This is a genomic window from Limimaricola cinnabarinus (genome assembly GCF_047631075.1).
GTDB classification, from domain to species: Bacteria; Pseudomonadota; Alphaproteobacteria; order Rhodobacterales; family Rhodobacteraceae; genus Limimaricola; species Limimaricola cinnabarinus.
The window spans coordinates 1-188,578 of record NZ_JBLHYX010000005.1; the positions used below are offsets into that span (position 1 = coordinate 1).

Annotated in this window: 184 protein-coding genes and 4 tRNA genes; 99 read left to right on the forward strand and 89 right to left on the reverse strand. The window is 67.5% G+C overall.

Translation table 11 applies throughout. From position 1 onward, the window contains the following. Positions 1-235: 235 nt before the first annotated feature. Positions 236-442: a cold-shock protein gene (locus tag ACJASC_RS05430; RefSeq protein WP_415144209.1), complete on the forward strand. Its 207-nt coding sequence runs from the start codon at positions 236-238 to the stop codon at positions 440-442. Then, complete coding sequence (locus tag ACJASC_RS05435; protein ID WP_415144211.1) at positions 443-706, forward strand: hypothetical protein; 264 nt, start codon at positions 443-445, stop codon at positions 704-706. On the opposite strand, the gene ACJASC_RS05440 is transcribed toward ACJASC_RS05435, so the two are convergent. From ACJASC_RS05440 to ACJASC_RS05450, 3 genes are all read right to left on the reverse strand, one after another. After that, a complete protein-coding gene (locus ACJASC_RS05440) occupies positions 696-1,085 on the reverse strand; it encodes a hypothetical protein (RefSeq protein ID WP_415144212.1) in 390 nt (129 codons plus the stop codon). The two genes, ACJASC_RS05435 and ACJASC_RS05440, sit on opposite strands and share 11 nt — an antisense overlap. Positions 1,086-1,217: 132 nt before the next feature. Then, entirely contained in the window at positions 1,218-1,742 is a 525-nt protein-coding gene (locus tag ACJASC_RS05445) for a MarR family winged helix-turn-helix transcriptional regulator (protein ID WP_021692260.1), read from the reverse strand. 192 nt (positions 1,743-1,934) lie between these two features. Then, a complete protein-coding gene (locus ACJASC_RS05450) occupies positions 1,935-2,543 on the reverse strand; it encodes a response regulator transcription factor (RefSeq protein ID WP_415144216.1) in 609 nt (202 codons plus the stop codon). A gap of 256 nt (positions 2,544-2,799) precedes the next feature. Here ACJASC_RS05450 and ACJASC_RS05455 point away from each other — a divergent pair, with 256 nt between their 5' ends. Together ACJASC_RS05455 and ACJASC_RS05460 are read left to right on the forward strand one after the other, a co-directional pair. Further along, positions 2,800-3,375 (forward strand): putative pterin-binding protein, encoded by a 576-nt coding sequence (locus tag ACJASC_RS05455; RefSeq protein WP_415144218.1) that lies wholly within the window; start codon positions 2,800-2,802, stop codon positions 3,373-3,375. A 52-nt stretch (positions 3,376-3,427) separates the two neighbouring features. After that, positions 3,428-5,995: a PAS domain-containing hybrid sensor histidine kinase/response regulator gene (locus ACJASC_RS05460; protein WP_415144220.1), complete on the forward strand. Its 2,568-nt coding sequence runs from the start codon at positions 3,428-3,430 to the stop codon at positions 5,993-5,995. 28 nt (positions 5,996-6,023) lie between these two features. Here the strand turns inward: ACJASC_RS05460 and ACJASC_RS05465 are convergent, their stop codons facing one another. After that, entirely contained in the window at positions 6,024-6,818 is a 795-nt protein-coding gene (locus ACJASC_RS05465; protein ID WP_415144222.1) for a lytic murein transglycosylase, read from the reverse strand. Positions 6,819-6,921: 103 nt separating this feature from the next. Between ACJASC_RS05465 and ACJASC_RS05470 the strand changes: the two genes are divergently transcribed. Further along, entirely contained in the window at positions 6,922-8,016 is a 1,095-nt protein-coding gene (locus tag ACJASC_RS05470) for a S1C family serine protease (RefSeq protein WP_415144224.1), read from the forward strand. Between the two features lie 16 nt (positions 8,017-8,032). Here the strand turns inward: ACJASC_RS05470 and ACJASC_RS05475 are convergent, their stop codons facing one another. Both ACJASC_RS05475 and metG read right to left on the reverse strand, forming a co-directional pair. Further along, positions 8,033-8,530 (reverse strand): hypothetical protein, encoded by a 498-nt coding sequence (locus tag ACJASC_RS05475; RefSeq protein WP_415144226.1) that lies wholly within the window; start codon positions 8,528-8,530, stop codon positions 8,033-8,035. Positions 8,531-8,618: 88 nt separating this feature from the next. After that, positions 8,619-10,334, reverse strand: a complete 1,716-nt coding sequence (metG, locus tag ACJASC_RS05480) for a methionine--tRNA ligase (protein ID WP_415144228.1) — start codon at positions 10,332-10,334, stop codon at positions 8,619-8,621. A 185-nt stretch (positions 10,335-10,519) separates the two neighbouring features. On the opposite strand from metG, the gene ACJASC_RS05485 reads away from it, so the two are divergent. The 3 genes from ACJASC_RS05485 (at position 10,520) to ACJASC_RS05495 (ending at position 13,746) form a co-directional block, all read left to right on the forward strand. Continuing rightward, the gene (locus ACJASC_RS05485; protein ID WP_415144230.1) at positions 10,520-11,560 is read left to right on the forward strand and encodes an aldo/keto reductase; all 1,041 of its coding nucleotides are present in this window, start codon (positions 10,520-10,522) and stop codon (positions 11,558-11,560) included. A 128-nt stretch (positions 11,561-11,688) separates the two neighbouring features. After that, entirely contained in the window at positions 11,689-12,231 is a 543-nt protein-coding gene (locus ACJASC_RS05490; RefSeq protein WP_415144232.1) for a lipocalin family protein, read from the forward strand. Positions 12,232-12,234: 3 nt separating this feature from the next. Further along, complete coding sequence (locus ACJASC_RS05495) at positions 12,235-13,746, forward strand: carnitine 3-dehydrogenase (protein ID WP_415144234.1); 1,512 nt, start codon at positions 12,235-12,237, stop codon at positions 13,744-13,746. A gap of 8 nt (positions 13,747-13,754) precedes the next feature. Here the strand turns inward: ACJASC_RS05495 and ACJASC_RS05500 are convergent, their stop codons facing one another. From ACJASC_RS05500 to ACJASC_RS05520, 5 genes are all read right to left on the reverse strand, one after another. Then, a complete protein-coding gene (locus ACJASC_RS05500; protein WP_415144236.1) occupies positions 13,755-14,402 on the reverse strand; it encodes an NUDIX hydrolase in 648 nt (215 codons plus the stop codon). Beyond that, entirely contained in the window at positions 14,402-14,803 is a 402-nt protein-coding gene (locus tag ACJASC_RS05505) for a DUF983 domain-containing protein (RefSeq protein WP_021692247.1), read from the reverse strand. Before ACJASC_RS05505 ends, ACJASC_RS05500 begins: the two co-directional genes overlap by 1 nt. 197 nt (positions 14,804-15,000) lie before the next feature. Then, positions 15,001-15,573 (reverse strand): fasciclin domain-containing protein, encoded by a 573-nt coding sequence (locus ACJASC_RS05510; protein WP_021692246.1) that lies wholly within the window; start codon positions 15,571-15,573, stop codon positions 15,001-15,003. A gap of 93 nt (positions 15,574-15,666) precedes the next feature. After that, a complete protein-coding gene (locus tag ACJASC_RS05515) occupies positions 15,667-16,374 on the reverse strand; it encodes an HAD family hydrolase (protein ID WP_415144238.1) in 708 nt (235 codons plus the stop codon). Then, positions 16,371-16,649 (reverse strand): DUF3572 domain-containing protein, encoded by a 279-nt coding sequence (locus tag ACJASC_RS05520; RefSeq protein WP_045319538.1) that lies wholly within the window; start codon positions 16,647-16,649, stop codon positions 16,371-16,373. The genes ACJASC_RS05515 and ACJASC_RS05520 overlap by 4 nt, the downstream gene beginning before the upstream one ends. 176 nt (positions 16,650-16,825) lie before the next feature. Between ACJASC_RS05520 and ACJASC_RS05525 the strand changes: the two genes are divergently transcribed. After that, the gene (locus tag ACJASC_RS05525; protein WP_415144241.1) at positions 16,826-18,214 is read left to right on the forward strand and encodes a diguanylate cyclase; all 1,389 of its coding nucleotides are present in this window, start codon (positions 16,826-16,828) and stop codon (positions 18,212-18,214) included. On the opposite strand, the gene ACJASC_RS05530 is transcribed toward ACJASC_RS05525, so the two are convergent. Beyond that, entirely contained in the window at positions 18,211-19,104 is an 894-nt protein-coding gene (locus tag ACJASC_RS05530) for a zinc ABC transporter substrate-binding protein (RefSeq protein WP_415144243.1), read from the reverse strand. The genes ACJASC_RS05525 and ACJASC_RS05530 overlap by 4 nt on opposite strands. Positions 19,105-19,253: 149 nt before the next feature. Between ACJASC_RS05530 and ACJASC_RS05535 the strand changes: the two genes are divergently transcribed. From ACJASC_RS05535 to ACJASC_RS05550, 4 genes are all read left to right on the forward strand, one after another. Further along, entirely contained in the window at positions 19,254-19,724 is a 471-nt protein-coding gene (locus ACJASC_RS05535) for a transcriptional repressor (RefSeq protein WP_415144245.1), read from the forward strand. Next, positions 19,721-20,479: an ATP-binding cassette domain-containing protein gene (locus tag ACJASC_RS05540; protein ID WP_415144247.1), complete on the forward strand. Its 759-nt coding sequence runs from the start codon at positions 19,721-19,723 to the stop codon at positions 20,477-20,479. Before ACJASC_RS05535 ends, ACJASC_RS05540 begins: the two co-directional genes overlap by 4 nt. A 1-nt stretch (position 20,480) precedes the next feature. Continuing rightward, entirely contained in the window at positions 20,481-21,275 is a 795-nt protein-coding gene (locus tag ACJASC_RS05545) for a metal ABC transporter permease (RefSeq protein ID WP_415144488.1), read from the forward strand. A gap of 91 nt (positions 21,276-21,366) precedes the next feature. Next, positions 21,367-21,876, forward strand: coding sequence for a CAP domain-containing protein (locus ACJASC_RS05550; protein WP_235047541.1), 510 nt, complete (start codon positions 21,367-21,369; stop codon positions 21,874-21,876). A 4-nt stretch (positions 21,877-21,880) separates the two neighbouring features. Here ACJASC_RS05550 and dtd read toward each other — a convergent pair whose 3' ends face one another. The 9 genes from dtd to ACJASC_RS05595 form a co-directional block, all read right to left on the reverse strand. Beyond that, complete coding sequence (gene dtd / locus ACJASC_RS05555) at positions 21,881-22,324, reverse strand: D-aminoacyl-tRNA deacylase (RefSeq protein ID WP_415144249.1); 444 nt, start codon at positions 22,322-22,324, stop codon at positions 21,881-21,883. Next, positions 22,321-23,235, reverse strand: a complete 915-nt coding sequence (locus tag ACJASC_RS05560; protein WP_415144251.1) for a carbohydrate kinase family protein — start codon at positions 23,233-23,235, stop codon at positions 22,321-22,323. Before ACJASC_RS05560 ends, dtd begins: the two co-directional genes overlap by 4 nt. A 75-nt stretch (positions 23,236-23,310) precedes the next feature. Then, on the reverse strand, positions 23,311-24,435 hold the full coding sequence (locus tag ACJASC_RS05565) for a TFIIB-type zinc ribbon-containing protein (RefSeq protein WP_415144253.1): 1,125 nt from the start codon (positions 24,433-24,435) through the stop codon (positions 23,311-23,313). 55 nt (positions 24,436-24,490) lie between these two features. Beyond that, a complete protein-coding gene (locus ACJASC_RS05570) occupies positions 24,491-25,624 on the reverse strand; it encodes an SPFH domain-containing protein (RefSeq protein WP_415144255.1) in 1,134 nt (377 codons plus the stop codon). A gap of 21 nt (positions 25,625-25,645) precedes the next feature. Then, positions 25,646-26,602: a DUF2927 domain-containing protein gene (locus ACJASC_RS05575; RefSeq protein WP_415144490.1), complete on the reverse strand. Its 957-nt coding sequence runs from the start codon at positions 26,600-26,602 to the stop codon at positions 25,646-25,648. A 54-nt stretch (positions 26,603-26,656) separates the two neighbouring features. After that, positions 26,657-27,847, reverse strand: coding sequence for a toxic anion resistance protein (locus tag ACJASC_RS05580; RefSeq protein ID WP_415144257.1), 1,191 nt, complete (start codon positions 27,845-27,847; stop codon positions 26,657-26,659). Next, positions 27,847-28,743, reverse strand: coding sequence for a 5-bromo-4-chloroindolyl phosphate hydrolysis family protein (locus tag ACJASC_RS05585; protein WP_415144259.1), 897 nt, complete (start codon positions 28,741-28,743; stop codon positions 27,847-27,849). Before ACJASC_RS05585 ends, ACJASC_RS05580 begins: the two co-directional genes overlap by 1 nt. Beyond that, on the reverse strand, positions 28,743-28,955 hold the full coding sequence (locus tag ACJASC_RS05590; protein ID WP_021692230.1) for a hypothetical protein: 213 nt from the start codon (positions 28,953-28,955) through the stop codon (positions 28,743-28,745). The genes ACJASC_RS05585 and ACJASC_RS05590 overlap by 1 nt, the downstream gene beginning before the upstream one ends. Positions 28,956-29,022: 67 nt before the next feature. After that, positions 29,023-30,147, reverse strand: coding sequence for a pseudouridine synthase (locus ACJASC_RS05595; RefSeq protein WP_415144261.1), 1,125 nt, complete (start codon positions 30,145-30,147; stop codon positions 29,023-29,025). 64 nt (positions 30,148-30,211) lie between these two features. On the opposite strand from ACJASC_RS05595, the gene ACJASC_RS05600 reads away from it, so the two are divergent. The 9 genes from ACJASC_RS05600 to ribD all read left to right on the forward strand — a co-directional run bounded on the left by ACJASC_RS05600 (position 30,212) and on the right by ribD (position 39,394). Then, positions 30,212-30,667: a nucleoside deaminase gene (locus ACJASC_RS05600; protein ID WP_415144263.1), complete on the forward strand. Its 456-nt coding sequence runs from the start codon at positions 30,212-30,214 to the stop codon at positions 30,665-30,667. A 77-nt stretch (positions 30,668-30,744) separates the two neighbouring features. Next, complete coding sequence (gene dnaG, locus ACJASC_RS05605) at positions 30,745-32,712, forward strand: DNA primase (protein ID WP_415144265.1); 1,968 nt, start codon at positions 30,745-30,747, stop codon at positions 32,710-32,712. 156 nt (positions 32,713-32,868) lie between these two features. Then, entirely contained in the window at positions 32,869-34,860 is a 1,992-nt protein-coding gene (rpoD, locus tag ACJASC_RS05610) for an RNA polymerase sigma factor RpoD (protein WP_415144267.1), read from the forward strand. Beyond that, complete coding sequence (locus ACJASC_RS05615) at positions 34,860-35,249, forward strand: hypothetical protein (RefSeq protein ID WP_021692225.1); 390 nt, start codon at positions 34,860-34,862, stop codon at positions 35,247-35,249. The genes rpoD and ACJASC_RS05615 overlap by 1 nt, the downstream gene beginning before the upstream one ends. Before the next feature lie 133 nt (positions 35,250-35,382). Then, a complete protein-coding gene (locus ACJASC_RS05620; RefSeq protein ID WP_021692224.1) occupies positions 35,383-36,930 on the forward strand; it encodes a DNA recombination protein RmuC in 1,548 nt (515 codons plus the stop codon). A gap of 129 nt (positions 36,931-37,059) precedes the next feature. Then, the gene (locus tag ACJASC_RS05625) at positions 37,060-37,305 is read left to right on the forward strand and encodes a hypothetical protein (RefSeq protein ID WP_021692223.1); all 246 of its coding nucleotides are present in this window, start codon (positions 37,060-37,062) and stop codon (positions 37,303-37,305) included. A 3-nt stretch (positions 37,306-37,308) separates the two neighbouring features. Beyond that, on the forward strand, positions 37,309-37,725 hold the full coding sequence (locus ACJASC_RS05630; RefSeq protein WP_415144492.1) for a secondary thiamine-phosphate synthase enzyme YjbQ: 417 nt from the start codon (positions 37,309-37,311) through the stop codon (positions 37,723-37,725). A 116-nt stretch (positions 37,726-37,841) separates the two neighbouring features. Then, positions 37,842-38,306 (forward strand): transcriptional regulator NrdR, encoded by a 465-nt coding sequence (gene nrdR / locus ACJASC_RS05635; RefSeq protein WP_021692221.1) that lies wholly within the window; start codon positions 37,842-37,844, stop codon positions 38,304-38,306. 2 nt (positions 38,307-38,308) lie between these two features. Continuing rightward, positions 38,309-39,394 (forward strand): bifunctional diaminohydroxyphosphoribosylaminopyrimidine deaminase/5-amino-6-(5-phosphoribosylamino)uracil reductase RibD, encoded by a 1,086-nt coding sequence (gene ribD, locus ACJASC_RS05640; RefSeq protein WP_415144270.1) that lies wholly within the window; start codon positions 38,309-38,311, stop codon positions 39,392-39,394. Positions 39,395-39,401: 7 nt separating this feature from the next. On the opposite strand, the gene ACJASC_RS05645 is transcribed toward ribD, so the two are convergent. The 3 genes from ACJASC_RS05645 to ACJASC_RS05655 form a co-directional block, all read right to left on the reverse strand. Beyond that, positions 39,402-41,339: a capsular polysaccharide biosynthesis protein gene (locus ACJASC_RS05645; RefSeq protein ID WP_415144272.1), complete on the reverse strand. Its 1,938-nt coding sequence runs from the start codon at positions 41,337-41,339 to the stop codon at positions 39,402-39,404. Between the two features lie 62 nt (positions 41,340-41,401). After that, the gene (locus ACJASC_RS05650; RefSeq protein ID WP_462806364.1) at positions 41,402-42,535 is read right to left on the reverse strand and encodes a polysaccharide biosynthesis/export family protein; all 1,134 of its coding nucleotides are present in this window, start codon (positions 42,533-42,535) and stop codon (positions 41,402-41,404) included. Positions 42,536-42,746: 211 nt separating this feature from the next. After that, entirely contained in the window at positions 42,747-44,033 is a 1,287-nt protein-coding gene (locus ACJASC_RS05655; RefSeq protein WP_415144274.1) for a capsule biosynthesis protein, read from the reverse strand. 147 nt (positions 44,034-44,180) lie between these two features. On the opposite strand from ACJASC_RS05655, the gene ACJASC_RS05660 reads away from it, so the two are divergent. After that, the gene (locus tag ACJASC_RS05660) at positions 44,181-44,786 is read left to right on the forward strand and encodes a riboflavin synthase (protein ID WP_021692215.1); all 606 of its coding nucleotides are present in this window, start codon (positions 44,181-44,183) and stop codon (positions 44,784-44,786) included. A 78-nt stretch (positions 44,787-44,864) separates the two neighbouring features. Here ACJASC_RS05660 and ACJASC_RS05665 read toward each other — a convergent pair whose 3' ends face one another. Beyond that, entirely contained in the window at positions 44,865-45,566 is a 702-nt protein-coding gene (locus ACJASC_RS05665) for a glutathione S-transferase family protein (protein WP_415144275.1), read from the reverse strand. A 178-nt stretch (positions 45,567-45,744) separates the two neighbouring features. Here ACJASC_RS05665 and rpiA point away from each other — a divergent pair, with 178 nt between their 5' ends. The 6 genes from rpiA (at position 45,745) to ACJASC_RS05695 (ending at position 52,303) form a co-directional block, all read left to right on the forward strand. After that, entirely contained in the window at positions 45,745-46,530 is a 786-nt protein-coding gene (rpiA, locus tag ACJASC_RS05670) for a ribose-5-phosphate isomerase RpiA (protein ID WP_415144277.1), read from the forward strand. A 13-nt stretch (positions 46,531-46,543) separates the two neighbouring features. Then, positions 46,544-47,986, forward strand: a complete 1,443-nt coding sequence (locus tag ACJASC_RS05675) for an FAD-dependent oxidoreductase (protein ID WP_415144279.1) — start codon at positions 46,544-46,546, stop codon at positions 47,984-47,986. Between the two features lie 80 nt (positions 47,987-48,066). After that, positions 48,067-49,263 carry an FtsH protease activity modulator HflK gene (gene hflK / locus ACJASC_RS05680; protein ID WP_021692211.1) on the forward strand — a complete coding sequence of 399 codons (1,197 nt, stop codon included), beginning with the start codon at positions 48,067-48,069 and terminating at the stop codon, positions 49,261-49,263. A gap of 1 nt (position 49,264) precedes the next feature. After that, complete coding sequence (gene hflC / locus ACJASC_RS05685) at positions 49,265-50,419, forward strand: protease modulator HflC (protein ID WP_021692210.1); 1,155 nt, start codon at positions 49,265-49,267, stop codon at positions 50,417-50,419. Continuing rightward, positions 50,416-50,610 carry a DUF2065 family protein gene (locus tag ACJASC_RS05690; protein ID WP_021692209.1) on the forward strand — a complete coding sequence of 65 codons (195 nt, stop codon included), beginning with the start codon at positions 50,416-50,418 and terminating at the stop codon, positions 50,608-50,610. Before hflC ends, ACJASC_RS05690 begins: the two co-directional genes overlap by 4 nt. A gap of 187 nt (positions 50,611-50,797) precedes the next feature. Continuing rightward, positions 50,798-52,303 (forward strand): Do family serine endopeptidase, encoded by a 1,506-nt coding sequence (locus tag ACJASC_RS05695; RefSeq protein WP_415144496.1) that lies wholly within the window; start codon positions 50,798-50,800, stop codon positions 52,301-52,303. Between the two features lie 63 nt (positions 52,304-52,366). Here ACJASC_RS05695 and ACJASC_RS05700 read toward each other — a convergent pair whose 3' ends face one another. Then, positions 52,367-52,852 (reverse strand): peptidoglycan-binding domain-containing protein, encoded by a 486-nt coding sequence (locus ACJASC_RS05700; RefSeq protein ID WP_415144282.1) that lies wholly within the window; start codon positions 52,850-52,852, stop codon positions 52,367-52,369. Positions 52,853-53,039: 187 nt separating this feature from the next. On the opposite strand from ACJASC_RS05700, the gene ACJASC_RS05705 reads away from it, so the two are divergent. Beyond that, positions 53,040-53,363, forward strand: a complete 324-nt coding sequence (locus ACJASC_RS05705) for a 2Fe-2S iron-sulfur cluster-binding protein (RefSeq protein WP_415144284.1) — start codon at positions 53,040-53,042, stop codon at positions 53,361-53,363. Further along, positions 53,363-54,052 (forward strand): FG-GAP repeat domain-containing protein, encoded by a 690-nt coding sequence (locus tag ACJASC_RS05710; protein ID WP_415144286.1) that lies wholly within the window; start codon positions 53,363-53,365, stop codon positions 54,050-54,052. The genes ACJASC_RS05705 and ACJASC_RS05710 overlap by 1 nt, the downstream gene beginning before the upstream one ends. Here the strand turns inward: ACJASC_RS05710 and cobS are convergent. Continuing rightward, a complete protein-coding gene (cobS, locus tag ACJASC_RS05715) occupies positions 54,049-54,759 on the reverse strand; it encodes an adenosylcobinamide-GDP ribazoletransferase (protein ID WP_415144288.1) in 711 nt (236 codons plus the stop codon). The genes ACJASC_RS05710 and cobS overlap by 4 nt on opposite strands. A gap of 69 nt (positions 54,760-54,828) precedes the next feature. On the opposite strand from cobS, the gene cobT reads away from it, so the two are divergent. After that, on the forward strand, positions 54,829-55,842 hold the full coding sequence (cobT, locus tag ACJASC_RS05720; protein ID WP_415144290.1) for a nicotinate-nucleotide--dimethylbenzimidazole phosphoribosyltransferase: 1,014 nt from the start codon (positions 54,829-54,831) through the stop codon (positions 55,840-55,842). Between the two features lie 4 nt (positions 55,843-55,846). On the opposite strand, the gene ACJASC_RS05725 is transcribed toward cobT, so the two are convergent. Together ACJASC_RS05725 and ACJASC_RS05730 are read right to left on the reverse strand one after the other, a co-directional pair. Then, entirely contained in the window at positions 55,847-57,778 is a 1,932-nt protein-coding gene (locus ACJASC_RS05725; RefSeq protein ID WP_415144292.1) for a monovalent cation:proton antiporter-2 (CPA2) family protein, read from the reverse strand. 75 nt (positions 57,779-57,853) lie between these two features. Then, the gene (locus ACJASC_RS05730; protein ID WP_415144294.1) at positions 57,854-60,748 is read right to left on the reverse strand and encodes a hypothetical protein; all 2,895 of its coding nucleotides are present in this window, start codon (positions 60,746-60,748) and stop codon (positions 57,854-57,856) included. 170 nt (positions 60,749-60,918) lie between these two features. On the opposite strand from ACJASC_RS05730, the gene ACJASC_RS05735 reads away from it, so the two are divergent. Next, positions 60,919-61,623: an SIMPL domain-containing protein gene (locus ACJASC_RS05735; RefSeq protein WP_415144296.1), complete on the forward strand. Its 705-nt coding sequence runs from the start codon at positions 60,919-60,921 to the stop codon at positions 61,621-61,623. Positions 61,624-61,628: 5 nt separating this feature from the next. Here ACJASC_RS05735 and ACJASC_RS05740 read toward each other — a convergent pair whose 3' ends face one another. From ACJASC_RS05740 to ACJASC_RS05750, 3 genes are all read right to left on the reverse strand, one after another. After that, positions 61,629-62,159, reverse strand: a complete 531-nt coding sequence (locus ACJASC_RS05740; RefSeq protein WP_045319515.1) for a DUF421 domain-containing protein — start codon at positions 62,157-62,159, stop codon at positions 61,629-61,631. 25 nt (positions 62,160-62,184) lie between these two features. Beyond that, positions 62,185-63,162 (reverse strand): hypothetical protein, encoded by a 978-nt coding sequence (locus ACJASC_RS05745; RefSeq protein WP_021692196.1) that lies wholly within the window; start codon positions 63,160-63,162, stop codon positions 62,185-62,187. An 85-nt stretch (positions 63,163-63,247) separates the two neighbouring features. Next, positions 63,248-63,331, reverse strand: a tRNA-Tyr gene (locus ACJASC_RS05750). Between the two features lie 165 nt (positions 63,332-63,496). On the opposite strand from ACJASC_RS05750, the gene rlmB reads away from it, so the two are divergent. Further along, positions 63,497-64,297, forward strand: a complete 801-nt coding sequence (gene rlmB, locus ACJASC_RS05755; RefSeq protein WP_415144298.1) for a 23S rRNA (guanosine(2251)-2'-O)-methyltransferase RlmB — start codon at positions 63,497-63,499, stop codon at positions 64,295-64,297. 163 nt (positions 64,298-64,460) lie between these two features. On the opposite strand, the gene ACJASC_RS05760 is transcribed toward rlmB, so the two are convergent. After that, the gene (locus tag ACJASC_RS05760; protein ID WP_415144300.1) at positions 64,461-65,060 is read right to left on the reverse strand and encodes a TetR/AcrR family transcriptional regulator; all 600 of its coding nucleotides are present in this window, start codon (positions 65,058-65,060) and stop codon (positions 64,461-64,463) included. A gap of 194 nt (positions 65,061-65,254) precedes the next feature. Here ACJASC_RS05760 and ACJASC_RS05765 point away from each other — a divergent pair, with 194 nt between their 5' ends. Next, the gene (locus tag ACJASC_RS05765) at positions 65,255-65,818 is read left to right on the forward strand and encodes a carboxymuconolactone decarboxylase family protein (RefSeq protein ID WP_021692193.1); all 564 of its coding nucleotides are present in this window, start codon (positions 65,255-65,257) and stop codon (positions 65,816-65,818) included. 55 nt (positions 65,819-65,873) lie between these two features. Here ACJASC_RS05765 and ACJASC_RS05770 read toward each other — a convergent pair whose 3' ends face one another. Together ACJASC_RS05770 and hisF are read right to left on the reverse strand one after the other, a co-directional pair. Next, complete coding sequence (locus tag ACJASC_RS05770; RefSeq protein WP_415144303.1) at positions 65,874-66,185, reverse strand: phosphoribosyl-ATP diphosphatase; 312 nt, start codon at positions 66,183-66,185, stop codon at positions 65,874-65,876. Continuing rightward, the gene (hisF, locus tag ACJASC_RS05775) at positions 66,182-66,943 is read right to left on the reverse strand and encodes an imidazole glycerol phosphate synthase subunit HisF (protein ID WP_415144305.1); all 762 of its coding nucleotides are present in this window, start codon (positions 66,941-66,943) and stop codon (positions 66,182-66,184) included. The genes ACJASC_RS05770 and hisF overlap by 4 nt, the downstream gene beginning before the upstream one ends. Positions 66,944-67,055: 112 nt before the next feature. Between hisF and ACJASC_RS05780 the strand changes: the two genes are divergently transcribed. Continuing rightward, complete coding sequence (locus ACJASC_RS05780) at positions 67,056-67,502, forward strand: DUF302 domain-containing protein (protein ID WP_415144307.1); 447 nt, start codon at positions 67,056-67,058, stop codon at positions 67,500-67,502. Positions 67,503-67,601: 99 nt separating this feature from the next. On the opposite strand, the gene hisA is transcribed toward ACJASC_RS05780, so the two are convergent. Then, the gene (gene hisA / locus ACJASC_RS05785; RefSeq protein WP_415144309.1) at positions 67,602-68,324 is read right to left on the reverse strand and encodes a 1-(5-phosphoribosyl)-5-[(5-phosphoribosylamino)methylideneamino]imidazole-4-carboxamide isomerase; all 723 of its coding nucleotides are present in this window, start codon (positions 68,322-68,324) and stop codon (positions 67,602-67,604) included. Positions 68,325-68,455: 131 nt separating this feature from the next. On the opposite strand from hisA, the gene ACJASC_RS05790 reads away from it, so the two are divergent. Next, a complete protein-coding gene (locus ACJASC_RS05790; protein WP_415144311.1) occupies positions 68,456-68,845 on the forward strand; it encodes a DUF2147 domain-containing protein in 390 nt (129 codons plus the stop codon). Positions 68,846-68,934: 89 nt separating this feature from the next. After that, complete coding sequence (locus ACJASC_RS05795; protein ID WP_415144313.1) at positions 68,935-69,753, forward strand: alpha/beta fold hydrolase; 819 nt, start codon at positions 68,935-68,937, stop codon at positions 69,751-69,753. Positions 69,754-69,801: 48 nt separating this feature from the next. Here the strand turns inward: ACJASC_RS05795 and hisH are convergent, their stop codons facing one another. The 7 genes from hisH to ACJASC_RS05830 form a co-directional block, all read right to left on the reverse strand. Then, positions 69,802-70,443 carry an imidazole glycerol phosphate synthase subunit HisH gene (gene hisH / locus ACJASC_RS05800; protein ID WP_415144315.1) on the reverse strand — a complete coding sequence of 214 codons (642 nt, stop codon included), beginning with the start codon at positions 70,441-70,443 and terminating at the stop codon, positions 69,802-69,804. Further along, entirely contained in the window at positions 70,440-71,027 is a 588-nt protein-coding gene (gene hisB, locus ACJASC_RS05805) for an imidazoleglycerol-phosphate dehydratase HisB (RefSeq protein WP_415144317.1), read from the reverse strand. The genes hisH and hisB overlap by 4 nt, the downstream gene beginning before the upstream one ends. Before the next feature lie 88 nt (positions 71,028-71,115). After that, positions 71,116-71,190, reverse strand: a tRNA-Gly gene (locus tag ACJASC_RS05810). Between the two features lie 159 nt (positions 71,191-71,349). Beyond that, positions 71,350-71,424 (reverse strand) — tRNA-Gly (locus ACJASC_RS05815). A gap of 111 nt (positions 71,425-71,535) precedes the next feature. Continuing rightward, the gene (locus ACJASC_RS05820) at positions 71,536-72,324 is read right to left on the reverse strand and encodes a TerC family protein (protein ID WP_415144319.1); all 789 of its coding nucleotides are present in this window, start codon (positions 72,322-72,324) and stop codon (positions 71,536-71,538) included. A 90-nt stretch (positions 72,325-72,414) separates the two neighbouring features. Further along, entirely contained in the window at positions 72,415-75,858 is a 3,444-nt protein-coding gene (locus ACJASC_RS05825; RefSeq protein WP_415144321.1) for a pyruvate carboxylase, read from the reverse strand. Between the two features lie 113 nt (positions 75,859-75,971). After that, entirely contained in the window at positions 75,972-77,792 is a 1,821-nt protein-coding gene (locus ACJASC_RS05830) for a sensor domain-containing diguanylate cyclase (protein WP_415144323.1), read from the reverse strand. Between the two features lie 190 nt (positions 77,793-77,982). On the opposite strand from ACJASC_RS05830, the gene ACJASC_RS05835 reads away from it, so the two are divergent. From ACJASC_RS05835 to ACJASC_RS05845, 3 genes are all read left to right on the forward strand, one after another. Next, the gene (locus tag ACJASC_RS05835; protein ID WP_021692180.1) at positions 77,983-80,382 is read left to right on the forward strand and encodes an ATP-dependent helicase; all 2,400 of its coding nucleotides are present in this window, start codon (positions 77,983-77,985) and stop codon (positions 80,380-80,382) included. 38 nt (positions 80,383-80,420) lie between these two features. Continuing rightward, entirely contained in the window at positions 80,421-81,038 is a 618-nt protein-coding gene (locus tag ACJASC_RS05840) for a LysE/ArgO family amino acid transporter (RefSeq protein WP_415144326.1), read from the forward strand. A 106-nt stretch (positions 81,039-81,144) separates the two neighbouring features. Then, entirely contained in the window at positions 81,145-82,107 is a 963-nt protein-coding gene (locus ACJASC_RS05845) for a DMT family transporter (protein WP_415144328.1), read from the forward strand. Here ACJASC_RS05845 and choV read toward each other — a convergent pair. From choV to choX, 3 genes are all read right to left on the reverse strand, one after another. Then, entirely contained in the window at positions 82,058-83,104 is a 1,047-nt protein-coding gene (choV, locus tag ACJASC_RS05850; RefSeq protein WP_045319533.1) for a choline ABC transporter ATP-binding protein, read from the reverse strand. The genes ACJASC_RS05845 and choV overlap by 50 nt on opposite strands. A 2-nt stretch (positions 83,105-83,106) precedes the next feature. Then, on the reverse strand, positions 83,107-83,937 hold the full coding sequence (gene choW / locus ACJASC_RS05855; protein ID WP_415144330.1) for a choline ABC transporter permease subunit: 831 nt from the start codon (positions 83,935-83,937) through the stop codon (positions 83,107-83,109). A gap of 164 nt (positions 83,938-84,101) precedes the next feature. Further along, positions 84,102-85,040, reverse strand: a complete 939-nt coding sequence (gene choX / locus ACJASC_RS05860; protein WP_415144332.1) for a choline ABC transporter substrate-binding protein — start codon at positions 85,038-85,040, stop codon at positions 84,102-84,104. Between the two features lie 112 nt (positions 85,041-85,152). Between choX and betI the strand changes: the two genes are divergently transcribed. The 5 genes from betI (at position 85,153) to ACJASC_RS05885 (ending at position 91,231) form a co-directional block, all read left to right on the forward strand. Then, entirely contained in the window at positions 85,153-85,728 is a 576-nt protein-coding gene (betI, locus tag ACJASC_RS05865) for a choline-binding transcriptional repressor BetI (RefSeq protein ID WP_415144334.1), read from the forward strand. Further along, entirely contained in the window at positions 85,725-87,242 is a 1,518-nt protein-coding gene (gene betC, locus ACJASC_RS05870) for a choline-sulfatase (RefSeq protein WP_415144336.1), read from the forward strand. Before betI ends, betC begins: the two co-directional genes overlap by 4 nt. Positions 87,243-87,276: 34 nt before the next feature. Continuing rightward, a complete protein-coding gene (gene betB / locus ACJASC_RS05875; RefSeq protein ID WP_415144338.1) occupies positions 87,277-88,740 on the forward strand; it encodes a betaine-aldehyde dehydrogenase in 1,464 nt (487 codons plus the stop codon). A 79-nt stretch (positions 88,741-88,819) separates the two neighbouring features. Next, positions 88,820-90,475 (forward strand): choline dehydrogenase, encoded by a 1,656-nt coding sequence (betA, locus tag ACJASC_RS05880; RefSeq protein ID WP_415144340.1) that lies wholly within the window; start codon positions 88,820-88,822, stop codon positions 90,473-90,475. An 81-nt stretch (positions 90,476-90,556) separates the two neighbouring features. After that, positions 90,557-91,231 (forward strand): thermonuclease family protein, encoded by a 675-nt coding sequence (locus ACJASC_RS05885; protein WP_415144342.1) that lies wholly within the window; start codon positions 90,557-90,559, stop codon positions 91,229-91,231. Between the two features lie 4 nt (positions 91,232-91,235). Here the strand turns inward: ACJASC_RS05885 and ACJASC_RS05890 are convergent, their stop codons facing one another. After that, the gene (locus tag ACJASC_RS05890) at positions 91,236-91,655 is read right to left on the reverse strand and encodes an ion channel (RefSeq protein WP_021692169.1); all 420 of its coding nucleotides are present in this window, start codon (positions 91,653-91,655) and stop codon (positions 91,236-91,238) included. 137 nt (positions 91,656-91,792) lie between these two features. On the opposite strand from ACJASC_RS05890, the gene ACJASC_RS05895 reads away from it, so the two are divergent. The 4 genes from ACJASC_RS05895 (at position 91,793) to ACJASC_RS05910 (ending at position 96,364) form a co-directional block, all read left to right on the forward strand. Continuing rightward, the gene (locus ACJASC_RS05895) at positions 91,793-93,325 is read left to right on the forward strand and encodes an acyl-CoA carboxylase subunit beta (RefSeq protein WP_021692168.1); all 1,533 of its coding nucleotides are present in this window, start codon (positions 91,793-91,795) and stop codon (positions 93,323-93,325) included. A gap of 137 nt (positions 93,326-93,462) precedes the next feature. Next, positions 93,463-93,852, forward strand: a complete 390-nt coding sequence (locus ACJASC_RS05900) for a hypothetical protein (RefSeq protein WP_021692167.1) — start codon at positions 93,463-93,465, stop codon at positions 93,850-93,852. A gap of 181 nt (positions 93,853-94,033) precedes the next feature. Then, complete coding sequence (locus ACJASC_RS05905; protein WP_021692166.1) at positions 94,034-94,252, forward strand: hypothetical protein; 219 nt, start codon at positions 94,034-94,036, stop codon at positions 94,250-94,252. 111 nt (positions 94,253-94,363) lie between these two features. Beyond that, positions 94,364-96,364, forward strand: coding sequence for an acetyl-CoA carboxylase biotin carboxylase subunit (locus tag ACJASC_RS05910; protein WP_415144345.1), 2,001 nt, complete (start codon positions 94,364-94,366; stop codon positions 96,362-96,364). Here the strand turns inward: ACJASC_RS05910 and ACJASC_RS05915 are convergent. Then, positions 96,361-96,834, reverse strand: a complete 474-nt coding sequence (locus ACJASC_RS05915; RefSeq protein WP_415144347.1) for a DUF4174 domain-containing protein — start codon at positions 96,832-96,834, stop codon at positions 96,361-96,363. The two genes, ACJASC_RS05910 and ACJASC_RS05915, sit on opposite strands and share 4 nt — an antisense overlap. Before the next feature lie 146 nt (positions 96,835-96,980). Between ACJASC_RS05915 and scpA the strand changes: the two genes are divergently transcribed. The 6 genes from scpA to ACJASC_RS05945 all read left to right on the forward strand — a co-directional run bounded on the left by scpA (position 96,981) and on the right by ACJASC_RS05945 (position 102,531). Continuing rightward, positions 96,981-99,113 (forward strand): methylmalonyl-CoA mutase, encoded by a 2,133-nt coding sequence (scpA, locus tag ACJASC_RS05920; RefSeq protein WP_415144349.1) that lies wholly within the window; start codon positions 96,981-96,983, stop codon positions 99,111-99,113. A 78-nt stretch (positions 99,114-99,191) separates the two neighbouring features. Next, the gene (locus tag ACJASC_RS05925; protein ID WP_415144351.1) at positions 99,192-99,662 is read left to right on the forward strand and encodes a GNAT family N-acetyltransferase; all 471 of its coding nucleotides are present in this window, start codon (positions 99,192-99,194) and stop codon (positions 99,660-99,662) included. A gap of 31 nt (positions 99,663-99,693) precedes the next feature. Then, positions 99,694-100,425 (forward strand): TerB family tellurite resistance protein, encoded by a 732-nt coding sequence (locus tag ACJASC_RS05930; RefSeq protein WP_415144353.1) that lies wholly within the window; start codon positions 99,694-99,696, stop codon positions 100,423-100,425. Next, positions 100,425-101,438, forward strand: a complete 1,014-nt coding sequence (locus ACJASC_RS05935; RefSeq protein WP_415144355.1) for an endonuclease/exonuclease/phosphatase family protein — start codon at positions 100,425-100,427, stop codon at positions 101,436-101,438. The genes ACJASC_RS05930 and ACJASC_RS05935 overlap by 1 nt, the downstream gene beginning before the upstream one ends. A 9-nt stretch (positions 101,439-101,447) precedes the next feature. Continuing rightward, positions 101,448-101,822, forward strand: a complete 375-nt coding sequence (locus tag ACJASC_RS05940; protein WP_415144357.1) for a hypothetical protein — start codon at positions 101,448-101,450, stop codon at positions 101,820-101,822. Positions 101,823-101,880: 58 nt separating this feature from the next. Next, positions 101,881-102,531 (forward strand): HAD-IA family hydrolase, encoded by a 651-nt coding sequence (locus ACJASC_RS05945; protein WP_415144359.1) that lies wholly within the window; start codon positions 101,881-101,883, stop codon positions 102,529-102,531. Here ACJASC_RS05945 and ACJASC_RS05950 read toward each other — a convergent pair. From ACJASC_RS05950 to ACJASC_RS05965, 4 genes are all read right to left on the reverse strand, one after another. Further along, positions 102,528-104,075: a Ppx/GppA family phosphatase gene (locus tag ACJASC_RS05950; protein WP_415144361.1), complete on the reverse strand. Its 1,548-nt coding sequence runs from the start codon at positions 104,073-104,075 to the stop codon at positions 102,528-102,530. The genes ACJASC_RS05945 and ACJASC_RS05950 overlap by 4 nt on opposite strands. A 148-nt stretch (positions 104,076-104,223) precedes the next feature. Continuing rightward, positions 104,224-106,392 carry an RNA degradosome polyphosphate kinase gene (locus tag ACJASC_RS05955; protein ID WP_415144363.1) on the reverse strand — a complete coding sequence of 723 codons (2,169 nt, stop codon included), beginning with the start codon at positions 106,390-106,392 and terminating at the stop codon, positions 104,224-104,226. A gap of 99 nt (positions 106,393-106,491) precedes the next feature. Then, positions 106,492-107,151, reverse strand: coding sequence for a P-loop NTPase family protein (locus ACJASC_RS05960; protein WP_415144365.1), 660 nt, complete (start codon positions 107,149-107,151; stop codon positions 106,492-106,494). Then, entirely contained in the window at positions 107,136-108,269 is a 1,134-nt protein-coding gene (locus ACJASC_RS05965) for an AI-2E family transporter (protein ID WP_415144367.1), read from the reverse strand. Before ACJASC_RS05965 ends, ACJASC_RS05960 begins: the two co-directional genes overlap by 16 nt. Positions 108,270-108,481: 212 nt before the next feature. Between ACJASC_RS05965 and proS the strand changes: the two genes are divergently transcribed. Continuing rightward, complete coding sequence (proS, locus tag ACJASC_RS05970; protein ID WP_415144369.1) at positions 108,482-109,819, forward strand: proline--tRNA ligase; 1,338 nt, start codon at positions 108,482-108,484, stop codon at positions 109,817-109,819. 3 nt (positions 109,820-109,822) lie between these two features. Here the strand turns inward: proS and ACJASC_RS05975 are convergent, their stop codons facing one another. Beyond that, positions 109,823-110,800, reverse strand: coding sequence for an NAD(P)-dependent alcohol dehydrogenase (locus ACJASC_RS05975; protein WP_415144371.1), 978 nt, complete (start codon positions 110,798-110,800; stop codon positions 109,823-109,825). A 183-nt stretch (positions 110,801-110,983) separates the two neighbouring features. Here ACJASC_RS05975 and ACJASC_RS05980 point away from each other — a divergent pair, with 183 nt between their 5' ends. Next, positions 110,984-112,270 carry a lipoprotein-releasing ABC transporter permease subunit gene (locus ACJASC_RS05980; RefSeq protein ID WP_415144373.1) on the forward strand — a complete coding sequence of 429 codons (1,287 nt, stop codon included), beginning with the start codon at positions 110,984-110,986 and terminating at the stop codon, positions 112,268-112,270. Beyond that, positions 112,263-112,940, forward strand: coding sequence for an ABC transporter ATP-binding protein (locus tag ACJASC_RS05985; RefSeq protein ID WP_415144375.1), 678 nt, complete (start codon positions 112,263-112,265; stop codon positions 112,938-112,940). Before ACJASC_RS05980 ends, ACJASC_RS05985 begins: the two co-directional genes overlap by 8 nt. Here the strand turns inward: ACJASC_RS05985 and ACJASC_RS05990 are convergent. The 4 genes from ACJASC_RS05990 to ACJASC_RS06005 form a co-directional block, all read right to left on the reverse strand. After that, positions 112,937-113,374 carry a hypothetical protein gene (locus tag ACJASC_RS05990; protein ID WP_415144377.1) on the reverse strand — a complete coding sequence of 146 codons (438 nt, stop codon included), beginning with the start codon at positions 113,372-113,374 and terminating at the stop codon, positions 112,937-112,939. The genes ACJASC_RS05985 and ACJASC_RS05990 overlap by 4 nt on opposite strands. Next, positions 113,371-114,192: a hypothetical protein gene (locus tag ACJASC_RS05995; RefSeq protein WP_415144379.1), complete on the reverse strand. Its 822-nt coding sequence runs from the start codon at positions 114,190-114,192 to the stop codon at positions 113,371-113,373. Before ACJASC_RS05995 ends, ACJASC_RS05990 begins: the two co-directional genes overlap by 4 nt. 53 nt (positions 114,193-114,245) lie before the next feature. Next, positions 114,246-116,201, reverse strand: a complete 1,956-nt coding sequence (gene parE, locus ACJASC_RS06000) for a DNA topoisomerase IV subunit B (protein ID WP_415144381.1) — start codon at positions 116,199-116,201, stop codon at positions 114,246-114,248. A 140-nt stretch (positions 116,202-116,341) separates the two neighbouring features. Beyond that, complete coding sequence (locus ACJASC_RS06005) at positions 116,342-117,622, reverse strand: alpha/beta hydrolase family protein (protein WP_415144383.1); 1,281 nt, start codon at positions 117,620-117,622, stop codon at positions 116,342-116,344. 72 nt (positions 117,623-117,694) lie between these two features. On the opposite strand from ACJASC_RS06005, the gene ACJASC_RS06010 reads away from it, so the two are divergent. The 3 genes from ACJASC_RS06010 to ACJASC_RS06020 all read left to right on the forward strand — a co-directional run bounded on the left by ACJASC_RS06010 (position 117,695) and on the right by ACJASC_RS06020 (position 120,688). After that, positions 117,695-118,585, forward strand: coding sequence for an NAD-dependent epimerase/dehydratase family protein (locus tag ACJASC_RS06010; RefSeq protein ID WP_415144386.1), 891 nt, complete (start codon positions 117,695-117,697; stop codon positions 118,583-118,585). Between the two features lie 69 nt (positions 118,586-118,654). Then, positions 118,655-120,046: an MATE family efflux transporter gene (locus ACJASC_RS06015; protein WP_415144388.1), complete on the forward strand. Its 1,392-nt coding sequence runs from the start codon at positions 118,655-118,657 to the stop codon at positions 120,044-120,046. Positions 120,047-120,079: 33 nt separating this feature from the next. Then, the gene (locus tag ACJASC_RS06020; protein WP_021692141.1) at positions 120,080-120,688 is read left to right on the forward strand and encodes a DedA family protein; all 609 of its coding nucleotides are present in this window, start codon (positions 120,080-120,082) and stop codon (positions 120,686-120,688) included. 3 nt (positions 120,689-120,691) lie between these two features. On the opposite strand, the gene ACJASC_RS06025 is transcribed toward ACJASC_RS06020, so the two are convergent. Continuing rightward, positions 120,692-121,105, reverse strand: coding sequence for a hypothetical protein (locus ACJASC_RS06025; protein WP_415144498.1), 414 nt, complete (start codon positions 121,103-121,105; stop codon positions 120,692-120,694). A 10-nt stretch (positions 121,106-121,115) separates the two neighbouring features. After that, a complete protein-coding gene (locus ACJASC_RS06030; RefSeq protein WP_415144390.1) occupies positions 121,116-122,318 on the reverse strand; it encodes a pyridoxal phosphate-dependent aminotransferase in 1,203 nt (400 codons plus the stop codon). A gap of 126 nt (positions 122,319-122,444) precedes the next feature. Between ACJASC_RS06030 and ACJASC_RS06035 the strand changes: the two genes are divergently transcribed. From ACJASC_RS06035 to ACJASC_RS06045, 3 genes are all read left to right on the forward strand, one after another. Then, on the forward strand, positions 122,445-122,831 hold the full coding sequence (locus ACJASC_RS06035; protein WP_415144500.1) for a helix-turn-helix domain-containing protein: 387 nt from the start codon (positions 122,445-122,447) through the stop codon (positions 122,829-122,831). Next, entirely contained in the window at positions 122,828-123,133 is a 306-nt protein-coding gene (locus ACJASC_RS06040; protein ID WP_415144392.1) for a succinate dehydrogenase assembly factor 2, read from the forward strand. The genes ACJASC_RS06035 and ACJASC_RS06040 overlap by 4 nt, the downstream gene beginning before the upstream one ends. Positions 123,134-123,214: 81 nt before the next feature. Next, positions 123,215-123,724, forward strand: a complete 510-nt coding sequence (locus ACJASC_RS06045; RefSeq protein WP_045319527.1) for a MarR family winged helix-turn-helix transcriptional regulator — start codon at positions 123,215-123,217, stop codon at positions 123,722-123,724. A 63-nt stretch (positions 123,725-123,787) separates the two neighbouring features. On the opposite strand, the gene ACJASC_RS06050 is transcribed toward ACJASC_RS06045, so the two are convergent. The 3 genes from ACJASC_RS06050 to ACJASC_RS06060 form a co-directional block, all read right to left on the reverse strand. Continuing rightward, entirely contained in the window at positions 123,788-124,216 is a 429-nt protein-coding gene (locus ACJASC_RS06050) for a VOC family protein (protein WP_021692135.1), read from the reverse strand. Between the two features lie 71 nt (positions 124,217-124,287). Next, complete coding sequence (locus ACJASC_RS06055; RefSeq protein WP_415144395.1) at positions 124,288-125,637, reverse strand: hypothetical protein; 1,350 nt, start codon at positions 125,635-125,637, stop codon at positions 124,288-124,290. Between the two features lie 8 nt (positions 125,638-125,645). After that, positions 125,646-126,731, reverse strand: a complete 1,086-nt coding sequence (locus tag ACJASC_RS06060; RefSeq protein ID WP_415144397.1) for a hypothetical protein — start codon at positions 126,729-126,731, stop codon at positions 125,646-125,648. A gap of 157 nt (positions 126,732-126,888) precedes the next feature. Between ACJASC_RS06060 and thyX the strand changes: the two genes are divergently transcribed. Continuing rightward, entirely contained in the window at positions 126,889-127,797 is a 909-nt protein-coding gene (gene thyX / locus ACJASC_RS06065) for an FAD-dependent thymidylate synthase (RefSeq protein ID WP_415144399.1), read from the forward strand. Further along, a complete protein-coding gene (locus ACJASC_RS06070) occupies positions 127,794-128,372 on the forward strand; it encodes a hypothetical protein (protein ID WP_415144401.1) in 579 nt (192 codons plus the stop codon). The genes thyX and ACJASC_RS06070 overlap by 4 nt, the downstream gene beginning before the upstream one ends. Before the next feature lie 16 nt (positions 128,373-128,388). Here the strand turns inward: ACJASC_RS06070 and ACJASC_RS06075 are convergent, their stop codons facing one another. Then, positions 128,389-128,595 (reverse strand): cold-shock protein, encoded by a 207-nt coding sequence (locus ACJASC_RS06075; protein WP_021692131.1) that lies wholly within the window; start codon positions 128,593-128,595, stop codon positions 128,389-128,391. Positions 128,596-128,694: 99 nt separating this feature from the next. On the opposite strand from ACJASC_RS06075, the gene ACJASC_RS06080 reads away from it, so the two are divergent. After that, positions 128,695-128,991 carry an arsenate reductase family protein gene (locus ACJASC_RS06080; protein WP_415144403.1) on the forward strand — a complete coding sequence of 99 codons (297 nt, stop codon included), beginning with the start codon at positions 128,695-128,697 and terminating at the stop codon, positions 128,989-128,991. A 4-nt stretch (positions 128,992-128,995) separates the two neighbouring features. On the opposite strand, the gene thrS is transcribed toward ACJASC_RS06080, so the two are convergent. Further along, positions 128,996-130,951 (reverse strand): threonine--tRNA ligase, encoded by a 1,956-nt coding sequence (gene thrS / locus ACJASC_RS06085; protein WP_415144405.1) that lies wholly within the window; start codon positions 130,949-130,951, stop codon positions 128,996-128,998. 158 nt (positions 130,952-131,109) lie between these two features. Between thrS and ACJASC_RS06090 the strand changes: the two genes are divergently transcribed. Continuing rightward, positions 131,110-131,847: an alpha/beta hydrolase gene (locus tag ACJASC_RS06090; protein ID WP_415144407.1), complete on the forward strand. Its 738-nt coding sequence runs from the start codon at positions 131,110-131,112 to the stop codon at positions 131,845-131,847. On the opposite strand, the gene ACJASC_RS06095 is transcribed toward ACJASC_RS06090, so the two are convergent. Then, positions 131,844-132,014: a hypothetical protein gene (locus ACJASC_RS06095; protein ID WP_021692127.1), complete on the reverse strand. Its 171-nt coding sequence runs from the start codon at positions 132,012-132,014 to the stop codon at positions 131,844-131,846. The two genes, ACJASC_RS06090 and ACJASC_RS06095, sit on opposite strands and share 4 nt — an antisense overlap. A gap of 26 nt (positions 132,015-132,040) precedes the next feature. Continuing rightward, positions 132,041-133,153, reverse strand: a complete 1,113-nt coding sequence (locus ACJASC_RS06100) for a pyridoxal phosphate-dependent aminotransferase (RefSeq protein WP_415144409.1) — start codon at positions 133,151-133,153, stop codon at positions 132,041-132,043. A 93-nt stretch (positions 133,154-133,246) separates the two neighbouring features. Between ACJASC_RS06100 and ACJASC_RS06105 the strand changes: the two genes are divergently transcribed. After that, positions 133,247-133,414, forward strand: coding sequence for a hypothetical protein (locus ACJASC_RS06105; protein ID WP_415144411.1), 168 nt, complete (start codon positions 133,247-133,249; stop codon positions 133,412-133,414). Positions 133,415-133,478: 64 nt separating this feature from the next. Here ACJASC_RS06105 and ACJASC_RS06110 read toward each other — a convergent pair whose 3' ends face one another. Together ACJASC_RS06110 and ACJASC_RS06115 are read right to left on the reverse strand one after the other, a co-directional pair. Continuing rightward, positions 133,479-136,574, reverse strand: a complete 3,096-nt coding sequence (locus tag ACJASC_RS06110) for a valine--tRNA ligase (protein WP_415144413.1) — start codon at positions 136,572-136,574, stop codon at positions 133,479-133,481. Positions 136,575-136,637: 63 nt separating this feature from the next. Next, entirely contained in the window at positions 136,638-137,072 is a 435-nt protein-coding gene (locus ACJASC_RS06115) for an Lrp/AsnC family transcriptional regulator (RefSeq protein WP_415144415.1), read from the reverse strand. A gap of 107 nt (positions 137,073-137,179) precedes the next feature. Between ACJASC_RS06115 and ACJASC_RS06120 the strand changes: the two genes are divergently transcribed. Continuing rightward, a complete protein-coding gene (locus ACJASC_RS06120; protein WP_415144417.1) occupies positions 137,180-138,355 on the forward strand; it encodes a type III PLP-dependent enzyme domain-containing protein in 1,176 nt (391 codons plus the stop codon). A gap of 75 nt (positions 138,356-138,430) precedes the next feature. Beyond that, positions 138,431-139,528 (forward strand): DUF2235 domain-containing protein, encoded by a 1,098-nt coding sequence (locus ACJASC_RS06125; protein ID WP_415144419.1) that lies wholly within the window; start codon positions 138,431-138,433, stop codon positions 139,526-139,528. A 1-nt stretch (position 139,529) separates the two neighbouring features. Here the strand turns inward: ACJASC_RS06125 and ACJASC_RS06130 are convergent, their stop codons facing one another. Both ACJASC_RS06130 and ACJASC_RS06135 read right to left on the reverse strand, forming a co-directional pair. Continuing rightward, positions 139,530-140,498, reverse strand: coding sequence for an alpha/beta fold hydrolase (locus tag ACJASC_RS06130; RefSeq protein ID WP_045319505.1), 969 nt, complete (start codon positions 140,496-140,498; stop codon positions 139,530-139,532). Then, on the reverse strand, positions 140,491-140,784 hold the full coding sequence (locus ACJASC_RS06135) for an SCP2 sterol-binding domain-containing protein (protein ID WP_021692119.1): 294 nt from the start codon (positions 140,782-140,784) through the stop codon (positions 140,491-140,493). Before ACJASC_RS06135 ends, ACJASC_RS06130 begins: the two co-directional genes overlap by 8 nt. 104 nt (positions 140,785-140,888) lie before the next feature. Here ACJASC_RS06135 and ACJASC_RS06140 point away from each other — a divergent pair, with 104 nt between their 5' ends. The 5 genes from ACJASC_RS06140 (at position 140,889) to ACJASC_RS06160 (ending at position 146,154) form a co-directional block, all read left to right on the forward strand. Beyond that, a complete protein-coding gene (locus ACJASC_RS06140) occupies positions 140,889-141,452 on the forward strand; it encodes a tetratricopeptide repeat protein (RefSeq protein WP_415144422.1) in 564 nt (187 codons plus the stop codon). A gap of 37 nt (positions 141,453-141,489) precedes the next feature. Further along, positions 141,490-144,627, forward strand: coding sequence for a helicase-related protein (locus tag ACJASC_RS06145; RefSeq protein ID WP_415144424.1), 3,138 nt, complete (start codon positions 141,490-141,492; stop codon positions 144,625-144,627). Next, positions 144,624-144,995: an RNA-binding S4 domain-containing protein gene (locus tag ACJASC_RS06150; RefSeq protein WP_415144426.1), complete on the forward strand. Its 372-nt coding sequence runs from the start codon at positions 144,624-144,626 to the stop codon at positions 144,993-144,995. Before ACJASC_RS06145 ends, ACJASC_RS06150 begins: the two co-directional genes overlap by 4 nt. A 75-nt stretch (positions 144,996-145,070) precedes the next feature. Then, positions 145,071-145,406 (forward strand): ferredoxin FdxA, encoded by a 336-nt coding sequence (gene fdxA, locus ACJASC_RS06155; protein ID WP_021692115.1) that lies wholly within the window; start codon positions 145,071-145,073, stop codon positions 145,404-145,406. Positions 145,407-145,641: 235 nt separating this feature from the next. Further along, positions 145,642-146,154, forward strand: coding sequence for a CarD family transcriptional regulator (locus ACJASC_RS06160; RefSeq protein ID WP_021692114.1), 513 nt, complete (start codon positions 145,642-145,644; stop codon positions 146,152-146,154). 190 nt (positions 146,155-146,344) lie between these two features. Here ACJASC_RS06160 and purD read toward each other — a convergent pair whose 3' ends face one another. Further along, on the reverse strand, positions 146,345-147,619 hold the full coding sequence (gene purD, locus ACJASC_RS06165) for a phosphoribosylamine--glycine ligase (RefSeq protein WP_415144429.1): 1,275 nt from the start codon (positions 147,617-147,619) through the stop codon (positions 146,345-146,347). A 112-nt stretch (positions 147,620-147,731) separates the two neighbouring features. Here purD and xseA point away from each other — a divergent pair, with 112 nt between their 5' ends. Then, positions 147,732-149,276 (forward strand): exodeoxyribonuclease VII large subunit, encoded by a 1,545-nt coding sequence (gene xseA / locus ACJASC_RS06170; RefSeq protein ID WP_415144431.1) that lies wholly within the window; start codon positions 147,732-147,734, stop codon positions 149,274-149,276. Here xseA and ACJASC_RS06175 read toward each other — a convergent pair. After that, entirely contained in the window at positions 149,273-149,695 is a 423-nt protein-coding gene (locus ACJASC_RS06175) for a hypothetical protein (RefSeq protein ID WP_415144433.1), read from the reverse strand. The two genes, xseA and ACJASC_RS06175, sit on opposite strands and share 4 nt — an antisense overlap. 11 nt (positions 149,696-149,706) lie before the next feature. Then, complete coding sequence (locus tag ACJASC_RS06180; RefSeq protein WP_415144435.1) at positions 149,707-150,807, reverse strand: alkane 1-monooxygenase; 1,101 nt, start codon at positions 150,805-150,807, stop codon at positions 149,707-149,709. A gap of 60 nt (positions 150,808-150,867) precedes the next feature. Between ACJASC_RS06180 and ftsY the strand changes: the two genes are divergently transcribed. After that, entirely contained in the window at positions 150,868-152,145 is a 1,278-nt protein-coding gene (gene ftsY, locus ACJASC_RS06185) for a signal recognition particle-docking protein FtsY (RefSeq protein WP_415144437.1), read from the forward strand. Here ftsY and ACJASC_RS06190 read toward each other — a convergent pair. After that, complete coding sequence (locus tag ACJASC_RS06190) at positions 152,142-152,627, reverse strand: MgtC/SapB family protein (RefSeq protein ID WP_021692109.1); 486 nt, start codon at positions 152,625-152,627, stop codon at positions 152,142-152,144. The two genes, ftsY and ACJASC_RS06190, sit on opposite strands and share 4 nt — an antisense overlap. Before the next feature lie 156 nt (positions 152,628-152,783). On the opposite strand from ACJASC_RS06190, the gene ACJASC_RS06195 reads away from it, so the two are divergent. Then, entirely contained in the window at positions 152,784-153,383 is a 600-nt protein-coding gene (locus ACJASC_RS06195; protein ID WP_415144439.1) for an inner membrane-spanning protein YciB, read from the forward strand. Positions 153,384-153,452: 69 nt separating this feature from the next. On the opposite strand, the gene ACJASC_RS06200 is transcribed toward ACJASC_RS06195, so the two are convergent. Then, on the reverse strand, positions 153,453-154,154 hold the full coding sequence (locus ACJASC_RS06200) for a glutathione S-transferase N-terminal domain-containing protein (RefSeq protein WP_415144441.1): 702 nt from the start codon (positions 154,152-154,154) through the stop codon (positions 153,453-153,455). A 233-nt stretch (positions 154,155-154,387) separates the two neighbouring features. On the opposite strand from ACJASC_RS06200, the gene metZ reads away from it, so the two are divergent. From metZ to ACJASC_RS06220, 4 genes are all read left to right on the forward strand, one after another. Next, positions 154,388-155,563, forward strand: a complete 1,176-nt coding sequence (gene metZ, locus ACJASC_RS06205; RefSeq protein ID WP_415144443.1) for an O-succinylhomoserine sulfhydrylase — start codon at positions 154,388-154,390, stop codon at positions 155,561-155,563. Positions 155,564-155,659: 96 nt separating this feature from the next. Further along, positions 155,660-156,778 carry a GTP cyclohydrolase FolE2 gene (folE2, locus tag ACJASC_RS06210; protein WP_021692105.1) on the forward strand — a complete coding sequence of 373 codons (1,119 nt, stop codon included), beginning with the start codon at positions 155,660-155,662 and terminating at the stop codon, positions 156,776-156,778. A gap of 99 nt (positions 156,779-156,877) precedes the next feature. Further along, positions 156,878-158,326, forward strand: a complete 1,449-nt coding sequence (locus tag ACJASC_RS06215; protein ID WP_415144446.1) for a TrkH family potassium uptake protein — start codon at positions 156,878-156,880, stop codon at positions 158,324-158,326. Next, positions 158,326-159,921, forward strand: a complete 1,596-nt coding sequence (locus ACJASC_RS06220; RefSeq protein WP_415144448.1) for a thiamine pyrophosphate-binding protein — start codon at positions 158,326-158,328, stop codon at positions 159,919-159,921. The genes ACJASC_RS06215 and ACJASC_RS06220 overlap by 1 nt, the downstream gene beginning before the upstream one ends. Before the next feature lie 63 nt (positions 159,922-159,984). Here the strand turns inward: ACJASC_RS06220 and ACJASC_RS06225 are convergent, their stop codons facing one another. Further along, positions 159,985-161,757, reverse strand: a complete 1,773-nt coding sequence (locus tag ACJASC_RS06225; protein WP_415144450.1) for a trypsin-like peptidase domain-containing protein — start codon at positions 161,755-161,757, stop codon at positions 159,985-159,987. A 178-nt stretch (positions 161,758-161,935) separates the two neighbouring features. Here ACJASC_RS06225 and ACJASC_RS06230 point away from each other — a divergent pair, with 178 nt between their 5' ends. The 8 genes from ACJASC_RS06230 (at position 161,936) to glmM (ending at position 172,472) form a co-directional block, all read left to right on the forward strand. Continuing rightward, entirely contained in the window at positions 161,936-162,853 is a 918-nt protein-coding gene (locus ACJASC_RS06230; RefSeq protein ID WP_415144452.1) for a glycine--tRNA ligase subunit alpha, read from the forward strand. After that, entirely contained in the window at positions 162,850-163,371 is a 522-nt protein-coding gene (locus ACJASC_RS06235) for a DUF6446 family protein (RefSeq protein WP_415144454.1), read from the forward strand. Before ACJASC_RS06230 ends, ACJASC_RS06235 begins: the two co-directional genes overlap by 4 nt. Beyond that, the gene (gene glyS / locus ACJASC_RS06240) at positions 163,371-165,644 is read left to right on the forward strand and encodes a glycine--tRNA ligase subunit beta (RefSeq protein WP_415144456.1); all 2,274 of its coding nucleotides are present in this window, start codon (positions 163,371-163,373) and stop codon (positions 165,642-165,644) included. Before ACJASC_RS06235 ends, glyS begins: the two co-directional genes overlap by 1 nt. A gap of 126 nt (positions 165,645-165,770) precedes the next feature. Next, positions 165,771-168,287, forward strand: coding sequence for a putative PEP-binding protein (locus ACJASC_RS06245; RefSeq protein WP_415144502.1), 2,517 nt, complete (start codon positions 165,771-165,773; stop codon positions 168,285-168,287). Between the two features lie 157 nt (positions 168,288-168,444). Further along, entirely contained in the window at positions 168,445-169,170 is a 726-nt protein-coding gene (locus ACJASC_RS06250; protein ID WP_415144458.1) for a cell wall hydrolase, read from the forward strand. A gap of 67 nt (positions 169,171-169,237) precedes the next feature. Further along, positions 169,238-170,140 (forward strand): dihydroneopterin aldolase, encoded by a 903-nt coding sequence (locus ACJASC_RS06255; protein WP_415144460.1) that lies wholly within the window; start codon positions 169,238-169,240, stop codon positions 170,138-170,140. Continuing rightward, positions 170,137-171,132, forward strand: coding sequence for a dihydropteroate synthase (gene folP / locus ACJASC_RS06260; protein WP_415144462.1), 996 nt, complete (start codon positions 170,137-170,139; stop codon positions 171,130-171,132). The genes ACJASC_RS06255 and folP overlap by 4 nt, the downstream gene beginning before the upstream one ends. Further along, positions 171,129-172,472: a phosphoglucosamine mutase gene (gene glmM, locus ACJASC_RS06265; RefSeq protein WP_415144464.1), complete on the forward strand. Its 1,344-nt coding sequence runs from the start codon at positions 171,129-171,131 to the stop codon at positions 172,470-172,472. The genes folP and glmM overlap by 4 nt, the downstream gene beginning before the upstream one ends. Positions 172,473-172,474: 2 nt before the next feature. On the opposite strand, the gene ACJASC_RS06270 is transcribed toward glmM, so the two are convergent. Further along, positions 172,475-173,404, reverse strand: a complete 930-nt coding sequence (locus ACJASC_RS06270) for a DMT family transporter (RefSeq protein WP_415144466.1) — start codon at positions 173,402-173,404, stop codon at positions 172,475-172,477. Between the two features lie 412 nt (positions 173,405-173,816). Here ACJASC_RS06270 and ACJASC_RS06275 point away from each other — a divergent pair, with 412 nt between their 5' ends. Further along, positions 173,817-174,158 carry a hypothetical protein gene (locus ACJASC_RS06275; protein WP_415144468.1) on the forward strand — a complete coding sequence of 114 codons (342 nt, stop codon included), beginning with the start codon at positions 173,817-173,819 and terminating at the stop codon, positions 174,156-174,158. A 66-nt stretch (positions 174,159-174,224) separates the two neighbouring features. Here ACJASC_RS06275 and ACJASC_RS06280 read toward each other — a convergent pair whose 3' ends face one another. Continuing rightward, a complete protein-coding gene (locus ACJASC_RS06280; RefSeq protein ID WP_415144470.1) occupies positions 174,225-174,743 on the reverse strand; it encodes a hypothetical protein in 519 nt (172 codons plus the stop codon). Positions 174,744-174,927: 184 nt separating this feature from the next. After that, a complete protein-coding gene (gene ilvC / locus ACJASC_RS06285; RefSeq protein WP_021692090.1) occupies positions 174,928-175,950 on the reverse strand; it encodes a ketol-acid reductoisomerase in 1,023 nt (340 codons plus the stop codon). 140 nt (positions 175,951-176,090) lie between these two features. Between ilvC and ACJASC_RS06290 the strand changes: the two genes are divergently transcribed. Together ACJASC_RS06290 and ACJASC_RS06295 are read left to right on the forward strand one after the other, a co-directional pair. Next, complete coding sequence (locus ACJASC_RS06290; protein ID WP_045319525.1) at positions 176,091-176,546, forward strand: Lrp/AsnC family transcriptional regulator; 456 nt, start codon at positions 176,091-176,093, stop codon at positions 176,544-176,546. Beyond that, positions 176,543-176,998 (forward strand): Lrp/AsnC family transcriptional regulator, encoded by a 456-nt coding sequence (locus ACJASC_RS06295; protein ID WP_021692088.1) that lies wholly within the window; start codon positions 176,543-176,545, stop codon positions 176,996-176,998. The genes ACJASC_RS06290 and ACJASC_RS06295 overlap by 4 nt, the downstream gene beginning before the upstream one ends. Here ACJASC_RS06295 and ACJASC_RS06300 read toward each other — a convergent pair. Both ACJASC_RS06300 and ACJASC_RS06305 read right to left on the reverse strand, forming a co-directional pair. Next, positions 176,995-178,191, reverse strand: coding sequence for an FAD-dependent monooxygenase (locus ACJASC_RS06300; RefSeq protein ID WP_415144473.1), 1,197 nt, complete (start codon positions 178,189-178,191; stop codon positions 176,995-176,997). The two genes, ACJASC_RS06295 and ACJASC_RS06300, sit on opposite strands and share 4 nt — an antisense overlap. A 37-nt stretch (positions 178,192-178,228) precedes the next feature. Then, positions 178,229-178,903, reverse strand: coding sequence for a pyrimidine 5'-nucleotidase (locus tag ACJASC_RS06305; protein WP_415144504.1), 675 nt, complete (start codon positions 178,901-178,903; stop codon positions 178,229-178,231). Positions 178,904-179,014: 111 nt separating this feature from the next. Between ACJASC_RS06305 and ACJASC_RS06310 the strand changes: the two genes are divergently transcribed. Then, positions 179,015-179,668 carry a GntR family transcriptional regulator gene (locus tag ACJASC_RS06310; protein ID WP_021692085.1) on the forward strand — a complete coding sequence of 218 codons (654 nt, stop codon included), beginning with the start codon at positions 179,015-179,017 and terminating at the stop codon, positions 179,666-179,668. Here ACJASC_RS06310 and ACJASC_RS06315 read toward each other — a convergent pair. Together ACJASC_RS06315 and carA are read right to left on the reverse strand one after the other, a co-directional pair. Beyond that, positions 179,622-181,370, reverse strand: a complete 1,749-nt coding sequence (locus ACJASC_RS06315; RefSeq protein WP_415144475.1) for a glycosyltransferase — start codon at positions 181,368-181,370, stop codon at positions 179,622-179,624. The genes ACJASC_RS06310 and ACJASC_RS06315 overlap by 47 nt on opposite strands. Positions 181,371-181,437: 67 nt before the next feature. Then, entirely contained in the window at positions 181,438-182,598 is a 1,161-nt protein-coding gene (gene carA / locus ACJASC_RS06320; protein WP_021692082.1) for a glutamine-hydrolyzing carbamoyl-phosphate synthase small subunit, read from the reverse strand. A gap of 153 nt (positions 182,599-182,751) precedes the next feature. Here carA and ACJASC_RS06325 point away from each other — a divergent pair, with 153 nt between their 5' ends. Together ACJASC_RS06325 and ACJASC_RS06330 are read left to right on the forward strand one after the other, a co-directional pair. Beyond that, complete coding sequence (locus tag ACJASC_RS06325; RefSeq protein WP_415144478.1) at positions 182,752-183,210, forward strand: GatB/YqeY domain-containing protein; 459 nt, start codon at positions 182,752-182,754, stop codon at positions 183,208-183,210. A 63-nt stretch (positions 183,211-183,273) separates the two neighbouring features. Continuing rightward, on the forward strand, positions 183,274-183,456 hold the full coding sequence (locus tag ACJASC_RS06330; RefSeq protein WP_021692080.1) for a DUF3008 family protein: 183 nt from the start codon (positions 183,274-183,276) through the stop codon (positions 183,454-183,456). A gap of 99 nt (positions 183,457-183,555) precedes the next feature. Here ACJASC_RS06330 and ACJASC_RS06335 read toward each other — a convergent pair whose 3' ends face one another. The 4 genes from ACJASC_RS06335 to lipB form a co-directional block, all read right to left on the reverse strand. Further along, positions 183,556-183,708 (reverse strand): hypothetical protein, encoded by a 153-nt coding sequence (locus tag ACJASC_RS06335; RefSeq protein ID WP_415144480.1) that lies wholly within the window; start codon positions 183,706-183,708, stop codon positions 183,556-183,558. A gap of 85 nt (positions 183,709-183,793) precedes the next feature. Continuing rightward, a complete protein-coding gene (locus ACJASC_RS06340; RefSeq protein WP_415144506.1) occupies positions 183,794-184,297 on the reverse strand; it encodes a DUF2244 domain-containing protein in 504 nt (167 codons plus the stop codon). Between the two features lie 88 nt (positions 184,298-184,385). Then, positions 184,386-186,089 (reverse strand): cytochrome c oxidase subunit I, encoded by a 1,704-nt coding sequence (ctaD, locus tag ACJASC_RS06345; protein ID WP_021692077.1) that lies wholly within the window; start codon positions 186,087-186,089, stop codon positions 184,386-184,388. 143 nt (positions 186,090-186,232) lie between these two features. After that, positions 186,233-186,988 carry a lipoyl(octanoyl) transferase LipB gene (lipB, locus tag ACJASC_RS06350; protein ID WP_415144482.1) on the reverse strand — a complete coding sequence of 252 codons (756 nt, stop codon included), beginning with the start codon at positions 186,986-186,988 and terminating at the stop codon, positions 186,233-186,235. Positions 186,989-187,087: 99 nt separating this feature from the next. Between lipB and ACJASC_RS06355 the strand changes: the two genes are divergently transcribed. Further along, positions 187,088-187,174: transfer RNA gene (locus tag ACJASC_RS06355), tRNA-Leu, on the forward strand. A 54-nt stretch (positions 187,175-187,228) separates the two neighbouring features. On the opposite strand, the gene ACJASC_RS06360 is transcribed toward ACJASC_RS06355, so the two are convergent. Both ACJASC_RS06360 and ACJASC_RS06365 read right to left on the reverse strand, forming a co-directional pair. Then, positions 187,229-187,432 carry a hypothetical protein gene (locus ACJASC_RS06360; RefSeq protein WP_415144484.1) on the reverse strand — a complete coding sequence of 68 codons (204 nt, stop codon included), beginning with the start codon at positions 187,430-187,432 and terminating at the stop codon, positions 187,229-187,231. A gap of 264 nt (positions 187,433-187,696) precedes the next feature. After that, positions 187,697-187,849, reverse strand: a complete 153-nt coding sequence (locus tag ACJASC_RS06365; RefSeq protein ID WP_415144486.1) for a hypothetical protein — start codon at positions 187,847-187,849, stop codon at positions 187,697-187,699. Positions 187,850-188,578: the final 729 nt, after the last annotated feature.

Here is a 188,578-nt window from a genome sequence, read left to right on the forward strand (position 1 = left end):
CGCAGCGCCGCATTGTAGTCGGACCAGTTCGTCGTGCGGTAGCGGGTCGGGAAAGGCTTTGGCATACCCTCGACCTAACCCTCAGGATGCGCTCGGTGAATCCCCCTCACCGAGATGTGCAACAGCGCCTCCTCGATTACTGTTCTCCTTCACCGGCTGCAGTTCTTCTCGATGCGACACTGACCAAGCCGAGTTGCCGCATGTCTGCGGGCAGCACATGATAGGAGATCACACCATGGCCACTGGCACCGTGAAATGGTTCAACACCACCAAAGGCTTCGGCTTCATTGCGCCCGACGGCGGCAGCAAAGACGTTTTCGTCCACATTTCCGACGTCGAGCGCTCGGGTCTGACCGGCCTGCGTGACGACCAGAAGGTCAGCTTCGACATCGAGGCCGGCCGCGATGGTCGCGACTCCGCGAAGAACATCGAACTTGCCTGAGTGGTAAGGCGCCTTGGCGCCGACTGCCGGACGCTTTGGCTGACCACTTGCGCCTTTTCGTGGGATATCGAGCGGGCGCTGGAATTCGCGCTGTTCCGTACCTATGTTGTGCCGTCGATCTCCGGGCTTCTGGCGCGGACCTGGGAGTTCGCGAACCGGCCCGCCAAGCGATACGACGACACCGAACTGTTGCTGTCGGAGCCTCTGGAGAACGGGCTTGACAGCCTGCGCGGCCGGACTGCGATCGCGCGGATCAACGTGTGACGACATGCGCTACGTGCTCGGCACCTTCGTAATCGAATCGATCCGCTGGCTTGACCGCTACGGCCGACGCGCCATGACGCTGCATGAACAACAGGCATGGATGAGTTATTATCGCGCGCTGGGCGCACGGCTGGGCATTCGCGACATTCCGGACGATCTCGCGGGGTTTGCCGCGTTCAATGCCGAGGTCGAACAGCGCCGCATGCAGTTTGCCCCGAGCAACCGCGTCGTGGGTCAAGCCACGCTCGACCTGCTGCTCGGCTTCTACCTGCCGCGACGGCTGTTCGGACTCGGGCGGCCGGTGGCGCTGGCGCTGATGGATGCGCCGCTGCTCGCCGCGATGGGCCTGCCCGAGCCGCCGCCGCCCGCAACTGGTCACGGCGCGCCGGCGCGCGAGCTATCCTGCGGGCTACGAGATCGCCGGTCTCGGGGTCTGGCCCTCGAGGGCCGACCGGAGCCTGTCCTGCGGGGCGAACGGGACCGCGGCAAGGGACCGGAAGCTGACGAGCCGCTAGAGGTCGGGACGCGCGGCCGTGGCCGGCGCGGCGTCGGGAGCTTCGAGCGTGTCTGCGAGGTAACGCGTGATCTTGTCGACGGCCCGGGTGAGACCGTCGAGTTCGGACTCATCGAGAAGTTCGGTGAATACCCTCTGGCGGTCGAGCAGACCCGGTTCGAAGGTGGCGAGTGCTGCCTGCCCCTCGGGGGACAGGCGCAACAGCCTTTTACGACGGTTCGCGGGATCGGGCTGCTGCTCGAGCAGCCCCTGCTGCAGAAGATCCGATACAGACCGGCTGATCTGCGCACGGTCGATGACCATCAGCCGGCTCAGATCCGCCGCCGTGGTTTCCTTGAAGATACCGAGAACCATGAGGATGCGGTAGGAGGTCAGGCTGGTGTCATGCACGGCCAGCTGGCGCGCGGCATGGGTATCGAGCAGCTTGGACAGGCGGCTGATGCGAAACGACAGGCGCTGCTCGAGCTCGGTCAGGGCCCGAAGCCGTTCGGCCATGCGCCGCGGATCGTTCATCATCGCCATCTGGCCGCTCCACCCCCGCCGCTCCGGGCCGCCGACATCCCGGGTCCGACCCTAGCAAGCCGCCGCGGGGCCGTCCATCTGCGGAGAAGCCGTTGCCATGCCATGCCTTCCGCCGGTGCCGGAAACGGCCAAACGAAAGCCCCGGCCGCATCCTGCGGCCGGGGCTTTTCCGGATTCCCGATTTGACAGATGTCAGACCATTTCCTGATCGCGCGCCATCATCGCCGCCTGAGTGCGGTTCTTGGCGCCCATCTTGCGGCACAGCGTCTTGACGTGCAGCTTGACCGTCACCTCCTGGATGTCGTGGTCGAGCGCGATCTCCTTGTTGGACTTGCCCTTGGAGATGCCTTCGAGAACTTGTCGCTCGCGCGGGGTAAGGTGCGACACCGCCGGGTTGTCGGCCTCCTTGGCAGTCATGAAATCGACGGGCACATAAGTTTCGCCCATTACCATGAACTTCACCGCGTTGGTCATCGAGCGGGCAGACATGGTCTTGGGAAGGAACCCCGCGGCTCCGGCGGCCAACGCCTCTTCGGCAACGTTCTTGTCGGCGCTGCCGGAGATCAGGGCCACCGGGTTGCCACCGCTGGCCTCCAGCGCCGCGCGCAGGCCCTCAAGCCCTTTCATGCCGGGCATCCGGTAGTCGAGCAGCACCAGTTCGAACGGGCCGTTCCCGGTGATCTGTGCCATCGCCTCGTCGAAGCTCGCGCTCTGCGTGGCCTTCATGCCGCAATCGCGCTCAAGGTAGGCGGCCATCATCTCGCGCACCAGGTCATGGTCGTCTGCGATCAGGATACGCATGATCCGTCCTCTCGTGTCGTTGCGGTCCGGCGGTCCGGTATCCCGCGCCAAGGTGGTCCCAAGTCAGGGTAGCAGAAGAGATAAGCTGCGAAACGGGCGAATCCGAGGCCATCCTACATAATTCCGCGTCCAAACCCGTCCAATCCGGGGCATTGTCGCCACGTTCACGCCATCGCGGCACCACAAGGATTCGTAAAATGCTTCTTGATGACGCATGTTGAACGCGTCGTCGTAGAGGATCTGGAAAGGAGCCGACATGCAGATGGTCTACGCTGGCGCCATCGTCGGGCTGACCTTCACGGGGCTGGCGCTGATCGGGTTGAACATGCCGATGTTTTCGAACGCCGAACGCGAAGCGACGGCGACCGAGGTGCCGCGACCCGCGGCGGCGGGGTCGTCGGCGACCGAACCGGGCGTGCTCCGGATCGGCCGGGGCGACGAGGGCGCGGTGAGGTTCGACCTGCAGGATCTCGACGCGCTGCCGCAGCTCGTGTTCGAGACAGGCACGATCTGGACCGATGGCGTGTCTACATTTTCAGGCGTGCCGGTGGCGGCGCTGCTCGAGGAAGCGGGATTGGAAAAGACGCTGGAACAGCCCGATGCGACGTTGGAGCTGATTGCGCTCAACGACTACCGGGTGCGCATTCCGATGAACGAGATCGGCCCGGAACTGCCGATCATCGCAACGCGGATCGACGGCAGAACCGTACCGGTCCGTGACAAGGGGCCTTACTGGCTGGTTTACCCCTATGATTCCGATCCGCGGTTCCGGACCGAGGACGTCTATGCGCGCAGCATCTGGCAACTGGCGAAGATGGTCGTGATAGAGTGAGCGGGAGACGCATGTGAGCGGTTCGGGAGCGTTCCGGCGCGAGCGCTGGCAAATGAACGCACGCACCGGCCTTGGCGTGGCCGCGGCGATCGTCCTGACGGCGGTGCTGTCGCTCGGATGGATGTTGGGACGTCAGATCCGCGAGCTTGAAGGCGCGGGCATTGACAACACCCAGTGGACGCTCGCGCAGCTCGAACTCGAGACCGCAATCTTCGCGCGCGACGTGATCGGCGTGGCGCAGGAGGCGCAGGAAAACGCCGACCGGCTGCGGTTGCGCTTCGAAATCCTGATCAGCCGCCTCGGTCTGGTGCGCAGCGGCAAGATCGGCCGCTCGCTGGTCGAATATCCCGGTGTCCCCGCATTGCTGGAGCAGATCGACGATTACGTGGCACGGGTCGACGCGCTCTTCGCGCAGGAACTGAGCGAAGCCGATCTCGTGCGGATCTATCGCGAAACCCTCGCGGTGCAACCGATGATGCGCGAGCTGTCGCTCGACGGGCTCGACATCCTTGCCGAGATTGCGGAGGTCTATCGCCACCGGGTGCGCCAACAGGCCGAGCTGACGGCGCTGTCGGGAGGATTGCTGCTGATCCTGCTGGGGGCACTGCTGCGGCTGATCGACGTGCAGCGCCGCCGTGTGCTCGAGCGGGATCGGGTGCTGTCGCGCACGGCGGAGCGGCTGAACTCGGTGATCGGCTCCTCGCTCGACGCGATCGTTCTGGCCGATCACGACGGCATCATCACCGATTTCAACCCGGCCGCCGAGGAGATCTTCGGCTGGCGCAAGGAGGAAATCCAAGGCAGTTCGGTGATCGACACCATCGTGCCGATCGCGCGCCGCGAGAACTTTGCCCAACGGATCAAGGATTTTCTGCGTACGGGGCAGGGGGAGCTGATCGGGGCCGGGCGGGTCGAGCTTGCCGCACGCCGTCGCGATGGCGAAGTATTTCCCATCGAAGCTGTCCTGACCAGCGTCGAGGGTCCGAAAGGACCGGTCTTCATCGGGTATCTGCGCGACATCACCGATCTCAAGGCCGCTCAGGCGCGACTGATCGCGGCGCGCGACACCGCCGAGCGGGCCGACCGCGCCAAATCGCGCTTCCTGTCTGTGATGAGCCACGAGATGCGCACCCCGCTCAATGGCATCATGGGCGTGCTCGACCTTCTCGAGACATCGTCGCTGGCGCCCGAACAGCGCCGCCAGATCGGCGTGGCGCTGGCTTCGGCCGAGATCCTGCTGCAGCTGGTCAATGAATCGCTCGACATCACCCGTATCGAGACCGGCGAGGAGACGATCGAAGCGCAACCCTTCGCGCCGGGGCCGATGCTGCAGCGCCTCTTGTCGGTGCTGCGACCGCTCGCCGCGGAAAAGGACCTGCCGCTCGACTTGGAAGCCGAGGAGGCGGATCTTGGTCTGTGGTACGAGGGCGATCCGAACCGCGTGGCGCAGATCATCACCAACCTCATCGGCAACGCGATCAAATTCACCGAACAGGGCCTGATCGAGGTGACACTGGGGTTGGAGCCCGACCGCATCGAGATTGCCGTGCGCGACACCGGCATCGGCATCGCGTCCGAGGATATCGAACGCGTCTTTGCCGAATTCGTGACCCGCGCCCGTCCGGAGGGACGCCAAGGCCGCAGCGACGGGCTCGGCCTCGCTATCTCACGGCGCCTCGCGCGGCTGATGGGCGGCGACATCACCGTGTGCAGCACGCTTGGAAGGGGCAGCACCTTCCAACTTACCCTGCCGCTGCACCGGGTGCCGCCGCCGCTCGAAATGCCGGTGCCCGAACTGATCGCCCCCGCGTCGGGAGCGGCCCGCCTGTCGGTGCTGGTGATCGAGGACAACGCCGTCAACCGCATGGTATTGCGCGGCATGTTGCACCAGTTCGGCCATGAGGTGACCGAGGCCCAGAACGGCGCCAAGGGGCTTGAGCGGCTGCGCGAGCAGAAATACGACGTCGTGCTGATGGATTTCGAGATGCCGGTGATGGGAGGCATCGACGCGACCCGCGCGATCCGCGACGGTCTGCCGGCCGACCGGCAATCGCCGATCATTGGCCTGACCGCGCATGGCTCCGCCGAGGCGCGCGCCGCCGGGCTCGCGGCGGGCATGAACGAGGTCTATGCCAAGCCGCTGCGGCTGCCGGTGCTGCGTCGCTTGCTTGCCGCCTTCGAAACCGTGCCGCCCGCCGCCACCCCCGATATTGCGTCTGCACCCCCCGCAGAGTTCGTGATCGAGGCCGCTATATCGTCGAGCGCCCAGGCGGCATTGTTCGATATCGACGATTTCGACGATATGGCCGAGATGCTGGGGGCCGAACATCTGGTTCGCGCGCTCGACGCCTTTGAGGCGGATTTGCGCGACTGCCTGCCGCGGTTGACGGGCGACAAGCCTGCCGAAGAGGGCGTGGTCGCCGTGGCGCACAAGTTGCGCGGGGGGGCGGCAATGCTCGGCCTGACCGGTCCGGTCGAGACACTGGGCGAGATGGAAACCCGCGCCCCGACGCTTTATTCCAACGAAGAGGTTGCGGTTCTGCGCCTGCAGATCGAGCGGTCCATCGCCGCGGCCCGGCAGCGGGTCGAAACGTTGGAGCCGAGCGGGGCGGGGGCCTGACCTCCACCCCGCCCGACAATCGACCGGATCAGCCTTGGATGCGCGCCGCCATCAACGCGATGGCCTTCTGGTAGACGCCCGCCGCGTTCCATTCCTGGATCACCGCGAAGTTGGGCTGCCCCTCCTGATAGCCCGCGCCCGGCTGCCAGCCCTTTTGGCGCAGGAAATTGGCGGTCGAGGCCATCGCATCGCTCAGATCAGTGAGATCGACCCGGCCATTGCCGTCGCCATCGACGCCGTAGCGCAGGATATTGCCCGGCAGGAACTGGGTATGGCCCAACTCGCCATGCATCGCTCCGGTTGAGCCGGGCGACACCGCGCCGCGATCGACAAGCATCAGCGCCGCCAGCGCGTGCTGCGAGAAGAACTCGGACCGGCGGCAGTCATAGGCCAGCGTCGAGATCGCCGAGAGCACGTTGCTGTCGCCCATGAAGCCGCCAAATCCCGTCTCCATGCCATGGATCGCGATCAGCACGCTTGCAGGTACGCCGTACTGGCTCTCGAGGCTCTGCCAGAAACCGGGATTGGAGGCGAGCTTCTTGCGACCTTGGGCGACGATGGTGTCGGCGCCGCGCACTTGCAGGAACTTGTCGAGCGAATAATTGAAGCTCTTTTGATTGCGGTCGGCATTGATGGTGCGCTGGGCATAGCTGGTCTGGGCCAGCGCGTTCAGCCCGGCCTGTCCGACACCCTGCGCGGCGGCCTCGGCGGCGAATTCCTGTTTCCAGCGTTCGAAGCCGGAGGCGTCGTTGCCGCAGGTGGCGGCGGCAGCCGAGCCCGCGCCGAGCCCGAGCGCAAGGAGGGTGGAAAGCACGTGTCGCAATGGATAACTCCCATGACATGGATGGCGGCCCTATCAGAGGGCCGGTTTGCGAATGGACCTAGCACGGGTCCGTGCAGCGACAACGCCAAAGCCGGGAGGGATCATGCGTGCCAGTCTCGTGGGGGTGATCCTCGCCCTGATGCTCATCGTGGCCTTCATGGCCGGGCGCCAGACCTCGACGCCGCCCGCCGCGCCGCCGGCCGGGACCCTGCCGGTTTCGGCCGAGGCCGCATCGGCGGAGGCGCGCACCATCGCGGTATTCCGCGCCGCGCGCGACAGCGTCGTGGCGATCACCACATCGACACGGATCGTCGATCCCTTCACCCGCCGCGCGGGCGAGACGCCGCTCGGCTCCGGCTCGGGGTTCGTGTGGGACGAGGCGGGCCATGTCGTCACCAATGATCACGTGATCCGGGAGGCGAGCCGCGCCACTGTGCAGCTCGCCGACGGACGGTCGCTGCCCGCCCGCGTGGTGGGGCGTGACCCCGGCCATGATCTGGCGGTGCTGCGCATCGAAGGGCGTGATCTTCCGGCCCCCTTGCCGCGCCCCGAGGCGGGCGAGGGCGCGCTTCAGGTCGGGCAATCGGTGCTCGCGATCGGCAATCCCTTCGGGCTGGACTGGACCCTCACCACCGGCATCGTCTCGGCGCTCGATCGCGAGTTGCCGGGCGAGGCGGGGCGCATGATCCGGGGCCTGATCCAGACGGATGCCGCGATCAATCCGGGCAATTCCGGTGGCCCGCTGCTCGATGCGCGCGGCCGTCTCGTGGGGGTGAATACGGCGATCTATTCGCCTTCGGGCGCAAGCGCGGGGATCGGCTTCGCGGTGCCGGTGGCGGTGGCGGCACGAGTGGTGCCGCAGCTCATCGAGACCGGGCGCTACGCGCCGCCGAGCCTCGGTTTGGGGTTCGACGCGCGGATCAATGCCGCCGTCAATCGGCAGGGGCTGACGGGGGCGCTGGTGCTGGAGGTCGCGCCGGGGTCGCAGGCGGAGGCTGCCGGGATCGTCCCGGCGCGGCTGGCGCGCGGCGTCTTGCTGCCGGGCGACGTGATCAGAGCGCTAGATGGTGAGGCGGTGGAGGGGCTCGACGACCTGCTGGCCCGGATCGACCGCCGCCGCGCGGGCGAGGAGGTCACGCTCAGCCTCGAACGCGACGGTCGCCGCCGCGAGGTGACGCTGACGCTGAGATCCGGCTGACGCTGAGAGCCGGCCGCTAGGCGCGCCCGCGCTCGCGGCGAGGCCCGCCCCAGATGCCGCCCAGCGCTGCGGCGAACAGCCCGGCCAGGGCCATCGTGCCAAGCACCGGATCGCCGAGGCCCGCCGGAGCGGCCCCGACAAGCTCCGGCACCACTTGTTGCAGCGTTTCGGGGGCAAAGATGGCGGCGGCCATGACGATCACGAGCAACAGCGCCCAGACGGCGACACCGTGCAAGGCCGCGATGCGGCGGCGTGCGGTTCCCGCGAGCGTGGCAGCGCTCCACCCCGCCCCGATCAGCGCGGGCAGCGGCAACAGCATGGGCCAGAGACCTCCCGGCGCGGGCAGGGCCCCGGCCACGCCACGCCATAGAAGCAACAGCGGCACCATCAACGCCACGCCGATCAGCCCGCCGACCAGCATCGCGCCCCAGGACAGACCGTCGCCATGCGACACCGGCTCCGCCCCGATCAGGCTGCCGCGCGTGGTGGGGATCTTTCGGAGGGTCTGGCTCATCATGCGCTCCTGTGCTGCGGTCTCACACTAGCGCGATCCGCTCGGGGTCGATCCAGTCCCTTTCAACCGCAGCCGGAAGATTTTTCGCTTAAGCGCTTCGCTTGCCAGCGAAACGCGTCTGCCAATCCTCGCGCTCCTCGTCGGTGATCTTGCGGAAGGTCACGTCGGGCACGCTGAAGCCATGGCCCACCGGCAGGGTGGTGAGCGCCTGCGCCACGTCGCCGGGCCAGGCGTCGTCATCGCTGCGCATTGCCTCCATCAGCTGCGCGCTGGCGTCAGGAATGAAGGGCGCCGAAAGCACCGCGTAGAGCCGGATCAGGTTGAGCGCGAGGCGGATCTGCATCGCCGCCGCCTCTGGGTCGCTCTTGAAGCTCGCCCAAGGCGCCGCATCCTGCAGGTATTCGTTGCCGGCAACCCAGATCGCGCGCAGCTCGGCCGCGGCCTTGCGCACCTCGATCGCGTCCATGTGGCCCTCATAGGCGCGCACCCGGCGTTCGAGATCGGCGATGAGCTGCTCCTCTCGCGCCCCATAGGCCCCGCCCGCAGGCACCTCCTCGCCGAACTTGGAGCGGCAGAACTTGGTGACTCGGCTGACGAAGTTGCCGAGAACGTCGGCGAGATCCTTGTTCACCGATTGCTGGAAATTCTCCCAAGTGAACTCGGCGTCGGAGCTTTCGGGCGCGTGGGACAGAAGCCACCAGCGCCAGTAATCGGCGGGCAGCACCTCCAGCGCCTGATCCATGAACACGCCGCGCCCGCGTGAGGTCGAGAATTGCCCGCCATCATAGTTCAGATAGTTGAACGACTTGATGTAATCGACGAGCTTCCACGGCTCGCCCGAGCCGAAGATGGTCGCCGGGAAGGAAAGCGTGTGGAACGGCACGTTGTCCTTGCCCATGAACTGGGTATAGCGCACGTCGTCGGCGCCGAGGTCGGTGCGCCACCAGCGCTCCCAATCCGCGCCCTTGCCGGCATCGACCCATTCCTGCGCGCAGGCGATGTATTCGATCGGCGCGTCGAACCAGACGTAGAAGACCTTGCCCTCCATGCCGGGCCACTCATTCTCGCCCTTCTTGACCGGGATGCCCCAGTCGAGGTCGCGGGTGATGCCACGATCCTGCAGCCCGTCGCCGTCATTGAGCCACTTCTTGGCGATCGAGGTGGTCAGGATCGGCCAGTCGGTCTTGCCGTCGATCCACTCCGACAACTGGCCGCGCATGCCGCTCTGCTTGAGGTAGAGATGCTTGGTCTCGCGCGGCTCCAGATCGGTGGAGCCTGAGATCACCGAGCGCGGATTGATCAGGTCCACCGGGTCGAGCTGCTTGGTGCAGTTGTCGCACTGGTCGCCGCGCGCGCTTTCGAATCCGCAATTGGGGCAGGTGCCCTCGATGTAGCGATCGGGCAGGTACCGGCCGTCGGCCTTCGAATAGATCTGGGTCTCGACCCGCTCTTCGATCAGCCCGGCCTCGTCGAGACGGGCGGCGAAGGCTTGGGTCAGACGATGGTTCTGCGGGCTGGAGGATCGACCGAAATGGTCGAAGGAGAGCCGGAAGCCACGTGCGATCTCGGCCTGCGTCTCGTGCATCTCGGCGCAGAATTCGGCCACCGGCTTGCCGGCTTGGGCGGCGGCCAGCTCGGCCGGGGTGCCGTGTTCGTCGGTGGCGCACAGGAACAACACCTCGTGACCGCGCCCGCGCTGGTAGCGCGCGAAGAGATCGGCGGGAAGCTGACTGCCCACCAGATTGCCCAGATGCTTGATCCCGTTGATGTAGGGGATGGCCGAGGTGATGAGATGCCGTGCCATGCTGCTGGTGTCCTTCGCTGCGTCCGCTCCCCCTGTAGCGATCCCGCCCGCGCAAGGCCAGTGGGGCGCGCATCGCCCCGGGAACAGTGGGGCGCGACGGCTTGCCGTCGGGCGCGCGCAGCCCTACCTCTGCGCCTCGCAGACCGGACGGATGAGACCGGCACGAGGACAGGAAGGCCCCGAACATGAAGAAGATCCCCCTTGGTCGCAGCGGTATCGAGGTCAGCGAATGGTGTCTCGGCACCATGACCTATGGCAGCCAGACCCCCGAGGACGACGCGCACCGCCAGCTCGACATGGCGCTCGATGCGGGGATCGATTTCCTCGACGCCGCCGAGATGTATCCCGTGAACCCGGTCAAGGCCGAGACCATGGGCCGCACCGAGGAGTTCATCGGCAATTGGATCGAAAAGAGCGGCAAGCGCGACGCCTACAGGATCGCCACCAAGGCCGCCGGTCCCAACCCCGGCTGGGCCCGTGACGGCAAGGGTTATGACGGCGGCAACATCCGCGAGATCGTCGAAGGCTCGCTCAAGCGCCTGAAGACCGACGTGATCGACCTCTACCAGCTGCACTGGCCCGAGCGCGGCTCGTATCACTTCCGCCAGTACTGGAACTTCGACCCTTCGGGTCAGGATCCCGAGCGCACCCGCGATCACATGGACGGTGTCCTTGCCACGCTCAAGGATATGGTCGCCGAGGGCAAGATCCGCGCCTTCGGCCTGTCGAACGAGAGCGCATGGGGCACCACCCGCTGGATCGACCGCGCCGAGGCGCAGGGCGGCCCCCGCGTGGCCTCGGTCCAGAACGAATACTCGCTGCTGTCGCGGCTCTATGACACCGACATGGCCGAGATGGCGGTGAACGAGGATGTGCTGCTGCTGGCCTATTCGCCGCTGGCCTGCGGCTATCTCACCGGCAAGTATCAGGACGGCATCCCCGAGGGCTCGCGACTTTCGATCAACGGCGATTTGGGCGGGCGCAAGACCGACCGGGTGATCCGGGCCACGCAGGCCTATCTCGACATCGCCGATCGCCACGGTCTCGACCCGGTGCACATGGCGCTGGCATGGCAGCGCACGCGGCCCTTCGCGGTTTGCCCGATCTTCGGCGCGACCAATGTCGATCAGCTCGAGCGCATCCTCGCGGGACGCGACGTGGTGGTGTCGGACGAGGTGGTGGCCGAGATCAATGCGGCGCACAAGCAGCACCCGATGCCCTATTGAGCCGATGACGGAGCCCGTGCGAGGCTCGGGCTCCGTTCGCTCGCCGATCCACACACCGATCCCTCCGCCGTTTCACTGGCCGACCCGCGCCGTGATCCGGTGGCCCCCCGCACCCACAGGAGACCGCCGTGATCCTCGCCCTATCATCGCGGCTTCGCCGCCCCGCGCCGAGACGGGCGCTCGCGGCGCTTCTGATGCTCGCGGCCTGCGGTGCGGCCGAGCCGCCCGTTCCTGCGGCGCAGGCCCCTGTGTTCCGTGCGGCTGGCGCGCCGATCGCCTCGAGCCTGCGCGGCACGGCCCCGGACCTCAACGGCGACTGGATCGTCGCCTCGGCCTATCCCGGCGGTCCGGTGAGCCCCGGTGACCGGGTGACGCTCAAGCTCGATGTCTCCGGCGGCGGCGTGGCGCGGATCGCGGGGGCGGGCGAGGCGCGCCTGCGCGCAGTGACATCCGAGGGCCGGGGCCGCTTCGAGATCGGCGGTCAGCCCTGGTGGCTCCTGTGGACCGACGATGATTTTCGCACCGCGGTGATCGGCGCGCCGAACGGGGCCTATGGCTGGGTCATGAACCGGCCCGGTCAGGCCGGGGCCGACCGCAACCGCGCGGCGGTCGAAATGCTCGATTTCAACGGCTACGACACGGGCGCGCTTTCTACCGCGACGGGGGGCTGAGCGATGGCGGTCACGGGGGCGAGGACGGCGGCCATCATCGGCGGCGGGGTGATCGGCGGCGGCTGGGCCGCGCGGTTCGCACTGATGGGGTGGAACGTTCGCATCCACGATACCGACCCGGATGCCGCGCGCAAGATCGGCGCTGTCATCGAGCGCGCCCGCGCTGCGATGCCGGGCCTGTGGGACGTCGCCCTGCCCGACGAGGGCAAGGTGAGCTTTCACGACGACCTCGCCGAGACGGTGTCGGGGGCGGAGTGGATTCAGGAGAGCGTGCCCGAGCGGCTCGATCTCAAGCACGAGATCTACGCAGCGATCCAAGCGGCCTGCACCGAGACCGCGATCATCGGCTCATCGACCTCGGGGTTTCGCCCTTCGGAGCTGTCGGAGGGGGCCGCACGGCCGGGCCAGATCATCGTCGCGCACCCGTTCAACCCGGTCTACCTGCTGCCCCTCGTCGAGATCGTTACCGGCCCCGGCACCGGCGACGCGCGGATCGAACGGATCCGCACCACCCTGCGCGACATCGGGAGCCACCCGCTGTTTCTGCGCCGCGAGATCGACGCGCATATCGCCGACCGGCTCCTCGAGGCGGTCTGGCGCGAGGCGCTGTGGCTGGTCTCGGACGGCGTGGCAGACACCGCCGAGATCGACGACGCGATCCGCTACGGCTTTGGCCTGCGCTGGGCGCAGATGGGGCTGTTCGAGACCTACCGCATCGCCGGGGGCGAGGCGGGGATGCGGCAGTTCCTGACCCAGTTCGGCCCAGCGCTGAAATGGCCGTGGAGCAAGCTCACGGATGTGCCCGATCTCACCGACGAGCTGGTCGAGACCATCGCCAGCCAGTCCGAGGCCCAGTCCGGCGCGTATTCCATCGCCGATCTGGAGCGCATTCGCGATGCCAATCTCGTATCGATCCTGCGCGGGCTCAAGGCGCGCGACTGGGGCGCGGGGCGTCTCTTGAACGCCGCCGACCGTCGTGTCGGCGGTGCGCCCAAGGGCCTCGATGCGATGTCGCTCACGGGACCGCTCCCCACGGGGGCGCGCGCCGTGCCGCTCGACTGGAGCGACCACAATGGCCACATGACCGAACACCGCTACCTGCAGGCCTTCGGCGATGCAACCGACCGGTTTCTCGCGCTGATCGGCTGCGATGCCGACTATATCGCCCGCGGCCAAAGCTTCTTTACCGCCGAGACCCATATCCGGCATCTTTCAGAGGTCCGGGCCGGGGCGCGGATCACGCTCGACACGCAGCTTTTGCTGGCCGAGGGGCGCCGCGTGCGGATTTTTCATCGGATGTGGGCCGACTCGCGGCTGGTGGCGACGGCCGAGCACATGCTGGTACATGTCGATCTCGAAAGCCGCCGCGCCGCTGCACCACCGCCCGATCTCCGGGATCGTCTGGCCCGCATCGCCAAGGCGCATGCGCATCTGCCGCAGCCTGAAGGCGCAGGGGCCGCGATCGGACGACCGATCACGCGCAAAGGCGCGCAGGAGGCGGACGAGCCGGAGTAGGGCGATCCTCAGGGCCGGATGTCCGCCTCCATGGTGCCGTGAAAGAACGGCATCGGACGGGCCGGGTCGGGATCGTCCAGACGCGCCCGCACCTCGCGCAGCGCCAGTAGCGTGATCCGCGGCAGGTCGAGCGCCTCGCTCTGCGTCAGCGGCACCCAATGCAGATGCGCAAGCTCATCCTCGGCGCGGTCGAAATTGTCGGGATCACTGGCGAGGTGGTCGGCGCGGGCCAGAAAGAACCGCGCGTCGAAGCGGCGCGGTTGCCCCGGCGGCGTTACGGCGCGAAACACCGGCACGAGAGCGGCGGCATCGGGACGGTGACCGGTACGGGCAAAGCCGCGCCAGCCCGGCGGCGCGTCGGGCCAGTGGGCGGGACGCCCGAGAATTTGGCCGGTCTCTTCCCAAAGCTCGCGGATCGCGCAGGCAGAAAGCGGGGCCGCCAACTTTCCTAAAAGCGCGGCATGGGCCGGCCCGAGCGGGGCCGCGAAGCCCACGGTGGCATCCACCGGGTCGAGCGCACCACCCGGAAATACGTATTTCGACGGCATGAAGGCCGCACGCGCGCCGCGCCGACCCATCAGCACCGATGGGCCATCGGGCGTCTCGCGCAGCAGCACCACCGTCGCCGCGTCGCGGATCGGCACGGGGCCGGGCATCAATGCGCCTTGCCGAAGCCATGCATGCGTCGCGCCCACTGGATACCGACGACCACACCCTTGAGCCGTGGCAGAAGATAGAGCGACAGCGCCACGGCGCCTACGGTCAGCACTGTCGCCATGACCAGAGGATCGGGGCGAAAGCGCGTGAAACCCACATGGATCACCGGGGCCAACAGGTGCCCCACGATCAGGATGGTCAGATAGGCCGGACCGTCATCGGCGCGGTGATGGCGCAGCTCCTCGCGGCAGACCGGGCAGCGGTCGACCACCTTGAGATAGCCTTGGAACAGCCCGCCCTCGCCGCAGTTCGGGCACCGCCTGCGAAAGCCGCGCAGCATCGCGGGCCGCGTCGGGCGATCCTCGGTCTCGGCGTCTGGCTGGTGGACGGGCTCGCTCATCCGGGGCTCCTCGGGTGGTGGCGTCTGCCCTCCACATGCGCGCTCCGGGATGATTTTGAAAGACCGGGCATCCGGGTTGCGGCGCGATGCCGCGCGTGGGCGGGGCGCACCTTTCTTCGCAAGGCGGCCCGCCGCGCCATGCGCGACGAGCCTGTGGCCGGAGCGTGAGTGGAAGCTCCGACCGTCCCTTCGAAGGATTACTCGACCGCGGGCAGCAGCACACCGTCGATCACGTGGATCACGCCGTTCGACTGCTTCACGTCGGCGACGGTCACGTTGGCGGTGCGGTCTTGGCCATCGGTGATCATGATGGTTCCGTCTTCGCCTTCGGAGACGGTGAAGGTGCAGCCGCCGACGGTCTCGACTTCGTGCATGCCGCCATCATCCTTGATCATGCCGGAGATCGCGTCCGACATCGCATTGGCCGCGACGACGTGGCAGGTCAGGATCTCGGTCAGGCGATCCTTGTTCTCAGGCTTGAGCAGGTCCTCGACCGCGCCTTCGGGCAGGGCGGCGAAGGCGTCGTTGGTCGGTGCGAAGACGGTGAAAGGGCCTTCACCCGAGAGCGTCTCGACCAGATCGGCGGCCTGCACGGCAGCGACGAGCGTGGTGTGATCAGCCGAGTTCACGGCGTTCTCGACGATGTTCTTCTCGGGGAACATGGCGGCGCCGCCGACCATCGGGTTGCCGGTTTCGGCATGGGTCTCGGCCAGCGCGATGGTGGAGGTGAGGGCGATGGCGGTGCCGGCGAAGAGGGCCTTGAAAGTCATGATGTCGTCTCCCTGACATGTCCGGGGGCGATCATGCCCCTCGTGATGCCAGCAGACACGGCGGCCTCGGAGGCTCAGTTGCAGGCTGCGACATCACGGTTTCGTGATGCCTTGTTCGTCGAGCCAGTCGGGCAGCGCGCCGATGTGGTCCAGCACCAGATCGGCATGCGGCGCCAGTGAGTCCCGCGCCGCGAGGCCGGTCAGCACGGCGATCGCGGTCATCCCGGCGGCCCTGGCGGCGTGCAGGTCGTGCAGGCTGTCGCCGATCATCGCACAGGCTGCCGGTGCAAGGCCAAAGGCCGCGGCACAGGCGACGAGCTGGCCCGGACCCGGCTTGGCGCCATGACCGCTATCGGCCCCCGCGACGAAGCCAAAGCGCGCAGAGAGTCCCGAGGCGTGCAGATGCGCGCGTGCTGGTGCTTCGGAATCGTTGGTCACGAGGCCGAGCGCCAGACGGCGCGCCGCGAGATCGGCGAAGAGCGGGCCGAGTGGCACGGCAGGTACCTGCGGCGCCTTAGCCGACCGCGCGTTCATCCGCGCGATCACTGCCGCACGATCGCCGCCGGGCAGCAGGGGCAGCATCCGGTCGGCGATCTCGCCCGCGGTCGCGGCGATGACGATGCTGTCGGGCGAAAACCGACCCGCGGCCATGTCATAGCCCAATGCCTCGGCGATCCGCCGTGCGAGCGCCGCGTCGCCTCCGGCTTCGGCTTCGATCAACCCGCGCGACCAACCGCCCCATGTGGCGTGAAAGTCGAACAGCGTGCCGTCCTTGTCGAAGATCAACGCCGCCGGTCTCACGTCCAGTGCATCCGCGCCGGACCCGCGAGCACCAGCATGGCGGTGTGCGGCTCGTCATAGGCATATCCGGCGGTATCGCAAAAAGCGGTGACCCAAGCGTCGTCATTGGTAAGGAACTCAAGCACCGAGGCCTGGAACCCCGGCTCGGCCGCGCGCGCGCGCAGATCTTCGGCGGCGGCCCCCGTCGCTCCGAGAAACACTGGCCACAGCTCGTCATCGGCGGCCAGCCATCCCAATGCGCCCAGCGCGATCACCTCGGCACGTTCCCGCTTCATCATCGTCTCCCCAAAGCCCTGCGAAAGCATTTGTTAACCATTCCTGACGACCCTGAGAACCGGGAGAGGGCGCAATCCCGATGATGGGTTCGAAGATGGGCCCGATGATGGGGCAGCGATCGCGTGAGCGGATCGTCGGCCTGACCGGGCAGCATGGCCCGAACAAGGACACATTCATGTCGGGTCGTATCCTCATCGTCGATCGAATCGCAACGGAAAGAGCGCTTCAGGAGAGCGCCCTCATCGCCGTGGGGTTTGACTGTCTGCATTGCGACGGTTTCGAAGACGCGTTGGCGCGGCTGCCCGATCCGTCGATCGACCTGCTCTTCGTGCCCACCGCGCCGGGCGTTCAGACGGATTTCGACGCGACCCTCACCTTTCTGAAGAGGCTGCGCGTCGTTCCGAACGGTGTACGCCTGCCGGTCGTGGTGGCGGGACGCTGGCCTGCCGGGGGGGAACGGCTCGCGCTTCTGCTCGGCGGGGCCGACGAGGTGGTGGTGGCGCCGGTTTCGACCACGTTGCTGCAGGCGCGGATCCGCAACCTTTTGCGCGCGCGCGACACAGAGGACGAGCTGTCGCGCCGCGAGGCCACGCATCAGGCCTTGGGGTTTTCCGAAGCGGCGGCGACCTTTGCGCCGCGCCAGCGCATTGCGGTGATCTCGCCCGAGGCAGAACGGGGGATGACGGCCTATCGGGGCCTGCCGGAGCCGTTGCGCCGGATCGCGCCGCAAGGCTCTTTCACGGAGGCCGGACATGAGGAGGATCTCTTCGTGATCGACGGGGCCGGTCTCTGTCGGGCGGGGCATCCCGCGCGCGAACTCTACCGCATCGTGGCCGAATTGCGCAGCCGCTCGGCCACCCGCCGCGCCGCGCAGCTGGTGCTGATCCCCGAGACGAGCCGCGAGGCGGCGATGCTGCTCGACCTGGGCGCGGACGACATCGTGCCCGCCTCGGTCGAAACCGACGAGATCGCCTACCGTGCCCGTCGCCTGCTGCGCCGCAAGTCGCTTGCCGATCGGCTGCGCGCGACCGAGAGGCACGGCCTCGAAGCGGCGCTGACCGATCCGCTGACAGGGCTGTGGAACCGGCGCTACGCGCGGCCCCACCTGATCAGGCTGATCACCGAGGCGCGGTCGCGGTCGCGGCCGATCGCGGTAATGCTGCTCGACATCGACCTGTTCAAGGCAGTCAACGACCGCCATGGCCACGCTGCCGGCGACGAGGTGCTGGCGCAGGTCGCGCGGCGGCTCCGCGACGGGTTGCGACCGGCCGATCTTCTGGCGCGGATCGGCGGTGAGGAGTTTCTCGTGGCGATGCCCGACACCAGCCTCGAGCAGGCGCGCATCGCGGCGGACCGGCTGCGCCGCCGCATCCGCGACGCGCCGTTCCGCGTGGCGCCTGAGGTGTCGTGCCGCATCACCGTGTCGGTCGGCGTGGCGATGGGCCCGGGCCGCCCCGACCCCGAACAGGAGGCCGAGGCGTTGATGCGCCGCGCCGACGAGGCGCTCTACGCGGCCAAGGAGACCGGTCGCAACCGCGTCACGGTCAGCCTGAGCGCGGCCTAGCCAAGGCAGTCTTCCAATGCCACGGCCAGACCTTCGATCAGCGCCGGATAAAGATCCGGTCCCGGGGTCAGCATCAGGCCGTCGGGATCGGTCGGAGCGGTCGCGGCCGAACTGTCTTCGCGCAGCAGCGCCACCAGATCGGCGGGCGTTTCGGGATCGCTGAGCACGCAGACGATGCCGCCGATCTCGACCTTGTCGCGCAGCTCCGCAATCCGGGCGGGTCCCGGCGCCGAAGCGTCCGATAGCGCCAGAGCACCCGATGCGGGCACGTCGAAGCGGCGCTCGAAATACTGGTAGGCGTCGTGCGGCACCAGATAGGGCCGCCCCGACAGCGGGGCGAGCCGCGCCGCGATCCGCTCCGACATCGCCGTATCCGCTTCGATTGCGACCGTCGCGTTCTCGCGGTAGGTCCCGGCATTCTCGGGGTCGGTCTCGGCCAGCGTCTCGGCCAGCCGCTCCATCCATGAGGCGGCCACTACCGGGTCGAGCCAAGCGTGCGGGTCGGCTTGGGCCGCGTCCAACGCGTCATGGCCGTGCCCGTGGTCGTCCCCTTCCTCTTCCTCTTCCTCTTCCTCATGCTCCGTCTCGAAGGCCGGATCCTGGCGCAGTGGCAGCCGCTCCCAGCCCTCCAACTCCAGCACCGCGAGCGCTTCGGCCTCGGGGGCCAGCGCTGCGAGGCTGTCGGAGAACCAAGGCAGGAAGGCGGGGCCGGTCCAGACAACAAGGTCCGCTTGCGACAATCGCCGGGCATCCGACGGGCGCAGTGTCACATCATGCGGAGATCCACCCGGCGGCAGCAGCAGCTCGGGCGTGCCCACGCCGTCCATTACCCGTGCCACGAGGCTATGCAGCGGCGCGGTGTCGACGACGACCCGAGGCGGCTCGGCCAAGGCCGGTGCAGCCAGACACGTGAAGCAAGCAGCGAAAGAGACGGTAGAACGCATGGAGACCTCTTGAGCATTTCAGATTTGGAAGTTAGGTGCTATGTTATAACATAACGATAGGTCAAGACCCGACCAGTAGCTTCGAGGAGACCGCCATGGCCGAACCCGGCTTTGCCTGCGGCGACCATGCCGCCTGCATCCGCAGTGCGATCACCGCCGCCGAGGCGGGATGCGCCGCGTCCGGCGCGCGGCTGACGCCGTTGCGCCGTCGCGTGCTTGAAATCCTGCTCGAAGGCCATGCGGCGATGGGGGCCTATGACGTTCTGGCACGGCTCGACGCCGAAGGCATGGGTTCCAAGCCGCCCGTGGCCTATCGCGCGCTCGGGTTTCTCGTGGATCAGGGGCTGGCGCATCGGATCGAACGGCTCTCGGCCTATGTCGCCTGCGCCCGTCCGGGCGCGGCCCATGCGCCGGGCTTTCTGATCTGCCGCGGCTGCGGCGCGGTGGCGGAAACACAAGGTGCCGAAGGGCTGTCGCGCCCGGCGGCAGAGGCCGGTTTCGTGATCGAGCAGACGGTGATCGAGGCCGAGGGGCTCTGCCCGGCCTGCCAGGAGCGCGAGGCATGAGCGCGTTGATCGAGGCGCGGGGGCTGGAGTTCGGACCCAAGGGCGCACCGGTGCTGCGCGACGTGTCGCTGCGTGTCGAGGCGGGCGAGATCGTCACACTCGTGGGGCCGAACGGCTCGGGCAAGAGCACGCTTTTGCGGCTGGTCATCGGCGCTCTGGCGCCGCGGCGCGGCAGGGTGCGGCGCATGCGGGGGCTGCGCATCGGCTATGTGCCGCAAAGCCTCGTGCTCGACGCTTCCCTGCCGATCACCGTGCGCCGCTTTCTCGACCTGCCGCTGCGGGTCGGGGATGCCGAGGCCGAAGCGGCGCTCGATCAATCGGGCGCGGGCGGGCTCGGCGGGCGGCAGATGGCCGCGCTGTCGGGGGGGCAGTTCCAGCGGGTGCTGCTGGCCCGCGCGGTGCTGAACCGGCCGCAGCTTTTGATCCTCGACGAGCCGACGCAGGGTCTCGACCAGCCGGGGCAGGCCGCCTTCTATCGCCGGATCGAGGCGCTTCGGCGCGATATCGGCTGCGGCGTGTTGATGGTCAGCCACGAATTGCATGTGGTGATGTCGGCCTCGGACCGGGTGATCTGCCTCAATGGGCATATCTGCTGCGAGGGCACGCCGGCGGTCGTTTCCGCCGCCCCGGCCTATCGCGAGCTGTTCGGCACCGGGACGGGCGGCCAACTCGCGCTTTACCGTCACGAGCACGACCACGCCCATGAGGGTGGCGGCGCCGCGCATCATCATCACCAACATCACGCCGAGGGCTGACATGCTCGACGATTTCCTGATCCGCGCGGGCCTCGCCGCGCTTGGCACCGCCTTGGCCGCGGGCCCGCTCGGCTGCTTCGTCGTCTGGCGGCGCATGGCTTATTTCGGCGATGCGACCAGCCACGCCGCGATCTTGGGCGTGGCACTGGCGCTGGGGCAGGGGATGGCGGTGTTTCCAGGCGTTCTCGGCACCGCGATCGCCATGGCGATCGCGGTGCATGCGCTGGCGGGGCGGGGCCTTGCGCATGACGCGGTGCTGGGCGTGCTGTCGCACGGGGCGCTGGCGGCCGGGCTTGTGGCCGTGGCACTTACCAGTGGAACACGGGTGAACCTCGAACTCTACCTGTTCGGCGATGTGCTGACCGTGACGCGCGGCGATCTGGCCTGGATCTGGGGCGGCGCGGCGCTGGTGGTGGGCGTGTTGGCCTGGCGGTGGCGCAAGTTGCTGACGGCGACGCTGTCGCCGGATCTGGCTCACGCCTCGGGAATCGCGCCGCGCCGCGAAGCACTGGTGCTGACCCTGCTCTTGGCGACCGTGGTGGCGGTGGCGATCAAGGTGGTGGGCGCGCTGCTGATCACCGCGCTTCTCGTGATTCCGGCAGCGGCGGCCCGGGGCGCCGCCCGCACGCCCGAGGCTATGGCGATGCTGGCACTGGGCATGGCGGCGGTTTCGGCGCTGGCGGGGCTTCAAGCGGCACTGTGGTTCGACACCCCCGTGGGACCTTCGATCGTCTGCGTCGCGGTGGCGCTCTTCGTTGGCAGCCTGCCGCTCAGGCTGCTCGGGGTCGCGCGCTGATGATTGCCCAGCGGCATCAGTAAAAATCACCACGCCTTGCTCTTGCCTCAATTGGTTTGCGAACTAGCGCCAAATCGTTCGAGGAGAGCAGATGAGACGATCCCTGATGGTTGCGGCAGTCGCCGCGCTGCCTGCCCTTGGGCTTGTGCCCGGCTTCACCGGCCTTGCGGCCACCCCCGCTTCCGCTTCCGCAGGCTGCCTCCTGCCTGCGGAGGCCAGTGCAAGGGCGACGCGGATCGCCGCGGGTCTCAACGCCTTTCGCGCCTCGCAGGGCCTGCGCCGGGTGTCGCATGACCCCGAGCTGTCGCGCGCGGCGCAGGTACAGGCCTGCGATCTGGCGCGCAGCGGGGAGTTCGGCCATCGCGGCAGCGACGGCTCGAACCACCGGGTCCGCGTCGAGCGCACAGGCTACTGCGCCGGGGTCAGCGGCGAGAATCTTGCTTGGGGCTATCCCCGCGCGCAGCAGATCATCACCGGTTGGCAAGGCTCGCCCGGCCACCGCCAGGTAATGGCGCTCGATCGCGCGCAGGAGTTCGGCGTAGGCCTCGCGCAAGGGTCCAAGGGCCCGGTCTGGGTTCTGGTGATGGCACAGCCCTGCTGACGCCTCAGCCGGTGATCTCCAGCGGGATGGTCACCGGCCCGTCATTCACCAGTGCCACCTTCATGTCGGCGCCGAAGCGTCCGGTCTCGACCGGCACGCCCAAGGCCGCCAGCTCCGCCGCCAGCGCCTCGTAGAGGGGCGCGCCGATCTCGGGTGCGGCAGCGGTCGAGAAACCGGGGCGGTTGCCCGTTCGCGTATCGGCGGCCAACGTGAACTGGCTCACCACCAGCGCCGCGCCGCCCGTGTCGAGAAGCGAGCGGTTCATCCGGCCGGCCTCGTCGCGAAAGATCCGCAACTTGGCGATCTTTGCGGCCATCCTGCTGGGCAGGGCATCGGTGTCGCCCTGCATCGCGCAGACCAGTACCAGAACACCCGGCCCCGCGCGCCCGATCACCGCGCCGTCGACGCTGACGCTGGCCTCCGAGACGCGCTGGACCAGAGCCTTCAAAGCTCGTCGGCCCAGGGCGGGTTGGCGCCGGCGCGGCTGACGGTGATGGCCGCGGCTTGCGCGCCGAGCGCCAGCGCGTCGCGGATCTGCGCTTCGGTCAGCGTGTCGATCGCCTCCTTGGTGAGCAGCCCAGCCCGGTGCAGGCTCACCAGAACGCCGGCGTTGAAGGTGTCGCCCGCGCCGACCGTGTCGGCCACCTCGACCTTGGTAGAGGCGACGCTGACGGTGTGATCGTCGGTATAGCCGGTGGCGCCCTTGGAGCCTTCGGTGATGCAGACGAGGGCGGGGCCCTTGGCGAGCATCCGGCGTGCCAGATCGGGGGTGCTGCCCTGGCCCTCGAGCCAGTGCAGATCCTCGTCCGAGACCTTCACGATGTCGGCGCGCGCGATCATCCGCTCGATCCGGGCGCGGTAGGCGGTCTCGTCGCGGATGAAGCTGGGGCGGATGTTGGGGTCGATCATGGTGACGCGGGTCGCGCTCTCGCGCGCCTGCAACGCCTCGTAGGCGGCGCCGCAAGGCTCGACCACGAGGGAGATACCGCCGAAGAACAGCGCCTCGGCGCCCGGCTCGGGCAGGTCGTCCTCCGACAGCATCCGTCCGGCGGTGTTCTCGTCATAGAAGCTGTAGCTGGCATGGCCGTCGGTGAGCTTCACGAAAGCCAGCGTCGTGGGCCGGTCAGAGATATGCGCCGGGAAGGTATCGACCTTCGAGGCTTCCAGCGTTTCACGCAGCAGGTCGCCGAACATGTCGGACGAGATGCCCGAAAAGAAGCCGACCGGCGCGCCAAGGCGGCCCATGGCGATGGCGGTGTTGAACACCGCGCCGCCGGCATAGGGCGCAAAGGCGGTCTCGCCGCTTTCGGTGCGACGGGGCAGCATGTCGATCAGGGCTTCGCCGCAGGCGAGGATCATCGGATTTCCTTCCGGAGTAGAGGCTGTCGGATCGGCGCGGACAATGCCGCCTGACGCGGGGTCGTGCAAGCGGGCTTACTGGTTGAGATAACCGAAATAGCCCAGAATCGCAGCCGCGATCAGGGCGGCGATCACCGCGAGGGTGATCTTCCACTTGGAGTAGGGGCGCGCGCCCTGCACCTTGCCCGACCGCGCGTTGACCACGAAGGCGTAGCTTTGGCCCCGGTAGCGGTAGGCAGCGGTCCAGACCGGCAGCAGCACGTGCTTGAAGGTCACGCCGGACACGCGGGTGTCCAGCGCCTCGATCCGCTGCTGATCGCCCCCGATGTCGCGGCGCACGTCGCTCTGGATCACCTGCTCCATCACCGCACGCGCCTCGGTATAGGCGTCGTCGAGCTCGATCTGGTAGCCTTCGGCCATGAAGCCCGCGACATATTCGGGTCGGTAGGGCAACAGGGCGGGCAGGTCCCACGGGCCGATCGCGTCGGTATGCGCCTTGGGCAGGGATTTCGAGCCGAGCACCAGCACGTCGTCGAAGAACCGCGCCACCCGGCCGCGCACGCGCCGCCAGCGGATGCGCGGCTCCTGCACCCGCACCTGTTTGCCATCGCGCATCACGGTGCGGGTGACGTAATAGGTGTCACCGCGCTGGCCGCGATAATCGGTCTCGGTCTGGGCGTCGAAGGTCCAGAAGGGCACGTAGATGCCGTTCATCCGCCGCCCCTTGCGCGCATAGGCCTTGAGGCCGTTGGGCGCGAACCACAGGCTGCCCAGCCATGCGCTCAGCGCCTCGTGGGCGCGGCTCTCATCGATCTCGAAGGGCAGGAGCGCGCGCGGCTTGATATGGCGATGCGTGCCGGTGTCGGCCACCACGGCCGTGTCGCAATAGGGGCAGCGCGTGGCATGGGTGCCGCGCGCGAATTCCACCTGCGCGCCGCAATTGGGGCAGGAGGCGGTGCGCGTCTCCTCGATCTGCGACACCGGCACGTCACCGCGCCGGGCGCTTTCGAAGTCGATCTCGCGCGTGGCATCGGGATCGCGCAGCGGCGCGATCGCCTCGTGGTGGCCGCAATGGCCGCAGGCCAGCTCCATGGTGCCGGGCGCGAAATGCATGTCGCTGCCGCAGACCGGGCAGGGAAAGCGATGCTCCTCGACCACGCCGCCGGAAGGGACGCGGGAGACGCTGGGAATGCCGGTCATGCGGACCTCTCGGATGGCGTCACGCGCGTGGTCACGGTCAGTGTCACGGTTGACGTCACGAGGCGGGCGGTGCCGGAGGCGGGGGGGGCGGCATCACCGTGAAGAGCTGTGCCAGCTCGTCCACATCCTCGGCCCGCTTCCAGCCGTCCTGACCGGCGGTCCAGACGAGGGTGTCGCGCCCAAAGCCGCCCTCGGTCACCATTCGGCCCAGCCGCGCCTTGGAAAAGGGTCCTGAGGTCTGACCGTTCACCGCGAGGTGCCAGACATGCTCGGCCGGCGGCGGCGGAGGCGGCGGCGGCGGGGCGGCATGTTGCTGCGGTTGCTGCATCTGGTGACCGGGCATCGGCCCCCACGGCCCTTGTCCCGCGACCATGCCCATGCCAAAGCCCATTCCCGCCCCCATCGTCCCCGACGGGTTGGCCGCGGCGGTGGTCATCGCCTCGGCGGCGGAATACTGGCCGAAACGGTTCAGGTCGCCGACGATCCCCATCGAGGTGCGCTTGTCGAGCGCACGCTCCACCGCTTCGGGGAGCGAGACGTTCTCGACGTAGAACTCCGGCAGCTCCAGCCCGTATTGCGCGACCACCGGCGCGATCGCCTCGCGCACGATCTTGCCCAGATCCCCGGTGTTGGCCGCCATGTCGAGCACGGGGATGCCCGATCCGGCGAGCACGCGGCTCGCCTCCTGCACCACGATGTTACGGATCTGGTAAGAGATCTCGGAGGTGGTGAATTCGCCATCCGTGCCGACGATCTCGCGCAGGAACAGGGCGGGGTCGGTGATCCGCATCGCGTAGGAGCCGAAGGCCCGCAGGCGCACCGGCCCGAATTCGGGGTCGCGGCACATCACCGGATTCTTGGTGCCCCATTTCTGGTTGGTGATGCGGGTGGTGTTGACGAAGTAGACCTCGGATTTGAACGGCGACCGGAACCCGTGATCCCAGTGCTGCAGCGAGGTCATGATCGGCATGTTGTTGGTCTCGAGCATGTAGAGACCCGGCTTGAACACATCCGCCAGCTGGCCTTCATGCACGAAGACCGCCGCCTGACCCTCGCGCACCGTCAGCTTGGCGCCGTACTTGATCTCGTGGCCCTCGCGCTCGAAGCGCCAGACCATCGTGTCGCGGCTGTCATCGGTCCAATGGATGACGTCGATGAACTGACCTGACAGAAAATCGAGTATGCCCATGTGTCGTCTCCCGTGTTGCGCTCAGGCGTTGCCGCCCAGCAGTTCCGCCGCGATCTCGCGCGCGATTGGCGCGGCCTCGACGGCGCTCATGCCGGGGCTGAGCCGCCGGTCGTAGAGCATCTTCAGAAGCAGTTCGTCATGCCGCGTCAGCAGGCCGAACTCCTCGTCGTCGTTGAAGATCGAGGGGCGCGCCTGCGGGCTGTCATTGGCGAGCCCCATGCCTTGGGCCAGCTCCTCATGGATGCAGGCGAGGCGCAGCATGTCGGGATGCTCGCCCCGGATCAGCGCCACGGCGCGGCTGTAGGTGTTGCCGCCATCGCCCGAGAAGGCGATGACGAGGCACAGCGTCGAGCGCGGCGGGTTCAGGAAGGCCCGCACCGAGCTTTCGGCGATGCCAGGCACCATCTGCCTCAGCTTGTCCTCATAGCCCGCGCGGTCATCCTCGTTCAGGATCAGCACCGAGAAGTTGCCTTCCGCCGCGGTCTGGGTGATCGGCACGCCGGTGAGCCGCGACAGCCGCGCACCATAGGCGGCCACGGCGTTGCGGTCGCGCACGCGCTGCTTGGCGGGCACGGTGTCGCCGAACTGCACGTCCATGCGGATCGGGTTTTCCCAGCGACGCAGACGGCTCATCGTCGCCTCGGCGCGCAGGGTTTCGCCATCGGCCACGTATTCATCGTAGAGCGCGATACGGATGAAATTGCGCGCCAGCATCGTGTCGGTGAAGGGCGTGTCCGGCCCGCCGCCATCGCCGCGCAGCAGCCCTTGGGTCACAAGGTCCGATTGCAGCCGCGCGTAATGCTGCGACAGAGCCTGGCTCGCGGCGGAGCGCGTGGGTTCGGGCGTGACGGCGGGGCGGACGGGCGGTGCAGGCGCGGCTGCGGGGGCCGTCGGCTGGGGGATCTTGGCCGCCGGCTCTTCGCGCGGCGGTGTTACCGGCACGAGTTCGGCCTCCGAGGCGCAGCCCGCCACGAGCATCAGGGCCAATGCCCCGCAAATCGACCTGACGGATCGTGCTTGCATTGCCGTGCCTTATCCGCGCGGGGTGGTACCGGATGATCTGGGCGTGCCGGGCGCCGCGCGGCTGCGCGCCGAACCCAGCGCCGTTTTCAGCTCGCCTTCCATGCGGCGCAGCTCGGCCTCGGCCTCGGCGCGGCGGCGCTTGCCTTCGTCGGCGATGTCGAGGCTCTCATCGATGGTGGCGATCAGCTCGGCATTGGCTGCCTTTACCGCCTCAATGTCGAACACGCCGCGTTCCATCTCGGTGCGGATCGCCTTGTTGGCACTGCGCAGGTTCTCGGCGTTCGAGCGCAAGAGATCATTGGTGAGGTCGTTGGCCTCGCGCACCGCGCTCGCCGCCGCTGCCCCGCGCTGGATCGTCACGGCCTGCGCGAGCTGGGTCTCCCACAACGGCACGGTGTTTACGAGGGTGGAATTGATCTTGGTGACAAGGCTCTTGTCGTTTTCCTGCACCAGCCGGATCGAGGGCAGCGACTGCATCGTCACCTGCCGAGTCAGCTTGAGGTCGTGCACCCGCCGCTCCAGATCGTCGCGCGCGGCGCGCATGTCGCGCAGTTCCTGCGCAGCCATAACCTGCGCCTCCTCGGGGGCGGCCTCCATCTTGGCCTGCTGCGCCGGGATCTCGGTGGCGTCGATCTCCTCAAGCCGCGCCTCGCCCGCCGCGATGTAGAGCGCCAGCTCGTCGTAGAAAGCGAGGGTCTTGTCGTAGAGTACGTCGAGGCTCTCGATGTCCTTCATCAGCGCGTGCTCATGGCGCAGCAGCTCGTCGGTGATGCGGTCGATCTGGCCCTGCACATCGCGGAACCGTTCGGTGAACTTGGCCAGCGGCTTGGCTTTGCCGGTCAGCCTGTCCCACAGGCTGCGCTTGCGATTGGGGTCGAGCTCGGCCACGTCGAAGCCGCGGATCGTGGCGACGATGTCGCGCAGGCTTTCACCCGCCGGACCCACATCCTTGTTCTGCACGCCCTGAAGCATCGATTGGCTGATCTGCTGCAATTCGGCCTGCGCGCCCGAGCCGAAGCGCACGATGGAGTTGGTGTCGCCAAGGTCGATTTCGCTCATGCGGCGGCGGATCTCGGCGCTCTGCTCGGGTGCGGCGGCCTCGAGCGTCAGCTCGCCGCCGGGATCGGGCAGGCGGATCTGGTTCAGGGTCTCGATCTCGGCCACGCGGGCGGCCGCGGCATCGCGGGTCTTGTCGGACATCACTCGTTCCCTCTTTCAGACGGAGCCACAACGCCTTCGCGCGCCAAGCGGTCCCGCAACACGCGGATCTCGATGTCCATGTCGGTCCGGTCCGAAAGCAGCATCGTCTCGGTCCGGGCCGCGAAGTTGGCGTCGAGATCCGTCAGGAGCGATTCATACTCCGCCCGCGCGGCACTGTCGCGACCCCGCGACCACAGATCGGCGAATTTCACCGAAGCGTCGCGCGCGCCCATCAGATACACCCCCAAGTAACGCCGTGCCTGCGTCAGGTCGCGCGGATCACGCTCCACGGTGCGGATCATCTCGCGCGCCCGGGCCTGAAACGCGGCGACGCGCTCGTCGAGCGCGCGGTCGCGCAACCCCGAGATCGCCTCGCGCATCTGCGCGAGATAGCTTTCGGCCTCGTCCACGACCTTGGCGACGCGGTCCTGCTGGTGATCGTCGACGCCGTCGATGCGCTTGTCCGACATCGGGTCGATGCCGAAGGCTGCGACATGCAGCCCGCTGGCGGCGATGCCATAGAGAAGCGGGCCGAAGAGACCGCCATCACCCGACCACGCGGCCAGCGCCACGCCAAGTCCGGTCAGCCCGGAGGCCATCATCTTGCGCGGCCAAGCGGGGCGGCGCGCGACGGAGCGGGCCCGCCATTCGGCCTCGGCCCGCAGGCCGTCACGCAGCAGGAAGGCAGCGGCGGTCAGCACGCCCGCGCCGACCAGACCCGCAACGAGGCCGGCAGGTCCGGCGCCGAGCGAGAACAGCGCCAGCAGAGCGGGGGGCACGAACAGCAGGTTCACCCGCGCGCCCGCCGGATCGACGCGGGCGGTGTCGCGCAGATCGGGGGCAGGGCTGCGGGTCTGCGGATCGGGGCTGTAGCGCCCGCCGAAGCGCCGGGCCATCAGCCGGCTCCCAGAAGGCCGGTCGCGGTGCCGGCCATCAGGGCCAGCAGCACGAGATAGGCGATGGTACGGAATGGCGCGGGCATGGCGTCCTCCTGTGTGGCAGGCAGCGCCGAACGCCGCCGCGATCCGCCGCGGATCGCGGCGAGGATCTGCGCCCCGGCAAAGACCAGCGCGGAGGCGACAAGGAGCAGCAGAATCAATCGCGTCATGGCCGGGCGGTCCCTTGGCTAGGCCCTTCAGATAATAGGGGGCGTCGCGCGGCTTTTCGAGGGGCGCTCAGCGTTTCGGCGGTTTCGGCCCGCGCCCGCCTCCGGAACCGCCGCCGGGGCCGCCTTTGGGGCCGCCACGCGCGGCGCGGTCGCCTTTCGGGCCGGAGCGATCGGCGTCGAAGCCGGACCGCCCGCCTTTCGGGCCGGTGCGGTCGGTCCTCGAGCCGGGCGTCTCCGTCCTGGCACCGCCCTTGGCACCGGCGCGCCCGGACTTGAACCCGGGCCGGTCGCCATCGCTCGCGACCTTGGCGCCAAAGACGCGGCCCGTGCCGCCGGTCGACCGTTTCGTTTCGCTGGCCTGCTTGCGCGCGCCGCCCGGTCCCTTGGGGCCAGTGCCGCGCAGGCCGGGCTTGGCCCCGGGCGTGCCGTCGGGGCGGCGGCGCTGGACCTTGGGGCTGTCGCCTTCGCCCAACTGCTCCCGCAGCACCTTGGGCCGGATCTCCTCGACCTCGCCGGGTTCGAGGTTGCCGATTTGGAACGGCCCGTAGCTGATCCGGATCAGCCGGTTCACCGCCACCTCCAGCTCGGCCATGGCGCGGCGGATCTCGCGGTTCTTGCCCTCGCGCAGGCCGATCGTCAGCCAGGCATTGGCACCCTGCTGGCGGTCGAAGGTCACCTGCATCGGCTGATAGTCGACGCCCTCGACTGAAATGCCCTTGCGCAACCGGTCAAGCTTGTCCTCGCTCACCGAGCCGTTGATCCGCACCCGGTAGCGCCGCAGCCAGCCGGTCGAGGGCAGTTCGAGCTTGCGCTTCAACTCGCCATCATTGGTGAGCAGCAGCAGCCCCTCGGAGTTGAGGTCGAGCCGGCCCACGCTCATCACGCGCGGCATGTCCTCGGGCAGCTCGTCGAAGACGGTCTTGCGGCCCTTCTCGTCCGAGGCGCTGGTCACGAGGCCCGCAGGCTTGTGATAGAGCCACAGCCGCGCCGGTTCGGGCGCGGCCAAGGGCGCGCCGTCAACGGTGATGCGGTCCTTGGCGGTGACGTTCAGCGCCGGGCTGAAGATCCGCTCGCCGTTCACCTTGACGCGGCCATCTTCGATCATGCGCTCGGCCTCGCGGCGCGAGGCCACGCCGGCGCGCGAGAGAACCTTGGCGATCCGGTCGCCCTCGGGGGTGTCGTTCTTGTCCATCCATCCGCCATAACCGCTTGCGCGCGCCCTTGCCAGCGCCGCGCGACACGGGGCATCAGGGATCATGCGGTTTCGATCCCACATGGACCTCGCGCTCGCCGAGGCGCGCGCCGCCGCCACGCGCGGCGAGGTGCCCGTGGGCGCGGTCGTGGCCGATGCCTCCGGCAGGGTGATCGCACAGGCCGGCAACCGCACGCGCGAACTGAACGATCCCACGGCGCATGCCGAAACGCTGGCGATCCGCGCGGCCTGCGCGGCCTTGGGCTCCGAAAGGCTCACCGGCTGCGCGCTTTGGGTGACGCTCGAGCCCTGTCCGATGTGCGCTGCCGCCATCTCATTCGCCCGCATCGCGCGGCTGCATTACGGCGCGGCGGACCCCAAATCGGGCGGCGTCGAACGGGGGGCGCGCGTGTTCTCGCATCCGCAATGCCACCACAGGCCCGTGGTTTTCGATGGCATCGCGGCGGCCGAGTCCGAGGTGCTTTTGAGCCGGTTCTTCGCCGGGCTTCGAAAGCCCTAGGCACACCGTGCGAGAATTGATTGATCGCGGCGGGGCGGGTTCTGGACTTGGGGTCGCGCGGGCCCGATATTGGCGCCATGAGTCTGCCCCCCGGTTTCCTCGAAGAATTGCGCACGCGCCTCAGCCTCGGCCAGGTGGTCGGGCGTAAGGTTGCGTGGGACATGAAGAAGTCGAACCAGGGCAAGGGCGATTTCTGGGCGCCATGCCCGTTCCACCAAGAGAAATCCGCGAGCTTTCACGTCGATGATCGCAAGGGCTTCTACTACTGCTTCGGCTGCCATGCGAAGGGCGACGCGATCTCTTTCGTGCGCGAGACCGAGAACGTCGATTTCATCGACGCGGTGAAGATCCTCGCCGCCGAGGCGGGCATGCCGATGCCCGAACGCGACCCGCAGGCGCAAAAGAAGGCCGACCGCCGGGGTGAGCTGGTCGAGGTGATGGAGCAGGCGGTGCAGTGGTTCCGCATGCAGCTTCGCACCACCTCGGCCAGCAGCGCGCGCGACTACCTTGTCGGGCGCGGCCTCGACGAGGCGGCGCAGGCGCGCTGGGAGTTGGGCTTCGCCCCGGACGACCGCGCGGCGCTGAGCCGGGCGCTCAAGGCCAAGGGCATCGCCGAGGAGATGATCGTGGCGGCGGGGCTCGCCGCGCGGCCAGAAGGCGGCGGCGCGGTCTATGACCGGTTTCGCGGGCGCATCATCTTTCCCATTCGTGACGGGCGCGGCCGCGCCATCGCGCTGGGCGGACGGGCAATGGACCCCAACGCACGGGCGAAATACCTGAACTCCCCCGAGACCGAACTCTTCGACAAGGGGCGCAGCCTCTACAACCTCGCCTCCGCCCGCGAGGCGGCGGGCAAGGGCGCGCCGCTCGTGGTGGCCGAGGGCTACATGGACGTGATCGCGCTCTCGGAGGCTGGTCTGCAGGCCGCCGTGGCCCCCTTGGGCACCGCCGTCACCGAAAGCCAGCTTCAGCTGATGTGGCGGGTCCACCCCGAGCCGGTGATCGCGCTCGACGGCGATGCGGCGGGGCTTCGCGCCGCGCGGCGGGTCATCGACCTCGCGCTGCCGCTGATCGGCGCGGGGCAGGGGCTTAGATTCGCGCTGATGCCCGAAGGCCTCGACCCCGACGATCTGATCCGCGCCAAGGGGGCGACGGCGATGCGCGAGGTCGTGGCGCAGGCACAGCCGATGGTGCAGCTGTTGTGGCGGCGCGAGACCGAGGGCCACGACTTCGACAGCCCCGAGCGGCGCGCGGCTCTCGACAAGAGGCTGCGCGACGCCACCGCGCTCATTCGCGAGCCGGATTTGCGCGGGCATTACGAGGCCGAACTGAAGCGCCTGAAATGGGAGCTGTTCAACCCGCGCCGCCAGTCCGGGCCGACCCGGATCGACCGGGGTGGACGCGGCGGTTTCTTCAAGCCGAACCAGCTGCCGCTCGCGCCGAGCTCGGCTGCGCGCGCCTCGATGCTCGCCACCGGTGGCGTGGTCGAGGATCACCTGCGCGAGGCGGTGATCCTCGCCACGCTGATCGCCACGCCCGAGGTGCTGCACGAGTTCGAGCCCGCGCTTGAGCGGATGGATTGCCGTGATCCCGATCACGCGGCCTTGGCGCATGGCATTCTCGCCTGCCACCACGAGAGCGATCTGCGCGGCGCGCTTGAGGCGCGGCTTGGGCAGGATACCCTTGAAACCCTGTTCTCCCAACGCCATGTGGCGATCAGTCCGGGGGTCCGCAAACCCGGCGATGCCGATGTCGCCCGGATGTGTCTGGCCGAGGAGCTGGCCAAGCTCGACGCCCGCCGGGGCCATGCCCGCGAGCTGGCCGAGGCGGTCGAGGACCTGTCGGGGCTGAGCGACGAGGGGCTGACCTGGCGCCTGTCGCGCGCGGCCGAAGCGCTCGACAAGGCGGGTCGCGGCGACGGAGAGGATACGACCGAATACGAATACGGGACCAACGGCGCACCGATGCGGCGCGACGAGAGGTCCGAATTCGACGCTCTTCTGGGGACCATCGCCTTCGGCAAAGGCGGTCCCAAGGGGAGTTGAGACGCGGCCCGTCGCACCGATTCGGCGATGGTTGTTGCGAATGCATGAAAGAATCGGGCGCGGGGAGGTTGCGAATCGCCGCCCTTGCGGGTTGATTCGGGCAGTCCGAATCACTGCCCGCGCTGGACAGGACGTTCACCGAACGAGGAGCCCTTCATGGCCGCGAAAGACACCGACGACCGCAAGGACGACGACCAGGACGGGGCGATGACGCTCGACATGAGCCAGGCGGCGGTCAAGAAGATGATCTCCGAAGCGCGCGAGCGCGGCTACATCACCTATGACCAGCTCAATCAGGTCCTGCCCCCCGATCAGGTCTCCTCGGACCAGATCGAGGATGTCATGTCGATGCTCTCGGAGATGGGCATTCAGGTGACCGAGGCCGAGGAAAGCGAAGAGGCCGATGACGGCGGCTCGCGCGAGGTCGCCACGGTGGGCGGCAACCGCGACGTCACGCTGGCGGGGGCCGAGGCCGAAAAGCTCGACCGCACCGATGACCCGGTGCGCATGTATCTGCGCGAGATGGGTTCGGTCGAATTGCTGTCACGCGAAGGCGAGATCGCTATCGCCAAGCGCATCGAGGCTGGTCGCAATACGATGATCGCGGGCCTGTGCGAAAGCCCGCTCACCTTTCAGGCGATCACGATCTGGCGCGACGAGCTTCTGTCCGAGGACATCCTGCTGCGCGACGTGATCGATCTCGAGACCACCTTCTCGGGCCAGCTTGGCGAGGAAGAGGGCGACGAGCCGGTGGTCGAGTCTGGCGCCGCGCAGCCCGCCTCCGGAGGCGAACGCTCCGAGGGCCGCTCCGAACTCGACGCCGACGGCAATCCGATCAGCAACAACGACGATGACGACGAGGACGACGAGCAGCACAACATGTCGCTCGCCGCGATGGAGGCCGCGCTCAAGCCGCGCGTGCTCGAGACGCTCGATACCATCGCCGAGAACTTCTCGCGCCTGTCGGACATGCAGGACGCGCGCATGTCGGCGACGCTGAACGAGGATTCGACTTTCTCGAACGCCAACGAGGTCGAGTATCAGACGCTGCGCTCGGAGCTGGTGGTGCTGGTCAACTCGCTGCACCTGCACAATAACCGCATCGACGCGCTGATCGACCAGCTCTACGGCATCAACCGTCGAATCATGTCGATCGACTCGAGCATGGTGAAGCTCGCCGATCAGGCCCGCATCAACCGCCGTGAGTTCATCGACGAGTATCGCGGCGCCGAACTCGATCCCACCTGGATGGAGCGGATGGCCGAAAAGCCGGGCCGCGGCTGGCAGGCGCTGTTCGAGCGTTCGGCCGGCAAGATCGAGGAGCTGCGCTCCGAGATGGCGCAGGTCGGTCAGTATGTCGGCGTCGATATCGGCGAATTCCGCCGCATCGTCCAGCAGGTCCAGAAGGGCGAAAAGGAGGCCCGTCAGGCCAAGAAGGAGATGGTCGAGGCCAACCTGCGTCTCGTGATCTCGATCGCCAAGAAATACACCAACCGCGGCTTGCAGTTCCTCGACCTCATCCAAGAAGGCAACATCGGCCTGATGAAGGCGGTGGACAAGTTCGAGTATCGCCGCGGCTACAAGTTCTCGACCTATGCGACGTGGTGGATCCGTCAGGCGATCACCCGCTCGATTGCCGATCAGGCCCGCACCATCCGGATCCCGGTGCATATGATCGAGACGATCAACAAGCTGGTGCGCACCGGTCGCCAGATGCTGCACGAGATCGGCCGCGAGCCGACGCCGGAGGAGCTGGCCGAGAAGCTGCAGATGCCGCTCGAGAAGGTCCGCAAGGTGATGAAGATCGCCAAGGAGCCGATCAGCCTTGAGACGCCGATCGGCGACGAGGAGGACAGCCAGCTCGGTGACTTCATCGAGGACAAGAACGCGATCCTGCCGTTGGATTCGGCCATTCAGGAGAACCTGAAGGAGACCACGACGCGGGTGCTTGCTTCGCTCACCCCGCGCGAGGAGCGGGTGCTGCGGATGCGCTTCGGCATCGGCATGAACACCGACCACACCCTCGAAGAGGTCGGCCAGCAGTTCTCGGTGACGCGCGAGCGGATCCGTCAGATCGAGGCCAAGGCGCTGCGCAAACTCAAGCATCCGAGCCGGAGCCGCAAGCTTCGCAGCTTCCTCGACCAGTGATGGCGCATCGCAAGATCACGCAACTCACCCGGCAGCGCGCTTTCGCGACGATCAAGGTCGTCGCGGAGGCCATGCTCGCCGGTGAAAAAGCGATCACTTATTCCGAACTGGCCAATCGGCTTGGTATGTCCAAAGTCAACGGGCAGGGCCTCGCCAGCTACCTCAATGAGGCGGCGGCAATCTGTGCCGAGCACAAGCTGCCAAACGTCTCCTGCGTCGTGGTCAGCAAGGACAGCTTCGAGCGCGGCGCGCCGATGCCCTCCGAAGGCTCCTTCAGTGACAACCACTACGCCGCCTCGGGGCTGACGCGCGAGGATGTGCCCGCCGAACAGGAGCGTGTGCGCCAGTACGACTGGCGGTCGCTGCCGACCCTCGATCTCGACGACTGACCGCACCGGCGCGCTTGGGCCATGAGGGACCGGTGGCGCGCCGTCGGTCCCGATCGGCCGGGCGCTTCAACGCCGGGTTGACGGATCAAGGTCGAACCGTGAACATCGGCGCAGTTCCAGCCAGGATGTTCCCATGCCCACCGATCCCCTCATGCTCGTTTCCCTTGGCGCGGCCCTTGTCTTGCTCCTTGCCCTCGTCGCGGCCCTCACCGGGCTCAGGGCCGCGCGTGCGGCCCTTGCCGCCTTGCGCGCCGATCTCGACGCCGGGCGGCGCGAGGTCGAGGATCTGCGCGGCAGTGCCGGGGCCGAGCGCACGCGGCTCGAAGAGCGCGAGCGACAGCTTTCGGCGCTCAAGGAAGAGCTGACAGCGGCCCGCAAGGCCCAGTTCGAAAGCGATGCGGCGCATGGCGAAACTCGGTCGGCCAAGGCGGCGCTCGAGGAGGCCAGGCGCGGCCTGGAGCAGACGCGCAACGACCTGAAGGGGCAGCTCTTGAGCCTCACCGCCGAGATGCGCGAGTTGCAGGAGCGTCATGCGCAGCTGCAATCCGACCACGCCACGCTTCAGGCCCGCAGCGCGGGCGAGATCGAGGCCGCCGAGACGCGCATCTCCGAGCTGAAGGAGTTGCGCGAGGAGATGTCGCGCCGCTTCGAGGAACTGGCGACCAAGACCCTGCGCCAAACCGGCGAGGATTTCTCCAAGGCCAACACCCGGACGCTCACCGAGCTTCTGACGCCGTTCCGCGACCACGTCTCGCGCTTCGAGACGGAGTTGCGGCAGGTGCATGGCAAGGCCGACGAGGAGCGCGCGCGCCTCGGCAAGCAGATCGAGATGCTGACGGTCCAATCCGAAACGATCCGCTCGGAAGCCGCGGCGCTCACCCGCGCGCTCAAGGGCGACAAGCAAAAGCAGGGCGCTTGGGGCGAGATGATCCTCGAACGCATCCTCGAAAGCTCCGGACTGGAGCGCGGCACGCATTACACCGTGCAAGAAAGCCGCACCGACGAAGACGGGGCGCGCTGGCGGCCCGACGTGGTCGTCAGGATGCCGCGCGGCAAGAGCCTCGTGGTCGACAGCAAGGTGAGCCTGATCGCCTATGAGGCGGCGGTGAACGCCGAGACCGAAGACGAGCGCAAACGCCACCTGCGCGAGCACGTCGCCTCGGTGCGCCGTCACATCGACCAGCTCGCCGCCAAAGGCTACTATGCGATGCAGGACGGCTCTGTCGATTATGTGCTGATGTTCATGCCGATCGAGGGCGCGCTCTCGGCGGCGCTGTCGGAGACGGGCGACCTGACCGCCTATGCGGTATCCAAAGGCGTGGGCGTTATGACCCCCACGACGCTGATGGTGACGCTGCGCACCGTCGATCACATCTGGACCGTCGAGCGACGCGAGAGCAACGCCGAGGACATCGCCAAGCGCGCGGGGCTGCTCTACGACAAGGTCGCGGGTTTTGTCGGCAACATGGAACAGGTGGGCCGCGCGCTCGGGCAGGCCAGCCGCGCGCATGAGGATGCGATGGGGCAGCTTTCCTCGGGGCGTGGCAACGTGCTGGGCCAGATCGAAAAGCTCAAATCCATGGGCGCGCGTACCCAAAAGAACCTTGGGGTGGAATTCGACGAGGCCGGGGACGATGCCCCCGAGCCGCTTTCCCTCGATGCGCGAGAGCCTGCCGAATGAGCGTGGGCAGCACATGCAAGGCGTGAGTGTTGCCACACCGCCACTGGTCTTGCGGCTCGCGTAAACTATTCGGAAACCTTCTCCGTGCTCCGGTGTTTGTCATGCAGGATCGAGACGGGAGACACCGCCATGAAAAAGCCGATTGCCATCGCCCTCGCAGCTGCCCTCACCATGCCGCTCATGGGCATCGCCCCGATCCTGTCCACGGCCGCGGGCTTTGCGGACGTGACCGAACCCGCCGCGCGCTATGACCTTGATGGTGCGATCGACATCCCTGTGTCGGCGGCCGAACTCGACGAATGCCGCGCCACGCTGGAGCAGGTCTTTGTCGGAACCGGCGGCAACCCTTCCGTGCGTTGCGTCATTGCAGGCTGATCCCTGCACGCAAGCTTTGAGATCGACACGCATGGCCCGGGTCTGACCGAATTCACGGACCGGATCACCCGCTGGGTTCGAGAAGCAGCGTCGGACGAGGCGCTCCTTACCCTCTTTGTGCGCCATACTTCCTGTTCGCTTCTCATTCAGGAGAACGCCGATCCGGAGGTTCAGACCGATCTTGCGGCGTATATCAACAGGCTGGTCCCGCCGTCGAACGATCCATCCATGGCCTATCTCACACATACCTACGAAGGGCCGGATGACATGCCCGGCCATATCAAGGCAGCCTTGATGCCGACTTCGTTGCAGATCCCGGTGATCCACGGGCGCATGATGCTCGGCACGTGGCAGGGGATCTATCTTTTCGAGCATCGCACCCGCCCGCATCGACGCGAGGTGGTCGGCCTGCTGCGCTGAGGCCGCCCGCGCTATCTGGTGTGTCCGCTGCGACCCCTACCCAATTCTTGGGCATCCTCCTATACTGGCGGTGGAATGCGGGCACTGGCCCCCCAAGAGACGTGACGAGGATCCGGATGCGCTGCCCGTTTTGTGGAAATGTCGATACGCAGGTCAAGGATTCCCGCCCGGCCGAGGACCATGCCGCCATCCGCCGCAGGCGGTTCTGCCCCTCGTGCAGCGGACGTTTCACCACCTATGAGCGGGTGCAGCTGCGCGACCTTGTGGTGATCAAGACCAATGGGCGGCGCGAGGAGTTCGACCGCGACAAGCTCGAACGCTCGATCCGCATCGCGCTGCAAAAGCGCCCGGTGGAGCCCGAGCGCATGGACCAGATGATCTCGGGCATCGTCCGGCGGCTCGAAAGCATGGGCGACACCGATATCCCGTCCTCGAAGATCGGCGAGATCGTGATGGAGTCGCTCGCGCGGATCGATACCGTGGCCTATGTGCGTTTTGCCAGCGTCTACATGAACTTTCAGGCCGTTGGCGATTTCGATCGCTTCATGTCCCAGCTTCGTCCCACACCGGCCAGCAAGTGAGCATGGCGCGGGACCGGCGCTTCATGGCGCTGGCGCTGTCGCTCGGGCGGCGCGGGCTGGGTCGGGTCTGGCCCAACCCCAATGTCGGTTGCGTCATCGTAGCTCAAGGCCGGATCATCGGGCGCGGTCGCACCGCCGATGGGGGCAGGCCACATGCCGAAACGCAGGCACTGGCGCAGGCGGGCATTCAGGCGCGCGGGGCCACGGCCTATGTCACGTTGGAGCCTTGCGCGCATCACGGTCGGACGCCGCCCTGTGCCGAGGCGCTGGTGGCCGCAGGCGTGGCACGGGTGGTCGTGGCGGCGCACGACCCCGATCCGCGTGTGGCGGGCCGCGGCATCGCGCGGCTGCGTGCGGCGGGGATCACGGTCGAGACGGGGCTGATGGTGGACGAGGCCCGGCGCGACCTATCAGGGTTCCTGAGCCGGATCGAACGGGGCCGCCCCTTCGTCACGCTCAAGCTCGCGGCCAGCCTCGACGGGCGCATCGCCACCGGCACCGGCGAAAGCCGCTGGATCACCGGGCCGCAGGCGCGGGCGCGGGTGCACATGATGCGGGCGCGGCACGATGCGGTCATGGTCGGCGGCGGCACGGCGCGGGCCGATGACCCGATGCTCACCGTGCGCGGGCTTGGCATTGATCGTCAGCCGGTACGGGTGGTGGTGTCGCGCAGGCTGGATTTGCCGCTGGACGGCGCGCTTGCGCGCAGTGCCGCGACCGTTCCGCTTTGGCTGTGTCACGAGACGTCGGTCGATGCGGCACCCTGGACGGCGCAGAGCGCGGTCAGCCTGCCTTGCGCGCTGGCGAACGGGCAGGTCGATGTCGGCGCAGCTCTCGCGGCCCTCGGCGAGGCGGGGCTGACGCGGGTGTTCTGCGAAGGCGGCGCCGCGCTGGCGGCCTCGCTGCTCGCTGCGGATCTCGTGGACGAGCTTGCGCTGTTCACCGCCGGCTGCGCGATCGGGGCCGAAGGCACGCCCGCGCTCGCCGCAATGGGGAACGACCGATTGGGTGATGCGCCGCGTCTGGAACTGGCGGCGCACGAGCGGGTCGGGGCGGATCTGATGAGCCTTTGGCGCAGACCCGGCTGACGCGCCTTCAGCGCCGCCAGAGCGGCGCGGCCGAGGCGAACGCGCCCTGCAGCTTGGCCAGCGCGCGCAGCCCCGGCCGGTGCGCGGTGATGCCGGCGGACAACCTGTCGAGCACCAGCTCCGGCGGGCAGGGGCGTCCGGTCAGCGGATCGAAATAGCGCGGCCAGCCGATCAGCGCCGCATGGGCGAGACCCATGAGATCCGGGCGTGCCCGGCGGCGCGGACAGGGTGGTCCGAGGTCGCGGGTCAGGCCCCAGCCTGCATAGAACGGCGTGCCGAGGCAGGTCACGGGTCGCCCGCGCAACAGCGCCTCGAAGCCGATGCCCGAGGCCATGGTCCAGACCTCGTCCACCGCGCCGAGCGCCTCCAGCGCGTCCACGCGGGCAAGGACCGCATCGGCATGGCGCGATGCGTCTGGTACTGCGCCGGGCCGCAGCCCCGCCTCGATGTCGGGGTGCGGCTTGTAGAGGATCACCGCGTCGGGATTGGCCGCGCGCACTGCCCTGAGCAGGCCGAGATTGCTGCGCACTGGACCCGCGCCCAGCCGGATGGAGGCGTCGTCCTCGACCTGACCCGGCACGAGGATGCGATGACCGGTCGGCAAGTCGGGCAGCGCGGCGCCCGCAAGGTTGTATTTTGACAGCCCCGCCGCGCGCAGTCGCGTTACCAGCCGTTCCGCGCGCCGTCGGTCGGCGTCGGACAGGCCCTCCGAGGCCGCGATGAGCCGTTCCATCCGACTTTCGTGCGAGGGATCGTAATGCAGGCCGAGATCGTCAAGCCCGAGGCTCGCGGGGGGCACCAAGGCCGCGCCCAACCCGCGCGAACGCAGGAACCCGTCCTCGACCCGCACGGCGCCCCGGGGCGCGGCGCGGTCGCCCCAAAGCATGAGGCGGCGTCCCTGCCGGGTCGCCAGATCGGCGGCCCGCTCGGGGGGATCGACGAAGCGAACCGCCCGCACCGTGCCAAAGCCGCGCTGCAAGTGGCGCCGCTTCCATAGCCGCATGCCGCTGGCGACCCAGCCGGCCCGGTCCTCGCGCCACGCGCGGGTCTCGGCCTCGAAGCTGTCGAGCGCGCGCTCGAAGTCGCAGGCGCGGTCCATGTGCGGGTCGTGCCAATGCGGATAAAGGATCATCGCGGTGGCGAAGATCTGCGCGCGGGTCAGCTGCCGCTGCCGTCGATCCACCGGGGCGCGGTCCTCGGTCAGGCCCCAGCCCGTATAGAAGGGCTGACCGTGGATCACCGGGCGATGGCCCGCAAGGATCGCCTCGAACCCCATCTGCGAGGAAAAGGCATGCACCGCGATGGCCCCTTCCAGAAGCTGCCATGGTGAGACCGGGGCGTCGCAAAAGCAGATGCCGGGGCCAAGATCGGTTTCGCGGAAATGGCCCGCGCGATAGCCCTGCTGGCTCTCGGGGTGGGTCTTGATGACGATCCGCGCCCCGGGATGCGCCTCGCGCGCCTCGAACAGCATTTCCAGAAAGCTGTTGCGATCGCCCCGGCTCGCGCGGACCGCCGCGTCCCCCGCGGTCTGGTCGATCACCAGCACATAGCCTGGATCGGGCAGGGGGGCCTCGGGATCGAAGCCGGAATATTTGGAAAGCTCCGCCGCGCGCAGGCGCGCCATGCCGTCGCGCGCCCGATCGAGAAGAGCCGTATCGTCGAGCGGATGCGTTGCGAGAAGGGTTTCGAGATCGCTGGCCTGTGCGGGGTCGAAATGCGCGCCCGCGTGATCGATCAGCAGGCCCAGCGGCGGCGCCCCGGCACGACCGGGACGGATCGAGCGCAGGAATGCGTCCTCGATCCGCACGACCCGCGCGCCGCGCCGCGCCGCGATGGCGGAGCCGCGCCACGCCGTCGGGCTCGCGCCCCAGACAGCGACGAGATCGCCCGGCCCGGGCAGGCCGCTGCGCACCGCATAGCCCGCCCCGCGCAGGCGCGCCCGCATCGGTCGCGTCAAGAGACCGCCATTGTAGACGTAGAGGCAGCGCGGAGTCCGGGCCGCCAAGCTCAGCGCACGGCGTCTGTGGCGTTGCGCGTCGCCGTCAGCGTGCCGGTCAGTCCACCGATCACCCGGCCGAACTCGACGATCGGGGCCTCGGTGACATAGACCGTGTCGTCGCCGCGGATTGCGAAGTCGCGGGCCATGAACATGCCGTTGGGACGGGTAAGATCGAGTACGTAGACCAGACGTTGCGTACCGACTAGATCGGGAATGCCGGTGATCTGCCCGGCGATCACGGCCGGTTCGTTGCGGAACACGAAGACGCCGGTGGGATCGGCCAGCTGCGGGTTCAGGCCGCCCACGCGCGCGATCGCCTCGATGGCCGAGATGTTGCGGCTCTCGAAGGGTACGAGATCCTGCGTGCCGGTGGCCCCCAGCGCGGTGAAGTCGCGGGTGTCGGCCTCGACGAGGATGCGGTCGCCCGCGCGCAGCGCCACATCGGCGCGCGGCTGCTCGAACAGGTCCTGGAACCAGATCTCGCCCGAGGTGCCGCCACGCGTCAGCGTGACCTGCGCCAGTTCGGGACGCACGGTGACCCCGCCCGCCGCCGCCAGCATCGACGAGAGCGTGCGGGTGGGCCGCTCGATCGGATAGACGCCCTGCGCGCCGACATCGCCCACCACGGAGACGGTCGAGCCGTCACCCGCGAGACGGCGCACCTGCACCTGCGGGTCGGGGGTCTGTGCCTCGAGTTTCTCACTGATGATCCGGCGGATCGTCTCGGGCGAATTGCCCGCCGCCCGGATGCGGCCCGCATAGGGAACGAAAACGAAGCCCGACCCGTCGACCTGCACCTCTTCGAGCACGGTGGCGTTCTGACCCGTCGGCACCAGCAGGCCGTCGTCGACATTCTCCCAGATCGTCAGCCCCAGCACGTCGCCTGGCTGGATCGTGTCCGAGCCGAGCAGGCCCGCGTTCTCGAATGTGGCGGCAAAGCCCAGCGCCGGTGTGACGCCCGCGGTGCGGTTCACCCGGTCATCCACCTCCACGACGAAGGCGTCGCCTTGCCGGAGCACCGAGCCTGCAAAGATCTCACGCTTGTTGGGGCCGGAGCGTGGGGTGAGCCCGCAGCCGGCGACGAGGGCGATCACGGCCATGAGGGCCGCACCGCGTGCGAGGCGGTGGGAGAGGTGTGTCACTGCGTGGTCTCCTCGACCTGTTCCTGTCTGCCTGCGGCCCCGATGCGGGGCCGGTCTGCCTGCGGCCCGTGGGATCGGGCCGGCCTTTGTTGGTCTTGGGCAGAGTCTGCCCGTTGCGGGCAAGGCTAGCGCGCGGGGGGGCGGCTGACCAGTTGCCACGCGCCGGAGCGGAGACGGCGGAAGGCGCGGTGTGGCTTGCGGGCCGCGCCGGTCAGGGCAGGGCGCGCAGCGGTTGCCGCGGTGCGACCCGGCCCGCACGCAGCGCGTCGTAAGGGTCCTCGGCGGCGAGCATCATGTCGGCCACCTGCCGGAGCAGCCGCCTGCGGCCCGCCGAGGAGTAGAACCCGCCCGAGACCTGGCTCGTCTCGAGCAGGAAGCGGCGGTAGACGCGATAGGCGCGCCGGTCCGGGCGCACCGGCGCCGCGAAGAATTCGGGCAGCGGCTGGGTCGAGGCGAGGTCGGGCTTGGAATAGACCGCGCGGCCGAAGGCCTTGAGCGGGATGCCGCGCCACAGCACCTGCTGAGCGGCGGTGGAGTTGACCGTGACGGCAGTACGCGCCGCGTCCAGAAGCCGCGCCAGCTTGCCGCCGCGCAGGTAATGCACCCGCCCCTCGACGCCATGCGCGCGCGCCAAATTGCGGATGATCCGCTTGAGCGGGGCCTGCCCGTTCTCCAGCGGATGCGCCTTGAATACGAGGTGATGATGACGCGGCGCGCCCTTGGCAAAGCCGTCGATCACCAGCTCGAGAAACTCGGACATCCGGGTGAAGGGCGAATGGGCCCGAAAGCTGGCATCGTGTTCGAGCTGCAGGAGCGCGAGATGGTAGGGATAGCCGCCCTGCCGGATCTGCGCCGTCGCCACGATCCGGTCGAGCGCGAGGAAGGGCATCAGCAAAAGCCGCGTGGTGTAGAGCCGTGCCTCGGTCGAGAGCGGCAGCGCCCGGTGCGCCCGAAAGCCGCTATAGGCGCGGTTTCGAAACAGCACGAACCAGTGATAGAGCGCGCCATAGAACACGTGCTGGCGCATGTCGCCCCAATGCGCAGGGGCCTCGGTGATCTCGGGATCGGAGCGCTCCAGCGCCATGCGCATCTCGTCGATGCCGATCTCCATGAGCCGCGAATGGCCGTTGGTGCCGCCGCGCTCATAGGTGACCCACCACGGACGCAGATAGCCCTCTTCGAAGACATGCACGCAAAGCCCGCGTGCGCGCGCCGCCACGACCGCCGCGGCGTGCACCGGACGGGTGTCGCCATAGAGCACGATATCGGTGATGCCGTGTTCCTCGATCAGCCCCTCGAAAGCTCCGGCCCAGCCGTCGAGAGAGCCGCGATAGGGGATATAGCTCGACCGGTCATGCCAGAAGGCCGCATCGCCCGCGTTGAAGCCGACGCGCCAAGTGCGTGCCCCGGCGGCGCGAAGCATCTTTGCCAGCCGGTGAAAGAAGGGCCCGTGCGGGCCCTGCAGGAACAGGAAGCAACGTTGTGCGGGATCGGTCATGATGCGGGCCATTCTGACGGACGATCCCTTTCTTTTCGCAAAGACGTCGGACCCTTTTATGGCGGCCCGGTGGCATGGGGAAGGGCATGCTATTGTGTGGCGCGCCTCGCGTCTCTAGGTCTTGGCGGACCAGACAGGAGCGCGCCCATGTTCACAGGCATCATCACCGACGTCGGAGAGGTTCTCGCGGTGGAGCAGGAGGGCGACCTGCGCGCCCGCATCGCCACCGCCTTCGATCCCGACGGCATCGACATCGGCGCCTCGATCGCTTGCGATGGCGTCTGCCTCACCGTCGTGGCGCTGGGCCGCGAGCCCCGCAACTGGTTCGACGTGCAGATCTCGGCCGAGACGGTCGGTCTCACCAATATCGGCCGCAATGGCTGGCGCCCCGGCAAGCGTCTCAACCTCGAGCGCGCCCTCAAGGTCGGCGACGAGCTGGGCGGGCATATCGTTTCGGGGCATGTCGACGGCGTGGCCGAAGTGGTCTCGACCCGAGACGAGGGCGACAGCCTGCGGGTGCGCCTGCGCGCGCCGGACGCGCTGGCAAAGTTCATCGCGCCCAAGGGGTCGGTGGCGCTCAACGGCACCTCGCTCACCGTGAACGAGGTCGAGGGCGCGGAGTTCGGCGTGAACCTGATCCCGCACACCCGCGAGGTGACGAATTGGGGCGAGATCGCCCAAGGGCAGTTCATCAACCTCGAGATCGACACCATGGCGCGCTATGTCGCCCGGCTGCGCGACTGGGACGCCTGATCTCGAACCCGCCCACGATGTCGGTTCGGATCGCGTGCCCTGCGGGAGGCCGTATTTCCGCGCTTCGCAGGGGGCGCGTTACCTTGCGGAGCCTTCCGGGGGCTGCGGCGGGCGCGGGGCGGTGAAGGGGTGCGATCCCAGCCCCTCGGCCCCGATCGCCGCCTCGACCGAGGCTCGCGTTTCGAACCGATCCAGCGCTCCGCGCAGTTCGGGCCAGCGACCGAGGTCGAACCAGCCGGTGCCGCTTTCGGGGTAGAGAGCACACCAGCGCAGCATCGGCGCGAGGTAGCAGTCGAGCGCGGAGGGCTGCGCGGCCCCGAGCCAGCCGCCAAGGCCGGGGGCCGCCGCCTCCAACCGGTCGAGCATGGCAATCGTCCGCTGCGCCGTGCGTTCGTGCAGCGCGAAGACCATTTCGGGCGCGATATGCTCGCCGCCATAAAACAGCATCCGCAAGGCGGGGTGCAGCGTGTTCGACAGCCAGAACAGCCAGGCCAACGTCATGCCACGCTCGGGCGCGCCGGTCGCGGGCATCAGCGCCGCGCGGTCGCGGTGCCGGTCCGAGAGCCACAGCAGGATCGCCGCCGTTTCGAAGATCGGCCCTTCGGGGGTTTCGAGCACCGGGATCATGCCATGCGGATTGAGCGCGAGATAGGCCGGGGCCTGCTGCGCCCTGACGCGCCGGTCCACCAGGACGGCGTCATAGCTGAGCCCAAGCTCCTCGAGCGCGAGCCGGACGCAGAGCGAGGCGTTGTCGGGGGCATAATGCAGCCGCAGGGTCATCGGGTCCTTCCTCGAAAAGCGGATCGCCGTTTTGGATGCCACCACCCCGGCGCGGGTCATGCAAGAGGGAACGCAGGGGCGCAGGGGTCGATTGCCCCTCGCGGCCCGTCGGCATCTTTCCTATAACCGGGCCCATAGCCGGGCCCACGAACGGGCAGGACCCGCGAGGAGGCGCAGCATGGCCAGAGCATTGTCACCTGTCGAAAAGGCGAAGTTCGTCGCCGCCAAGCAGGCGAGCCGCCTTGTCGAAAGCGGCATGCGCGTGGGTCTCGGCACCGGATCGACCGCCGAGTGGCTGGTGCGCTGTCTGGGCGAGATGGTCCGCGACGAGGGGCTGCGCATCCGCGCCGTGCCGACTTCGCACCGCACCGCCGAGCTGGCGCGCGAGCTCGGGATCGAGGTCGTCACGCTGGAGGAGGCGGGCTGGCTTGACCTGACCATCGACGGCGCCGACGAGGTCGACAATGAGCTGAACCTGATCAAGGGCGGCGGTGCCGCGCTCTTGCACGAGAAGATCGTGGCGACCGCGTCCGACCGCATGGTCGTCATCGCCGATGCGACCAAGCGGGTCGAGACGCTGGGGGCCTTTCCCCTGCCGGTCGAGATCATTCCCTTTGGCTGGCAGGTGACCAAGGTGCTGGTCGAGGAGACGCTTGTGGGGCTCGACGTGCTGGGCCGCGAGGCGGCGCTTCGCATGAAGGACGGCGAGGCCGTGCGCACCGACGAGGGCAACCACATCCTCGATCTGCACCTCAACCGGATCGGCAACGCGCGCCAGCTCGGCCTCGCACTGAACCAGATCGCGGGCGTGGTCGAGAACGGTCTTTTCGTCGATATCTGCGACGCGCTGATCATCGGCCATGGCGACGGTCGGGTTGAAAACCTCGATCTGCATGGAGAGGTGGAGGAAACCCAGTTCGACTTCCTCGCCTCCGACAACATCTTCACAGACATTTCCGACTAGGACCGACCAACTTATGGCATTCGACTATGATCTCTTCGTGATCGGTGGCGGCTCTGGTGGAGTGCGCGCCGCGCGCACCGCCACCGCCACCGGAGCTTCCGTGGCGCTGGCCGAGGAGAGCCGCATGGGCGGCACCTGCGTGATCCGCGGCTGCGTGCCGAAGAAGCTCATGGTCTATGCTTCGGGCTATGGCGAGGTGCTCGACGAGGCGCGCGCCTATGGCTGGGAGATCGGCGAGGGCCGCTTCGACTGGCGCCCCTTCCGCCAGAAGCTGCATGCCGAGCTCGATCGGCTCGAGGCCGTCTATCGCCGCCTGCTCGACGGCTCGGGTGTGGAGATGTTCGACGCCCGCGCCCGGATCGCCGATCCGCATACGGTCGAGCTGTCCGACGGCACCCGCAAGACCGCCAAGCACATCCTCGTGGCGACGGGCGGGCGGCCGGTGCGGCCCGACATGACGAACGCGCATCTGGGCATGGTCTCGGACGACATCTTCGACCTGGAGACGCTGCCGAAGTCGATCCTGATCGTCGGCGGCGGCTACATCGCTTGCGAGTTCGCCTGCATCCTGCACGGGCTCGGTGTGAAGGTGACGCAATTCTACCGCGGCGCGCAGATCCTGCGCGGCTTTGACGACGAGGCGCGCGGCTTGATCGCGGATTCGATGCGCGAGCGCGGCATCGACCTGCATCTGGGCACCAACGTGGTCGAGATGTGCCCCGAGAGCGAGGCGGGCGATCCCGCGCGCCACGGCGGCACCGGCTCGGATGCGGCGGGTATCGACGGTGCGCCCGAGGCGGCGCGAGGCACCAAGGGCCCGGTCTGGGTCAAGGCCACCAATGGCGACGAGCGGGTCTATGACGCGGTGCTTTTCGCCACCGGCCGCAGGCCCAACACCGACGGCCTCGGGCTGGAGGAGGCAGGCGTGACCCTCGCGCGGGGTGGCGCCATCGAGGTCGACGAATACAGCCAGACCGGCTGCCCCTCGATCTATGCGATCGGAGACGTGACCGACCGGGTGAACCTGACGCCGGTGGCGATCCGCGAAGGCATGCAGTTCGTCGAGACGGTGTTCAAGGGCAACCCGACGCCGGTGGATCACGCGCTGATCCCGTCGGCGGTGTTCACCCAGCCCGAGCTCGGCACCATCGGCCTGACCGAGGAGGCGGCGCGCGAGATCGAGCCGGTCGAGGTCTATTGCGCCTCGTTCAAGCCGATGCAGTCCTCCTTTGCCGGATCGGCGGACCGGGTGCTGATGAAGCTCGTGGTGTCGATCGAGACGCGCAAGGTTCTGGGCTGTCACATCGTCGCACCCGAGGCGGGCGAGCTGATCCAGCTTGCGGGGATCGCGGTCAAGATGGGCGCGACCAAAGAGGATTTCGATCGCACGGTGGCCGTGCATCCGACCATGGCCGAGGAACTCGTCACCATGCGCGAGCCGGTGCGTCGTTCTTGAATACGAGGGCGTAGCCCACACATGCAAAGCGTGTCGGGTGAAACCGGCGCGGGGGAAACCAACAAGGGAACAGTGGCTTCATGGCTGGAAACAACGGCGGCCCCTGGGGCGGCGGCGGCGGTGGGCGCGGCCCCACCGGCGGTGGGGATGACGACAGACGGCCCGGCGGCCCGCAGCGGCCGCGCCGGCCCGGCGAGAGCCCGCAGATCGACGAGCTGATGAACAAGGGCCGCGAGCAGCTTCGCGTGCTGATGGGCGGCGGTGGCAATCGCGGCACCGGCTCCGGCGGCCCCGGTGGCCCGGGGTTCAAGATGTCGCGCGGCACCATCGGTCTCGTGGCGGTGGGCGCGCTGGTACTGTGGGGCGTGATGTCGTTCTATACAGTGCGGCCCGAAGAGCAGTCGGTCGAGCTGTTCTTGGGCTCCTATTCCTCCACCGGCAGCCCCGGTCTGAACTTCGCGCCATGGCCGCTGGTCACGCATGAGGTGGTCAACGTTACCTCCGAGCGGACCGAGAACATCGGCATCGGGCGCGACAATGACGGGCTCATGCTGACCACCGACGCCAACATCGTCGATATCGGCTTTCAGGTGGTCTGGAACGTATCGGACCCGGCCAAGTTCCTGTTCAACATCCGCGACCCGCAGCTCACCGTGCAAGCGGTGTCCGAATCCGTGATGCGTGAGATCATCGCCGCGTCGAACCTCGCGCCGATCCTCAACCGCGACCGGGGCCTCATCGCCGATACGGCGATGGAATCGATTCAAGCGACGCTCGACGCCTATGAGAGCGGCATCAGCGTCGTCCGGGTCAACCTCGACCGCGCCGACCCGCCCTCCGAGGTGATCGACGCGTTCCGCGACGTGCAGGCCGCTGAGCAGGAGCGCGACCGTCTGCAGCGTCAAGCCGACGCCTATGCCAACCGGGTGCTCGCCGAGGCCCGCGGTCAGGCCGCGCAGACCGTCGAGCAGGCCGAGGGCTACCGCGCCCAGACCATCAACGACGCGCTGGGTCAGGCGAGCCGCTTCTCGGCGGTGCAGGACGAATACGCGCAGGCGCCCGTGGTCACGCGTCGCCGCCTCTATCTCGAATCGATGGAGCGTGTGCTGGGCGACGTCGACAAGATGGTGCTCGATCCCTCCATCGCCAATGGCGGCCAGAACGGGGGCACGGGCATCGTGCCTTTCCTGCCGCTGAACGAGCTGGGCCGCCAGTCGGGCGGGCAGAACCAGCAGGGCGCGGCCGCCGCGCCCGCCACCGAAGGGCAGGGGAACTGAGATGAAGAAGACCGCATTCGTGCTTCCCGCCCTCGTCATCGCCGTGGCAGTGATCCTGTCCTCGATCTACGTCGTGGACGAACGTGAAAAGGCCTTGGTGCTGCAGTTCGGCCAGATCCGCCAAGTCAAGGAAGAGCCCGGTCTCGGGCTCAAGATCCCGCTGATTCAGGAGGTCGTGACCTATGACGACCGGATCCTGTCGCTCGACACCGATACAATCGAGGTGACGCCGTCCGATGACCGTCGTCTCGTGGTCGACGCCTTCGCACGCTACCGCATCTCGGATGTGGTGCAGTTCCGTCAGGCCGTCGGCGTGGGCGGCGTGCGCGCCGCTGAGGACCGGCTGTCGTCGATCCTCAACGCGCAGATCCGCGAAGTGCTCGGTGCCGATCAGGTGACCTCGGACACGATCCTGTCCTCCGACCGCCGGACCCTGATGAACCGGATCCGCGAGCAGGCGCAACGCTCGGCGCAGGGCCTCGGCATCGACGTGGTGGACGTCCGGCTCAAGCAGACCAACCTGCCGAGCCAGAACCTCGACGCGACTTTTGCCCGGATGCGGGCCGAGCGCGAGCGTGAGGCCGCCGACGAGATCGCCCGCGGTAACGAGGCGGCGCAGCGTGTGCGCGCGTTGGCCGACCGGACCGTGATCGAAACCATGTCGGAGGCCGAGCGCGAGGCGCAGGTGACCCGAGGCGAAGCCGACGCCGAGGCCAACTCGATCTTCGCGGGCGCCTACAGCGCCGATGCCGAGTTCTTCGATTTCTACCGTTCGCTGCAGGCCTATGAGCGCGCGCTCAAGGGGTCGAACTCGACCATGGTGCTGACCCCCGACAGCGCCTTCTTCGACTACCTCTACGACGACGACCTGCCGGAAGGCGTGACCCCGGCTCCGGCCCGCGAACGCGGCCCGCTCGATGGTGGTCTCGAAGAGGAACCCGCCTCCGGTGAGGCCGATGCCGGGGTGATCCGCCTCGACAGCCTGCAGGTCACCCAAGGCGAGGACGGCGCGGTCGTCTTCTCGACCGAGGAAGGCGAGATCGACGCGCAGGCCGAAGCCGACGCCGCCGCGGCGGGTCAGGCCGAGGCGCTGACGCCGCGGGTGATCCTGCCCGGGGACGAAGCGGGCGCCGAAACCGGGGTCGCGACGCAGTGACGCCGATCCTGCTGGGCCTTGGCCTGGTGCTCGTTGTGGAGGGGCTGGCCTGGGCGCTGGCCCCTTCACTTCTTTTGAAGATGCTCGAAACCCTGCGCGGAATGACACCCGAACAGCGGCGTGTGGCAGGGCTCGTCACGCTTGCTCTGGGCATCGCGCTGCTGTGGATGGCGCGGCTGACCACACTCTAGGGCCATCACCGATACCGCCCGATTTCGTGTTACAGCCTGTCACACCGCTTTGACGGCCTGCGACGAGGGCTTGAGTTGCGGCTTGGGCTTCTTAGGTTGATGGTCTGCGCCGACCGGAGCCGCCTTTCGCCTCGCGCTCCGACGCCCAGGACGAAACAGGAGTGTGCCCGTGAACGCCAAGACCCCCATGAAGTCCCTCGTCACCCCCGTCCGCGCCGTTTCGGTGTTGGCTCTGGGCGCTGCGTTGGGATTCAGTCAGGTGGCCCCCCTTGCTGCCCAAGATACCGCCGTGACCCCGGATGCGGAGGCGCAGAGCACCGCAGACGCGCCGGAGGCCGCCCGCCCGCTCACCTTTGCCGATCTTGCCGAGCAGGTGAGCCCGGCGGTGGTCAACATCACCACCTCGACCATGGTTTCAGCCCCCGCCGGACCGCAGGGCATCGTGCCCGAGGGCTCGCCTTTCGAAGAATTCTTCCGCGATTTTCAGGATCGTGGCGACAGCGCGCCGCGCCGCTCCTCGGCGCTGGGCTCGGGCTTCGTGATTTCGGCCGATGGCTATGTCGTGACCAACAACCACGTGATCGAGGGTGCCGACGAGATCAACATCGAGTTCTTCTCGGGCAAGACCCTCGAAGCCGAGGTGGTGGGCACCGACGCCTCGACCGATATCGCGCTGCTGAAAGTCGAAGGCGACGAACTGCCCTATGTCGAGTTCGGTGACAGCACCGGCGAAGGCGCGCGCGTCGGCGATTGGGTGATGGCGATGGGCAACCCGCTGGGTCAGGGCTTCTCGGTTTCTGCGGGTATCGTTTCGGCCCGTGGCCGGGCGCTCTCGGGTACCTATGACGATTACATTCAGACCGACGCGGCGATCAACCGAGGCAACTCGGGCGGCCCGCTGTTCAACATGTCGGGCGAGGTGATCGGCGTGAACACCGCGATCCTGTCGCCCAATGGCGGCTCGATCGGCATCGGCTTTGCCATGTCCTCGGACGTGGTGACCGAGGTGGTCGACCAGCTTCAGGAATACGGCGAGACCCGCCGCGGCTGGCTCGGCGTGCGCATTCAGGACGTGACGCCCGACATGGTCGGCGCGATCGACGGGCTCGAGACGGCGGCGGGTGCGCTCGTCACCGACGTGCCCGAGGGTCCGGCGATGGAGGCCGGCATGGAAGCGGGTGACGTGATCACCAGCTTTGACGGCAACGAGGTGCCCGACACGCGCGACCTCGTGCGCATGGTCGGACGCGCCCCGGTGGGCGAGGCGGTGCCGGTGACGGTGCTGCGCGGCGGCGAGACCGTCGATCTCACCGTGACCCTTGGCCGCCGCGAAGAGGCCGACGCCGCCGTGCCCGCCTCGGCCCAAGGCTCGAGCGACGCGGAGGAGACCGAAATGTTCGGCCTGACCCTGTCGGAGCTGACGCCGGAACTGCGCCAGCAGCTCGAACTGCCCGAGAACGCCGAAGGTCTCGTCGTGACCGATGTGGACCCGGCCTCCGATGCCGCCGAAAAGGGTGTCGTCGCGGGCGACGTCATCACCGAGGCCGGGCAGCAGCCCGTCGCCTCCGTGGCCGATTTCGACGCGCGCATCGAAGAGGCCCGCGAGGCGGGGCGCAAGTCGCTGCTGCTGTTGGTGCGGCGGGGCGGCGACCCGCGCTTCGTGGCGCTGGGGCTGGAAGACGCGGCCGAGTGAGGCCCGCCTTCGATTGTCGGGAACGGGGCGCCTTCGGGCGCCCTTTTTCATGGGGTCCGTGCCTTAGCGGCGATTCATGACTTCGAGTTGATCGGGGCTCAGTGCCCTGATCCCCAGACGTTGCGCCGAGGCGAGCGACAGCACGGGGCTGTCGGGCCCGCCGCTGCTGCGCTGGAACGCCTGCACCGCGTCGAGCGTGGCCCGGTCGAGCTGTCCGGTCACCGGGCCGGGATGGAACCCACGCGTGACCAAGGCGCGCTGCAGGGTCTCGACGAAAGCGGGGGTGAACTCAGGCGGGCAGAGCGTCTCGAACAGCACCTCGCGCCGCTCGTGCAGGATTCTCTGGCGCGCGATGGTGCGGTAGCGCGCCGGCCCGTCGCCCGGCTCGCGGATCTGCTCGCGCGCCGTCTCGATCACCGCCGGAGTGATGTCGCGGCCATGACACCGCCCTTCGGTGCCGGTCGCGATCTCGGCCTCTATGAAGGCGGGCAGCTCCGGCACCGCGACGGTGCAGGCCGCGAGCGGCAGGGCGAGCAGGAGGCGGAACATCGGTCACCGGCGGTGGTTGTCGCCCGAGACTAGACCGGCCGCCGCGACATCGAAAGCGCTCCCGCGCGGCGGTGCCCCGGCGTGACCCGCAAGACGCAACACATCTGCCGGAGCGTCCCGCCTTGGCTCTGGCACGCCGCGAACGCCTCGCCTAGACAGGGCGGAGCCGCGAATGAAGGAGTCCGACATGGCGAAGATCACCTATATCGAACACAATGGCACCGAGCATGTCGTCGACGTGGCCAACGGGCTGACCGTCATGGAGGGTGCGCGCGACAATGGCATTCCCGGCATCGAGGCCGATTGCGGCGGTGCCTGCGCCTGCTCGACCTGCCACGTCTATGTGGACGAGGCTTGGGTCGAGAAACTCCCCGCCAAGGATCCGATGGAAGAGGACATGCTCGAATTCGCCTATGAGCCCGACGAGACGCGCTCGCGGCTGACCTGCCAGATCAAGGTCTCTGACGCGCTCGACGGTCTCAAGGTCAAGATGCCCGAGCGGCAGATCTGATGCGCGCTGCCCTGATCCTCGGGCTTCTGGCCGGACCCGCCGCAGCCGAAGGGCTGGCCGAGGCTCGCTTTGCCGAGCCGACATCGCGCTATGTGCATGGCGTTTTCGGCGAGACCGAGGAATGGGGCGCGCTGGAGATGGTGACGACGGGCGGCGAGACCTATCTCATCCGCCTGCCGGACACCCGTGTCTTCGAGGACACCGCGCCGCGCCTTGCCGATGTGACCGGTGACGGAAATCTCGAAGCGGTGGTGGTCGAGACGGATGCGGCGCGGGGCGCGCGGCTGTCGGTCTATGGCGGCGGGGGCCTCGTCGCTGCCACCCCCTTCATCGGCACCGCGCATCGCTGGCTGGCCCCGTTGCCGCCCGCCGATCTCGACGGTGACGGCGCGGTCGAGCTGTCCTATGTCGACCGGCCGCACCTCGCCCGCCTGCTGCGGGTCTGGCGCATGCGGGATGGTGCGCTGGAACAGGTCGCGGCTCTGGAGGGGCTGACCAACCACCGGTTCGGCGAGGCGGAGATCTCAGGCGGCCTGCGCGATTGCGGTGCCGGGGCCGAGCTGGTGCTCGCGGATGCGGCGTGGCGGCGGGTGATGGCGGTCCGACTTGCGGATGGGACTCTCTCGGCGCGCGAGATCGGGGCGATCGGGGCCGAAGGTTTCGCGCCCGCTTTGGGCTGCGAGAACTAGACCAGCGCCGCCAGAACCAGAAGTGCGGCCATCTCGGACAGCTGCTGCGCCGCGCCGAGGACATCGCCGGTCTGTCCGCCGATCTTGGCGCGGGCCACGGCGGTGGCGCATTGCGCGGCCAGAGCCATCGCCGGGACGAGCCACAGCAGGCTCCACCCCGCCAGCGGCAACACCAAGAGAGCGGCCACGCCGCAGGCGAGGCCGAAGGCCCGCCCCGAAGGCCGTCCCGAAAGCCGCGCCAGCCCGTCCTGGCGTGCATGCGGCAGCCGCATCATTGGCCAGACCATCGCCGCCCGGCTCGCCACCGCCGCGATGATCAGCCCCCAAGGCCCGATCACGACCAGCGTCGACCAGCGAATCAGCAGCGACGTTCCGACCGCCAGCACCCCGTAGCTGCCGATCCGGCTGTCGCGCATGATCTCGAGCCGTCCCGCCCGTTCGAACCCGCCCCAGAGCCCGTCCGCGCAATCGGCCAGACCGTCCTCGTGCAGCCCGCCGGTGAGCAGGATCGACGCCGTCAGGGCCAGCGCCGCCGCCGGGCCGGACGGCAGGCCCAGTGAGAGCGCCCCCCAATAGCCAAGGCCCGCGAGCGCTCCGACCGCGAGACCGGCGAGGGGAAAGGCCCAGACCCCTTCGGGACGCACCGGAGCAGGGCGGACCGGCAGGCGCGTCAGAAGCCCGAAGGCCGCGCGGACTGGCTCAAGCATGGGGGCCTCTTTCCAAAAGCAGTCCCCTAGGGTTAGGCAGGCGGGAGCCGCGATGCAACGAGGACACGCATGACTGCCCCTTTCTCCGACCTTGCCGGACTGCGCGCCCGGCTTTGCGATCTGCCACAGCCCGATGCGGTCGCCACCGGTGACGCGCGGTCGCGCAACGCCCAGTTGACCAAGCCCGCCGGGGCTTTGGGACGGCTCGAGGATCTGGCGATCTGGTACGCGGGCTGGCGCGGCGACGCGCGCCCGCGGCTGATCCGGCCGCAGGTCACCGTGTTTGCGGGCAATCACGGTGTCGTGACGCGCGGCGTCTCGGCTTTCCCGGCGGCGGTCACGGCGCAGATGGTCGGCAATTTCGATGCAGGCGGTGCGGCAGTGAATCAGCTCGCCGAGGCATTCGGCGCGACGATGACGGTGCATCCGATCGAACTCGACCGGCCAACGGCGGATTTCGTCGAAACGCCGGCGATGAGCGAGGCCGACCTCGTCGCGGCCATGGCGCTCGGCTGGGCGGCGGTGAATCCGGAGGCCGATCTGCTGGTGGCGGGCGAGATGGGCATTGGCAACACCTGCTCGGCCTCGGCCATCGCAATGGCGCTCGAAGGCGGCGCGGCGCTGGACTGGACCGGCCGCGGCACCGGGGTCGATGATCCCGGTCTGGCGCGCAAAGTCGACGCCGTGACCCGAGGCGTGGCCCGCATCGAAGGCGAGGCCGATCCGATCGAGGTGCTGCGTCAGCTTGGGGGGCGCGAAATCGCGGCGATGGCGGGCGCGATTCTTGCGGCGCGGCATCACCGCATTCCAGTGATCCTCGACGGCTTCATCTGCTGCGCCGCCGCTCTGGTGCTGCACCGTGCCGCCCCCGGCGTTCTCGATCACGCGGTGGCCGGTCACCAGAGCGCCGAGAGCGCCCATGCGCGGCTTCTGGAGGCGATGGGCAAGGCGCCCTTGCTATCGCTGGGACTGCGGCTCGGCGAAGGCTCCGGCGCGGTTCTGGCGATCGGCGTGCTGAAGGGGGCGCTGGCCTGCCATTCGGGGATGGCGAGCTTTGCCGAGGCGGGCGTCAGCGACGGCTGAGGGATCAGGCTCGGTCCTTGCTGCGATAGCCCACGGTCTCGTCGGTCTCGACCGGCTCGTCCTGCTGGTCATCCCGCGGATGCAGCCGCTCGAGGATCGAGGTTTCGAGATCCTTGTTCAGTGCCTTCGCGCGCTTCACGTATTCGGCGTTCTGCGACACCGGAACGCCGGGTTTCCATAGCTGTGCCAGTTCGCGCACCCCCGCGCGGTCCTGCTGGTAATAGGTCATCTCCAGTTCGGAAGCCTCGAACCGCGACAGGCCGATATTCTCGAGCACGTAGCGCCCGGCGCGCAGGCTTGAATCGAACAGCTCGCGCACGATGTCGTTCGCCCCGGCCTGATAGAGCTGGTAGACGTGCTCGCGGTCATAGGCGCGCGCCACGATGTGCAGGTCCGGCCGCATCGCGCGGGCATGGCGCACCAGCTTGAGCGCTGAATCGCGATCATCGAGCGCCACCACCAGCACCTTGGCGGTCTCCAGCCCGGCGGCATGCAGGATGTCCGGACGGGTCGGGTCGCCGAAGAAACCCGAAAAGCCGAATCGGCGCATCGTGTCGACCATCTCCATGTCGTGGTCGAGCACCACCGTGTCGAAGCCCGCCCCCTGCACCAACCGGCTTACCACTTGGCCGAAGCGGCCGATGCCGGCGATGATGATCGGCGCTTCGCGGTCGATCTCGTCGGGATCGGGATCAGGCGCCTTGGCAGTCCTTGCCGAGAGCTGCTCGTAGAGGATGAAAAGCAGCGGCGTCACCAGCATCGACAGCGCGATCACCAGCCGGATCACCTCGGCCTCGGCTTGTGCCAGCACGCCCTGTTGCAGCGAGAAGGACGACAGCACGAAGCCGAACTCGCCCGCCTGCGCCAGCGCCAGCGTGAACAGCCAGCGGTCGCGCGTGTGCATCCGTGCCATCCGCGCCAGAAGGTAGAGCACCCCGCCCTTGATGACGATCACGCCCATTGTCAGCGCCACGATGCGCACCGGGTTGCCCAGCAACACTCCGAAATCGATGCCCGCGCCCACGGTGATGAAGAACAAGCCCAACAGCAGACCCTTGAAGGGCTCCAGATCGCTTTCGAGCTCGTGCCGGAATTCGGAGTTGGCCAGCACCACGCCCGCAAGGAAGGTGCCCAGCGCCGGCGACAGGCCCACGAGTTCCATCAGTACGGCGATGGAGACCACCATCAAGAGGCCGAGCGCCGTATAGAGTTCGCGCAGGCGGGCCTGATGGATATAGCGGAACACCGGGCGGGTGAGGTAGATCCCCGCCAGCACCACCACCGCCACGGCCCCCAGCGTCACCAGCGTCACCGCCCAACCGGGCAGGTTCTCGATCAGCGTGCGGGCGGCCTCGACTTCCTTGGCGCCCGGCGCGTCGGGGTTGACCGGCGTCTCATGCGCGGCTTCGCCGCCGCCATGGCTCGAAAGCGCGAGAAGCGGCAGAAGCGCCAGCATCGGGATCACCGCGATGTCCTGCGTCAGCAGCACCGAGAACACCGAGCGCCCGCCTTGTGTGCGCATCAGCCCCTTTTCCGACAGGGTCTGCAGCACGATCGCGGTCGAAGATAGTGCGAAGATCAGCCCGGTGGCAAGCGCCACCCTCGGATCGAGCCCGAGCAGCGTGCCCGCCCCGAATAGCGCCCCGGTGGTCAGCACCACCTGCACGCCGCCCAACCCGATCAGCCTTTGGCGCATGTTCCAAAGCGCGCGTGGTTCCAGTTCCAGCCCGATCAGGAACAGCATCATCACCACGCCGAATTCGGCGAAGTGCTGAAGATCCTCGGTCTCGGCGCCCACGAGCCCGGTGGCGGGGCCGATGATGATCCCGGCGGCAAGATAGCCCAGCACCGAGCCGAGCCCGAGACGGGCGGCGAGCGGCACGGCGAGCACGGCGGCGCCGAGGTAGATCGTGGCTTGAAGAAGAAATCCCTGCATCCTGTTGCTATCGCCTCTGAACGCCGCAAAGGCAACGTGGCGTTCCGCAGGAAGGGTGCCGCGAACGCAGGGTCGTCAGTCGGGGATCTGCAGAACCAACGTGCGACCGCGCTTGACGTAGTTCAGCACATCGTCGCCGATTGCCGAGACCTGACCGCCATCAAGCGTATCGCCGATGCCAACGCGCAGGTAGCGTCCGTTGTCGAGCCGGACCAAGGCGCGGCGCGCCCCTGGCTTGCCATAGACACCGATGAGGTTGATGTCGCGCAGATTGATGGCGCCGTCCAGCGTCGCGGCGCTGGCGACGCTGCCGGGCACGGGACCATCCGGCGCGACCGAGGCGCCGGAGACGGCCTGCGGTGCGCTGGCGGGGGCCCGGGCCGCGGGGGCCGCCGTTGCCACACGGGAGCGGGTTTGCGCGACGACGCGGTCGAAGTTGCGCGGTCGCGAATCCGGGCGGCGCGCGGTCGGCACGGCCGAGGCCGTGGCATTGGCAAGCGGATCAGGCGCGCCCGCCATCAGCGACGCCAGCGCATCGGCCACGGTGGCGCGCACGGGCGGCGCTTCGGGGGCCTCTCCCACAGCCTGCGCCAGCGCACTGGCCTGCGCGTCGGCGGCCTCGTCGACCTGGGTCTGGGCGTCGGGCGCAAGACCCTCGGGCCGCGGTGGCGGCCGGGGTCCGGCATAGGCCACGAGGGGCTCTTGAATGTCTGCAGTCTCGGCTTCTGCCTCCGGGACGAGGCCGTCCTGCGGGCGAGGTTCGGGGCGCAAGGCGTCGAGCGCGATGCCGCCCGGCGAGACTACCGAAGTGGCCTTTTCCGCCGTGTCGGAGTCGCCGTCGTCTTGGGCATCCTGTTGCGGCGCGACGGTACCGGGACGGGTCGGGGGCACGACCGGGGGCGGCCCGGTCCGGAGATCCAGCCCTTCGGTCACTTCTTCCTCCTGCGGACGCGCAGGGATCTCAGGGATCACGATCGTGACGTCCTCGCCCGCAGGGCTTTCGAGGGCGGCGGGCGTTTCCTCGGGAACGTCCACCGGGATCGGAGTGCCGGGACGCGCGGGTGGCACGATGGGGGGCGGGCCGGCATAGATGACGAGGCCTTGCGGCGTCAGGGTGCCTTCGGCAGTCGCGGCGATAAAGCCCCGCGCATCGCGGTCGAAGACGCTACCGGCGGGCGGCGGATCCAACTGCGCGGAGAGACCGCCATCGGGTGCTGCCACGGCCAGCCTCGGCGCGGCGACCAGCGCGGCCACTCGGGTGGGTTCGGTCTCGGCGGGGATGGGATCGCCCAGCGCCTCGGCGCGCGGCGTCAGCGGTAGGCGAGGGGCGCGCAACCACACGCCTGTCGCGGCATAGATGCGCTCGGCCTCGGCGGGGCTGGCGGTCGTGCCGGGCGTCACGGTTGGAGCCGGGTAGTCGTCGTAGTCGGGCAGCGGCGCCGCGACGGCGGCGAGTTCGGTCGGGCCGTCCTCAGAGGCGCCTGCCGCCTCGGCTTCGGGCCCGGCTTCGGTCACGGTTTCGATCTCGGCGCCGGTATCGCGCAGCAATCCAGCTTGCGGGTCCTGCTCATCGCCGCGCATCCACAGCCCCGCCAGAGCCGCGAGCAGCGCCAGCGCGACGAAGGCGGCGATCAGGGCGAGACGGTTTGACCGGCCGGGCGGAGTGGCACGACGCGCGCCGAACACGGTCATGCGCTCGCGTTCGCTGGCGCGGTCGAATCGGTTGGCGGCGCGTGGGCTACCGGGAGGGGAGGCAGGGCGAACGGGCTCTACCGGTGCCGCGAGTGCCGCCCCGGCGGCAAGTGCCGTGGCCTCCGCATCTTCGGACGCGTCGGCCTCTGCGGGAGGCAGGGCCGGCATTGCGGCGGGCGGCGCGCCCGGCCGCGGCATCGCAGGGGGCATGACCCGGCGCGTGGCCAGAGCCGGGTCGGTCTCGGCATCCGACGCCGCGGGCTCGGCGCCCTGCGGCGGCAGCGACGGAGTGGCGGGCGGCGGCGCGGGGCGCGGCGGAGCCGGGGGCGTGTCGGTCTCCGCGACAGGCTCGGGTGCGTCATCGGTGTCGGGGGCGGGCATCGGCAAGTCTGGCATCACTTGTGCGCCAGCCTGCGGCAGCGGCGTGGGGCGACGGGGCGCAGGCGTGTCGAACAACTCCTCATCCGCGTCTTCGGGCATTGCGGGCGCCGTTTGGGTCTCGTCATCCGAATGGGCCGGAATCGGGGCGGCGACGTGCGCATCGGGATCGAGCGGTGCCGCCGGTTCGAGGTCGTCGACAGGGGCGGGTTGTGGCAGTGGCGCGCCTTGCTCCGGCATGACTTCCGCGTCTTCGACCAAGGTTTCGTCGGGCAGCATGTTTTCCGAGGGAACCTGTTCGGGCAGGGCTGCACCGACCGGCTCCGCCTCCCGGTCAGACATCAACTGGTCCTCGGGGGCGGGAGAGGCGGTCGCGACCTCCGGCTGAACCGCGCTTTCGCGCACCGGTGCGTCGTCTCGTGCGATCGGCGCGTCGAGGCTCGAAACCGCGCCGAACACCGGCTCGCCGGGAAACCCGTCGGTCGAGGGAACGGCGGCAAAGCCGACGGGATCGAGCGCATGTTCCCGAGCGAAGCTTTCGGCCTCGTCCAGCGTTTCGCGCGCGACAGCCGCGACATGGGTGCGCCCGTCGCGGATCACATAGTCGATCACCAGTTCGTGCACCGGATAGGGGGTCGCCCCTTCGAGTGCAGTCGCCACCTCGTCCGCCCCGCGTTCACCCTCGAGCGCGAGGTAGCGAATCTGGTCGTTGGGGATGAGCAGCTTGGTGCGCATTCCCTCGGGCGCCAGATCGCGGGCGCGTTCGCGCAGCCGCGACAGGTCGCCCGCCAGATCGGCGCTGTCGAGCGGCACCTCTCCGACGCGGCTCCAGCCATCCGGGCCGCGGTGCAGAAGTCTAAGGCCCTCGAGCGAGAGCGACAGGGCGAAGTTGGGTATCATGCGGCAGGCCTTAGCATCACGGGCGGGGTCCGGGAACAGACGCGCCAGTCAGGCGGCATTTTGCAGGCAGCTTTCCGCGCGCGCAAGCCGCTGCCCCATGGTTGTGATCGCCTCTCCCTTGCGTCCTGCCTCGGCGAGGCGTTCGATGCGCGCCAACGCAGGAGGATCTGATGAAACACGCCCGCCTCACCGTCCTTGCCCTCGCCATCGGCCTCGCCGCTCCGGCGCTGGCCCAATCGCCGCAATCGACCATTGCCGTGCCCCGCAGCATCGTCGTCACCGGCGAAGGACATGTGCGCGCCGCACCCGAGATGGCCCGCATCCGCCTCGGGGTGAGCGAGACCGCCGAAACCGCCCGGGCGGCGCTCGACGCGATGAACGCGGCGATGGCGCAGGTGCTCGAACGCCTGACGCAGACGGGCATCGCGCCGCAAAACGTCCAGACTGGCCAGCTCAGCCTTGACAGGGATTATTCCCGGATGCGCGACGGGCAGTCCGAGCCCGTCGGTTTCGTGGCAACCACGATGGTCGAGTTGCGCGTGACCGATCTCGATGAGCTGGGCGCCGTGCTCGACGCGGCGGTGGGCGAGGGGGCGAACCGGCTCGAAGGGATCGAGTTCGCCCTTGCCGATCAGGCGGCCGCCCATGACGAGGCCCGCCGTGCCGCCGTGGCCGACGCCATGTCTCGCGCAGCACTCTATGCCGAAGCCGCCGGGGTGGAACTGGGCGAGATCCTGACGCTGTCGGAAACCGGAGTGAATCTCGGGCCGCAGCCGTTGATGCAGATGCGCATGGCCGCCGATTCGGGCGTGCCGATCGCACAGGGCGAGGTCGAGGTCTCCGCCGGGGTCAGCCTCGTCTACGCGATCGAGTGAGCCGCTCACCCCCGGCCCGGCAGGTCGGCGCTGGCGAAGTTCGCCGTGTCGCCGCCCTCGGGCTTGGGGATCACGCTGAAGGAGCCGTCGCTTTCGAGCACCACGGCTGCGATCTCATCGGGGGCCGCGCTGCCGTTGTTGCGGATCACTGAAAGCAGTTCCTCCTCGGTGACCCGCTCGCGGCGCAGGGCGTCGTGCAGGAACTCGCCCTTGTGCATCACTAGCCGCGGCTCGGACCGGACAGTACGGGCAAAGCGCGGCCACATCACCGATCCCGTCGTCACGAGATATTGCAGCCCGATCAGCAGGGCAAAAGCAGTGAAGCCTTCGGCCAGCGCCACGCTCTTCGATAGCAGGATCGTCGCCAGAGTCGAGCCGATCGCCACAGTGACCACGAGGTCGAAGGCGTTGAGCTTGGCCAGCGTCCGCTTGCCCGAGATCCTAAGAAAGGTGACAAGCCCGATATAGGCCAGCGTTCCGACGATCAGGGTCCGCAGCAGGCCACTCCAGCCTTGAAACAGCATGTCTTGGGTCATCACGGGCTCCCTCGATGTCGTGGTGTCACCTCATCCAGAACCCGCGGGCGCGCAGGATGGTTCGGATTTCCTTTTCCTTGGCAGGAAGGGCGGCGCGGTCGAACAGCGCGCGGACCTTGGCGCCGCGACCTTGATAGACCATCCGCCGGATCGGCTCGTAGCGTTTCAGCAGCTTCTTGAGCCGGTTCGGCGCGGCGACCTGTTCCAGTGCCTCGACTACCCGGTCCCCCTCGCGTGCATAGAGCAGCGGGAAGGTGCGGTAATGGCAGGTGATCGCACCGTCGAGCCCATCGAAAGCGGGGCCCGGACGGCCGCCGCCAAGACTGTGGATGACCAGCGGCAACGCCACCTGATCGAGCCATGGGTCTAAGGGCTGCAGCGCCACTTCGGACGGCGGGTCGTCGCGGATCGCCACGGCGTATTCCATGAAACGCGTGCCGAAGGCCTGCGCGTCCGGACCGCAGAACCAACCCGCATTGAAATAGAGATAGCGCTTCCAGAACTCGTCGGGCCATGACAGGTCGAGCGAGCTTTCGAACTCGAGCCCGAAGCGGTCGTAGAGCGCACGCCAACACGCGGTATAGCCGGGCCAGTACAGCTCCGCGACCGGCCATGTCCCCTCGCGCCGCATCGAAGCAGCGGGGGGCGAAGTATCGATCGGCAGCGCGCCGATCTCGCTGAGTACCAGCGTATCGCTGTCGAGAAACAGGAACGGCGCGGCGGGCAGGGCGATGAGCGCCTCGATCTTGTTGCCCTGCGGATAGGCGGCGCCGAAGTGGCGGCTTTCGAAGGGCAGGATTTCCGCGCCCATCTCCTTGAGCATGGCGCGTCCTTCGGCGCTCATCCTCGGATCCTCTGGCCAGAGCGGTCCGGGCTGTGGCTCGGCCACGAAGAGGCGTCCGGCGAATCCCGGGGCGTGGGCGCGCAGCGAGGCTGCGAGCAGGAGCGCCTCGGCCTCGATCCGGCCCGACTGGCCGATGATGACGATGTTGAATGGCCGCATCCATGCCCCCCGGGCCGCCCGATCCGAACGACCCTAGGCAGGCTCCCGGAGGCGGTCAAACCACCAACGCGGAAAAGGGGGGGAGTGGTGGGCGACCCTGGAATCGAACCAGGCGTGGGTCTCCCCGGCGGAGTTACAGTCCGCTGCCGCACCTTGCAGCTCGTCGCCCGCAGCCGGGCCTCGACCCGGTGCGAGAGCGGGAATAGGCGCTGGGCTTGAGGGCGTCAACCTCAAAATCCGGCTTCCGCGACGGCGCGGCACGCGCGGCGCTTCGGCTGGACTTCGCAGACGCGAACGCGCAAGCAGGCGGGGCCTGAGCCAAGCGGAGAGCGTCATGAAAAAGCCGAAATGGGTGATCGAGAAGGAACAGTCCAAGCGCGCCTCGGCCGCCGAGACGGTCTGGCTCTTCGGCCTGCACGCGGTCCGCGACGCCCTTTTGAACCCGCGCCGCGAACGGCTGCGCCTCGTGGTGACGCTGAACGCGCAATCCAAGCTCGAGGACGCCATCGCGGCAAGCGGCATGGAGCCCGAGGTTTCGGACCCGCGCAAGTTCGCCGCCCCCATCGACCCCGACTCGGTGCATCAGGGGGCGGCGCTGGAAGCGAAGCCGCTCGACTGGGGCTCGCTCGACGACGTGGCGCTGGGCGGCGACCGCGGCGACAAGGCCGGTCCGGCGCGGCTGCTGCTGCTTGATCGGGTGACCGATCCGCACAATGTCGGCGCGATCCTGCGCTCTTCGGAGGTGTTCGGCGCCCTTGCGGTGATCGGGGTGCAGAGGCATTCCGCGCCCGAAACCGGGGCGCTGGCCAAGACCGCGTCCGGCGCGCTGGAACGGCAACCCTACCTGCGGGTGCGCAACCTCGCCGACACCATGGGCCGGCTCAAGGAGATGGGCTATCTCGTGCTGGGTCTGGCAGGCGAGGCCGAAACCTCGATCGAGGAGGCTCTTGAAGGCAAGCGCGACCGGCCCGTGGCGCTGGTGCTCGGAGCGGAAGGGCCGGGGTTGCGGGAACGGACGCGCGAGACCTGCGACGCGCTGGTGCGGATTGATGCGGCCGGCGGCTTCGGCTCGCTCAATGTCTCGAACGCCGCGGCCGTGGCGCTTTATGCGGCGCGGGGACAGTTGCGCAGCTGAGACACGACAGTTGACGCGTTCTTCACAACTCTGGGAGTGCAGCTTCTTCGGGAACCAAATCGAGGTAAGATCGTTTCATAGATGCGCGTATCTGGAACATATGCGTTTCATTTCACTGTCCCTCGTTCCACACCTTGAAGCCCGGGCCATGCCCGGGCTTTTTTTATTGGTTTATGCCTTGGGCGGGGGAGGCGAGGCGCGCAGAGCCGAGCGCTTCGATTTCCTGCGCCATCTGTTCCGCCAGCCCGATCAGTGCCGCATCCCCGAGGCCGCGATGCGCCTCGATCCGCAAGGCGGTCATGTTTGACTGGTAGCGCTGGGCCAGCAAAGCGGTATCGGCTTGGTCGGGCAGTTCTCCATCAGCCCGCGCCTGCCGGAACGCCGCCTCGATCTCGTCGCGGATCGCGTCGAGATATGAGCGCGCCCGGGCACCAAGTTCGGCTTCGCCAGCCGTGGCGTCGAGCATCGTGCGCACCAGCATGCAGGCGCTGCGACCGGGATCATGCGCCTCGCGTCGCGCCACGCCTCGCAGGTGCTCGGCCAAGCCTTTGAGCACAGGGCCGGAGCCGTCGCGCAGCGTCCTGAGTTCATCCCGGGTCCGCAGGAAATAACGTTCGAGCACCGACAGGTAGAGCGCGTGCTTGCTGTCGAAGGCGGCGTAAATGCTGCCGGGCTTCATCCGCAGCGCCACTTCGAGATCCTTCAGCGAGGTCGCGTGATAGCCCTTGCGCCAGAACAGGCTCAGCGCGGCGTCCAACGCCACATTGCGGTCATAGGGTCGAGCTCGTGTCATACAGCGAAAGATAGGAGAGGGCGGGGCGAATGTCCCGTCCTTCGCGCAAAAGCGAATGCTCAAAATTGAGTGATCGCTCAAATCAAGCATTGAGTGATCACTCAAATCAGCTATCTGTTGCGGTATCCTGGGCCCAGACGCCCCCCGACCCTACGGAGTTTTCCATGACGACCTTCACCCTGCACGACGAAACCACCGCCCCCGAAGAGAGCAAGCCGCTGCTCGCCAAGTCGCGCGCCGCCTTCGGCATGGTTCCCGGCCTGCATGCCGTCATGGCCGAGGCCCCCGGTCTGCTCGACGCCTACCAGCGCGTGCACGAGCTTTTCATGAATTCGAGCTTCGACAAGGATGAGCTGACCGTCGTGTGGCAGACCGTGAACGTCGAGAATGCCTGCCATTACTGCGTCCCGGCCCATACCGGCATCGCCAAGAGCATGGGCGTGGACGACGCGATCACCGATGCCCTGCGCGACGGCACGCCGCTGCCCAACGCCCGTCTCGAAGCGCTGCGTGACTTCACGCTGAAGCTGGTGCGGGGTCACGGCAACGTGGATGACGCCTCAGTGCAGGCCTTCCTCGACGCGGGCTTCACCAAACGCCAGATCCTCGAAGTGATCCTCGGCTACAGCCAGAAGATCATGTCGAATTACACCAACCACCTCGCCGACACGCCGGTGGACAAGCCGTTCCAGAAGTTCGCATGGAGCCCTGCCGACAAGGCCGCCTGAACCGACGACGCTTGATAGGCCCCGCCGTCGTGGCACGGCGGCGGGGCCATGACGATCAGCGCAGCCGTGCCGCCTTTTCGTCCAGTCCCGAGCGGCCCTCGCGCCGGGCCAGTTCGGCCTCGATGTCGTCGAGCGTCACGTCGCGCGCGGCGCACATCACCAGCAGGTGATAGAGCGCGTCGGCGGCCTCGGAAGCGAGCTTTTGACGGTCGCCCTTCACCGCTTCGATGATCGCCTCGACCGCCTCCTCGCCGAATTTCTCGGCGCATTTCTCGGGGCCTTTGGCCAAAAGCTTGGCGGTCCAGCTGGTCTCGGGGTCGGTGCCGCGGCGGGCGAGAATCGTGGCGGCGAGATCATGCAGGCTCATGCCATCCTCATCGGAATGCCGGCGGCCTGCATATGCGCCTTGGCCTCGGCGATGGTGTAGGTACCGAAATGGAAGATCGAAGCCGCCAGCACCGCGCTGGCGCCGCCCTCGGTCACACCTTCGACGAGGTGGTCGAGCGTGCCGACGCCTCCACTCGCGATCACCGGGATGTCCACCGCGTCCGAGATGGCGCGGGTGAGCGGCAGGTTGAACCCCGCCCGCGTGCCATCGCGATCCATCGATGTGAGCAGGATCTCCCCCGCGCCGCGCCGCTCCATATCGGTGGCGAATTCGACCGCGTCGATGCCGGTGGTCTTGCGGCCGCCATGGGTGAAGATCTCCCAACGGCCCGGCTCCACGGTCTTGGCGTCGATCGCCACGACGATGCATTGCGCGCCGAAGCGTTGCGCGGCCTCGGTGACGACCGTGCGGTCGGCGACAGCCGCCGAGTTGAAGCTCACCTTGTCGGCCCCCGCGAGCAGGAGCGCGCGCACGTCGTGATGGCTGCGCACGCCGCCCCCCACGGTGAGCGGGATGTAGCAGCTTTCTGCGGTGCGCCGGACGAGGTCGAACATCGTACCGCGATTTTCATGCGTGGCGTGGATGTCGAGAAAGCACAGCTCGTCGGCACCGGCCGCGTCATAGGCGCGCGCGGCGTCCACCGGGTCGCCCGCGTCGCGCAGGTCCACGAAATTGACCCCCTTCACCACGCGGCCGTCGGCCACGTCGAGACAGGGAATGATGCGGGTCTTGAGCATATGCGGCCCTCCTGCGGTCGCGGCCCTTCTAGCGCCCTCGGCGCGGCGGGGCCAGTGCCGGAACGGAAGCCCGCGCTTCTCGTTGGTCGGCAGGACAATGGGAGCATTTCACATGAAACGCACGATTTTCGCCGGCCTCGCCGCCGCCACCCTCGCCGCCCCGGCCATGGCCGAAACCGAAACCATGCAGGCCACTGGCAGCGTGGAGGAGGTAATGGACCGTCTCGAGGCGGCGGTGACGGAAGCGGGGGCCACCGTCTTCGCGCGCGTCGATCACGGTGCCGGGGCCGAACAGGCGGGCATGACGCTGGCCGATAGCCAATTGTTGATCTTCGGCAACCCGCAACTCGGCACGCCGGTGATGCAGGAGGACCCGCTGGCGGGGCTCTACCTGCCGCTCAAGATCCTCGCCTATGATGACGGATCGGGGCAGGTTTTCGTGGCTTACGAGGAGCCGGAGGAGACCTTCGACGATCTGAAGGTCGATGACGATCTGGAGGCCATCGAGAAAATGGAGGACGCGCTGGAGAAGTTCGCCAAGGCCGCGGCCGGGGCATAGTTCCGGCGCGGCGCGCTCCCGGCCGCGCGGGCGCCATGAATATTTGAAGAGTGAAGCGGAGGGGGCGCCGCGCGCATGATCGCGTGGCGCTCCTTCGCATCAATCGTTCAGGAGCGTCAGCGCCTCGGCAAGGTCGATCGCGCCGTCATAGAGCGCGCGGCCCGAGATCGCGCCGGCGATCACGCCGGTCGCCTTCAGTGCCCTCAGGTCGTCGAGCGACGACACGCCGCCCGAGGCGATCACCGGGATCGACACGGCGCGCGCCAGCGCCTCGGTCGCCGCAACGTTCGGGCCCGCCATCGCGCCGTCTCGGGCGATGTCGGTGTAGATGATCGCGGCCACGCCCGCATTCTCGAAGCTCTTGGCCAGATCGGTGACCATCACGTCGGTCTCCTCGGCCCAGCCGCGCGTCGCCACGCGCCCCTCGCGCGCATCGAGGCCGACCGCAACCTTGCCCGGAAAGGCTTTTGCAGCCTCGCGCACGAGATCGGGGTTCTCCACCGCCACGGTGCCGAGAATCACGCGGGCGAGACCCTTGTCGATCCATGCCTCGATGGTCGCCATGTCACGGATGCCACCGCCAAGCTGGGCTGGCACGCCGGGGCAGGCCGTAAGGATCGCCTCGACCGCGGCGCCATTGACCGGCGCGCCCGCGAAGGCGCCGTTCAGGTCGACGAGGTGCAGCCATTCGGTCCCGGCCTCGACGAAGGCGCGGGCTTGCGCCGCCGGGTCGTCGTTGAACACGGTTGCCTTGTCCATCTCACCGCGCAGCAGGCGCACGGCTTGGCCGTCCTTGAGGTCGATGGCGGGGTAGAGGATCATCGCGCTGTCTCCGGCAGGGTGTTGCGCGCGCCTCGTGGCACGCAAGCGCGCAGGATGCAACGCCACGTCAGCCTTGCCAGCTCGGCTGACCTTCGCGTCAGCTTTGTCGCATGATTGAGGAGGAGACGATCATGAAGAGACTCGCGCTCGCGGTTTGCGCGCTGATCGGGATGGCGGGGGCGGCCGCGGCCGACCCGTTGGAAGGCATCTGGCGCACTGCGCCGGACGACAACGGCAATAGCGGCCTCGTGCAGGTCGCCCCGTGCGGCGCGCAGCTTTGCGGCCAACTGGTCAAGGCCTTCGGCCCAGATGGCGCCGAGATTGCCTCGCCCAATTTGGGGCGCAACATCATCTCCGAAACCGTGGCCAAGGGCGGCGGTGAATATCGCGGCCGGGTCTTCGCCCCCGACAACGGCAAGACCTACAATTCCAAGCTGATGCTCGCAGGCGACCGCCTGTCGGTCTCGGGCTGTGTGCTGGGCTTCTGTCGCGAGGGCGGCGTCTGGCAGAAGGTGCAGTAGCCTCGGAACAGCGCGAGGGGCGTGCAGGTTCTGTCCGGAATGACCGGGGCCGAAAGATCATGGCCCCAACGATCAGGAAAGGACATCCCATGCCCCTCGTGACCACCAAGGACCAGACCCAGCTTTACGTGAAGGACTGGGGCGAAGGCCGTCCCGTGGTGCTGATCCACGGCTGGCCGCTCAACTCCGACAGCTGGGAGTATCAAGCCGTGCGGCTGGCCGAGAGCGGCCACCGCGTCGTGGCCTATGACCGTCGCGGCTTTGGCCGGTCGGGCCAGCCCTTTGCGGGTTACGACTACGACACCATGGCCGACGATCTCGACACGGTGATGCGCGAACTGGACCTAAAGGACGCCGCCATCATCGGCTTCTCGATGGGGGGCGGCGAGGTCGCCCGTTACATGTCGCGCCATGATGGGCGCAATGTCCGTGCCGCCGGGCTGATCTCATCGGTGGCGCCGGGAATGCTCAAATCCGACAAGAACCCCGATGGCGTCACGGCGGACGTGTTCGAGGGCATCAAGGAGGGCCTGCGCAAGGACCGGCCCCAGTTCCTGAAGGACTTCTTCAAGACCTTCTACGGTCAGGGCATGGTGCATGGCGTGAGCGAGGGCGTGCTGCACTGGTCGCTGATGATGGCGATGCAAGCCAGCCCCAAGGCCACGCTCGATTGCGTCGATGCCTTTGGCAAGACCGACTTCACCGGCGACATGTCGGCTTTCAAGGTGCCGACGCTGGTAGTGCATGGCGGCAAGGACGAGACCGTGCCGATCGACCCCTCGGGCCGCCGCGCGGCGAAGCTCATAGGCTCGAACGCGACGCTCAAGGAATATGCCGACGCGCCGCACGGCCTCACCGCGACCCATGCCGACAAGCTCTACAAGGATCTCGCGGCATTCCTTAAATAAGCGTTTTCGTGAAACGAAAGGCCCGCGTCAGGCGCGGGCCTTTTGGCATCAGGGTGCCCAAGTCAGGAAATTGGCAATGAGCCGCAGCCCCGCGGCTTGGCTCTTCTCGGGGTGGAACTGCGCGCCGACCACGTTGCCGCGCCCAACCACCGCCGTCACCGCTCCGCTGTAATCGACATGCGCGAGCAGCGTGTCCGGGTCGCTGGGCCGGAACTGCCAGCTATGCACGAAATAGGCGTGATCGCCGGTCGAAAGACCCTCCAGCACCGGGTGGGAGCGGTCGATCACCAGATCGTTCCAACCCATATGCGGCACCTTCATCTTCGGATCGGCAGGGTCGATCTTCACGATCTCTCCCGGAATCCAGCCCAAGCCCTCGGTGCGCTCGTATTCGTGGCCCACTTCGGCCAGAAGCTGCATGCCGACGCAGATCCCGAGGAAAGGCCGGCCCTTGACCTCGACCGCTTCGACCAGCGCCTCGCGCAGGCCGGGCTGCGCCGAAAGCGCGTTCCGGCAATGCGGAAAGGCCCCGTCGCCGGGCAGCACGATTCGGTCGGCACGGGCCACGTCCTCGGGGCGCGAGGTGACGATCACCTCGCCCGCATCGCCCTCGCGCGCCATGCGCTCGAAAGCCTTCTGCGCCGAGTGCAGGTTGCCGCTCTCGTAGTCGATCAGCGCTGTGAGGCTCATAGCGCCCCCTTGGTCGAGGGGATCGCGTCCGAGCGGCGCGGGTCGGGCTCCACCGCCTCGCGCAGGGCGCGGGCAACGGATTTGAAGGCGGCCTCGGCGACGTGATGCGCATTGTGACCGTGCAGGCGATCGACATGCAGCGTGATGCCGCCATGGGTGGCGAGCGCCTGAAAGAACTCTTGCACCAGGTCGGTATCGAAGCTGCCGATCTTGCCCGACCGAAAGCCGAGGTTGCAGATCAGGAAGGGCCGCGCCGAGAGGTCGAGTGCGCAGCGCACCTGCGCGTCATCCATCGCGAGATGGCACGAGCCGTAGCGGCGAATGCCGGTCTTGTCGCCCAGCGCCTGTTTCAGCGCTTGTCCCAGCGCGATGCCGGTGTCCTCGACGGTGTGATGATCGTCGATATGCAGGTCGCCCTTGGCACGCACCCGCATGTCGATCAGCGCGTGGCGCGACAGCTGGTCGAGCATGTGGTCGAAGAAGCCGACGCCGGTCTGGTTGTCATAGGCCCCGGTGCCGTCGAGATCGATCTCGACCTCGATCGACGTCTCGGCGGTGGTGCGGGTGATCTTGGCGGTCCGCATGGCATCCCTCAGCTGGTTTCGACGCACCTATAAGCGGCAAGCCAGCCGGGGCCAAGACCACGAACGACGATGTGGGGAAGGCCGAAACTGGAGCGGGTGAAGAGATTCGAACTCTCGACCCTTACCTTGGCAAGGTAATGCTCTACCCCTGAGCTACACCCGCATCCGTTTCGTGGGGCGGATTTAGCCAAGCCCATGGGCCGGTGCAAGGGGGCAAAGCGGAAAATTCTTCCGACCTCGCGGAAGCCCGGCACAGTCTGCCGAACGCGGAAAAGCCGCGCTTGCGGCGCGGCTGTCGGCTGATCCTGAAGGGGATCGAAACTGGAGCGGGTGAAGAGATTCGAACTCTCGACCCTTACCTTGGCAAGGTAATGCTCTACCCCTGAGCTACACCCGCTTCCGTTTCGTGTGGCGGATGTAGCCAAGGCAGCGGGGGGCCGCAAGCGGAAAATCGACGCCCCGCGCGGATTTCTCCGGCGGGGCGGGGTAGGGAGGCTCGGGGCTGGCGTCAGTGCTGGTGCATCACGCCCGCGCGTTCGCCTTGGGTGGCGAGAACCTTGTCCGCCGCCATGCGGATCCGCATGCGCCGCTTCTGCCGCCACAGGTTCAGGGCTTCGACCCCACCTGCGAAGACCATCGCCGCATAGATGAAGCCGCGTTCGATATGAAAGCCCAGACCTTCGGCCCCGAGCGACATGCCGACCATCACGAGGAAGGCGAGCGCCAGCATCTTGGTCGAGGGGTGATGCTCGACGAAATTGGCGATAGGGGTGGCCGCGACCATCATCAGCAGGATCGCGATGGTGATGGCGGCGATCATCACCTCGATATGGTCGGCGATGCCCACGGCGGTGATGACGCTGTCGAGCGAGAAGACCAGATCGAGGACGATGATCTGGGTGATTACGCCGAAGAAGGTGACCTTGGCGGAGGTGTCGCTGCCGTGGTGACTGTCGCCCTCGACCTCGGCGAAGATCTCGGTCGCGGCCTTGTAGATCAGGAACGCTCCACCCACGAGCAGGATCACGTCGCGCCATGACAGCGGATGGCCGAGAATCGTGGTGAAAGGCTCGGAAAGCGAAACGATCCAGGCGATCGAGAACAGCAGCCCGATCCGCAGCACCAGCGCCCCGGCAAGACCGAGGACACGCGCGCGGCGGCGCTGCGCCTCGGGTAGGCGGGCGGCGGCGATCGAGATGAAGATGACGTTGTCCACGCCTAGCACGATCTCGAGAATGGTGAGCGTTAGGAACGACGCCCAGACGGCGGGGTCGGAGAAAAGCTCTAGGAAGGGCATGGAAAGGGTCCGTTGCGGCCAGTGCGACACGGCCCGGTCGAAAGACCGGGCCGTGAGGGCAACGCAGGTGGCCTCGGCGGGTTCCCGCCGTCACTCGATCTCGACGAGCAGGTCCTTGGCGTCGATCTGCGCGCCGGGGGTGACATGCACGGCCTTGATCGTGCCGTCGCGCTCGGCATGCAGGCCGGTCTCCATCTTCATCGCTTCGATGGTGAGCAGCATGTCGCCCTGCTTGACCTTCATCCCGGCCTGCGCCGCGACGGTCGAGACCACGCCGGGCATCGGCGCGCCGACATGGGCGGGGTTGCCGGTCTCGGCCTTGGGGCGCTTGGCGGTCTTGGCCGCGACCTTGCGGTTGGGCACCCGGATCGTGCGCGGCTGGCCATTGAGTTCGAAGAACACCCGGACCTCGCCCTCGTCGGTGGTCTCGCCCACAGCCTGCAGCCGGATCTCCAGCGTCTTGCCCGGATCGATCTCGGCCGAGATCTCCTCGCCCGGCTCCATGCCGTAGAAGAAGGTCCGGGTCGGCAGGGTGCGCACCGGACCGTATTGCTGGTGCCGCTTGGCGTAGTCGGTGAAGACCTTCGGATACATCAGGTAGGCGTTGAGATCCTCGTCGTCGATCTCGGCTTCCCCGGTGGCCTCGGCCGCCTCGGCGCGCGCGGCTTCCATGTCCACGGGCTTGAGATGCTTGCCCGGACGATCCCCGAGCGGCTTCTCGCCCTTGAGCACCTTGGCCTGCAGCGCGGTGGGCCAACCGCCCGGCGGCTGACCGAGATTGCCCTTCATCATGTCGATGACGCTGTCGGGGAAGGACACGTCGTGGCTCGGGTCCTCGACCTGCGCGCGGGTGAGCCCCTGGCTCACCATCATCAGGGCCATGTCGCCCACGACCTTCGACGACGGCGTGACCTTCACGATGTCGCCGAACATCATGTTCACCTCGGCATAAGTCTTGGCGACCTCGTGCCAGCGATCCTCAAGGCCGAGGCTGCGGGCCTGCGCCTTGAGGTTGGTGAACTGCCCGCCGGGCATCTCGTGCAGATAGACCTCTGAGGCCGGAGCCTGCAGGCCGCTTTCGAAGGCAGCGTAATGGGCGCGGACCTGCTCGAAATAGTTCGAGATCTCGCGGATCGCCTCGATGTCGAGCCCGGTGTCGCGATCGGTCTGACTCAGTGCCTCGACGATCGAGCCCAAGGTGGGCTGCGAGGTGTTGCCCGAGAAGCTGTCCATCGCCGCGTCGATCGCATCGACGCCCGCCGCCGAGGCCGCGAGCACGGTCGAAATCGCAGCACCCGAGGTGTCATGCGTGTGGAAATGGATCGGTAGGCCGACCTCTTCCTTGAGCGCGGTGAAGAGCTGCGTCGCCGCCGGGGCCTTGAGCAGGCCGGCCATGTCCTTGACGCCGAGCACATGCGCCCCGGCCTTCTCCAGTTCCTTGGCCATGGCGACGTAGTATTTCAGGTCGTATTTCGACCTTTTGGGATCGAGCATGTTGCCGGTGTAGCAGATCGTGCCCTCGCAGACCTTCTCGGCCTCGATCACCGCATCCATCGCGACGCGCATGTTCTCGACCCAGTTCAGACTGTCGAAGACGCGGAACACGTCGACGCCCGATTTGGCGGCTCGGGCCACGAAGCCTTGCACCACGTTGTCTGGATAGTTGGTGTAGCCTACCCCGTTCGAAGCGCGCAGCAGCATCTGCGTCATGACGTTGGGCATGGCCTTGCGAATGTCGCGCAGCCGCTGCCACGGGCATTCCTGCAAGAAACGGTAGGCCACGTCGAAGGTCGCCCCGCCCCAGCACTCGACCGAGAACAGCTCGGGCAGGTTGGCGGCATAGGAGGGCGCGACGCGGATCATGTCGATCGAGCGCATCCGCGTGGCCAGAAGCGACTGGTGCCCGTCGCGCATCGTGGTGTCGGTGATCAGGAGCTGCTTTTGCGCCTTCATCCAGTCGGCCACGGCCTTGGGGCCCTGTTCGTCGAGGATCTGCCGCGTGCCGGGCTTGATCTCGTGACCGCGCGGGGCGGGCGCGCGGGGCGGCTTGGCGTCGCGGGAGGGCAGCGCCCGCCCTTCGGTCTCGGGATGACCGTTGACGGTGATGTCGGCCACATAGGTCAGCAGCCGCGTCGCCCGGTCGCGCCGCATGTCGAACTTGAACAGCTCGGGCGTCGTGTCGATGAACTTGGTGGTGTACTGGTTCGACAGGAAGGTCGGGTGCTTGAGGAGGTTGATCACGAAGTCGATGTTCGTGCTCACGCCGCGGATGCGGAATTCCCGCAGCGCCCGGTCCATCCGCTTGATCGCCATTTCGGGCGTCTGCGCGCGCGCCGTCACCTTGGTCAGAAGCGAATCGTAGAACCGGGTGATCACCGCACCCGAATAGGCGGTACCGCCATCGAGGCGGATGCCGGGGCCGGTCGCCGAGCGGTAGGTCTGGATCCGGCCGTAATCGGGGATGAAGCTGTTATGCGGGTCTTCGGTGGTGACCCGGCACTGCAGCGCATGGCCGTCGAGCTGCACGTCGTATTGCGAGGCGCAGCCGGTGGCCTCGACGATCGACTTGCCCTCGGCGATGAGGATCTGCGCGCGCACGATGTCGATGCCGGTGACCTCCTCGGTCACGGTGTGCTCGACCTGCACGCGGGGGTTCACCTCGATGAAGTAGAATTCGCCCGAATCCATGTCCATCAGGAACTCGACCGTGCCGGCGCATTCGTAATTCACATGGGCGCAGATCTGGCGACCGAGATTGCAGATCTTCTCGCGCTGGGTCTCGGAGAGATAGGGGGCGGGGGCGCGCTCGACGACCTTCTGGTTACGGCGCTGAACCGAACAATCGCGTTCCCAGAGATGGTAGATCTGGCCGTGCTGGTCGCCGAGGATCTGTACCTCGACATGGCGGGCGCGGATGATCATCTTCTCGAGGTAGCCCTCACCGTTGCCGAAGGCGGCCTCGGCCTCGCGGCGGCCCTCGCGGACCTTCTCCTCGAGTTCGCTCTCATCCATGATCGGCCGCATGCCGCGGCCGCCGCCGCCCCAGCTTGCCTTGAGCATGAGCGGGTAGCCGACCTCGGCGGCTTCCTTGCGGATCGCGGCCATGTCGTCGCCAAGCACCTCGGTCGCGGGGATCACCGGCACCCCCGCCTCGACCGCGACGCGCCGGGCGCTGGCCTTGTCGCCCAGTTCGCGCATGGTCTTGGCCTTGGGGCCGATGAAGGTGATGCCGGCGGCGGTGCAGGCGTCGACGAAATCGGGGTTTTCGGAGAGCAGGCCGTAACCGGGGTGGATCGCGTCGGCGCCCGACATCTTGGCAACGCGGATGATCTCTTCGATCGAAAGGTAAGCCTGCACCGGGCCCAGACCCTCGCCGATGCGGTACGCCTCGTCCGCCTTGAAGCGATGCAGGCTGAGCTTGTCCTCCTCGGCATAGACCGCGACGGTCTTCTTGCCCATCTCGTTTGCCGCCCGCATCACGCGGATCGCGATCTCGCCGCGGTTGGCGATAAGGATCTTCTCGAACTCGGCCATGTCCACCCCTTCCGTTTGGTCGGGCGCAGTCTAGGACTTTCTGCGGTGCAGTATAGCCCCGAGATGCTGTGGCCACGGACCCGTTCCACGCTACTGATAGCGCTAACGGAAGTTCAAGCCACGGCCTCCTCCCGTGGTGTCGGAGACGGGCTCGCGTGTAGTGCGGCGACCTCTGCCTGCGTAGGATCGTCCTCGCCCGCGATCGCCACCCGATTGCGGCCGCGCCCCTTGGCATCATAAAGCGCGTCGTCGGCGGCCTTCATCAGCTGTTGCGGCATGGTGCCATCCTCAGGGTGGACCGCAACGCCGACCGAGATGGTGATGCGCGGCAGGCTCTTTTCGCCGTAGCGCACATTGATCCGTTCGACCGCGCCGCGCAGCGCCTCGGCGCGCAAGGCGGCCGCGGGCAGGCCGAGGTCGGGCAGAAGCAGCATGAATTCCTCGCCGCCCATGCGGCAGGCGGTCTCGTCGCCCTCGCAGACCTGTTCGAACACCGAAGCCACGGCGCGCAGCACCATATCGCCCGCATCATGGCCATGGGTGTCGTTGAACCGCTTGAAGTGATCCACGTCGATCGACAGAATCGACAGCGGCCGCTCCTCGCGGTGCGCCTGTTCGAGTTGACGGCGCAGGGTCTCGGTCAGATGGCGGCGGTTGTAGAGCCCGGTGAGCGGGTCGCGGATCGAGCGGTCGTGCAATTGGTCGCGCATCTGCACGTTGGCGATGGCAAGGCTGATCTGCTCGGCACACATCTGGGCAAGCCTCTGACTGGCGCGGAATTCTTCGAGCGGCACGTTGTCCTTGGCCTTGAGATGCAAAAGGCCGACCGTCTCGCCATGTGCGAGAACCGGAAAGCAGAAGGATGGACGGTCATCCTGGCTTTCGGAGTGGCTGCAGGGGAAATCGACTTCCGCGCTGCCGAATGTATAGGTCCGGCCCCGCCGCAGGCCCCAGCAATCCTCGGCGCGGATGTGGTCGCAATGATGCCCGCCATTCCAGCTTGCCGAGCCGACGAGCACGTCCCTCGAACTCGAATAGACATAGACGCTGCCTTCACTGTTCGGAAGGATGTGGCTCATGAAACGGCCGACCATCTTGAAAAGCTCGTCCAATGAACGCGACGACTGCAGCCATTCGTTCAATTCCCCCAGAAGCCGCACGTTTCGCGCGAGCCGCATCTGTTCGGCCATCATCTGACGTTCCTGTTCGGCACGCTGGTTTATGACGCGCAGCTGCATGCGGCCCGATCTTCGGATCACGGTGCTCGTCACCACGAGCATCAGCAGAGAAACGACAGACAGCGCGATGAAAATCCTTTCCAATCGGTCCACGAAGATCGCGCGCAATTCGGTCAGATCGGTATAGAACGCGATTGCACCGACGACGCGACCATTCTGCAGGATCGGCTCGTGAATCTCGGCGATCCGCATCAGCTTTCCGGTTTCATCCTCGTAGAGTTCCGCGCGATTGCTCGAAGCGGAGCGAAGGAAATGATCATCGACCTCGGACACCGGTCTGTCCTCGGCCTGGTAATAAGGATTCCCGGCTGCGACGATCCTTCGAAAGAACGGCATCTCGTTGACAACGCCGATGTCCTCGGCTTGCGTCGACCAGAATATCTGGCCTTCCGCCGCGATGAGCTTGAAGCAGTAGATCTCGGAGAGGGTCGTAACTTGCGACAGCCAGAGTTCGTCACCGCGCGTAATGGTGGCGCGGGCAAAGGTTTCGCTACCACTTTCGAGGGCGTCGAGGACACGCAACCGCCATTCCTGCGCCTTGCGATGCACGTCGTCACGCAGCATCCGGTCGACGATAGGGGCGGGCAGGTAGATGACCGACAGGCACATGGCGACGGTAACCGCCCCCAGAAATGGCATCAGGAGCTTGTTGAAGAACGGTCTTGGGGGGGCGCGACGGTCGAGCATCTCGGTCATGACGGCATCCTGCTTGAGCGAGAGCAGACTTACAGAAAGGCGCTGTCGAAGAGTTAATCGGCTTTGATCCACGCCACCGTAACAGTGGAATTATAAAACGATTTCAAGGGATTTGGCCGGTTTCTGCCACATTGTGAACATTTACGGAACGCCGCTTTTCTTCGCGGGCGACGGAGGCTAGATTGGCGTCATGAGCAGCTTTTCCGACGACGAGGCCTTCGAGGCCGCCTCCCAGCCCCTGTCGCGCCGTGCCATGGCGCAGCCGGGCGGCGCCGCCCCCTATCTCGAGGGCCTGAACCCGGCCCAGAGGCTCGCGGTCGAGACGATGGACGGCCCTGTGCTGATGCTGGCGGGCGCAGGGACCGGCAAGACCCGCGCGCTGACCGCGCGGATCGTGCATTTGATGCGCACCGGACGCGCGCGCCCCAACGAGATCCTCGCCGTGACCTTCACCAACAAGGCCGCGCGCGAGATGAAGGAGCGGATCGGCAGGATGCTTGGCGAGGCGGTCGAGGGGCTGCCATGGCTCGGCACCTTTCATGCGATCTGTGTCAAGCTGTTGCGCCGTCACGCCGAGCTGGTCGGGCTGAAGTCGAACTTCACCATCCTCGATACCGACGACCAGATAAGGCTTCTCAAGCAACTGGTCGCGGCCGAGAACATCGACGACAAGCGCTGGCCCGCGCGGATGCTGGCGGGGATCATCGACGATTGGAAGAACCGCGCGCTGACGCCCGACAAGGTGCCCACCGCCGACGCCTCGGCTTATGACGGCAAGGGCGTCAAGCTCTACGCTGCCTATCAGCTGCGCTTGAGAGAGCTCAATGCCGTCGATTTCGGCGATCTTCTCCTGCATATGGTCACGATCTTCCAGACCCGCGACGACGTGCTCGACCAGTATCGGCGCTGGTTCCGCTACATCCTCGTGGACGAGTATCAGGACACCAACGCGGCGCAGTATCTGTGGCTGCGGCTGCTGGCGGGCGGCCACAAGAACATCTGCTGTGTCGGCGACGACGATCAGTCGATCTATGGCTGGCGTGGAGCCGAGGTAGGCAACATCCTGCGCTTCGAAAAGGATTTCGAGGGTGCCGAGGTGATCCGGCTGGAGCAGAACTACCGCTCCACGCCGCACATCCTCGCTGCGGCTTCGGGGCTGATCACCGCCAACAAGGGCCGCTTGGGCAAGACGCTCTGGACCGAGGAGCAGGAGGGCGAGAGGGTCCGCCTGATCGGCCATTGGGACGGCGACGAGGAAGCCCGCTGGGTCGGCGAGGAGATCGAGGCGGCGCAGCGCGGCACGCGCGGCATGGCGCCCGTGGGTCTCGATTCCATGGCGATCCTCGTGCGGGCCAGCCACCAGATGCGCGCCTTCGAGGACCGCTTCCTGACCATCGGACTGCCATATCGCGTGATCGGCGGCCCGCGCTTCTATGAGCGGCTCGAGATTCGCGACGCGATGGCTTATTTCCGCCTTGCCGTCAGCCCCGACGACGACCTCGCCTTCGAGCGGATCGTCAACACGCCCAAACGCGGCCTTGGCAACAAGGCGGTGCAGACGATCCAGCGCGCCGCGCGCTCGAACGGCGTGAACCTCGTCGAGGGCGCACGCATCGTCGTGCAGACCAAGCTTCTGGGCGGCAAGGGCCTCAAGGAGCTGACGGTGCTCGTCGAGGCGCTCGACCGCTGGCACGGGCAGGTGGTGAGCGAGAGCGACACCCATGTCGAGCTGGCCGAGATGATCCTCGACGAGAGCGGCTACACCGGCATGTGGCAGAACGACAAGACGCCGGAGGCGCCGGGGCGGCTCGAGAACCTCAAGGAGTTGGTCAAGGCGCTCGAGGCCTTCGATAGCCTGCAGGGCTTTCTTGAACACGTAGCGCTGATCATGGATCACGCACAGGACGACGCGGGCGAGAAGGTGTCGATCATGACCCTGCACGCGGCCAAGGGTCTTGAGTTTCCGATGGTCTTCCTGCCGGGCTGGGAGGACGGTCTGTTCCCGTCGCAGCGCTCGATGGACGAAAGCGGGCTGCGCGGCCTCGAGGAGGAGCGCCGTCTTGCCTATGTCGGCATCACCCGCGCCGAGGCAGTCTGCACGATCTCCTTTGCAGCCAATCGCCGCGTCTATGGTCAGTGGCAGAGCCAGCTGCCCTCGCGCTTCATCGACGAATTGCCCGAGGCGCATGTCGAGGTGCTGACGCCGCCGGGTCTTTACGGTGGCACTTACGGCGCGGCGGGCATGTCGTCGCAGGCCTCACCCGCGATCGCCGAGGCGCAGGGTTCGCGGCTGCACGACAATGCCGCCAAGGCCGATGTCTACAACTCGCCCGGCTGGAAGCGACTGCAGGCGCGCGGGCAGGCGCGGCAGATGCGCCAGCCGGCGGAGGCCAAGAACATCACCATCGACATGACGGCGGTGTCCTCCTTCACCGCGGGCGACCGCGTGTTCCACCAGAAGTTCGGCTATGGCGAGGTGATGGGTGTCGAGGGCGACAAGCTCGACATCGCCTTCGACAAGGCCGGGCAGAAGAAGGTGGTGGCGCGGTTCATCGTCGCCGCCGATGCGGCGGACGACGTGCCGTTCTGAGGATTGCGGCGTCCGGGGGCTGCGGCTAAGGCGCTCGCATGGACGCCGGTTTTCTCTCCGCCTTCGCCGCCGGGCTCGCGCTCGGGCTGTCGCTGATCCTTGCCATAGGGGCACAGAACGCGTTCGTGCTGCGGCAGGGGCTCCGGGGCGATCACGTGCTCGCCGTGGTGCTGACCTGCGCGGTGTCGGACGCGGTGCTGATCGCGGCGGGCATCTCGGGCTTTGCCGCGCTGGCCGAGGCCGCACCGTGGATCGCGCCGCTGTTGCGCTGGGGCGGGGCGGCCTTCCTGATCGTTTACGGGGCACGCGCGCTGATCGCTGCGTGGCGTGGCGGCGAGGCGCTGCGCGCCGCCGATGACGGCGCGGCGGGGCTGCGCCGCGCGGTGCTGACCTGCCTTGCGCTGACCTGGCTCAACCCGCATGTCTATCTCGACACGCTGGTGCTTTTGGGTTCGGTCGCCTCGCGCTTCGAAGGCCGAAGCTGGGCTTTCGGCAGCGGCGCGGTCACCGCCTCCTTCGTGTTCTTCTTTGCTCTGGGCTATGGCGCTCGCCTCTTGCGGCCCGTCTTCGCGCGCCCCGCCGCCTGGCGGGTGCTCGACGCGCTCATCGCGCTGGTGATGTGGAGCATTGCCGCCGGATTGATGTGGGGCGGCTGACGGCAACTTCACTCTTCAGATACTCATACCCGGCCGCGCCCCTTCGCAGCCGGCCCGGCCTTGCATCTCGCAGTGGTTTCCCCTCCTGTAGCTGCGGGAGAATTGCATGAGCATGGCATCCATTTCGCGTTCCGAAGGGTCGCCCGTCACCGGCATCGGCTGGATGGTGGCGGCCGGGCTGTGCTTTGTCGGCATGACCGTCCTGATCAAGGCGGTGGGGTCTGCCCTGCCCACGGCGCAGACGGCATTGCTGCGCTTCGCGCTCGGCCTGCCGTTTCTCTTGCCCATGCTGCCGGCGCTGCGCCGGGTGCGCCTTGCGCCGCGCCACTGGCGGCTTCTGGGGCTGCGCGCGGTGTTGCACAGCCTCGGGGTCGGCCTGTGGTTCTTTGCGATCACCCGCATTCCCTTGGGCGACGTGACGGCGATCAACTACCTCAACCCGATCTGGGTGACGTTGGGTGCTGCGCTCCTGATGGGAGAGTCGCTGCCGCCCCGCCGCCTCGCCGCGGTGGGCGTGGCGTTTCTCGGGGCGCTCATCGTGCTGCGTCCCGGCCTGCGCGAAATCGACCCCGGCCATGTCGCCATGCTTGGCACGGCGGTGCTGATCGCCTCGGGCTATCTCGTGGTCAAGCGGCTGTCGAACGAACTGCCGGCCGAGGTGATCGTGGCGATGCTGTCGCTGATGGTGCCGCTGGGGCTGCTGCCCTTCGCGCTGCCGGTGTGGCAGACGCCTGAACTCATGGTCCTCGTGCAACTGTGTCTCGCCGCCGGTCTGGGCACCTCGGGGCATTACGCGATGACCCGGGCCTTCGCCGCCGCGCCGCTCACCGTGACGCAGCCGGTGACCTTCCTGCAGCTTGTCTGGGCGGTACTGATCGGCGCGATCCTGTTCGGCGAGCCGATCGATCCCTATACGGTTCTGGGCGGCGGGATCATCATGGGCGCGGTGATGTTCATCACCTGGCGCGAGGCGCGGGCGCGACGGGGCCTGACCGCCGCCACGCCCGACGCCATGGCCCTCAACCGGCAGGCATCTGGCCCAGACGCTCGAGGATCGAGCCGGGACTGACCTGACCGATGACGCGGCCCTTCTCGGTCACGTCGAGCGGGGCGGGCGTGGCATGGATCAGGGCCATCACCTCAAGGATCGGCGTATCCGCCGTCACCTGTCCTTCCGCCGCGAGATGGGCGTCCGGGTCCATCACGTCGCGCGCGCAGAGCACGCCGAGTGGGTTCATATGCGCCACGAAGTCCTTCACGTAGCCATTGGCGGGCTTGGTGAAGATCTGCCGCGGCGTGCCCGCCTGCACGATCCGGCCGCCTTCCATGATGGCGATGCGGTTGCCGAGCTTGAACGCCTCGTCGAGATCGTGACTGACGAAGATGATGGTGCGCTGCTTGCGCGCCTGCAGATCCAGAAGCTCGTCCTGAAGCCGCGAGCGGATCAGCGGGTCGAGCGCCGAGAAGGGCTCGTCCATCAGGAGGATCGGCGCGTCGGTGGCAAAGGCGCGGGCGAGGCCCACGCGCTGCTGCATGCCGCCCGACAGCTCGCCCACCAGCGCGTCGGCCCGGTCGGCGAGGCCCACCATCTCCAGCTCGGTCTCGACCCGGTCGCGGCGCTCGGATTTCGACATCCCGCCAAGCTCGAGCCCGAGGCCCACGTTGTCGCGCACCGTGCGCCACGGCAGCAGGCCGAACTGCTGGAACACCATGGCGACATGGTGCAGACGGATTTCGCGCAGGGTCTTCTTGTTGGCCTGAGTGACCGAAGCCATCTCACCGTTCATGCGCACCCGAACGTCGCCGCGCACCACCGGGTTGAGGCCGTTCACGGCGCGCAGCAGCGTCGACTTGCCCGAGCCCGACAGACCCATCAGGACGAGGATCTCTGCCTCGGGAACGTCGAGCGTGCAGTCATGGACGCCGAGCACCTGATCGGTCTCCTCGGCGATCTCGGCGCGCTCCAACCCGTTGTCCATGAAGGGCAGGGCCGATTCGGGCTTGTCGCCGAAGACGATGTTGACGGCGTCGAACTCGACGGCGTTTCGTTTGGTCGTGTCGGTCATGGTCATCCCCGTTTCACCCGCAGCGCCCGGTCGAGCATGATCGCGACCACGACGATGACGAAACCGCTTTCGAAGCCGAGCGCGGTGTTGACCGAATTGAGCGCCCGGACGACCGGTACGCCGAGCCCGTCAGCCCCGACGAGAGCCGCGATGACAACCATCGACAGCGACAGCATGATGGTCTGGTTCAGGCCGGTCATGATCTGCGGAAAGGCCGAGGGCAGCTCGACCTTCCACAAAAGCTGGCGCGGCGTCGCACCGAAGGCCTGCGCGGCCTCCACCAGCGAGGTCGGCGTGCTGGAGATGCCGAGCTGCGTCAGTCGGATCGGTGCGGGCAGCACGAAGATCACCGTGGCGATCAGTCCCGGCACCATGCCGATGCCAAAGAATACGATGGCTGGGATCAGGTAGACGAAGGTCGGCAGCGTCTGCATCAGGTCGAGCACGGGGGCTACCCAAGCGTAGAGCCGCGGCCGGTGCGCCACGGCGATGCCGATCGGCACACCGACGCCCATGCACACGACGCAGGCCGAAAGCACCAGCGTCAGGCTCTCGGTCGTCTCCTCCCAATAGCCTTGGTTGAGCACGAAGAGAAAGCCCAGCGCCACGAGAAGGGCGGGCTGCCAGCGGCGGTGCAGCGCCCAGGTGAGGCCGACGAAGACCGCGATGACCACGAGTTCGGGCGGCGTCTGAAGGATCCACAGGATGCCCTCGATCATGCCTTCGAGCAGCCATGACAGCGTGTCGAAGACGATGGCGAGGTTGGTTTCGAGCCAGTCGAAGCCGTCGGCGGCCAACGAGCCCACGGGGATCTTGGGGATGCTCAGCTCCATGGGGCGCCTCGGATCGGTCTGGTCATCTGGGTCTCCGTGTCAGGGGATGCGGCGTCCTGTGCCGCGGATCGGATGGGCGGGGGCCGAAGATGGCCGAAAATCCAAAACCCGGCCCCGTGCGGGACCGGGGGAGGCGCGCGCGGTGGCGGCCCCGATAGCGGGGATCAGCCCTCGATGACGCCCTTGACGGCAGGCAGCGCGTCCGAGCCGTCAAGCGTGGTCACGCCATCGAGCCAAGGCTCCACGGCTTCGGGGTTGGCGGCGAGCCATTCCTTCGCGGCCTCTTCGGGGTCCATGCCCTCGTCGAGGATCGCACCCATGATCTCGTTCTCCATCTCGAGCGAGAATTCGAGGTTCTGCAAGAACGCCCCGAGATTGGGGCATTCTTCCACGAGACCCTGACGGGTGACGGTGTAGACCTCGGCGCCGCCCAGGTTCGGGCCGAACCAGTCATCGCCGCCTTCGAGATAGGTCATCTCGTAATTGGCGTTCATCGGATGCGGCTCCCAGCCGAGGAAGATCACCGGCTCGTCGCGCTTCGACGCGCGGTCGACCTGCGCCAGCATGCCCTGCTCGGAGCTTTCCTTGACCTCGAAATCGCTCAGGCCGAAGGCGTCGCTCTCGATCATCTCGAGGATCAGCTTGTTGCCATCATTGCCCGGCTCGATGCCGTAGATCGTGGCGTCGAGCGCCTCGGCATGTTCGGCGATGTCCTCATAGCTGGCGATGCCGAGCGCGGCGCCGGCGGCATTGGTGGCCAGCGTGTACTTTGCCCCGGTAAGGTTCTTGTGCACGGTCTCGATGGTGCCGGCCTCGGAATAGGGCGCGATCTCCGAGGATTGTGTCGGCATCCAGTTGCCCAAGAAGACGTCGATGTCGCCATCGGCCATCGAGGTGAAGGTGACGGGCACCGAGAGCACCTTGACCTCCGGCTCGTAGCCCAAGCCCTCGAGCACGACGGCGGTGGTGGCGGTGGTGGCGGTGATGTCGGTCCAGCCGACATCCGACAGCGTGACCTCGCCGCACTGCGCGGCGTCCTGCGCGTGAGCGCCGGTGGCGGCAGCGGCGAGCGCCAAGGCGCTGATCGTGGTGCGGAGCATCATGGGGTCGTCCTCTCTGTGGGTTCTGGTTCTTGATTGACGCGTCAATAAAAACCCTATTAGGGTCGCCGTTGCAACCCGGTCATTCGGCCCGGGCGCAGATCGGAGATCCTTCATGCCCAAGCTTGGGATGGAACCTATACGCCGGGCGGCATTGGTCAAAGCGACGATCGAGGAGATCGGCGAGCGGGGTTCGCTCGATGTGACGGTGGCCCAGATCGCGCGGCGTGCGGGTATGTCCTCGGCGCTGGCGCACCACTATTTCGGCAACAAGGACAACATTTTCTTAGCTGCGATGCGCCACCTCCTCACCGAGTATTCCGCCGAGGTGCGCGCGGCGCTCATCGCGGCAAAGGGCGATCCGCGCGGTCGGGTCGCAGCTCTTCTGCGGGCCAACTTCGGCCCTTCGAACTTCCGCTCCGAAGTGGTCGCCGCATGGCTCAATTTCTATGTGCTGGCCCGCACCTCTCCTGCGGCGGCGCGGCTCTTGCGGATCTATCACCGCCGCCTGCGCTCGAATCTCGCGCATGACCTGCGGCCGCTGCTCGGGGCGGGCGCCATCGACGCGGCCGAACGTCTCGCGGCGCTGATCGACGGGATGTATCTCAAGCAAGGCCTCGCGGGCGGTCCCGCCGACGGCCCCGCCGCCACACGCCAATTGCTCGCCGCGCTCGAACTGGAGCTGAAATGACCCCGGACAAGTCTCCGAACATCCTTATCGTCATGGCCGACCAGCTCAACGGGACGCTGTTTCCCGACGGCCCGGCCGACTGGCTGCACGCGCCCCATCTCAAGGCGCTGGCCGCGCGCTCGACCCGATTTGCCAACGCCTATACCGGCAGCCCGCTCTGCGCGCCGGGGCGGGCGTCCTTCATGTCCGGCCAGCTGCCGTTCCGCACCGGGGTCTACGACAACGCGGCCGAGTTCCCGTCGGACATCCCCACCTTCGCGCATCACCTGCGCCGCGCCGGCTGGCAGACCTGCCTGTCGGGCAAGATGCATTTTGTCGGCCCCGACCAGCTTCACGGCTTCGAGGAGCGACTGACCACCGACATCTATCCGGCCGATTTCGGCTGGACCCCGGATTGGCGCAAGCCGGGCGAGCGGATCGACTGGTGGTATCACAACCTCGGTTCGGTCACCGGCGCGGGCGTGGCCGAGATCACCAACCAGCTCGAATATGACGATGACGTCGCGCATCAGGCCAAGATCAAGCTCTACGATCTGGCGCGCGGCCACGACGCGCGGCCGTGGTGCCTGACGGTGAGCTTTACCCATCCGCATGATCCATATGTGGCGCGCCGCAAGTACTGGGACCTCTACAACGACTGCGATCATCTCGACGCGCCGGGCGAGGCGATCCCCTATGAGAAGATGGATCCGCATTCGAAGCGGCTCTGGGACGCCTGCGACGCGGACGGTTTCGATATTTCGCCCGAGCAGGTCCGCCGGGCGCGGCAGGGCTATTTCGCCAATATCAGCTATGTCGACGACAAGCTGGGCGAGATTCTCGCCGTGCTCGGGGACACGCGGCAGGAAGCAATCGTGGTCTTTGTGTCGGACCATGGCGACATGCTCGGAGAGCGGGGGCTGTGGTTCAAGATGAGCTTCTTCGAAGGCTCGGCACGGGTGCCGCTGATGATCTGCGCCCCCGACATGGCGCCGGGCCTCGTGACCGATCCGGTTTCGGCGATCGACGTGACGCCGACGCTGTGCGACCTCGCCGGCGTCGACATGTCCGAGGTCACGCCTTGGACCGATGGCGAGAGCCTCGTGCCGCTGGGGCAGGGCGCGCGGCGCAACACGCCGGTGGCGATGGAATACGCCGCCGAAGGCTCGATCGCGCCGATCATCGCGCTGCGCGAGGGGCGGTTCAAATACACGGCCTGCCCGGTCGATCCTGAGCAGCTCTTCGACCTCAAGGCTGATCCGGGCGAGCGCGTGAACCTCGCCGCCGAGCCAGACCATGCCGAAACCATGGCACGGTTCCGCGCAATGACGTCCGAACGCTGGAACTTCGATCTGGTCGACGCACAGGTCCGCGCGAGCCAGGCCCGGCGCTGGGTGGTCTACGAGGCACTGCGGCAAGGCGGCTACTACCCGTGGGACTACCAGCCGCTGCGCGCCGCCTCCGAACGCTACATGCGCAACCACATGGACCTGAACATTCTCGAGGAGAGCCAGCGCTTCCCGCGCGGTGAGTGACCTCTCCCCTTCGCCAATCCGAAAGTACGCAGCCATGACCTATCCGACCCAACCCGAGGCCAGCCACTTCATCGACGGCCAGTATGTCGAGGACGAGACCGGCGCCGCGCTCCCTGTGATCTACCCGGCCAGCGGCAAGACCATCGCCGATCTGCATTCGGCCACGCCCGCATTGGTCGACCGCGCGCTTGCGGCGGCCAAGCGGGCGCAGCCCGCATGGGCCGCGATGACCGGCACCGAGCGGGGCCGCATCCTGCGCCGCGCCGCCGACATCATGCGCGCGCGCAACCGCGAATTGTCCGAGCTCGAGACCAAGGACACCGGTAAACCCTTGCAGGAAACGCTGGTCGCCGACGCAACCTCGGGCGCCGACGCGCTCGAATATTTCGGCGGTCTCGCCGCGACGCTGTCGGGCGAGCATATCCAGATGGGCGAGGATTTCATCTACACCCGCCGCGAGCCCTTGGGCGTGACGGTCGGGATCGGCGCGTGGAACTACCCCACGCAGATCGCCTGCTGGAAGGCCGCGCCCGCGCTCGCCTGCGGCAACACGATGGTGTTCAAACCCTCCGAGACGACGCCGCTCTGCGCGCTCAAGGTGGCCGAGATCCTGATCGAGGCGGGCGCGCCGCCGGGCGTGTTCAACGTAGTGCAGGGCTATGGCGATGTCGGCGCCGCGCTGGTCGAGGATGACCGCGTCGCCAAGGTCTCGCTCACCGGCTCCGTGCCCACGGGCCGCCGCGTCTATGCCGCCGCCGCCACCGGCATGAAATCGGTCACGATGGAATTGGGCGGCAAGTCGCCCCTCGTGGTCTTCGACGATGCCAGCCTCGAGGATGCCGTCTCGGCGGCGATCAACGCCAACTTCTATTCCTCGGGGCAGATCTGCTCGAACGGCACCCGCGTCTTCGTGCAGGACGGAATCCGCGAGGCCTTTCTCGATCGGCTATCGGAGCGTCTTCGCGGCGTGACGATCGGCGATCCGCTCGACGAGGCCACGAATTTCGGGCCGATGGTCAGCGAACGCCAGCGCGAGATCGTCGAGGGCTTTGTCGCCAAGGGACGGGCGGAGGGCGCACGCCTCGTGGCGGGCGGCGGCCGACCCGAGGGAAAGGGCGCGGGGTTCTGGATCGAGCCCACGGTCTTCGCCGATGTCACCGACGACATGACTATCGCGCGCGAGGAGATCTTCGGCCCGGTGATGTCGGTCTTCGGCTTTGCCACCGAGGACGAGGCGCTGGCGCGCGCCAACGCCACGATCTACGGGCTGTCGGCGGGCGTGTTCACCCGCGATCTGGCGCGGGCGCACCGCGTCGTGGCAGGGCTTCAGGCCGGCTCGTGCTGGATCAACACCTACAACCTGACGCCGGTCGAGGCACCCTTCGGCGGCATGAAGATGTCCGGCGTGGGCCGCGAGAACGGGCAGGTGGCGATCGAGCACTGGAGCCAGATCAAGACCGTCTACGTCGCGATGGGGCCGGTCGAGGCGCCGTACTAATCGGCCCCAGAGCCGGTTCAACTCAACGATAACGGAGCGGTGCCACGAATGCCGGTCCGGCAAGACACAGGTGTCTGACATGCAAGCGGACTACGTCATCATCGGAGCCGGAAGCGCCGGCTGCACCATGGCTTACCGCCTCTCCGAGGCGGGCAAGAGCGTTATCGTCATCGAGCATGGCGGCACCGACGCGGGGCCGTTCATCCAGATGCCGGGCGCGCTCAGCTACCCGATGAACATGGCGCGCTACGACTGGGGCTATCGCTCCGAACCCGAGCCGCATCTGGGCGGCCGCCGTCTCGCCACGCCGCGCGGCAAGGTGATCGGCGGCTCCTCTTCGATCAACGGCATGGTCTATGTGCGTGGCCACGCGCGCGATTTCGACACGTGGTCCGAAATGGGGGCCGACGGCTGGGACTATGCTGGCGTGCTGCCCTATTTCCGGCGCATGGAGAACTGGCACGATGGCGGCCACGGCGGCGACCCCGCCCGCAGGGGCCATGACGGGCCGCTGCATGTGACGCGTGGTCCGCGCGACAATCCTCTCACCCGCGCCTTCGTCGAGGCGGGCGGGCAGGCGGGCTACCAACTTACCGATGATTACAACGGCGAAAAGCAGGAGGGCTTCGGCCCGATGGAGGCGACGATCTGGCAGGGCACCCGCTGGTCGGCGGCCAACGCCTACCTGCGCCCCGCGCTCAAGCGCGACAACTGCACCCTCGTGCGCGGGCTGGCGCGCCGCGTGGTGATCGAGAATGGCCGCGCGATCGGCGTCGAGATCAATCCCGGCTCGAAGACCAAGGTGATCCGGGCGCGCGCCGAGGTGATCGTCGCCGCTTCCTCGATCAACTCGCCCAAGCTGTTGATGCTGTCCGGTATCGGTCCGGCGGCGCATCTGGCCGAGCACGGCATCGAGGTGGTGGCCGACCGCGCGGGCGTGGGGCAGAATCTTCAGGACCATCTGGAGATGTATATCCAGATGGCCGCGACGCAGCCGGTCTCGCTGTTCAGCCACTGGAACCTATGGGGCAAGGGCGTGGTCGGCACGCAGTGGATGCTGAACCGCACCGGCCTCGGGGCCTCGAACCAGTTCGAGAGCGCGGGTTTCATCCGGTCGCGCGCGGGCGTGGAGTATCCCGACATCCAGTATCACTTCCTGCCCATGGCCGTGCGCTATGACGGGCAGGCGGCGGCCGAGGGCCACGGCTTTCAGGCGCATGTCGGGCCGATGCGCTCGGGCTCGCGCGGGCATGTCACGCTGGCCTCGAACGATCCCGCCGAGGCGCCGAAGATCCTGTTCAACTACATGTCGACCGAACAGGACTGGGCCGATTTCCGGACCTGCATCCGGCTCACCCGCGAGATCTTCGGTCAGCGCGCCTTTGCGCCCTACAGGGGCCACGAGATCCTGCCGGGCGATGAATATCAAAGCGACGATCAGTTGAACGAGGCGATCAAGGAACATGTCGAAAGCGCCTATCACCCCTGCGGGACCTGCCGGATGGGGGCCGCGGACGACGCGGGGGCCGTTGTCGATCCCGAATGCCGGGTGATCGGCATCGACGGGCTTCGCGTGGCCGACAGCTCGATCTTTCCGCGCATCACCAATGGCAACCTCAACGCGCCCTCGATCATGGTGGGCGAGAAGGCCTCCGACCACATCCTCGGTCGCAGCCTGCCGCCTTCGGACGAAGAGCCGTGGATTCATCCCGCATGGCGGGTGGCGCAACGCTGAGAATCGCCCATCGCAGGAATTCCTTAACTTTATGTTAACGGCACTCTTGCCGAAGCGGGAAAATGCGCCGACATCTCTGTCATGCCCTGCATTGCGATCCTCGCCTTTTTCGGCCTGTGCAGCCCTGAGCCCGCTCCCGCCGCCGGCCCTGCCGGAACGGTGGCGGTGATCGATGGTGACACTCTCGACGTCGGCGGCGCGCGGGTGCGCCTGCACGGGGTCGACGCGCCCGAAACCGCGCAGAGCTGCGGCACCGGATCGGGCGCGCAATGGGCTTGCGGCAACTGGGTCACCCAAGAGGCGTCGCTGCGCTTTGCGGGGCGCATCGCCGCCTGCGAGACGGTCGATATCGACCGCTACGAACGTATCGTGGCGCGCTGTGCGGTGGGCGGGGCCGATATCGGCGAAACGCTGGTCTCCGAGGGGCTGGCCTTCGCCTATGTCGAATACTCCAAGGACTATCTGCCCCAAGAGGCCGCCGCGCGCGACGCCGGGCGCGGCATCTGGCGCGGTGAGGTCGAGGCGCCATGGGACTGGCGGCGCGCCAGGCGGGCGGGAAACGCGCAGCCCGAACCCGAGCGCACCGGCGCGGGCGGCTGCGCAATCAAGGGGAACGTTTCGGGGGGCGGGCGGATCTATCACATGCCGGGCGATCCCTATTACGGGCGCACCAAGATCGACACCGCATCGGGCGAACGCTGGTTCTGCAACGAAGCCGAGGCGCGGCGCGCGGGATGGCGTCACGCCGGGAGCTGATCGCTCAGCGGTGTTTTTCGAGCTGCTTGGCCGAGACGTCGTAGATGAAGGTCGCCGACCAGGTGATGATCATGAATCCCGCCATGGACTGCGCGCCGACCACCAGCCGCATGGGCCCTGTCACGTCGAGATCGCCGAACCCCACGGTCGAGAAGGCGATGGCCGAAAGATAGGTGTAATCGACCCAGTCGGTGAAGCTGGTGCCCAACCCACCGGGAAAGACGTGCTCCTGCAAGATCTGATAGAGCGCAGCGCCGATCGCGATGTGTATCATGTGCAGCAGCGCGGTCAGGATGAAGGCCCCGAGCGGTACCAGTGAATTTCGCCCCTCAGCCTGCGGCAGCACATGTCGGCAGAGCACAAGGCCGAAATGATGTACCGAGCCGAGAACGATCACGAGCAGGATGGCGATGCCGAGCAACATGCCCCTGACCTAGGCCATCCGCCGCCTCGCGCAAGCGGTAAATCCCGTGCCTCGACTGCCGGGGAAATCGCGTCGCGACGGGGACTTGCCTTGCTTCGCGTGATCGGCCAGCCTGCCCTGCACAGAGGGAGACGGCGATGCAGGACATTCTGGAGGCACTCGAGGCGCGGCGCGACACGGCCCGGCAGGGCGGGGGCGAGGCGCGCATCGCCGCGCAGCACGCCAAGGGCAAGCTGACCGCGCGCGAACGCATCGAGTTGCTGCTCGACGAGGGGTCCTTCGAAGAGTTCGACATGTTCGTCGCCCACCGCTGCACAGATTTCGGCATGGAAGAGAGCCGCCCCCCGGGCGACGGTGTCGTCACCGGCTGGGGCACGGTCAACGGCCGGATGATCTATGTGTTCAGCCAGGACTTCACTGTCTTCGGTGGATCGCTTTCGGAAACCCACGCCCAAAAGATCTGCAAGATCATGGATATGGCGATGCGCAACGGCGCGCCGGTCGTGGGCATCAACGATTCGGGCGGCGCGCGCATCCAAGAGGGGGTGGCGAGCCTCGGGGGCTATGCCGAGGTGTTCCAGCGCAACGTGCTGGCCTCGGGCGTGGTGCCGCAGATCTCGCTCATCATGGGGCCCTGCGCGGGAGGGGCCGTCTATTCCCCCGCCATGACCGACTTCATCTTCATGGTGAAGGACAGCTCCTACATGTTCGTAACCGGCCCCGACGTGGTCAAGACCGTGACCGGCGAGGTCGTGACCGCCGAGGAGCTTGGCGGGGCCACGACCCACAGTCGCAAGTCCTCGGTCGCCGACGCCGCCTTCGAGAACGACGTCGAGGCGATCGCCGAGACCCGCCGTTTGATCGACTTCCTACCGCTCAACAACCGCGAGAAGCCGCCGCGCCGGCCGTTCTTCGACGATGTCGCGCGCGAGGAGCCGAGCCTCGACAGCCTCGTGCCCGCCAACCCCAACCAGCCCTACGACATGCACGAACTGGTGCGAAAGCTCGCCGACGAGGGCGATTTCTTCGAGATCCAGGCCGAGTTCGCGCGCAACATCCTTACCGGTTTCATCCGGCTTGAAGGCTCTACCGTGGGCGTCGTGGCCAACCAGCCGATGGTGCTGGCGGGCTGTCTAGACATCGACAGCGCGCGCAAGGCCGCGCGCTTCGTGCGGTTCTGCGATGCCTTTGAAATCCCGATCCTGACCCTGGTCGACGTGCCGGGCTTTCTGCCCGGCACCGGGCAGGAACTGGGCGGCGTCATCAAGCACGGGGCCAAGCTGCTGTTCGCCTATGGCGAGGCGACGGTGCCCAAGGTGACGCTGATCACCCGCAAGGCCTATGGCGGCGCCTATGACGTGATGGCCTCCAAGCACCTGCGCGGCGATTTCAACTATGCCTGGCCCACCGCCGAGATCGCGGTGATGGGGGCGAGGGGCGCGACCGAGATCCTCTATCGCTCCGAGTTGGGCGAGCCCGAGAAGATCGCCGCGCGCACCAAGGATTACGAGGACCGCTTCGCCAACCCCTTCATCGCCGCCGAGCGGGGCTTCATCGACGAGGTGATCATGCCGCATTCGACCCGCCGCAGGGTGGCGCGGGCCTTTGCCTCGTTGCGCGGCAAATCGCTCCAGAACCCGTGGAAGAAGCATGACAACATCCCGCTCTGAACAGGGTAGGGCCTTGGACCCGGTCCCCTCGCCTCCGGCGGCCCCGAACTGGCGGCACGGGATGGTGCGGGCCGTCCTGCCGGGCTATCAGGCGGCCTGCCGCGGATCGCGCGGCGCAGCCCGAGGACACGATTGACATGGAAAAGCACCGCGGATTTCCCGGCCGGCTGCCCGGCACCGACTTTCAATTCACGATCAGGCGCGCGGCCAAGGACGGCCCGACCAAGATCATCCGGCGCGAACGCTTTCGCGACCGGCGCCCGCCCGACCGGCGCGCCGACGAAGGCTTCATGGCCGCTCTCTGGGCGCAGTTCGGCGAGGAGCCTTTCATGCGCGGCAATCTCGATGCAGCGCGGCTGAGCTGGCTCTTTGGCCGCGAGGTGGTGCCCGCCGAGGACCCTTTCGATCCACAGGATTACGACGCGCTGCTGCGCATCGACGTCGACGTGGCGCGGCGCAGCTTTCCCGACGTCTTCGGGGCCGACGAGGACGAGGATGACGCCGAGGACGAGGGCGAGGGCTGGTGAAGGCCGATCACGCCGGGGAGGGCGTCGAATATCCGGCGCGGGTAGTGGCGGGTTGCCGCCCATGCCTTGGCTGTGATGCCGACCGCGCCCGGCGGGGCATCGCTCTCACTTGCGCAGACCCCTGCGAAGTGGCACTGACAGCGTCATCTGGGGCACAACCATTCATTTTCGGAGACCAAGAATGGCATCCACGTTCAAACTCTTCGGCGCGCTCGGCGTCGCCGCTACTCTGGCCGCCTGTGGCGCCACCCCCGGTGAGCGCGCCGCGACCGGCGCCCTCACCGGCGCCGCTGTCGCGCAGGTCGCCGGCGAGAGCGCCGTCAACGGCGCGCTCATCGGTGGTGCGATCGGCGGCATCGCGCCCTGCGTCACCAACCCGAACGCGAACGGCTGCTACTGAGCCGAGCACGCGACCGGCCTCGGCCGGACGCGCATGACATGACGGGCCGCCGGGAGAGATCCCGGCGGCCCTTTTTCGTGATCGGCCGGAAAGGCCAATGAGAGGGGCACGATGTTCGACAAGATCCTGATCGCCAATCGTGGTGAGATCGCCTGCCGGGTGATCCGCAGCGCCCGCGCCATGGGCATCCGCACCGTCGCGGTGCATTCCGAGGCCGACCGCGACGCGCTGCATGTGCGCATGGCCGACGAGGCGATCGAGATCGGACCCGCTGCGGCCGCGCAATCCTACATCTCCATCGACCGGGTCATGGAGGCGGTGCGCCGCAGCGGCGCACAGGCGGTGCATCCGGGTTACGGGTTCCTGTCGGAGAACCCGCGCTTCGCCCATGCGCTGTCGGAAGAAGGCGTCGCCTTCATCGGCCCGCCCGCGACCGCGATCGAGGCGATGGGCGACAAGATCACCTCCAAGAAGCTCGCAGCCGAAGCGGGCGTTTCGACCGTGCCGGGCCATATGGGGCTGATCGCGGATGCCGAGGAGGCGGTGCGGATCGCGCGTGAGATCGGCTATCCGGTGATGATCAAGGCCAGCGCCGGAGGCGGCGGCAAGGGGATGCGCATCGCCCATGACGACGCGGGCGCGCGCGAGGGCTTTCGCGCCTCGAAATCCGAGGCCGCATCGAGTTTTGGCGACGACCGGATTTTCATCGAGAAATTCGTCACCTCGCCACGCCATATCGAGATCCAGGTGCTGTGCGACGGCCATGGCAACGCCGTCTGGCTGCACGAGCGCGAATGCTCGATCCAGCGCCGCAACCAGAAGGTCATCGAAGAGGCCCCGTCGCCCTTTCTCGACGACGCCACGCGCCGCGCCATGGGGCAGCAGGCGGTGTCTCTGGCGCAGGCCGTAGGCTACACCAGCGCCGGCACGGTCGAGTTCATCGTCGACGGCGACCGCAACTTCTATTTTCTCGAGATGAACACCCGGTTGCAGGTCGAGCATCCGGTGACCGAGTTGATCACCGGCATCGACCTCGTAGAGCAGATGATCCGCGTGGCGGCGGGCGAAAAGCTGCCCTTCGCGCAGGCCGACATCCCGCTCAACGGCTGGGCCATCGAAAGCCGACTTTACGCCGAAGACCCGTATCGCGGCTTCTTGCCCTCGATCGGTCGCCTGACGCGCTACCGCCCGCCCGAGGAGATCGCCACGCCCGAGCGTGCCGTGCGCAACGATACCGGCGTGTTCGAGGGCGGCGAAATCTCGATGCATTATGACCCGATGATCGCCAAGCTCTGCACATGGGCGCCCGACCGGCTCCGCGCCATCGCCGCGATGCGCGAGGCGCTCGACGGCTTCGAGGTCGAGGGCATCGGACACAATCTGCCATTCCTCTCGGCTGTGATGGATCACCCGCGCTTCGTCTCGGGCGAGATCACGACCGGCTTCATCGAGGAGGAGTTCCCCCAAGGTTTCACCGGGGTCGAACTGCCCGAGGCCGAGCTGCGCCGCATCGCGGCGGCGGCAGCGGCGATGCACCGGGTCTCGGAGATCAGGCGCGCCCGGATTTCGGGACGCATGGATCATCACGAGCGCCGCGTCGGCACCGACTGGGTGGTGACACTTGGTGCGGCGCGCTTCAAACTGTCGCTTACCGCCGACCGCGACGGGGCGGAGGTGCGATTCGACGGCGGCGAGGCGCTGCGCGTTGAAAGCGACTGGATGCCAGGCCGGATGCTGGCGCGGCTCATGGTGGGCGAGGCGCCGCTGGTGCTCAAGGTCGATACGCTTCCCATGGGGTTTCGGCTGCGCGGACGCGGGGCCGATCTACGGGCGCGGGTAATGACCCCGAGACAGGCCGAACTGGCCGCCCTGATGCTCGAAAAGCAGCCCCCCGACACCTCGAAGTTGCTGCTTTGCCCGATGCCGGGCGTGGTCACGGCACTGCATGTGGCCGAGGGCGATGAAGTGCAGGCGGGGCAGGCGCTCTGTACGGTCGAGGCGATGAAGATGGAGAACCTGCTGCGCGCGGAGCGTCAGGGTCGTGTCGCCCGCATCATGGCCGAGGCGGGCGATAACCTCGCCGTCGACGCCGTGATCATGGAGTTCGACTAGCGCGTCGGTAGCGCCTGCGCCCCGGCCCGGTCGATCGGCTGGTTGGCGTCGCGTATTTCCTGCTGGCGCAGCGGCAGCTTGTCGATGGCGCGGATCAGCTCGCGCCCGGTGAAGGGCGCGGGCTTGCGCTGGGCGATGCGGCCGTCCTTGCCGATCAGCACGACGGCAAAGCCGCGCGGCCGCAGCGATCGGCGGATCGGGCCGCGCGCCTCGGGGTCGGTGTCGATCAGCACGATCACGTCGCGCACCGCGAGATCGTCGATCCGCTCAGCCAGAAACGCCATCTGCCTCTGGAACTGCGGATCGCTTGGCCCGTCGGCAAAGACCACGATCGGCCGCGCCACGAATTCGAAATCGTCAAGCTCGGCCTCGCCCACCGGGTAGGCGGCGCGCGGCTCTTCGGCCCAGCGCGTCAGCAGGTCCGGGGCCTCCTGCGCGGCGACGAGGGGGGCGGCCCACAAAAGGGCCATGAGCGCGAAGAGGGGGCGAAGCTGTTTCATGTCTTCAACATAGGCGCGAATTGCCCCGACGCGAAGGGCGGCGCGACAATAGGTGCCGGGACTGGCGCAATGTCTCGTGGCGCGGCACACTCTCGACCGGGACCGGAGGAGAAAGCATGGCCGATCAAGACCGCCGCGACGACTGGGCCGCACGTGCCCGTGCCGAGCTGAAGGGGCGCGACCCCGAAAGCCTGCGCCGCGACACGCTGGAGGGGATCGAGGTGAAGCCCGTCTATGATGCGGGCGATCTCGAAGGGCTGTCGCACCTGCACGCCCTGCCGGGCGAAGCACCTTATATGCGCGGCGTGAAATCCACGATGTATGCCGGACGCCCCTGGACGATCCGACAATATGCCGGGTTTTCCACGGCCGAGGAGTCGAACGCCTTTTATCGCCGGGCGCTGGAGGGCGGTCAGCAGGGGGTGTCTGTGGCCTTCGATCTGGCCACTCATCGCGGCTATGACAGCGACCACCCCCGCGTCGAGGGCGATGTGGGCAAGGCCGGCGTGGCAATCGACAGCGTCGAGGACATGAAGGTCCTGTTCGACGGCATCCCGCTGGATGAGGTGTCGGTGTCGATGACGATGAACGGCGCGGTGATCCCGATCCTCGCCAGCTTCATCGTCGCGGGCGAGGAGCAGGGCGTGCCGGTGGGCAAGCTTTCGGGCACGATCCAGAACGACATCCTCAAGGAGTTCATGGTCCGCAACACCTATGTCTATCCGCCCGAGCCTTCGATGCGGATCGTGGCCGACATCATCGAATACACCGCCGACCACATGCCGAAATTCAACTCGGTCTCGATCTCGGGTTACCACATGCAGGAGGCGGGGGCCGACCTCGTGCAGGAGCTGGCCTTCACGCTGGCCGACGGGCGCGAATACGTCCGCGCCGCCATCGCGCGTGGCATGGATGTGGACCGCTTCGCCGGGCGTCTAAGCTTCTTCTTCGCCATCGGCATGAACTTCTTCATGGAGGCCGCGAAGCTGCGCGCCGCGCGGCTCTTGTGGCACCGGATCATGCAGGAGTTCGAACCGAAGGACCCTAAATCCCTGATGCTGCGCACGCACTGTCAGACTTCTGGCGTCAGCCTGCAGGCGCAGGACCCCTACAACAACGTGGTGCGCACCGCCTACGAGGCGCTGTCGGCGGTGCTCGGCGGCACCCAGTCGCTGCACACCAACGCGCTCGACGAGGCGATCGCCCTGCCGACAGATTTCTCGGCCCGCATCGCGCGCAATACCCAACTGATCCTGCAGGAGGAGACCGGCATCACCGATGTCGTCGATCCGCTGGCGGGGTCCTATTACGTCGAGAGCCTGACCCACGAGCTGGCCGAGAAAGCTTGGGCGCTGATCGAGGAGGTCGAAACCCTGGGCGGCATGACCAAGGCAGTGGCCTCCGGCATGCCCAAGCTTCGGATCGAGGAGACGGCGGCCACACGGCAGGCGCTGATCGATCGGGGAAAGCAGGTCATCGTTGGCGTCAACAAGTACCGAAAGGAGCGCGAGGATGCGATAGACATCCTCGACATCGACAATGTCAAGGTGCGCGACGGGCAGGTGGCGCGGCTGGAGAAGATCCGGGCGACGCGCGACAAGGCGGCCTGCGACGCGGCGCTGGCGGCCCTCGAAGCAGCGGCGCGCGAGGATGGCAACCTGCTGGCCGCGGCGGTCGAGGCGGCCCGCGCCCGCGCCACGGTGGGAGAGATCAGCATGGCGATGGAAAAGGTCTTTGGGCGGCACCGGGCCGAGGTGAAGACGCTCGCGGGCGTCTATGGCAAGGCTTGGGAGGGGGATGCGGGCTTCGAGCGCATCCAGCGCGAGATCGCCGCGTTCGCCGGAGAAGAGGGCCGCCGCCCGCGCATGCTCGTGGTCAAGATGGGTCAGGACGGGCATGATCGCGGCGCGAAAGTGATCGCCACCGCCTTTGCCGATCTGGGCTTTGACGTCGATATGGGGCCGCTGTTCCAGACGCCCGAGGAGGCCGCGCAGGATGCGCTCGACAACGACGTGCATGTCGTCGGCATCTCCAGCCAGGCGGCGGGGCACCGGACGCTGGCGCCCAAGCTGGTGCAGGCCCTGCGCGATCAGGGCGCGGGCGAGATCCTCGTGGTCTGCGGCGGCGTGATCCCGGATCAGGATCACGCGATGCTCAAGGAGGCGGGGGTCGCGGCGATCTTCGGGCCGGGCACCAACATTCCAGAGGCCGCGTCCAAGATCCTGTCGATGATCCGCGCGCACGGCTGAGAGGACGAGTCGGCTCTTGCGGCGCGGGGCAGGACGCGACATCACGGTCGCCGAAATCCTTTGTGCCCGAGGCCCGCCATGATCCGCCCCGCCACCCCCGATGACGCCCCGGCCCTCGGCACCATCTGGAATCGCGTGATCCGCGAGACGACCTCGATCTTCAACGCGACCGAGCGCGGCGAGGCCGAGATTGCCGAGATCATCGGCAATGGCGATCCGTTCCTCGTCTGGGATGAGTCCGGCGTTCAGGGTTTTGCCCGCTGGTTCCCGTTTCGCGGCAATGACGGCTATCGCCACACCGTCGAACACACGATCCTGCTCGCACCCGGCCTGCATGGGCGCGGTGCGGGGCGGCTGCTGATGGAGCGGCTCTTCGGAACCGCCCGCGCTGCCGACAAACACGTGATGGTCGCCTGTGTCACCGCCGAAAACGCGGCGGGCATCGCCTTTCACGAGCGCATGGGGTTCGAACGCACCGGCACCATGCCCGAAGTGGGGCGCAAGTTCGGCCGTTGGCTCGATCTCGCCATCCTGCAGAAACGACTCTGACAATGCCGCGACGCGGCGCTAAGGTGGACCCATGTCGATCTGGACACGCATAGCCGAAGCCATCGCGGCTCTGAGGCAGGGCGAAAGCCTCGCCTCGATCTTCGATCGGCTGCGCACGCCGCCCGAACGCTCGGTGGCCTTCGCCATCGCGGTGATCGCTCTGGGCGCGAAGATGGCCAAGGCCGACGGGCAGGTGACGCGCGGCGAGGTCGCCGCGTTTCGCGAGATCTTCACCATCCCGCCCGAGGAGGAGGCCAACGCCGCGCGGGTCTTCAACATGGCGCGCACCGATGTCGCGGGGTTCGACGATTACGCCCGCCGCATCGCACGGATGTTTCGCGGCGAAAGGGGCCCGCTGTTCGACCTGATGGAGGGGCTGTTTCACATCGCCCTCGCCGATGGCGATTACCACCCCGCCGAGAACGCCTTCCTGCGGGAGGTGGCGGAGATCTTCGAGATCGACGAGCGCAGCTTTGCGAGGCTGCGCGCGCGCTTCGTCCCCGATTGCGAACCCGATCCCTATGACGTGCTCGGTGTGTCGCCCGACGACGATCTGGCCGAGATCCGCAGCGCATGGCGCGCCATCGTGCGCGAGACCCATCCCGACCGGCTCGCCGCGCGTGGCCTGCCCGAGGAGGCGATGAAGATGGCCGAGAGCCGTCTCATCTCGGCCAACCGGGCGTGGGAGCGGATCTCCGAAGGACGAGGCCGCGCCGCGACGGCGACCGGCGGGACCTCGAACGAGGCCGAGGGCCGCGCCTGATGCGGCTGGCGACGTGGAACGTCGCCTGGTTCGACCGGCTGTTCGACGACGCAGGCCGCCCGCAGCACGACGACGCGCCCTCGGCCCGTCACGGCATTACCCGCGCGCGGCAACTCGCCGGCATCGCCCATGTGATGCGCGCGCTCGACGCAGACGGGATCGTCGTGGTCGAAGCGCCGGATACGGGCGGTTCGCGAAACGGAATGCGGGCGCTCGAGGGCTTTGCCGCCGAGGCGGGGCTGAGGACGCGCGAGGCGCTGATCGGTTTTCGCAGCCACACCCAGCAGGAGATCGCGTTTCTCTACGACCTGGAGCGCCTGCGCGCTCGCCATGACCCGCACCTGAGCGCCAAGGCCCCGCGCTTCGATCTGCATGCGGGGCGGGGCGACACCCGGATCACGTGGTCCAAGCCTCCCCTGGAGCTCGCCATCGAGGCCGAGGGAGCCGCGCTGCGCCTGATCGGGGTCCATGCCAAGTCCAAGGCCCCGCATGGCGCGCAGGGGCCCGACGATCTGCGCCGCATCGCGGTGGAGAACCGGCGCAAGCAGCTCGCGCAATGCGGCTGGCTGCGCGCGCGGATCGAGGACCATCTCGACGCAGGCGACAGCCTCGTGGTGATGGGCGATTTCAACGACGGCCCCGGCCTCGACGCGCAGGAGCGGCTCTTTGGCCGGTCGGGGGTCGAGATCGTGCTGGGCGAGGGCGAGGTACCCGAGCGGCGGCTCTACGACCCGCACGCGGCCCTCGCACTGTCGCACCCGATGGCGGCGCAGCCCGCCACCGCGCGGTTCGCCGTGCCGCCCGACTGGCGCATCCTGTCGGCGCTGCTCGACTACGCGATGATCTCGCCCGACCTGCGCGCCGATGCTCCGCGCTGGCGCATCTGGCACCCCTTCGACGACCCTGCGATCTATGCCGACACCGCCTTGCGCGAGGCGCTGCTCGCGGCCTCGGATCACTTTCCCGTCACGCTCGACCTCGACCTCACTGGAAAATCCGCTCCGATCCCCTAGGTCCGGGTGATGAAACAGATTGCTCCACTAGCCTTCGCGGCCGCCATGCTGGCGGCCCCTGCTATCGCCCAGATCGATGAGCCCCCCGAGGATGAGGGCTCTGGGCTGATGCAACGCGGGGCGGAGTTGTTCTTCGAGGGCATCATGGGCGAGATGGAGCCCGCCATCGAGGACTTTCGCGCCTTCGCCAAGGCTGCCGAGCCGCATCTGCGAGCCTTGCTGTCTGAAATGGGACCGGCGCTGATGCAGGTGCTCGACCGAATCGACGACATCGCCAATTACGAAGCCCCCGAGATCCTCGATAACGGCGATATCATCCTGCGCCGCAAGCGCGAAGCGCCCGAATTCACCCCCGACATGGACGCGCCCGAGATCGAAATCTGATTTTGCCTCCGCATCGACGGTGCCTGACCTCCTCAAAAAACGGAATGGACATGCTCCCATGATCCAGACGCCGAGCGGCCCGCGCGCCGCTGTCTTCGATCTCGACGGCACGCTGATCGACAGCGCGCCCGACATCACGGATGCGGTGAACCGGACCTTCGTGGCGCATGGGCTGGAGGCGACGGACGAGGCGGTGGTGGCAGGGCTGATCGGCAATGGCGCGCACCGGTTGGTAGCGGATCTGCTCGCACTTCAGCGCACCCCGGCGGCACCATCCGATATTGACGTGCTCACCGCCGCCTATCTCGACAGCTATGCCGAGGCCCCCGTGGCGCGGACCACGATCTATGAGCGTGTGGCCGAGGATCTTGCCTTGCTGAAGGGGGCGGGTTGGCGGCTCGGGCTGTGCACCAACAAGCCGCAGGCGCTGACGCTTGCGGTTCTGGACGGGCTTGGCCTCGCGGCGCTGTTCGACGCGGTGCGGGGGGCGGATGCCGTGCCTGCCCGCAAGCCCGACCCCGGCCACCTGCGCGCGGTGATCGACGCGCTGGGTGTGACGACGGCGATCTATGTTGGCGACACCGAGGTCGACGAGGCGACGGCGCGGGCAGCGGGCGTGCCGTTCTGCGGCGTCGGCTGGGCCGCGCCGGGGCGGCTCTCCATGCCAAAGGCCGAACGGCTGACCCGCCTGTTCGACCTCGCGACCTAGTCGCGCAGCCGCACTTCCCCGGTGGCGTCGAGCGCCGAGGCCAAGGACTTGAACCGCTGCTCGGCCACTTCGCTGAACAGCGATTTCGCGCGCGGATCGAGATCGAGCGTCAGCGTCTTGTCCACGGCGTTCCAGGCGAGATTGCCGGGCACCGTCTCGGCCCCGAGCCAGAGCATTGCACCCAGCCGCATCGCCCGGCCCAGCACCTCGGCCTCGCGCTGATCCTCCTCGGACACGAGCGTGAACATCTCTTGGTAGCGCGCACCCTCGCGCTTGTTAGAATAGCGGTGCATCAGCGCCAGCCCGAGGAACACGCGCTCCGAATGCTTGAGCCCGCCAAGGTTCGCCCGTGTCGCGTTGTCGAAGCAGACCTGTGGGCGGTAGTCGGGATGCGCGCGCCAGCTCACGTCGTGCAGCAGGCAGGCGGCCTTGATGATGCGCTTGCGCTGCCAGTCGGCATGCGGAAACAACGGGCGCACGAAATCGAACAGCACCGGGCCGAAGCCCGGCATCCGAGCGTCCTTGGCCTCGGCGAAGCGGCAGGCTTCGATCAGCGGGTCGCGGTCGCGCAGGGCGGGGGGCATCTGCTCGTAGAGCATGCCCTCGCGAATGCCATAGGAAGAAATGGTGATGTCCTTGGGCTGGAACACCTGCACCAGCCGGTCGAGCACCCGGATCGCCAGCGGCACCAGCGCCATCCGGTCCGACGACACGCCGGCACGGCCGCGCAGATCCTCGGGGTCTTCCTTTTCGATGTACTTGCGCGTCTCGGCCACGGCTTCGGTGGTCATGCGGTATTCGTGCAGCACGGTGAGAGGATAGTCGCGCCGCGTCATGTCGCAGCGCGCGATGGCCCGCCAAGAGCCGCCGACGAGGAACAGCCGCATTCCGGTCTCGTTCTGCATCTCGTCGTGGATCTGCTCGATCGTGGTCTTGATATAGGCATCGAGACCCTTCTCGCCGCCCTTGACCTCCTTGAGCTTCAAGGGCCCCAGCGCCGATGTCAGGCGACGGCCGACGCGGCCCTCGGCGATGTCGGCAAGCTCCATCGACGAGCCGCCGATGTCGCAGACCATGCCGTAGGAGCCGGGCCAGCCCAGAAGCACGCCCTGCGCCGAAAGCCGCGCTTCCTCGTCGCCCGCGATGACATGGATCTCGATCCCGGTCTCGCGCAGCACCTCGTCGCAGAACTCCGGCCCGTCCTCGGCCTCGCGCACCGCCGCCGTGGCCACCGCGGTCAACGGCATGATGCCCATGCCTTCCGCCAGCGTGGCAAAACGCTTGAGCGCGGCCAGCGCCCGCTCGCGCCCTCTCGGCGACAGGCGGTTGGTTTCCGAAAGGCCCTCGCCCAAGGCGCACATGATCTTTTCATTGTAGAAATAGGCCGGCGACCGGGCCGCGCCGTCGAAGACGACCAGACGGACCGAGTTCGAGCCCACATCGACCACGCCGACGCGGCTCAGCGCACGGGTTTCGGGATCGTCGAAGAGCGGCCGGCCGAAAGGCCCCCAGTCGCCGCTGCGCGCGTCGCTGTGATCGTTCATGAAGCCCCCATGATCCTGCCGCAGCATGTGGCCCGGCCCCTCGCGGAGTCAACGCCCCGCATCGGGCGCGGTCTTAACGGCCTGCCCGGCGAGGGCAAAGGAAAAATGCCCTGAGTGTTGAATCCACTACGAAAGAGTGGGCTTTGCCTCATTCGTGGGTGTGTGTGAGTTGCGGCACGTCACCCGCACCCGCCTTTCCGCGCCCCGAAAGCGAGGGGTTTTCCATGAAGAAGCGGTGGCAGGAGAAGGCGCGCCCGTCCTCGGGCCAATCGGCCCGGCGAAACCGCCCGTCTGGCCCCATGACCCAGCTTTGCGCGACATCCGCGAGGTTCGCGGCCATGATCTGATCGGTGATCTGCGCCTTCACCGTGGGGTTGGTGATCTCGGCCAGCGTCTCGACCCGGCGGTTGAGATTGCGGCCCATCCAGTCTGCCGAGGAGATGAACACCCGCGCCTTCTTCGACGGAAGGCCCCGCCCGTTGCCAAAGCACACGATGCGGCTGTGTTCGAGAAACCGGCCCACGATGGATTTCACCCGGATGTTCTCGCTCAGCCCCGCGATGCCCGGACGCAGCCCGCAGATGCCCCGGATAACGAGGGAGATCTTCACGCCCGCGCGGCTTGCCTCGTAGAGCGCGTCGATCACCTCGGCCTCGACGAGAGAGTTCATCTTAGCCCAGATCTCGGCGGGGCGGCCGGCGCGCGCGTGCTCGGCCTCGGCGGCGATCATCTCGAGCAGGCGCGGCTTCAGCGTCAGCGGCGAGATCGCGAGGTTCTCGAGGCCCAGCGGCTCGGCCGAACCGCCGATATAGTTGAACACCTTGGTCGCATCGCGCCCCAAGGCCGCGTCGCAGGTGAAGAAGGACAGGTCGGTGTAGATCCGCGCGGTGATGGGGTGGTAGTTGCCGGTGCCGAAATGGGTGTAGGTGACGAGGCTGTCGCCTTCGCGCCGGACCACCGTGCTGATCTTGGCGTGGGTCTTGTACTGGGTGAAGCCGTAGACGACATGCGCGCCCGCCCGCTCCAGACGGCGTGACTGGCGGATGTTGGCGGCCTCGTCGAAGCGGGCCTTGAGCTCGACCAGCGCCGTCACCGACTTGCCGTCCTCGGCCGCCTCGCACAGCGCCTCGACAATGGGCGAGTTGCGCGAGGTGCGGTAGAGCGTCTGCTTGATCGCCACCACGTCCGGGTCGGTCGCCGCCTGCTGCAGGAAGCGGTTGACCATGTCGAAGGTCTCGTAGGGGTGGTGCAGCAGCATGTCCTTTTGCCGGATCGCCGCGAACATGTCGCCGTCATGATCCTGCACCCGCTCAGGCACCCTCGGGGTGAAGGGCGGCCAGAGCAGGTCGGGGCGGGCATCCGTCACCAGCTCCTTGAGGTTGCCGATGCCGATCAGCCCCTCGACCTCGACCACCTCGGCGTCGCGGATGTGCAGCTCCTCCATGATGGTGGCCTTGAGCGCGGGCGGCGCGTCGGCCGAAAGCTTCATGCGCACCACCTCGCCCCGGCGCCGCCGCTTGAGCGCCACCTCGAACTCGCGCACGAGGTCCTCGGCCTCCTCCTCGACTTCGAGATCGCTGTCGCGCAGCACGCGAAAGGTGCAGTGGCCCTTGATCCTGTAGCCCGGAAACAGCTGGTCGAGATTGAGCAGCAGCAGTTCCTCGAGCGGCAGGAACCGCTGCCCGTTTTCGGTCGGAAGCTGGACGAAGCGATCGATCTGCGCGGGCACCGGCAGAAGCGCGCGCAAGGGTTTCTTGTCAGAGGCGCGTTCGAGTGACAGCGCCAGCGCGAGACCTTCGTTGGGGATGAAGGGAAAGGGATGCGCAGGATCGATGGCCAGCGGCGAGAGCACCGGAAAGACGCGGTTGAGAAACGCGTCCGACAGGTAGGCCATGTCCTTCTTCGACACGTCGGTGCGGTTCAGGATGGTGATGTTCTGCGCGGCCATCTCATCACAGAGCAGCTTGAAGATCTCCTGCTGGCGCGCCATCAGCGCGCGCGCCTCGCTGTCGATCTGGCGTAGCTGCTCGGCCGGGATCAGCCCGTCGATGGCCGGGGTGGCGTTGCCCGCCTGCGCCAGCTCGCGCAGGCCCGCGACGCGCACGGTGTAGAACTCGTCGAGATTGGTGGCCGAGATCGACAGGAAGCGCAGCCGTTCCAGCAGCGGCACACGCGGGTTTTCGGCCTCCTCCAGCACCCGGAAGTTGAATCCGAGCCAGCTCAGCTCGCGATTGACAAAACGCGCCGGCCCCGAGAGGTCGGCATCGAGCGCGACCGGCTCGGGAAAGCCTGCGACGAGGAAATCGGCCTGTGTCATGGGTGCTGTCTGGCGCATTTTTTCAACGGTGATGTGACGGGTCGCCCCACTATCGCGCCCGCTTGCCGGGATTGTCCAGCGGCCCGCCTCGAACCCGCCTCAGGCCCGGTACAGCGCCCGGCGGGCCAGCGCCCGGCTGACGGGCCGCGCCTCGGCCAGCGCCATCCGGTCGAGCCGCGCCACCACGGCGGCGGCGCTGGCAAAGCTGCGCTCGATCCGGACGGCGAGATAGGGGATCACGTCGGCCATCGGCACCAGCTGCCGATCGGCGAAATGCTTGGCCAGCACCGCCCCCAGAAGCCGGTCGTCGGGGTCCTCGATCCGCGCCACCGCCGTTGCCTGAAGCCGGCTGGCCAGATCGGGGAGCGCGATGTCGAGCCGCGCGGGCGCCCGGTCGGCGGTCAGCAGGAGCCGCCCGCCCGAGGCCGCGAGACGGTTGTGCAGATGGAACAGCGTCGCCTCGGCGGCGGGAGCGAGGCGCTGGATGTCCTCGACCACTATGACGGCGCCGGGGGCGGGCGGCGGCAGGCTTGGCCCGAGGTCCTGCGCCAGCAGGATCATCGCCTCGCTCTCGGCCTGCCAGACGCGGGCGAGGTGGCTCTTGCCCGATCCGGGTGGGCCGATCAGCGCCAGCTTGCCCTCGGGCCAGCGTCCGGCCGTGACCATCTCATGGGCGGCGCGGTTGGCCTGCGACAGGATAAAGTCCTCGGGCCCCAGCGCCACCGCGAGCGGCAAGTCGAGGCTCAGTTGCCACGCCATGCATCCTCCGGCCGGGTCTTGTCGGAGGCGGGTGAAGGGGGGGGAGAAACCGGCGGCGGCATTGCCGTGGCCGTGCCTTGGTAGAGCGCGCTTTCCTGGTAGCGGGCGATGCCGAAGCGGGCGAAGACGCCGAGCATCGCCGCGATCGGCACCGCGACCAGCATGCCCACGAAGCCGAACAGCGCTCCGAACACGGCCAGCGCGAACAGCAGCCACACCGGGTGCAGCCCGACCGAGGAGCCGACGAGCCGCGGCGTCAGGATGTTGCCCTCGATCATCTGGCCCGCCACGAAGATCCCTGCCACCGCACCGATCCAGACCCATTCGCCCCAGAACTGGAACAGCGCCAGACCGATGGCCAGAACGCCGCCGACCAGAGCGCCGACGTAAGGAATGAAGGTGACGAGGCCCGCGATCGCGCCGACCACGAGGCCGAAGTTCAGCCCCACCAGCGCCAGCGCCACCGCGTAGTAGGTGCCCAAGATCAGGCATACGAGACCCTGTCCGCGCACGAAGGAGGCCAGCGTCCGGTCGACCTCGCGCGCGAGCTGGCGAATGGTGGGCGCGTGTTCGCGCGGCAGAAGCTCGTCGATGCGCGCCACCATCCGGTCCCAGTCGACCAGCAGGTAGACCGCCACCACCGGCACCACGACGAAGAGCACCAGCAGGTTGATCACCCCCATCGCCGAGGTGAGAAGCCCGTTGAGGATCTCGCCGCCGCGGGCCTGAATGGCCGCGCCGATGGCGTCGAGTTGGCCCCGGATGGTCGAGCTTTCGTCCATCACGTCGGGAAACCGCGCCGCGAGCCAGTCGCGCAGGCCCGAGAACAGCTCGGGCGCCGTCTGCACGAGCTGGCTGGTCTGGCGGATCAGCGTCGGGATCAGCAGCAGCACCGCGGCGGCGAAGATCAGCACCACGCCCAGCGCGATCACCGCCACCGACATTGCCCGGCTGAGGCCCAGCCGCTCCAGCCGGTCGGCCACGGGATCGAGCAGATAGGCCAGCGCGCCACCCACGAGGAAGGGCAGGATCACATCGCCCAAGAGCCAAAGCAGAACGAAGGTCACCACGGCGATGATGGCCCAGATACGCGCCTGTTGCTGGATCGGAAGTGCCACGGAATTCGCTCCTTGCGCGGATGTCCCACCTATGTCGCCGCCGGGGCCCGGGCGCGCAAGCCTTTTGGGGCAGGCGCGACTTGGACTAGGCATGCCCCGCACAACTTGCGCGGGGGCGGAGCGGGACGGCGCTTGTCAGGTAGGCGGCTCTCCCCTACAGGGGGATTCGTCTGCCTCTTTGCCGATCCGCCTTTCTGACATAGGAATCCTCGATGCGCCTCACCCGCTATTTCCTGCCCGTGCTCAAGGAAACGCCCGCCGAGGCGCAGATCGTCAGCCACCGCTACATGCTGCGCGCGGGCCTGATCAAGCAGGCAGGCGCCGGCATCTACTCGTGGCTGCCGCTGGGGCTGCGGGTGCTGCGCAACATCGAGCGCATCGTCGACGAGGAGCAGCAGAAGGCCGGGCACATCCCGCTCCTGATGCCGACGCTGCAGCCCGCCGACCTGTGGCGCGAGAGCGGCCGCTACGAGGCGTATGGCGAGGAGATGCTGCGGATCAAGGACCGTCAGGGCCGCGACCTGCTTTATGGTCCCACCAACGAGGAGATGATCACCGACATCTTCCGCAGCTACATCTCGTCCTATCGCGACCTGCCCAAGACGCTGTACCATATCCAGTGGAAGTTCCGCGACGAGATGCGTCCGCGCTTTGGTGTGATGCGGGGCCGCGAATTCCTGATGAAGGACGGTTACAACTTCGACGTCGACCGCGAGAGCGCGCTCGAGGCCTATGACCGCCACATGGTGAGCTACCTGCGCACCTATGAGCGGATGGGCCTCAAGGCGATCCCGATGCGTGCCGATTCAGGTCCGATCGGCGGCGAGAACACGCATGAGTTCCTCGTGCTGGCCGAGACCGGCGAGAGCGAGGTGTTCTACGACAGTGCCATTCTCGACCTGCAGCTCGGCGAGCGGATGGTAAACTACGAGGATCCCGATCAGCTCAAGCAGATCGTGTCTGAATGGACCACGCCCTATGCGCGCACCGACGAGACGCATGACGCGGCGCTGTTCGACGAGGTCCCAGAGGAGCGCCGCCGCACCTCGCGCGGGATCGAGGTCGGCCAGATCTTCTACTTCGGCACCAAGTATTCCGAGGCGATGGGCGCCACCGTGACCAACGCCGAAGGCGCGCGCGTGCCGGTCGAGATGGGCAGCCACGGCATCGGCGTCAGCCGTCTGGTGGGGGCGATCATCGAGGCCAGCCACGACGACAAGGGCATCATCTGGCCCGAGGGTGTGACGCCGTTCCATGTCGGCATCGTCAACCTGCGTCAGGGCGATGCCGAGACGGATGCCGCCTGCGCCGGCATCTATGCCGGCTTGCGCACGCTGGGTCTCGACCCGCTTTATGACGACCGCGACGAGCGGGCGGGAGCGAAGTTCGCCACCATGGACCTGATCGGCCTGCCGTGGCGCATCACGGTGGGGCCCAAGGGGCTCAAGAACGGCGTGGTCGAACTGGTCTCGCGTCGCACCGGCGAGAGCGAGGAGCTGCCGCCCGAGCAGGCGGTCGAGAAGATCGCCCGGATCTACGCCTATCTCTGAGGCCTAGACCTCGTCGGGGAGCAGCACCACGGCGCCGCGCTTGCGCCCGGTCGCGACCCGGTCATAGGCTTGCGCGATCTCCGACAGCCGGTAGCGGCTGTCGATCACCGCGCGCAGGTCGCCCGCCTCCACCAGCCGGGCGATCTCCTCCATGTCGGCGCGGGTCTCGGTGGCCACGCCGCTCTTGGCCCGCCTGCCGCCGCGCCGGATGAAACGGGCGCCGATCTCGGTGCCGAGCCCGGCATAGACCAGCAGCAGCCGGCCCTTGGGCGCCAGGGCCCGCATCCGCAGGCCCAAGGGGGCCGTGCCCACGGCGTCGAGGATCACGTCGTAATAGCCCTCGCGGGTGAACGGCGCTTCCTCGTCATGCGCGATCACCTCATGTGCGCCGAGATCGCGCACCAGATCGGCATTGGCGGCTGAACATACCGCCGTCACCCGCGCCCGCATCGCCCGGCCGATCTGTACCGCCGCCACGCCCACCGCACCCGAGGCCCCGACCACGCAAAGCCGCTGGCCCTGCTTCAGCCGCCCCTTGTCGCGCAGGAACTGCAGCGCCGTGATCGCGCCGAAGGGCAGGGCGGCGGCCTGCCCGTGGCTCAGCACATGCGGCTTGTGCACCACGGCACCCGCCTCGGGGAGCACCACCGCCTCGGCATGGGCGCCCATGGCGCTGCCGGTGCTGCCAAACACCTCGTCGCCCACGGCGAACCGGGTCACGTCTTCGCCCACCGCCTCGACCACCCCCGAAAAGGCGGTGCCCAGCAACGGGTTGCGCGGCCCCGACCAGCCGAAGGCCATCCGCACCACCAGCCCGTAGCCACGCGGCACGCTCAGCGAGCGGATGCGCCAGTCGCCCGCGCTCACCGTTCCGGCGCAAAGCCCGACGCGGATCTCTCCCTGGCCCGGCGCGGGCAGCGGCCGGTCGACGATCTCGAGATGTTCCGGGCCGCCATAGGCGCGGCAGATCACGGCGCGCATTCGCGCTCTCCTCCTGATACGGCCATGACGGCTTGCGCGCGCATGACATCCCCCTTCCCAAGCTGACCCGGCCCCGGCACGTGCGTCAAGCCGCGCCGACACCGTGGCGTGAGGCGGCGCCGGGGCGGCTTGACCCCGCCCGCGACCGCCCCCAAGGTCCGCGCGCATTTCAAGGGACCCCGCATGGCCAACCGCACCGCCCCGTTTTCCGCCTTCGAGTGGATGATCGCCTGGCGCTACATCCGCGCCCGCCGCGCCGAAGGCGGGGTCAGCGTCATGACCTGGATCAGCCTCGTCGGCATCACGCTCGCGGTCTTCGCGCTGATCGCGACGCTGTCGGTGCGCGCGGGTTTCCGCGAGGAGTTCATCGACACGATCCTCGGCGCGAATGCCCATGTCACCGTCTATCAGGACAGCGTGATCGAAGGCACCGACATCACCCGGCAGGTGATCGAGGGTTATGAGGACCTGTCGGAGCGGCTGATGGAGATCGACGGCGTCACCCGCGCCGCGCCGGTGGTGCGCGGGCAGGTGATGGCGAGCTTCGACGCCGGCAATGCGGGCGTCGAAGTCTATGGCATCTCGGCCGATGACCTCGGCTCGTTGCCGCGCATCGCCGACCCCGAGACCGGCATCGGCGACATCGCCCGCTTCGGGGAGGGCATCGCGCTGGGCTCGGGGGCCGCGCGCGAACTGGGCGTGGCGATCGGCGACAAGGTGCGGCTGATCTCTCCCAACGGCGCGCGCACGCCGATGGGGCAGAGCCCGCGCGTCTCGGCCTATGAGGTGACCTATATCTTCACCGCCGGACGCTACGACATCGACCGCACCCGCGCCTACCTGCCGCTGTCCGAGGCGCAGCTCTTCTTCAACCGCGACGGCGTGGTCGATGAAATCGAGGTGATGGTCGAGGACCCCGACAACGTGCAGGAACTTCTGCCCGAGATCCTCGATATGGCCGGGCCGACCGCCTTCCTGTGGACGTGGCGCGACAGCGCGGGCGCGTTCCTGCGCGCGCTTACGGTCGAGGACAACGTGATGTTCGTGATCCTGTCGATCCTCGTGCTGATCGCCTCGATGAACATCATCTCGGGCCTGATCATGCTGGTAAAGAACAAGGGCCGCGACATCGGCATCCTGCGCACCATGGGGCTCACCGAAGGCTCGGTGCTGCGGGTCTTCTTCATCTGTGGCGCGGGCATCGGCACGATCGGCACGCTCGCGGGCGTGATCTTGGGCTGCGCCTTCGCGATCTGGATCGACCCGATCTTCGCGGCGGTGAATTACGTCTCCGGCGGTGGCGTCTGGGACCCGTCGATCCGCGGTATCTACGCGCTGCCCGCCAAGCTGGAGCTGGGCGACGTGATCTCTGCCGTGGCCCTGTCGCTGACCCTGTCGTGGGTCATCACGCTGTTTCCCGCCCGCCGCGCGGCGCGGATGAACCCGGTCGAGGCGCTGCGCTATGAGTGATCCGATCCTGAAGCTGTCCGGCCTCACCAAGACCTACAATAAGGGCAAGCCGTCCGAGGTGCAGGTGCTGCGCGGCGCGGATCTGGAGATCCAGCCGGGCGAGGTGGTTGCCTTGGTCGCGCCTTCGGGCGCGGGCAAGTCGACGCTCCTGCACATCGCGGGGCTTCTCGACACGCCCGACGAGGGCCATGTCGCCATCGGCGGGCAGGAGATGACCAAGCTGTCGGACCGCCGCCGCACGCAGGTGCGCCGCGCCGATGTCGGCTTCATCTACCAGTTCCACCACCTGCTGCCCGAGTTCACCGCGCTCGAGAACATCGTGCTGCCGCAGCTTGCCTCCGGCACGCCGCGCCGCGACGCCGAGGCACGGGCGCGCGAGTTGCTGGCGCAGGTCGGTGTCGAGCCGCGCGCCGATCACCGCCCAGCGGCGCTGTCGGGCGGCGAGCAGCAGCGGGTGGCCTTCTGCCGCGCGCTGGCCAACGCGCCACGTCTGCTGCTGGCCGACGAGCCGACCGGCAATCTCGACCCCGACACCTCCGACCGGGTGTTCGACGCGCTGATGGCGCTGGTGCGGGGGACGGGCCTCTCGGCGCTGATCGCGACGCATAATTTGGAGCTGGCGGCGCGAATGGACCGGGTGGTTCGGATGGATCACGGGGTGGTGGCTTAGGTATGGAAATCGAAAATAGCCAACGTAATGTCGGATAGCACTAACAAGTAGAAGATAATGAAAAATATGCATGCCGAGTTTATTATTGCGGCAGCACTTTCGATATCTAAGATGATTGGCTTGGCCACAATAAGTAGTAGGCTGGCGGCAAACAGCATTATCATGACGACTGCGCTGTGTTTTATTTCCCTTCTGATAGGGTCTATCTCTTCTGTCGCCAGTTGAGATTTTAGCTTGTCTAAGGAAAGGTGAAGTTGAGAAAGCGAGGCTACTGTAATTGTAAGGACAAGGCCTAAAAAGCTTAAATAATCATGATCAATGAATTCTCTTAGGAAGGCGTTTTCGTCGGAAACCCAGTCAGGTCTCCATATTACGGCACTTGTGAGGGATAATATTGAGGATACTAGGAGGAACTTGGAGAGCCATGGGTTCATTTGAAGAACCTTTTTATTAGTCCTTGGCGCCCATTTTTATCATCTATTGCAGTGGAATCGTCACTCTCGGCGTCTTTGGCTTTCGCAGAGTCTTTCGAGTCGAAGATTTTCTCTTTCCCTGCTTTAAGTTTAACCGACCCACCTCCCTCAGAAATATACTCGATTGCATCTTGTACCTCTTCGGTGTCGAATCTCAGGTGGCCTTTTGGTTCTTGAATTGTGACTGTGACTAATACTAATTGTGCGTTCTCGCGTTCTCTGTAATCTTTCAGTCGCTTGTTCAGCTGCGATCTTATTCCAAGAATATTTGGCGTTACATAGCTGAATTCAGCTTTTGTAATCTGCCCTTTGTATTTTTCAGTAGCCTCCCAAAACGTACTCTTCTCGCTGATCACGTTGGCTGTAATCACCCAGCCTGATTTTTCTAGTTCAGCATTAATATGCTGCACGAGGGAGTTAACAATAGCGAGTGGCTTGCCAATATCACCTCGTTCTTGAATGGCTAGCTTCTGACCGTCTGGATCGCTTCCAGTGTTTAGGACGAGGTTTGAAGCTCTCCAAGATGTCTGCTGCTTCTTTTCAAACAGGCGCTCCGGTCCTTCATTTACGTGATCGACCACTTGCTTTCCAATCCTACCAAAGCAGAATGTGATCCCGTCGTCGCTTTCCTTGTCGACTGGAAGGTATATCAATTGAGAGCCTCGGTGATTGAAGTCCCAGCGCTTGGAGAAGGCATGGATTAGATGATCAGTTCGGTCATCTTGTTCTCGTCCTTCAAGCATCTTGTCGAGCAGAGGGGGATGTTCGATTTCACTCAAGAATAAGCGAATATATACGTACCTCAAACATCACCTCTGCAAATATTTCGAGCTCAAACATCTAGTTCTTCGACAAACCTAGCGTTCTCCTGGATATACTGGAAGCGCAATTCCGGTTTCTTGCCCATCAGCCGCTCCACCAGATCCGCCGTCTCGCCTGGCTCGTCGTCGCTGATCGACACGCGGATCAGCTTGCGCGAGCCGGGGTCCATCGTCGTCTCCTTGAGGTCCTTGGCATCCATCTCGCCCAGACCCTTGAATCGCTGCACGTCGATCTTGCCTTTGCCGCCAAGGCCCTTCTGCATCATCCGCTCCTTCTCCGCATCGTCGGCGACGTAGAGGCGCTTGGCCCCTTGGGTCAGCCGGTAGAGCGGCGGGCAGGCGAGGTAGAGATGGCCGTGGTCGATCATCGGGCGCATCTGGCTGAAGAAGAAGGTCATCAGAAGCGCCGCGATATGCGCGCCGTCGACGTCGGCGTCGGTCATGATGATGATTTTGTCGTAGCGCAGGTCGTCGACGTTGAACTTCGACCCCAAGCTGACGCCCAGCGCCTGTGTGAGGTCGTTGATCTCCTGGTTGCTCCCGAGCTTGGACGAGGCCGCGCCCAGCACGTTGAGGATCTTGCCCCTGAGCGGCAGTAGCGCCTGCGTCTTGCGATCGCGGGCCATCTTGGCCGATCCGCCCGCCGAATCGCCCTCCACGATGAAAAGCTCGGTCCCGGAGCGGTTCACGGCCGAGCAATCGACGAGCTTGCCGGGCAGCCGCAGCTTTTTGGTCGCGGTCTTGCGGGCGGTTTCCTTTTCCTGACGACGGCGCAGCCGCTCCTCGGCGCGCAGGATCAGGAAATCGAGGATCGCGCCGGCGGATTTGGTGTCGGAGGCGAGCCAGTTGTCGAAGTGGTCGCGCACCGAGTTCTCGACGAGGCGCTGCGCCTCTGTGGTGGCCAGACGGTCCTTGGTCTGGCCCACGAATTCGGGCTCGGCGATGAAGCACGACACCAGCGCGCAGCCGCCGGTCATCAGGTCCTCGCGGGTGATCTGGCCCGCCTTCTTGTTGTTGACGAGATCGCCATAGGCCCGGATGCCCTTGAGGATCGCGGCCCAGAACCCGGCCTCGTGGGTGCCGCCCTCGGGCGTCGGCACGGTGTTGCAGTAGGACTGGGTGAAACCGTCGCGCGACGGGGTCCAGTTCACCGCCCATTCGACCTTGCCCGGCACGTTGAACTTCTCGCGGAACTCGACGGTGCCGGCAAAGGGCTTGTCGGCATAGGTTGATGATTTGCCCAAGGTCTCGGCGAGATAGTCGGCAAGACCGCCGGGAAAATGGAAGGTGGCCTCTTTGGGTGTTTCGCCGTCATCGATTTCCGTCTTCCAGCGGATTTCGACGCCCGAGAAGAGATAGGCCTTGGAGCGCACCATCTTGAGAAGCCGCGCGGGCTTGAAGCGGTGATGGCCGAAGATCTCCTCATCTGCGTGGAACGTCACGGTGGTGCCACGCCGGTTCGGAGCGGCGCCGATCTTGGCCACCGGGCCTTGGGGGATGCCGCGCGAGAACCGCTGCTCGTAGAGCTCGCGGTTGCGCGCGACCTGCACGACCATCAGATCCGACAGCGCGTTGACCACCGAGGCGCCGACGCCGTGCAGGCCGCCCGAGGTCTGGTAGGCTTTGCCCGAAAACTTGCCGCCCGCATGCAGCGTGCAGAGGATCACCTCCAGCGCCGACTTGCCCGGAAACTTGGGATGCGGGTCGATCGGGATGCCGCGGCCATTGTCGCGGATCACCACCGAATAATCGGCCAGAAGCTCGACCTCGATCCGGTTGGCATGGCCGGCGACGGCCTCGTCCATGGAGTTGTCGAGCACCTCGGCCACGAGGTGGTGCAGCGCGCGCTCATCCGTGCCGCCGATATACATGCCGGGCCGCTTGCGCACCGGCTCCAGCCCCTCGAGGACTTCGATGGAAGAGGCATCGTAGGCGGGCTCGGCGCCGGAGAGAAGATCGTCGGGCATGGGCACTGCTCTTGTTCTGGGGTGCCGGCCATATAACCCGGAGGCGGGGCCGGGGGCAACGCCGGGGGCGGCACGGCTTCGTTCTTATTTTGTGCCGGGGCTGGCCTGGCCGGGACCGCGCGGGCGGCCCCGGCGCGCGGTCACTGGCCCACGTTGCGGGTCTCGAAGCGCAGGCCCTTGGCGCTGCGGTTGGCAAAACCGGTCCAGTAGGTGTCGGTCTCGTGCGGGGTGCCGTCCTCGGCCCGGTCCCAGACCGCGTCGGCGCTGTCGGGCACGAGGTCGAGATATTCGGCCTTGGCGGTGTCCGACTTGAGATGCAGATCGAGGAACGCCGTCACGAAATGCTGGGTGATGTTGTTCATCCGCACCGTGTCCCAGACCGGGTCGGCGTAATGGTCGAAGGGCGCGTAGCCCAAGCTCTCGGAGACGGCCCAACTCTCCTCGGGGGCGGGCATCGGTGCCGCGGCGTTGTGGTTGGCGTTGTCGAAGGTCAGCAGGTGCCGCTCGGTCCGCGTCGTCTCCATGAAGATCGAGCGGATCGCCTCGTAGCCCGAAACGTCGTCCACCCCGCCCGCGATCAGCATCAGGGGCGTGTCGATCGCCGAGAGCCCTTCGGCGTCCCAGGCCTCGCGGTTGCGGCCCCATGGGCCGATCGCGACCACCGCCCGGACCCGTTCATCGGGCAGCGCGGCCAGCGTCTCACTCCCCATGGCGTTGATTTCCAGAAGCTGCTGCGGCGGCGCATAGGGCAGGGCACGGAACGTGTCGGTCAGGCCCGCGCCAGAGAGCACGAGCGCGCCGTAACCGCCCATCGAGTAGCCGATGACCGCCGCCGTGTCGCCATCGGTGATCGCGCCGATGGGGTCGTCCAGCCCGGCCATGCGATCGAGCACGAAGGCCTGATCGTGCGGACGGTTCACCAGCGTCGAGCCGAACGGCCCCATGTCGTCATAGGTCGAATCCGGATGGTCGATCGAGGCCACGACATAGCCCTTGGTGGCGATGCTCTCGGCCAGATGGCTCATCAGGAAGCGGTTGCCGGGATAGCCGTGCGAGACGAGGACCAGCGGGAATGCCCCTTGCGCCGCCGGCGCGGCGTCGCGTGCGGCGCGGCCCCGAAGCTGCACCTCGGTCACCCCGTCGCGCAGGAGCGCGGTGTAGCTGCCACCGGCTTCGGTGCCCTCTGCCGCCGGGTACCAGACCTCGACAGTGATCTCGCGGTCGTACTCCTCGACCCCGTCCTCGGTGGCGCGGGCCACGTCCGGCACGGCTTCGCGGGTGAAGCTCATGGTGGTGACGCCGATCACGTGATCGCCCGGCGCCGCAAGCTCCGGCGCATCGGGGCGGATACGGTCGATGCGGTTCTCAGCCATCGCGGGTGCCGCGATCAGCGTCGCGGCGGCCAACAGGAACTTGGTCATTCTTCATCCTCCGGGTTGCGGCGGGATGGGGGCACACTATGACCATTCGAGCAAGACGCGAGGGAGGAAACCATGCGCATTCTGTTCACCGGCGGTGCCGGCAAGGCCGGCCGTCACGCGATCCCGTATCTGCTCGAACGTGGCCACCGTGTCACCAACCTCGATCTGGTGCCGCTCGATCATCCGGGCGTCGACAACCTGATCTGCGACCTCACCGATGCGGGGCAGGTGTTCAACGCGGCCCATGCCTATGCGGGCTTCGACGAACTGGAGCCGGGCACCGGCGTGCCGCGCTACGACGCCATCGTGCATTTCGCCGCCGTGCCCCGGATCCTGCTCAAGCCCGACAACGAGACCTACCGCGTCAACGTGATGAGCACCTACAACCTGCTCGACGCGGCGGCCAAGCTCGGCATCCGCAAAGTGATCTTCGCCTCGTCGGAGACGACCTACGGCGTTTGCTTCCACGACGGCGAGGTGACGCCCGCCTACCTTCCCGTGGACGAAGAGCACCCGACCGTGCCGCAGGATAGCTACGCCATGTCCAAGGTGGTCAACGAGGCGACGGCGAAGAGCTTTCAGGCGCGCACCGGCTTCGACATCTACGGGCTTCGGATCAACAATGTGATCGAGCCGCATGAATACGCGCAGGATTTCCCGGCCTATCTCGAGGATCCGGGCCTGCGGCGCCGCAACATCTTTGCCTATATCGACGCGCGCGATCTGGGCCAGATGGTCGATCGCTGCCTTGCCACCGACGGGCTGGGCTATGAGGTGTTCAACGTCTCGAACGACGATCTCTCGGTCGGGCTGAGCAATGCCGAGGTGCGGGCGCGCTTCTATGAAGGCGTCGAGATCCACCGCGAGATGGGCGAACACGAGACCTTCTATGCCAATGACAAGGCCAAACGGATGATGGGCTTTGCGCCCGCGCATTCGTGGCGCGACGCGCTGGACGGCTGAGACGGTTTCGGCGTCACCCGTACAATCGCGAACTGGACGGGGGCGGCATGGGCGGTCTAGGGGATTTGCATGACGCAAGCAGATATCCCCGCCGCCCCCGAGAGACCCTTCGAGGCCGTCACCCGCCGTCAGCACGGGCGCAGGCTCCTTGTGCTGGCGCTGCCGCTGATCGGCTCCAACCTCGCGCAGATGGCGATGAACGTTACCGACACGGTGATGCTCGGCTGGTACGACGTCACTGCTCTGGCGGCGGCGACGCTGGCGACCTCGCTCTATTTCCTGATCTTCATCGTCGGCTCGGGCTTTGCCTGGGCGGTGATGCCGGTCGTGGCGACGGCGGCCGAGGCGAATGATGCGGTCATGGTGCGGCGCGTCACCCGCATGGGGATCTGGGTCGGCATGATCTATGCCGCGGTCTTCGTGCCGCCCCTGATGTGGACGGAAGAGATCTTTCTCGCGCTGGGGCAGGAGCCGCAGGTCGCGGCGGCGGGCGAAGCCTATCTGCGGATCGCGGCCTGGGCGATGGTGCCGGGGCTGGTGGCGATGGTGATGCGCTCGTTCCTCTCGGCGCTGGAGCACACCGGCGTGCTGCTGTGGAGCACGCTTGGCATGGCGCTGTGCAACGCGCTCCTGAACTACGCGCTGATCTTCGGGAACTGGGGCGCGCCCGAGCTGGGCATTCAAGGCGCGGCCATCGCCTCGCTGTCGATGGCGATCCTGCAGGCGGTTCTGCTCATGGCCTATGCGCTGCGCCGGCTGCCCGAATACGATCTCGTGCGCCGCCTCTGGCGGCCGGATCTCGAGGTGCTGGGCCGGGTGCTGCGCTTGGGCGCGCCGATCGGCCTGACCAGCCTCGCCGAAGGGGGGCTGTTCGTGGCCACCGGCGTGATGATCGGCTGGATCGGCGCGGTGCCCTTGGCCGCGCATGGCATCGCGCTGCAGGTCACCTCGGTCGCCTTCATGGTACAGGTCGGGCTGAGCCAGGCCGCGACGGTGCGCGCGGGCCGGGCACTGGGTCGCCGCGACGAAACGGCGCTGCGGCTGATCGGTCAGTCCGGCGTCATGATGTCGGTGATTTCGGCGGGGCTGGTGGCGCTGATCTTCATCTCCATGCCCGAACCCTTCGTCACGGCCTTCGTCGACCCCGGCGACCCGGCGCGCGACCTCGTGGTCGCCACCGGCATCACGCTGTTGTCGCTCGCCGCGCTGTTCCAGATCGTCGACGCGCTTCAGGTCATGGCGCTGGGCCTGCTGCGCGGGGTGCAGGACACCGGCGTGCCGATGGTGCTCGCCGCAATCAGCTACTGGGTGATCGGCCTTCCCGCGGGTTATGTGCTGGGCTTTCCGCTGGGCCTCGGCGCGGCGGGGGTCTGGCTCGGCCTCGTGGTCGGGCTGGGGCTGGCGGCGGTAACGCTCCTGTGGCGGTTCTGGTCGCGTTCGGTCCGGATCGCCGCAGCTTAGGAACAACATGGCCCGCTGGCGGGTTGGCGGGCCATGTTCGATTTCATCACCAGCTGGATCGCCGCTGGCGGCGCCTTCGCCGTCGCGGCTCTCATGTTCCTCGAGAACGTCTTTCCCCCCATCCCCTCCGAACTGGTGATGCCGCTCGCGGGCTACAACGCCGCGACGGGAGAGGCACACCCGGCGCTGACCTTGATCGCGGGGCTGATCGGCTCGGTCGCGGGGGCGTGGATCTGGTACGAGGTCGGCCGCAGGCTCGGGCGCGAGCGGTTGATGGATTGGGTCGATCGGCACGGGCGCTGGCTGACGCTGTCGCGTGAGGATGTGGAAAAGGCGCTGGGCTGGTTCGAGCGGCACGGCGCCGCGGCGATCTTCTTCGGGCGGATGATCCCCACGGTGCGCACGCTGATCTCGGTGCCTGCCGGAATTCAGGGCATGGGTATGGTCAAGTTCCTCGCCTACACCACCGCCGGATCGCTGATCTGGGTCGGCGCATTGTTCGGCGCGGGCTATCTGCTCGAGGCGCAATACGAACGGGTGCAGGGCTGGCTCAACCCGGTGACCAACGGCATCCTCGGGGTGATCGTGCTGCTCTACCTGTGGCGCGTCTTTCGCGGCAAGGGACGGCGCAAGGAAAGCTGAGCTTCAACCCTCCTTACGCGCCGCCTCGACCCGATCGGCCTTCTTGCGCACGAGGATCGTGCGCAGGTCGTGCATGGCGAGAAGCAAGGGCTCGGTCACCGCGTCGAGATCCTCGGCGCTGGCTTGGCTCTGTACCCATTGCGCGGTGAGGTTCATGTGATCGATGGCGCGGTGGATGTCGTCGATCTGCCGCGCGGCGAGAATCGCCTGCCGCCGCGCCAGCCAGGTTTCGGCGGCGGCTTGATCCTCGGGCGCGAGGGGGCGGTTGCCGGGACCGCGGATATCGCCGTTGCGGGTATTGATCACCGCGACCTGTTCGAGGTCGACCCGGCGATGCCGGGTCTCGTCGCCGATGCGATACATGGTGCCGCCCGTCTCCTTCACGCGAAAATAGTAGCCGGACAGGTCGGTCATCATCATCCCTCGCTCAGCGCAGCCCTTCGCAGAAGCGGCGGATGCGGGTGCAGGCGTCTTCGAGCGCCGCGTCCGACGTAGCGTAGCTGACGCGGAAATTCGGTGAAAGCCCGAAGGCCGCGCCGAACACGACGGCGACGCCCTCCTCCTCCAGAAGCGCCGTGGCAAATGCCTCGTCATCGCCGATCACCGTGCCGCCCGCACTGGTCTTGCCGATGCAGCCCGAGATATCGGGATAGACGTAGAACGCCCCCTCGGGCACCGGGCAGGTGACGCCGGGCGCCGCGTTCAACCCCGCCACCACGAGGTCGCGGCGCCGCTCGAATACGGTGTTATTTGTGGCGATGAAATCTTGCGGGCCGTTGAGCGCCTCAACGGCGGCCCATTGGCTCACCGAACTGGGGTTCGAGGTCGATTGCGATTGTACCTTGGCCATGGCGCGGATCAACGCCTCGGGCCCGGCGGCATAGCCGATGCGCCAGCCGGTCATCGCATAGGCTTTGGAGACGCCGTTGACCGTCAGCGTGCGGCCCATAAGTTCCGGCTCGACCTGGGCGGGCGTGCAGAAGCGGAAATCGCCGAAGGTCAGGTGCTCGTACATGTCGTCTGTCATCACCCAGACATGGGGATGGCGCAGCAGCACCTCGGTCAGCGCCTTCAGCTCATCCCAGGAATAGCCCGCGCCGGTGGGGTTCGAGGGCGAATTGAACAGGAACCACTTGGTCGCAGGGGTGATCGCCGCCTCTAGCTGATCGGGTGTGATCTTGAAGCCGGCGGCGATGCCGCAGGCCACGGTGACCGGCGTGCCGCCCGCAAGCAGCACCATGTCGGGATAGCTTACCCAGTAGGGGGCCGGGATGATCACCTCGTCGCCGGGGTTCAGCGTCGCCATCAGCGCATTGTAGAGCAGCTGCTTGCCGCCGGTGCCGACGCTCACCTGCGAGGGCGTGTAGTCGAGATCGTTGTCGCGTTTGAACTTAGCGCAGATCGCGCGCTTCAACTCGGGGATGCCGTCGACGGCGGTGTAGCGGGTGCGGCCTTCCGCGATCGCGCGGCGCCCGGCTTCGGCGATGTTGGCAGGGGTGTCGAAATCGGGCTCGCCCGCCGAGAGGCCGATGATGTCGCGGCCTTCGGCCTTCAGCTCGGCCGCCTTGTTGGTCATTGCGATGGTGGGCGAGGGCTTCACCCGCGAGAGGGTGTCGGAGAGAAACGGCATGGCGGGCTCCGGGATGTCGCAAGGCGGGTGTGGCAGGTCGTCGCTGTTCTGGAAACGCGGCGTCGCGCATGTCATATGGCGAGGGCAGGCCGCCATCAAGCGGCGCTAGCCGGGAAGGGACGCGTGATGCAGGATGAGGGCTATTACAGCGAAACGGCCGCCACCTTCGGCGACAGGCTGGCCGGTGCGCGCGAGGGCGCGAGGCTGAGCCAGGAGGCGCTGGCGACACGGATCGGGGTGGAGGTGTCCACCCTGCAGGCTTGGGAAGACGACATGGACGAGCCCCGCGCCAACCGGCTGCAGATGCTCGCGGGCATGCTCAACGTATCGCTGAGCTGGCTCCTGACCGGGCGCGGCGACGGCCCCGAGGCCCCCACCTCCGAGACGCCGCCCATGGCCCTGTCAGAGATCCTCTCCGAAATGCGAGTGCTGCGCGCCGAAATGGTGCAGGCCGCCGAGCGCATGGCGACCTTGGAAAAGCGACTCAAGCGCAGCGTGGAGGGAGCCTCGTGAGCGGGCTACCGATCGAGGCCGAAGCGCCCTCGGACGAACCTCGCGATACCCGCGAACGGCGCCTGCGGATGCGCTCGATGCGGCGCGGCATCAAGGAGATGGATCTGATCCTGCAGGACTTCGCCAGCCGGCGCGTTGCGGCGATGAGCGATGCGGAGCTCGGACTTTACGACCGGCTTTTGTCCGAGAACGACCACGACCTCTATGCTTGGGTGTCGGGCGCCCTTCCGGTTCCGGAGCGATATGCCGCCCTCGTGGCCGAGATCGCCGACGGCGCGCGCGGCGTGACCCGCCCGCGCTGACCCCAGCCCGAGGAAATTTAACCGTTTCTTTGTCATTCTGCCGCAATCCTGCCTTCGAGCGGGCAGAACGGAGATTTGATGATGAGTGTGCATTCCTCTTTGGAGCCGGCGCTGCGCGGAGCGCGGGATATGGCCTTCATGACGAGCTATCTCGACAGCCTCACCCTCGTGGAGCGGCTGCACCGGCTGCTGCTCGACGTGATCAAGGACGAGTTCGAGCGTGTCGGCGTGATCGAGATCAACGCCGTGCAGGCCTTGCTGTTGTTCAACGTGGGCGACAACGAGGTGACGGCAGGCGAGCTGAAGTCGCGCGGCTACTATCAGGGCAGCAATGTCAGCTACAATCTCAAGAAGCTGGTCGAGGCGGGCTATATGCACCACCAGCGCTGTCAGATCGATCGCCGGTCGGTGCGCGTGCGCCTGACCGAGAACGGGCGGCGCATCCGCGACATCGTCGATACGCTTTTCGAGAGCCATGCGGCGGGGATGCTGTCGCGCGGCGTGCTCGACCAGACCGGGATCGACGACATCACCATGTCGTTGCGCCGGATCGAACGCTACTGGACCGATCAGATACGCTACATCTACTGACCCCGCCGCCGCCGCCGCCGCCGCCGCCTCAGTCGTGACGGCTGCGGGGCTAGGGTCAGAGCCTTACCAGTGGCCGGAGTTTTCCATGCTGGCCCAAGGCTCTTGCGCCGGAAGGGCGTCGCCCTCCTGCAAAAGCTCGATCGAGACGTTGTCGGGCGAACGCACAAAGGCCATGTGCCCGTCGCGCGGCGGCCGGTTGATCGTGACGCCGTTCTCCTGAAGGTGACGGCAGGTCTCGTAGATGTCGTCCACCCGGTAGGCGAGGTGGCCGAAATGGCGGCTGTCGGAGGGTAGCCCCTCGTCGCCGTCCCAGTTCCAGGTCAACTCGACCGGGCATTCCTCCTGACCGGGAGGGGCCATGAAGACGAGGGTGAAGCGCCCGCCTTCGCTCTCCTTGCGGCTGGTCTCCCTGAGGCCGAGTAGTTCGTAAAAGGCCATGCTCTTCTCGAGGTCCTTCACTCGAACCATGGTGTGCAGATATTTCAATGCCATTGCGCGCGGCCTCCTCGTTGCGGTGCGGCACGGAGCCTAGCACGCCACGCGCCCGCCGCCAGTGCCGCACCTCAGAAGGCCGAACGCAGGCCGAGATCCAGGGTCAGGGTTTCCTCATCGAACAGATCGACCTGCGACCAGACCCGCTCGGCGCTCAGCCCCACTTCGGGATAGAATCCGTAGCGCCCCAGATCGGGCAATCCGATCCGCGCATCAAGCCGCAGCGATCGGTCCTCGCGCCCTCCCATGGCATAGCGCGAGGCATCGTAATCGCGCCATTCGCCCTCGACCCCGAGGCCGAGCCGCGCGGGGCCAAAGCTTTGCCCGAAGCTGTAGTCGGCTCCGAGTGCGACACTTTCGTGGCCGGTGTCGGGCCGGTCGCTGCGCAGGTCGCGCAGCCGGGCCGTGAGGTCGAGCCGGTCATCGCCGACCCGCTGCCGCAACACCGCGCCGACCGACGGCATCCACCAGTCCGCCGTTATGTCGCGTCGTTCCACCCGCTCAAGCCCGAGTGACAGCTCTAGCCTGCGCCCGGCATCGAGCGCCACGCCCCGCGAAGCCCCAAGCCGCAGCGTGTCCAGATAGGGTTCGCCCCCGTACCAGGTTCGCGCCAGCTCGGCCGAAATGTCGATCGGCGGGGCACCGCCGCGCAACAGCCGGTGGTTCGCGCCAAAGCCCAGTACCGCCTGTGCAAAATCCCAGCCCCGCGCCTCCGGCGCCTGTGCCCGCGCGCTGTCGCTGAGCCGGTAAGTCCGCCCCATGGCGCGAAAATCGAGCCGCACGGGGCCGGTCGGCAGGGGCGGCAGGTCGTAGCCAAGCTCTACCGAGCCGGTGACCGCGAGACCCGACAAAGCCCGCGCGTCACCGGACAGTTCGAACTCGAAGGGCAGGCCGGGTAGCGTCAGGGTCCGCGCGCGGCTGCCGCTATTGACGTTCGACGACGGCGCCACGTTCAGCCCTAGCCGGAAAGATAGCGGGTTTTGCGACGCGACCATGCGGTAGTCGCGTGCCAGCCCGGTGGCAGCATGTGGGTCGGGCGCGTCGGGTTCGGCCCGGCGCAACCAGAACTGCGCCTGGGTGAAGCGTCCCTGCTTGGCCAGGGCGAAAGCCATGATGCGCGCCATGCGAAACCGCGCCGGTCCCTCGACGCGGGCATGGGCGCGCCGGGCCAATTCCTGCGCCCCGGCCCAGTCGCCGCGCGCCACGGCCCCTTCGGCGGCCAGCGTCAGCGCCGTGGCGTCCCGGGGGTCATGCGCCAGCAACGCGCGCGCCATCGTCTCGGCCTGCGCGAGATTGCCCCGCGCCATCTCGGACACCGCGAGCGCACGCAACCCTGCGGCGTCAAGCGTGGTCTGCGCCGTGGCAGGGCCCGTCAGGCCGAGCGCCAGCACCGCCGTCGCGGCAAGGGTCCGCAGACGCACCGGCCGCATCAGCGGTTGGCGTCGCGGTACAGGATGAAACCCCCGGTTTCCTGCGCCGTCACACCGTCGTATCGCGGATCGTTCGACGTCATCACCAGCACGCCGACCACCTCGCCGCCCGTGTCGAGATCGCCGCCGATGATGCCGTAATACGTGCCGTCCTCATAATCCTGAACCCTGCCGTCAACCGCGACGCGGCTGCTGATGGAGCCGAGGATTTCGCCGTCGTCGGTGACCGAACCGGTGGCGAGGGTGAACCGGGCCACCGGCAGGTCGAGCACGGCGGTGCCCGTGGCATCCTCGCGCCGGGAGCCGCTGCGGTTGACCACGATGTCGTCGCCGTCACGCGTATAGGCGCGGCGGTCATAGAGCACCCCGTCGACACCTTCCGAGCTGTTGAAATCGGTGAAATCGACCGCGATGCTCATCTTGGCTTCCGTCAGCTCCTGACCACCGCGCCCGTCAAAGACGCGCAGGCCCGCGTAATCGCCCACGAAAACCGCCTGACCGTCGCGCCGGGTCGGCAGTTCCATGCCGCCGTTGCGCTCGTAGAGAAAGCCGCCGAAGCCATAGCCCGTAAAATCGCCGCTGCGCACGATCGCAAAGCGCGACACCGGCAGGCGCTCGCCATCCACGGTGGTGCGGTTGGTGCTCACCCCATAGATCGCGCGGTAGTCGAGCTGATCCACCTCCTCGCCGTTCACCCTGTCCGTGACGGTCCGGTCGCTCTCGAACACGGCATAGCCGCCGAGCGTGTCGGGGCTGTCGTTGGGTTGATAGGGGCCGACCCCGTCGAAGGCGAGGTTGTCGACGGTGAAACTCTGGGCAGCGGCATTGTAGGAGACCGTCCGCACGAAGCCGCCGCCCGCCTCGCCCTCGGGCTCGAATCGCACGATGGAATCGTCGGGCGTGGGGTTGGTGGTGCCGGGCGGCACCTCGATATCGCCGTCAAAGCCATCGTCGTCGTCCGGGGCGTCGGGCGTCGTGTCGTCGCCGGCGTCGGTCGTCTCCTCCCCCTCGAACTCGAAGGGCTGGCCATCGCCGCAGCCGGTCAGAAGCGCCAGCAGCGCGGCGGTGGAGAGAAGACGGATCATCGGGCGGCCCTCGGCTCTGCGTGTCGCGCCGACTGTCCGGGCGGGGCGGGGGGGTGTCAACGCGCGCCGCCCTGCGCGCCGGTCCCGGTGCGGGGTTGTTTCCCTCCTGCCACGCGGCGGCTATGGATGGGCAGACCCGGATTCAGGAGACTCCCCCATGCCGCTGACGCCCGAGCAGGACGCCGAGATCGCCGATCTGCGTGCCACCCCCCGATCCACCCTGCGTGCCGTCTCGGACGGGGCCGAAAAGCACCTCTACCGCGCGATGCCGGTGCTCGACCACGGTTTTGTGCGGATGATCGACTACATGGGCGACGACGCCGCGATCTGTCAGGCGGCGCGCGTCAGCTACGGGCGCGGCACCAAGTCGGTGCAGAACGACGAGGGGTTGATCCGCTACCTGATGCGGCACTGGCACTCGACCCCGTTCGAGATGTGCGAGCTGAAGCTGCACGTGAAGCTCCCCGTTTTCGTCGCGCGCCAGTGGATCCGCCACCGCACCGCCAACGTCAACGAATACTCCGCCCGCTACTCGATCCTCGACCGGGAGTTCTACATCCCGCGCGCCGAAGACCTCGCCGCGCAGTCGGCGCAGAACAACCAGGGCCGGGGCGACGTGCTTGGCGCGGAGGAATCGGCCCGTGTGCTTGACTGGCTGCGCGAGGACGCGCATCGCGCCTATGACCATTACAAGGCGATGATTTCCGATGAGGGCCAGCAGGGCCTCGCGCGCGAGCTGGCGCGGATGAACCTGCCCGCCAACATCTACACGCAGTGGTATTGGAAGGTGGATCTGCACAACCTGTTTCACTTCCTGCGCCTGCGCTCCGATCCCCACGCGCAATACGAGATCCGGGTCTATGCCGACGCAATCTGCGAGATGGTCAGGGACTGGGTGCCCGCCGCCTACCGCGCCTTCGAGGAGTATCGCCTCGGGGGGGTGACGCTTTCAGCTTCCGGTGTAAAGTGCCTGCGTCGGATGCTCGCTGGGGAGGAGGTGACTCAGGAGACGTCCGGGATGAGTGCTCGGGAGTGGCGGGAGTTTGAGGCTATCGTTGGAAAATGAGCGAGATTTGGTCTTGGCTTACTATAAAGGTGGGCCACCTATTTACGCCTGCCCGGATGATACTCATCGGGATCACAGTGCCCTACCTGTCGATCAAAGATCCTTTTGAATATCTTGCCAAAAACGAAATAGAGGCATCGTTCTCAAACGCAAAATATTTGCTTTTTATCGTCTTGTGTGTGGCGCTGGCCTTGTTTGCCTTTGAGGTGGTAAAAAGCCTGTGGGGAAGAATTATTGGTATATACAAATGCATGGTACGGCATTGGGGTGCGGCAAATTCCAACCTTTCGCTCCGACCTCAAGTAATTCTTAGTCTTGTCGAAAGTCAGGAGCCAGATGCAACCCAACTGCGGTCAAGTCATCCTGATGTGAGATTGTTAAGAAAGAACGGATACATAGAGCGGTACTATGTCGCCGCTTATATGTTGGGCGACCCCTATGACCTCTATAAAGTATCTGCATCAGGCAGGATTGCATTAAAGTATGTAAATATTGAGGGCTTTATGACGAAAAGTGACCGGGATAGGGAGGAGTTCCTATCTCAAGTCGCTCCATATCAGTTCCACGTTGAGTAAATCTGAAGAACGATTGTTAAACTTTCCGCAAATTCCCCGCCATCTCCCGACCATCCCGCCCTTCGATCAACTCGAACTCCACCGGCTCGTCATCGGCGAGGCCGGTGAGGCCGGAGCGTTCCACCGCCGAGATGTGGACGAAGATGTCCTTGCCGCCATCCTCCGGCGCGATGAAACCATAGCCCTTGGTGGTGTTGAACCATTTCACGGTGCCCTTCGGCATGGCACATACTCCCGTCACTGGAACTGCGACCGCACGCCTTGCGGTTGCCAAGGACAGTAGGGCGCGGCACTGAAAGGCAAATCACATGTGGAGGGAAAGATGCGGGTTCTCGGGCTGAAGAACTGCGACAAGACGCGCGCCGCGATGAAGACGCTGACCGCGCAGGGGCATGATCCAGTGCTGGTCGACGTGCGGGCGGAGCCTCTGGAGGCGGAGGAGCGCGCGGCGATCGTCGCGGCCTTTGGCGACCGTGCGATCAACCGCTCCTCGACCACGTGGCGGGGGCTGGGCGAAGACGAAAAAGCCCGGCCAGTGGCCGGGCTTCTGGAGGATCACCCGGCGCTTCTGAAGCGCCCGGTGATCGAAGAGGGCGGGGCCTACCGCCAAGGGGTCTAGGGCCTCAGCCCGCGCGGCGCAGGTCCGGCGGCGTCGCCTCGTCGCGGAGGCGCGTCAGAACGTCGTCGAGCGGCAGCACCTCGGAGCGGTTCTCGCCCAAGCGACGCAGGCTGACGGTGCGCTCCTCGACCTCGCGGCCGCCGATGGCGAGGATCACCGGCACCTTGCCGACCGAATGCTCGCGCACCTTGTAGTTGATCTTCTCGTTGCGGGTGTCGGCCTCGGCGCGGATGCCGGCGCGTCGCAGCGCCGCGACCACCTCGTGCACGTAATCGTCGGCATCCGAGACGATCGAGCCCACGACGACCTGACGCGGTGCGAGCCAGAGCGGCAGGCGACCGGCGTGGTTCTCGATCAGGATGCCCAAGAACCGCTCGAACGAGCCAAGGATCGCGCGGTGCAGCATGACGGGCCGCGCCTTGTCGCCCTTTTCGTTGACGAACTCCGCATCCAGCCGGTCGGGCAGGTTGAAATCGGCCTGGAAGGTGCCGCACTGCCACTCGCGCCCGATCGCGTCGGTGAGCTTGAAGTCGAGCTTGGGGCCATAGAACGCGCCTTCGCCCGGATCGACGGTATACTCCGCCCCGGCCTTCTGGATCGCCTTTTCGAGCGCAGTCTCGGCCTTGTCCCAGATCTCGTCGGAGCCCACGCGGGTCTCGGGCCGGGTCGAGAGCTTGATGTCGAACTTCTCGAAGCCGAGATCGTGATAGACCGAAGCCAGCAGGCCGATGAAGTCGGCGCATTCCTGCTCCAGCTGATCCTCGGTGCAGAAGATATGCGCATCGTCCTGCACGAAGCCGCGCACCCGCATCAGCCCGTGCATGGAGCCCGAGGATTCGTAGCGGTGACAGGAGCCGAACTCAGCCAGCCTGAGTGGCAGGTCGCGGTAGGATTTGAGGCCCTGATTGTACACCTGCACGTGGCAGGGGCAGTTCATGGGTTTGAGCGCATTGGTGCGCTTTTCCTTGGCGCCTTCCTCGTCCACCTCGACGATGAACATGTTCTCGCGATACGCCTCCCAGTGGCCCGACCGCTCCCACAGCACCCGGTCGACGACCTGCGGCGTGCGGATTTCGCGGTAACCGGCGGCGTTCTGGCGGCGGCGCATGTAGTCTTCGAGCGCGCGATAGACGGTCCAGCCGTTCGGGTGCCAGAACACCATGCCCGGCGCTTCCTCCTGCAGGTGATACAGGTCCATCTCGCGGCCGAGCTTGCGGTGGTCGCGCTTGGCGGCCTCCTCCAGCATGGTCAGATGCGCCTTGAGCTCGTCGCGGTTGCGGAAACCGACGCCCGAGATGCGCTGCAGCTGCGGCCGCGACACGTCGCCGAACCAGTAGGCGCCAGAGACGCCCATCAGCTTGAACGCGTCGGCCGGCAGCTGGCCCAGATGCTGAAGATGCGGGCCGCGGCAGAGATCCTGCCACTCGCCATGCCAATACATGCGGATCGGTGCGTCCTCGGGGATGCGGTCGAGAAGCTCGATCTTGAAGGTCTCGCCGCGCTCCTGATAGTAGGCGCGCGCCTGCGCCCGGTCCCACACCTCGTTGCGGATCGGCTCGGACTTGGCGATGATTTCCTTCATCTTCTTCTCGATCGCGCCGAGGTCTTCGGGGGTGAAGGGCTCGGAGCGGTCGAAGTCGTAGAACCAGCCATTCTCGGTGACCGGGCCGATGGTGACCTTCACGTCGGGCCAGATCTCCTGCACCGCGCGGGCCATCACATGCGCGAAGGCATGGCGCATCAGTTCGAGCGAGGGCGCTTCGTCCTTGGTCGAGTGAATGGCGATCTGGCTGTCATGTTGGATCGGCCAGCTCAGGTCCCAGTGATTGCCGTTCACATCGGCGGAGATGGCCTTCTTGGCGAGGCTGGGCGAAATCGACTGCGCCACCTCGGCGGCGGTGACGCCTGCGGGGTAGTCGCGGCTGTTGCCATCGGGAAAGGTGAGGGAGATCTGGGCCATGTCGGCCTCCTCGTCGGTTTGGCGCCCACGGAACGCCCGGTTGCGGGTTATATGCGTGAGGGGCTTGATGATCGGGCAGGGCCGGGCTGTCAAGCGCGGGGCTTGCCATCGGGGGCGCGCGCTTCGATGCTGCGGGCCGACCCCGAACGGAGAGAGCCATGCCCGAGTTCACCAGCCTACAGGGCCGCCGTATCGCCTATGACCATACGCCGGGCGAGGGGCCGGGCGTGGTGTTCCTGGGCGGCTTCCGCTCGGACAAGGAGGGCACCAAGGCGGTGTTTCTCGAAGACTGGGCCAAGCGGCAGGGCCGCGCCTTCCTGCGGTTCGACTATTCAGGCCATGGCAGCAGCGGCGGCACGTTCGAGGAGGGGGCGATCGGTGATTGGGCCGAGGACGCGGCGGCGGCGCTGTCGCTGACGAGAGGACCCCAGATCCTTGTCGGCTCCTCGATGGGGGGCTGGATCTCGCTGCTGCTGGCCCGTGCGGTGCCCGAGAAGGTGGCGGGCCTCGTCACCATCGCCGCGGCGCCCGACTTTACCGAGGATGGGTTCTGGGCCGGGATGACCGGCGAGATGCGGACCCGCTTCGAGGTCGAGGGCTATCTCGACCACCCTTCCGATTACGGCGACCCGCTGCGCATCACCCGGCGGCTGATCGAGGAGGGGCGCGGCAACCTCGTGCTGCGCAGTCCGCTGCCGCTGCCGTTTCCGGTGCGCTTTTTGCAAGGCACGGCGGACGAGGATGTCTCGGTCGCCACGGCGTTGCGGCTGTTCGAACATGCCGAAGGGCCGGACATGCGGCTGACGCTGGTCGACGGGGCCGATCACCGCTTTTCCACGCCCGACTGTCTCGATCTGATCGCATCGAGCGTGGCCGAGATTTCGGCGCGGGCCTAGCGCCGGGCGCGGCGGGCAATGGGACGGGAGAGGCCGTCAAAGCCCAGCGCGCCGAAGATCACCCCGGCCCAGCCCCAGATCGCCCCCGCGGTCAGCAGCCCCATGAACAGCATCACGCCGAGCGTGGCGAGAAAAGCGTTGGTGAAGTTCGGGGCGGGTTGGCGCATGGCGGCCTCCTTAGGCCTCATATCACCTAGGGCGCGGCGCGGGCGGTTTCCAGCGCACGCGGTAACGCCTGCGCGAAGACGTCGAGATCGGCCTCGCGCCCTGCGGTGACGCGGATGCAGCGATTGAGTGGCGCCACGCCGGGCATCCGCACGAAGACGCCGAGATCGCCGAGAGCGGCCACCACCCGTTTCGCGAATGCCCCGTCGGCCCCACAGTCGATGGCGACGAAATTGGTGGCCGAAGGCAGGGGCGCGAGGCCGTTGTCATGTGCGATGGCGGCAATTCGCGCGCGGGCGCGGGCCACTTCGGTCACCACATGCGAGAGGTGCGCGCGGTCGGCGAGCGCCGCCAGCGCCCCGGCCTGCGCCATCCGGGTCAGGCCGAAATGATTGCGCACCCTGTCGAAGGCCGCGATGAGCGGCTTGGGCCCGATGGCATAGCCGACCCGTGCGCCTGCGAGGCCATGCGCCTTGGAAAAGGTGCGAAAGCGGATCACCCTGTCGTTGGCCGGGTCGATCCGGGGCAGTTCGGCCTCGGGGGCGAACTCCACATAGGCCTCGTCGAGCACGAGCAGCGCGCCATCGGGCAGCGCCTCTATCATCTCCTGGACCGTGGCGGCGTCGTGCATTCCGCCCATCGGGTTGTCGGGATTCGCGAGGTAGACCAGCTTGGCCCCCGACCAGGCGGCGCGCTCCATCAGCCCCTTGGCATCGACACGGTCGGCCTCGTAGGGGACCTGCTCGATACGCCCGCCAAATCCGGTCACGTGGAAGTCGAAGGTCGGATAGCCGCCCTTCGAGGTCACCACCCAGTCGCCGGGGCCGATAGTAAGCCGGACCAGAAGGCCCAAAAGCCCGTCGATGCCTTCGCCGACGCGGACATGGCCGGGATCGACCCCGTGATGCGCCGCGATGGCATGGCGTAGTTCATGCGCCTCGGGGTCGCCATACATCCACGCGTCCCGGGCCGCCTCCTGCATCGCCGCGATGGCGCCGGGGGCGGGGCCGAACACGCTTTCGTTTGCACCAATTCGCGCGGTGAAGGCGCGGCCCATGCGGCGTTCGAGCGTTTCGGGTCCCACAAAGGGCACGAGGTCGGGCAGCGAGGCGGCGAGCGGGGTGAGGCGTGGATCGGTCATCGCCCAAGGATGCCGCGCGGCCGTGACAGGGACAAGCGACAAACGCTTGCACCAGCGGAAATGGGCGGCTAGCGTGTCCGTGTCAACCTGAGGATGAAAATGGTTCGATATCTGCGACGTGGCGTCCGCGTACTTCGCATCGCCTTTTCCCCCTCCGAGTTCGAGGAGCGTTCCGGATTCGACTATATCTGGGCGATCCTGCTGCTATCCGGCCTGGGCGTCGTCATGACCTTCGCCTACAAGCTGATCTTTCCGAGCTAGATCCAGACCCTCTCCGAGGGCGCCCCGCCCACGCTTCGTTTCCAAAAGCGCGGGCGGGATCGCTTCACATGATCTCGGCCAGCCGATCGAGAGCGGCGGCGAGTTGCGCCTTTTCGGCCTCGCGCGCGGCGAGATTCTGCTGGGTCTCCTCGACCACCTCCTCGGGGGCGCTCTGCGCGAATTTGGGGTTGTTGAGCCGTCCGCGCAGGCCGCCCAGTTCCTTTTCGAGCTTGCCCAGCACCTTTTCGAGCCGGGCCTTCTCGGCCGAGACGTCGATGATGTCGGCAAGCGGCAGCGCCAGCGTCGCACCGGGCAGGGGCACGGTGATCGCGCCCTTGGGGGCGGCCTCGGCCTCGACCATTGCCTCGATCCGCGCCAGCCGCGAGATCATCGCGGCGTTGCGGTCCCACGCGGTGCGCACGGCCTCGTCGGCACCGACGAGGACGACCGGCACCTGAAGGCCTGCGGGCACGTTCATCTGCGCCCGGGCCGAGCGCACGCCTTCGACCATCGCAATGGCGAGCGACATCTCGGCCTCGGCTTCGGGGTCGGCCAGATCGGCGGTGGTGTATTCGGGCCATTCGGCATGAACGAGCATGGTGTCGCGCTGGGCGGTGTTGCCCCACAGCTCCTCGGTGATGAAGGGCATGATCGGGTGCAGCAGGATCATGCACTGGTCCAGCACCCAAGCCATGACCGCCTGCGTCTCGGCCTTTGCGGCATCATCCTCTCCTTGCAGCAGCGGCTTGGAGAACTCGACATACCAGTCGCAGACCTTGCCCCAGACGAAGGCGTAGAGCCCGTTCGCGGCATCATTGAAACGGTAGGCGGCGAGCGCCGCATCGGTCTCCTCGCGGATCTTCGCGGTCTCCGACACGATCCAGCGGTTGACCGTGGCGGTGGCCTTGGGCGGGACCGAAGGGGCGGCGTGACGCTCGGGCGCCAGCGCGCCGTTCATCTCGGCAAAGCGGCAGGCATTCCACAGCTTGGTGGTGAAGTTGCGGTAGCCCGCGATCCGCTGGGTCGAGAGCTTCAGGTCGCGCCCCATCGCTGCCATGGCGGTGAGGGTGAAGCGCACGGCATCCGCGCCGTACTCGTCGATGAGATCGAGCGGGTCCATGACGTTGCCTAGGGACTTCGACATCTTCTTGCCCTTCTCGTCGCGGACGAGGGCGTGGACATAGACGGTGTCGAAGGGCTTCTGATCGACCACGGCGTATTGCATCATCATCATCCGTGCGACCCAGAAGAAGATGATGTCGAAGCCGGTGACCAGCGTGGTGGTCGGAAAGTACTTCTCCAGCTCCGGGGTCTGTTCGGGCCAACCCAGCGTGCCGATCGGCCAGAGCCCTGAGGAGAACCACGTGTCGAGCACGTCGGGATCGCGCCAGACGGGAATGGCGGTCGGGGCCTGAGGGCTGCGGATCGCGCCCTCGTCGGTGGTGTTGCCGATCACGGCTTCGAACAGCGCCAGCGCCTCCTGACGGTCCTCGACGAAGCGGATCTCGTCATGGCCGTAATAGGCGGCCATCTTGGCGAACGCCTCCTCGCGGGTGGCGGCGCAGAACGGGGTCCAGTCGGCTTCGAGGTCGACATGGCCATCGGTGAGCGTCGGCCCGTACCACACCGGGATCTGGTGGCCCCACCAGAGCTGGCGCGAGATGCACCACGGCTCGATGTTCTCGAGCCAGTGGAAATAGACCTTGGCGTCGCGCTCGGGCAGGATCTTCGTCTCGCCGTTGCGCACGGCATCGAGCGCGGGGCCCACGATCTTCGAGGTGTCGACGAACCACTGGTCGGTCAGCATCGGCTCGATCACAACCTTGGAGCGATCGCCGAAGGGCTGCATGATCGGCTTGTGCTCGACCAGCGGCACGAGCCGCGTCTCGGGGGCGCTGCCGCCTTCCTCGGCGGCCTCGCGCTTGGCGGCCTTGGGGCCGAGGCGCGGGTCGTATTCGGGCACCATGACTGCCAGGCCCTGCTCGGTGATGTCTGCGATCACCGCTTCGCGCGCCTCGAACCGATCGAGCCCGCGATACTCGTCCGGCACGAGGTTGAGCGCGTCGGCCTCCATGACCGAAATCTCGGCACCTTTCGCCACGTCCTGCGCGCGCGCGGCGGCCTCGGCATAGGGGGCGCCGTCGGCGCGCATCGCGCCCTTGGTGTCCATAAGGCGATACATCGGGATGCCGCCGCGCTTGGCGACCTCGTAGTCGTTGAAGTCGTGCGCTCCGGTGATCTTCACCGCGCCTGAGCCGAAGTCCATCTCCGGGTACTCGTCGGTGATGATCGGGATCAGGCGGCGATGCTCCTTGGGGCCGACCGGGATTTCGCACAGCTTGCCGATGATCGGCGCATAGCGCGCGTCATCGGGATGCACCGCCACCGCGCCGTCGCCGAGCATCGTCTCGGGCCGCGTCGTGGCGATGGCGATGTAGTCGCGCTCCTCCTCGAAGACGACATTGCCGTCCTCGTCGCGCTCCACATAGGTATAGGTCTCGCCGCCGGCCAGCGGGTACTTGAAGTGCCACATGCTGCCGGGCTGCTCGATGTTCTCGACCTCGAGATCCGAGATCGCCGTCTCGAAATGCGGGTCCCAGTTCACCAGCCGCTTGCCGCGATAGATCAGGCCCTTGCCGTACATGTCGGCGAAGACCTTGATCACCGCGTCATGGAAATTGCCCTGCTCGCCCTCGGGCGCGCCGGGCGCGCCGGACATGGTGAAGGCGTTGCGATCCCAGTCGCAGGACGCGCCGAGGCGCTTCAACTGATCGACGATGGTGCCGCCCGACTGAGCTTTCCACTCCCAGACCTTGCCGAGGAACTTCTTGCGGCCCATCTCGCGGCGGGTCTCGTTACCCGCCTTGGCCATCTCGCGCTCGACCACCATCTGGGTGGCGATGCCCGCATGGTCCTGCCCGGGCTGCCACAGCGTGTCGAAGCCGCGCATCCGGTGCCAGCGCGCGAGGATGTCCTGCAACGTGTTGTTGAAGGCGTGACCCATATGCAGCGAGCCCGTGACGTTGGGCGGCGGAATCATCATCGAGAAGGTCTCGGACCGGCGCGCGCCAGCGCCTGCGCGGAATGCCCCCGCCTGTTCCCATGCCTCGTAGAGCCGGGCTTCGGCCTCGGCCGCATCGAACGTCTTTTCCATCGCCATGTCCCGGGCTCCTCGGTGAGATCGGCCTTGTCTCTAGCGCGGCGGGCAAGGGAGGAAAAGGGATCAGCCCCGGTCGATGCGGGTGCTCAGGTGAATGAGCGCCTCGGTCGCCTTCACCCCATCGAGCGCGCCGATCCGGTCGAGCGCCGCATCCAGCGCCTCGGTGGTGTCCGCGCGCAGCCGGCAGGCGAGGTCGAAGCGCCCCGATGTGGTGTGCACCGTCTCGACCTCGGGCAGCCGCTTCAGCCCCGCCAGAACGGCAGCCTGCCGCGCAGGCGTCATCTGCACCAGCACTGTGGCGCAGATGCCGCCGCGCGCCTGCGGCGACAATCGCAGCGTATAGCCCGCGATCACCCCCGATCGCTCCAGCCGGTCGAGCCGGGCCTGCACGGTGGAGCGCGCGAGGCCGAGCCGCTGCGCCAGATGCGCGACAGGCGCGCGAGCGTTCTCGCTCAAAAGTGCGATCAGCCGGGCATCTGTCGGGTCTCGTTCGGCCATATCGTCGATCTTGCCGTCGATCTGCCGGCAGGTCGAGACATATCGCGCGCATCGCCGCTAGGGTCCGGCGGGGCGGGGGCGCAGCATGGAGAAGAGGAGGCCCCCTGATGCTGCAAACCCCGATCCCCCTTCCCGAAACCGCCGACACGCGCATCGCCGAGACGCCGCGGGACTGGCTCGCCCGGTATGGTGGCGACGCGCCGGTGCTGCTCGCGTGCCCCGAGGCGCTCTCGGCGCGGCATGACCGGTTCCGCCACGGTTTTCCGGGCGAGGTGACCTATGCGGTCAAGGCCAACCCCGATCCGGGCGTGATCGGCCAGTTCGCGGCCGGGGGAATGCGCGGCTTCGACGTAGCGTCGCCCGCCGAGATGACTCTGCTGCGCGGGCTGTGTCCCAAAGCCGTGCTGCACTACCATAACCCGGTGCGGTCGCGCGCCGAGATCCGCGCGGGAATCGCGGCCGGGGTGGCTTCGTGGTCGGTGGACGACATGGGCGAACTCGACAAGCTCTCAGCTTGCGGTGTGGCACCGGGCACGGAGGTCGCGGTGCGGGTGAAGCTTCCGGTGGCGGGTGCTGCCTATGATTTCGGCACCAAGTTCGGCGCGGCCCCCGATCTGGCGCTGGCGCTTCTGACGCGCGCGACCGCGCTGGGCCTGCGCGTCTCGATGACCTTTCACGTCGGCACGCAATGCGCCGATCCCGACGCCTGGACCGCCTACATGGCAGCCTGCGACAGGCTGGCCCGCGCCGCCGCTGTGCGTCTGGCGCGGCTCAATGTGGGCGGCGGGTTTCCCTCGGGGCGCGACGGGGCGGAGCCGGAACTGGCCCCCATCTTCGCGGCGATCGGCCGCGCGCATGCCGCGTTCGACGGCGCGCCCGCTCTGGTCTGCGAGCCGGGGCGCGCGTTGGTGGCCGACGCCATGGTCTATGCCGTGCCGATCAAGGCACGGCGCGGGGCGGCGCTCTATCTGGCCGACGGCACCTATGGCGGACTGTCGGAATGCCCCTCGATCGGCGTGCCACGCGTGGACCTGATCGCGCATGACCGCCGCGCGCCCGAGGCGACCATGCCCTTCACCCTGTTCGGCCCGACCTGCGACAGCCTCGATCGGCTGCCGGGCCAGACGTGCCTGCCAGGCTGCGCGCAGGAGGGTGACTGGCTGCTGTTTCGTTCGGCGGGCGCCTATCTCGTGGGGGTAACCACCTGTTTCAACGGATATGGCACATATGAAAAGGGACTGGTGTCACGGCTCTGGACAGACCCGGCTCGTCCCTTAGGGTAAAGGTTAACGGCGGAAGGATCGGGATGCGGCGGGCGGACAGGGCAGGCACGGTCGGGGCAGACGGGAGAGGCCGGGATGGGCGTTCGTGACTGGCTGCTCGGACTGGTCGGACGCAGGCCCCGGCAGGCCGAGGGCCAGCCCCGCGCCCGTGGCGCCGCCACCCATGTCATCATCCTCGACGGCACCATGTCGACGCTCAGGGCGGGGTTCGAGACCAATGCCGGGCTGACCTACAAGCTGTTGCGCGAAAGCGGGCGGCACGCCAACCTGACCGTGCATTACGAGGCGGGGATCCAGTGGGGCAGCTGGGCCGAGACGCTCGACGTGATGATGGGACGCGGCATCAACCGGCTGATCCGGCGCGCCTATGGCGTGCTCGCCTCACGGTTTCGCCCCGGCGACACGATCATCCTCGTGGGCTACTCGCGCGGGGCCTATGCGGTGCGCTCGCTTGCGGGGGTGATCAGCCGGGTCGGTCTTCTGCGCGCCGAGGAGGCGACCGAGCGTAACGTGCGCGACGCCTATCGCTATTACCGCCATCGCGGTCCCGAGCCCAGCGAGGCCGCCCGCGCCTTCGCGCGGCTGCACTGCCACGACTATGTGGAGATCGAGGCCGTGGGCGTATGGGACACGGTGGCCTCTCTGGGGCTGCGGCTGCCGGGGGCGTGGCGCCATTCCCGGTCCAATCACATGTTCCACGACCACCGGCTCGGCAGCCATGTGCTGCATGGGTTTCACGCGCTGGCGCTCGATGAGACGCGCCACGCTTACGAGCCGGTGCTGTGGGTAACGCCCGAAGGGTTCTCGGGGCATCTCGAACAGGTCTGGTTTCGTGGCACGCATGGCGACATCGGCGGTCAGCTAGGCGACGCGCTCGAAAGTCGGCCGCTCGCCAATATTCCGCTGGTCTGGATGCTGGAGCGGTTGGAAAGTTGCGGCCTGAGCCTGCCCGAAGGCTGGCGCGACCGCTTTCCCGTCGATGCCGGGGCGCCCTCGGTCAGCACATGGCGCGGCTGGAACAAGCTGTTCCTGTCGCGCGGGCGGCGCATTGTCGGGCGCGATCCGTCGGAGCGGCTGCACGACACGGTGGCGGGCGGGCACCCGGCCCATTCCCGCCTTCCGGTGTCGGGAGAGGATCTGCCATCGGTCGGGCACCTCGGGGCGGCCGAATAGCCTAAGATCCTGCCTGCCGCGCGAAATGCGCCGTGATCCGGTCGATCCGTGCGCCGCGCGTCGCCGCATCCTCAATCAAAAGCTCGTGCCGTCCGCCCGCGATCACCTCGAACTCCGATCCGGGCCAGCGGGCCATCCGGTCGCCGATGCGCTTCGAATCGACCACCCATTCCTCGTCGCCAAGCAAGGTCAGGCAGGGCAGGTCGGGCGAGGCCAGCCGCGACAGCGCCCGCGTCTCATGCAGCGCCTCGTGCAGCCAGTGCAGCGACGGGGCGGCGAGGCCGAGCTCGGGATGGGCCTCGACCTGCCGGCGCACCCAGTCGAAGCTCTCGACGTCGCGGGTCAGCATGTTGGCCTCGGCGGCCTCGGCCGCGTCCTCGAGCGTGGCCGAGCGGCCGGGCGAGGGCAGGTGCGACAGACCGACCAGCCGCGAGGCGCTGCTCAGCCCCCATGCGGCGACCCGCAAGGTCGGGCGCATCAGCACGCCCCACATCGGCGCGGTAAAGCAGGCGGTGGCAAAAGGCGCGCCGCGCAACAGCGCGCGCAGCCCGATGCAGCCGCCCATGGAATGCGCCAGCATGTGGTAGGGCCCCGGCAGGCCCAGCGCATCGACATGCGCGATCAGCGCGTCGAGATCGTCCTGATATTCGGCAAAGCTATCGACATGGCCGCGCATCGCGTCGTCATGCGCACGGTCCGACAGCCCCTGTCCGCGCCAGTCGAGCGTCGCGCAGCCAAAGCCGCGCGCCACCAGATCGGCGGCGATGCGACCGTATTTTTCGGCGTATTCGGTGCGCCCGGTGAGGATCAGCACCGTGCCTTTCACCGGCTCCTTCGGCGTCTGAGGGCCGTGCCAGTGCACGGCCCTCAGACGCACCCCGTCGGCAGCGGCGATCCAATGCGCCGCCGCCGGGCCGCAGGCCACCTCCGCAAAGAACGGTGCGGCAGGGCGGCCCGCGCCGTCAGCCAAGGACCGCCGCCAGCTTCATCGCGAGGCCCATGTCGCCATCGACCGAAAGCTTGCCCTGCATGAAGGCCGCCGTGGCGTCGAGATCGCCCTCGAGGATCGACTGGAACGTCTCGGCCTCGGCGGTGAGGGTCACCTCGGCGGGCTCGTCTCCCTCGCGCGCGCCGTTCTCGTCGATCATGATCGCACCCTCGTCCGCGATCACGAACTTGGCGGGACCACCATCGAGGCCTTGCCCGTCCATCTTTGCGTTGAGCGCCGTCACGGCTTGGCTCACCAACTCACTCATAGCGTCGTCCTTCGCGTTCGCGGCGACCGGGATGGCCGCCGATCTGGTCCTTGTGATGGGGCAACCTCTGGTCTCGGCGCAGGCGCGCCCCTACACTATGGACTATGGGTGCAAGAATTCTTCCCTTCAAACCTGTCCTCGCGGCACTGGCCTTCGGCCTGTCCTTCGTGACCTTCGGGCATGCGCAGGCCGATCCGGAGGTCGAGCGCCTGTTCGATGAGCTTCAGGGCGCCAGTCCCGAGCAAACGCCCGAATTGGCGGCCGGGATCCGCGAGGCCTGGTCGCGCAGCGGCTCCGCCGCGATCGACCTGCTGGTGGAGCGGGGCCGCACCGCGCTGGGCGAGGGCGACATGCAGGCCGCGATCGAGCATCTGACCGCCGCCATCGACCACGCCCCCGATCTGGCCGAGGCGCATGTGCTGCGCGCCAATGCCTATTACGTCGCCGGTCTCACCGGCCCCGCGATCGAGGATCTGCGCGCGGCGCTGGAGCGCGAGCCGCGTCATTTCGGGGCGCTGCAGGGCTTTGCCGCGCTGCTTGAGGAAATGGGCCGCCCCGAGGCCGCGCGCGAGGTCTGGGGGCGGGTGCTCGCCCTGACGCCGCATGACAGCGAGGCCCTCGCCGCCGCGCAGCGCCTCGACATCATGCTTGGCGGCCGCACGCTCTGAACTTACACGCCCCAAGGGCGATACAGGACCTCCCCCCATGACCCCCTCGCGCATCGGTGCCGTGCTCGGCCCCACAAATACCGGCAAGACGCATTACGCGATCGAGAGGATGCTAGCCTATCGCTCAGGCATCATCGGCCTGCCGCTGCGGCTTCTGGCGCGGGAGGTCTATGACCGAATCGTCAAGGCCCGCGGCCCTTCGGTGGTGGCGCTGGTGACGGGCGAGGAGCGGATCGTGCCGCCGCGCGCCGCCTATTGGGTCTGCACCGTCGAGGCGATGCCCGAGATGGACGCCGATTTTCTCGCCGTGGACGAGATCCAGCTTTGCGCCGATCCCGAGCGCGGCCATGTCTTCACTGACCGGCTCTTGCGCGCGCGCGGTCGTTACGAGACGCTGTTTCTCGGCTCCGAGACGATGGGTCCGGCGATCCGCTCGCTGGTGCCCGAGGCCGAAACGATCCGCCGCGACCGGCTCTCGACGCTGAGCTATTCGGGCTCGAAGAAGCTCAGCCGCATGCCCGAACGTTCGGCCATCGTCGGCTTCTCGGTCGACAGCGTTTATGCCATCGCCGAACTGATCCGCCGCCAGAAGGGCGGGGCTGCGGTGGTGATGGGCGCGCTCTCGCCCCGGACCCGCAACGCGCAGGTCGAGATGTACCAGAACGGCGATGTCGACTACCTCGTCGCCACCGACGCCATCGGCATGGGGCTCAACCTCGACATCGGCCATGTGGCCTTTTCTTCACTGGTGAAGTTCGACGGCCACAAGATGCGCCATCTCGCTCCCGACGAGCTGGCACAGATCGCGGGCCGGGCGGGCCGGCACCGCACCAATGGCAGTTTCGGCGTCACCGGCGAGGCCCAGCCGCTCGATGACGAGGTGATCGAGGCGATCGAGAACCACCAGTTCCGGCCCGTCACCCGGCTGTTCTGGCGCAACTCCGAGCTGCAGTTCGGCTCACTCAAGCGGTTGATCCAGACGCTGGAGCAACGCACCAACAACCCGTGGCTCGGCCGGGTACGCGAAAGCGACGATCTCGCCGCGCTCAAATCGCTCGCCGCCGATCCGGTGATCGCCGCGCGGGCGCATGACGGCTCTTCGGTGCGGCTCTTGTGGGATGTCTGCCGTCTGCCCGATTTTCGCGGCATCGGCCGGGGCGAGCATGCCGACATGGTCGGGCAGATCTTCGCGCATCTTCAGGATCGCGGCCGCATCCCCGACGACTGGTTCGCCAAGCGCATCGAGCGCATCGACCGCACCGACGGGGATATCGATGCGTTGTCGAAACGATTGGCCTATATCCGCACATGGACCTACGTCGCGCAGCGCAAGGGCTGGGTCGGGGACGAAAGCCATTGGCGCGACGTGACGCGCGGAGTAGAAGATCGCCTGTCGGATGCGCTGCACGGCGCGCTGACGCAAAGATTCGTGGATCGGCGGACCAGCGTTCTGGCCCGGCGACTCAAGCAGAAGGAGGTCATGGTGGCCGAAGTGACAGACAACGGCGACGTGACGGTCGAGGGCGAGTACGTCGGGCGGCTCGAAGGTTTCCGCTTCCGCGCCGACAAGGCCGGAAGCCCGGACGAGGCGAAGACGCTGCGGCAGGCGGCGGACAAGGCGCTCGCGCCGCAGTTCCACCTGCGCGCGGACCGCTTCTACAACGCGCCCGATACCGAGATCGACGTGACCGAGCAGGGCGGCCTGATGTGGGGCTCCTCTGCGGTGGGCAAGCTCGTCTCCGGCGCCGATCCGTTCAAGCCGCAGGTCGCGGCCTATGTGGACGAGGAGGCCGGTCCCGAGATCACCGACAAGGTGAAGCGCCGCTTGCAGCATTTCATCGACCGCAAGGTCGCCGCCACGCAGGAGCCGCTGCTGGCGCTGGGCAATGACGAGACGCTGACCGGGCAGGCCAAGGGCTTTGCCTACCGGATGGTCGAGAATTTCGGCGTCATCCCGCGCGGCGACATCGCCGACGAGGTGCGCGCGCTCGATCAGGAAGCACGCGGCGCGTTGCGCAAGCATGGCATCCGTTTCGGCCAGTTTACCGTCTTCATGCCGGCGCTGCTGAAGCCCGCGCCGACGCGCATCCGCCTCGTGCTCTGGGCGCTGTCGAAGAACCTGCAGGAGTTTCCCGAGACGCCGCCGCCGGGCCTCGTCACTGTGCCCGCGACGCGCGGCGCGGCGCCGGGCTACTACGCGATGGCGGGCTACCGCGCCGCGGGTGAGCGCGCGATCCGCATCGACATGCTGGAGCGTCTGGCCGACATGCTGCGCGACCGCGACAGCAAGGGCGGCTTCGAAGCGGTGCCCGACATGCTGTCGATCACCGGTCTCACGCTCGAGCAGTTCGCCGAGCTGATGTCGGGTCTGGGCTACAAGGCCGAGAAGGGCGAGCGGCCCAAGGCCAAGCCCGCCAAGGCCGCTGCGCCCGAAGAGGTGCCGGGCGAGACCCCTGACGCCACGCCGCCCGCGCCCGAGGGTCCCGACGTGCCCGGCAACACGCCGCCCGAAACTCCGGCCCAGCCCGATGCGCCCGGCATCACGCCCCCCGACGCGCCCGAGCAGCCGGATCTTCCCGACGAGACGCCGGAGATGCCCGAGCGGCCCGACAACGCGCCGGCGAGCCCGACGGACGTGCCGGGCACCGAGCCCGACAGCGCGCCCGCCGAGGTACCGGGCGGCACGCCCGATCGCGGCCCCCCGCCCGCACCCGACGAAATGCCCGACAGTGATCCGCCCGTGGGCATCCCTGCCGGCACCCCGACCGAGATCCCGCCCGGCACCATCGCCGTGGGCGAGACCGCGCCCGAGGTCGCGCATGATGTGACCGCGACCGCCGAGCCCGCCGAGACGGAAACCTTCTACACCTTTACTTGGGCCGGGCGCGGGCAGCGCCGGGGCGGTGAGGGTCAGAAGGGCCGCCGGCAGGGCGGTCAGGGCCAAAGGCCCGAAGGCAACCGGGGCGACGCCCCGCGCGGCGCCAAGGGCAAGCCCGGCGGCAAGCCCAACGGAAAAGGCGAAGGCCGTGGCGAAGGTCGGGGCGACAAGCGCCGTGGCCCCAAGCCCGAGCGAGACGAGCGCCCGCGCAACTTCTCATCGCAGCCGTCGCGCGAGAAGAAGATCGATCCCGACAACCCCTTCGCCGCCGCGCTCGCGGGCTTCAAGCGCGATTGAGAAAGGGCGACACGACCCCCGCAGAGGCGCCGCGCCAGACGCTGCGCCTCGACAAATGGCTCTGGCAGGCCCGGTTCTTCAAGACCCGTGGTCTCGCCGCGGCGTTGGTGGCCAAGGGCCGGGTGCGCGTCAACGGCCAGCCCGCCGCGCGCGCCTCGCGCGGGGTGGGGCCGGGGGATGTGCTGACCTTTCCGCAGGCGGGGCTGATCAGGGTCGTGCGGGTTCTCGCCTTGGGCGAACGGCGCGGCCCGGCCTCCGAGGCGCGCGGTTTCTACGACGATCTTGATCCGCCTGCCGCGCCGGCCGATGATGGGCAGCCCGATCGCGGGGCCGATCATCGACCCGATGGGGGACCCGGTGAGAGGTAGGCGACGGGCCGGGGGTGCTTGAATGACCCTGCGGACTGCTCTAGCTAGGCCGCAACAAGCATCGAGGGCCCGCCAATGACCTATGTCGTCAAGGACAACTGCATCGCCTGCAAGTATACGGATTGCGTCGAGGTCTGCCCCGTCGACTGCTTCTACGAGGGCGAGAACATGCTCGTCATCCATCCCGACGAATGCATCGACTGCGGCGTCTGCGAACCCGAATGCCCGGCCGACGCGATCCGCCCCGACACCGAACCGGATGTCGAGAAATGGGTCGAGTTCAACCGCAAGTATTCCGAGATCTGGCCGGTCATCGTGACCAAGAAGGATCCGCTGCCGAGCGCGGAAGAGATGGACGGCAAGGAGGGCAAGATGGAAATGTTCTCCGAGGCCCCCGGCGAAGGCGGCTGATTCGCCCCACGCGGCCGGATGACGACGCGACCCTGACCAAAACGTCTTGTCCTCAAGGCGTTTCGCCGCAATGCGCGCGGGACGCTTCCTTGGGGGGCATTTTTGTGATATATTGATCTGGTAATGCTGCTGCAAACCTAGATCCCATCTGGCCGTCCGCGCCCCCGACGAACCCTTCGGTTTGCCGGGCCTTTCGCGCGCCGCTCACCTGCTGGGATCGTTCAGGAAGGACGTCATGAGCAAGAAGAAGAACGAATTCCGCCCCGATGATTTCGTCGTCTATCCGGCGCATGGCGTCGGCAAGATCGTCTCGATCGAGGAGCAGGAAGTGGCGGGCATGTCGCTCGAGCTTTTCGTGATCTCGTTCGAGAAGGACAAGATGACCTTGCGCGTGCCGACGCACAAGGCGACCGAGGCCGGCCTGCGGTCGCTGTCTTCGCCCGACGTCGTGGCCCACGCCATGAAGACCCTCAAGGGCAAGGCCAAGGTCAAGAAGGCCATGTGGTCGCGCCGCGCCCAGGAATACGAGCAGAAGATCAACTCGGGCGATCTCATCGCCATCGCCGAGGTGGTCCGCGACCTGCACCGCGCCGACGACCAGCGCGAACAATCCTATTCCGAGCGTCAGCTCTACGAGGCCGCGCTCGAGCGGCTGATCCGCGAGATCGCTGCCGTTTCCGGTGGTGATGAAGCCGCCGCCGCCCGCGAGATCGACGGCGTGCTGGTGAGCCGCGCCGCCGCCGCCTGATCGAGACGCCAAAGCGACGAGAAGGGCCGCGCCGATGGTGCGGCCCTTTTGCGTGGCGCCAGGCCGATGCGCCGGATCTCGAGTATTTTCAGAGCGAAGTTGCCAAGGGCACCGCGTAGAGACGACGCGGTGCCCTGGTGGCTTTGTCGTTCGAATGCGTACGGCGCGGACTGGCCGGTTTCCGGCGGGGTCAGATCGTCCCGGGCAGTGCCCGCCAGCCGATATCGCCGCGGCAGAATCCTTCGGGCCAATCGATCGCCTCGACCATGGCATAGGCCGCCTCGCGCGCCTGCGCGAGCGTCTCGCCCCGCGCGGTGACATTGAGCACCCGCCCGCCGGCAGCGACGATGCCGCCCTCCTTCGCCGCCGTGCCCGCGTGGAACACCATGGCCGAAGAGCTTTCCTCAAGCGCGTCGAGACCCTGGATGCGCGAGCCTTTCTCGTAGCTGTTCGGATAGCCTTTGGCCGCCATCACGACGGTCAGCGCGTGATCCTCGGCCCATTGCGCCTCGACGCCGTCCAGTCGGCCCTCGGCGCAGGCCTGGATCAGGTCGAGCGCCTGCCCCCCGAGCCGCATCATCAGCACCTGGCATTCGGGATCGCCGAAGCGGACGTTGTATTCCACGAGCCGCGGCTGGCCGTGCCGGATCATCAGCCCGGCATAGAGCACGCCGGAATAGGGCGTGCCGCGGAGGGCCATCTCGTGCATCGTCGGGCGGATGATCTCGTCGAGCGCCTTGCGCGCGACCGTCTCATCGAGGATCGGCGCGGGCGAATAGGCGCCCATTCCGCCGGTGTTGGGGCCGGTGTCGCCGTCGCCTACGCGCTTGTGGTCCTGCGCGGTGCCGATCGGCAGCACCGTCTCGCCGTCCACCAGCACGAAGAAGCTCGCCTCCTCGCCCTCCATGAACTCCTCGATCACCACCTCCGAGCCGGCCGCGCCGAACTCGCCGCCGAACATGTGCTCGAGCGCCGCGACCGCTTCGTCGCGCTCCATCGCCACGACCACGCCCTTGCCAGCGGCAAGGCCGTCGGCCTTGATCACGATCGGCATCGATCGCGTTTCAAGATAGGCGCGCGCGGCGTCGAGATCGGTGAAATGCGCATAGCCGGCGGTCGGGGCCTTGGCTGCGTCGCAGATCGCCTTGGTGAAGCTCTTGGAGCTTTCGAGCCGCGCCGCCTCGGCCGAGGGGCCGAACACCCGCAGCCCCGCCGTCCGGCAGGCATCGGCCACGCCGAGCGCCAGCGGCGCCTCGGGGCCGATGATGATCAGATCCACCGCGTTCTCGGCGGCAAAGCCCGCCACCGCGTCGCCGTCGAGGATGTCGAGGTCGGCGCATTCGGCGATCTGCGCGATCCCGGCATTGCCCGGCGCCACGATCAGCCGGTCGCATTTCGGGTTCTGCAGCACCGCCCAGGCGATGGAGTGTTCGCGCCCGCCGGACCCGAGGATGAGGATGTTCATGGTCGCGTCTCCCGCCAAAGCCTGCCGTCGGGGCGCTTCTATGCGCGCCGGGGCCGGGGGGCAATCACCGCCGCCCGTTGAACCGCCCCGCGCGCTGGTGCACACAGTGCGCATGGACCTCTTCGAAGATGACGGCCCCGAGGCGGGCGACAACGCGCGTGAGTTCACCGTGTCCGAAATCTCGGGTGCGGTGAAGAAGACCATCGAAGGCGAATTCGGCCATGTCCGGGTGCGCGGCGAGGTGGGCCGCGTCACCGTCGCGCGCACCGGCCACATGTATTTCGACCTCAAGGACGACCGCTCGGTCCTGGCCAGCGTCAGCTGGAAGGGACAGGTCTCCAAGCTGTCGCATCGCCCCGAGGAGGGGATGGAGGTCATCGCCACCGGGCGCATGACCACCTTCGGATCGCAGTCGCGCTACCAGCTCAATGTCGAGGAGGTGGTGCCCGCAGGCGCGGGCGCGCTGATGGCGATGCTGGAGAAGCGGCGGCAGGCGCTTGCTGCCGAGGGGCTGTTCGACGAGGGGCGCAAGCGGCCCATCCCGTATCTGCCGGAGGTGATCGGCGTCGTGACCTCACCCACGGGCGCGGTGATCCGCGACATCCTGCACCGGCTGCGCGACCGCTTTCCGCGCGAGGTGCTGGTCTGGCCCGTCGCCGTGCAGGGCAAATCCTCCGCCGCCGAGGTGGCCGCCGCGATCCGCGGCTTCAACGCGATGAGCGCGGGCGGCGCGCTGCCGCGTCCCGACCTGCTGATCGTCGCGCGCGGTGGCGGCTCGATCGAGGATCTGTGGGGCTTCAACGAGGAGATCGTCGTGCGCGCCGCCGCCGAGAGCGCGATCCCGCTGATCTCGGCGGTGGGCCACGAGACCGACACCACGCTGATCGACCATGCGAGCGACCGGCGCGCGCCCACGCCCACCGCTGCCGCCGAGATGGCGGTGCCGGTCCGGGCCGAGCTTCGGGCCACGCTGGCGCAGTTCGGCGCGCGGCTGGAGCAATGCTCGCGCGCGGGTCTCGACAGGCGGGGCGAGCGGCTGCGCGACCTGTCGCGCGCCCTGCCGCGTGCCGAAGCGTTGCTGATGGGGCCCGCGCAGCGGCTCGACGCGCTCGATACCCGGCTGCCGGGCGCGCTGCGCGCCGCCATTGCGCGCAAGCGGATCGAGCTGTCGAACCATCCGCTGCGCCCCGGCCTCGTCACCCGCGCCGTCGAACGTGGGCGCGACCGTTTGAACGCCGCCTCGGCGCGGTTGCCGGGGGCGCATCGCGCGGGGCTGGCGCAAAAGCGGCTCTTGCTTCAGGGGCTGCGCCTCGGGCCGTCGGCGCTACGGCGCGCGGTCGAACAGGAGCGTCGGACGCTTGGCCAGATCGCGGCACGGCTGCGCCCCGATCTGGTGCAGCGACCCCTCGACAAGAGGCGCGACCGCCTCGTGGCGCTGGCGCGCCTCCTCGATACGCTGAGCTACAAGTCGACGCTGGCGCGCGGCTATGCCGTGGTGCGCGGCGACGGCGCGGTGGTCACCGACGTCGCGGCGGCCCAAGCGGCCGCGACGCTGGAGATCGAGTTCCGCGACGGGCGCATGCAGGTCGGGCAGGGAGGCAAGCCCAAGCGCGCCGCCAAGCCCGCGCCGCCGCCTGAACAGGGGACCCTTCTTTAGACGCCGACCTCGGGCTGGCACGACAGCGGCGCCGTGCTCTCGTCGGTCTGGTAGAGCTGCGGCGTCGCGGGGTCGTTGATGAACTCGGCGCTGAGCCGCCCGCCCTCGTCGTAAAAGCGCCAGCATTCCGGGCCGGTGCCGTCCTCATAGGCAAAGCAGATCGCGCCCGCGTTGGGATACCACGTCCCGTTGAGGCAGCGCCCGTCGAGGAACGACCACGTCACCTGCCGGTCGCGGCCGTAACGCTCTTTGCCATAGGGTTGGCCTTGGCTCTCATAGGTCAGGGTGCGGCCTTCGACCCGGTTCTGGAATTCCTCGGCCCCGAGCGGTGTGCGCTCCTGCGCGGCCAAGGGCGCGGCCAAGGTCAGTGAGAGCAGAAGGGTGAGGGCCAATGGCGCGCTGAGAAGGGAATGGGTCATGCCCCACACTCTCACTCCGCCGCCTCCGCCGCCAGCCCCTTCCGCTCCGCTGCGCGCCATTTCGCCACGCGCGGGTCCATCACCCGTCGCCATGCGCGGGGCCACAGCGCGAGGCAGGCCATCACCGGCAGGCTGCGCGGCAGCATCGGTGCCGCCTGCGGCAGATCGAGCGCGGGGTAGGGCCGGGAGGGGCGTGCGTGGTGGTCCGAATGGCGCGGCGCGTTCAGCATCATCCACGAGGAGACCGGATGCGGGCTGTTCCAGCTGTGCCGCGCGTCCACCGGTTCGGGGCGACCATCGCCGCGCCGCGCCCGCTCCAGACCGTAGTGCTGCACGTAGTCCGACAGCAGCAGCTGCATCTGCGCGAATCCGGCGAGAGCCAGATGCGCGGCGACCCCGCCCCATTCGGCCAGCAGCAGCGAGGCCCCGAACGCCAGCACCGCGCCACCCGCATAGACCCGGTAAGGGTGCGTCCCGCGCGCGCCCGCGCGCCGTCGCGCCGTCTCGGCGCGCCACCCCTCGCGGAACCCGCCGCGCCAAGCGCGCGGCGCATAGCGCCAGAACCCTTCGCCGCGCCGCGCGGTGGCCGGGTCGTCGCGGGTCGCCACCCGGACATGATGCACCAGCGGATGCGCCGAGGCGTGATGCCCGAACAACAACGAGACATAGACCGCGACCCCGAGCCTGCGCGCCCCTCGCGCGGAGCGGTGGATCAACTCATGCGCGTTGGCGTTGCTCACCTGACCGAGCCAGAGCCCGGCGGCGGCGAAGACCGCGGCCTTTTCCAATGCTCCGAGCCAGCCGCCCGCCAGCGCCCAGACAGCCCCCGCCAGCACCGCGAAATGCGCCCACCCGATCGCCGTCGAGAGCGCGCCCGAAACCGGGAACTCCGCCCCCGGGCGCGGCGGCGCGAGCCGCGCGCCGATCTCGTCGAGCGTGGCCGCCAGAAGAGTCAGCGCCAGCGGCGCGACCAGCGCCCAGATCCCGCCCCATACCATCGCCGCCGCGATCAGCGGCAGCGGCAGCAGCGTGGCGGTGGCGAAGGCGAACGGCATGACGACCTCGAAGGCGGTGGGCAGGGCATCCTTGCGCGGACGCCCCTCCCTTTCCAAGACCCCTCGCAAGGGTTAGGTGAAGGAGGTAACATCAAAGACAGCAGGACCGGGCGGCGCATGTCCTTTTTCGGAAAACTCAAAGACCGACTCTTCACCTCGTCGTCCAAGCTCGACCGCGGGCTCGAGGAGATCGTCGAGGAGGGGGCCGACAGCGCCGCGCCGCAGGAGACCGCCGCGCCCGAACCGACTGCCGAGCCGATCCCCGAACCAAATCCTGCGCCCTCCGCTCCGGAGCCGCAGCCCGCCCCCGAATCCAAACCGGAACCCGAGCGGCACCCCGAGCCCAGCGCCCCCGCGGGCCCGCGTCCCGTCATGCCCGACGCCGTGCCGCCCGTCTCGCCGCCGGTGACCCCCGGCATGCCCGCCGCACCGGTGACGCCCACCGCGCCACCGGTGCGCGAGGAGCGCGATCCCGAACCGGCACCCGAACCCGCCGCGCAGAAGCCCGGCCTGATCGGCCGCCTGTTCGGCAGAGGCGGCGATACGGCACCGCGCCGCGAGCTTGACGACGCCATGCTCGAGCGGCTCGAAGAGCTGTTGATCCAGTCCGACATGGGCGTCGAGACGGCGCTGCGCGTCACTGCCAACATCGCCGAGGGGCGTATGGGCCGCAAACTCTCGGTACCCGAGATCAAGGACCTGCTCGCAGGCGAGATTTCCCGCATCATGGAGCCGGTCGCCCGGCCCATGCCGATCTATGCCAAGACGCCGCAGGTGGTGCTGGTCGTCGGCGTCAACGGCTCGGGCAAGACCACCACCATCGGCAAGCTCGCCTCCCAGTTCCGCGAGGCCGGCAAATCGGTGGTGATCGCCGCGGGCGACACCTTCCGCGCGGCGGCCGTCGAACAGCTGCAGATCTGGGGCGACCGCGCCGGCGTGCCGGTGATGACCGCACCGCAGGGCACCGACCCCGCGAGCCTCGCCTATGACGCCATGACGAAGGCGCAGGCCGATGGCGCGGATCTGCTGCTCATCGACACCGCCGGACGGTTGCAGAACCGGCAGGATCTCATGGAGGAGCTGTCGAAGATCGTCCGGGTGATCCGCAAGAAGGACCCGGATGCGCCGCACAACACGCTTCTCGTGCTCGATGCCACCACGGGGCAGAACGCGCTGAGCCAGGTCGAGATCTTCCGCAACATCGCCGACGTGTCGGGCCTCGTGATGACCAAGCTCGACGGCACCGCGCGCGGCGGCGTGCTGGTGGCGCTGGCGGACCGCTTCGGCCTGCCGATCCATGCCATCGGCGTGGGCGAACAGATCGACGATCTCGCGCCCTTCGACCCCGAGGAGTTCGCCCGCGCGCTGACGGGCGCGGAAGGAGAGCTGGCCTAGTCGTGCCAGCCGAGCAGACGCTCGACCTCGCGCAGCAGCATCAACACCACGACCACCATCACGCTGGCCATTGCGGCAAGCGGGATCTGTCCCGCGCCGCAGCCCAGACCCACGGCCCCCGCGAGCCAGAGAGACGCGCCAGTGGTGATGTTGCGCACCTCACCCTTGGAGGTAAAGATGATGCCCGCCGCGAGGAAGGCCACGCCCGAGGTCACCGCCTCGATCAGGCGCAAGGGATCGATCCGCTTGTCGTCGGTGCCGCCGAAATCGAGCTGCGTGACCTCTTGTCCCAGCATCACGAAAAGCGCTGCGGCGAGCCCCACGAGGATATGGGTACGCAGTCCCGCGGGCTTGCCTCGCCATTCGCGCTCGATCCCGATGATCCCGGTCAGCACGATCGCCGCCATGAGCCGCATCGCCGCGACCCACGGGCCGGTGGAGCGAAACCCGGTGGCGAGATCGGCTTGCAGCGCTTCGAGCATGGATCAGGGTCTCCCTTGGTCGTTTGCGTGACAACGGCGCATCACCGCGCCGTGTTCCAGGCCCGGTGCCAAGCCGCCGGGGACTGGTCCAAAGGGGGTGTAACGCGTATGTCAGGCCCGACAGCGGGCGCGGTGCGCCCATAGGGGAGACCGGAAATGGCGCAACGCAACATCAGCCCTTGGCTCAAGCAGGCTTTGGAACTGGGACCGACGCTGGCCTTCTTCCTAGTCTATCTCAGGATCAAGGACGACAGCTTCGTGATCGCGGGAACGGAATATTCGGGTTTCATCCTCGCCACGCTGATCTTCATCCCGATCCTGCTCGCCGCCATGGGTGCGCTCTGGGTGCTCACCGGGGCGCTGAGCCGGATGCAGGTCTTCACCGCCTTCATGGTGATCTTCTTCGGCGGCCTCACCGCCTGGTTCAACGACGAGCGGTTCTTCATGATGAAGACCACCATCGTCTATGGCCTCTTCGCCGCGATCCTCGCGATCGGGCTCTTGCTGCGGAAGAGCTGGCTCGAATGGGTGATGGGCGAGGCGCTGCCGATGCGCCACGAGGGCTGGCTGCTGCTCACCCGCCGCCTCGCGATGATGTTTGCGGCCCTCGCCGTGGCCAACGAGATCATCTGGCGCACCCAGTCCGAGGAGCTTTGGGTCAAGCTCGAGACCTTCGCCTTTCCGGCGGCGCTCTTCGTGTTCCTGTGGCTGCAGATCGCGGCCTTGCAGCGCTACATGATCGAGCCCGAGAAATAGCCCCTCGGATTTCGAGTCTCTGAGGCACAAGGTAGCCCCGCGCATGCGCGGGGCCGCCGGGGTCGTTTCCTAACGCTGGCCAAACATGTGCCTTTGCTGGTCGCGGTCCGCCGTGCCCTGCCTCTTGTCGAGATGCAGCGCCACGCCGCGCGCGGTGGCCGGGCGGGTCTCCAGCGTGTCGAGCCACCTTGTCATATGCGGGAAATCCTCGATCTTCTGCTCTTGACGCGCCCAGAGCCGGGCCCATGGAAATGCCGCCATGTCGGCGATGGTATAGTCGTCGCCTGCCACGAACTCGGCGCGGGCGAGCTGCCGGTCGAGCACGCCGTAAAGCCGCGCGACCTCGCCCCTGTAGCGGTCCTTGGTATAGGCGATGTCCTGCGGCGGGGTCAGGTTCGGCGCGTAGTGCAGGAAATGATGCGCCTGTCCGGCCATCGGCCCGAGCCCGCCCATCTGCCACATCAGCCATTGGTCCACCGCGATGCGCGCCCTTTCGGTCGCGCCGCAGAAACGGCCGGTCTTGCGCGCGAGATATTGCAGGATCGCCCCGCTTTCGAAGATCGAGACCGGCGCGCCGTCGGGGCCGTCAGGATCGGTGATCGCGGGCATCCGGCCGTTGGGCGACAGCGCAAGGAATTCGGGGCGGCGCTGATCGCCCGCGCCGATGTCCACCAGATGCACCGCGTAGGGCAGGCCCATCTCCTCGAGCGCGATCGAGACCTTCCAGCCGTTCGGAGTGGGCCAGTAATGCAGATCGATGGGGGCGGGCATGGCGAGGATCCTCCTGCGGTGATCCGGCGAGACTGGCATGTCACGCGGCGGATGCAAGCGGGCAGGGCAGGCGGGACCGGTCGGGGGCGGAGCGGGACGTGCCGGTGCCACGCTTGACCGGGATCGGGCCGGCAGCTATCGCGACGTCAGACAGCGGCGTCCGGACCGGGGCGCGGCCTCTGTGCCGCGACCGACCGTGCCGCCCCGGAACAACTCGGCCTGGAGGCCATGACATGACCGAATATCGCAAACGCACCCGCGCGGTTCACGCCGGCACCCGCCGCAGCCAGTATGGCGAGGTGAGCGAGGCGATCTTCATGACGCAGGGCTTCGTCTATGACAGTGCCGAGGCCGCCGAGCAGCGTTTCGTCAAGATTGAGGGCGACGAGTTCATCTATGCCCGCTACGGCAACCCAACGGTCAAGATGTTCGAGGACCGGCTGGCCTCGCTCGAAGGGGCCGACGCCGCCTTCGCCTGCGCCTCCGGCATGGCCGCCGTCAACGGCGCTCTGACCTCCATGCTCAAGGCGGGCGACCACGTCGTGTCGAGCCGGGCGCTATTCGGCTCGTGCCTCTACATCCTAGAGGAGATCCTGCCGCGCTACGGCGTCGAGGTGAGCTTCGTCGACGGCAAGAACCTCGACGAGTGGCGCGCCGCGATCCGCCCCGACACGGCGGCGGTGTTCTTCGAGAGCGTCTCGAACCCGGCGCTCGAGGTGGTCGACATCGCCGCGGTGTCCGAGCTGGCCCACGCCGTCGGCGCCAAGGTGGTCTGCGACAACGTTTTCGCCACGCCGGTCTATTCGGAGGCGATCGCCCAGGGCGCCGATGTCGTCGTCTATTCTGCCACCAAGCATATCGACGGCCAGGGCCGGGCGCTGGGCGGTGTGATCCTCGGCACCGAGGAGCACATCCGCGGCGTGGTCGAGCCCTACATGAAGCACACCGGCGGCTCGCTTTCGCCCTTCAGCGCATGGCTCATGCTCAAGGGGCTGGAGACCATCGAGCTTCGTGTGCGCGCGCAGGCCGAAAGCGCCGGGCGCGTGGCTCAGGCCCTGTCGAAGGAAAGCAAACTGGCCCAGGTGATCTACCCCGGTCTGCCCACCCATCCGCAGCACGACCTCGTCCAGCGGCAGATGGGCGCCGGCGGCACTGTCGTCGTTTTCGACGCAGGTTCGCGAGAAGCTGCATTCAAGCTTCTGAATTCTCTCGACATCGTGATCATTTCGAACAACCTTGGGGATGCCAAGTCAATCGCGACCCATCCGGCATCGACCACGCATCAAAGGTTGCCGGAGTCACAAAAAGCGGCACTTGGAATCACACCGGGCCTGATCCGGTTGTCTGTCGGGCTCGAGGATGCCGAGGATCTGATCGAGGATCTGAGACACGCCATCGCGGCCATCTGAGTTCGGAAAACCGGACCGGGCAGATCGCGGCAGGCCTGAACATCACTCGCAGACCTCCTATATGGTGGGGGTCGACCCGACCGGAGGATATCCCTCGTGACGCAAGCCACCCGCGATCTGCATCGCTCCAATGATTCTCACCCTGTTCCGAACCGCGACGACGCGGCTGCGGCGCTGCGCCTGCTGCGCAGCTGGGCCACGCTCGCCACGCCCGAAGAGGTCGCCACGCTCGACCCGCTGATCGGTCGGCTGGTGCCGGGGCAGGAGCTGTCGAACTACCCGGCGCTGGCGCGCGCCTACCCGGAGGATTTCGTCGTCGACGACGCCTACCGCGCGATGCTGCCCGACCTGCAGAACGGTCCTTCCAGCCTGATCCGCGGCGCCGCGCGCGCGATCCAGCATGTCGGCATCTCGAACTTCCGCCTGCCGATCAAGTTCCACACCCGCGACGGCGACGACATCGCGCTCGAGGCCAGTGTGACCGGCACGGTCAGCCTCGAGGCCGAGAAGAAGGGCATCAACATGTCGCGCATCATGCGGTCCTTCTACCGCCATGCCGACAAGACCTTCTCCTTCGACGTGATCGAGGCGGCGCTCGCCGACTACATCGCCGATCTCAAGAGCTTCGACGCGCGCATCCAGATGCGCGTGCGGTTTCCGATGCTGCGCCCTTCGCTGCGCTCGGGGCTCTCGGGCTATCAATATTACGACCTCACGCTCGAATTGGTGGAACAGGCCGGTGTGGCCAAGAAGATCATCCATCTCGATTATGTCTATTCCTCGACCTGTCCGTGTTCTCTCGAACTTTCCGAGCATGCGCGCCAGTTTCGCGGCCAGCTCGCCACGCCGCATTCGCAGCGGTCCGTCGCGCGGCTCTCGGTCGTGGCCGAGCCCGGCCCGGTGCTGTGGTTCGAGGATCTGGTCGAGATGGCCCGCGCCGCCGTGCCGACCGAGACGCAGGTGATGGTCAAGCGCGAGGACGAGCAGGCCTTCGCCGAGCTCAACGCCGCCAACCCGATCTTCGTCGAGGACGCGGCCCGGCTCTTTGCCGAGCAGCTCATGGCCGATCCGCGCATCGGCGATTTTCGCGTGATGGCCAGCCACCAGGAAAGCCTGCACAGCCACGACGCGGTGAGCCTGCTGACCGAAGGGACGACCTTCGCCAACGAAAGCCTCGATCCGCAGCTCTTCGCGAGCCTGCTTCACGCCGGCTGAAGCCGCGCGCCTGCCGCCGCCGCGGCAGGCGCGCCACGTTCCGCAGCGTGCCCGCGCCCTTCGCTTGACAGGGCAAGGGGGCTGGGACAACGCTCCGGCATGATCGACCTGCGCCCCGTCGGATATGTGAACGGCCTTCTGTTGTCGGTGCTGGGTCTGACCATGCTGGGTCCGATGCTGGCCGATATCGGGGCACGCAACGGCCATTGGCCGGTGTTTCTCCAAAGCGCCGTGCTGACGCTGCTCACCGGCCTTCTGACGGCGCTGTCGTGCCACAACGGGGTGAAGCCCAAGCTCACCTTGCGCCAGACCTTTCTGGTGACCTCCTCGGTGTGGATCTCGCTGCCGAGCTTCGGGGCCTTGCCCTTCATCCTCGGCGCCACCGACAGCAGCGTCACCGACGCGGTGTTCGAGGCGATGTCGGGCATCACGACCACCGGCGGCACCGTGCTCACCGGTCTCGACGATCTGCCGCAAGGCATCCTGCTGTGGCGCGGCATCCTGCAATGGCTGGGCGGCATCGGCATCATCGTCGTTGCCATGGTGTTCCTGCCCGAACTCAAGGTGGGCGGCATGCAGGTGTTCCGCTCCGAGGCCTTCGAAACCATGGGCAAGATCCTGCCCCGCGCCGCAGAGATCGCCAGCGGCATCGCGGTGATCTATGTGGGCATGACGCTGGCCTGCATGCTGGCCTACATCACCACCGGGATGGAGCCCTTCGACGCGGTCGTCCATGCGATGACCACCATCGCCACTGGCGGCTTTGCCAACTCCGACGCCTCCTTCGGCGAATACGGGGCCGGGGTGCATTACGTGGGCGCGGTCTTCATGTTCTTCGCGGCACTGCCCTTCGTGCGCTACGTGCAGCTCGCCGCCGGTCAGGCGCGGCCGCTGCTGCGCGACGCGCAGGTGCGCGATTTCTTCCTGACGATCCTCGTCTGCGTGCTGCTGATCGCGCTGTCGTTGGCCGACTATACCCATGGCTTCAGCGAGGTCGCGTTCCGCGAATCGCTGTTCAACGTGGTCTCGATCATGTCGGGCACCGGCTATGCCAGCGCCGACTACATGACATGGGGCCCGTTCCCGGTGGCGATGTTCTTCTTCATCGGGCTGATCGGCGGCTGCGCCGGCTCGACCGCCTGTTCGGTCAAGATCTTCCGCTACCAGATCCTCTTCGCCTCGATCGCGGCGCAGATCCGCAAGATCCACCAGCCGCACGGCGTCTTCATGCCGCGCTATGACGGGCGGCCGGTGCCGCCGGACGTGCTGTCCTCGGTGATGTCCTTCTTCGTGGTGTTCATCGTTTCGATCGGCATCACCTCGGTGCTGCTGTCGCTGACCGGTCTCGACTTCATCACCAGCGTGTCGGGGGCCGCGACCTCCATCGCCAATGTGGGGCCGGGGCTGGGGCCGATCATCGGCCCTGCGGGCAACTTCCAGCCGCTGCCGGATGTGTCCAAGTGGATCCTCACCATCGCCATGTTCATCGGACGGCTCGAGCTTCTGGTGGTGCTGGTGGTCGTCACCCGCGAGTTCTGGAGATCGTGATGCCGCAAGACCGACGCCCTCTTGGAGTGCAGCTGGCCCACGCGTTGGCCGCGCGCGGCGTCGAGGTGGTGTTCGGCATCCCCGGCGTCCACAATCAGGAGATCTACCGCGGTCTCGATGAGGCGGGGCTGCGCCATGTGCTGGCGCGCCACGAGCAGGGCGCGGGCTTCATGGCCGACGGCTATGCGCGCGCGTCCGGGCGGCCCGGCGTGGCCTGCGTGATCTCGGGGCCGGGGCTGTGCAACCTGATGACGCCGCTGGGCCAGAGCTGGTCCGACAGCGTCGCGGTGCTGGCGCTGTCCTCCTGCCTTCCGAATGGCGGACCGCCCGATCACCGCCTGCACGAGATGCGCGACCAGCGCGGCGCCGCCGCCGCCGTCACTGCGTGGTCCGAGGAGGCGCGCGACGCCGATCACGCCTATGCGCTGCTCGATCGCGCCTTCGCTGGCTTTGCCGAGCGCCGCCCGCGGCCTGCGCATATGCAGATCCCGATCCCGCTGCTCGAGGCGACCGCGCCCGCCGCACCCCCCGCCGTGCGGCCCCAACCGCCAGGCCGCCCCGATCCCGGTATCGTCACCCGCGCGGCGCGGCTTCTGGCCGAGGCGCGCCGGCCGCTGCTGATCCTCGGTGGCGGCACCACGGGGGCTGCGCTCGAGGCGCGCGCTCTGGCGGCCCGGCTCGGGGCCGCGAGCTTCGTGACCAGCGCCGGGCGCGGCGTCATCGCACCGGGCGATCCGCTACATTTCGGCAGTTTTCTTGCCCGGCCCGACAGCGCCCGCGAGATCGCCCGCGCCGATGTGGTGCTGGTGGCGGGCTGCGCGCTGTCCGAGACGGATCTGTGGCGCGAGACGCCTGGCTTCGGCGACCATGCGCGGGTGATCCGGCTCGACATCGATCCCGCGATCCTCGCCGCCGACACCCGGTCCGAGCTGCGGCTTGCCGGCGATGCGGCGGCGGGGCTGGCGATGATCGGCGCGGCGCTGGGGCAGGGGGCCGCCGCCTCGGACTGGCAGCCCGACCGGATCGACGCCGCGCGCCGACGCTGGTTCGCCGAGATCGACGCCGACAGGCCGGGGCTGCTGGCGGTGATCGGCGCGCTGCGCGAGGCGCTGCCGCCGGAGGCGATGGTGTTCTCGGACATGACCCAGATCGCCTATGCGGCGGTCGAGGCTTGGCCAGCGCCCGCGCCGAGGCTGTGGCATCACCCTTCTGGCTTCGGCACGCTGGGCTACGCGCTGCCTGCCGCGATCGGCGCGGCGGTGGGCCGCCCCGAGGTGCCGGTGGTGGCGCTCGCCGGGGATTACGGTGTGCAATACACGATCCAGGAGCTGGGCACGGCGGTCGAGCTGGGCCTGCCACTGCCGCTCGTGGTGTGGGACAACGAGCGGCTGGGCGAGATCGAGGCCAGCATGGTCGCAGCCCAGATCGCGCCGCGTGCGGTGCATCAGCGCAACCCCGATTTTTGCGCGCTGGCCCGGGCTTGGGGGGCGGAGGCAGAGATGCCCGAAAGCCTCGACGCGATCGCCCCGGCGCTCGAGCGCGCGCTTGCCGCCGACGGGCCGACGCTGATCCGGCTCACGCCGGGCCTGACCTGAATCCTGGCCTGATCTACGACCCGGGATGGCGGGCAGGGACCGCCCGCCATCCCGGCCTGCGCCTTACTCCCAGCAGCTCACCAGCGCCGTCATCTCGCCCGCGCGCCGGGCCACGGCCTGCACCGTATCTTCGATACGCGCCTCGGTGCGCTTGGCCTCGACGCCCGCAGCTTCGAGCGCCGTGAGCACCACCTCGCTTTCAAGCGCCAGCGCCACGCCGGAGGGCAGCACCCGGCCCGATTGGCGGTCGCCCGGCAGCAAAAGCCCCAACACCGCTCCGCCCATGTCGAGCACCGGCCCGCCCGCATCGCCGGGCTGCGCGTTCAGGTCGAGCCGCTTGAGATCCTCCTCGCCGCCGAGCCCGCGAATATCGGCGAGGCGGCCGAAGGTCGTCGCCGCCACCGACAGCGCGCCGCCATAGGGGAACCCGGCCACGGCGATCTTGTCGCCGATGCGCGGCACGCCGGTCTGGAACGTGGCGACCCCCCGCGGGGTCAGCGGCGTGGCAGGACGCAGGAGCGCGAGACCCGAAGCCGCGTCCTGCATCATCAGCGTCGCGCCGAGCTGTCCGTCGATCGCCACGTCGCCGCAGCCCGAGACCGCCTCCGTTGTCGTGGCGACGATGCCGCGCGCATCGACGAAGACGCCGGCCCGCTCGTGCAGCGGTGTACGAATCTGCAGCCCCGAGACCAGATCAATGGCCTGCGCCTCGTCAGCGGGCACCTCGCCGCGTTCGAGCACACCCGGCAGCGCCTTGAAGCTCGCCGTCATTTCCAACAGCACCCGCGCGCGGCGGCTGTCGTCATTCGCGGGCCAGACCAGAGCAAAGCCCTTGATCGCGCCGTCGATCAGCGCCGCCTCGACATGGGTGACGCGGCTGTCATCCGCCCCTTCGATCACGAAGCGGTTCGTGTCGAGCCCGCGCGCCCCCTCGGGCGGCACGAGCTCGAGCGTCTGCAATATCTCGTAGAGCCCGGCGAGACGCCGCGCGTCGCCGGGCTGGGAGATCAGCAGCACCCGCACCGCCTCCTCGCCGCTGGCGTCGTAGCGCACGAAGGGCGGCTGCGCCTCGCCGCGCGCGACGAGAGCGGTCGGCATCACGATCTCGATCCCCGCCTGATCATCCGTCACCACCGCGAGGTCGAGCCCGTCGAGCACCGCGTCATAGGCATTAATAAGCGCCGCGCGCTGCGTCGAGGTCAGCACGCCGGTTTCCTCATGGTCATTCTGCCGCTGCCAAGCGGCCATGGCGGCGCGGGTGCCCGTGCCAAAGGCCCCGTCGATGCCTGCGTCATAGACCCCGGCCCAGCGCAGCGCGACCTGCACCTCTTCGCGCGCGGCTTGATCGAGATCGCGCTCCGAGGCGCGCGCCTCGGCCAGCGTTTCGACACGAGGGGCGGGGGCAGGGGCCTCGGGCGAGGTCGCCCCCGGCCCAGCCCCCTCGGGCAAGGGCGTCGCCGGCGCGGTGGCCGTCTCGGCTACGACCGGCGCGCGGCCTGGCGCATCGCCGCGCGCGCCCACCGGCCAGAAGCGCGCGCGATACTGCGCCCCGTCGGCCACGAAGGCGTCGCCGGGCACCGCGCCCGCCGCCTTCAACTCACCCAGAAGACGCTGCGCCTCGGCAGGGTCATAGGGACCCAGCGCAATGCCGTACCAGCCGCTGCCGAGCGCATAGCCCGAAACCGCGTCGAAACGTCCCGCATAGGCGCGCGCGCGGTTCTCTGCGCGGTTCAGCGTCGGCAACGCCTCGACCTGCAGCCAGACGCCGCCCTCCTGCGCCCATCCCGCGCCAGAGAAGAAGCCGGTGGCGAGCAGGGCTGCAAGCAGTCGTTTCATGTGAATCCCGGGTCCCGTTGTTCTGGATCTGGCCTGCGACCATAGCATCGCCCCGGGCAGGGGCCATGCCAAAGCGCCGCACCGGAACGGGGCTGTTGCGCGCCCGCGCCATGATTGACGCTATCAGCGCCGCGCCGTAAGCAGACCCGCGATCCGTGAACCCGCGAGAGGCCCCCAGATGACCGACGCTCCCCGCTCCTTTCAGGAAATCATCCTGCGGCTGCAGTCCTACTGGGCCTCGAAGGGCTGTGCGGTGCTGCAGCCCTACGACATGGAGGTCGGCGCGGGCACCTTCCACCCGGCGACGACCTTGCGCGCGCTGGGCTCGAACCCGTGGGCCGCGGCCTATGTGCAACCCTCGCGCCGCCCGACCGACGGGCGCTACGGCGAGAACCCGAACCGGCTGCAGCACTACTACCAGTATCAGGTCATCATCAAACCCTCGCCCAAGGATCTGCAGGACCTCTATCTCGGCTCGCTGCGCGCCATCGGCATCGACACCGGCCTGCACGACATCCGCTTCGTCGAGGATGACTGGGAAAGCCCGACGCTCGGGGCCTGGGGCCTGGGCTGGGAGGTCTGGTGCGACGGCATGGAGGTGTCGCAGTTCACCTATTTCCAACAGGTCGGCGGCCATGACTGCCGCCCCGTCTCGGGCGAACTGACCTACGGGCTGGAGCGTCTGGCGATGTATGTGCTCGGCGTCGATCACGTCATGGAGATGCCGTTCAACGACCCCGACGCGCCGATCGCGCTCAAATACGGCGACGTGTTCCGCCAGACCGAGGAAGAGTATTCGCGCCACAACTTCGACACCGCCACGCCCGAGATGCTGCTGCGGCATTTCGAGGATGCCGAGGCCGAATGCGCGAAGATCCTGTCGGCCCCCGCCGAGGACCCGCGCACCGGCAAGCGCATCGTCATGGCGCATCCCGCCTATGATCAGGCGATCAAGGCGTCGCATCTGTTCAACCTGCTCGACGCGCGCGGCGTCATTTCGGTCACCGAGCGGCAGGCCTATATCGGCCGCGTCCGGGCGCTGGCCAAGGCCTGCGCCGACGCCTTCGTGACCACGCGCGCCGGTGGCGCCGCATGATCACACGGATCGTCATATCGGTACTGCTGGCCTTCGCGCTCTTCTCGGGCGTGCTGATGTGGTACCTGCAGGTCTATGCCTATTACGACGAGCTGACGCCGGCCCAGGTGGGCGAGGTCGTGGTGCTTGACGACCGGGCCGCGCCGGTCCCCGTCGCCGTGTCGAACCTGCGCGCCATCGACAGCGACAGCTCTCCGATCCGCTTTCGCGCCTGCATGACCATCGAAGACGCCAGTGCCTTCGACAACGCCGTGATCCACGAGCGCGCCGAGCCGCTGGTCGCCCCCGGCTGGTTCGACTGCTTCGACGCGCGCGAGGTGGGCGAGGCGCTCGAGAGCGGTCAGGCGCGATCCTACGTCTGGAAGCTCAACGAACCCTATGGCATCGACCGCGTGCTCGCCGTCATGCCCGACGGGCGCGCGCTCGCCTGGAACCAGATCAACGTCTGCGGCGAGGTCGTCTTCGACGGCGACCCGGCCCCGCCCGGATGCCCGACCCCACCCGAAGGGACCTATTGATGCCCGACCTGCTGATCGAACTGTTTTCCGAGGAAATTCCCGCCCGCATGCAGGCGAAGGCCGCCGACGACCTGAAGCGCATGGTCACCGACGGCCTCGTCGAAGCCGGTCTCACCTATGCCTCCGCCGGGGCGTTTCACACGCCGCGCCGCCTTGCCCTTTCGGTCGAGGGGCTGACCGCGGCCAGCCGCGACACCGTCGAGGAGCGCAAGGGCCCGCGCACCGACGCGCCGGAAAAGGCGCTCGAGGGCTTTTTGCGCTCGACCGGCCTCACCCGTGATCAACTCGAGATCCGCGACGAGAAGAAGGGTCAGGCCTATTTCGCCCGGATCACCCATGAGGGGCGGTCGGCGCAGGCGATCGTGGCCGAGGTGCTGGACGCGGCGATCCGCAACTTTCCATGGCCCAAATCGATGCGCTGGGGTGCGGGCGATTTGCGTTGGGTGCGGCCGCTGCATTCGATCCTGTGCATCCTGACGGATGAACAGGGCGCGCAGGTCGTGCCGATGCAGATCGAGGGCATCGAGGCCGGTGCCGCGACGCGCGGCCATCGCTTCATGGGGCCGGATGCGTTCACCGTGTCCTCCTTCGAGGATTACGAGACCAAGCTGAAGCGCGCCCGCGTGATGCTGCGCGCCGAGGAGCGGGCCGAGACGATCTGGTCCGAAGCCTCGTCCCAAGCCTTCGCCCAAGGGCTTGCTCTGGTCGAGGATCGCGGGCTTCTCGACGAGGTGTCGGGCCTCGTCGAATTGCCCGTCGTGTTGATGGGCGAGATCGGCGAGGAGTTCCTCGACCTGCCGCCCGAGGTGCTGCAGACCTCGATGAAGGAGCACCAGAAGTTCTTTTCGGTGCGCGACCCCAGATCGGGCAAGATCACCCGCTTCGTCACCGTCGCCAACATCGAGACGCCGGATCACGGCGCCACCATCCTCGCGGGCAACGGCAAGGTGCTCGCCGCGCGTCTGTCGGATGCCAAGTTCTTCTGGGAGAACGACCTGCGCATCGTCGAGGCGGGCGGGCTCGAAGCCATGGTCGAGGGGCTGTCCAACGTCACCTTCCACAACAAGCTCGGCTCTCAATCCGCCCGCATCGCCCGCATCGCCGCGCTTGCGCGCGAGATCGCGCCGCAGGTCTCGGCCGATGCCGATGATGCCGAGAAAGCCGCGCGGGTGGCCAAGGCCGACCTGCGCTCGGAGATGGTCGGCGAGTTTCCCGAGCTTCAGGGCCTGATGGGGCGGTATTACGCGCAAGCGCAGGGCCTCTCCCCCGAGATCGCCGCCGCCGCGCAGGAGCATTACCAGCCGCTTGGTCCCTCCGATGCCGTGCCCTCCGCGCCGGTCTCGGTCGCCGTGGCATTGGCAGACAAGCTCGACACGCTGGCGGGCTTCTGGGCGATTGACGAAAAGCCCACCGGCTCCAAGGACCCCTTTGCGCTGCGCCGCGCCGCGCTGGGGGTGATCCGTCTGGTATTGTCGAACGGGCTGCGGTTGAAGCTGTCTGAACTTGTAGCCTTTTCCTATAGGAGAACTGTCATTAGCCTAGTCCAGGCGGACAGGGCTTGGGTGCTTGAGGGTGAACACGAAGGTGATGAGCATTGGGTGCTCGGCGCAGGGACATTCATAGGTGAAGCCGAACCTGTTAAGCGCGAAGAAGCTGAACTGTTTAAACTAATCGATCAGTGCGAAATTAGTCTAAATGTTGTTCCGGGTGAGAAATCAGAAAGAATTATTGCTTCCGAAGCAGTTTCTAACGACCTCCTCTCTTTCTTCCACGACCGTCTCAAGGTACACTTGCGCGCCGAGGGCATCCCGCATGACGTCATCGACGCCTGCATCGCTATGCCCGGCAATGACGACCTGACGCTTCTGGTCGCCCGGGCCGAGGCGCTGGCGGCCTTCCTCAAGACCGAGGACGGCACCAACCTCACCCAAGGCTTCAAGCGCGCCAACAACATCCTGACCCAGGCCGAGGAAAAGGACGGGGTCGAGTATTCCTATGGCGCCGACGCGAAATTCGCCGAGAGCGCCGAGGAAAAGGCGCTCTTCGCGGCGCTCGACGGGGCGCAGCCCAAGATCGACGCGGCGATGGCCTCCGAGGATTTCGGCGCCGCGATGGGCGCGATGGCGAGCTTGCGCGCCCCGATCGACGCTTTCTTCGAGGCGGTGCAGGTCAACGCCGACAATCAGGTGCTGCGCCGCAACCGGCTCAACCTGCTGTCGCGCATCCGCGCGACCTGCGGCGCGGTGGCGGACCTGACGAAAATCGAAGGCTGAGCGCTTAATACCAAGGCCGTGCTTGGCGGATCGCCTCGCACGGCCTATCTTGCGGCGACAAGGAGTGCCGCAGTGCAGCAATTGCCACGAGATCCGAAGATCCTGCCGATCACGCCGGAGGCCGACATGTCGGCCGTGCGCCATGGCGGCCGGGCCAAGTGTCTGCAGCGCCTCGTGCGCATGGGGCTGCCGCTGCCGACCACGGTGGCGCTGTCGTTCTCCTGTGTGCATTCCATCGCACAGGGGCGGATGCCCGACCTGTCGCAGATCATGCGGCATTTCGACGAGGCGCCGCTTTTGTCGGTGCGCCCGTCGAGCCAGGACCCCGATTGGGGCGGACCGGGGGCGATCCTCAACATCGGCATGACCGATCTGCGCCACGCCCGGCTGTGCGACGAGGTCGGCGAAGAGGCCGCGACCTCGCTCTACCTGCGCTTCATCCAATCCTGGGCCGTGCATGTCGCGCGGCTCGACCCCGACAGCTTCGACCTCCCCGACCATCCCGGCCCCGACGCGCTGCGCACCGCGCTCGCCGCCTATGAGGCCGAGGCCGAGGAACCGTTCCCCCAGGACATCACGGTGCAGCTTTGCGAGGTGCTGCGCTCCATGGCCCGCGCCTGGGAGGGGACGACGGCGCGGCTGTTGCGGCAGGCCAAGGGCGCGCCCGCCGATGCCGGTCTCGGCCTCGTGGTGCAGCAGATGGCGCTCGGCGTGGGGCAGGGGGAATGCGGCTCGGGCGTGATCCAGTTCGTCGACAGCCAGACCGGCCAGCCGCAGGTAACGGGCCGCTATCTCAGCCAGAGCCAGGGCCGCGACGCGCTCAAGGCCGGGGCCGGGGCGATCTATCTCACCCGGGACGACCGGGGCCCCTCCTTCGAGGATCTGTGCCCCGACGCCTTCGAGCGGCTGCTGCGCATGGGGCATCTGTGCCGCGAGCGCCTGCGCGAGGAAATGCAGATCGAGTTCACGCTGCAGGAGGGCCGCTTGCATGTACTCGACGCGGTGCGGGTGAGCCGGTCCTCGCGCGCCTCCGTGCGCATCGCCGTGGCGCTGGCCGAGGACGGGATGATCCCGCGCGAGGAGGCGGTGCTCCGGGTCGAGCCTCAGGCCCTGTCAGAGCTTCTGCACCGCCATGTCGACCCTTCGGCCCCGCGCGACCTGATCGTTTCCGGCATCGCCGCCTCGCCGGGGGCCGCCACGGGGCGCATCGTGTTCTCCGCCAACGCCGCGCAGGCCTCTGCCGCGCGCGGTGAGCCTTGCATACTCGTGCGTCGCGAGACCACGCCGGAGGATATCCGCGGCATGCATGCGGCCGAAGGGGTGTTGACGATTCGCGGCGGCATCACCAGCCATGCCGCCGTGATCGGCCGCGGCCTCGGCCTGCCTTGCGTGGTCGGCGCTTCGGACCTGATCATCGACGCCAAGCGCCGCCAGATGGTGGCGCCGGGGGGGCGCAAGCTCTCCGAGGGCGAGATCATCACGCTCGACGGCACCTCGGGCGAGGTTCTGGCGGGCGAGCCCGCGATGTTCGAGGCGGTGCTCGACGGGGCGTTCCGGACGCTGCTCGACTGGGCCGACGATTTCCGCGACATCGGCGTGCGCGCCAATGCCGACACCCCCGCCGACGCCCAGACCGCGCGCAATTTCCAGGCGCAGGGGATCGGCTTGTGCCGGACCGAGCACATGTTCTTCGAAGAAGGGCGCATCGGCATGATGCGTGAGATGATCTTCGCCAAGGACGAGGGCGCGCGCCGCGCGGTGCTTGAGCGGCTCCTGCCGATGCAGCGCGCCGATTTCGCGCGGCTGTTCGAGATCATGCAGGGCCAGCCCGTCTGCATCCGCCTGTTCGACCCGCCCCTGCACGAATTCCTTCCCTCGGACCGTGCCGGCATGCGCGATCTGGCAGACGGGCTCGCGGTGACGCTTTCGGACGTGGAGGCGCGGGTGACGGCGCTCACCGAATACAACCCGATGCTGGGGATGCGCGGCGTGCGGCTCGGGATCACCGTGCCCGAGATCTACGAGATGCAGGCCCGCGCCATCTTCGAGGCGACCGTGCAGGCGAGCCGCGACGGCGATCCGGTGGTGCCTGAGGTGATGATCCCGCTGGTCTCGGCGATGAAGGAGGTCGAGCTGGTCAAGGCGCGGATCGACGCCGTGGCGGCGCAGGTTCGCGCGCATTCGGGGGCCGAGTTCGACTACCGTCTCGGGGTGATGGTGGAGACGCCGCGCGCCGCGCTGCGCGCCGCTGACATCGCCCAGCATGCGGCCTTCCTGTCGTTCGGCACCAACGACCTCACGCAGATGACTTACGGTCTGTCGCGCGACGATGCGGGACGGTTCATGTCGATCTACGTCAAGAACGGCGTCTACGAGGAGGACCCGTTCCACAGCCTCGACCTTGAAGGCGTGGGCGAGTTGTTGCAGATCGGGGCCGAGCGCGGTCGGGCCGGCCGACCGGACGTCACGCTCTCGATTTGCGGCGAGCATGGTGGATCGCGCAACGCGATCGAGTTCTGCCGCAGGCAAGGCTTCGACTACGTCTCCTGTTCGCCCTTCCGGGTGCCCGTGGCGCGCCTCGCGGCGGCACAGCTGGCGCTGCTCGATGGGGCGAAGGCTGACAAAAACACCACTATCGTATAGCCGCATGTGGACAGAAGCGATTTTCAGCTTGCAACTGTGGCAAGGAATCGCCGGTTCCCGACGAGTCGGGTGACGCGAAGGTAGACACTCCCGACCTGTTCCCATACCCCGCCACCTGCCAGCGCGGGGCATACCGCGAGGAACCGGGGACACTGCAATGAAGCGACTGAACTTTCTGCGCCTGCCCAGCTTTGGCGCGATGGCTTGTCTTGCGACGGTGATGGCCGCAGCACCAGCCACCGCCAGCGAAGATGGCTCCGCTGCGGCGCAGAATGGCACGGTCTCGGCCCTCGCTGCGGAAGACCGGCTCGCTCTGCTTCTGGGGCAACAACGTGGCTCGGGCGAAATTGTTCCCTTTGCCGCCAGCGCCGAGGCTGCCACGCTGCCCGCCCCCGCCGAGCGCGGGCTGAGCATCGCCTCCCAGACCACGCAGGATTACGACGTCCTGATGGCATCGCTGCCCGCCGCCAAGGGCGACGCGGAATGGGAATGCCTGACCGAGGCGCTCTATTTCGAGGCGCGCGGCGAGTCGCTCAAAGGCCAGTTCGCCGTGGCCGAGGTGATCCTCAACCGCGTCGACAGCCCCGACTACCCCCGCACGGTCTGTGGCGTGGTCAATCAGGGCACAGGGCGCAAATACGCCTGTCAGTTCTCCTATACCTGCGACGGCATCCCCGACACGGTCAATGACCGCGGCTCGTGGAGCAAGCTTGGCCGCATTGCCAAGATCATGATCGGCGACGGCCCGCGCGAGCTGACCGGCGGTGCCACGCATTACCACACCACTGCGGTGAACCCCTCCTGGGCCGGGCGCATCCCACAGACCGCCGCGATCGGCGCGCATCTGTTCTACCGCGAGGCCACCCGCACCGCCTCGAACTGAGGCCCGTGCTTGCCGGGAGGGCGGGGGACGGTTAGATGCCCCATGCCCGCAAGCCCGGAGTGGCCAGATGACCGATGAGACCCGCCACGCATTCGAGCATCCGCAGGCCCGCGCCGCGGCGACGGCCTCCGGCCTGCGCGACCGCATCCTGCTGCAAGATCACATCATCGAGGTCGAGATCGGCGCCTTTCGCGCCGAGCGCGGCGCCACGCAACGGCTGGCCTTCGACATCGTGGCCGAGCTGGCACCCGCGCCTTCCGCTGGCGACGATGTGGACCGCATCCTTTCCTATGACCGGCTGACCGAGGCAGTGGCGGATTCGCTGGCGACCGAGCGGCTCGACCTGCTCGAGACGCTGGCCGAGCGCATCGCCGAACGCATCCTCGCCGAGCCGCAGGCCGAACGGGTCTTCGTGCGTATCCGCAAGCTCGATCGCGGCCCCGGCGCGCTCGGGGTCGAGATCATGCGCGCCGGGCCCAGCACATGCCCGCCCTCGACTGCGCCGCGCCCGGTCGTGGCGCTGATCTCGGCCAAAGCGGCGGCGGATCCGTCGCCGTGGCGCGAGGCGCTGCTCGACGGTCCCGGTCCGCTGATCCTGTGCGTAGAGACCGAACCTGCCGTCTCCGCCGTGGCCGACGACGCGGCGATCCAGGGCCGGATCGAGCTTCTGGCGCTCGATCAGGCGGCTTGGCGGCTGTCGGCGGAGTTGCCCGAGGTCGAGGTGCGCGACAACCGCACCGAGATCGACTGGGCCCAGCGCAAGGGCGCGGCGACGCTCTGGGCCCCGGCGCGCATGGCGGTGAGCGCGCTCGACGGGCCCAAGGGCACGGGGGCCGGCGATCTGGCCTTCTGGCTGGCCGACACGCTCGACGCGCGCGAGATCGTGCTGGTCGGCGCGGCAAGGCTGGAGCAGCCCGTGGCGACGACCCGGCCGCTGCGCCGCATCGCTTTGCCGGGGGCGGCGTCATGAGCCTGGCCACGCCGCTGCCGCTCTGGTCCGCCTCGCCCGAGCCGGGCCTGCCGCTGGCCGGTCAGTCGGGCCCGCGCTTCGCCCATGCCAGCCTCGATGGCGTCTCGCTCGACGCCGCAGCGCTCGACGCCGCGCTGCGCGACCGGCTGAGCGCCGCGCGGCCGCCGCTCTGCGGCCTGCCGCTCGACCGACCCCGGATCATGGGCATCCTCAACGTGACGCCAGACAGCTTTTCGGATGGCGGTGACCACGCCACGCGCGAGGCGGCGGTGGCGCGGGCGCGGCTGCTCGTGGCCCAAGGGGCCGAGATCCTCGACATCGGCGGCGAATCGACCCGGCCCGGCGCGACGGAGGTGCCCGTGGCCGAGGAGATCGCCCGCGTGGTCCCGGTGGTGGCGGCGCTGCGCGCGGCCGGCATGACGGTGCCGATCTCGATCGACACCCGCAAATCCGCGGTCGCCCGCGCGGCGCTCGCCGAAGGCGCCGACATGATCAACGACGTCTCGGCGCTTTGCTTCGATCCCGATCTCGCGGGCGTGGTGGCCGAGGCGAATGCGCCCTTGTGCCTGATGCACGCCGTGGGCACCCCCGCCGACATGCAGCGTGCGCCGCGATACGACGACGTGGTGGCCGAGGTGCACGACGCGCTCGCCGCGCGGATCGAGGCGGCGCTGTCGATGGGCCTCGCCCGTGCGCGGCTTCTGGTGGACCCGGGCATTGGCTTCGGCAAGGATCTGCACCACAACCTCGCCCTGCTGCGCGCCCTGCCGCTGTTTCACGGCTTCGGCCTGCCGCTGCTGCTGGGGGTTTCGCGCAAGCGGTTTATCGGCACGATCTCGGAGGCCGAGGCCCCCAAGGCGCGAATGCCCGGCTCGGTCGCGGTGGCGCTGATCGCGGCGCAGCAGGGGGCGCATGTGCTTCGGGTGCACGACGTCGAGGAAACGAAGCAGGCGCTGAGCCTGCTCAGAGCAGTGATGGGATGGGACGAATGACACGCAAGCTCTTTGGCACCGACGGGGTGCGCGGCACCGCCAACACCTGGCCAATGACGGCCGAGATCGCGCTCCGGATCGGCGCGGCTGCCGGTCGTTACTTCCGCAATGACGGCTCGAACGGTCACCGCGTGGTGATCGGCAAGGACACGCGGCTGTCGGGTTACATGTTCGAGAACGCGCTGGTCGCGGGGCTCACCTCCACGGGGATGAACGCGCTGCTGCTCGGCCCGGTGCCGACGCCCGCCGTTGGCCTGCTGACCCATTCGATGCGCGCCGATGTCGGCATCATGATCTCGGCCAGCCACAACCCGCACCACGACAACGGCATCAAGTTCTTCGGTCCCGATGGCTTCAAGCTCTCTGACGAGGCCGAGGCCGAGATCGAGGCCATCGTCGCGGGCGAGATCGAGCCTGCCAAGGCTGCCAATATAGGCCGGGCCAAGCGCGTCGATGACGGCCGCTTCCGCTATGCCGAGCGGGTCAAGGCGACGTTTCCGCAAGGCCGCCGCCTCGACGGGCTCAAGGTGGTGATCGATTGCGCCAACGGCGCGGCCTACAGGGTCGCCCCCGAGGTGCTGTGGGAGCTTGGCGCCACGGTGATCCCGGTGGGCGTCTCTCCGGATGGCACCAACATCAACCAGAACTGCGGCTCGACCGCGCCGCGCCACGCCGCGGCCCGCGTGCTCGAGGAGGGCGCGGATCTGGGGATCTGCCTCGACGGTGACGCCGATCGGGTGATGATCATCGACGAGACCGGCCAGATCGCCGATGGCGACCAATTGATGGCGCTGATGGCGGGCCGCTGGGCCGCGGAGGACCGGCTGCGCGGCGGCACGCTGGTCGCCACGGTGATGTCCAATCTCGGGCTGGAGCGGTTCATGACCGCGCGCGGCCTCACGCTGGAACGCACGCAGGTCGGCGACCGCTACGTGGTCGAGGCGATGCGGCGCGGTGGCTGGAATCTGGGCGGCGAACAGTCGGGCCATATCGTGATGACCGATTACGCCACCACCGGGGACGGGCTGCTGGCGGGCCTGCAGTTCCTCGCTGCGATGATCGAGACGGGCAAGCCCGCCAGCGCGCTGGTGCGCCAGTTCGAGCGGGTACCACAGCTTCTTCAGAACGTCCGCTATGCCCCAGGGCAGGACCCGCTCGATGCGGCCTCGGTCAAGACCGCGATTTCGGAGGCCGAAGGGCTCCTGAACGGCAAGGGACGGTTGCTGATCCGCAGGTCCGGCACCGAGCCGCTGATCCGTGTCATGGCCGAATGCGAGGATGACGCGCTGCTCGCGCAGGTGGTCGAGGGCATCGTCGCCGAGGTGCAGGCGGTCGCCTGAACCTAGCGGGCCCCGCCTTGCCGGGCCGGGGCCCCGCGGACGAGCAGCCCGCGCAGGTTTCGGCCCTGGCTGATCCCGAGGCCGGTCAGGATCAGCGCCAGCGCGATGAAGAACCGCCAAGGCAGCGCCTCGCCCAGACCCAAGGCGCCGATTGCCATGGACCAGACCGGCACCTGATAGTTCACCAGCGTCATGAAGACCGAGCCGGCCGAGCGGATCACCGTCACCCGGATCAGCGCCGCGAGCGCCGTGGGCAGCAGGCCGAGGAACACCAGCGCCGCGCCCGGCACCGCGCCTGTCCAGCCCGGCACCCCTTCGGTCAGAAGCATCGCCGGGACCAGCACCATCGCCCCGACCGTCAGGCTCAGCGCCGTCAGCACGATGCCGTCGATCGGCGGGCAGCGCCGGGTCAGGATCGACGCCACCGCGTAGGACAGGGCCGCGGCAAGGCACGCCATCTGGCCCCAAGCCGAGAGCCCAGCCCCCGGCGCCAGAACGCCCGGACCGATCAGCACCAGCGCCCCGAGAAAGCCGACGCCCACCCCTATGGCGCTGCGCCAGTGGAACGGCTCGTCCGAGAATAGCGCCGCCAGCGGCAGCACGAAGAGCGGCAGCGCCGCCATCGAGATCCCCGCGAAGGCCGATGGCACGTATTGCTGCCCCCATGAGAGCAGCAGGAAGGGCAGGGCCGTCGACAGCAGCCCGATCGCCACGAGGTAGCCCGCCAACGCGCGGGTGAGCGGCGGCACGCGGCGCCGCATCAACCGCATCAGCCCAAGCATCGCCACCGCCCCCAGCGCAGTGCGCGCGCAGGCCACCGTGACCGGACCATAGCCGTCGAGCGCCAGCCGGACCACGGCGAAGGTTCCGCCCCAGATCAGGCCGAGCAGCAGGATGGAGAGCCAGTTGGCGGGTGTCGGTTGCGCGGTCATGCGCCCGCTTCAGCACGACGACGCGGCAAAGTCCATGACCCCGGCATGTATCCACAAGGGCATTCGGTCCGCTTCAATGCCGCGCTTCGGGTGTTGCACACCGACTGTTCACGCGCATCGGACCTCCGCGTGTGACACTTTCACGGAATATAACGGCTGATCACGCATCAATCACATATCCGCGATAAAACCGGCCTACCTTATGGTTGAAAACGGTGCGGAGGGGGCAATTGGGATGTTCACGACTGCGCGAGTGGGAGGACAGGTGCGCCGGAACCGGATTTCAAGGGGGCAAAATCTTCAAATTTTCGGATCGATCTTGTGATGTTTCAGAGGTCGCCAGATGGTCGAACGGGGCGCAGCCTGTTCCCGTGGGTCGTATGACCCGACATGTTACGGAAGGGTTCAAACCATGTATGGAAAACTCTTAGCTCTGGCAATCTTCACCACTTCGGCTACGGGCGCGTTGGCGAGGACCGGGGAGAATGCATTCTCCTCTCTGAGCCGCATCCAGGAACAGACATCGGTGATCGACGTGGGCGTGGTGCGGTCCCAAAGCAACGGTATGGTCGAGATCTATACCAAGGGACCGGACGGCACGATGAAGCTGCTCGGCACCCAGCAGGTCCATGCCGGTGCCAACCAGAACGTGCGCGTTCACATCGGCCACCCGGTGCGGCGCGACATCGTCGCGGTGCTGCGGGTCGGCGGAGAGGTGCTGGCCACGCATCGCTTCGACGTGATCGAGCGCTAGACCGGTTCGCATGAGATGCGATGCGAATCGTGGCGGGGCCGGCCTTCTAAGCCGGCCCCAGCCCTGTCAGGCGCGCAGTTCGGCGAGCGCCTTGGCCGGTGCGGCCGGGGTGTTGGCGGCGGCATAGCGCGTCGCGGCGGCCTCGGTCGAAGTCGGCTTGTCCTCCACCAAAGCGATCTTCGGCGCGCTGGAGCCGCCGTCCGAGATGGTGGCGACCAGCGTGGTCTGACGCAGCCTGTCCTGCGTCGCCAGTGCCTCGGCGCGCGAGCGGGCGAGATCGTTCGCCTGGGCGGCGGTCTCGGCGGCCGCTTCTGCACTGACGGCACGTGCCGCGGTGGAACTGCGGGCGGCCGCGTCGTCGCGCCGGGCCGTGCTGCTCTGCGCTTCGGTGTTGCCGGTGGCGCGCGATGCCGAGACGACGGTGTCTTCGGTCGAGACGGCGGTCGTCGCGCTGGCGGTCGCGCCGCTCGTCGCGGCGGTTTCGGTCGAAGAGGTGGCGCTCGTCACGGAGTTGGTGGTCGACGTCTGGTTCGAAAAGGCCGACTGCAGGCCGGACGTGACGGCGGAGGTAAGGCCGGAAAGCATGGGTGATACTCCTGTTAAGTCATACAGGAATGACGTCGCGCCAAATTGCGGCGAGACTTCATGGAAAACATGGCCTTAACACGACTCTATACGAAAGACTCGGTTCGGACATGTCCAAATGGACAGGGCGCCCGGAGGCGCCCTGTCGATGTTGCCAATTGGCAACTCCGGGTTGTGGCGACGCTCAGTTGCGCGCCTTGTCGACCATCTTGCCCTTGGAGATCCACGGCATCATCGCGCGCAGCTTCTCGCCGACCTGCTCGATCTGGTGCTCGTCGTTGAGGCGGCGGGTCGCCTTGAACGAGGGCTGGCCCACGGCGTTTTCCTGCATGAAGTCGCGCACGAACTTGCCGTTCTGGATGTCGGTGAGCACGTCCTTCATGCGCTTCTTGGTCTCCTCATAGGGGAGGATGCGCGGGCCCGAGACGTATTCGCCGTATTCGGCGGTGTTCGAGATCGAGTAGTTCATGTTGGCGATGCCGCCTTCGTAGATCAGGTCCACGATGAGCTTCACCTCGTGCAGACACTCGAAATAGGCCATCTCGGGCTCGTAGCCCGCCTCGACCAGCGTCTCGAAGCCCATGCGGATCAGCTCGACCAGACCGCCGCAGAGCACGGCCTGCTCACCGAACAGGTCGGTTTCGCATTCCTGGCGGAAGTTGGTCTCGATGATGCCCGAGCGGCCGCCGCCGATGGCGGAGCAGTAGCTGAGGCCGATTTCCATGGCCTTGCCGGACGCGTCGTGATGAACCGCGACGAGGCAGGGCACGCCGCCGCCCTTGACGTATTCGCCGCGCACGGTGTGGCCCGGACCCTTGGGCGCCATCATGATGACGTCGACGCCGGCTTTGGGTTCGATCAGGCCGAAGTGCACGTTGAGGCCATGCGCGAAGGCGATGGCGGAGCCTTCCTTGAGGTGGTCATGCACGTGCTTGCGGTAGGTCTCGGCCTGCAGCTCGTCGGGCATGGTGAACATGATCACGTCGCACCAGGCGGCGGCTTCCTCGATGCCCATGACCTGCAGGCCTTCGCCTTCGGCCTTGGCGCGCGAGGGCGAGCCATCGCGCAGCGCCACGACGAGATTCTTGGCGCCCGAATCGCGCAGGTTCAGCGCGTGGGCGTGGCCTTGGGAGCCATAGCCGAGGATCGCGACCTTCTTGTCCTTGATGAGGTTCACGTCGCAATCGCGGTCATAATAAACGCGCATGATCTGGTCCTTTCGAAGTCCCGTTATTCGTTCTGAAGGCACCATAGGGATCGGTGCCGGGGATGCGAGGAGGAAACCGCATAAAAATCATGCCCTCGTCATGATGGTCATTCTCCAATGCCCCGGATATCATGATTTTCATGCAAGATGACACCGACCGCCGCCTCTTGCGCCTCCTGCAGGAGGCGCCCGACCTCTCCACCGCCGAGCTGGCCGACCGCGCCGGTCTCACCGCCATGCGCTGCGCGCGGCGTCTCGCGCGGCTCGAGGAGGCCGGCGTGCTGCGCGGGGTGCGCGGGGTGATCGACTGGAAGGCGCTGGGATTCGCGGTGGCGGTCAGCCTGCGGGTGACGCTCGACAAGACGCAGCCGCGCGCCTTCGACGAGTTTCTTGCCCGCGCCCGCGAGGTGGCCGAGGTGATCGAGATCCAGACATTTCTCGGCCGCGTCGACGTGCGGTTGCAGATCGTGGCGCGCGATCTGGGCCATTACCGCGACCTCTACCGCGAGAAGATCCTCGTGCTGCCGCACATCGCCGACATCGAAAGCCTGATGACGTTGAGCGTGGTGAAGTCCGACGAGGCGCTGCCGCTGTGACCGATCTCGACGCCCTCGACCGCCTCCTGCTGCGCGCCCTCGCGCAGGACGCGACCCGTCCCGCCGCCGATCTGGGGCGCGAGCTTGGCCTGTCGCAGCCCGCCACGTGGCGGCGCATCCGGCGGCTGCGCGATCTGGGCGCGCTCAAGGGGCGGCGTCTCGATCTCGATGCGGCGGCGCTGGGATTCGGCGTCACGGTGTTTCTGGGCATCAAGCTCGCCAGCCGGGGCCGCGCCAGCCTCGAGGATTTCGAACGCGCGGTCTGCGCCATCCGCGAGGTGCAGACGGTGGAGCATGTGCTGGGGCTCTATGACTACCGCCTGCGGGTCGTGGCGCGCGATCTGGAGGATTTCGAGCGGGTGCTGCGGCGCCGGATCATGACGTTGCCGGGGATCGGCCCGGTCGAGGCCAACGTTCTGTTGTCCGAGGAACGGCTGCCCGGCCCGCTTTAGCGGGACTTGCCCGCGCCGAGCCCCAGCCGCATCAACCCGCGCCGCAGCGCCGGCAGGCCGTGCATCACGCCCAAGCCAGCCCCACGCACCGCCTGCGCCAGCGGTCCGCCCGCCATGGCGATGCGGTTCAGCGCGTCGATCCCGTGTTCGCGCAGCGTGATGTCGCCCGCGCGCCTTCGGGCATAGGTCGCCAGCATCGCCGCATCTCCAAGGCCCTCTGGGCGCGCGGCCGCCAAATCGGCGAGGCAGGCGATGTCGGCCAGCGAGGTGTTGAGCCCCTGCGCGCCGATGGGCGGCATCACATGCGCGGCCTCGGCCACCAGTGCCACCCGCTGCGCGGTGAGCGCGCGCGCCGTCTGCAGGATGATCGGCCAGCTCTGCCGCCGGGTCACGAGGTGCAGCCGCCCCAGCGCCCTTTCGGAGCGGGCCGTGGCCTCGATATCGAAATCGCTCACCGGCAGGGCGGAAAGACGATCGGCCTCGCGCCCCAGCTCCATCCAGATCACCGCCGAGGAGGGCGCGCCGTCGAGATCAGGGAGCGGCACCAGCGTGAAGGGCCCGCCGGAGCGGTGGATTTCGGTCGAGACGTTGTCATGCGGCCTTTCATGGGTGACGGCGAAAGCCAGCGCCTTCTGCCCGTAGCGCCGCGTGCGCACGCCGATGCCGCAAGCCTCGCGCACGGGGCTGGCGCGACCGTCGGCGGCGATCACCAGCCGGGCCGAGACGCGGCTGCCATCACTCAGCCGCACCAGCGCCCGGTCGTCGCGCGGTGTCAGCCCGGCAAAGCCGCAGCCCGGCCGGAACTCGACTTGGGCCATACCTTCGATCCGCGCCGCCATCTCGCGGCGCAGGAGCCAGTTGGGCAGGTTCCAGCCAAAGGGCAGGGGGCCGAGATCGGCGGCGTCGAAATCGCGGCTCACCGCCGTGCCGCGCCCGGCCTCGACGATCCGCATCACCTGAAGCGGCGTGGCGTGCGGCGCGAGGCGGTCCCACAGGCCGGCGCTGTCGAGCAAGGCGCGCGCGGGTTGCAGGAAGGTGGTGGAGCGCAGATCGGCCCCGGCTTCGGCCATGTCCCTGACCGGGGGGGCCGGATCGACGCAGAGCACCGAGAAGCCCCGTGCGCCGAAGGCGGCGGCGGCGGAGAGGCCGGCGATGCCGCCGCCCGAGACGAGGATGTCGATGTTGCGCGTCATGCAGCAGAGATAGGCCGCCATACGGGTGCGGGAAAGCCTAACGCACCAGCTGCGACACAAAGCCCGCGAGATCGTCTGTGTGGTGATGGATGTGATCGGCGGCCAGCGCCCCGGGCGGCCCGACCAGCACCGTGCGCATGCCCATCGCGTGCGGCACCGCGAGGTTGCGCGGGTCGTCCTCGAACATCGCGCCCTGTTCAGGGGCCAGCCCGTCGAGCGCGAAGACCGCCTCGAAGGCGGCGCGCTGGGGTTTTGGCACGAGGCCCGCATGCTCGACGCCGTAGACCGCGTCGAACACCTCCGACAGCCCGCGCGCCGCCAGCACCCGCAACGCGTAGGGCCGTGTGCCGTTGGTATAGACGATGCGGCGGCCCGGCAGCGCCGCGATGGCGCGGGCGAGGGCCGGATCGGCGTCGAGAGACCCCATGTCGATGTCGTGCACATCGAGCAGGAAATCATCGGCGGGCAGGCCGTGCTCGGCCATCAGCCCGGCCAGCGTGGTGCCATAGCGGCTCCAGTAATCGGCGCGCAGCCGGTCGGCCTCGGCGGTCTCGATGGCCAGCTCGCGCATCATCCATGCGCGCATCCGTCCCTCGATCTGGTCGAAGAGACGTGCCCGCGGCGGGTAGAGCGTGTGGTCGAGATCGAAGACCCATGCCCTGACATGCGCGAAATCGGTGGCATAGTGAGTGGCGGGATCGGAGCGGAGCATGTCGGTCATGGCGCGACACTATGGTCGCGGGCAGGGCGCGGCAAGCCGGGCGCGGGTTGAACAGGGCCGCGCGCAGGGGCTATCGTCGTTCGACCCATGGGAAGGCCGCGCATGCAGGACACCAGACCCTCGCAGAAGGACGCCTACGGGCTGATCCTCGAATCGATCGACGGCGGCATCTACCACCCCGGCGACCGGCTCGTCGAAAGCGAGCTGGCGGATCGGTTCGGCGTGTCGCGCACCCCGGTGCGCGAGGCGCTGCAGCGGCTGGAGACCCAAGGCATGCTGACCCGCGATGGCCGCTCGCTGATCGTGGCCTCGCTCGATCACACGCAGCTGGCCGAGCTTTACGTGGTGCGCGGCGAGCTCGAGGGGTTGGCCGCGCGGCTGGCGGCGCGCCACGCCGCGCCAGAGGAGGTGCGGGTGCTGCGCGACATGCTTGATGCCGATCAGGCGCTGGTCAACGATCCCGCCGCGCTGTCGCGCGCCAACCGGCGCTTTCACAAGCAGATCCACCTCGCCAGCCACAACCGCTTTCTGGTGCGTCAGCTCGATCTCGTCCACCGCTCGATGGCGCTTCTGGCCTCGACCTCGCTCGCAGCCGAAGGGCGCGGGCGCGGCGCGCTCGAGGAGCACGCGGTGATCGTCGCGGCGATCGAGGCGGGCGATGGCGACGCCGCCGACCGGGCGCTGCGCGATCACATCAGCCACGCCTTCGTCACCCGTCTGAAGCTCGACGCGGCGAAGGTGGAGGCGGCGACCTGAGCGGCGTCGAGGGCGCGAAGATGCCGTGCCGGGTCTTTTCCCAGTGGAACGGGCGGTGCAGCACCTGCCACAGCGCACGCCAGACCGCGATGGTGGCGAGCGGGAAGTAGATCTGCAACAGCGGTGCCCAGAGCGCCAGCCGGGGCCGCCCGGCCCGATGGGCCGCCAGCGCCGCGACCGCATAGGTTACACATTCGGAGAGCAAGAAGACCACGGCCAGCGCCGTGAGGCTCTCGGGGCGCAGCCATGGCGACATCGGATGCGGCATCCCGAAGATCACCAGCCAGAACGACCACAGCACCGGGGCCAGCGCGAACTGCGCCAACGTGCCGAGAAACAGCACCTGCACCCCCAGAAAGCGCCACGGCCCAAGCTCGCGCCAGAGCCGTTCGGGGTCGTGCATCGCGACGCCCCAGCTCATCGCGTAGCCTTTGAGCCAGCGCGAGCGCTGCTTGATCCAGGGCCAGACGCGGGCGTTGGCCTCCTCGAGCGTGACGCTGTCGATCAGTTCGGTGCGAAACCCGCGCCGTGCCAGACGCACGCCGAGATCGGCGTCCTCGGTGACGTTGTGCGCGTCCCAGCCGCCCACCGCGTCGATCGCGTGGCGGCGCAGGAACAGCGTCGTGCCCCCCAGCGGCACCACGAGGCCGAGCCGGTCGAGCCCCGGCAGAACGACGCGGAACCAGCTTGCGTATTCGAGGGTGAAGCAGCGCGCGATCCAGTTGGAGCGGGCGTTGTAGTAGTCGAGCACACCTTGCAGGCAGCCGGTCTGCGGCCCGCAGGCCGCAAAGCGCGCCACCACGCGCAAAAGCTGGTCCGGGGCGGGGGCGTCCTCGGCATCGTAGATGCCGATGATGCTGCCACGCGTGAAGAACAGCGCGTAGTTCAGCGCGCGCGGCTTGGTGCGGATGCGCCCTTCGGGCACCACCACCACCTGCGCCCAGGGGGGGAGCGCCATGCGGGCCAGCGTCTCGCGGGTTTCGGTGTCGCAGGCCTCGACGATCAGGCACAGGTCGAGCCGGTCACGCGGATAGTCGAGCCGCCCCAGCCGCTCCAGCAGCGGCACCACCATCGCCCCTTCGCGAAACAGCGGCACCAGAAGGGTGACGACGGGCAGCCTGTCGGCGGCGGACGAGGCGGGAGGCGGTCGTGCCGGGGCGCGGCCCAGCGTGGCGATCATGGCGGCGAGCTTGAGCGCGGTGTTGGCGCAGGAGGTCAGCGCGCAAAGGGCGCAGAGCAGCGCCAACGCCGCCCAGGGGGCAAATGCGGCCGACAGGGTGGCCGTGAGCGCGGCGGTGACGGCGAGCAGGCATAACGGCCTGCGTCCGACGCCCCGACAGCTCTGGTCGAGCGGCACCCGCGCCTCGGCCCGCATCAGGAGCACCGGCGCGACATGCGGCTCAAGCGCGGCGCGCAGGGCCTCGGACGTGCAGGTGGCGCAGCGCAGCCGGCCCAGCCCGGCGCGGGCCATCGCGTCGCGTGCCTCCTGCGAGGGCGGGACGGCGCAGAGCACGACCGTGCGCCCGCCGATCCGGCGCCACGGCATCACCCCGAACCGTAGCGCACGCGTCGCGCCGAGCCGGTGCAACAGCCGCAAGTCCGGCGGTTGCCGGAACGGATCGAAGCGGCCGGGCGTGACGGGCGGGGCGGCCTCAGGGCCAGTCACGACCTCCGCCGCGCGGGGCGGAGGAAAGGCGTTCATCGGGCGGCTTTCCTTGCGAAAGACTGCCCGATGCTCGGTGGTTTCGGGTTAACGCGTGGTTAACGCGTCAGCCGCGACGCGCTTCCATGGCCTCGGCAAAGCGTTCGAACAGGTAGTAGCTGTCCTGCGGGCCGGGGCTGGCCTCGGGGTGGTATTGCACCGAGAACACGGGCCGGTCGGTCATGCGGATGCCGCAGTTCGAGCCGTCGAACAGCGACACATGCGTCTCGATCACCCCCTCGGGGAGCGACTGGCTGTCCACGGTGAAGCCATGGTTCATCGAGGTGATCTCGACCTTGCCGGTCTCGCGGTCCTTCACGGGGTGGTTGGCGCCGTGGTGCCCATGGCTCATCTTCACCGTCTGCGCGCCGAGCGCGCGGGCCAGCATCTGGTGGCCGAGGCAGATGCCGAAGACCGGGATCTGCGACTGCTCCAGCACCGATTTGATCGCCGGGACCGCGTATTCGCCGGTGGCCGCCGGATCGCCGGGGCCGTTCGACAGGAACAGACCGTCGGGGTTCAGCGCGAGGATCTCCTCGGCGGTGGCGGTGGCGGGCAGCACCGTGACCTCGCAGCCGGTCGAGGCGAGGCTGCGCAGGATGTTGCGCTTGGCGCCGTAATCGATGGCCACGACCTTGTGACGCGGGTTCTCCTGCGTTTTGAAGCCGTCGGGCCAGGCCCAGCGCATCTCGTCCCAGCGGTAGGATTGCACGCAGCTGACCTCGCGCGCGAGATCGAGCCCCACGAGGCCCTTGAAGTCGCGCGCTGCGGCGACCAGCGCCTCGAGGTCGAAATTGCCCTCGGGGTTGTGCTCGATCGCGACATGCGGCGCACCCTGCTGGCGGATCGCGCGGGTCAGGCGGCGGGTGTCGATGCCGCCCATGCCGATGCGGCCGCGCTTGGCGAGCCATGCCGACAGGGTCTCGGTGGCGCGCCAGTTCGAAGGCTCGGTCGGGCTCCACTTGACGATCATCGCCGCGGCGACCGGATCGGCGGCCTCGTCATCCTCGTCGGTGGTGCCGGTGTTGCCGATATGCGGAAAGGTGAAGGTGACGGCCTGACCCGCATAGGAGGGATCGGTCATGATCTCCTGGTAGCCGGTCATCGCGGTGTTGAAGCACAGCTCGGCCACGGTGCGGCCCGGAGCGCCGAAGCCCTGCCCGTAGAACACGGTCCCATCCGCGAGCGCGAGGCAGGCGGTCGGCTTGCCGGAAACATTAATCGGCATGGCGTCATTGCTCCTGTAGTGAAACCCGCCGCTACCTAGGGGCAGGGCGCGGAAGAATCAAGACGCGGCGGCACCCGGCGCGGCTTGTTGTCAGGCCCCGCCGAAACGGGTAGCTTGCCCGCTTGTGTCTGCAACAATCCGGAACGGGACCAGATGACCCTGCGCGACAAGCTCAACGCTTCCCTCAAGGATGCGATGAAGGCCAAGGAGGCCGAGCGCCTCTCCACGCTGCGCCTGATCAATGCCGCCATCAAGGACCGCGACATCGCCGCGCGGGGCGAAGGTGAGGAGGGGCTGGTTTCGGACGAGGTCGTGCTCGCCATTCTGGGAAAGATGGTCAAGCAGCGCCAGGAAAGCGCGCGCGCCTATGACGAGGCCGGTCGGCTCGAGTTGGCCGAGAAGGAGCGCGCCGAGATCACGGTGATCGAGGAGTTCCTGCCGCGCCAGTTGACCGAAGCCGAGACCGAGGCCGCCGTGACCCAGGCCATCGCCGAAACCGATGCCGGGTCGATCCGCGACATGGGCAAGGTGATGGCGGCGCTCAAGGCGCGTTACATGGGGCGGATGGATTTCGGCCGGGTCGGCCCGCTGGTGCGCGATCGTCTGAGTTGAACTGACGGGAACGCGGGGCGGGCTCTTCGCGTTTTGCGGGCATCCAGTGAATGGAGGACCGACATGCCGGCACAATCCAAGGCACAGCAGAAGGCGGCGGGAGCGGCGCTTTCGGCGAAGCGGGGCGACACCAAGGTCAAGGATCTGAAAGGCGCCTCGAAAGAGATGTATGACGACATGAGCGAGAACAAGCTCGAAGACATGGCCCATACAAAGCGCAAGGACCTGCCCGACAAGAAGGGCTGAGACGGGGCTTGCGCCGTCGGGCAAGAAAGAGGCGGCTCCCCAAGCGGGGGCCGCCTTTGTCGTTCAGGGATTTCGGTGTCGCCGTCGCGACGCAGGCCGTCAGCGGCGGCGGGCCGGCGTAACAGGAATCGGGATGGGCCGGTGCTGCGGGCGGGGCTGCGGCAGCAGGGCGCCGACCAGACCTTCGAGAATGGCGCGCCCGGTCTGGGCCAGCCTGCGGATCGTTTCTTTCGGCGCGGTGTGCTTGGGCATGACGAATCCTCCGTTGCCATGAAAATGCCCATATCGGGGCCGGAGTTCCATGGCGACGTAACGACGCGGCGGTATATTGCTTGGTTCAATGCCGGGAGAGGCGGGTCAGAAGCCGCTGCAACTCCTCGGCGAGCGCGCGGCGCTCATCCTCCGGTAGAAATGCGCCGAGTTCGACCTCGCGGCCCGCGCCGCGCAGCGTGAGATAGGCCGGCACCGGTCGGTCGCCCTCGTGCAGCCGCAACTCGACCCAGTAGGGATCGGCCTCCCAGACCCGGTCGGCGCGGCCCCTTTCGCGGCGGGTCAGGCGTATCCGACGCTCGTCGATCTCGAGCGTCTCGAGCACCTCGCCGTCGCGGTAGCTGCGCGACAGGGCCCACCAGACCCCGGCCACGGCAGCGGCGAGGAACGGCAGCAGGGCCCACAGCACCGGCGTGCCCAGCACCGTGACGAGCGGCAGCGCGATCAGCGCGGCGGTGCCGCCGATGAAGCCCGCAAAGCCGCGCTTGGGCAGCGACCGGTAGGGCCAGAGCTGCAGCCGGGCCCGCGTGGGGGCGTCGTCGGTGGGGCGCAGGGTCCATTCGATGGGCATCATGTGTCTCGGGCCGGGGGCGGGAGGGGGGATGCGAAAAGGGCCCGGCGTTTCCGCCGGGCCCCGATCTCGTCTCGCGGGCCGTGCCTCAGTGGGCGTGGCTGCGGTCCCAGTCGCTCTGCTTGGGGAGCGTCTCGAAGGTGTGCTCCGGCGGCGGCGAGGGCAGGGTCCACTCGAGCGTGTCGGCGTATTCGTTCCACGGGTTGGCGAGGCCGTGCACCTTGCCGCGGGCCAGCGTGTAGAACAGCACCACGATGAAGAACACGAAGCTCGCGAAAGCCAGGAACGCACCGAGCGACGACACGAGGTTCCAGGTGGCGAAGGCCTCCGGGTAGTCGATGTAGCGGCGCGGCATGCCCTGACGGCCCAAGAAGTGCTGCGGGAAGAAGGTGATGTTCGCACCGATGAACATCATCCAGAAGTGGATCTTGCCCGCGAGCTCGGGGAGCATCTTGCCGGTCATCTTGGGGAAGTAGAAGTAGATCCCCGCGAAGATGCCGAACACGGCGCCCAAGGACATCACGTAGTGGAAGTGCGCCACGACGTAGTAGGTGTCGTGATAGGCGCGGTCGATGCCGGCCTGGCTCAGCACGATGCCGGTGACGCCGCCCACGGTGAACAGGAACAGGAAGCCGAAGGCCCAGAGCATCGGCGTCTTGAACTCGACCGAGCCGCCCCACATCGTCGCGATCCACGAGAAGATCTTCACGCCGGTGGGCACCGCGATGACCATGGTGGCCATCATGAAGTAGGACTGCTGCGTCAGCGACATGCCCACGGTGTACATGTGGTGCGCCCAGACGACGAAGCCGAGCACGCCGATCGCCACCATCGCGTAGACCATCGGCAGGTATCCGAAGATCGGCTTGCGCGAGAAGGTCGCGATGACGTGGCTGATGATGCCGAAGGCGGGGATGATGATGATGTAGACCTCGGGGTGACCGAAGAACCACAGGATGTGCTGGTACAGGATCGGGTCGCCGCCGCCCGCGGGCTGGAAGAACGAGGTCCCGAAGTTGCGGTCGGTCAGCAGCATGGTGATCGCGCCGGCCAGCACGGGCAGGGCCAGAAGGATCAGCCAGGCGGTGACGAAGATCGACCACGCGAAGAGCGGCACCTTGTGCAGGGTCATGCCCGGCGCGCGCATGTTGAGGAACGTGGTGATGATGTTGATCGCGCCGAGGATCGAACTGGCGCCCGAGACGTGGACCGCGAAGATCGCGAGGTCCATCGACATGCCCGGCTCGGAGGTCGAGAGCGGCGGGTAGAGCACCCAGCCCACGCCCGAGCCCGACTGGCCGTTGCCGCCCGGCGAGAACAGCGAGGCGACGCCCAGTGCCACACCGGCGATGAACATCCAGAAGCTGAGGTTGTTCAGGCGCGGGAAGGCCATGTCCGGCGCACCGATCTGCAGCGGCATGAAGTAATTGCCGAAGCCGCCGAACAGCGCCGGGATGACGACGAAGAACATCATCAGCACGCCGTGATAGGTGATCGCGACGTTCCACATGTGGCCGTTGGGGGTACAGGCCTCGGTGGCGGTGGGCACCCAGGAGCGCAGCACCGTCATGATCGGGTTGCCGCTGACGTTCTCGGTGCACATGAACTGCACGCCCGGCTGCATCAGTTCGAGTCGCATGTGAATGGTCAGCATCACCGACAGCAGGCCCACGAAGCCCGCCGCGAAGAGATACAGTATCCCGATGTCCTTGTGGTTGGTGGACATGAACCAGCGGGTGAAGAAGCCCCGCTTGTCCTCGTGTCCGTGGCCGTGGATGGCGGCGTCTGCCATGTGGCTCTCCCGAGTTTGGTTGCCTGACGGGCCCGCACGCAGCGACGCGCAGGCAATTGGCGTCCTTCTAGAAGGAGAAGCGGGGCAGGGCAACGGTCACGGTGCCGCAGGAGGCCGTCTCGTGCCGGGGTTGCCCGATGGCCTCAGAGCGATGCGGCGCGGCGCGGCGTTCCCGCGAAATGATCGGTGAAGCTGCGCTCCAGCGCCGTGTCGAGATCGGCCATGGTCACCGGCAGGCCCAGATCGACGAGGCTGGTGACGCCGTGCTCGGCGATGCCGCAGGGCACGATGCCGCCGAAATGCGACAGGTCCGGCTCCATGTTGATCGCGAGGCCATGGTAGCTGACCCACTTGTGCAGGCGGATGCCCAAGGCCGCGATCTTGTCCTCGGCCACCTCCCCCGTGGCGGTGAGGGGGCGGTCGGGCCGCTGCACCCAGACGCCGACGCGGCCCTCGCGTAGCTCGCCCGTGACGTTGAACTCGGCAAGGGTGCCGATGATCCAGCCTTCGAGCGACTTGACGAAGGCGCGCACGTCGCGGCCGCGCGCGCCGACGTCGAGCATCACGTAGACCACGCGCTGTCCGGGGCCGTGATAGGTGTATTGGCCGCCGCGCTTGCTGAGGTGCACGGGAAACCGGTCGGGCTCGGTCAGGTCGGCGGGCCGCGCGGAAGTGCCGGCAGTGTAGAGCGGCGGATGCTCGACCAGCCAGACCGCCTCGGGGGCCGCGCCCGCCGCGATCGCGCGGGCGCGGGTTTCCATGGCGGCGACCGCGTCCTCATAGGGCGTCAGCCCATCGCTCACGATCCACTCGACCATTCTTCGCGCTCCGCTTTCCGCTTCGTTCCTCGTCGCAGATGGGGTGGCGTGGGGGGGCGGAAAAGTCAAAGCCCGGGCCACCGCCCGACTTTCTTGCGCTTGACGCCGGGTCTGGCGAAATTCGCTCTTGCGCTCCCCCGAAGCCCGAGGCTATGAGGCCGCCATCCTACCTGATCACGTGCGGTCGTGGCGGAATTGGTAGACGCGCAGCGTTGAGGTCGCTGTGGGGTAACACCCGTGGAAGTTCGAGTCTTCTCGACCGCACCATTCATCTTCAAAAAGCCCCATGTTTTCATGGGGCTTTTTGGTGTTTAGGCTTTCTTACCCCACACTTGCCCCCACAGGCTGGTAAGGAGCTCCCTCGATCACGTTCGTGAGATCATCGGTCCGGACGAACGACATGCGGCCACGCTTGAAAATCGTGAGCATGCTCTTCTTCTCCCAGACGCGCACCTGATCATCAGAAACGCCGAAAACCTCCTGCACCTTGTTGAGCCGAACGAAGATGGGGCGGAGCTGGGTCATGCGCGATCTCCAGTGACATCAGTTGCAGTAGAATTGGATGCGGGAAGCGAGCGATCGGCCCCTCCGGGAGGTAAGGTTGCGCTATGGCTCATGGGTATGAATCCTGTGTTTGGTATGGTGCATGGCGAGGAGGCACATGGTTCGGGGCCAGCGTTCCGCTGGTTGCTCGAAAGTTGTATCTCGGGGTTTAGGTGGTTAATTCGGCAGCGCTGGGTTCAAGGAGGCATGGCACCCTGAGTAGGGTAGGGTTGCAGCGAATGCGCGCTAGCGAGAGTGCTCCAACTTCTTCTGCAGATGGTCGAGCAGCAGGTCACGATCGACCGCAAAGAACTTGAGCTCTTCGGCGAACTCCTTGGCAGGGGAGGTCACGGGGTGGCTATCAAGCTCTGCGGCAAGGTGCCGAGAGATCTGGGGCATCCTGTCCAGTGCCTTGCACTGGTCAAACTGAAAGTTAGTCATGGGGCTCACCTAAAGAAGGGCCGTGCGAGGGCCAGTCGGTCGCTGATAAGATGAAAGCGAGATAGGTGAACTGCGGAAGAGATGAGGCGGCCTTGGCTATACGTCAAGTTTTTTTTTGGTCCGTTGGCGCAATTTTCTGGTCTTGGAGTTCAGGGGGCCCTGGCCCTCGCGGCGGTGCAAGCCGACTGAAAAAATCAGAGTTGAAACTCTGAGCGGGCGGGGGCCTTAACGCGCATGAGCGAGACAAAAACTGGGGGCTTGGCTTCGGGTCGCTGCAAGCCCTGAAGCCAAGTCGGCGGCTCTGCGGCAAATTAGTTGTAGGTGACGAGCGAAGGGGTGCACCATTTTTGAGAAGTGACAATGCCTTTAGGCGCCAAATGGTGCTGCGCAAAGTCCGAGTAATATACAGAAGTTGAGGTATTTCATCATTCGCGTCGGTGTCAGGCACAGAATTAGCATAGGGCAATAACCAGGTCATGCCTAGGTTGCGGATGTTGAAGAGTCATGTTTGAATAATAATTCGTGATATTTCTTTGCGGATCTCTTCAAGCCGTAGGGTGAGAGGTGGTTCGGTTTGTCTGAACAGTTCCCGGGCGTTTTCTAAGTGGTTTTCCGCTTCGGTTACGCCGCCACCGCTTCGGGTGCCGGCTGGTGGAAATAGGCTTGATCGGGGGTTCTTCCGTCAAG

Coding starts and splice junctions, on each gene's coding strand:
- ACJASC_RS06200 (WP_415144441.1), bottom strand. CDS start 154,154: ATGCCCGCCCCCATCGATCTGCATTACTGGCCCACTCCGAACGGCTGG.
- ACJASC_RS05840 (WP_415144326.1), top strand. CDS start 80,421: ATGGACGCCGGTTTTCTCTCCGCCTTCGCCGCCGGGCTCGCGCTCGGG.
- ACJASC_RS05765 (WP_021692193.1), top strand. CDS start 65,255: ATGACGACCTTCACCCTGCACGACGAAACCACCGCCCCCGAAGAGAGC.
- ACJASC_RS06110 (WP_415144413.1), bottom strand. CDS start 136,574: ATGGCGATGGAAAAGACGTTCGATGCGGCCGAGGCCGAAGCCCGGCTC.
- ACJASC_RS06335 (WP_415144480.1), bottom strand. CDS start 183,708: ATGCCCAAGCACACCGCGCCGAAAGAAACGATCCGCAGGCTGGCCCAG.
- ACJASC_RS05500 (WP_415144236.1), bottom strand. CDS start 14,402: ATGCCCGGCCCCGTGCCGATCCGCGACGCGGCGACGGTGGTGCTGCTG.
- ACJASC_RS06120 (WP_415144417.1), top strand. CDS start 137,180: ATGCTGCAAACCCCGATCCCCCTTCCCGAAACCGCCGACACGCGCATC.
- ACJASC_RS05710 (WP_415144286.1), top strand. CDS start 53,363: ATGCGCGCTGCCCTGATCCTCGGGCTTCTGGCCGGACCCGCCGCAGCC.
- ACJASC_RS06195 (WP_415144439.1), top strand. CDS start 152,784: ATGGCGCAACGCAACATCAGCCCTTGGCTCAAGCAGGCTTTGGAACTG.
- ACJASC_RS05455 (WP_415144218.1), top strand. CDS start 2,800: ATGCAGATGGTCTACGCTGGCGCCATCGTCGGGCTGACCTTCACGGGG.
- ACJASC_RS06050 (WP_021692135.1), bottom strand. CDS start 124,216: ATGGCATTGAAATATCTGCACACCATGGTTCGAGTGAAGGACCTCGAG.
- ACJASC_RS06105 (WP_415144411.1), top strand. CDS start 133,247: ATGAAAATGGTTCGATATCTGCGACGTGGCGTCCGCGTACTTCGCATC.
- ACJASC_RS05615 (WP_021692225.1), top strand. CDS start 34,860: ATGGCGCATCGCAAGATCACGCAACTCACCCGGCAGCGCGCTTTCGCG.
- ACJASC_RS05980 (WP_415144373.1), top strand. CDS start 110,984: ATGGCCAACCGCACCGCCCCGTTTTCCGCCTTCGAGTGGATGATCGCC.
- ACJASC_RS06140 (WP_415144422.1), top strand. CDS start 140,889: ATGGGTGCAAGAATTCTTCCCTTCAAACCTGTCCTCGCGGCACTGGCC.
- ACJASC_RS06025 (WP_415144498.1), bottom strand. CDS start 121,105: ATGATGACCGACCTGTCCGGCTACTATTTTCGCGTGAAGGAGACGGGC.
- ACJASC_RS06325 (WP_415144478.1), top strand. CDS start 182,752: ATGACCCTGCGCGACAAGCTCAACGCTTCCCTCAAGGATGCGATGAAG.
- ACJASC_RS05520 (WP_045319538.1), bottom strand. CDS start 16,649: ATGAAGCGGGAACGTGCCGAGGTGATCGCGCTGGGCGCATTGGGATGG.
- ACJASC_RS05510 (WP_021692246.1), bottom strand. CDS start 15,573: ATGACTTTCAAGGCCCTCTTCGCCGGCACCGCCATCGCCCTCACCTCC.
- ACJASC_RS05730 (WP_415144294.1), bottom strand. CDS start 60,748: ATGATACCCAACTTCGCCCTGTCGCTCTCGCTCGAGGGCCTTAGACTT.
- ACJASC_RS05985 (WP_415144375.1), top strand. CDS start 112,263: ATGAGTGATCCGATCCTGAAGCTGTCCGGCCTCACCAAGACCTACAAT.
- ACJASC_RS05460 (WP_415144220.1), top strand. CDS start 3,428: ATGAACGCACGCACCGGCCTTGGCGTGGCCGCGGCGATCGTCCTGACG.
- ACJASC_RS05550 (WP_235047541.1), top strand. CDS start 21,367: ATGAGACGATCCCTGATGGTTGCGGCAGTCGCCGCGCTGCCTGCCCTT.
- ACJASC_RS05505 (WP_021692247.1), bottom strand. CDS start 14,803: ATGAGCGAGCCCGTCCACCAGCCAGACGCCGAGACCGAGGATCGCCCG.
- parE (WP_415144381.1), bottom strand. CDS start 116,201: ATGCCCGACGATCTTCTCTCCGGCGCCGAGCCCGCCTACGATGCCTCT.
- metG (WP_415144228.1), bottom strand. CDS start 10,334: ATGGCACGGCATCTCATCACCTCGGCCATCCCCTACATCAACGGGATC.
- ACJASC_RS05560 (WP_415144251.1), bottom strand. CDS start 23,235: ATGATCCTCGCCTGCGGCGAAGCCCTGATCGACATGCTGCCCCGTCGC.
- purD (WP_415144429.1), bottom strand. CDS start 147,619: ATGAACATCCTCATCCTCGGGTCCGGCGGGCGCGAACACTCCATCGCC.
- ACJASC_RS05835 (WP_021692180.1), top strand. CDS start 77,983: ATGAGCAGCTTTTCCGACGACGAGGCCTTCGAGGCCGCCTCCCAGCCC.
- ACJASC_RS05845 (WP_415144328.1), top strand. CDS start 81,145: ATGAGCATGGCATCCATTTCGCGTTCCGAAGGGTCGCCCGTCACCGGC.
- ACJASC_RS06145 (WP_415144424.1), top strand. CDS start 141,490: ATGACCCCCTCGCGCATCGGTGCCGTGCTCGGCCCCACAAATACCGGC.
- ACJASC_RS06090 (WP_415144407.1), top strand. CDS start 131,110: ATGCCCGAGTTCACCAGCCTACAGGGCCGCCGTATCGCCTATGACCAT.
- ACJASC_RS06035 (WP_415144500.1), top strand. CDS start 122,445: ATGCAGGATGAGGGCTATTACAGCGAAACGGCCGCCACCTTCGGCGAC.
- ACJASC_RS05700 (WP_415144282.1), bottom strand. CDS start 52,852: ATGTTCCGCCTCCTGCTCGCCCTGCCGCTCGCGGCCTGCACCGTCGCG.
- ACJASC_RS05900 (WP_021692167.1), top strand. CDS start 93,463: ATGGAAAAGCACCGCGGATTTCCCGGCCGGCTGCCCGGCACCGACTTT.
- xseA (WP_415144431.1), top strand. CDS start 147,732: ATGGACCTCTTCGAAGATGACGGCCCCGAGGCGGGCGACAACGCGCGT.
- ACJASC_RS05570 (WP_415144255.1), bottom strand. CDS start 25,624: ATGGGCATACTCGATTTTCTGTCAGGTCAGTTCATCGACGTCATCCAT.
- hflC (WP_021692210.1), top strand. CDS start 49,265: ATGAAGAAGACCGCATTCGTGCTTCCCGCCCTCGTCATCGCCGTGGCA.
- ACJASC_RS06275 (WP_415144468.1), top strand. CDS start 173,817: ATGTATGGAAAACTCTTAGCTCTGGCAATCTTCACCACTTCGGCTACG.
- ACJASC_RS05830 (WP_415144323.1), bottom strand. CDS start 77,792: ATGACCGAGATGCTCGACCGTCGCGCCCCCCCAAGACCGTTCTTCAAC.
- ACJASC_RS06255 (WP_415144460.1), top strand. CDS start 169,238: ATGACCGATGAGACCCGCCACGCATTCGAGCATCCGCAGGCCCGCGCC.
- ACJASC_RS05540 (WP_415144247.1), top strand. CDS start 19,721: ATGAGCGCGTTGATCGAGGCGCGGGGGCTGGAGTTCGGACCCAAGGGC.
- glmM (WP_415144464.1), top strand. CDS start 171,129: ATGACACGCAAGCTCTTTGGCACCGACGGGGTGCGCGGCACCGCCAAC.
- ACJASC_RS06190 (WP_021692109.1), bottom strand. CDS start 152,627: ATGCTCGAAGCGCTGCAAGCCGATCTCGCCACCGGGTTTCGCTCCACC.
- rpiA (WP_415144277.1), top strand. CDS start 45,745: ATGGCCAGAGCATTGTCACCTGTCGAAAAGGCGAAGTTCGTCGCCGCC.
- hisA (WP_415144309.1), bottom strand. CDS start 68,324: ATGATCCTCTACCCCGCCATCGACCTCAAGGACGGCCAAGCCGTGCGC.
- ACJASC_RS06330 (WP_021692080.1), top strand. CDS start 183,274: ATGCCGGCACAATCCAAGGCACAGCAGAAGGCGGCGGGAGCGGCGCTT.
- ACJASC_RS05445 (WP_021692260.1), bottom strand. CDS start 1,742: ATGGCGATGATGAACGATCCGCGGCGCATGGCCGAACGGCTTCGGGCC.
- ACJASC_RS05795 (WP_415144313.1), top strand. CDS start 68,935: ATGCCCCTCGTGACCACCAAGGACCAGACCCAGCTTTACGTGAAGGAC.
- ACJASC_RS05695 (WP_415144496.1), top strand. CDS start 50,798: ATGAAGTCCCTCGTCACCCCCGTCCGCGCCGTTTCGGTGTTGGCTCTG.
- ACJASC_RS05470 (WP_415144224.1), top strand. CDS start 6,922: ATGCGTGCCAGTCTCGTGGGGGTGATCCTCGCCCTGATGCTCATCGTG.
- ACJASC_RS05475 (WP_415144226.1), bottom strand. CDS start 8,530: ATGAGCCAGACCCTCCGAAAGATCCCCACCACGCGCGGCAGCCTGATC.
- ACJASC_RS06160 (WP_021692114.1), top strand. CDS start 145,642: ATGAGCAAGAAGAAGAACGAATTCCGCCCCGATGATTTCGTCGTCTAT.
- ACJASC_RS05590 (WP_021692230.1), bottom strand. CDS start 28,955: ATGACGCGATTGATTCTGCTGCTCCTTGTCGCCTCCGCGCTGGTCTTT.
- thrS (WP_415144405.1), bottom strand. CDS start 130,951: ATGGCCCAGATCTCCCTCACCTTTCCCGATGGCAACAGCCGCGACTAC.
- ACJASC_RS05430 (WP_415144209.1), top strand. CDS start 236: ATGGCCACTGGCACCGTGAAATGGTTCAACACCACCAAAGGCTTCGGC.
- ACJASC_RS06290 (WP_045319525.1), top strand. CDS start 176,091: ATGCAAGATGACACCGACCGCCGCCTCTTGCGCCTCCTGCAGGAGGCG.
- ACJASC_RS05930 (WP_415144353.1), top strand. CDS start 99,694: ATGTCGATCTGGACACGCATAGCCGAAGCCATCGCGGCTCTGAGGCAG.
- ACJASC_RS05600 (WP_415144263.1), top strand. CDS start 30,212: ATGCGGTTTCGATCCCACATGGACCTCGCGCTCGCCGAGGCGCGCGCC.
- ACJASC_RS06300 (WP_415144473.1), bottom strand. CDS start 178,191: ATGACGCGCAACATCGACATCCTCGTCTCGGGCGGCGGCATCGCCGGC.
- ACJASC_RS05890 (WP_021692169.1), bottom strand. CDS start 91,655: ATGTTGCTCGGCATCGCCATCCTGCTCGTGATCGTTCTCGGCTCGGTA.
- ilvC (WP_021692090.1), bottom strand. CDS start 175,950: ATGCGCGTTTATTATGACCGCGATTGCGACGTGAACCTCATCAAGGAC.
- ACJASC_RS06310 (WP_021692085.1), top strand. CDS start 179,015: ATGCAGGACACCAGACCCTCGCAGAAGGACGCCTACGGGCTGATCCTC.
- ACJASC_RS06045 (WP_045319527.1), top strand. CDS start 123,215: ATGAGTGTGCATTCCTCTTTGGAGCCGGCGCTGCGCGGAGCGCGGGAT.
- ACJASC_RS05660 (WP_021692215.1), top strand. CDS start 44,181: ATGTTCACAGGCATCATCACCGACGTCGGAGAGGTTCTCGCGGTGGAG.
- ACJASC_RS05745 (WP_021692196.1), bottom strand. CDS start 63,162: ATGCGGCCATTCAACATCGTCATCATCGGCCAGTCGGGCCGGATCGAG.
- ACJASC_RS05885 (WP_415144342.1), top strand. CDS start 90,557: ATGCCCTGCATTGCGATCCTCGCCTTTTTCGGCCTGTGCAGCCCTGAG.
- ACJASC_RS05910 (WP_415144345.1), top strand. CDS start 94,364: ATGTTCGACAAGATCCTGATCGCCAATCGTGGTGAGATCGCCTGCCGG.
- ACJASC_RS05895 (WP_021692168.1), top strand. CDS start 91,793: ATGCAGGACATTCTGGAGGCACTCGAGGCGCGGCGCGACACGGCCCGG.
- carA (WP_021692082.1), bottom strand. CDS start 182,598: ATGCCGATTAATGTTTCCGGCAAGCCGACCGCCTGCCTCGCGCTCGCG.
- thyX (WP_415144399.1), top strand. CDS start 126,889: ATGCCGCTGACGCCCGAGCAGGACGCCGAGATCGCCGATCTGCGTGCC.
- ACJASC_RS06005 (WP_415144383.1), bottom strand. CDS start 117,622: ATGACCAAGTTCCTGTTGGCCGCCGCGACGCTGATCGCGGCACCCGCG.
- metZ (WP_415144443.1), top strand. CDS start 154,388: ATGACCGAATATCGCAAACGCACCCGCGCGGTTCACGCCGGCACCCGC.
- ACJASC_RS05825 (WP_415144321.1), bottom strand. CDS start 75,858: ATGGCCGAGTTCGAGAAGATCCTTATCGCCAACCGCGGCGAGATCGCG.
- ACJASC_RS06280 (WP_415144470.1), bottom strand. CDS start 174,743: ATGCTTTCCGGCCTTACCTCCGCCGTCACGTCCGGCCTGCAGTCGGCC.
- ACJASC_RS06340 (WP_415144506.1), bottom strand. CDS start 184,297: ATGCCCATCGAATGGACCCTGCGCCCCACCGACGACGCCCCCACGCGG.
- rpoD (WP_415144267.1), top strand. CDS start 32,869: ATGGCCGCGAAAGACACCGACGACCGCAAGGACGACGACCAGGACGGG.
- ACJASC_RS05820 (WP_415144319.1), bottom strand. CDS start 72,324: ATGCCCTTCCTAGAGCTTTTCTCCGACCCCGCCGTCTGGGCGTCGTTC.
- ACJASC_RS05960 (WP_415144365.1), bottom strand. CDS start 107,151: ATGGCGTGGCAACTGAGCCTCGACTTGCCGCTCGCGGTGGCGCTGGGG.
- ACJASC_RS05485 (WP_415144230.1), top strand. CDS start 10,520: ATGAAGAAGATCCCCCTTGGTCGCAGCGGTATCGAGGTCAGCGAATGG.
- ACJASC_RS06095 (WP_021692127.1), bottom strand. CDS start 132,014: ATGCGCCAACCCGCCCCGAACTTCACCAACGCTTTTCTCGCCACGCTC.
- ACJASC_RS06215 (WP_415144446.1), top strand. CDS start 156,878: ATGATCGACCTGCGCCCCGTCGGATATGTGAACGGCCTTCTGTTGTCG.
- ACJASC_RS05935 (WP_415144355.1), top strand. CDS start 100,425: ATGCGGCTGGCGACGTGGAACGTCGCCTGGTTCGACCGGCTGTTCGAC.
- ACJASC_RS05620 (WP_021692224.1), top strand. CDS start 35,383: ATGCCCACCGATCCCCTCATGCTCGTTTCCCTTGGCGCGGCCCTTGTC.
- ACJASC_RS05595 (WP_415144261.1), bottom strand. CDS start 30,147: ATGGACAAGAACGACACCCCCGAGGGCGACCGGATCGCCAAGGTTCTC.
- ACJASC_RS06365 (WP_415144486.1), bottom strand. CDS start 187,849: ATGCCCCAGATCTCTCGGCACCTTGCCGCAGAGCTTGATAGCCACCCC.
- cobS (WP_415144288.1), bottom strand. CDS start 54,759: ATGCTTGAGCCAGTCCGCGCGGCCTTCGGGCTTCTGACGCGCCTGCCG.
- ACJASC_RS05780 (WP_415144307.1), top strand. CDS start 67,056: ATGAAACGCACGATTTTCGCCGGCCTCGCCGCCGCCACCCTCGCCGCC.
- ftsY (WP_415144437.1), top strand. CDS start 150,868: ATGTCCTTTTTCGGAAAACTCAAAGACCGACTCTTCACCTCGTCGTCC.
- ACJASC_RS06010 (WP_415144386.1), top strand. CDS start 117,695: ATGCGCATTCTGTTCACCGGCGGTGCCGGCAAGGCCGGCCGTCACGCG.
- ACJASC_RS06015 (WP_415144388.1), top strand. CDS start 118,655: ATGACGCAAGCAGATATCCCCGCCGCCCCCGAGAGACCCTTCGAGGCC.
- ACJASC_RS06080 (WP_415144403.1), top strand. CDS start 128,695: ATGCGGGTTCTCGGGCTGAAGAACTGCGACAAGACGCGCGCCGCGATG.
- ACJASC_RS05575 (WP_415144490.1), bottom strand. CDS start 26,602: ATGCTCGTGGCGGGCTGCGCCTCGGAGGCCGAACTCGTGCCGGTAACA.
- ACJASC_RS06175 (WP_415144433.1), bottom strand. CDS start 149,695: ATGACCCATTCCCTTCTCAGCGCGCCATTGGCCCTCACCCTTCTGCTC.
- ACJASC_RS05955 (WP_415144363.1), bottom strand. CDS start 106,392: ATGACACAGGCCGATTTCCTCGTCGCAGGCTTTCCCGAGCCGGTCGCG.
- glyS (WP_415144456.1), top strand. CDS start 163,371: ATGCCCGACCTGCTGATCGAACTGTTTTCCGAGGAAATTCCCGCCCGC.
- ACJASC_RS06135 (WP_021692119.1), bottom strand. CDS start 140,784: ATGAGTGAGTTGGTGAGCCAAGCCGTGACGGCGCTCAACGCAAAGATG.
- ACJASC_RS05770 (WP_415144303.1), bottom strand. CDS start 66,185: ATGAGCCTGCATGATCTCGCCGCCACGATTCTCGCCCGCCGCGGCACC.
- ACJASC_RS05545 (WP_415144488.1), top strand. CDS start 20,481: ATGCTCGACGATTTCCTGATCCGCGCGGGCCTCGCCGCGCTTGGCACC.
- ACJASC_RS06030 (WP_415144390.1), bottom strand. CDS start 122,318: ATGCCGTTTCTCTCCGACACCCTCTCGCGGGTGAAGCCCTCGCCCACC.
- ACJASC_RS06115 (WP_415144415.1), bottom strand. CDS start 137,072: ATGGCCGAACGAGACCCGACAGATGCCCGGCTGATCGCACTTTTGAGC.
- ACJASC_RS05675 (WP_415144279.1), top strand. CDS start 46,544: ATGGCATTCGACTATGATCTCTTCGTGATCGGTGGCGGCTCTGGTGGA.
- ACJASC_RS06235 (WP_415144454.1), top strand. CDS start 162,850: ATGATCACACGGATCGTCATATCGGTACTGCTGGCCTTCGCGCTCTTC.
- ACJASC_RS05740 (WP_045319515.1), bottom strand. CDS start 62,159: ATGACCCAAGACATGCTGTTTCAAGGCTGGAGTGGCCTGCTGCGGACC.
- ACJASC_RS05655 (WP_415144274.1), bottom strand. CDS start 44,033: ATGACCGATCCCGCACAACGTTGCTTCCTGTTCCTGCAGGGCCCGCAC.
- ACJASC_RS05945 (WP_415144359.1), top strand. CDS start 101,881: ATGATCCAGACGCCGAGCGGCCCGCGCGCCGCTGTCTTCGATCTCGAC.
- ACJASC_RS05950 (WP_415144361.1), bottom strand. CDS start 104,075: ATGAACGATCACAGCGACGCGCGCAGCGGCGACTGGGGGCCTTTCGGC.
- hisF (WP_415144305.1), bottom strand. CDS start 66,943: ATGCTCAAGACCCGCATCATTCCCTGTCTCGACGTGGCCGACGGCCGC.
- ACJASC_RS05565 (WP_415144253.1), bottom strand. CDS start 24,435: ATGACCGGCATTCCCAGCGTCTCCCGCGTCCCTTCCGGCGGCGTGGTC.
- betC (WP_415144336.1), top strand. CDS start 85,725: ATGACCCCGGACAAGTCTCCGAACATCCTTATCGTCATGGCCGACCAG.
- ACJASC_RS06245 (WP_415144502.1), top strand. CDS start 165,771: ATGTCGGCCGTGCGCCATGGCGGCCGGGCCAAGTGTCTGCAGCGCCTC.
- ACJASC_RS06270 (WP_415144466.1), bottom strand. CDS start 173,404: ATGACCGCGCAACCGACACCCGCCAACTGGCTCTCCATCCTGCTGCTC.
- betA (WP_415144340.1), top strand. CDS start 88,820: ATGCAAGCGGACTACGTCATCATCGGAGCCGGAAGCGCCGGCTGCACC.
- betB (WP_415144338.1), top strand. CDS start 87,277: ATGACCTATCCGACCCAACCCGAGGCCAGCCACTTCATCGACGGCCAG.
- ACJASC_RS05585 (WP_415144259.1), bottom strand. CDS start 28,743: ATGGCCCGGCGCTTCGGCGGGCGCTACAGCCCCGATCCGCAGACCCGC.
- ACJASC_RS06360 (WP_415144484.1), bottom strand. CDS start 187,432: ATGACCCAGCTCCGCCCCATCTTCGTTCGGCTCAACAAGGTGCAGGAG.
- ACJASC_RS05665 (WP_415144275.1), bottom strand. CDS start 45,566: ATGACCCTGCGGCTGCATTATGCCCCCGACAACGCCTCGCTCTGCGTC.
- ribD (WP_415144270.1), top strand. CDS start 38,309: ATGGCGCGGGACCGGCGCTTCATGGCGCTGGCGCTGTCGCTCGGGCGG.
- ACJASC_RS05925 (WP_415144351.1), top strand. CDS start 99,192: ATGATCCGCCCCGCCACCCCCGATGACGCCCCGGCCCTCGGCACCATC.
- ACJASC_RS05725 (WP_415144292.1), bottom strand. CDS start 57,778: ATGCAGGGATTTCTTCTTCAAGCCACGATCTACCTCGGCGCCGCCGTG.
- ACJASC_RS05705 (WP_415144284.1), top strand. CDS start 53,040: ATGGCGAAGATCACCTATATCGAACACAATGGCACCGAGCATGTCGTC.
- folP (WP_415144462.1), top strand. CDS start 170,137: ATGAGCCTGGCCACGCCGCTGCCGCTCTGGTCCGCCTCGCCCGAGCCG.
- choV (WP_045319533.1), bottom strand. CDS start 83,104: ATGACCGACACGACCAAACGAAACGCCGTCGAGTTCGACGCCGTCAAC.
- ACJASC_RS05905 (WP_021692166.1), top strand. CDS start 94,034: ATGGCATCCACGTTCAAACTCTTCGGCGCGCTCGGCGTCGCCGCTACT.
- ACJASC_RS05645 (WP_415144272.1), bottom strand. CDS start 41,339: ATGCGGGCGCGCCTGCGCGGGGCGGGCTATGCGGTGCGCAGCGGCCTG.
- ACJASC_RS06125 (WP_415144419.1), top strand. CDS start 138,431: ATGGGCGTTCGTGACTGGCTGCTCGGACTGGTCGGACGCAGGCCCCGG.
- choW (WP_415144330.1), bottom strand. CDS start 83,937: ATGGAGCTGAGCATCCCCAAGATCCCCGTGGGCTCGTTGGCCGCCGAC.
- scpA (WP_415144349.1), top strand. CDS start 96,981: ATGGCCGATCAAGACCGCCGCGACGACTGGGCCGCACGTGCCCGTGCC.
- ACJASC_RS05975 (WP_415144371.1), bottom strand. CDS start 110,800: ATGCGCGCCGTGATCTGCCGCGCCTATGGCGGCCCGGAACATCTCGAG.
- dnaG (WP_415144265.1), top strand. CDS start 30,745: ATGAGTCTGCCCCCCGGTTTCCTCGAAGAATTGCGCACGCGCCTCAGC.
- ACJASC_RS06315 (WP_415144475.1), bottom strand. CDS start 181,370: ATGAACGCCTTTCCTCCGCCCCGCGCGGCGGAGGTCGTGACTGGCCCT.
- fdxA (WP_021692115.1), top strand. CDS start 145,071: ATGACCTATGTCGTCAAGGACAACTGCATCGCCTGCAAGTATACGGAT.
- hisH (WP_415144315.1), bottom strand. CDS start 70,443: ATGAGCCTCACAGCGCTGATCGACTACGAGAGCGGCAACCTGCACTCG.
- nrdR (WP_021692221.1), top strand. CDS start 37,842: ATGCGCTGCCCGTTTTGTGGAAATGTCGATACGCAGGTCAAGGATTCC.
- ACJASC_RS05735 (WP_415144296.1), top strand. CDS start 60,919: ATGAAACACGCCCGCCTCACCGTCCTTGCCCTCGCCATCGGCCTCGCC.
- ACJASC_RS06230 (WP_415144452.1), top strand. CDS start 161,936: ATGACCGACGCTCCCCGCTCCTTTCAGGAAATCATCCTGCGGCTGCAG.
- ACJASC_RS05535 (WP_415144245.1), top strand. CDS start 19,254: ATGGCCGAACCCGGCTTTGCCTGCGGCGACCATGCCGCCTGCATCCGC.
- hisB (WP_415144317.1), bottom strand. CDS start 71,027: ATGCGGACCGCCAAGATCACCCGCACCACCGCCGAGACGTCGATCGAG.
- ACJASC_RS06225 (WP_415144450.1), bottom strand. CDS start 161,757: ATGAAACGACTGCTTGCAGCCCTGCTCGCCACCGGCTTCTTCTCTGGC.
- ACJASC_RS05990 (WP_415144377.1), bottom strand. CDS start 113,374: ATGAACCCATGGCTCTCCAAGTTCCTCCTAGTATCCTCAATATTATCC.
- ACJASC_RS05940 (WP_415144357.1), top strand. CDS start 101,448: ATGAAACAGATTGCTCCACTAGCCTTCGCGGCCGCCATGCTGGCGGCC.
- ACJASC_RS06250 (WP_415144458.1), top strand. CDS start 168,445: ATGAAGCGACTGAACTTTCTGCGCCTGCCCAGCTTTGGCGCGATGGCT.
- cobT (WP_415144290.1), top strand. CDS start 54,829: ATGACTGCCCCTTTCTCCGACCTTGCCGGACTGCGCGCCCGGCTTTGC.
- choX (WP_415144332.1), bottom strand. CDS start 85,040: ATGATGCTCCGCACCACGATCAGCGCCTTGGCGCTCGCCGCTGCCGCC.
- ACJASC_RS05525 (WP_415144241.1), top strand. CDS start 16,826: ATGTCGGGTCGTATCCTCATCGTCGATCGAATCGCAACGGAAAGAGCG.
- rlmB (WP_415144298.1), top strand. CDS start 63,497: ATGAAAAAGCCGAAATGGGTGATCGAGAAGGAACAGTCCAAGCGCGCC.
- ACJASC_RS06070 (WP_415144401.1), top strand. CDS start 127,794: ATGAGCGAGATTTGGTCTTGGCTTACTATAAAGGTGGGCCACCTATTT.
- ACJASC_RS06100 (WP_415144409.1), bottom strand. CDS start 133,153: ATGACCGATCCACGCCTCACCCCGCTCGCCGCCTCGCTGCCCGACCTC.
- ACJASC_RS05450 (WP_415144216.1), bottom strand. CDS start 2,543: ATGCGTATCCTGATCGCAGACGACCATGACCTGGTGCGCGAGATGATG.
- ACJASC_RS05625 (WP_021692223.1), top strand. CDS start 37,060: ATGAAAAAGCCGATTGCCATCGCCCTCGCAGCTGCCCTCACCATGCCG.
- betI (WP_415144334.1), top strand. CDS start 85,153: ATGCCCAAGCTTGGGATGGAACCTATACGCCGGGCGGCATTGGTCAAA.
- ACJASC_RS05915 (WP_415144347.1), bottom strand. CDS start 96,834: ATGGCCCTTTTGTGGGCCGCCCCCCTCGTCGCCGCGCAGGAGGCCCCG.
- ACJASC_RS06020 (WP_021692141.1), top strand. CDS start 120,080: ATGTTCGATTTCATCACCAGCTGGATCGCCGCTGGCGGCGCCTTCGCC.
- hflK (WP_021692211.1), top strand. CDS start 48,067: ATGGCTGGAAACAACGGCGGCCCCTGGGGCGGCGGCGGCGGTGGGCGC.
- ACJASC_RS06060 (WP_415144397.1), bottom strand. CDS start 126,731: ATGATCCGTCTTCTCTCCACCGCCGCGCTGCTGGCGCTTCTGACCGGC.
- ACJASC_RS05580 (WP_415144257.1), bottom strand. CDS start 27,847: ATGTCCGACAAGACCCGCGATGCCGCGGCCGCCCGCGTGGCCGAGATC.
- ACJASC_RS05495 (WP_415144234.1), top strand. CDS start 12,235: ATGGCGGTCACGGGGGCGAGGACGGCGGCCATCATCGGCGGCGGGGTG.
- ACJASC_RS06075 (WP_021692131.1), bottom strand. CDS start 128,595: ATGCCGAAGGGCACCGTGAAATGGTTCAACACCACCAAGGGCTATGGT.
- ctaD (WP_021692077.1), bottom strand. CDS start 186,089: ATGGCAGACGCCGCCATCCACGGCCACGGACACGAGGACAAGCGGGGC.
- ACJASC_RS06305 (WP_415144504.1), bottom strand. CDS start 178,903: ATGCTCCGCTCCGATCCCGCCACTCACTATGCCACCGATTTCGCGCAT.
- proS (WP_415144369.1), top strand. CDS start 108,482: ATGCGCCTCACCCGCTATTTCCTGCCCGTGCTCAAGGAAACGCCCGCC.
- ACJASC_RS06220 (WP_415144448.1), top strand. CDS start 158,326: ATGCCGCAAGACCGACGCCCTCTTGGAGTGCAGCTGGCCCACGCGTTG.
- ACJASC_RS05790 (WP_415144311.1), top strand. CDS start 68,456: ATGAAGAGACTCGCGCTCGCGGTTTGCGCGCTGATCGGGATGGCGGGG.